This window comes from Bradyrhizobium sp. USDA 4501, from assembly GCF_054062115.1.
Map to the genome: position 1 here is coordinate 2,333,989 of NZ_JBSSEX010000001.1, position 226,123 is coordinate 2,560,111.

206 protein-coding genes, 1 tRNA gene, 5 pseudogenes and 1 riboswitch (1 of these 213 cut by a window edge) are annotated in these 226,123 nt (G+C 64.7%); of the genes and pseudogenes, 115 read left to right on the top strand and 97 right to left on the bottom strand.

From position 1 onward, the window contains the following. Positions 1-155: 155 nt before the first annotated feature. Both ACVWZM_RS10460 and ACVWZM_RS10465 read left to right on the top strand, forming a co-directional pair. Entirely contained in the window at positions 156-1,106 is a 951-nt protein-coding gene (locus tag ACVWZM_RS10460; RefSeq protein ID WP_456853074.1) for a hypothetical protein, read from the top strand. Positions 1,107-1,354: 248 nt separating this feature from the next. After that, positions 1,355-2,167 (top strand): aminoglycoside phosphotransferase family protein, encoded by an 813-nt coding sequence (locus ACVWZM_RS10465; RefSeq protein WP_456853076.1) that lies wholly within the window; start codon positions 1,355-1,357, stop codon positions 2,165-2,167. A 1,151-nt stretch (positions 2,168-3,318) separates the two neighbouring features. On the opposite strand, the gene ACVWZM_RS10470 is transcribed toward ACVWZM_RS10465, so the two are convergent. The 6 genes from ACVWZM_RS10470 to ACVWZM_RS10495 form a co-directional block, all read right to left on the bottom strand. Continuing rightward, positions 3,319-4,194, bottom strand: coding sequence for a L,D-transpeptidase (locus tag ACVWZM_RS10470; protein ID WP_456816981.1), 876 nt, complete (start codon positions 4,192-4,194; stop codon positions 3,319-3,321). Positions 4,195-5,337: 1,143 nt separating this feature from the next. Further along, a complete protein-coding gene (locus ACVWZM_RS10475) occupies positions 5,338-5,529 on the bottom strand; it encodes a VOC family protein (RefSeq protein ID WP_456853078.1) in 192 nt (63 codons plus the stop codon). Between the two features lie 192 nt (positions 5,530-5,721). After that, complete coding sequence (locus ACVWZM_RS10480) at positions 5,722-6,342, bottom strand: peptidoglycan recognition protein family protein (protein ID WP_253588098.1); 621 nt, start codon at positions 6,340-6,342, stop codon at positions 5,722-5,724. Positions 6,343-6,376: 34 nt separating this feature from the next. Continuing rightward, complete coding sequence (locus ACVWZM_RS10485; RefSeq protein ID WP_456853080.1) at positions 6,377-7,582, bottom strand: GGDEF domain-containing protein; 1,206 nt, start codon at positions 7,580-7,582, stop codon at positions 6,377-6,379. A gap of 790 nt (positions 7,583-8,372) precedes the next feature. Then, a complete protein-coding gene (locus ACVWZM_RS10490; RefSeq protein WP_456853082.1) occupies positions 8,373-8,984 on the bottom strand; it encodes a LysE family translocator in 612 nt (203 codons plus the stop codon). A 114-nt stretch (positions 8,985-9,098) separates the two neighbouring features. Beyond that, the gene (locus tag ACVWZM_RS10495; RefSeq protein ID WP_057018055.1) at positions 9,099-9,503 is read right to left on the bottom strand and encodes a response regulator; all 405 of its coding nucleotides are present in this window, start codon (positions 9,501-9,503) and stop codon (positions 9,099-9,101) included. Positions 9,504-9,663: 160 nt separating this feature from the next. Here ACVWZM_RS10495 and ACVWZM_RS10500 point away from each other — a divergent pair, with 160 nt between their 5' ends. Continuing rightward, positions 9,664-10,533: an SDR family NAD(P)-dependent oxidoreductase gene (locus tag ACVWZM_RS10500; RefSeq protein ID WP_057018056.1), complete on the top strand. Its 870-nt coding sequence runs from the start codon at positions 9,664-9,666 to the stop codon at positions 10,531-10,533. Between the two features lie 226 nt (positions 10,534-10,759). Here the strand turns inward: ACVWZM_RS10500 and ACVWZM_RS10505 are convergent, their stop codons facing one another. The 3 genes from ACVWZM_RS10505 to ACVWZM_RS10515 all read right to left on the bottom strand — a co-directional run bounded on the left by ACVWZM_RS10505 (position 10,760) and on the right by ACVWZM_RS10515 (position 13,445). Continuing rightward, positions 10,760-11,608, bottom strand: coding sequence for an FRG domain-containing protein (locus ACVWZM_RS10505; RefSeq protein WP_057018057.1), 849 nt, complete (start codon positions 11,606-11,608; stop codon positions 10,760-10,762). A 256-nt stretch (positions 11,609-11,864) separates the two neighbouring features. Next, entirely contained in the window at positions 11,865-12,671 is an 807-nt protein-coding gene (locus tag ACVWZM_RS10510) for a lytic murein transglycosylase (RefSeq protein ID WP_253624844.1), read from the bottom strand. A gap of 168 nt (positions 12,672-12,839) precedes the next feature. Further along, positions 12,840-13,445: an ester cyclase gene (locus ACVWZM_RS10515; protein ID WP_156436298.1), complete on the bottom strand. Its 606-nt coding sequence runs from the start codon at positions 13,443-13,445 to the stop codon at positions 12,840-12,842. A 328-nt stretch (positions 13,446-13,773) separates the two neighbouring features. Between ACVWZM_RS10515 and ACVWZM_RS10520 the strand changes: the two genes are divergently transcribed. Both ACVWZM_RS10520 and ACVWZM_RS10525 read left to right on the top strand, forming a co-directional pair. Next, positions 13,774-16,590 (top strand): CHAT domain-containing protein, encoded by a 2,817-nt coding sequence (locus ACVWZM_RS10520; RefSeq protein WP_456853085.1) that lies wholly within the window; start codon positions 13,774-13,776, stop codon positions 16,588-16,590. A gap of 174 nt (positions 16,591-16,764) precedes the next feature. Continuing rightward, positions 16,765-17,001 carry a hypothetical protein gene (locus tag ACVWZM_RS10525; RefSeq protein WP_026192271.1) on the top strand — a complete coding sequence of 79 codons (237 nt, stop codon included), beginning with the start codon at positions 16,765-16,767 and terminating at the stop codon, positions 16,999-17,001. Between the two features lie 159 nt (positions 17,002-17,160). On the opposite strand, the gene rpoD is transcribed toward ACVWZM_RS10525, so the two are convergent. After that, entirely contained in the window at positions 17,161-19,293 is a 2,133-nt protein-coding gene (rpoD, locus tag ACVWZM_RS10530) for an RNA polymerase sigma factor RpoD (protein WP_225159702.1), read from the bottom strand. Between the two features lie 366 nt (positions 19,294-19,659). After that, positions 19,660-21,681: a DNA primase gene (gene dnaG / locus ACVWZM_RS10535; protein WP_456853087.1), complete on the bottom strand. Its 2,022-nt coding sequence runs from the start codon at positions 21,679-21,681 to the stop codon at positions 19,660-19,662. Between the two features lie 210 nt (positions 21,682-21,891). Between dnaG and ACVWZM_RS10540 the strand changes: the two genes are divergently transcribed. After that, positions 21,892-22,446 (top strand): chlorite dismutase family protein, encoded by a 555-nt coding sequence (locus ACVWZM_RS10540; RefSeq protein ID WP_076827947.1) that lies wholly within the window; start codon positions 21,892-21,894, stop codon positions 22,444-22,446. A gap of 155 nt (positions 22,447-22,601) precedes the next feature. On the opposite strand, the gene ACVWZM_RS10545 is transcribed toward ACVWZM_RS10540, so the two are convergent. The 3 genes from ACVWZM_RS10545 to ACVWZM_RS10555 all read right to left on the bottom strand — a co-directional run bounded on the left by ACVWZM_RS10545 (position 22,602) and on the right by ACVWZM_RS10555 (position 24,824). Next, entirely contained in the window at positions 22,602-23,000 is a 399-nt protein-coding gene (locus ACVWZM_RS10545) for a gamma-glutamylcyclotransferase family protein (RefSeq protein WP_316395585.1), read from the bottom strand. 109 nt (positions 23,001-23,109) lie between these two features. After that, positions 23,110-23,922 carry a transglutaminase-like domain-containing protein gene (locus ACVWZM_RS10550; protein ID WP_456853089.1) on the bottom strand — a complete coding sequence of 271 codons (813 nt, stop codon included), beginning with the start codon at positions 23,920-23,922 and terminating at the stop codon, positions 23,110-23,112. Positions 23,923-23,924: 2 nt separating this feature from the next. Next, positions 23,925-24,824 (bottom strand): transglutaminase family protein, encoded by a 900-nt coding sequence (locus ACVWZM_RS10555; RefSeq protein WP_168855223.1) that lies wholly within the window; start codon positions 24,822-24,824, stop codon positions 23,925-23,927. Positions 24,825-24,928: 104 nt separating this feature from the next. Here ACVWZM_RS10555 and ACVWZM_RS10560 point away from each other — a divergent pair, with 104 nt between their 5' ends. Together ACVWZM_RS10560 and ACVWZM_RS10565 are read left to right on the top strand one after the other, a co-directional pair. Then, positions 24,929-25,726, top strand: coding sequence for an N-formylglutamate amidohydrolase (locus ACVWZM_RS10560; protein WP_456853091.1), 798 nt, complete (start codon positions 24,929-24,931; stop codon positions 25,724-25,726). A 128-nt stretch (positions 25,727-25,854) separates the two neighbouring features. Continuing rightward, on the top strand, positions 25,855-27,594 hold the full coding sequence (locus tag ACVWZM_RS10565) for an adenylate/guanylate cyclase domain-containing protein (RefSeq protein WP_456853093.1): 1,740 nt from the start codon (positions 25,855-25,857) through the stop codon (positions 27,592-27,594). A gap of 191 nt (positions 27,595-27,785) precedes the next feature. Here the strand turns inward: ACVWZM_RS10565 and ACVWZM_RS10570 are convergent, their stop codons facing one another. The 5 genes from ACVWZM_RS10570 to ACVWZM_RS10590 all read right to left on the bottom strand — a co-directional run bounded on the left by ACVWZM_RS10570 (position 27,786) and on the right by ACVWZM_RS10590 (position 34,555). Then, entirely contained in the window at positions 27,786-27,968 is a 183-nt protein-coding gene (locus ACVWZM_RS10570; RefSeq protein ID WP_057018065.1) for a hypothetical protein, read from the bottom strand. Positions 27,969-27,975: 7 nt separating this feature from the next. Continuing rightward, on the bottom strand, positions 27,976-29,118 hold the full coding sequence (locus ACVWZM_RS10575; protein ID WP_456853095.1) for a PepSY-associated TM helix domain-containing protein: 1,143 nt from the start codon (positions 29,116-29,118) through the stop codon (positions 27,976-27,978). Between the two features lie 131 nt (positions 29,119-29,249). Continuing rightward, positions 29,250-31,511, bottom strand: a complete 2,262-nt coding sequence (locus ACVWZM_RS10580) for a TonB-dependent siderophore receptor (protein ID WP_456856680.1) — start codon at positions 31,509-31,511, stop codon at positions 29,250-29,252. Between the two features lie 336 nt (positions 31,512-31,847). Next, the gene (locus tag ACVWZM_RS10585; RefSeq protein WP_057018068.1) at positions 31,848-33,053 is read right to left on the bottom strand and encodes an NAD(P)/FAD-dependent oxidoreductase; all 1,206 of its coding nucleotides are present in this window, start codon (positions 33,051-33,053) and stop codon (positions 31,848-31,850) included. Positions 33,054-33,604: 551 nt separating this feature from the next. Beyond that, a complete protein-coding gene (locus tag ACVWZM_RS10590; protein WP_253641112.1) occupies positions 33,605-34,555 on the bottom strand; it encodes a helix-turn-helix transcriptional regulator in 951 nt (316 codons plus the stop codon). Between the two features lie 369 nt (positions 34,556-34,924). Between ACVWZM_RS10590 and ACVWZM_RS10595 the strand changes: the two genes are divergently transcribed. Continuing rightward, positions 34,925-35,857 carry a helix-turn-helix transcriptional regulator gene (locus ACVWZM_RS10595; RefSeq protein WP_057018071.1) on the top strand — a complete coding sequence of 311 codons (933 nt, stop codon included), beginning with the start codon at positions 34,925-34,927 and terminating at the stop codon, positions 35,855-35,857. A gap of 201 nt (positions 35,858-36,058) precedes the next feature. On the opposite strand, the gene ACVWZM_RS10600 is transcribed toward ACVWZM_RS10595, so the two are convergent. After that, positions 36,059-36,292, bottom strand: coding sequence for a DUF6894 family protein (locus ACVWZM_RS10600; protein ID WP_028333132.1), 234 nt, complete (start codon positions 36,290-36,292; stop codon positions 36,059-36,061). 193 nt (positions 36,293-36,485) lie between these two features. On the opposite strand from ACVWZM_RS10600, the gene ACVWZM_RS10605 reads away from it, so the two are divergent. From ACVWZM_RS10605 to ACVWZM_RS10615, 3 genes are read left to right on the top strand one after another with little or no spacing between them, the layout of a single operon-like run. Beyond that, on the top strand, positions 36,486-37,172 hold the full coding sequence (locus ACVWZM_RS10605) for a TetR/AcrR family transcriptional regulator (protein WP_057018072.1): 687 nt from the start codon (positions 36,486-36,488) through the stop codon (positions 37,170-37,172). Next, a complete protein-coding gene (locus ACVWZM_RS10610) occupies positions 37,169-39,850 on the top strand; it encodes a molybdopterin-dependent oxidoreductase (protein WP_456853097.1) in 2,682 nt (893 codons plus the stop codon). The genes ACVWZM_RS10605 and ACVWZM_RS10610 overlap by 4 nt, the downstream gene beginning before the upstream one ends. Further along, the gene (locus ACVWZM_RS10615; protein WP_057018074.1) at positions 39,847-40,770 is read left to right on the top strand and encodes an FAD binding domain-containing protein; all 924 of its coding nucleotides are present in this window, start codon (positions 39,847-39,849) and stop codon (positions 40,768-40,770) included. The genes ACVWZM_RS10610 and ACVWZM_RS10615 overlap by 4 nt, the downstream gene beginning before the upstream one ends. A gap of 64 nt (positions 40,771-40,834) precedes the next feature. Here ACVWZM_RS10615 and ACVWZM_RS10620 read toward each other — a convergent pair whose 3' ends face one another. From ACVWZM_RS10620 to ACVWZM_RS10640, 5 genes are all read right to left on the bottom strand, one after another. Further along, positions 40,835-42,607: an adenylate/guanylate cyclase domain-containing protein gene (locus tag ACVWZM_RS10620; RefSeq protein WP_456853099.1), complete on the bottom strand. Its 1,773-nt coding sequence runs from the start codon at positions 42,605-42,607 to the stop codon at positions 40,835-40,837. 164 nt (positions 42,608-42,771) lie between these two features. Next, positions 42,772-43,389, bottom strand: a complete 618-nt coding sequence (locus tag ACVWZM_RS10625) for a LysE family translocator (RefSeq protein WP_028333127.1) — start codon at positions 43,387-43,389, stop codon at positions 42,772-42,774. Positions 43,390-43,628: 239 nt separating this feature from the next. Continuing rightward, the gene (locus tag ACVWZM_RS10630; protein ID WP_057015126.1) at positions 43,629-44,792 is read right to left on the bottom strand and encodes an IS4 family transposase; all 1,164 of its coding nucleotides are present in this window, start codon (positions 44,790-44,792) and stop codon (positions 43,629-43,631) included. Between the two features lie 131 nt (positions 44,793-44,923). Further along, positions 44,924-45,466, bottom strand: a complete 543-nt coding sequence (locus ACVWZM_RS10635; protein WP_063790109.1) for a hypothetical protein — start codon at positions 45,464-45,466, stop codon at positions 44,924-44,926. 7 nt (positions 45,467-45,473) lie between these two features. Next, positions 45,474-46,913: an LVIVD repeat-containing protein gene (locus tag ACVWZM_RS10640; RefSeq protein WP_456853101.1), complete on the bottom strand. Its 1,440-nt coding sequence runs from the start codon at positions 46,911-46,913 to the stop codon at positions 45,474-45,476. Between the two features lie 120 nt (positions 46,914-47,033). Between ACVWZM_RS10640 and ACVWZM_RS10645 the strand changes: the two genes are divergently transcribed. Genes ACVWZM_RS10645 through ACVWZM_RS10660 form a run of 4 tightly spaced genes read left to right on the top strand, consistent with a single transcriptional unit; the run spans position 47,034 to position 48,813 of the window. Continuing rightward, on the top strand, positions 47,034-47,348 hold the full coding sequence (locus ACVWZM_RS10645) for an ArsR/SmtB family transcription factor (RefSeq protein WP_456853103.1): 315 nt from the start codon (positions 47,034-47,036) through the stop codon (positions 47,346-47,348). Further along, entirely contained in the window at positions 47,341-47,805 is a 465-nt protein-coding gene (locus ACVWZM_RS10650) for an SRPBCC family protein (protein ID WP_057018076.1), read from the top strand. Before ACVWZM_RS10645 ends, ACVWZM_RS10650 begins: the two co-directional genes overlap by 8 nt. Further along, entirely contained in the window at positions 47,798-48,265 is a 468-nt protein-coding gene (locus ACVWZM_RS10655; protein ID WP_057018077.1) for an SRPBCC family protein, read from the top strand. Before ACVWZM_RS10650 ends, ACVWZM_RS10655 begins: the two co-directional genes overlap by 8 nt. 32 nt (positions 48,266-48,297) lie before the next feature. Next, positions 48,298-48,813, top strand: a complete 516-nt coding sequence (locus ACVWZM_RS10660) for an SRPBCC family protein (protein ID WP_057018078.1) — start codon at positions 48,298-48,300, stop codon at positions 48,811-48,813. A 58-nt stretch (positions 48,814-48,871) separates the two neighbouring features. On the opposite strand, the gene ACVWZM_RS10665 is transcribed toward ACVWZM_RS10660, so the two are convergent. The 6 genes from ACVWZM_RS10665 to ACVWZM_RS10690 all read right to left on the bottom strand — a co-directional run bounded on the left by ACVWZM_RS10665 (position 48,872) and on the right by ACVWZM_RS10690 (position 55,859). After that, the gene (locus tag ACVWZM_RS10665; RefSeq protein ID WP_456853106.1) at positions 48,872-50,089 is read right to left on the bottom strand and encodes an IS4 family transposase; all 1,218 of its coding nucleotides are present in this window, start codon (positions 50,087-50,089) and stop codon (positions 48,872-48,874) included. A gap of 388 nt (positions 50,090-50,477) precedes the next feature. After that, positions 50,478-52,088 (bottom strand): acyl-CoA synthetase, encoded by a 1,611-nt coding sequence (locus ACVWZM_RS10670; protein WP_253624869.1) that lies wholly within the window; start codon positions 52,086-52,088, stop codon positions 50,478-50,480. Positions 52,089-52,358: 270 nt separating this feature from the next. Next, positions 52,359-53,879 (bottom strand): FAD-dependent oxidoreductase, encoded by a 1,521-nt coding sequence (locus ACVWZM_RS10675; protein WP_456853108.1) that lies wholly within the window; start codon positions 53,877-53,879, stop codon positions 52,359-52,361. Between the two features lie 27 nt (positions 53,880-53,906). Further along, the gene (folE, locus tag ACVWZM_RS10680; protein WP_028333118.1) at positions 53,907-54,524 is read right to left on the bottom strand and encodes a GTP cyclohydrolase I FolE; all 618 of its coding nucleotides are present in this window, start codon (positions 54,522-54,524) and stop codon (positions 53,907-53,909) included. 119 nt (positions 54,525-54,643) lie between these two features. Next, positions 54,644-55,099: a GatB/YqeY domain-containing protein gene (locus ACVWZM_RS10685; protein WP_028333117.1), complete on the bottom strand. Its 456-nt coding sequence runs from the start codon at positions 55,097-55,099 to the stop codon at positions 54,644-54,646. A gap of 58 nt (positions 55,100-55,157) precedes the next feature. Further along, complete coding sequence (locus ACVWZM_RS10690; RefSeq protein ID WP_253624871.1) at positions 55,158-55,859, bottom strand: alpha/beta fold hydrolase; 702 nt, start codon at positions 55,857-55,859, stop codon at positions 55,158-55,160. Positions 55,860-56,019: 160 nt separating this feature from the next. Between ACVWZM_RS10690 and carA the strand changes: the two genes are divergently transcribed. The 5 genes and pseudogenes from carA to ACVWZM_RS10715 all read left to right on the top strand — a co-directional run bounded on the left by carA (position 56,020) and on the right by ACVWZM_RS10715 (position 61,471). Further along, entirely contained in the window at positions 56,020-57,213 is a 1,194-nt protein-coding gene (gene carA / locus ACVWZM_RS10695) for a glutamine-hydrolyzing carbamoyl-phosphate synthase small subunit (RefSeq protein ID WP_456853110.1), read from the top strand. A 149-nt stretch (positions 57,214-57,362) separates the two neighbouring features. Continuing rightward, a complete protein-coding gene (locus ACVWZM_RS10700; protein WP_456853112.1) occupies positions 57,363-57,860 on the top strand; it encodes a PaaI family thioesterase in 498 nt (165 codons plus the stop codon). Between the two features lie 185 nt (positions 57,861-58,045). Then, positions 58,046-59,088, top strand: a pseudogene (locus ACVWZM_RS10705) (mandelate racemase/muconate lactonizing enzyme family protein). A 66-nt stretch (positions 59,089-59,154) separates the two neighbouring features. Further along, positions 59,155-59,676, top strand: a complete 522-nt coding sequence (locus ACVWZM_RS10710) for a hypothetical protein (protein WP_456853114.1) — start codon at positions 59,155-59,157, stop codon at positions 59,674-59,676. A gap of 331 nt (positions 59,677-60,007) precedes the next feature. Then, positions 60,008-61,471, top strand: a complete 1,464-nt coding sequence (locus ACVWZM_RS10715; protein WP_456853116.1) for a DUF1254 domain-containing protein — start codon at positions 60,008-60,010, stop codon at positions 61,469-61,471. 106 nt (positions 61,472-61,577) lie between these two features. Here ACVWZM_RS10715 and ACVWZM_RS10720 read toward each other — a convergent pair whose 3' ends face one another. Further along, positions 61,578-62,105 (bottom strand): Dps family protein, encoded by a 528-nt coding sequence (locus tag ACVWZM_RS10720; protein WP_456853118.1) that lies wholly within the window; start codon positions 62,103-62,105, stop codon positions 61,578-61,580. Between the two features lie 123 nt (positions 62,106-62,228). On the opposite strand from ACVWZM_RS10720, the gene ACVWZM_RS10725 reads away from it, so the two are divergent. From ACVWZM_RS10725 to ACVWZM_RS10745, 5 genes and pseudogenes are all read left to right on the top strand, one after another. Then, the gene (locus ACVWZM_RS10725) at positions 62,229-62,918 is read left to right on the top strand and encodes a class I SAM-dependent methyltransferase (RefSeq protein WP_057017034.1); all 690 of its coding nucleotides are present in this window, start codon (positions 62,229-62,231) and stop codon (positions 62,916-62,918) included. 77 nt (positions 62,919-62,995) lie between these two features. Beyond that, positions 62,996-63,071, top strand: a tRNA-OTHER gene (locus ACVWZM_RS10730). Positions 63,072-63,393: 322 nt separating this feature from the next. Next, positions 63,394-66,858, top strand: coding sequence for a carbamoyl-phosphate synthase large subunit (gene carB, locus ACVWZM_RS10735; RefSeq protein WP_456853120.1), 3,465 nt, complete (start codon positions 63,394-63,396; stop codon positions 66,856-66,858). Positions 66,859-67,055: 197 nt separating this feature from the next. Beyond that, positions 67,056-67,529, top strand: coding sequence for a transcription elongation factor GreA (gene greA / locus ACVWZM_RS10740; RefSeq protein ID WP_018269816.1), 474 nt, complete (start codon positions 67,056-67,058; stop codon positions 67,527-67,529). Positions 67,530-67,882: 353 nt separating this feature from the next. Continuing rightward, positions 67,883-68,279 (top strand): annotated as a pseudogene (locus ACVWZM_RS10745) (DoxX family protein). Positions 68,280-68,404: 125 nt separating this feature from the next. Here the strand turns inward: ACVWZM_RS10745 and ACVWZM_RS10750 are convergent. Next, the gene (locus tag ACVWZM_RS10750) at positions 68,405-68,884 is read right to left on the bottom strand and encodes an Lrp/AsnC family transcriptional regulator (RefSeq protein WP_016845095.1); all 480 of its coding nucleotides are present in this window, start codon (positions 68,882-68,884) and stop codon (positions 68,405-68,407) included. 282 nt (positions 68,885-69,166) lie between these two features. Here ACVWZM_RS10750 and trxB point away from each other — a divergent pair, with 282 nt between their 5' ends. The 3 genes from trxB (at position 69,167) to dapA (ending at position 72,500) form a co-directional block, all read left to right on the top strand. Next, positions 69,167-70,132: a thioredoxin-disulfide reductase gene (trxB, locus tag ACVWZM_RS10755; RefSeq protein WP_057017037.1), complete on the top strand. Its 966-nt coding sequence runs from the start codon at positions 69,167-69,169 to the stop codon at positions 70,130-70,132. A gap of 2 nt (positions 70,133-70,134) precedes the next feature. Continuing rightward, on the top strand, positions 70,135-71,055 hold the full coding sequence (locus tag ACVWZM_RS10760; RefSeq protein WP_026192264.1) for a LysR family transcriptional regulator: 921 nt from the start codon (positions 70,135-70,137) through the stop codon (positions 71,053-71,055). A gap of 530 nt (positions 71,056-71,585) precedes the next feature. Further along, on the top strand, positions 71,586-72,500 hold the full coding sequence (gene dapA, locus ACVWZM_RS10765) for a 4-hydroxy-tetrahydrodipicolinate synthase (RefSeq protein WP_456853122.1): 915 nt from the start codon (positions 71,586-71,588) through the stop codon (positions 72,498-72,500). 163 nt (positions 72,501-72,663) lie between these two features. Here the strand turns inward: dapA and ACVWZM_RS10770 are convergent, their stop codons facing one another. Then, positions 72,664-75,057 carry a heavy metal translocating P-type ATPase gene (locus ACVWZM_RS10770; RefSeq protein WP_456853125.1) on the bottom strand — a complete coding sequence of 798 codons (2,394 nt, stop codon included), beginning with the start codon at positions 75,055-75,057 and terminating at the stop codon, positions 72,664-72,666. A 65-nt stretch (positions 75,058-75,122) separates the two neighbouring features. Here ACVWZM_RS10770 and ACVWZM_RS10775 point away from each other — a divergent pair, with 65 nt between their 5' ends. Beyond that, positions 75,123-75,398: a metal-sensitive transcriptional regulator gene (locus ACVWZM_RS10775; RefSeq protein ID WP_018269815.1), complete on the top strand. Its 276-nt coding sequence runs from the start codon at positions 75,123-75,125 to the stop codon at positions 75,396-75,398. Positions 75,399-75,487: 89 nt separating this feature from the next. Here ACVWZM_RS10775 and ACVWZM_RS10780 read toward each other — a convergent pair whose 3' ends face one another. Further along, positions 75,488-76,618, bottom strand: a complete 1,131-nt coding sequence (locus ACVWZM_RS10780; protein WP_076829362.1) for an IS630 family transposase — start codon at positions 76,616-76,618, stop codon at positions 75,488-75,490. 143 nt (positions 76,619-76,761) lie between these two features. Here ACVWZM_RS10780 and ACVWZM_RS10785 point away from each other — a divergent pair, with 143 nt between their 5' ends. Beyond that, positions 76,762-76,938: a helix-turn-helix domain-containing protein gene (locus ACVWZM_RS10785; RefSeq protein WP_456853127.1), complete on the top strand. Its 177-nt coding sequence runs from the start codon at positions 76,762-76,764 to the stop codon at positions 76,936-76,938. Positions 76,939-77,107: 169 nt separating this feature from the next. Here the strand turns inward: ACVWZM_RS10785 and ychF are convergent, their stop codons facing one another. The 4 genes from ychF to ACVWZM_RS10805 form a co-directional block, all read right to left on the bottom strand. Continuing rightward, complete coding sequence (gene ychF / locus ACVWZM_RS10790) at positions 77,108-78,205, bottom strand: redox-regulated ATPase YchF (RefSeq protein ID WP_057016605.1); 1,098 nt, start codon at positions 78,203-78,205, stop codon at positions 77,108-77,110. Between the two features lie 59 nt (positions 78,206-78,264). Further along, positions 78,265-78,879 (bottom strand): aminoacyl-tRNA hydrolase, encoded by a 615-nt coding sequence (gene pth, locus ACVWZM_RS10795; RefSeq protein WP_456853129.1) that lies wholly within the window; start codon positions 78,877-78,879, stop codon positions 78,265-78,267. Positions 78,880-78,934: 55 nt separating this feature from the next. Further along, on the bottom strand, positions 78,935-79,657 hold the full coding sequence (locus ACVWZM_RS10800; RefSeq protein WP_168856580.1) for a 50S ribosomal protein L25/general stress protein Ctc: 723 nt from the start codon (positions 79,655-79,657) through the stop codon (positions 78,935-78,937). Between the two features lie 275 nt (positions 79,658-79,932). After that, complete coding sequence (locus ACVWZM_RS10805; RefSeq protein ID WP_050384261.1) at positions 79,933-80,193, bottom strand: accessory factor UbiK family protein; 261 nt, start codon at positions 80,191-80,193, stop codon at positions 79,933-79,935. 177 nt (positions 80,194-80,370) lie between these two features. On the opposite strand from ACVWZM_RS10805, the gene ACVWZM_RS10810 reads away from it, so the two are divergent. From ACVWZM_RS10810 to ACVWZM_RS10840, 7 genes are all read left to right on the top strand, one after another. After that, the gene (locus ACVWZM_RS10810) at positions 80,371-81,105 is read left to right on the top strand and encodes a dienelactone hydrolase family protein (RefSeq protein ID WP_168856578.1); all 735 of its coding nucleotides are present in this window, start codon (positions 80,371-80,373) and stop codon (positions 81,103-81,105) included. Positions 81,106-81,120: 15 nt separating this feature from the next. Continuing rightward, positions 81,121-81,963 carry a prolipoprotein diacylglyceryl transferase gene (gene lgt, locus ACVWZM_RS10815; protein ID WP_229193255.1) on the top strand — a complete coding sequence of 281 codons (843 nt, stop codon included), beginning with the start codon at positions 81,121-81,123 and terminating at the stop codon, positions 81,961-81,963. 99 nt (positions 81,964-82,062) lie between these two features. Continuing rightward, positions 82,063-83,121 carry a class I SAM-dependent methyltransferase gene (locus ACVWZM_RS10820; protein ID WP_168856587.1) on the top strand — a complete coding sequence of 353 codons (1,059 nt, stop codon included), beginning with the start codon at positions 82,063-82,065 and terminating at the stop codon, positions 83,119-83,121. Further along, a complete protein-coding gene (pgeF, locus tag ACVWZM_RS10825) occupies positions 83,118-83,885 on the top strand; it encodes a peptidoglycan editing factor PgeF (protein ID WP_076825521.1) in 768 nt (255 codons plus the stop codon). The genes ACVWZM_RS10820 and pgeF overlap by 4 nt, the downstream gene beginning before the upstream one ends. Before the next feature lie 136 nt (positions 83,886-84,021). Further along, entirely contained in the window at positions 84,022-84,954 is a 933-nt protein-coding gene (locus ACVWZM_RS10830) for a MerR family transcriptional regulator (RefSeq protein WP_057016611.1), read from the top strand. 102 nt (positions 84,955-85,056) lie between these two features. Beyond that, positions 85,057-85,677 (top strand): hypothetical protein, encoded by a 621-nt coding sequence (locus tag ACVWZM_RS10835; RefSeq protein WP_456853131.1) that lies wholly within the window; start codon positions 85,057-85,059, stop codon positions 85,675-85,677. Positions 85,678-85,856: 179 nt separating this feature from the next. Then, positions 85,857-86,810, top strand: a complete 954-nt coding sequence (locus ACVWZM_RS10840; protein WP_028344316.1) for a ribose-phosphate pyrophosphokinase — start codon at positions 85,857-85,859, stop codon at positions 86,808-86,810. A 213-nt stretch (positions 86,811-87,023) separates the two neighbouring features. Here the strand turns inward: ACVWZM_RS10840 and ACVWZM_RS10845 are convergent. The 3 genes and pseudogenes from ACVWZM_RS10845 to ACVWZM_RS10855 form a co-directional block, all read right to left on the bottom strand. Further along, positions 87,024-87,587, bottom strand: a pseudogene (locus tag ACVWZM_RS10845) (DDE-type integrase/transposase/recombinase); the annotation flags it as partial. 397 nt (positions 87,588-87,984) lie between these two features. Further along, entirely contained in the window at positions 87,985-88,791 is an 807-nt protein-coding gene (locus tag ACVWZM_RS10850; RefSeq protein WP_057016613.1) for an SDR family NAD(P)-dependent oxidoreductase, read from the bottom strand. Positions 88,792-88,895: 104 nt separating this feature from the next. Further along, the gene (locus tag ACVWZM_RS10855; RefSeq protein WP_057016614.1) at positions 88,896-89,477 is read right to left on the bottom strand and encodes a 6,7-dimethyl-8-ribityllumazine synthase; all 582 of its coding nucleotides are present in this window, start codon (positions 89,475-89,477) and stop codon (positions 88,896-88,898) included. 78 nt (positions 89,478-89,555) lie between these two features. After that, positions 89,556-89,709: riboswitch (FMN riboswitch) on the bottom strand. 441 nt (positions 89,710-90,150) lie between these two features. Between ACVWZM_RS10855 and ACVWZM_RS10860 the strand changes: the two genes are divergently transcribed. Both ACVWZM_RS10860 and proC read left to right on the top strand, forming a co-directional pair. Continuing rightward, positions 90,151-90,651, top strand: a complete 501-nt coding sequence (locus ACVWZM_RS10860) for a type III secretion system chaperone family protein (RefSeq protein ID WP_016844492.1) — start codon at positions 90,151-90,153, stop codon at positions 90,649-90,651. A 179-nt stretch (positions 90,652-90,830) separates the two neighbouring features. Then, on the top strand, positions 90,831-91,661 hold the full coding sequence (gene proC / locus ACVWZM_RS10865) for a pyrroline-5-carboxylate reductase (RefSeq protein WP_057016615.1): 831 nt from the start codon (positions 90,831-90,833) through the stop codon (positions 91,659-91,661). 123 nt (positions 91,662-91,784) lie between these two features. On the opposite strand, the gene ACVWZM_RS10870 is transcribed toward proC, so the two are convergent. The 4 genes from ACVWZM_RS10870 to ACVWZM_RS10885 form a co-directional block, all read right to left on the bottom strand. Then, complete coding sequence (locus tag ACVWZM_RS10870; RefSeq protein ID WP_057016658.1) at positions 91,785-92,195, bottom strand: thioesterase family protein; 411 nt, start codon at positions 92,193-92,195, stop codon at positions 91,785-91,787. A gap of 115 nt (positions 92,196-92,310) precedes the next feature. Then, positions 92,311-92,514, bottom strand: a complete 204-nt coding sequence (locus ACVWZM_RS10875) for a tautomerase family protein (RefSeq protein ID WP_018269806.1) — start codon at positions 92,512-92,514, stop codon at positions 92,311-92,313. Between the two features lie 119 nt (positions 92,515-92,633). After that, positions 92,634-94,148, bottom strand: a complete 1,515-nt coding sequence (gene hisS, locus ACVWZM_RS10880) for a histidine--tRNA ligase (RefSeq protein WP_057016616.1) — start codon at positions 94,146-94,148, stop codon at positions 92,634-92,636. 269 nt (positions 94,149-94,417) lie between these two features. After that, a complete protein-coding gene (locus ACVWZM_RS10885; protein ID WP_168856574.1) occupies positions 94,418-95,497 on the bottom strand; it encodes a branched-chain amino acid aminotransferase in 1,080 nt (359 codons plus the stop codon). Between the two features lie 330 nt (positions 95,498-95,827). Between ACVWZM_RS10885 and ACVWZM_RS10890 the strand changes: the two genes are divergently transcribed. The 3 genes from ACVWZM_RS10890 to ACVWZM_RS10900 all read left to right on the top strand — a co-directional run bounded on the left by ACVWZM_RS10890 (position 95,828) and on the right by ACVWZM_RS10900 (position 98,599). Next, complete coding sequence (locus ACVWZM_RS10890) at positions 95,828-96,376, top strand: MarR family winged helix-turn-helix transcriptional regulator (RefSeq protein ID WP_038375766.1); 549 nt, start codon at positions 95,828-95,830, stop codon at positions 96,374-96,376. 19 nt (positions 96,377-96,395) lie between these two features. Then, the gene (locus ACVWZM_RS10895; protein ID WP_038377300.1) at positions 96,396-97,100 is read left to right on the top strand and encodes a response regulator; all 705 of its coding nucleotides are present in this window, start codon (positions 96,396-96,398) and stop codon (positions 97,098-97,100) included. 113 nt (positions 97,101-97,213) lie between these two features. Further along, entirely contained in the window at positions 97,214-98,599 is a 1,386-nt protein-coding gene (locus ACVWZM_RS10900) for an ATP-binding protein (protein ID WP_028333083.1), read from the top strand. 1 nt (position 98,600) lies between these two features. Here the strand turns inward: ACVWZM_RS10900 and ACVWZM_RS10905 are convergent, their stop codons facing one another. From ACVWZM_RS10905 to ACVWZM_RS10915, 3 genes are all read right to left on the bottom strand, one after another. Next, positions 98,601-100,742: a TonB-dependent siderophore receptor gene (locus ACVWZM_RS10905; protein ID WP_456853134.1), complete on the bottom strand. Its 2,142-nt coding sequence runs from the start codon at positions 100,740-100,742 to the stop codon at positions 98,601-98,603. 714 nt (positions 100,743-101,456) lie between these two features. Continuing rightward, positions 101,457-101,987 carry a DUF3617 domain-containing protein gene (locus tag ACVWZM_RS10910; RefSeq protein WP_057016619.1) on the bottom strand — a complete coding sequence of 177 codons (531 nt, stop codon included), beginning with the start codon at positions 101,985-101,987 and terminating at the stop codon, positions 101,457-101,459. Between the two features lie 43 nt (positions 101,988-102,030). Beyond that, entirely contained in the window at positions 102,031-102,330 is a 300-nt protein-coding gene (locus ACVWZM_RS10915) for a hypothetical protein (protein WP_028341043.1), read from the bottom strand. Between the two features lie 166 nt (positions 102,331-102,496). Here ACVWZM_RS10915 and ACVWZM_RS10920 point away from each other — a divergent pair, with 166 nt between their 5' ends. From ACVWZM_RS10920 to ACVWZM_RS10935, 4 genes are all read left to right on the top strand, one after another. Beyond that, complete coding sequence (locus tag ACVWZM_RS10920) at positions 102,497-102,973, top strand: hypothetical protein (protein ID WP_456853136.1); 477 nt, start codon at positions 102,497-102,499, stop codon at positions 102,971-102,973. A gap of 114 nt (positions 102,974-103,087) precedes the next feature. Beyond that, a complete protein-coding gene (locus ACVWZM_RS10925) occupies positions 103,088-103,774 on the top strand; it encodes a ribonuclease T2 family protein (RefSeq protein WP_456853138.1) in 687 nt (228 codons plus the stop codon). A 233-nt stretch (positions 103,775-104,007) separates the two neighbouring features. After that, positions 104,008-104,868 (top strand): 23S rRNA (adenine(2030)-N(6))-methyltransferase RlmJ, encoded by an 861-nt coding sequence (locus tag ACVWZM_RS10930; protein WP_057016622.1) that lies wholly within the window; start codon positions 104,008-104,010, stop codon positions 104,866-104,868. A 261-nt stretch (positions 104,869-105,129) separates the two neighbouring features. Then, positions 105,130-105,342, top strand: coding sequence for a cold-shock protein (locus tag ACVWZM_RS10935; protein WP_016844477.1), 213 nt, complete (start codon positions 105,130-105,132; stop codon positions 105,340-105,342). A gap of 273 nt (positions 105,343-105,615) precedes the next feature. Here the strand turns inward: ACVWZM_RS10935 and ACVWZM_RS10940 are convergent, their stop codons facing one another. Then, positions 105,616-106,239 (bottom strand): outer membrane protein, encoded by a 624-nt coding sequence (locus ACVWZM_RS10940; protein ID WP_016844476.1) that lies wholly within the window; start codon positions 106,237-106,239, stop codon positions 105,616-105,618. Positions 106,240-106,505: 266 nt separating this feature from the next. On the opposite strand from ACVWZM_RS10940, the gene uvrC reads away from it, so the two are divergent. From uvrC to ACVWZM_RS10975, 7 genes are all read left to right on the top strand, one after another. Continuing rightward, positions 106,506-108,605, top strand: a complete 2,100-nt coding sequence (gene uvrC / locus ACVWZM_RS10945) for an excinuclease ABC subunit UvrC (protein ID WP_456853140.1) — start codon at positions 106,506-106,508, stop codon at positions 108,603-108,605. Positions 108,606-108,798: 193 nt separating this feature from the next. Continuing rightward, complete coding sequence (pgsA, locus tag ACVWZM_RS10950; protein WP_057016624.1) at positions 108,799-109,413, top strand: CDP-diacylglycerol--glycerol-3-phosphate 3-phosphatidyltransferase; 615 nt, start codon at positions 108,799-108,801, stop codon at positions 109,411-109,413. Beyond that, complete coding sequence (gene moaD / locus ACVWZM_RS10955) at positions 109,410-109,661, top strand: molybdopterin converting factor subunit 1 (RefSeq protein ID WP_028333074.1); 252 nt, start codon at positions 109,410-109,412, stop codon at positions 109,659-109,661. Before pgsA ends, moaD begins: the two co-directional genes overlap by 4 nt. 67 nt (positions 109,662-109,728) lie before the next feature. After that, positions 109,729-110,196, top strand: coding sequence for a molybdenum cofactor biosynthesis protein MoaE (locus ACVWZM_RS10960; protein WP_076825543.1), 468 nt, complete (start codon positions 109,729-109,731; stop codon positions 110,194-110,196). Then, a complete protein-coding gene (gene prmB, locus ACVWZM_RS10965; protein ID WP_456853142.1) occupies positions 110,196-111,155 on the top strand; it encodes a 50S ribosomal protein L3 N(5)-glutamine methyltransferase in 960 nt (319 codons plus the stop codon). The genes ACVWZM_RS10960 and prmB overlap by 1 nt, the downstream gene beginning before the upstream one ends. Positions 111,156-111,319: 164 nt before the next feature. Next, a complete protein-coding gene (locus tag ACVWZM_RS10970; protein WP_057016627.1) occupies positions 111,320-112,732 on the top strand; it encodes an EAL domain-containing protein in 1,413 nt (470 codons plus the stop codon). A gap of 15 nt (positions 112,733-112,747) precedes the next feature. Further along, positions 112,748-113,599: a TIGR01459 family HAD-type hydrolase gene (locus ACVWZM_RS10975; protein ID WP_456853144.1), complete on the top strand. Its 852-nt coding sequence runs from the start codon at positions 112,748-112,750 to the stop codon at positions 113,597-113,599. A gap of 445 nt (positions 113,600-114,044) precedes the next feature. On the opposite strand, the gene ACVWZM_RS10980 is transcribed toward ACVWZM_RS10975, so the two are convergent. After that, positions 114,045-114,440, bottom strand: a complete 396-nt coding sequence (locus ACVWZM_RS10980) for a response regulator (protein ID WP_016844467.1) — start codon at positions 114,438-114,440, stop codon at positions 114,045-114,047. A 213-nt stretch (positions 114,441-114,653) separates the two neighbouring features. Between ACVWZM_RS10980 and ACVWZM_RS10985 the strand changes: the two genes are divergently transcribed. The 3 genes from ACVWZM_RS10985 (at position 114,654) to ACVWZM_RS10995 (ending at position 116,789) form a co-directional block, all read left to right on the top strand. Continuing rightward, positions 114,654-115,625: a bifunctional riboflavin kinase/FAD synthetase gene (locus tag ACVWZM_RS10985; RefSeq protein WP_229190504.1), complete on the top strand. Its 972-nt coding sequence runs from the start codon at positions 114,654-114,656 to the stop codon at positions 115,623-115,625. Further along, on the top strand, positions 115,622-116,173 hold the full coding sequence (locus tag ACVWZM_RS10990; protein ID WP_456853146.1) for a sugar O-acetyltransferase: 552 nt from the start codon (positions 115,622-115,624) through the stop codon (positions 116,171-116,173). The genes ACVWZM_RS10985 and ACVWZM_RS10990 overlap by 4 nt, the downstream gene beginning before the upstream one ends. Before the next feature lie 133 nt (positions 116,174-116,306). Continuing rightward, positions 116,307-116,789: a hypothetical protein gene (locus tag ACVWZM_RS10995; RefSeq protein WP_456853148.1), complete on the top strand. Its 483-nt coding sequence runs from the start codon at positions 116,307-116,309 to the stop codon at positions 116,787-116,789. Between the two features lie 254 nt (positions 116,790-117,043). On the opposite strand, the gene ACVWZM_RS11000 is transcribed toward ACVWZM_RS10995, so the two are convergent. After that, on the bottom strand, positions 117,044-118,153 hold the full coding sequence (locus ACVWZM_RS11000) for a helix-turn-helix domain-containing protein (protein WP_456853150.1): 1,110 nt from the start codon (positions 118,151-118,153) through the stop codon (positions 117,044-117,046). Then, positions 118,154-118,699 (bottom strand): hypothetical protein, encoded by a 546-nt coding sequence (locus ACVWZM_RS11005; protein WP_456853152.1) that lies wholly within the window; start codon positions 118,697-118,699, stop codon positions 118,154-118,156. A gap of 802 nt (positions 118,700-119,501) precedes the next feature. Here ACVWZM_RS11005 and ileS point away from each other — a divergent pair. From ileS to arfB, 6 genes are all read left to right on the top strand, one after another. Beyond that, the gene (gene ileS, locus ACVWZM_RS11010; protein ID WP_456853154.1) at positions 119,502-122,516 is read left to right on the top strand and encodes an isoleucine--tRNA ligase; all 3,015 of its coding nucleotides are present in this window, start codon (positions 119,502-119,504) and stop codon (positions 122,514-122,516) included. Further along, positions 122,489-123,010, top strand: a complete 522-nt coding sequence (gene lspA / locus ACVWZM_RS11015; protein ID WP_092089066.1) for a signal peptidase II — start codon at positions 122,489-122,491, stop codon at positions 123,008-123,010. Before ileS ends, lspA begins: the two co-directional genes overlap by 28 nt. Before the next feature lie 101 nt (positions 123,011-123,111). Continuing rightward, complete coding sequence (locus ACVWZM_RS11020; protein WP_456853156.1) at positions 123,112-123,843, top strand: hypothetical protein; 732 nt, start codon at positions 123,112-123,114, stop codon at positions 123,841-123,843. Positions 123,844-123,994: 151 nt separating this feature from the next. Next, positions 123,995-125,386, top strand: a complete 1,392-nt coding sequence (locus ACVWZM_RS11025; protein WP_194295318.1) for a M16 family metallopeptidase — start codon at positions 123,995-123,997, stop codon at positions 125,384-125,386. Next, on the top strand, positions 125,383-126,747 hold the full coding sequence (locus ACVWZM_RS11030; RefSeq protein WP_168856563.1) for a M16 family metallopeptidase: 1,365 nt from the start codon (positions 125,383-125,385) through the stop codon (positions 126,745-126,747). Before ACVWZM_RS11025 ends, ACVWZM_RS11030 begins: the two co-directional genes overlap by 4 nt. A 191-nt stretch (positions 126,748-126,938) precedes the next feature. Further along, on the top strand, positions 126,939-127,358 hold the full coding sequence (gene arfB / locus ACVWZM_RS11035; RefSeq protein WP_057016633.1) for an alternative ribosome rescue aminoacyl-tRNA hydrolase ArfB: 420 nt from the start codon (positions 126,939-126,941) through the stop codon (positions 127,356-127,358). A 264-nt stretch (positions 127,359-127,622) separates the two neighbouring features. On the opposite strand, the gene ACVWZM_RS11040 is transcribed toward arfB, so the two are convergent. After that, positions 127,623-127,922: a hypothetical protein gene (locus tag ACVWZM_RS11040; protein WP_057016634.1), complete on the bottom strand. Its 300-nt coding sequence runs from the start codon at positions 127,920-127,922 to the stop codon at positions 127,623-127,625. 390 nt (positions 127,923-128,312) lie between these two features. On the opposite strand from ACVWZM_RS11040, the gene ACVWZM_RS11045 reads away from it, so the two are divergent. Genes ACVWZM_RS11045 through ACVWZM_RS11060 form a run of 4 tightly spaced genes read left to right on the top strand, consistent with a single transcriptional unit; the run spans position 128,313 to position 131,217 of the window. Then, positions 128,313-128,633 (top strand): c-type cytochrome, encoded by a 321-nt coding sequence (locus tag ACVWZM_RS11045; RefSeq protein WP_057016662.1) that lies wholly within the window; start codon positions 128,313-128,315, stop codon positions 128,631-128,633. Then, positions 128,634-129,029 (top strand): VOC family protein, encoded by a 396-nt coding sequence (locus ACVWZM_RS11050; RefSeq protein WP_057016635.1) that lies wholly within the window; start codon positions 128,634-128,636, stop codon positions 129,027-129,029. Positions 129,030-129,082: 53 nt separating this feature from the next. Next, positions 129,083-129,631: a twin-arginine translocation pathway signal gene (locus ACVWZM_RS11055; protein ID WP_057016636.1), complete on the top strand. Its 549-nt coding sequence runs from the start codon at positions 129,083-129,085 to the stop codon at positions 129,629-129,631. 17 nt (positions 129,632-129,648) lie between these two features. After that, positions 129,649-131,217 (top strand): GMC family oxidoreductase, encoded by a 1,569-nt coding sequence (locus tag ACVWZM_RS11060; protein ID WP_253604242.1) that lies wholly within the window; start codon positions 129,649-129,651, stop codon positions 131,215-131,217. 307 nt (positions 131,218-131,524) lie between these two features. Here ACVWZM_RS11060 and ACVWZM_RS11065 read toward each other — a convergent pair whose 3' ends face one another. After that, positions 131,525-131,845, bottom strand: a complete 321-nt coding sequence (locus ACVWZM_RS11065; protein ID WP_456853158.1) for a ribbon-helix-helix domain-containing protein — start codon at positions 131,843-131,845, stop codon at positions 131,525-131,527. 232 nt (positions 131,846-132,077) lie between these two features. On the opposite strand from ACVWZM_RS11065, the gene mutL reads away from it, so the two are divergent. Next, positions 132,078-133,898: a DNA mismatch repair endonuclease MutL gene (gene mutL, locus ACVWZM_RS11070; protein ID WP_456853160.1), complete on the top strand. Its 1,821-nt coding sequence runs from the start codon at positions 132,078-132,080 to the stop codon at positions 133,896-133,898. Between the two features lie 135 nt (positions 133,899-134,033). Here the strand turns inward: mutL and rsmD are convergent, their stop codons facing one another. Together rsmD and ACVWZM_RS11080 are read right to left on the bottom strand one after the other, a co-directional pair. Next, positions 134,034-134,588, bottom strand: coding sequence for a 16S rRNA (guanine(966)-N(2))-methyltransferase RsmD (gene rsmD / locus ACVWZM_RS11075; RefSeq protein ID WP_076825565.1), 555 nt, complete (start codon positions 134,586-134,588; stop codon positions 134,034-134,036). Positions 134,589-134,594: 6 nt separating this feature from the next. Beyond that, positions 134,595-136,637 carry a pseudouridine synthase gene (locus ACVWZM_RS11080; RefSeq protein WP_456853162.1) on the bottom strand — a complete coding sequence of 681 codons (2,043 nt, stop codon included), beginning with the start codon at positions 136,635-136,637 and terminating at the stop codon, positions 134,595-134,597. A gap of 140 nt (positions 136,638-136,777) precedes the next feature. On the opposite strand from ACVWZM_RS11080, the gene ACVWZM_RS11085 reads away from it, so the two are divergent. Next, positions 136,778-137,224 (top strand): nucleoside deaminase, encoded by a 447-nt coding sequence (locus ACVWZM_RS11085; protein ID WP_225163883.1) that lies wholly within the window; start codon positions 136,778-136,780, stop codon positions 137,222-137,224. A gap of 128 nt (positions 137,225-137,352) precedes the next feature. Here ACVWZM_RS11085 and ACVWZM_RS11090 read toward each other — a convergent pair whose 3' ends face one another. Then, a complete protein-coding gene (locus tag ACVWZM_RS11090; protein ID WP_456853164.1) occupies positions 137,353-138,570 on the bottom strand; it encodes an IS4 family transposase in 1,218 nt (405 codons plus the stop codon). Positions 138,571-139,030: 460 nt separating this feature from the next. Further along, on the bottom strand, positions 139,031-139,936 hold the full coding sequence (locus tag ACVWZM_RS11095) for an alpha/beta fold hydrolase (RefSeq protein ID WP_456853166.1): 906 nt from the start codon (positions 139,934-139,936) through the stop codon (positions 139,031-139,033). A 122-nt stretch (positions 139,937-140,058) separates the two neighbouring features. Between ACVWZM_RS11095 and ACVWZM_RS11100 the strand changes: the two genes are divergently transcribed. Then, a complete protein-coding gene (locus ACVWZM_RS11100; RefSeq protein ID WP_456853168.1) occupies positions 140,059-141,291 on the top strand; it encodes an acyl-CoA dehydrogenase family protein in 1,233 nt (410 codons plus the stop codon). Positions 141,292-141,426: 135 nt separating this feature from the next. Here ACVWZM_RS11100 and ACVWZM_RS11105 read toward each other — a convergent pair whose 3' ends face one another. After that, entirely contained in the window at positions 141,427-142,752 is a 1,326-nt protein-coding gene (locus tag ACVWZM_RS11105; protein ID WP_456853170.1) for an adenylate/guanylate cyclase domain-containing protein, read from the bottom strand. A 46-nt stretch (positions 142,753-142,798) separates the two neighbouring features. Continuing rightward, a complete protein-coding gene (purD, locus tag ACVWZM_RS11110; protein ID WP_456853172.1) occupies positions 142,799-144,076 on the bottom strand; it encodes a phosphoribosylamine--glycine ligase in 1,278 nt (425 codons plus the stop codon). Positions 144,077-144,241: 165 nt separating this feature from the next. On the opposite strand from purD, the gene xseA reads away from it, so the two are divergent. Next, the gene (xseA, locus tag ACVWZM_RS11115; RefSeq protein WP_456853174.1) at positions 144,242-145,864 is read left to right on the top strand and encodes an exodeoxyribonuclease VII large subunit; all 1,623 of its coding nucleotides are present in this window, start codon (positions 144,242-144,244) and stop codon (positions 145,862-145,864) included. 16 nt (positions 145,865-145,880) lie between these two features. Here the strand turns inward: xseA and ACVWZM_RS11120 are convergent, their stop codons facing one another. Further along, on the bottom strand, positions 145,881-146,678 hold the full coding sequence (locus ACVWZM_RS11120) for a dienelactone hydrolase family protein (RefSeq protein ID WP_456853176.1): 798 nt from the start codon (positions 146,676-146,678) through the stop codon (positions 145,881-145,883). Between the two features lie 219 nt (positions 146,679-146,897). Here ACVWZM_RS11120 and ACVWZM_RS11125 point away from each other — a divergent pair, with 219 nt between their 5' ends. Further along, entirely contained in the window at positions 146,898-147,125 is a 228-nt protein-coding gene (locus ACVWZM_RS11125) for a DUF2093 domain-containing protein (RefSeq protein ID WP_016848019.1), read from the top strand. 14 nt (positions 147,126-147,139) lie between these two features. Here ACVWZM_RS11125 and lpxK read toward each other — a convergent pair whose 3' ends face one another. The 6 genes from lpxK to ACVWZM_RS11155 form a co-directional block, all read right to left on the bottom strand. After that, the gene (gene lpxK, locus ACVWZM_RS11130; RefSeq protein WP_456853178.1) at positions 147,140-148,162 is read right to left on the bottom strand and encodes a tetraacyldisaccharide 4'-kinase; all 1,023 of its coding nucleotides are present in this window, start codon (positions 148,160-148,162) and stop codon (positions 147,140-147,142) included. Next, the gene (locus ACVWZM_RS11135) at positions 148,155-149,489 is read right to left on the bottom strand and encodes a 3-deoxy-D-manno-octulosonic acid transferase (RefSeq protein WP_229192932.1); all 1,335 of its coding nucleotides are present in this window, start codon (positions 149,487-149,489) and stop codon (positions 148,155-148,157) included. Before ACVWZM_RS11135 ends, lpxK begins: the two co-directional genes overlap by 8 nt. Then, on the bottom strand, positions 149,452-150,165 hold the full coding sequence (locus ACVWZM_RS11140; RefSeq protein ID WP_050384219.1) for a lysophospholipid acyltransferase family protein: 714 nt from the start codon (positions 150,163-150,165) through the stop codon (positions 149,452-149,454). The genes ACVWZM_RS11135 and ACVWZM_RS11140 overlap by 38 nt, the downstream gene beginning before the upstream one ends. Continuing rightward, positions 150,162-150,410, bottom strand: coding sequence for a DUF4170 domain-containing protein (locus ACVWZM_RS11145; RefSeq protein WP_016848023.1), 249 nt, complete (start codon positions 150,408-150,410; stop codon positions 150,162-150,164). The genes ACVWZM_RS11140 and ACVWZM_RS11145 overlap by 4 nt, the downstream gene beginning before the upstream one ends. A gap of 144 nt (positions 150,411-150,554) precedes the next feature. Further along, the gene (locus ACVWZM_RS11150) at positions 150,555-151,364 is read right to left on the bottom strand and encodes a 3'(2'),5'-bisphosphate nucleotidase CysQ (protein WP_456853180.1); all 810 of its coding nucleotides are present in this window, start codon (positions 151,362-151,364) and stop codon (positions 150,555-150,557) included. Then, positions 151,351-152,739, bottom strand: a complete 1,389-nt coding sequence (locus tag ACVWZM_RS11155) for a metallopeptidase TldD-related protein (protein ID WP_168856546.1) — start codon at positions 152,737-152,739, stop codon at positions 151,351-151,353. The genes ACVWZM_RS11150 and ACVWZM_RS11155 overlap by 14 nt, the downstream gene beginning before the upstream one ends. A gap of 275 nt (positions 152,740-153,014) precedes the next feature. On the opposite strand from ACVWZM_RS11155, the gene ACVWZM_RS11160 reads away from it, so the two are divergent. After that, positions 153,015-153,539, top strand: coding sequence for a DUF6101 family protein (locus ACVWZM_RS11160; RefSeq protein WP_057016649.1), 525 nt, complete (start codon positions 153,015-153,017; stop codon positions 153,537-153,539). Between the two features lie 225 nt (positions 153,540-153,764). Here the strand turns inward: ACVWZM_RS11160 and ubiA are convergent, their stop codons facing one another. Together ubiA and ACVWZM_RS11170 are read right to left on the bottom strand one after the other, a co-directional pair. Next, complete coding sequence (ubiA, locus tag ACVWZM_RS11165; protein WP_057016651.1) at positions 153,765-154,697, bottom strand: 4-hydroxybenzoate octaprenyltransferase; 933 nt, start codon at positions 154,695-154,697, stop codon at positions 153,765-153,767. A 10-nt stretch (positions 154,698-154,707) separates the two neighbouring features. Further along, complete coding sequence (locus ACVWZM_RS11170; protein WP_057016652.1) at positions 154,708-155,442, bottom strand: hypothetical protein; 735 nt, start codon at positions 155,440-155,442, stop codon at positions 154,708-154,710. Positions 155,443-155,892: 450 nt separating this feature from the next. On the opposite strand from ACVWZM_RS11170, the gene ACVWZM_RS11175 reads away from it, so the two are divergent. The 6 genes from ACVWZM_RS11175 to ACVWZM_RS11200 all read left to right on the top strand — a co-directional run bounded on the left by ACVWZM_RS11175 (position 155,893) and on the right by ACVWZM_RS11200 (position 162,128). After that, positions 155,893-156,669 carry a 16S rRNA (uracil(1498)-N(3))-methyltransferase gene (locus ACVWZM_RS11175; protein ID WP_310879645.1) on the top strand — a complete coding sequence of 259 codons (777 nt, stop codon included), beginning with the start codon at positions 155,893-155,895 and terminating at the stop codon, positions 156,667-156,669. A gap of 310 nt (positions 156,670-156,979) precedes the next feature. Beyond that, the gene (locus ACVWZM_RS11180) at positions 156,980-158,146 is read left to right on the top strand and encodes an ATP phosphoribosyltransferase regulatory subunit (RefSeq protein ID WP_316395503.1); all 1,167 of its coding nucleotides are present in this window, start codon (positions 156,980-156,982) and stop codon (positions 158,144-158,146) included. Next, the gene (hisG, locus tag ACVWZM_RS11185) at positions 158,143-159,120 is read left to right on the top strand and encodes an ATP phosphoribosyltransferase (protein WP_057016654.1); all 978 of its coding nucleotides are present in this window, start codon (positions 158,143-158,145) and stop codon (positions 159,118-159,120) included. The genes ACVWZM_RS11180 and hisG overlap by 4 nt, the downstream gene beginning before the upstream one ends. 141 nt (positions 159,121-159,261) lie before the next feature. Then, positions 159,262-160,308: a glycosyltransferase family 2 protein gene (locus tag ACVWZM_RS11190; RefSeq protein ID WP_057016655.1), complete on the top strand. Its 1,047-nt coding sequence runs from the start codon at positions 159,262-159,264 to the stop codon at positions 160,306-160,308. Beyond that, positions 160,305-161,147, top strand: a complete 843-nt coding sequence (locus ACVWZM_RS11195) for a ChbG/HpnK family deacetylase (protein WP_456853183.1) — start codon at positions 160,305-160,307, stop codon at positions 161,145-161,147. Before ACVWZM_RS11190 ends, ACVWZM_RS11195 begins: the two co-directional genes overlap by 4 nt. A 129-nt stretch (positions 161,148-161,276) precedes the next feature. Next, complete coding sequence (locus tag ACVWZM_RS11200) at positions 161,277-162,128, top strand: DUF2076 domain-containing protein (RefSeq protein ID WP_168856542.1); 852 nt, start codon at positions 161,277-161,279, stop codon at positions 162,126-162,128. A 267-nt stretch (positions 162,129-162,395) separates the two neighbouring features. Here the strand turns inward: ACVWZM_RS11200 and ACVWZM_RS11205 are convergent, their stop codons facing one another. Beyond that, positions 162,396-163,199, bottom strand: coding sequence for a L,D-transpeptidase (locus ACVWZM_RS11205; RefSeq protein WP_057018084.1), 804 nt, complete (start codon positions 163,197-163,199; stop codon positions 162,396-162,398). Between the two features lie 310 nt (positions 163,200-163,509). On the opposite strand from ACVWZM_RS11205, the gene ACVWZM_RS11210 reads away from it, so the two are divergent. After that, a complete protein-coding gene (locus ACVWZM_RS11210; RefSeq protein ID WP_076827745.1) occupies positions 163,510-164,286 on the top strand; it encodes a protein phosphatase CheZ in 777 nt (258 codons plus the stop codon). 374 nt (positions 164,287-164,660) lie between these two features. After that, positions 164,661-164,975 carry a potassium channel family protein gene (locus ACVWZM_RS11215; RefSeq protein WP_456856683.1) on the top strand — a complete coding sequence of 105 codons (315 nt, stop codon included), beginning with the start codon at positions 164,661-164,663 and terminating at the stop codon, positions 164,973-164,975. 791 nt (positions 164,976-165,766) lie between these two features. Here ACVWZM_RS11215 and ACVWZM_RS11220 read toward each other — a convergent pair. After that, complete coding sequence (locus tag ACVWZM_RS11220; RefSeq protein WP_456853185.1) at positions 165,767-166,210, bottom strand: hypothetical protein; 444 nt, start codon at positions 166,208-166,210, stop codon at positions 165,767-165,769. Between the two features lie 314 nt (positions 166,211-166,524). On the opposite strand from ACVWZM_RS11220, the gene ACVWZM_RS11225 reads away from it, so the two are divergent. The 3 genes from ACVWZM_RS11225 (at position 166,525) to ACVWZM_RS11235 (ending at position 167,873) form a co-directional block, all read left to right on the top strand. Further along, complete coding sequence (locus tag ACVWZM_RS11225; protein WP_456853187.1) at positions 166,525-166,710, top strand: hypothetical protein; 186 nt, start codon at positions 166,525-166,527, stop codon at positions 166,708-166,710. Between the two features lie 215 nt (positions 166,711-166,925). Next, positions 166,926-167,405 (top strand): hypothetical protein, encoded by a 480-nt coding sequence (locus ACVWZM_RS11230; RefSeq protein ID WP_244558799.1) that lies wholly within the window; start codon positions 166,926-166,928, stop codon positions 167,403-167,405. Between the two features lie 189 nt (positions 167,406-167,594). Further along, positions 167,595-167,873, top strand: coding sequence for a hypothetical protein (locus tag ACVWZM_RS11235; protein ID WP_141339615.1), 279 nt, complete (start codon positions 167,595-167,597; stop codon positions 167,871-167,873). 217 nt (positions 167,874-168,090) lie between these two features. Here the strand turns inward: ACVWZM_RS11235 and ACVWZM_RS11240 are convergent, their stop codons facing one another. Then, positions 168,091-168,609 carry a hypothetical protein gene (locus ACVWZM_RS11240; protein WP_026192247.1) on the bottom strand — a complete coding sequence of 173 codons (519 nt, stop codon included), beginning with the start codon at positions 168,607-168,609 and terminating at the stop codon, positions 168,091-168,093. Positions 168,610-168,927: 318 nt separating this feature from the next. Here ACVWZM_RS11240 and ACVWZM_RS11245 point away from each other — a divergent pair, with 318 nt between their 5' ends. From ACVWZM_RS11245 to ACVWZM_RS11255, 3 genes are all read left to right on the top strand, one after another. Further along, complete coding sequence (locus tag ACVWZM_RS11245; protein ID WP_018269780.1) at positions 168,928-169,224, top strand: co-chaperone GroES; 297 nt, start codon at positions 168,928-168,930, stop codon at positions 169,222-169,224. A gap of 175 nt (positions 169,225-169,399) precedes the next feature. Further along, entirely contained in the window at positions 169,400-171,046 is a 1,647-nt protein-coding gene (groL, locus tag ACVWZM_RS11250; protein WP_038388056.1) for a chaperonin GroEL, read from the top strand. A 90-nt stretch (positions 171,047-171,136) separates the two neighbouring features. Further along, positions 171,137-171,427: a hypothetical protein gene (locus tag ACVWZM_RS11255; RefSeq protein ID WP_456853189.1), complete on the top strand. Its 291-nt coding sequence runs from the start codon at positions 171,137-171,139 to the stop codon at positions 171,425-171,427. 31 nt (positions 171,428-171,458) lie between these two features. Here the strand turns inward: ACVWZM_RS11255 and ACVWZM_RS11260 are convergent, their stop codons facing one another. Next, on the bottom strand, positions 171,459-171,818 hold the full coding sequence (locus ACVWZM_RS11260) for an antibiotic biosynthesis monooxygenase family protein (RefSeq protein ID WP_456853191.1): 360 nt from the start codon (positions 171,816-171,818) through the stop codon (positions 171,459-171,461). A gap of 98 nt (positions 171,819-171,916) precedes the next feature. On the opposite strand from ACVWZM_RS11260, the gene ACVWZM_RS11265 reads away from it, so the two are divergent. Continuing rightward, positions 171,917-172,393 (top strand): MarR family winged helix-turn-helix transcriptional regulator, encoded by a 477-nt coding sequence (locus tag ACVWZM_RS11265; RefSeq protein WP_057018090.1) that lies wholly within the window; start codon positions 171,917-171,919, stop codon positions 172,391-172,393. A 108-nt stretch (positions 172,394-172,501) separates the two neighbouring features. Next, on the top strand, positions 172,502-173,701 hold the full coding sequence (locus ACVWZM_RS11270) for a hypothetical protein (RefSeq protein ID WP_229192773.1): 1,200 nt from the start codon (positions 172,502-172,504) through the stop codon (positions 173,699-173,701). Between the two features lie 18 nt (positions 173,702-173,719). Here ACVWZM_RS11270 and ACVWZM_RS11275 read toward each other — a convergent pair whose 3' ends face one another. Beyond that, entirely contained in the window at positions 173,720-173,917 is a 198-nt protein-coding gene (locus ACVWZM_RS11275) for a hypothetical protein (RefSeq protein WP_456853193.1), read from the bottom strand. A 248-nt stretch (positions 173,918-174,165) separates the two neighbouring features. Here ACVWZM_RS11275 and ACVWZM_RS11280 point away from each other — a divergent pair, with 248 nt between their 5' ends. Next, positions 174,166-174,693, top strand: coding sequence for an ester cyclase (locus ACVWZM_RS11280; protein WP_456853195.1), 528 nt, complete (start codon positions 174,166-174,168; stop codon positions 174,691-174,693). Positions 174,694-174,897: 204 nt separating this feature from the next. Here the strand turns inward: ACVWZM_RS11280 and ACVWZM_RS11285 are convergent, their stop codons facing one another. Continuing rightward, the gene (locus ACVWZM_RS11285) at positions 174,898-175,365 is read right to left on the bottom strand and encodes a PaaI family thioesterase (RefSeq protein ID WP_316395496.1); all 468 of its coding nucleotides are present in this window, start codon (positions 175,363-175,365) and stop codon (positions 174,898-174,900) included. Further along, positions 175,322-175,960, bottom strand: coding sequence for a bifunctional transcriptional activator/DNA repair enzyme AdaA (locus ACVWZM_RS11290; protein ID WP_456856685.1), 639 nt, complete (start codon positions 175,958-175,960; stop codon positions 175,322-175,324). Before ACVWZM_RS11290 ends, ACVWZM_RS11285 begins: the two co-directional genes overlap by 44 nt. A gap of 206 nt (positions 175,961-176,166) precedes the next feature. On the opposite strand from ACVWZM_RS11290, the gene ACVWZM_RS11295 reads away from it, so the two are divergent. Next, complete coding sequence (locus ACVWZM_RS11295) at positions 176,167-176,844, top strand: hypothetical protein (RefSeq protein ID WP_253624925.1); 678 nt, start codon at positions 176,167-176,169, stop codon at positions 176,842-176,844. A 58-nt stretch (positions 176,845-176,902) separates the two neighbouring features. Here the strand turns inward: ACVWZM_RS11295 and ACVWZM_RS11300 are convergent, their stop codons facing one another. Next, positions 176,903-177,319, bottom strand: coding sequence for an META domain-containing protein (locus tag ACVWZM_RS11300; protein WP_253624926.1), 417 nt, complete (start codon positions 177,317-177,319; stop codon positions 176,903-176,905). 156 nt (positions 177,320-177,475) lie between these two features. Beyond that, positions 177,476-179,146, bottom strand: coding sequence for an L-lactate permease (locus tag ACVWZM_RS11305; RefSeq protein WP_038380167.1), 1,671 nt, complete (start codon positions 179,144-179,146; stop codon positions 177,476-177,478). A gap of 310 nt (positions 179,147-179,456) precedes the next feature. Here ACVWZM_RS11305 and ACVWZM_RS11310 point away from each other — a divergent pair, with 310 nt between their 5' ends. Further along, a complete protein-coding gene (locus ACVWZM_RS11310) occupies positions 179,457-181,202 on the top strand; it encodes an ABC transporter ATP-binding protein/permease (RefSeq protein WP_456853198.1) in 1,746 nt (581 codons plus the stop codon). Positions 181,203-181,374: 172 nt separating this feature from the next. Here the strand turns inward: ACVWZM_RS11310 and ACVWZM_RS11315 are convergent, their stop codons facing one another. The 5 genes and pseudogenes from ACVWZM_RS11315 to ACVWZM_RS11335 all read right to left on the bottom strand — a co-directional run bounded on the left by ACVWZM_RS11315 (position 181,375) and on the right by ACVWZM_RS11335 (position 186,756). Continuing rightward, on the bottom strand, positions 181,375-182,370 hold the full coding sequence (locus ACVWZM_RS11315) for a TorF family putative porin (RefSeq protein ID WP_057018099.1): 996 nt from the start codon (positions 182,368-182,370) through the stop codon (positions 181,375-181,377). Between the two features lie 498 nt (positions 182,371-182,868). After that, complete coding sequence (locus ACVWZM_RS11320; protein WP_456853200.1) at positions 182,869-183,267, bottom strand: histone; 399 nt, start codon at positions 183,265-183,267, stop codon at positions 182,869-182,871. Positions 183,268-183,481: 214 nt separating this feature from the next. Further along, positions 183,482-184,798, bottom strand: coding sequence for a glycolate oxidase subunit GlcF (glcF, locus tag ACVWZM_RS11325; RefSeq protein WP_456853202.1), 1,317 nt, complete (start codon positions 184,796-184,798; stop codon positions 183,482-183,484). After that, positions 184,795-186,034, bottom strand: a pseudogene (locus ACVWZM_RS11330) (FAD-binding protein). The gene glcF and the pseudogene ACVWZM_RS11330 overlap by 4 nt, the downstream one beginning before the upstream one ends. A 32-nt stretch (positions 186,035-186,066) precedes the next feature. Beyond that, the gene (locus ACVWZM_RS11335; RefSeq protein WP_456853204.1) at positions 186,067-186,756 is read right to left on the bottom strand and encodes an ArsR/SmtB family transcription factor; all 690 of its coding nucleotides are present in this window, start codon (positions 186,754-186,756) and stop codon (positions 186,067-186,069) included. A gap of 196 nt (positions 186,757-186,952) precedes the next feature. On the opposite strand from ACVWZM_RS11335, the gene ACVWZM_RS11340 reads away from it, so the two are divergent. After that, positions 186,953-187,435: a putative quinol monooxygenase gene (locus ACVWZM_RS11340; RefSeq protein WP_225162242.1), complete on the top strand. Its 483-nt coding sequence runs from the start codon at positions 186,953-186,955 to the stop codon at positions 187,433-187,435. A 143-nt stretch (positions 187,436-187,578) separates the two neighbouring features. Here the strand turns inward: ACVWZM_RS11340 and ACVWZM_RS11345 are convergent, their stop codons facing one another. After that, a complete protein-coding gene (locus ACVWZM_RS11345; protein WP_456853206.1) occupies positions 187,579-188,724 on the bottom strand; it encodes an acyltransferase family protein in 1,146 nt (381 codons plus the stop codon). A gap of 320 nt (positions 188,725-189,044) precedes the next feature. On the opposite strand from ACVWZM_RS11345, the gene ACVWZM_RS11350 reads away from it, so the two are divergent. Continuing rightward, positions 189,045-189,458: a hypothetical protein gene (locus tag ACVWZM_RS11350; RefSeq protein WP_456856687.1), complete on the top strand. Its 414-nt coding sequence runs from the start codon at positions 189,045-189,047 to the stop codon at positions 189,456-189,458. 285 nt (positions 189,459-189,743) lie between these two features. Here the strand turns inward: ACVWZM_RS11350 and ACVWZM_RS11355 are convergent, their stop codons facing one another. Then, complete coding sequence (locus tag ACVWZM_RS11355) at positions 189,744-191,237, bottom strand: FAD-linked oxidase C-terminal domain-containing protein (protein WP_057018105.1); 1,494 nt, start codon at positions 191,235-191,237, stop codon at positions 189,744-189,746. A 235-nt stretch (positions 191,238-191,472) separates the two neighbouring features. Here ACVWZM_RS11355 and cycA point away from each other — a divergent pair, with 235 nt between their 5' ends. Then, positions 191,473-191,865 (top strand): cytochrome c-550 CycA, encoded by a 393-nt coding sequence (cycA, locus tag ACVWZM_RS11360; RefSeq protein WP_456853208.1) that lies wholly within the window; start codon positions 191,473-191,475, stop codon positions 191,863-191,865. 90 nt (positions 191,866-191,955) lie between these two features. Here cycA and poxB read toward each other — a convergent pair. Next, positions 191,956-193,693, bottom strand: a pseudogene (gene poxB / locus ACVWZM_RS11365) (ubiquinone-dependent pyruvate dehydrogenase). Between the two features lie 111 nt (positions 193,694-193,804). Beyond that, positions 193,805-194,767, bottom strand: coding sequence for an alpha/beta fold hydrolase (locus ACVWZM_RS11370; protein ID WP_057018107.1), 963 nt, complete (start codon positions 194,765-194,767; stop codon positions 193,805-193,807). Between the two features lie 359 nt (positions 194,768-195,126). On the opposite strand from ACVWZM_RS11370, the gene ACVWZM_RS11375 reads away from it, so the two are divergent. Then, entirely contained in the window at positions 195,127-195,303 is a 177-nt protein-coding gene (locus ACVWZM_RS11375; RefSeq protein WP_018269760.1) for a hypothetical protein, read from the top strand. Positions 195,304-195,400: 97 nt separating this feature from the next. On the opposite strand, the gene ACVWZM_RS11380 is transcribed toward ACVWZM_RS11375, so the two are convergent. After that, positions 195,401-196,069: a tetratricopeptide repeat protein gene (locus ACVWZM_RS11380; RefSeq protein ID WP_253588104.1), complete on the bottom strand. Its 669-nt coding sequence runs from the start codon at positions 196,067-196,069 to the stop codon at positions 195,401-195,403. 123 nt (positions 196,070-196,192) lie between these two features. Continuing rightward, on the bottom strand, positions 196,193-196,318 hold the full coding sequence (gene ykgO, locus ACVWZM_RS11385) for a type B 50S ribosomal protein L36 (protein WP_002718645.1): 126 nt from the start codon (positions 196,316-196,318) through the stop codon (positions 196,193-196,195). Positions 196,319-196,783: 465 nt separating this feature from the next. Here ykgO and ACVWZM_RS11390 point away from each other — a divergent pair, with 465 nt between their 5' ends. Genes ACVWZM_RS11390 through ACVWZM_RS11405 form a run of 4 tightly spaced genes read left to right on the top strand, consistent with a single transcriptional unit; the run spans position 196,784 to position 199,763 of the window. Beyond that, the gene (locus tag ACVWZM_RS11390) at positions 196,784-197,668 is read left to right on the top strand and encodes an amidohydrolase family protein (protein WP_229193054.1); all 885 of its coding nucleotides are present in this window, start codon (positions 196,784-196,786) and stop codon (positions 197,666-197,668) included. 36 nt (positions 197,669-197,704) lie between these two features. Beyond that, positions 197,705-198,544, top strand: a complete 840-nt coding sequence (locus tag ACVWZM_RS11395; RefSeq protein ID WP_253588105.1) for a dienelactone hydrolase family protein — start codon at positions 197,705-197,707, stop codon at positions 198,542-198,544. Next, entirely contained in the window at positions 198,541-199,284 is a 744-nt protein-coding gene (locus ACVWZM_RS11400) for a haloacid dehalogenase type II (RefSeq protein ID WP_168856522.1), read from the top strand. The genes ACVWZM_RS11395 and ACVWZM_RS11400 overlap by 4 nt, the downstream gene beginning before the upstream one ends. A gap of 5 nt (positions 199,285-199,289) precedes the next feature. Next, positions 199,290-199,763: a YbaK/EbsC family protein gene (locus tag ACVWZM_RS11405; RefSeq protein WP_050384246.1), complete on the top strand. Its 474-nt coding sequence runs from the start codon at positions 199,290-199,292 to the stop codon at positions 199,761-199,763. Here ACVWZM_RS11405 and ACVWZM_RS11410 read toward each other — a convergent pair. The 4 genes from ACVWZM_RS11410 to ACVWZM_RS11425 form a co-directional block, all read right to left on the bottom strand. Then, the gene (locus ACVWZM_RS11410) at positions 199,760-200,140 is read right to left on the bottom strand and encodes a hypothetical protein (protein WP_168856521.1); all 381 of its coding nucleotides are present in this window, start codon (positions 200,138-200,140) and stop codon (positions 199,760-199,762) included. The genes ACVWZM_RS11405 and ACVWZM_RS11410 overlap by 4 nt on opposite strands. 141 nt (positions 200,141-200,281) lie before the next feature. Continuing rightward, positions 200,282-201,271, bottom strand: coding sequence for a tripartite tricarboxylate transporter substrate binding protein (locus ACVWZM_RS11415; protein WP_168856520.1), 990 nt, complete (start codon positions 201,269-201,271; stop codon positions 200,282-200,284). Positions 201,272-201,719: 448 nt separating this feature from the next. Continuing rightward, complete coding sequence (locus tag ACVWZM_RS11420; RefSeq protein ID WP_456853210.1) at positions 201,720-204,155, bottom strand: Nal1-like putative serine protease; 2,436 nt, start codon at positions 204,153-204,155, stop codon at positions 201,720-201,722. 172 nt (positions 204,156-204,327) lie between these two features. After that, the gene (locus ACVWZM_RS11425; RefSeq protein WP_016846155.1) at positions 204,328-205,242 is read right to left on the bottom strand and encodes a LysR family transcriptional regulator; all 915 of its coding nucleotides are present in this window, start codon (positions 205,240-205,242) and stop codon (positions 204,328-204,330) included. A 116-nt stretch (positions 205,243-205,358) separates the two neighbouring features. Here ACVWZM_RS11425 and ACVWZM_RS11430 point away from each other — a divergent pair, with 116 nt between their 5' ends. The 7 genes from ACVWZM_RS11430 (at position 205,359) to ACVWZM_RS11460 (ending at position 213,679) form a co-directional block, all read left to right on the top strand. Beyond that, positions 205,359-206,111 (top strand): SDR family NAD(P)-dependent oxidoreductase, encoded by a 753-nt coding sequence (locus ACVWZM_RS11430; RefSeq protein WP_253588107.1) that lies wholly within the window; start codon positions 205,359-205,361, stop codon positions 206,109-206,111. 75 nt (positions 206,112-206,186) lie between these two features. Continuing rightward, entirely contained in the window at positions 206,187-206,885 is a 699-nt protein-coding gene (locus tag ACVWZM_RS11435; RefSeq protein ID WP_057015482.1) for a pirin family protein, read from the top strand. Positions 206,886-207,034: 149 nt separating this feature from the next. After that, complete coding sequence (wrbA, locus tag ACVWZM_RS11440; protein WP_456853212.1) at positions 207,035-207,634, top strand: NAD(P)H:quinone oxidoreductase; 600 nt, start codon at positions 207,035-207,037, stop codon at positions 207,632-207,634. A gap of 238 nt (positions 207,635-207,872) precedes the next feature. Further along, positions 207,873-209,489 carry a B12-binding domain-containing radical SAM protein gene (locus ACVWZM_RS11445; RefSeq protein ID WP_168856517.1) on the top strand — a complete coding sequence of 539 codons (1,617 nt, stop codon included), beginning with the start codon at positions 207,873-207,875 and terminating at the stop codon, positions 209,487-209,489. Positions 209,490-209,621: 132 nt separating this feature from the next. After that, complete coding sequence (locus ACVWZM_RS11450) at positions 209,622-210,569, top strand: DUF5996 family protein (protein ID WP_456853214.1); 948 nt, start codon at positions 209,622-209,624, stop codon at positions 210,567-210,569. 231 nt (positions 210,570-210,800) lie between these two features. Next, positions 210,801-211,907: a glycoside hydrolase family 5 protein gene (locus tag ACVWZM_RS11455; protein WP_057015455.1), complete on the top strand. Its 1,107-nt coding sequence runs from the start codon at positions 210,801-210,803 to the stop codon at positions 211,905-211,907. 284 nt (positions 211,908-212,191) lie between these two features. Further along, on the top strand, positions 212,192-213,679 hold the full coding sequence (locus tag ACVWZM_RS11460) for a hypothetical protein (RefSeq protein WP_057015456.1): 1,488 nt from the start codon (positions 212,192-212,194) through the stop codon (positions 213,677-213,679). Between the two features lie 48 nt (positions 213,680-213,727). Here ACVWZM_RS11460 and ACVWZM_RS11465 read toward each other — a convergent pair whose 3' ends face one another. Then, positions 213,728-214,327 carry a 3-keto-disaccharide hydrolase gene (locus tag ACVWZM_RS11465; RefSeq protein WP_057015457.1) on the bottom strand — a complete coding sequence of 200 codons (600 nt, stop codon included), beginning with the start codon at positions 214,325-214,327 and terminating at the stop codon, positions 213,728-213,730. 252 nt (positions 214,328-214,579) lie between these two features. Here ACVWZM_RS11465 and ACVWZM_RS11470 point away from each other — a divergent pair, with 252 nt between their 5' ends. The 3 genes from ACVWZM_RS11470 to ACVWZM_RS11480 all read left to right on the top strand — a co-directional run bounded on the left by ACVWZM_RS11470 (position 214,580) and on the right by ACVWZM_RS11480 (position 215,727). Beyond that, a complete protein-coding gene (locus ACVWZM_RS11470) occupies positions 214,580-215,017 on the top strand; it encodes a cupin domain-containing protein (protein ID WP_057015484.1) in 438 nt (145 codons plus the stop codon). A 72-nt stretch (positions 215,018-215,089) separates the two neighbouring features. Beyond that, complete coding sequence (locus ACVWZM_RS11475; protein ID WP_057015458.1) at positions 215,090-215,329, top strand: DUF2171 domain-containing protein; 240 nt, start codon at positions 215,090-215,092, stop codon at positions 215,327-215,329. Positions 215,330-215,385: 56 nt separating this feature from the next. Then, positions 215,386-215,727 carry a hypothetical protein gene (locus tag ACVWZM_RS11480; RefSeq protein WP_057015459.1) on the top strand — a complete coding sequence of 114 codons (342 nt, stop codon included), beginning with the start codon at positions 215,386-215,388 and terminating at the stop codon, positions 215,725-215,727. Here ACVWZM_RS11480 and ACVWZM_RS11485 read toward each other — a convergent pair. Then, on the bottom strand, positions 215,701-219,816 hold the full coding sequence (locus tag ACVWZM_RS11485) for a bifunctional diguanylate cyclase/phosphodiesterase (RefSeq protein ID WP_456853217.1): 4,116 nt from the start codon (positions 219,814-219,816) through the stop codon (positions 215,701-215,703). The two genes, ACVWZM_RS11480 and ACVWZM_RS11485, sit on opposite strands and share 27 nt — an antisense overlap. Before the next feature lie 403 nt (positions 219,817-220,219). On the opposite strand from ACVWZM_RS11485, the gene ACVWZM_RS11490 reads away from it, so the two are divergent. The 4 genes from ACVWZM_RS11490 (at position 220,220) to ACVWZM_RS11505 (ending at position 224,998) form a co-directional block, all read left to right on the top strand. Beyond that, positions 220,220-221,272 carry an Ldh family oxidoreductase gene (locus tag ACVWZM_RS11490; RefSeq protein ID WP_057015461.1) on the top strand — a complete coding sequence of 351 codons (1,053 nt, stop codon included), beginning with the start codon at positions 220,220-220,222 and terminating at the stop codon, positions 221,270-221,272. Between the two features lie 24 nt (positions 221,273-221,296). After that, a complete protein-coding gene (locus tag ACVWZM_RS11495; RefSeq protein ID WP_253588116.1) occupies positions 221,297-222,661 on the top strand; it encodes an LLM class flavin-dependent oxidoreductase in 1,365 nt (454 codons plus the stop codon). A gap of 12 nt (positions 222,662-222,673) precedes the next feature. Next, complete coding sequence (locus ACVWZM_RS11500; protein WP_057015462.1) at positions 222,674-223,459, top strand: fumarylacetoacetate hydrolase family protein; 786 nt, start codon at positions 222,674-222,676, stop codon at positions 223,457-223,459. 483 nt (positions 223,460-223,942) lie between these two features. Then, positions 223,943-224,998, top strand: a complete 1,056-nt coding sequence (locus ACVWZM_RS11505; RefSeq protein ID WP_245311279.1) for a serine hydrolase domain-containing protein — start codon at positions 223,943-223,945, stop codon at positions 224,996-224,998. Positions 224,999-225,052: 54 nt separating this feature from the next. Here ACVWZM_RS11505 and ACVWZM_RS11510 read toward each other — a convergent pair whose 3' ends face one another. Then, positions 225,053-225,973, bottom strand: a complete 921-nt coding sequence (locus ACVWZM_RS11510; protein ID WP_057015464.1) for a LysR family transcriptional regulator — start codon at positions 225,971-225,973, stop codon at positions 225,053-225,055. A 131-nt stretch (positions 225,974-226,104) separates the two neighbouring features. Between ACVWZM_RS11510 and ACVWZM_RS11515 the strand changes: the two genes are divergently transcribed. Then, a protein-coding gene (locus ACVWZM_RS11515; RefSeq protein WP_233475490.1) for a hypothetical protein crosses the window boundary here: on the top strand, positions 226,105-226,123 show its beginning. It continues 395 nt past the right edge of the window; the window shows 19 of its 414 coding nt (coding positions 1-19); its start codon is at positions 226,105-226,107; its stop codon lies beyond the right edge, outside the window.

The following is a 226,123-nucleotide window of genomic DNA, read 5'->3' on the forward strand; positions in this document are numbered from 1 at the left end:
CCTTCACCGACTTCGACGGCACCTTCAAGTAGCCGCCGGGAATCCGAGGGCGACGATGAACCGGCATAAACTCCAAAGCGACCCATTGATACGCGGATATTCAATCCGGGTCCTACCCGTTCCGCAGTCGGTCTCTCCGTTGGGAGATAGTCAACATGGCATCACCTGGAAAAATCCAGGAGTACGGATCTCAGGCACCGGATACGATTGCGGCGAAGTTGTTCAACTTTGAAGTCGGCAAGTTCGCCATAAAGCCGGAACATTCCAATTGGCTGATCAGTGTCGTCGCTCCAAAGTTGAGGAGCGGAGGAAGCCTTACAATCATAGGACTTGCGAGTCGTACCGGCAGCGACGATTTCAACATGGAATTGTCGCAGAATAGGCTGCGGGCCGTAATTGATTTGCTTCGCAAGCAAGTGCCCAACAATTTCAAAGTTGCGCTCGAGGTGGCGAAAGGGGAACGCGCGGCCAAGTATGCAGGTGAAATGGATGGGGTGGAAAACGAAGCCTGGCGTGGTGTGATCATCTCGGTTTGGAATAAGCCAAATCCACCGCCGCCGCCGCCACCACCGCCGCCTCAACCGAAACCTCAATTTTATCCGGAGGAACGCAAGTTCTTCAAACGTTGGCTTGGCTTCGGCGTCAAGTCTGGCGGACAGTTGTTGATCGGCGGCATCGAGAGCACGACCGCGTACGTCGTGAACCTGGGAGATTTGGAGACCTTTGATCTCCAGATTATTAGCAGCCGGTGGGGACTGGGTCTTGGAGGCAGCGGAGGGGCGGTTGCTGTTATCGGCTTTGGTTTCAGCGTTCCATATGAGTTGCACCGTGAACCCCTGAATGACTGGGGCGTCAATGTCGCATTTACCGAAAAGCTGATCTCGAAATCGGCACTACAATCGATCCATAACAGCAAGTACTTCATCGATGGCTTGAAAAACGGCAGGTACGTGGCACCCGCGCTGAATACGCGTAACACCTTTACGGCTATTGGGCTTACTTCAAAACGTGAGAAATGCACTCCACACGCTGTACGGAGGATTCGAGGCAGCCAAGGGCTCGGGCGTCATTGTGCTCGACTTGCCGTTTTTAGGTGTGGGACTTGAATTGTCCGCTTTCTTGACGCGAGGAACCATGTACGTCTCGAATCCTTCCCATTGGATTGAACCGAGCTGAAGGCTCGGACGAGACTCGCCAAAGCCTTTCCGCTACCGAGGGACTTCCGGTTCACCTCGAAGACCCGGCGTTCTCGATGGTCACGCAGGCCGTCAGCGATGGTGTCCGGCGGCCCCGCGACGGGAGGGGTTCCTTTTTGCTCGCCGCCGGTGTTTGCTCTGCACGGCGGAGAACGGGCATGCGAGGATCGCTGGGGGAAAAGATCGGTGAAGGCGCCTACTCCGAAGCCTACGCCTGGGCGCCGGGGCGCGTCGTCAAACTGTTCAAGCCCGGCTTGCCGCGGCGGATGCCCTGGTTCGAGGTGCGCATGATCCGCGCCGTCCACGCCGCCGGCGTTCCGGTGCCGGAGGTGTTCGGCGAAGTGACCCTGGACGGGCGCTTCGGCATCGTGCTGCAGCGCCTCGACGGACCGACCCTGCTGCAGCTAACCCGAACCGGCGCGGTGACGTTCGAACAGGCCGGCGCGATCATCGCGGCTCTTGCCATGTCCATTCACAAGACGCCCCTGCCGCCGGAGGTCCTCTCCATGCACGAGTATATGGATGCTCAGTTGGAGCACGACGACGGCAAGCTCCCGAAGCACATCGCCACTGAAATCCTCGCGCTGATCGATCGCTTGCCGCCGGGCGACGGGCTCTGCCATACCGACCTGAGCCCCGGTAACGTGATCATGACAGCGGAAGGCCCAAAGCTGGTCGACTGGGTCAGCGCGATGCGCGGGCCCGCCGTCCTCGAGCTTGGGTTCTTGCGCGTGATCCTGTCCGAGCTCGGGCCGGAAGTCGCCGACAATCCGGAGCGGCCGCGCGCGACCAATGCGGCGGCGCAATCCGAATATGCCCGGCTCAACGGCATGTCTCTCGCGGATCTAACGGCGGCAATGGAGCCGTATTTGCCCATCGTCCGCACCTTCGCCGTTCTCGGCAACGCGGTGCCTTCGCTGCGGGAGCGGCTGATCCAGCGCATCGAAGCGACTCTGCGCTCGGAAGACTGAATGGTGACCTCTCCGCACGCTTCACAGCGCTCCGTCGCAATTCATCGAACGGCGGTTAATTGCCTGGCGTTTTCGAACCTTGCCTGGGCCTCTGAGAGGGCACTGTCGATGGCGAGTCCCAGTCAATCATTTTCAAGCAAATGAGGAGTTCGACATAGCTTTGTACTTGCCCTGACCCTGCCATGAGTTCGCAACTTTCTCGCGGTCCCGCCGGGACAGTTAGCCAGATCGAGTTTAGCTGCTGCCGCGCAACCGCCTCGTCACTCACGCACTTGCTCGCGTCCTGGGGAAGTCCCGACGCTTTATCGTCAACGGAAACGTCCGCGCAAAGCGACTTGATGTCGAAGTTGGGAACACTGTCTGAAATTTGTACGGGCGGCTGACCAACGAGCGATAATGCCAAGAGCGCTGCCCTCATGAGATCTCCCTCCTCGTCCGGTGCGCCCAGCTGGAAGGCGGATTGAGCTGGGACTGACGCGGCTTCGGAGGCTGTAGCGGCCGCCCTCCGCCCACGACGTTACATTGCGCCTTTTTCCCAATTTCTATCCACTACGAACCGCAATGCTGCGGCGCGCTACTACTTTTGCGCATGCGATTTGCCTGCCCGTCTGTTGGTTAGGACCAGTTCCGAATGGCAATTGCCGCCGGCATTTGCCGATTTACGATGTGCTCAGTGAGACGTGATCGCTAACGCGAAAGGGCGCCTGTGACCGCGGTCCCTGCATGCTGGTGCTCTTGGCCGTCGCGATGGTGTGGGGGTTGTAGGGCTGATCATCCGAGCAGAAGAGCGCCCCCGCCGACGACGAAGAAAACGATCGCTAGACCTATCAGGCCGTACTCGACGCCATCCATCCCGATCGACCATCGAACGAGGAACCAAGCAAGCCCCAGCTCAGGGGGTGAGCTGGGGCTGCCGGGGCTGGAAGGCTGTAGCGGCACAGCCTCTACTCACGACGCTACGACTTTCCCGGATTTGATCCACAAGAAACCGCTGTTGCTGCAGCGCGCTACTACCAATGCCCCACGCACGCGATCATACGGTCTCATACAGCGCACCGACGCCTGGCATGCCGCAGGTTACGGTGCGGCCACCCAGCCCATTTTGAACGGGGCTGCTTCTCAAGTTGTAGATCTGGGACAGAAGAATTGAGTTACTGGGCGTCGGCCATCTTCGATCGAGAAGCCTGCGGTTGCGCGTTGACTGCCGAGGGCCGGCTCGACGGCGACGCCGGTTCCTGCGATGAGACGGCGGCGTCGGGCGGCGCGCCCGGGGATGGTCGATGGGCAGCTGGTGCCGGAAGCACGATCACTTTCGCGCCGACTTTCACCCGATCATAGAGGTCCATGACGTCGTCATTGGTGAGCCGGATGCAGCCGGATGAAACCCGCTTCCCGATCGTATCGGGCTTGTTGGTGCCGTGGATTCTGTATTCGGTATCGCCCAGATACATCGCCCGGGCACCGAGCGGATTGCCAGGACCGCCCGCCATGAACCGCGGCAGATAAGGCTGGCGCGAAATCATCTCTGCCGGCGGACGCCAATCCGGCCATTCTGTCTTGCGGGCCACGACCTGCTCACCGGACCATGTGAAACCTTCGCGGCCGACACCAATGCCGTAGCGCATCGCCTGCCCGCCATTCAGAACCAGATAGAGGAATGTGTTTCCGGTATCGATGACGACGGTGCCCGGCGGCTGGTGACTGACGTAGTCAACCACCTGCCGAGCAAATTTTCCGGGAGCGTCAGCGGCTTTTGGTGTTTCGATCCGGGGCGCGGGGACCGGGATCGGAACCGGAGCTGGCGCTGGCGCCTGAACCGCCGCCGCTACGTGAATGGGAGTCGACGGCGTAGGACTAGATGGTGCCGGCACCTGGTGCGCGGCTTGCTTCCGTATCGGTTGAACGCCGGCCGGCCGCCACAGCAAGCCGTACCCCAATGCGGCAGCGGCCACGACGCCAATTACAACTCTTCCGGCCACTGGTAGCGCGAGCGTCTCGGTCTTTCCACGTTTGGCCCGCTTACCCATACCTCTCCCCTGATCGCAATGCCCGGAAGGGGTATCCGGCAAATTTTAACAAGCTTCGAAGCGATGTCGCCCAGGCTGGAAATCGCCAAGCGTCGTTAACGCCAGCCCTTGTTCTGCAACACCCATCGTCCACATCCGATCGCCGGTTCGGGCAAAGCAAGGGCCGCCCAAAGGCGGCCCTCGCGCAAAGATGCAACATCACTTCAACGTATAGGTACCAGTCTGGTGATTGCAGTCTTGAAAGGTTCCCTCTTTGATGACCGGGAAAGGCCCTAAGGGTTGTATCGTTGCGGTCATGACCATGCCGTCGTACTTCCCAGTCCCCGCGACTGTCTCTCTGGTTACCTTTCCTTCTGACGTCGAGAAGTACGAAAGTCGCTTATCACCGTCTCGATCAATGGACTCGCAGACCGTGGTGCCAGTAATCTTCCCACCAAGAGATGCACTAACCCCTACGCACCGGAATGTATCTTTGTCGAAAAGCCCACCTGGAGGATTGCTTCGGATAGAGCCGGTATGCTCATAGCTTCGCGCGATGTGGGTCTTGGAAAATGAGATAGTGTTGCTCGTGCCCGACCAGCACGCCGTGTAATCGAAGTTGCCTTCTTTTGGGAGCTCGGCGGCGAAAGCAGACGGTGCCAACGCAAAGACGATCAACGCTAAGGGATACCTGCATGCGCTTTCCATAGTACCCTCCGTATGGATTGGCAGAACGAACGATGCCAACGCGAACGTGAGGGGACGCATTGATCCAGATCAATGGATGAAGACGAGGAAATGTCCGCGATGGGTCAAGGCTGCCCTGGCCAGTCCGTAGGATAGGTGGAGCGCAGCGATACCCATCATCCCACCGCGCAGCACAAGCTTGATGGGTATCGCTTCGCTCCACCCATCCTACGAAGCGGACAAAACAGGCGCTCTTGGCTATGTCGGCTAGGGGGGCTAAAAGCAGACGAATTATTGCGCTCCGGCGCGGAGGCGGGTTGGCCAACCGACACGGACCAACGTTTCATCAGGGTCAGAGACCGCAAATTCGTGCATCCCCCACGGCTTGTCTTCGGGTGATTGCTGAAATTCGCGGGCCGCAGCATCAACACTCTCGAGGTAAAGATAAAGCCCAAAAGGGTTTCTGCCCGGCGTCAGCTATCCCTCGACCGCGTCCGTCAGATGTAGATAGCCGCCCTTCCCGTTCGACAGCATGCGATAGGTGTCGGGCTCTCCCGGAGCAGGCCTTTCGCCGTCCGGGCGCGCAAAGCCCAGCCGATTGTAGAACCGCTCCGACGCATCAAGGTCATTACACGGCAGGATCGCGATCAAGGCTCCGGAAGGGCTCATCTTGGTGCACTCCAACGTCACGCAACAACTTGCGTCCGCACTTCTCAATGTCTGAAAATTTGTCACCTTTAAGGTGGGAGTTGGGGTTGGGACAGCCAGATGACCGCTTCAGAAGGCGATATCGCCGAGGTCGGGTCGGGTTGCCGCTTCGTCACCAAACGCTAGCGTCCCGGATCTTGATGAGTACCTGCCCTACTCGCCCCACTGCCGCGCCATGGTGGCGAGCGCGCAGCCCTCGCAGTAGCGGGCATCCTTGAAGTCGATCCAGTTGTGGGCGTAGACGCGCTCCGGCGGGATGCCGTAACGCGCGCGCAGCAGCTTCACCAGCACCCGCCAGGCCGCGACCTGTGCGTCGGTCGGGCCCGTCGTGACGTCGGGATAATTGCCGGAGAACTCGACGCCGATCGACGTGTCCTTGTTCACCTGGTGATAGGTCTTGCTGTTGTCGATGTATTTGTTGTCGTTGCGATCGGCGCCGTCTGTGTGGGTCGGAACGAGGCTGTCGGCGACCGCCCAATAGACCGTGCCGTCGGTTTCGACCCAGATCATGACGCCGCGCCGGGTCGGGTTCTTGTGCTGCGCCTCGGCGCCGTATCGCGCCGAGCCCTGCGGCCCCTCGGTCTGGTGCACGATGATATTGCGCCAGGGATGCGATTTGGCGACGTCGCCCCAGGGCGCCAGCCAGACCATCTTCAAGCCGGGAATCTCGGGCGTGCCTTGCGATCGCGCGATGGCCGCGAGATCGGGCGTTTCGGCCGATGCGGCAGTGAACAGGACAAGCACAAGTAGTGCGGTGAGCAGGCGAGGCATCATCACGGAGATCCGGTGTCGTCTCTCGTTAGCACGCTCAGGCGCGCTTGCGCAGGCTCGCCTCGACCGTCTCGGGCGCCGGCTTCGGCTCGTAGGTCGCGTAGCCGTTCTTGCCGCCCTTCTTGGCGTCGTAGAGCGCGTGGTCGGCGGCGGCGACCAGGCGATCGGGATGCAGGCCGATCTCGCGGGTCCATTGCGCGACGCCGATCGAGACCGCGACCGGAATGTCCCTGCCGGTGCACTGCTCGGCATCGGCGCGGCAAACCTCGAGCACGCGGCGCGCGATCATCGCGCCTTCGCGCAGCGTCGAGGACGGCAACACGATGCAGAACTCGTCGCCGCCGGTGCGGGCCAGCATGTCGCCCGGGCGGAGCCGCGTCTGCGCCATCAGCGTGAAATGCTGCAGGCAGGCGTCGCCGGCGGCGTGGCCATGGGTGTCGTTGATGCCCTTGAAGCCGTCGAGGTCGATCACCAGCAGCGCGAACGCCTCGCCGTTGCGGTCGGAGCGCGCGCATTCCTCGGTCAGCCGCTGCAAGAGATGGCGGCGGTTGCCGACGCCGGTGAGATCGTCGAGCAGCGCGAGGTCGGCGACCTCGTTGCGCAGCCGGTCGATCGCCATCAGCAGGAAGCCGAAATTGAGCGCCATCGACAGGAACACCATCAGCAGGATCACCAGCGACTGCCCCGCAGAGAAGCGGAGGAAGGAGAACTCGCCGGGCTGCAGCAGCGCGCCGACGGCACGCAGCGCATAGATGCCGATCAGCACGGAGGCGACGATGCCGGCGAGCCGGGCACCGGGGCTGACGCGGCCGTTCTCGGACGATAGCAACAGCTTCAGCGTCAGCGCGAACGGCGTGACCTGGGCAATGGTGTAGACCAGGATGCGCATCGGCATGCTGTCATAGGCGAAGATGAAGGTGCCGAGACCGGCGAAGGCCAGCGCCGTGGTCAGCAGGGTGGCGCGCCAGGTCGCAGGCTTGTCGTAGAACCGCTCGATGCCCATCGCGGCAAGGCCGGCGGCGAACACCATCAAGGTCCCGGCCGCAAGCAGCGGCAGCAGCGAGTCCGTCAGCATCACGCGAAGCATCGCGCAGCTGGCCCCGGCGGAGGCGACGAGGGCCGACGCGGTCCAGAACCGCGCCGCGCCGAAAGCAGGATAGCTGCGCGCGACATAGGCCCAGATCAGCCCGAGCGCGAGAAAATTGATAATGAATACCGTCCAAAGCGTCGGAACGCTCAACATCGCCCCTGTTCGAGAGCCGTATCGGCCTCGCCTCTCCTGAAATGACCGTCTGCCGCTAAAGCGCGATGAGATCAGGCTGAATCATCATCGCGCGTTAGATTCTTGTTTTGGCATGATCTTTTCGGAAAACCGCTTCGCACTTGTCCGGATCATGCCCCCGGGGCGCTTCCTCAAATGACAATCCCCGTTGTCTTACGGAACAGCATGCGGCCGCGCCGCTTAACGGAGCGTCACCCACAACGTGCCAATCCGCGCCGTGGTTTTGAATTGATGAAGATCTGCGCATCCGCCGTTTGCGCATCGTTAAGCATGACGGATGCGCCGACGCCGCGACGCGCGACATGCGCAACGCTTTGCGAAAAAGCTGGCGAAAACGCGTAACAGTTGTGGATAACACGATGACGACGCCGTGACAGCACGCGGCAGCAGCCTCCGAATCTGCTGAGTTTGATATCGAGGATGTTGCGAGGCTGGCCCTCCGCCAAGCATGCCTCGGAGTCGCGTTCAATCCATGAAACCCTGAGAGGATACTATGGCTAAGAAAGCGAAGAAGGCGAAGAAGGCGAAGGCGAAAAAGGCCACCAAGAAGAAGGCCGCCAAGAAGTAACGAATTCCAGCCCGGGTAGCGGCTCTTGCCCTGCCCGGGCACCCGGACCGGGACAACCGGTCGCAGCGACGTCAACCTCGAATTCACCACCCTACATCGATCGGCCCCGAACTGACGGGCGCAAGGCAGCAGGCGCAACGCCTGCTTTTTTATTGCCTGCGTCCGGGCGTGACGGCCGCGACGTCAGCGCTCCGCCAAGGCGAGCCTGGCGCCGAGCAGCGCAAAGCCCGCGGCAAAGCTTCGCCGCAGCCAGGCCATCACCTTCGGCCGGGTGATGACGCGGTCGCGCACCGAGGCGGCGAACAGCCCGTAGACCGCGAACACCGCAAAGGTCATCGCCACGAAGACACCGCTGAGCTCGACCATCCGCGCCAGCGGGTGCGGCTCGTCGACCGCGATGAACTGCGGCAGGAAGGCCAGGAAGAAGATCGACAGCTTTGGATTGAGGATGTTGATCAGGATCGCGGTCACGATCACCCGCCGGCGCGAGCGCGGCTTGATCTCGGTGTCGACGGCAAGCGCGCCGCGCTCGCGCAGCGCCTGCCAGGCCATGTAGAGCAGATAGACGACGCCGCCCCATTTCAGCGCCGCGAACGCCACGGCGCTGGTGTGCAGGATGGCGGCGAGCCCGAGCATCGCCGCGATCATCTGCGGCACGATCCCGAGCGTGCAGCCGAACGCCGCCGCGACGCTCGCCCGCGCTCCCCGGGTCAGCGCCACCGCCAGCGTATAGAGCACGCCGGTGCCGGGCGAGGCCACCACGATCAGCGACGTCAGCAGAAAGGACCAGGTCACTTCAAATCCTCGGCGGGCGGGACAGGCGGACGGGACATCGTCCGCCAATATCACGGCGACGGGGACGGCGGAAGCGGCTGCCGGCCTCCGCCCGGCGCCAGCGTCGACACCCCGTTATGACGACCTGCGCCATCCGCGATGCGAAAGCTCCGACGCCTTCATCTCGGCGACCCGGATCACGTCCAGCGGCGCCCAGGGCTTGGCCCAGAACAAGGCGCCTTCGGGCAGGCGCTGCCGCAGCGGCTTGCCCGAGGTGACGATCACGTCGAGATCGGGTCTGTACTTCTTCGCGGCATAAGCGAGCTCGATGCCGGTCATGTTTCCGGCCAATTCGACGTCGGTCATCATCAGCACGACGTTGTCGCCGTTGCCCTGCAGCACCAGCTCGGCGGCCTCGGCGCTCTCGCAGGCGATGACGTCGAACTCGCTCTCCTCCAGCAGCAGCCCGATCATCTCGCGCTGCATCGGGTCGTCCTCAACCACCAGGGCCTTCGCACGGTAGGGCTTTGACTGTCCCATGGGTGTGGCTCCCTTGGTTTGAATGCTTCGCTTCGAGCGCGTAACATAGATTAAATGCCCAAAATCACTGGATGGTTCAGTTCCAATTTGAGAAAAGCGTGGAAATGCCGTGTTCCTCGCTTGGCAACCACCACCCCCGTTGAGATGGAGCTCACCCGACATGACCGCGATCCCTGGATCCGCCGCTGCCGTGACCGGAGCCGCCAGCGGCATCGGCCGCGCGCTCGCGCATGAACTGGCGCTGCGCGGCTGCGATCTGGCGATCGCCGACCGCGACGAGGCCGGCCTGCAGGCCGCCGCCGCGGAGATCGCGAAAGCGAGCCCGCGCAAGGTCACCGTGCATCGGCTCGATGTCAGCGAGCCGGACCAGATCACGGCGTTCGCGGAGGCCGCCGTTACAGCGCACCCCTCGCTCAACATCGTCGTCAACAATGCCGGCGTCGCGCTGCTCGGCGAGTTCGGCGAGTTCGATCAGGCGCAGATGGAGTGGCTGTTCAACATCAATTTCTGGGGCGTGGTGCACGGCACCCGCGCCTTCCTGCCGCAGCTTTCGCGGCGGCGCGAGGCGCATATCGTCAACATCTCGTCGATCTTCGGCATCATCGCCCCGCCCGGCCAGAGCGCCTATTGCGCGGCCAAGTTCGCGGTGCGCGGCTTCTCGGAAAGCCTGCGCCACGAGCTTGCGGTGGCGAACAGCCCGGTGCGTCTGTCCGTGGTGCATCCGGGCGGCGTTGCCACCAGCATCGCGCGCAACTCGCGCGCCGGCACCGGCGTCACCGACAATGCCCGCCGCGCCGAATCGATCGAGCGCTTCGACGCACTGGCCAGGACCACGCCGACCGCGGCCGCGCAGCGCATCATCGCCGGCATCGAGAAGAACCAGCCGCGCATCCTGATCGGCAAGGACGCATACTTCATGGACCTGCTGCAACGCTTCCGCCCGGCGACCTACTGGAAAACGATGCAACGGATGATGGAGAAGACGGCGGCGCGGCGGATCGCGCGCGATGCCGCGAGTGCGAGCCAGTAGCACGATAGCGCGGAGTAACCCGCGCACCGCCGTCGTCCCGGCGAAAGCCGGACCCATAACCACAGGATTGGGTTGGTGAGGCACGCCGGGGGCCACAGCGTCGTGCAACACGGACATTTGTGGTTATGGGTCCCGGGTCAAGCCCGGGACGACACCGGGGATGTTGCACGGCCCGCGGGTCATACCATGCCTGCGAGTCACGCCTGCGCGTCATCGCGACACGAGATTACCCGCCCAGCTGCTTCTTCACCCCGAGCGCCAGCCGGAACAGCGGATCGCTCCGCTCCGAGGGATAGAGCGCGCTCCTCGCCACCTGCGGAAAATTATCATTCTTCCAGAACGACGCCGGCGCGAACGAGAATTTTGCGACCAGCCGCCGGCCGAAATCCATCTCGTAGGGAAAGTAGTTTTCCTTCTGCTCGGTGCCGGACATCTCCGGATACTCGCCGAGCAGATAGCCCTCCTGGATGTGCGGCCGCACCGCCGACGGCGGGCAGACGCTGGAGAGGCGCACGATCTGCAGGCCGGCCTCGGCGCTCGCGGTGATCGCGCCGCTCAGATTCGGCACGCCGAGCACATAGAGGAAGGCGGTGCCGGTCTCCGCCAGCGAGGCAAAGGAGGCGGCGATCCGAATCGAATGGGTGACGTCGAGCAGCGGCGTGGTGCAGACCTCGTAATGCTGCAGGATCGACCAGCGCAGGATGCGATGCCGCTTCAACCGCTCGAGCCCGAGCAGCTTTTCGCTGGCGTATTCGGCGATCAGGATCCGCTCGGCGCGTTGCAGCGCATCGAACCGCCCGACCAGCGTCGCTTGATCGGGATTGCCGCGGCCGCCGCGAAACAGCGTCGGCTTCAGCGACGAGTTGCGCTTGATGTTCCTGTAGTCGGCGCCCTGGCCGCGAAACAGCAGCACATGATCGCGGTTGAGGAATTGCAGCTCGGCGATCTTGGTGGCGAGCTCAAGATAGGAGCCGACGCGATGGCCCGGCCCCTCCCGCACCGCCGAGTTCTTCGCGACCTGGCATCCGCGGCGGTCGAAGAACGACCAGATTTTTTGGCTGCCGATGGTTTCCATGGAGACACCAGAATTCTCAACCCGTCATTCCCCGATGCGCAATTGCGCATCTGAGGGCAGCCCGCAGGGCTGAGCCCGGAATCCATTTTTCCATGCGTGATGCGGCCCGATGGAAACGATCGTCATTGCGAGGAGCTCGGCGACAAAATTGCGAAGCAATTTTGCGCTGAAGCGACGAAGCAATCCATCGTCTCGCATTTGCCGAAAGATGGATTGCTTCGCTCCGCTCGCAATGACGGATAAGGCCGCCGCGCCTTCACCGCCCCACGAGCTGATCGGCAAAATACCCGATGGTCTTGCGATAGATCACCGCCCTGTTCCACTCGCGCATCGCCTCGAAATTCGCGGTGCCCTCGCCATAGGGCGCGCCCATCTTGAAGCCGCTGGTGTGCAGGAGGTTCGCGGTCGAGGCCAGCACGTCCGCGACCGAGTGGCGCAGGTCGACATGGCCGTCGCCGTCGAAATCGACGCCATACTTGATGTAGGACGACGGCAAGAATTGCGTCTGGCCGATCTCGCCGGCATAGGCGCCGATCATGTCGTTGAGACGGAGATCGCCGCGCTGCACGATCTTGAGCGCGGCGAGCAGCTCGCCCTGGAACAGGTCGGTGCGGCGGCAATCATGCGCCAGCGTCGCGAGCACGCGGAACACCGGCAGCTTGCCCATGTCGCCCTTGCCGAAATCGGTCTCGAGCCCCCAGATCGCGACCAGGATCTGGCGCGGCACGCCATACTGCTGCTCGATCTTCGAAAGCAGCGCGGCGTGCCGCTGCAGCATCGCGCGGCCGCCATTGATGCGCCCGGGCCCGACCCGGGTTGCGACATACTGCTCGAAGGTCTTGTTGAAGGTGTAGCGCTGCCGGCGGTCGAAGGCGAGCACCCCGCCATCCTGCTGCACGCCGCCGAGCGCCGCGGAGATCACGTCCTGCTGGATGCCGGCGCTCGCCGCCTCCTGCGAGAACGACTGGACGAAGGTCGGAAAACTGCCACCGCAGCGCGCGGCATAGGAGGGGGTGGCAAGCAGCAAGGCGCCGAACACAACCGCCAAACGACACCTGAACATGCAAAAAATCCCCCTGCTTCGATTGGCCGATCATGCCATGGAGCAAACGAGGCAGTCAAAGCGTCGGCACGACACTCCATCCTCGGCGGGCAGCTACGCGCCTCTATCCATGTTCGCACGGTGAATGACCACGGCGCATCCATCAACCGATCGGCACGTAGCCGAAGCTCAATCCCTGAGCTGGCGCTCCAGGTCCACAAAATCGATCTCCGCCCAGCGCTCGGAAATCCTGCCGTCCTGAATCCGCCAGAACGTCATGCCGCGGAATTCGACGTGGCGGCCGGTTGGCTGAATGCCGCGCCACGGGCTGCGGTGCCGGCCACGCCAGACGAAGCGGCCGGCGACGATGTCGCGCTCGGCCACCAGGCATTCCGCCACCGCCGACAGGTCGGCGAAGGTCTCGTGCATCGCGGCCGAATGCGCGATCACGTCCTCGGCGCTCAGCCGCTTGCCCACCGCATGGTCGAAGAAGTCGGGCGCCAACTGCGCGCGGATCGCCTCGGGATCGTGGCGGTTGGTCACGGCGTCGTAATGCGCGAGCACGAGCGCCTTGTTGGCGTCGATTGTGGCGTGGGACATCGGCGTCGGTTCTCGAAGGAAAGGTTGTAGAAAGAGAGAGATGCGCCTCATACGCGAATCGGACGGGATGGCGCAAGTGACGATGGTCAGAACAAGCTCAACTTTCGGCCGTCGTTCGTTTGCGCGACGATACGAAAGACCGCTGCCGGAAAAGTGCGCTGGCGCGCGAGGCTCCACCGCCAGCCATTCCCTCACCTCTGCCCTCGCCTCTGCGCGAACGGCGGGCCGGCCGGCCGGCGGTAACATCGTCCGTTGGCTTGACTGCCGGTGGCATGCAAGCGGCGGTGCCCGGGCGAGCGACGCACCGCACGGCAGCATTTGAGAACGCGACGCATGAACGCCGAAGCCGCCGGCCGCGACCAAGAAGCGCGGGCCGGGCAAGCCGCTTCCGCCGGCAGGCGGCCGGTTGCGCTGTCTAGTTCATGCAAAGCCGCGCCGCTAAAGCCAGGCACGCCGGCTGCAACGCCGCCGTCATTTGGGGATGCCATCCGATGACGCGTTTGGGGATGAGGATGTGCTGCCGATGACGATCGCCTTGGGCTTCCCCTTGGGTTTCGCACGCGCGCGCAGGGCTGCCGCATCGATCGGTGTCGTGCTCGCGCTCGGCGCTTTCTTGAGCGCAGCGATCGACACCGCCGCCGCGCAGAACGCCCCCGCCAAGCGCGCGCCGGCGCAAGGCGCCGGCAGCACGCAGGCGATCGCCGCACAAATGAAGAACGCCGTCGCGCTGACGCGCGGCGGCAAGTTCGACGCGGGCTATGCACAGCTGCTTGCAGCACTGGATGCCGCCGACAAGCTCGACGACGCCCAATTCGTCATGGAGCAGTATTTCGACGCGACCACGACGCTGCGCGCGGTCAAGCGCGACGATCTCGCCGAAAAACTGTTCGTGCGCGCGTTCCAGAGCAAGGCGGCGGCGCAACGGCCGCCCGGCAACGCCGACGTGCTGCTGATGTACGCGATCCTGCTGTCCGACCACGCCAGGATCGCCGAAGCCGTTCCGCTCTACATGAAGGCGATCGCGGCGTTCCACGCCTATTGGGGCGAAGGCTCCGAGGAATCGCTGATCGCGAGCGACAAGCTCGCGGTCGCGCTGTCCGCCAACGGCTCGGCGGCGTCGGCGACCAATTTGGGCCGGCACAATTTCGAGCGCGCGGAGAAGGCGCTGGGGCCCGACCATCGCACCACCTGGAAGCTCGCCAACAATTATGCCGACATGCTGCGCGAGATCGGCGCGCCGGCGAAGGCGCTCGAGCTCGATCTGTTCGCGATCGAGAAGCGCGCCAGACATTATGGCGAGAACCATCTCAACACGCTGGTGACGGTCAACAACGCCGGCCAGGATTTCCTCAATCTCGGCCGCTTCGACGACGCCCGCCGCTACTTCCGCCGCCACCGAGCGATCGCGGCCGCGATGGCGCCGAAGGATCCGAGCTTTGCCGGACAGGCCGACGGCTGGCTGTTCTACACCGACATGCTCGCCGCCGGCGATGCCGCGATCGCGCCGGCCGATCTGGGGCGGCTGGAGGCGATCGTCGCCAATGAGGCGAATTATGCGGATTTCCTGCGCATCAAATCCGCGGTGCTGGCTGCCGGCCAACGCGAGCAGCGCCGCGAGCGGGACAAGGGGATGCGGCTGCGCGAGACCGCGCTGGCGATCTCGACCCGCGCCTTCACCGCGCAGCATCCGATCAGCTTCGAGATCAAGCTCGGCATCGCGACCGCCCTGATCGCTGATGATCCGAGCCGCGCGGTGCAGGCCTTCGCCGCGCTTGACCGCGAGATGTTCGACTGGATGAAGCGCGAGGTCGGCACATCGGGCGATCGCGCCGTCGCCGAAGCGATCCGCGCCCATGCCGACCATCTCTTGTTCGCGTTCGGCCGCTTCGCCACCGGCGCCGGCTCCGCCGTGGCGCAGCCGGCCTTTGCCGCCGCCGTGCTGCGCTGGAAGACGCTCGGCGGCGCCGACGCCACGGCGCTGCGCCAGCTCGAGACGGAGGTCGCCGGCAAGGACGAGGAGACCGCGACGCTGCTGCGGACGGCGCTCCGGCTCAACGGCGAGAAACAGGAGCTGTTCTCGTCGGGCAATATCGACGACTGGGCGAGGTCGGTGTGGGGGCGGCAGGACGCCGCCGAGAAGGCGCTGCAGAAGCGGCTCGATGCGATCGGTGCGAAGCGACCGCAAGACCCGATCCGTCCGTCACAGCTGCTCGCGGCGCGGGAAGCCGTCGTCAACTATTTCATCACCCGGCAATGGAAGGCGGATCGCCAGGCGAAAGACCCGTTGGCGGCGACCGTGCTCTACGCCATCGTCGAGACCGCAACGAGCGAGCCGCGCGTGGTCGATCTCGGCGATCCCGGCCGGATGGTCGACACCGGCGTGCGCACCGAGATCGCGCGGCTGCGCGCGACGCGGGCCGCTGCGCCGGATCCCGACACGCACGCGCCCGACGTCAAGGGCCGCTTCCAGAACCTCCGGGCGCGGCTGTTCGCGCCGCTGGAGCCGCTGCTGAAGGACAAGACCACGCTCTATGTCGTGCCTGACGGCTTCCTGTTCGCCGTGCCGTTCGCGCTGCTGCCTGGCAGTGGCGGCGGCCTGCTGGAGGACAAGTTCACGATCCGGATGCTGACCAGCCCCGATGCGCTGATCGCGATCCATGCGCGCGAGACGCTCGATCAGCGGGGCGCGATGCTGCTCGCCGGCGGCATCGAATACGGCGAGCCGGGGCCGATGCCGCTGCCCGCGACCCGGACCGAGATCGAGGCGATCGCCAAACTCGCCCGCGCGCGCGGCGCGCCGGTCGAGATGCTGACCGGGCGCGGCGTCAGCGAAGGCACGCTGCGCGCGGCGATCGGCAAGGCGCGCATCGCGCATCTGGCGACGCACGGCTTCTATCGCGACAGCACGGCCTCCGGCCTCGATACGCTCTGGCAGAGCGGCATCGTGCTGTCGGGCGCCGGCGACAGCCGATTTCCGCTGCGCGACGAGAACGACGGCTATCTCTATGGCTTCGAATTGATGGACTGGGACCTGTCCGGTCTCGACTTGCTGGTGCTGTCGGCCTGCGAGACCGGCCGCGGCGACGAGAGCTTCGTCAGCGGCCTGCGCGGCCTGCCGACCGCGCTCGGCATCGCCGGCGCGCGGCGGGCACTGCTGACGTTGTGGCCGGTCGCCGACGAGGGCACCGCGAATTTCACCGTGCGGTTCTACGAGCACCTCGCGGAGGGCCTGACCTATTCCGATGCGCTGCGCCAGACGAGGCGCGATGCGCGCGACGGCAAGGTCGCGGGCGCGGGCGACGCCAGCGTGTGGGCGGCGTTCGTGCTGTTCGAGGGCTGAGCCGTATATGTCGTTGATGTGACCGGACGGGCACCGCGAGCGCATGCCGGGCCGAACTGCGCCCGGCGTTGCGCAAGGGCCGCACGCAACCCGATCGCGCAGGGCAGGTCGGCGCAGGGCAGACCGGCGGCGATTTGCTTTGACAGCGGCGCCCCGATCGAGGACAAGCCGCGCATGCCGAAAAAACCCGGGACCAATCCCAAAGGCGAATTCGCCTTCTTCAACGTCTTCTATGAAGACGGCTCGCAGCGCTCCAACCGCCGCGTGCCGTCGGAGCTCATTGGCGGGCTCGACGGCGACGAGCCGGTGCGTGCCTTCCTGCGCGAGCAGGACCGCGAGATCGCCGAAAAGGGCGGCCGCCCGCCGCTCGAGATCAAGTCCATCGAGCGCGTCGGCGCGAAGAAGAAGTAGCGGCGTCCACACAACTCTATCCACGTCATTGCGAGCGCAGCGAAGCAATCTCCTCGCAATGACGTCGGAGACGGATCAAAATGAAAACGGCGGGCCCAGGCCCGCCGTTGTTGTCTCGATGGATTGCCGGGTCGAGTCCGGCAATGACAATCGGAAATATTAGTTGTCCAGGAAGCTCCGCAGCTTCCGCGACCGCGACGGGTGCTTCAGCTTGCGCAGCGCCTTGGCTTCGATCTGGCGGATGCGCTCGCGGGTGACCGAGAACTGCTGGCCGACTTCTTCCAGCGTGTGGTCGGTGTTCATGCCGATGCCGAAGCGCATGCGCAGCACGCGCTCCTCGCGCGGGGTGAGCGAGGCCAGCACGCGCGTCGTGGTCTCGCGCAGGTTGGACTGGATCGCGGCGTCGATCGGCAGGATCGCGTTCTTGTCCTCGATGAAATCGCCGAGATGCGAATCCTCTTCATCGCCCACAGGCGTTTCGAGCGACAGCGGCTCCTTGGCGATCTTGAGGACCTTGCGCACCTTCTCGAGCGGCATGCCGAGCTTCTCGGCGAGTTCTTCCGGGGTCGGCTCGCGGCCGATCTCGTTCAGCATCTGGCGCGAGGTGCGGACGATCTTGTTGATCGTCTCGATCATGTGCACGGGAATGCGGATGGTGCGGGCCTGGTCGGCGATCGAGCGGGTGATCGCCTGCCGGATCCACCAGGTGGCGTAGGTTGAGAACTTGTAGCCGCGGCGATATTCGAACTTATCGACCGCCTTCATCAGGCCGATATTGCCTTCCTGGATCAGGTCGAGGAATTGCAGGCCGCGGTTGGTGTACTTCTTGGCGATCGAGATCACGAGACGGAGGTTGGCTTCCACCATCTCCTTCTTGGCCTGACGGGCCTCGCGCTCGCCCTTCTGCACGCCGTGCACGATCTTGCGGAATTCGCCGATCTCGAGCCCGGTGAGCGCCGCAAGCGACTGGATCTCGTGACGCAGGTCCTTGATGCGGTCCTTCTCGTGATGGACGAAGTTCTTCCAGCCCTTGGCCGACAGCTTGGAGACGCGGTTGAGCCAGCGCGGATCGAGCTCGGAGCCCTGGTAGTTGCGCAGGAAGTCCTCGCGCGCGACGCCGTGGCTGTCGCCGAGGCGCAGCAGGCGGCCCTCGAACGAGACCAGCTTCTTGTTGATGTCGTAGAGCTGCTCGACCAGCGAATCGATGCGGGCCTGGTTGAGGCGCAGCGACTTCACCTCGACGATGATCTCGTCCTTCAGCTTCTTGTACTTGCGCTCCTGCGAGGGCGACAGCGACTCGCTCTGCAGCTGGTTGGCGATGTCCTGCTCCTGCAGGCGGCGCAGCTTCTTGTACTCGGACGCGATCTTGTCGAAGGTCTCGACCACCTTCGGCTTCAGCTCGGCCTCGATGGCGGCGAGCGACATCTGGTTCTCGAACTCGTCGTCGTCCATGTCGCCTTCGGCGGCGGCCTCGGCGGGATCCTTCTCCTCGGTGGCGGCTTCGCCACCGGCGGGCGCGGCGCGGAACGGGGTCGGCGACGGCGGCGCTGCCGGCGGCGCGACATGGGCCGGCGCACCGGCCTGCGCGTCGCCGCCATTGCCCTCAGCGGCGGCACCCTCGGCGCCGTTGCTGCCGATCAGGTTCGGATTGATGCCGCCCTTGGACTCGGGGCCGGCATAGGTGGCTTCGAGATCGATGATGTCGCGGAGGAAGATCTTCCCTTCGTTGAGCTCATCGCGCCAGATGATGATGGCCTGGAAGGTCAGCGGGCTTTCGCAGAGGCCCGCGATCATCGCCTCGCGGCCGGCCTCGATGCGTTTTGCAATCGCGATTTCGCCTTCGCGGGAGAGCAGCTCGACGGTGCCCATCTCGCGCAGATACATGCGCACGGGATCGTCGGTGCGCTCGCCGGGCTCCGACTTCTTGACCTCGGTGACGGCCTTCTGCGTGACCTCGACGAGCTCGTTATCGGTCTCGTCGTCGCCGTCGTCCTTCTCGTCCTCGCCCTCGCTATCGTCGGCCTCGGTGACGTTGATGCCCATGTCTGACAGCATCGACATGATGTCTTCGATCTGTTCGGGCGACGTCGTATCGGAGGGCAGCACTTCGTTGAGCTGATCGAAGGTCACGAAGCCGCGCTTCTTGGCCTGCTTGATCATCTTCTTCACCGCGGCATCCGACAGGTCGAGCAACGGCGACGGCGCGTCAGCGGCATCCTTCTCAGGAGCATCCGCTGCCTTGTCGTCTTTTTCCTTGTCCTTAACCTGCAGCGTCTTTGCCTTGGTGGCCATTCACTAAGCTCCCGAAACGCGGTCATGCAAAATGGCGCCACGCACGCGCATCCGCACGAAATCTAGATTTACTCTCTCGACGCACAAAGGGCGGCGCAATATCTCGCCACCCCTGTCATCCGTCTCGACGGTTTCCAATCTGCAATAGCCCGTCGCGTCTTCCGTAAAAGTGGACACCGGTTTTACGATCGGAAGACGCGACAGATCTAGATCTGACGCATTTTCTGACGGCGAACCGGGAACCACTTCGCCTGAAAATGCTACGGTAGCTATTAAGTTTCGCTTAACCCTGTTTTTGCAGCCAAACCATGGATTTGGCGAGTCTTTTCGCGGGTGCGGCCAGCGCCGTCCGCAGCATTTTTGTTATCAGACATTACGCTGGAACCGGCCCGATAATTCGCCGAACCCTTCAATCAGGGCTTCGGTCCCGTCGGCTTCTGCCATCCGGGCCTGGATATCCTGCAACCATGCCAGATTGGCCTCGCTGGAGTCTTCAGCCAAAGCCGCTTCCGCATCTTTTCTTTCCCTAAGTAAGGCGTGGGTTTTCTGATGCAAGGCAACGAGTTGACGCCAGGTTGATAAAACATCCTCGCGCGCCGCGCCGATCTGCGCACCCCACACCGCCTGGGTTGTGATCGCCCGCTCAACCCTTTGAAGAATAGGGGATAATCCGCCTGCTTCCAGGTCGGCCCGCATCTTCTCGGCCTGCTCCTCGGCGTCAGGGGAATGGTGATGGTCGTGGGCAAAGGCGGCGATGATGGCGGCCCTGAGCTTGTGGGCCTCGGGATGGGCGAGCTCCAGCGCCGCCACCTCCTCGAGATGGTCGTGCAGCAGCCAGGGGTGGTTGATCAGCGACTGCAGGATCAGGGCCTCGCGGCGCGAGATCGCGCTGCGCTGGCCGCGCATGATCGGGCTGTTGGCCAATTGGGGGCTGGCGGCCTGATAGGGACCCCGTGAAATCCCGGGGGTGGCACCGAACCGGCCGCCCTGCGGGCCTCCCTGTCGGCCGTTTTGGGCAGGTCCCCGGGGGACAAACTGGCGGGGTGATTCGCCGCCGCGGCCGCCGCCGAAATTGCCCCTTCCGTAGCCGCCGCGGCCATAACCGCCGCGGCCGCCCTCGGGCGCAAAATTGCGCTGCAGCCGCTCCTGCAGGTCCTGCCGGTAATAGCGGCGCACCACCTCGTCACGGATGCCATTGGTGAGCTCGCCGATCCGCGCCTCCAGCGCGGCGCGGCGCTCGGGCGTATCGAAATTGCCGCCCTCGATCTCGCGCGACCAGATCATTTCGGCGAGCGGACGCGCGGCCGAGATCACGTCCTCGATCGCGCCGCGGCCGCCGGAGCGGGCGAGATCGTCGGGGTCCTGCCCTTCCGGCAGCAGCGCAATCCGCAGGCTCTTGCCCGGCTTGAGCTGCGGCAATGCAAGGTCGGCAGCACGATAAGCCGCCTTCTGGCCGGCGCGGTCGCCGTCGAAGCAGAGGATCGGCTCGTCGACCATCTTCCAGAGCAGGCCGAGCTGGTTCTCGGTCAGCGCGGTGCCGAGCGGCGCGACGGCGCCGGGAAAGCCCGACGTGACCATGGCAATGACGTCGACATAGCCCTCGACGACGATCAGCTGTGCGCCGTCATGCGCGGCCTGCCGCGCGGTGAACAGATTGTAGAGATTGTCGCCCTTGTGAAACAGCGTGGTTTCCGGCGAGTTCAGGTACTTTGCCGGAACGTCCTTCTCCAGCGCACGCCCGCCGAATGCGATGACGCGGCCGCGGGCATCCGTGATCGGGAACATGACGCGGTCGCGGAAGCGATCGAACGGCACCGGCTTGTCCTCGCCGGACACCAGAAGCCCGGCCTCTACCATGTCGTCGGTGGAGATACCTAGTGCGCCGAGATGCTCCTTCAGCGCGAAGCGATCCGGCGGCGCATAGCCCATCCGGAACTGGAGCTGGGTCGCCGGCGAGATGGCGCGGTCGGCAAGATAGCCGCGCGCCTTGGCGCCGCCCCGCGAAGCCAGCGTGTCGGCGAAGAACTTGGTCGCCAGTTCCATCACGTCGTGCAGGGTGCGGCGGTGCTGCTCGTGTCGCGCGGCATCGGGCGTCACCGCCGGCAGCGGGACACCCGCCATCGCGGCGAGACGTTCCACCGCCTCGGGGAAAGTCACGCCCTCGGTCTTCATCAGGAAGTCGAAGATGTTGCCATTCAGCCCGGACGAGAAGTCGAACCAGGCCTGCTTCTGGTCGTTGACGAAGAACGACGGCGTCTTTTCCTGCTGGAACGGCGACAGCCCCTTCCACTCCCGGCCGGCCTTCTTGAGCTTGACGCGCCTGCCCACGACTTCCGAGACCGGAAGCCGGGCGCGCAGCTCATCGAGGAATTCGGGCGTGAAACGCATCAGTCAGGATTTTGGGCTCGGGCGGCGAATCGCGGACAACCGGTTAGCCATATAGCGGCACGGCCCGCCATGCCGAACAATGTGGGGCTTTTCCGGGCTATTCACAGGTCTGGCCCGTCGCGGCTCCGTCGAGCGGGTTACCCCCAAATCCACGGTGGAGAGCCTGTGCGGCAAGCTTGCCCCCTCCCCGCTTCCGGGATTGGATAGGCCATGTTCACGACATTCAGAGGCGGACAGAGCGGCGGCTGGCAGGTCACGTCCATCACGCGGGTGAAGGGCGAGACGCTGCCGAAGGTCGCGGCGTTGTCGATCGTTGCGAGCGAATCGATCGCGCTGCCGCTGCTGCCGGCGCAGACCTCCTGGCGGCTCGCCGGCGTCGCCAGCCATCTGCGCTACACCGAGAAGGAGGAGCGCGAGAAGCTCTTGGCCGTGCAGGCCGGGCTCGGCCGCAGCGAGGCAACGCACGCGGCGCTGATCCCGATCCGGAAATCCGCGGCGTGGTGGGAGCTCACGCAGGAGGAGCGCCGCAAGATCTTCGAGGACAAGTCGCACCACATCGAAGGCACCCTGAAATTCCTCCCCGCAATCGCCCGCCAGCTGTTTCATTCGCGCGACCTCGGCATGCCCTTCGACTTCCTGACCTGGTTCGAATTCGCCCCCGACCACGTCACCTTGTTCGACGAACTGGTCGGCATGCTGCGCGCGACCGAGGAATGGAGCTATGTCGAGCGCGAGGTCGACATCCGCGTGGTGCGGGAGGATTGACTTCTCTTTCGTGGTGGCCGGCACAGCCGTCAGAATGACGGCGTCGCTTCCGCTCGCCTATGACCCGGCAATCCATCAAGAGAATGACTATTGCGAAGTGAGATGGATGCCCGGGTCAAGCCCGCGCATGACGAAACATGCGGTACGTCCGAGCGCTAATGCTCGAGGAATTTTCCTGACGCGATCCGCGGCAGCTCGGTGACCGGCCAGTTGTAGAGATAGGTCCACGCCTCGCTCACATTGCCGTCGGCGAGCGTGACGGCAAGCATCTCGCGGACATATTCGGTCGGCGGCGGAAAGCCTTCGCCGCAGGCTTCGTACATGTCGAATTCACGCAGCATGGCCTCACGCTCCCGCAAGCGGAACAGCTCACCATGCACGATGTCCGCCGGATCGTCCGACACCACGAGGCCCGGATAATGCTTCACCAGATAGAGCCGGCCGCGGCACTGCGCCGGCCCGAGGAATTCGGCATTGCCCGCGAGCAGCTTCGCCATCGGATGGTCGAAGCCGCGCATCAGCGTGCCGTAGACGAAAAGAATATCGGAGGTCATAGGTTCAGTTGTCATTCCGGGATGGTCCGAAGGACCAGACCCGGAATCTCGAGATTTCGGGTCTGGTGCTAACGCACCATCCCGGAATGACAGAAAATCCCGGGGGACGCTAGGCCGCCGCCACCTCGTCCGTCACCACGACGAACTTCGTCAGCGTCATGCGGCCGAAGCTCGTGGTGAGGGCGACGTCGGCGGCGTCGCGGCCGGTCGCCATCAGGATGCGGCCGATCCGCGGCGTGTTGTGGCGGGCATCGAAGGTGTACCACTGGCCCGACAGATAGACCTCGAACCAGCCGGAGAAATCCATCGGCGCCGGGTCCGGCGGCACGCCGATGTCGCCGAGATAGCCGGTGCAGTAGCGTGCCGGAATGCCCATGCAGCGGCAGAAGGTGAGCGCCAGATGCGCGAAGTCGCGGCAGACGCCGGCGCGGCTTTCATAGACGTCGTGCGCCGACTTCATGTGATGGGCGTGCTGATAGCCGAACGTCACGTGGTGGTGCACGAAATCGGTGATCGCCTGCACCCGCGCCCAGCCCTGCGGTGTGTTGCCGAACAGCGACCAGGCGACATCGGTCAGCTTGTCGGTCTCGCAATAGCGGCTCGGCATCAGATAGAGCAGCATGTCGTCCGGCAATTGCTCGACCGGCAGCTGCTGTCCAGCCGGATTGACGATGTCAGGCAGTCCGGAATCGCGCACCAGCGCGCTGCCGCGGAAGGTGACGCCACCGCTGGGGGCAACGAGCCGCCCGCAGACATTGCCAAAGCCGTCGCGATAGAGGCCGATCGGCACGTCCGGTTCGGTCGAAAGGCGCTCGGTGCCGACGATGTCGGCGTAGCGCGACGGATGGATCGACAGCATGATCACCATCGGGGTCGGCTGCGCCGCCGCGTAGGTGATCTCGAAGCCGACCTTGATCTGCATCGTCAGGCCGTCTCCTGCTCCGCGTTCTCGCCGACCGAGACCACCTTGATGTCGACATCCATGCCGAGAAAGGCGTCCGCCGCGCCGAGATAGACGCCGTGCAGCGGGATCGCCTGGCGCGGGTCGCGCGCCACCGCGACGCGGATCAGATCGCGCGTGCCAACGATGCCGTTGGTCGGATCGAACTCGATCCAGCCCGCGCTCGGCAGATAGACCTGCACCCAGGCATGGGTCGAGCCGCCGCCGACATAGCCGTGCGCGCTGCCGGGCGGCATCGCGAGATAGCCGGAGACGAAGCGCGCGGCGACGCCGAGCCGGCGCAGCGCCTCGATCATGAACAGCGCATAGTCGCGGCAGGTGCCGGACTGCGTGCGCAGCGTGTCGAGCGGATGCTGGGTGCCCTGCTCGTAGCGCTTGCGATAGCTGAACGCCTCGCGGATGCCGTGGGTCATGCCGCTGAGGATCTTGAAAGTCGGCGTCGGCGCCTCGACATCGAGGAAGCGCCGCGCCCAGGCCGACAGCTCACCGTTCGGGTCGCCATATTGCGGCGTAATGAACTGCTGCAGGTCGGGGAATTCCTCATCGTCGTAGAGGAACGGATAGAAATAGGCGGGATCGTCCGGCGTCAGCGCAAACGTATCGGCCGGATTGTGCTCCACCGTCGCGGTCGAGACGAAGGACAGCATGTCGGCGCGCTCGTCGAAGGCGGCGATCGCCATGCTGTTGCCGAACACGTCGTGGATCCAGCGCAGCGACATCGGCTGTGGATCGATCACAAGTGCGCTGTCGAGCACGCGCAGATCATGGCCGTCACGGGGGCGCAGCATGATGCGGTGCTCGCCGAACGCCACCGGGCGCGCGTAGCGATAAACGGTCTTGTGATGAATAGTCAGCAGCGGCATCTTCAAACAATCATCGTGATTTCGGGCTGCATAATCTATAGAGAAAGCTGCCCGATTCCAGATCAGCATGCCGCCTGAATAGGCAAAGTTGAGGAAAAAAGCCCTTGAATTACGGAGGCGGTCCATCGTTCCTGCTCGCGAGCACCGACGCTTCACCGGTTCTTGAACACAATGCCGGCGGCCGCTCGCCGTTCCTGTTCACCTGCGACCATTACGGCAGGCTGATTCCCTCTCCGCTCGGCGATCTCGGCCTGCCCGAAGACGAACTCGTGCGGCACATCGCCTGGGACATCGGCATCGCCGGCGTCGCAACCCGCCTCTCGGACCGGCTCGGCGCGCATTTGATCGCGCAGCGCTATTCGCGGCTCGTGATCGACTGCAACCGTCCGCCGCATGTCGCAAGCTCGATCCCGCTGATCAGCGAGGCCACCACGGTGCCGGGCAATGAAGGCCTGTCGCGCGAGGCCGCCGAGATGCGCCACGCGCAGATCTTCGATCCCTATCACAAACGCATCGACGAGATCATCGACGCGCGCGCGCGTCGGGGCCTGCCGACGCTGCTGGTGTCGCTGCACAGCTTCACGCCGATCTACGCCGGCATCGCGCGACCCTGGCACATCGGCACGCTCTACCACCGCGACACGGTGCTGCCGCCGCTGCTGCTGAAGCATCTGCGCGCCGAGGGCGATCTCGTGGTCGGCGACAACGAGCCCTATGCGGTCAGCGACGAGACCGACTACACGATCCCCGTGCATGGCGAGGCACGCGGCCTGATGAACTCGGGCATCGAGATCCGCCAGGACCTGATCTCCGACCAGGCCGGCGAGACGGCGTGGGCCGAACGGCTGGCGCGCATCCTCGGAGAGATCGAGGCGACGCTGCGCATGGAAGCGCTGATCTAGCGACTAACGGTCAGCCAGGGCGTGGCCTCTAGCCCGAAGGCGGCTCGACGTGCTTTAATTGGCCGGGTTGAACTTCCAAGTTAGGGTAGTCCGTGGCGCCCGAGCGAGTGGAAAGGCGACTGGCAGCAGTGCTGGCGGCAGATGTCGCCGGCTACAGTCGCCTGATGGGAACGGACGAGGAAGGCACGCTCGCGCGGCTCAAGGCGGCCAGAAAAAATCTCATTGATCCAACGATCGCCGCTCATCGCGGCCGCATCGTCAAAACGACCGGCGACGGCATGCTGGTCGAATTCGGCAGCGCCGTCGATGCAGTGCGCAGCTCTGTAGAAGTCCAGAGCAGGATGGCAGAGCTTAACGCATCCGCACCGCAACAGCAGCGGATCGAATTTCGCATCGGCATTCACGTCGGCGACATCATCATCGACAACGACGACATTTTCGGCGACGGCGTCAACATCGCCGCGCGGCTGGAGAACATCGCGGACCCGGGCGGCATATGCCTGTCCGACGACGCCTACCGGCAGATCCGGGGCAAGGTCGATGCAGCCTTCGAAGACATGGGCCAACAGAATCTGAAAAACATCACTGAACCGATCCGCGCCTGGCGAATGAAGATTGGCGCCAGACCTTCGCCTGAGCGCCATCCAACTCCCGCCGAATCGCATCACATGCGCCCGTTTTCGGGAAAGCCCTCCATCGCGGTGCTGCCGTTCCAGAACATGAGCGGCGACAACGAGCAGGAGTATTTCGCGGACGGGATCGCGGAAGACGTCCTTACGACCCTGTCAAAGATACAGGAATTGATGGTGATAGCTCGCAACTCGAGCTTCGCGTTCAAGGGGCAGAACCGGGACATTCGCGAAATCGGGCAGATCCTGGGTGCTCGTTATCTGCTGGAGGGGAGCGTTCGAAAGATCGGCAATCGCATCAGGTTGACGGCGCAGTTGATTGATGGTCGAGACGGCGGTCATCTCTGGGCGGATCGCTTTGACGGAGACCTGGACGACGTGTTCGATCTCCAGGACCGAATTACGCAAGAGATCGTCGAAGCGCTTGAGGTCCAGTTGACGGTCGGCGAACGCGCGAGGGTGTGGAGAAAGCGCTCGGGCAGTCCGCTGGCTTATGAGTATGTTTTAAAGGGGCGCGCCCTGTACGTTAATTTCGCAAGGCAAACTCACGCACAGGCCCGGAAGCTTTTTGAACAGGCGCTGGAGATCAACGGCTCGTTTATGCCTGCGCTCTACTTGTTGGGTCTGACCCTGACTGACCAGGCGCGCTTCGGTTGGATCAAGGATGAAAATGAAGCGTATCAAGCCGCACTGGGCTGCGCTGATCGGGCTCTCGCCGCCGACCCCAGCTTCGGGGAAGCATACCTGGTGATCGGCTATGTTCGTACCTATCAACGCCGTCATGATGAGGCTGTGGCAGCAGGAGAAACCGCGATCAGCCTCGCTCCCAGCAGCTCTGACGCCCATCACATGGCGGGCATGTACCACGGCTACGCCGGCAATTTCCGAAAAGCCGTCCTCTACGAGGAACACGCCCAACGGCTCAGTCCGATTGAGCGCAACGAATCCATGGTGGACGAAGCGCGCGCAAGATTTCATCTCGGAGATTTCGCGGCGGCGCACGATATAGCCTCCCGCGTTCTGAGGCAGCGGCCGTTCTGGCTGACCGCGCAGTCGACACTCATAGCGGCGCTTTGGAATCTCGGCCGGCAAGATGAAGCGCGCATGATCTCAAGCGACTTGCTGGCGGGCCACCCCAATTTCAGCCTGGCCCGCTGGGCCAGGCTGCTTCCGTATCGCCGACAAGGCGACCTGGATGCATTGGTCAACCCGCTACGCATGGCGGGGCTCCCGGAGTGAAGACCCGTCACCTTACAATGCCGGCGCGACGCCACACGCCAGACACCTGCGCGGCCGCGACTGCTTATTCGATTGCTCGTTCGGCTTCTTGCGCATCTCCGCGGATGAGACACCGCAGGGATCGGCATATTCCGATTGGACCGGCTTTGCTGATTGCCCGGCCGGTTCGAAGCGCGATCAGGCAAACCCGATCAATTCGGCTGGCGCCGCCAGATGAACACCAGATAGAGCAGGAGAGGCAGGCCGAGCCCGGCCCACGAGACCGCATCCCACCAGCCGTCGCCAACCAGCGCGCTGATCAATCCGACCGTGCTCACGATCGCGATGACGAGCGGGGCAGCGAAGATCTGGGTCAATGAACGATGCGAGACCATGCTAACGTCACGACGATAATGCGGGGTTGTCGAGGGAGTCGGCGTTGGCGATCGCGCGTTCCTGGCTCACGCCCGCCTTGCGGCGACGCATCCACAGATACACGCCGGTCACGAGGATGAAGATGGTCAGGATGTCGAGCAGCGCCCAGACGATCTTGAGCGGCATGCCGCCATAGTCGCCGAAATGCAGCGGCTGCGAGACGAACAGGGTCGTCACATACCAGGGCATGTCCCTTGTGTCGGTCAGCTTGCCGGTTTCCGCGTCGATCAGCGCCGGCTTCAGCAGCCGCGAGGTCAGCGGCGTATCGCCGTGCAGGAACACCGCGTAGTGGCTCTTGCTGCTGAACAGGGTTCCCGGGAAGGCGACGAAACTCGGCGTCATGCCGGGCACCGCATGGGTGGCCACTTCGACCGCCGCATTCAGCGAGGTCAGCTTCGACGGCACCGGCCGGTCCTTGTACTGCGCGGTCATTTCGGCGAGCTGGCCGAACTGCCACATCTTGAGCACGAGGTCGGCCCAGGTGTTGATGACCCCGGTGAAGCCGACGACCAGCGTCCAGGCGACGAGCAGGATGCCCGCGAGATTATGGACGTCGAGCCAGCGCACGACGCGGGTCCGTTGCGCGCGATAGGCACCGAAACGCAGTTTCCGCATCGACGGCGCATAGACCACGATGCCGGAGATGATCGCGACGCAGAACAGGATCCCCATCAATCCGAGGAACAGCTTGCCGGGCAGGCCCGCGAACATGTCGGTGTGCAGCTTCAACATGATGTAGGTGAAGCGGCCGGTCACGTCGGGCGCATCGAGATAGGCGCCGGTATGGGTGTCCATCCGGATCAGCAAATTGTTGGTCGGATCGGCATCGATGGTCGGGCCGACGCTGACGAACATCGCGCTCGGATCGTCGCGATCCCAGATCAGGAAGTGAGGCACCTTTCCGGGCGCCTGCGCCAGCGCGTTGCCGAGCAGACGGTCCAGATTGGCCGGCGGCGCGCCTGGCGGCACGTCGGCCGGCTTGACCTGGCTGTGCAGGAGATCGTCGATCTGCTCGTGGAAGATCAGCGGCAGGCCGGTGATGCAGAGCAGCAGCATGAACAACGTGCAGGTGAGGCTGGTCCATTTATGGACAGCGCCCCATCGCCGCAAGGATCTGGTCGTCGCAGTCAATTTCGTTACCTAAAGCGCGATGAGATCAGGTTGGATCGTCATCGACCTTTAGCCTCTTGTTGAAGCATGATCTTTTCGGAAAACCGCTTCGCACTTTTCGGGATCATGCTTTAGTTCCAGGTGTACTTCATCGTGCCCAGTACCGTGCGGCCATTGCCGAGGCCGCAATAGGGAAGCCCGGTCAGGCAGGATGCAACGTAGAAGTGGTCGGCCAGGTTGGTCACGTTGACCTGCGCCTTCCATCCCTTCAGGTCCGGCCGCAGATAGGCGAAGTCGTAGCTGACCGACGCATCCAGCAAGGCATAGGAGGGAATGACAAAGGTATTGAAGTTGTCGCCGTAGGTCTCGCCGACATAGCGCACGCCGAGGCCGAGCCCAAGGCCCGCGAGCGCGCCGTCATACCAGCTATACTTGCCCCAGACCGCGACCTGGTCCTGCGCCGTGTTCATCATGTACTTGCCGGCATAGCCGGCAATGCTCGTCGTCACCCGCGGGTCGAGATGGGTGTATCCCGCCGTGATCTCGAGCTCGCGCGTGAGATTGCCCTTCAGCTCGAGCTCGAGGCCGCGGACGCGCACGGCATCGGTCTGCACGTTGAACAGCGGGTTTAACGGATCGGCCGTCAGTACGTCCTGCTGACGGATATCGAACGCCGCGGCCGTCACCATGAAGTTCGAGCCGTTCGGCTTGAACTTGACGCCGACTTCCGCGCCCTCGCCCGTCGTCGGCCTGAACGACCGGCCGGCGCTGTCGGCGCCGAGGTTGGGCGTGAACGAGGTCCCGTAACTGACATAGGGCGCAAGGCCGATATCGAACAGGTAGCTCAGGCCGATGCGCCCGGTTCGCGCCGAGTCATCGCGCGAATAGTGGCCGGCCGGCGGATAGAACGCCATGCTGGTGAAGCCGGAGCTGACCCAGTCCTGGCGGCCGCTCATGGTCAGCGTCCAGCGATCGAGCTTGATCTGATCCTGCAGATAGGCGCCGAGCTGCGACTGCCTGTCGTCGCGCAGAATGAAAGGCGCCAGCGAGCTGGCTAACGGAACGGCGGTGCCGTAGACCGGGCTATAGGCATCGATCGGCGCAATCGGCGTCGTGCGATAGTCCGTGTTCGCCCACAGATCGAAGTAGTCGACGCCGGCCAGCACCTTGTGGACCAGCGGCCCGGTGGCGAAATCCGCCTGCAGCTGATTGTCGAGCGCGACATTGGCGGCGTTGGCCTTGACGTAGTTGTAGGTGCGCGCGACCAGACGATCCGTCACCATGCCCTCGGTCCGCACCGAGGCGAGGTCGTTGCTGACCTGGGTGTAGCGGAGGTTTTGCCGGAACTGGAAGATGTTGTCGAAGCGATGCTCGAACGCGTAGCCGACCGCGAACTGCTCGAGATGATAGCCGTCCAGCCCGGGCTCGCCGAGGTAACGATTGTAGGGAATATGTCCGTTGGGGTTGGGCAGGAAGGACACCTGTCCCGGGACGTATTGCTGGTAACCCTTGTTGTCGACCTTCTGGTACTGCGAGAGCACGGTGAAGCTGGTGTCGTAGGTCGGGCGCCAGGTGAAGCTCGGCGCGAGGAACAGCTTGTTGTCCTGAACGAAGTCGGTCTGGCTGTTGCTGTCGCGGCCAAGGCCGACGATGCGGTAAAGCACCCGGCCGTCCTTGTCGGCCGGGCCACCGATGTCGAAGGCGCCCTGGAAGCGATCGAACGAGCCGAACGATCCCTCGATCTCGTAATGCGGCGTCTCGGTGGGCCGCTTGCTGACTAGGTTCAACAGGCCGCCCGGATCGGATTGTCCATACAGGCCGGATGACGGGCCCTTCAGGACCTCGATGCGCTCGAGACCATAGGTCTCGATGCGCGGGACCGCGAAGGTCGTGGTGTCGGTCGGCAGCCGCAACCCGTCGAGATAGCGTGGCGCGGTGAAGCCCCGCAGCTTGAACTCGTCGAAGAACGCGTTGGCGCCAAAACTCTCGATCGTCACGCCGGGCGTGTAGCGCAGTGCTTCGGTGATGTTCTGCGCACCCTGCGCCTGGATCTGATCCTGGGTGACGATCGAGATCGACTGCGGCGTCGTCAGCACCGGGCTGTCGGTCTTGGTTGCGGTGACGCTCTGGCTGGCGAGATAGCCGGTGACCGGCCCGTTGCCGCGCTCTCCGCCGCCACCCGCCCCCGGTGCTGGAACGTTCTGCGCGGGCGCCCGGTTCGCGATCGATCGCGGCGTCGTACGTGCAGGACGCGCCGCGCGTCGCGCCGGCTGCGTCCGCCGCGCCTGCTGCTGTTGTTTCGGCGCCTCGACCGTCACCGGCGGCAGCGCCGATTGCGCAACGCTTTCACGCGGCATCACCACACTCAGCACGAACAAACCACTACCGGCCATGTACCCGGCCGCCAGCGCAGTGCGACGAAACATCCGATCCCCGTCAACTCACATCGCCTTCATCCTGGCCGTCACTAACACGATGAAAGACGTACGCAGCCGATCGGTGATTAGAACACGTCCAGTGTTGGGCTTATCGCCGATGGTGTTGCGTGCTCGCAACGTGAACGCGGCGAAACTGCGTCAATGCGCCTCAGATTTTTCGAGCGCTTCTAAGGACGATTCTAAACTGCGTTTCGCTCCGCGATACTTCGAGTCAGTTCCGCGCACAGCGATCGAACGACGCCGTGCGCGGAAGCGATGATCGCAGTTGCGGTGCTCTCGCCGAGCTCAGCGTCAGACTTCGGTGACGTGCTCCGGATCGGCCGATGCCAGCGCCGCGGCACGCTCGGCGCGCGGCGGATAGATCCAGACGGTGTTGATCTCCCGCTTGGTCTTCTTGGCCACATCGCCGACCATCTCGACCTTGCGCTCCCAGCCGCGGGTGAACAGCGCACCGGCCTCGCCGAGGTCGAGGCAGGTGACATAGGCCTTCTGGTGATACGGCCTGGTCGGGACACCGAGCAGCTCGGCCGCGGCGTTGTTGCCGGCAAAGGCGCCCATCCGCGTCGCGTGCTGGCACGACATCAGCGCGTAATTGCCGACATCGTCGCATGCGGCACGCGCCGCATCGCCGGTGGCGAACACACCCGCGACCGACGGTACGCGCAGATCGCGATCGACCAGCAGCCGGCCGAAATTGTCGCGCTCCGCCGGGATCTGCGTGGTCAGCGGCGCGGCGCGAATGCCCGCCGCCCAGACCACGGTCGCGGCCTCGATATGCTCGCCGCTGGAGAGCGTGACGCCGGACTTGCTGACCTCGGCGACGCCGGCGCCGAAGCGGCCTTCGACGCCGAGCTTGCGCATCGCGTCCTCGATGATCGGGCGCGGGCCCTCGCCCATGTCGGGCGCGATCGCCACGTTGCGATCGACGATCACGACGCGCGGCTTGGCGTCGCTGCCGAGGATGTCCCGGAGCCGCGCCGGCATCTCGGTCGCCGCCTCGATGCCGGTGAAGCCGCCGCCGGCAACGACCACGGTGTCGCGTGCCACTGATGCCGGCTGCCTGGCGAGGTCGTGCAGATGGCGATCGAGCGCGATCGCATCCGCAAGATTGTCGACGCTGAAGCCATGCTCGGCGAGACCGGGTACGTTCGGACGGAACAGCCGGCTGCCGGTCGCCACCACAAGGCGATCATAAGGCAGCGTCTTGCGCGCGTCCTTGGCGGTGACGATCTGCACGGTGCGGGCCTTGGTGTCGACGGCTTCGGCGCTGCCCTGCACATAGACGACGTCGATCGCGTTGAAGACGTCGAGCAGCGGCGCGGTCAGTGTCTCCGGCTTCGGCTCGTAGAGCCGCGGGCGCACCACCAGGGTCGGCTCCGGCGCGACCAGCGCGATCTCGAGCTCCTCGGGCGAAACGCCCTTGATGTCGCGCAGGCGGGCTGCGGAGAGCGCGGCGTACATGCCGGCAAAGCCGGCGCCGATGATGACAATTCGCATGGGTATCTCCTCTGGGTTGGCAGTCTCTGATGTCCGCGCGTTGCCGCCGCTGCCTGCCGCTTGCGGCGAAGCCTGTCGCGATCGGCGACGCGAAGAGGTGAAACGAAAAGCGAGCGCCTATTGCCGGGCGGCGCAGCTCGACAGGAACGGCGTGCGCGCCCCGGGCATGCAGGCTGCGCGGCAGCCTCTCGCGCCCGACAGCGCTCCATGCTGAAGGCCGATCGGCAGCGCGGCCCCCGGGGAGCCAGTCCCGGTAGAGCGCCTGGGCGGCGTCGCTGATCATCACCGACGTCATGGCATCGGCGCCCTGAACGGCCTGCGCCGGCGCATCGGCATCCTCGCCGGTTGCCGACGTGAAGCGCACGGTGAGCGTAAGCCCGTACATCAGTGCAGTCGCGAGGACCCGGCGTCGCCGTGTCACTGCAAGGGAGCTACCGAAATCCTTCCAGGCCATCGCTTGTCTCCGTTGTTGGCGTCGGCGCCACGGTGATCTAGCGAATTGGCCTTATGAGTGCCCCAGAGCGATTGCCCGACCTGAAGAGCGATTGCGGCTACCGCAGACGGCGCCGCCAATCGCTCGGGGTTTCGCCGGTCAGCTTCCTGAACGCGGCCGCGAACGCGGTCTGCGAACTGTAGCCGAGCGCCGCCGCGATCGAGACCACGGATGCGTCGGTGTCGCGCAGCATGTTCATGGCCTGCTCGAGCCGGTGCTGGCGCAGCCAGGCATGCGGCGAGAGCCCGGTGCTTTCCTTGAAGGCGCGGCAGAAGTGAAAGCGCGACAGGCCGGCGTCCGCCGCCAGCGCCGCGAGCGAGACGTCCGCATCGCTGTCCGAGCGCAATCGCTCGATGGCGCGGCGCAGCGCCGTCGGCGCAAGACCGCCTACGGTCACCTGCACGGTCGCAGGCACGCCGGCGTGCGCCGACAGCAGGCGCGTGGCCAAAAGATCCGTCAGTTGCTGCCGGAACAGCGCATCCAGCGCCGCGCTGCCCTCGAGCGCATCAGCGGCGCTCAGCAGCAACCGCGATGTAATCGGATCGGGATGCCCGGTGCGCTCCAGCAGATCGCCGGGAGCGGCGGTGTCGGCCTCGCCGGCGACGCGCGCCAGCGTCGCATGCGGAAGATAGAGCTGAACGACATGCACCGACTGGTGAATATCCCAGCGCGAACTCGAGCCGGCCGGGATGATCGTCACGACCCCGGACCGGGCCGTTCCGATCGAAGCCACCCTGCCGGTGCGCCGCTCCAGCCGCTGCGAACCTGCGGGATAGCTCATGACGACGTGGTCGACCATCGGCCTGACCACGTCGTGCAGGGCGTCATGCTTCCAATAGGCGATCGCGCCGCTCGACGGGTCGGCCGCCATGCGAAGCGGCTGCGTCTTGAGCACGCGGGCCATCTCCTGGCCGGCCGGGCAGCGCGGACCGGCCGGTGCCTCGGCCGGCCGCGCTTCGGATGCGGCGGGCGAATCCCGCAAAGGATCGTGCAGGATCGGCTTACTCATCACCTGTACTCGCGTTTGAAGGCTCATGCGCTCCCTCCTTGCGGGCCGGTCTGTCGGACCCATGAGGCGCGGAACTGCCCGCCGGACCTAAGCGCCGCGCAGTTCGAATGTCTTTCCTGAAACGGCCATGCTTTGCCCAATTCTGCGCCAAGCGCGCGGCTGCGACATTTCTGCGTCCGGCACGGTTGATTGGACCAAAGCAGTTGAATTCATCCCGGAATCGCATTGCGCTGAACGACCGGCAGCATCGTTCATGATCGCGTGAGACAACTGGACTGCGCCGCAGCAATCCCGGATAATGAGTGACGGCTTCGCAGGCTGACTGACAAGTCCCTGCCCGGCTGCACATCAATGATGGACTCAACACGCATGGCACAGGCGGGCGCCTACGGGCAGCGGCTCGGGCAATTCCTACGCCTGAGGGATACGCCGCCGGCGCTGATCACGCGCACGCTGCGCAGCGCCGAACTCGCGGTCACCGAAACCCGGGACGACAACCCGGTGCCCGGGCTGTCCGGATCGCTCACCGCCGAGGATGCCTTTCTGGTCAGCCTGAAGCTGCACGATTATCCGGACTGCGAATTGTGGGAGGGCGGCAAGTGCCTCATGAAGCGGGACATCCCGGCGGGCGCGACCTATCTCTACGATCTCAAACGCGATCCGCGCTACGTGATCGACAAGCCGTTCCACTCGCTGTTCTTCTATCTGCCGCGCTCGGCGCTCACTGACTTCGCCGAACAGACCGGCTCGCCGCGCATCGGCGAACTGGCCTGCGAAATCGGCACCGGTCACGACGACGGCGTCATTCGTCATGTCGGGGCGCTGCTGCGCGAGGGATTGCACCGGCCGGACGAAACCAACCAGCTGTTCATCGATCACATGATGCTGGCGCTGACCGCGCACGTCACCCGGACCTATGACGGAATACAACATCCGACCGGACCGACCCGTGGCGGCCTCGCCGCCTGGCAGATCAACCGCGCCTGCGAAAAGCTCGAATCCGACCTCAGCGGGAAGATTTCGCTGAAGCAGATTGCGGCCGAGCTCGATCTGTCGGTCGGCCATTTTTCGCGCGCCTTCCGCATCTCCACCGGCCTGCCACCGCACCAATGGCTGCTTCAGCAGCGCCTGAAGGTGGCCAAGCAGCTGATGGCGGCGCGCGACCTGTCGCTGTCCGAGATCGCGATTTCGGCCGGCTTTGCCAATCAAAGCCACTTCACGCGGGTGTTTTCCGCCGTGGTCGGCGTCAGCCCGGCGGCGTGGCGGCGCGAGATGTACCGCCCGGCGAGAAGCGAGAGCTGAACAGCGCCGCGCTCAACCGGCGGGCGCAGCTTGAACGGCGTGCTTCGCATGCCATTTGGGACCCGGTCCGCGCATGTAGTGCAGCTCGGGCCGGTAGGGATCGCGAATTCGCGCGATCAGATTCTGCAAGCCCGCCGTAATCGCGTTCCAGCTGTCGCGCAGAGAGAGCAATGATGCGTGCGGTGACAGCATGGCGCCCCCTCAGTGCGGCTTGCCGAGCACGGACGCGAAGGACAGGATCACGATCTCCTCGCCGGACTCGTCGCTGACATGCACGACCCAGTCGCGCCAGTCTTCCAGGCTGACCGTTGCGACCAGCGATCGCATCATGCACGTCGCCGCCTCGCAGGCCTCCGAGAGGCTTGTCACCGAGGTGCCGCGGCGATCCATCAGCACCCCGTGCGTGGTCGAGCAATGGAAAAAGACCTGGGTCATGTGCGTATCCTCGCAAGCTCCGGACCAGAAGGTCATCTTTGGAGCTCCACGTTTCTTCGACGCGACCATTCGCAAGGCGGTTCACATGGGCGCCGGCCGCGCGGCGGCCTCGCGGAATGGTGATCAAGCCCCAGCACCGCCTCCTCACCAAATCGCGATTTGACAGTTTTTCTATATTTGTCAAAATCGTCAAATGGGACCGAAAACCCGCATTCTCGATGCCACCATGCTGGTGTTCCGCCGGCACGGCTTTCGGCGCTCCTCGATCGAGCAGGTCGCCGAGGCGGCCGGCCTGACGCGGCAGGCGCTCTATCACCACTTCGAATCCAAGGAAACGTTATTCCGCGCCGTGATCGAGCGCGTGCATGAGAGCGCGATCGCAGCCGAGGACACCGCCATTGCCGAGGCGGAGGCGGCGGGCAGCGATCTCGGCGACATCCTCGCTACGGGCATGACCGCGCGGATGTCGACCATGATCGGGTCGCTGGACGGCTCGCCGCATCTCGAGGAACTGTATTCCGAGCACCTCGTGCATGCGCGCGACCTCTTCCAGACCTACGCTGCGCGCTATGCTGAGCGCATGGTCGCGACGGTCGCGCGGGTCGTGCGCAAGCAGCAGCTTGCGCTGCCGCAGGACCTGACGCCGGCCGAGTTCGCGCGGCTGGTCGAAATGTCGATTCACGCAGCGAAGTCGCAGTATCCGGCGATGCAGCCGGCGGAAGCGTTCCTGAAGGACATGGCGATCATCGTGCGGACGCTCTGCGCCGGCGCCAAGCCGAAATTCAAGTCCAAATCCTTGCCGAAACCGCAGAAGCCGTACGTCAAGAGGGCGGCAATCCCCAAGAGGCCGACACGCAGGACAACTGGAGGACATCCATGAGCACGACGACCGTCAATGGCCGCGTCGAATCCCTGCCCGATGATCCCGATGCGCTCTTGATCGACATCGTGCGCGACCAGCTCAAGCTCACCGGCACCAAGCTCGTCTGCGGCGCCGGCGTCTGCGGCGCCTGCACCGTGCTGGTCGACGGCGCGCCGGTCGCAAGCTGCCTGATGCCGGCACACGCCGCCGCCGGCAAATCGGTGACGACGGTGGAAGCCATCGGCGCGTCCGGGCTGCATCCGGTGCAGAAGGCGTTCATGGCGCATGACGCCCTGCAATGCGGCTTCTGCACGCCCGGCTTCATCGTGGAAGCGACCGCGTTCTGCGACCATTGGCGCGCGACCAGGGGAACGGCGGTGCCGTCGCGCGAGGAGATCGGCGCGGCGCTGTCCGGCCATCTCTGCCGCTGCGGCGCCTATGACGGGATCTACCGCGCGGTGGCGGATGCCTGTGCCGGCCGCTTCGACGGCGATCACGTCACGGCGCCCCGCATCGAGGCGCGCGACAAGGTGACGGGCGCGGCGAAATACACCGTCGACATCCATCATGACGGCCAGCTCGAAGGCCTGATCCTGCACTCGCGCGAGGCGCATGCACGCATCGCCACGCTCGATCTGGCGCCGGCACGCGCGCTCCCCGGCGTTAGTGCGGTGTCGCTGCTCGGCGACGACCACATCGTGCGCTATGTCGGCGAGCCGATTGCGGCGGTTGCAGCTCCGGACCGCAAGACGGCGCTGGCCGCGCTCGCCGCGATCAAGCTGACCAGCGAGCGCCTGCCCGCGGTGGTCGGGCTCGACGCCGGACGCAAGGATGATGCGCCCGTGGTGTTCGACAAGGCGAGCCGCAAGCGGGCCGGCAACGTCTCGGAGGCGGCCGGCGGGCCGGCGCCCTGGAAGCAGAACATCCGCGGGCCGACCGCTGTTTTCTCGACCCGCGCCAAGAAGGCCCGCAACTGGGTGGACGAGGCGCGCCAGGCCAACAACAAGCTACTCGTCGAAGCCACCTTCCGCACCGCCACGCAGCAGCATGCTTGTCTCGAGCCCCACGCCGCGGTGGCGCGCTTCGACGGCGACCGGCTGACCCTGCACGCCTCGACCCAGCAGGTGTTTCACCTGAAGGAGCAGATCGCAAAACGCTACAAGCTCGATCACGACAAGGTCCGCGTGATCGCGGAGCACGTCGGCGGCGGCTTCGGCTCGAAAGCGAGCCTCGGCACCGAGACGATCGCCGCGATCGAGCTGGCCCGCGCGGCGAAAGCGCCGGTGCGGGTCGCCTATGATCGCCAGGAAGAACTCTCGGTCGCCGGTTATCGGCCGGCCGCGGAGTTGAAGGTCGCGCTGCTACCTTCCGAGCAAGGCGGCCTGAAGGCGCTCTCGGTCACCGCGCATGCCGATACCGGGGCCGCGACCAACTCGACCATCGCGGGACTGGCGCGGCTGATCTATCCGGCCGAGGCGAAGGACCTTTCGGATTTTGACGTCATCAGCAATCTGCCGCCCGGCGCCGCCTTCCGCGGCCCCGGCGGTCCGCCGATGGCATTCGCCGTGGAGCAATCGATCGACGAGGCCGCGCTGCGGCTCAAGGTCGATCCGATCGCCTTGCGCAAGCGCTGGGATCCCGATCCCAACCGGCAGCGGCTCTACGATTGGGCATCAGGGCTCGAGATCTGGCGCAACCACAAGCCGGCGCAGAACGGGCGCTATCGCCGCGGCATCGGGGTCGCGACGGGCTACTGGCTCTATCTGTGGCAGCCGAAGGTGAGGGTCGAGGTCGCGGTCAGGGGCGGCCGCATCGTTGCTAGCACGGCGACGCAGGACATCGGCACCGGCACCCGCAGCGTGCTTGCCGACGCGATCGCGCGCGAGTTCGATCTCGAACCCGGTGAGATCGATGTGCGGATCGGCGATTCCTCGCTGCCCGAAGGCCCCGGCTCCGGCGGCAGCCGCGTCACCGCCTCGGTGATGCCGCCGACGCTGCAGGCAGTGCGGAAGCTGAAGGACGCGATGCTCGAACAGGCCACGCGAAAGCCGGCGCCCGGCTCGAACGCGCCCTGGCGCGAGCTGATCGCGCGCTCGCCCGACATCGCAATGGTGGAGACGCGCGGCGAGGACGGCAAGAACACTGCGCCCGGCATCCGCTCGCCGCTGCGCGAAGTCGGCCTGATGGGCATGGTGTTCGGCTGGATGATGCGCCGCTTCTCGAACATCGCCGTCGGCGCCGGCGTGCCGAGCTCGGTGCAGGTGATCGAGGTGGAGGTCGATACCTGGCTCGGCCATGTCCGCGTGCTCAACGTGCACACCGGCATCGCGGTCGGCAAGATCGCAGCGCCCGCGCTGGCGCGCAGCCAGGCCTGCGGCGCGGTGATCCAGGGCCTCGGCTACGCGCTCTACGAGGCGCGCGAGCTTGATCCGACCAGCGGCGACGTCCTGACCGCGGGAATGGAGGATTATCGTATCCCTGGGATCGCCGACACGCCGGAGATCGAGGTCCATTTCGACGAAGCCGGCTTCGACCATGTGCTCGGCAACAGCGTCGGCATCGGCGAGGCGTCGACGGTGCCGACCTCGGCCGCCGTCGCCAACGCGATCCACAACGCGATCGGCGTCCGCCTCACCGAGATTCCGATCCGGCCCGACCGCATCGTCGCCGCGCTGAAGGGGAGGGACGCCGCATGAGTGTCGCGACTGCAGACGTCATCTCCGCGCCCGAATTCCGCGCCGCCGGCACCGATCTGTCGGAGCGCCGCCGCAGCGGCCTGTCGTGCGGCTCGATCATCGATCTCGCCGCCAGTCCCGATACGATCGGCGTTGCGTGGAATGCGGACGGCTCGGCCCGCATCGGCGCCCTGACCACGATCGCTGCGATCGCATCCGATCCGCGGCTCGCCGAGGCTTACCCCGGCATCGCCGCAGCCGCGCAGGGCCTCGCCACGCCGCAGATCCGGCACATGGCGACGCTCGGCGGCAACCTCGCCCAGCGCTCGCGCTGCTGGTATTTCCGCAATCCGCAGATCGCCTGTCTCAAGAAGGGCGGCCCCGACTGCCCGGCGCGATCCGGCAACCACCTCTATCACGTCGCGTTCGATCTCGGCCCATGCGTCGCGCCGCATCCGTCGACGATGGCGATGGCGCTGCTCGCCTATGATGCGAAGGTCACCACCGATCGGCGCAGCGGCTTGTCGATCTCCGAGCTGCTCGGCGACGGCAGCAACGGCGCGGCCGACAATCTGCTTGCACCGGGCGAACGCATCGAGCGGATCGAGCTCCCCGTTCCGCTGGCCGGCGAGCGCGCGCTGTACAAGCGCGCCATCAGCCGGACGCATGCGGAATGGCCGCTGGTCGAGATCTGCGTGCGTGCGGTGATCTCCGGCGGCGCGTTCCAGCAGGTCCACATCGCCGCCGGCGGCATCGCCCCGGTCCCGCTGCGTCTTGCCGCGTCCGCGGCGGCGCTGCAGGGTAAGCAGATTAACGCGGCGACCATCGCGCAAGCCACCGAGCTGGCGATCTCGGGAGCCAGGCCGCTGCCGATGACCGGATACAAGCTCGAGCTGCTGACGGGCCTGGTGCGCGACGTGGTCGAGCGGATCGTGGCGTAGGATCAAGCGCCCATTCGCGGCCTCGAGGCAACGTCGCGTCTAGAATGCATAGATCCAGGAATTCCTATGCCGGAATGCCGGCCTCACACAGCACGGCGACCATGCGTTCGCCCCATTCGACGGTCCTGGTCGGAAAATTCTGCCGCGCGTAGGACGCGCGGAAATCGGGTCGCAGCTTGAGCAGGCGGCCGGCGATGACGCGCGCCTCGTCGAGGCGCCCCGAGCCGACTTCGTTCATGATCAACGCGCTGAGCGTGTGTGCGTCTTCGCCGATCACCAGCGCCTTGGCGGCGGCCGCGCGGCCCTGCTCATACTGACCGAGCATGAAATGCGCGAAACTGATTCCGTTCCACATCGACGCACGCCCGGGATCAATCGGGCTGAGCCGGAGTCTGTGCTCAAAACTTTCGACCGCGCGTGCCGGCTGGACGCACATGAGCGAAATCCAGCCACGATATCCCCATGCCGCAGCATCGTTCGAATTGAGCGAGATCGCCTCTTCGATCATGGTCTCGGCGCGATCGTAGTCGTGGCCGAGATAGGCAAACATGTGAGCCGCGCGCGCCAGCACGAACGGATCGTCGCTGGCCAGCACGCAGGCGAATTCGGCGATCCGCAGCGCCTCCGCCAACTCCTGCGCGCCGGGTGGCGTGCCGCGCGTGGTCTGTTTCAGCAGCGACGAATAGGCCAGCATGACCTGAGCGGCTGCATAGTTCGGATCAAGCCCGCAGGCCTTGTTGAACCACTCGCCGAGTTCAGCGTCGCCCCACTTGGAGCGATCTGCATAGGCCGCAATGCCTCTCAGAAAGAGATCGTAGCTATCGAGACGGTCGGTCGGCTTGGTTCGGGTTCGTTCGATTTCGCTCTGCTGGATCTTCGGAGCTATGATGCTGACGACATTCGCGGTGACCTGGTCCTGCAGGTCGAACACATCCCTCAGTTCGCCGTCGAACCTGTCCGCCCAGAGATGCGTACCGCTGCCGGCCTCGATCAGTTGCGCGGTGATCCGAACGCGCCCACTCGACTTGCGCACTGATCCCTCCAGCACGTATCGCACACCGAGCTCGTGCCCGACCTGCTTGATGTCGACGGACTTCCCCTTGTAGGTGAAGCTTGAATTGCGCGCGACCACAAACAGCGATCTGAAGCGCGACAGCGCGGTAATGATGTCCTCGACGACGCCGTCGGCAAAGTATTCCTGCTCCGGATCACCGCTCATATTCTGGAACGGCAGCACCGCGATGGAGGCCTTCTCGGCAATCGCGGCTGGGGAAGCCGGTGCAGTGAACGCGTGCTTCGCGATCGCGGCCGCTGCGGAGGCGCCGCCGACGCGAACTCTCCATGTCCGAATATGCTCGGCAATATTCTTCAGGACCTGCGGCCCCATGTCCTCGAAGGTCGCGTCGACCTTGCCGCGAATGTGCCGTTGCACGTCATCGGAAATGCAGACGCCACCCGGCTCGGCAATCCCCTCCAGGCGCGCTGCGATGTTGACGCCGTCGCCAAAGATATCGTTGTCATCAAAGATGATGTCGCCGACGTGGATTCCGATTCGGAATTCGAGCCGCTGCTCCGTTGGCACGGCAGCATTCTGATCGGCCATGCGGCGCTGCACTTCGACGGCACTGCGCACCGCGTCGACGGCGCTGGCGAATTCAACGAGGATTCCGTCGCCGGTCGTCTTGACGACGCGGCCGCGATGTGCCGCCAGCGCTGGATCCAGCAACGCTCGCCTGACCGACTTCAGCTTGGCCAGAGTGCCTTCCTCGTCGATTCCCATCAGCCGGCTGTAGCCGGCGATATCGGCCGCCAGAACCGCTGCCAGACGCCGATCCATGCTATCGGTGGTCAAAGACATGCCCCCGGACGAGGGGTTAATTTTCGTCGCCGATCAAAGCACGGCTGACGGCCTCCGGGCTAGAGCAAACGTCTGCGCTGCTTGCCCAGGCTGGAAATCGGCGGCATTGTCAACGACGACCTTGAGGCTATCGCCCAGCGGGTCTATCGCGCCCGGGTCAGCGCCAGCCAGATGCCGCCGCCGATCATGAAGCCGCCCGAGATGCGCGACATCAGCCGGGTCCGCTCCTTGGAGAAGAATTTGCGGGCGCGGCCGGCCGCCAAGGCGTAGGCGGCGTCGGTCAGCACGGCGGTCGCCATGAAGGTGAGGCCGAGCAGCGCCACCTGCGGAACGTGCGGCTTGTCCATATCCATGAACTGCGGGATGAAGGCGCCGAAGAACACCAGCACCTTCGGGTTCGAGAGCAGCACCAGAAAGCCTTGCAGGAAGAAGCCGCCGCGCGGCGGCGGCGGCGTGTCGTCGGTGCTGACGCCCTCGACCGGAGAGCGGATCAGCTTGAAGCCGAGCCAGACCAGATAGGCGGCGCCGGCAAAGCGCACCCAGTCGAACCAGTAGCCCATCGTCGCCATCAGCGAGGTCAGCCCGACCGCGACGGTGCCGATCACGATCGCAAGCCCCACCTGCGCGCCCAGCACGTTGGTGAGCGCGGCGCGCGTGCCGTAGCGCAGCCCGTTGGCGATCACCATCGTGACGATCGGACCGGGCAGCAGCGCCAGCGCGATGCAGGCGGCGACGAAGGCGAAATAGGCTTGCAGGGACATGGGAGAGCTCGTTTGTTTCTTATCGTCATTATGCACGAGAGTGGCAGACATGGAAGCGCGTCTGCCCCCTCGCCCCGCTCTTCACCGGGTCGAGACGAGCGAAGCTCGCTCTTAGAGGGTGGCGTGAGAGGCTTTCTCCGCCAGGCGGTGCGAGTCGTTAGACCTGTACCCCTCACCCGGATCGCATCTGGCGATGCCATCCGACCTCTCCCCGCAAGCGCAGGGGTGTCCGGGGAAATTCAGGCATAGCGGAGCTCCATCTGGTCAGGTGAGATGGTTGATTTCCGACGGCTGGGGTTGATGGGCGGAGGTTTGTCGATGGCAGCGAGGGATCGACGCGTGAGCAGGAGCTGGCCGACGAGTTCGGCGAACCTGAGCGGGAGCATTTTGATGCAGTTGGTGTGAGCGGCGATGCGCAGCAGCAGGTAGGCAATCATCGCAGCGAGCACCTGAAGGCGGATCGCGTTGTCGTTGGCGCCGAGGAACTTGCGAATATCGAGATGCTGCTTGATCCAGCGGAACAGCAGCTCGATTTGCCATCTGCTCTTGTAGAGGGCGGCGATCTCGACGGCGCTACGGGCAAGGTCGTTGGTCAGGAGTGTGATCTTGCCGCCTTTCTCGCGTCTGATCTTGATGCGGCGGAGCGGGATTGGAAGGCGCGAATCGCCCTTGCTGGTGAGCTTCACCTCGTCATCGGCAAGGATTTCGAAGCCATCCCCGTTACGCTTGCGGATGGCGCGATGCCTGAGCGAGCGAAGACGGATGCTCGTCTTCGCCCGGGTAACGAAGAAAGCCTTGCTATCATTGATCTTCTGCCACCAGTCGAAACGGCAATAGCCCTTGTCAAACACATAGGTGGTGGCGGGCTGGATTGGGGTCTGTCGGCCGATCTCGATGTCATTGACGTTCGCGGCCGTCATCTCGACGCAGGTCGGGACATCGCTCCTTGGGTCGTAGACGACATGCAGCTTCATGCCGCGGATGCGGCCGTTCCACGTCGCCCAACTGCAGACCTTGCCGAGCGGGATCGGACTGGCGTCGATCAGACGCACCATCTCCATGCCTTCACTCCGCAGCTGGCGACGCGCCATCGCCGACAGCGCCGCAAAGGTTTGCGCGAAAATGCCGATCGGACGGCGGGCATTGGCATCGGACAACGTCGAGCGCGACAGCTTGCCGGTTCCCAAGTGATAGTGATGCTGCGAATTGGCGTTGAAGCCAGTCACTACCCCGCGCAGACTGCTGTTGCCGCTAAGCTGGGCATAGATCAGCGCCACCAGATGATCCCAGCTCCTGAACGACTTGTCGTAGGCATCCCCGTCCAGACGATCCACAACCGTCTGAAACTGCCGTCGATTGATCGGTTCAAGCAGCCTTCCAAAAATGCTACCGCGATATCGCATGCTCGGCCCTCTGTGTCTCGACAACCAGAAAAGACCGATTTGCCTCGGTCCTGCCGAGCATGCACCGCGACACAGTGAATCATTCCCCGGACACCCCTGCGCAAGCGGGGCGAGGTGAAGAGAGATCACGCTCAACGGCCTTCCATTGCCGCGATCATCCATGACCTGATCTCTCGCCCCTCCAGAAATTTCAACGTCGCCCGCTGCACCCCTGCGGCATCTCCCCTGCCCTGCGCCGCGACCGCCATCAGGTCGCAGCGATGCGATACCGCGATGCCGATCGCAGTGCGCTTCCCGTTGGGCATCTCGAGGTCATAGACCCTGATCCGCCCCGGCATATCGGCGACAGCAACGACATCGCCGGCCTTCAGCGGCACAAAGCGCGGGCTGATCATGTCGACGTCGGAAACGCGGTCGACCTCGTCGTCATCGGCGACGCCGCTGTCGCAGTTGCAGAAGCCGAGTTTTGGCCTGAGATAAACCTCGAGGTCGTCACCGCACTCCGCCGCGCCGCAACGGAAGGCGCGGCCGGCGGGCCAGCCGTCGCGCGGGAACGGCCAGCCGATCTCGTACCACGCGGCTGCGCGCGGCGGCGCCATCTCGTAGCCGGCGACGGCGGAGAGCCCGCCGAGCGCCAGGACCATCGCCGCGATGACCGGCCATGAGCGCATCATCGCGCGCTCACGGCAGACCGGCGATGGCGCGCGCCGCGCCGGTCAGTTCGAGGATGTGCAGGCCGGTGTTGGCGCGGTCGACCGCGTAGATGTAGCCGCGCTCGTCGGTCTCGACATTATTGGTCTGGATCGCGACCTTGCAGCGGTCCTTGCCGTCGATGGTGACGCATCGCGTGTCGGTCGCCGCCGTGATGGAGGGAATGAAGTAGCCGACTTCCCTGGGATGATAGGGATCGCGGATGTCGAGCGCGCGGACGCCGGCGTTGAAGAAGGCGATGAAGGCCAGCTTCTTGTAGTAGACCGGCGCCATGCTCTCGTTCGACGAATGCGAGCCGAACCGGCCGCCGCGCTCGCAGAACGCTCCGGAGGCCTCGGGCACCGTATAGCTCGAGATCAGCATCGGCCGCGCCTCGGTGGTGACGTCGGCGAACCACACCATCTGCCGGGCCTCGCCACATTCGTTCTGGATCGCCTCGTCGACGATCATCACGATGTCGCGGCTCTTGCCGTCCTTGTCGTGGGCGAACTCGGCGATCGGCATGCCGGGCATCGGAAACACCGTATGCGCGCCGTTCATGGCGGACAGCGGCATCCGCGCGATCTCCGGGAATTTCAGATTGTCCGGCGTCGGCTCCTTTGGTCCGTTCAGCAGCTTGTCGCGGTCGACGATCTGCAGGAAGCCGCCCTTGTTGGTGCCATAGCCGAAATAGACGCGATTGCCCTGCGGCCCGGTCGAGATCGGCCCGTGCAGTTCGGTCGGCACCGCGCCGGTCGCGCCCGGCTCCTGCCCGGGCAGGCCGAAGTCCCTGATCTTCGTGGGATGCGCGGGATCGGAGAGATCATAGACCTGCGTCATGCGCCGCGTGCGCCAGTCCGGCGCGCCCGACACCAGGAAGGCGATGCCGGTGCCGCATTCCCAAAAACTCTTGTGCGTGTCCTTCAGGCCGCCGATCCGGGTGACGAGCGCCGGATTGGCGGGATCGGCGACGTTCCAGATCTCGTGCGCCTCGCTGCCGAAGGTGCGCAGCATGTAGACCGCGTTGCGATCGCCCTTCGGCAAATCCTTGCCGTCGCAGATCCGCACCATCTGCGCGCCGCCGGATTCATACTTGCCTTCCTGTCCGGGAATGTGCCGCAGATATTTCGGGTGCGCGGGATCGGTGACGTCGACGATCGAGGTGCCGTTCGGTTCGGCCTTGCCGGTCACCGGGTTGACGGGATCGGGAATGTCGTCGGTGCCGCCGTGATGACCGATATAGGCGATCCATCTGTCGCCCTGATGATGAATGGTCGGCTGATAGGCGCTGCGGGCCTGCAAATCGTTGGTTCCAACCAGCCTCATGTTGGAGGCTTCAGGCGGATCGCCGATCTTCTGCTGGGCGCTCGCACCATTCGCGAGCAGGACAAGAACCAACGTGCAGCAAACTGCCGTAACGCGACCGCCCATGCGCACCACCCAATGTTCCACACCAATCTGCGTTGGCTGCCGGCAAGGCTAGCACGGCGCTGCCGATGCCAAAACACACGCTCTTGACATGCAACCATTTGGTTGCCTATTATCCGACCCATGGATGAAATCTTCAAAGCCCTCGCGGATGCCTCACGGCGAACGCTGCTTGACCGGCTTCACGATCAGAACGGGCAGACGCTCGGTGAGCTCTGCGACGGCCTCGACATGACGCGTCAGGCCGTCACCAAGCACCTTGTGATTCTCGAGGAGGCCAACCTCGTCACCACGATCAAGCATGGCCGCGAGAAGCTGCACTATCTCAACCCGGTTCCGATCCATCAGATCGGCGAGCGGTGGATCAGGAAGTTCGAGCGCGGGAAACTCGCCGCGCTGAGCGAGTTGAAAAGACAATTGGAGAAGCGTGATGAGTAAACCGGACTACGTCTACGTCACCTATATCGAGACCACCGCCGACAAACTGTGGCACGCGTTGACCTCGAGCGAATTCACCGAACGCTTCTGGTTCGGCTATCGCGTCAGCTCCGACTGGAAGGTCGGCTCCCCCTACCACCTCACCAAGGACGGGCGACGCAGCGTGCAGGGCGAGGTGCTGATCGCCGATCCACCGAACAAGCTCGCCTACAGCTGGGACGTCGTGAAGGAAGGCGTCGAGCGCGAGCAGCTCTCGCGCGTGACCTTCGACATCGAACCGCACGGCACGGTCGTCAAGCTGACCGTGACGCACGACAATCTCGGCCCGAAGACGCTGCGCGACATCTCCGGCGGCTGGCCGATGGTGATCGCAAGCCTGAAGAGTTTCCTGGAGACCGGGCGCGAACTGCCGGCCGACCTGCTCACCAGCGGCGCCAGGGAGGCCTACCATGCCTAAGCCCGAATTCGCCTACGTCACCTACATCGAGACCACGCCGGACAAACTGTGGGACGCGCTGACCAAGAGCGCGTTCACGCGGCAATACTGGTTCGACACCGAGCTACAATCGGACTGGAAGGTCGGCTCGCCGCTCGCGCTGGTGATGGGCGGCAAGACCACCGACACCGGTGAGATCCTCGAGGCCGACCGGCCGCGACGCCTCGCCTACACCTTCAAGCACGTGCTCGACGAGGACATGCGCAAGGAGCCGGCAACCAAGGTGGTCTTCACGCTGGAGGCCCATGGCAAGATCGTGAAGCTGACCGTGACTCATGAGGGCTTCGGTGCGGGCAGCAAGCTGCTCGACGGCATTTCCAAGGGCTGGCCGGCGATCCTGTCGGGACTCAAGAGCCTGCTCGAGACCGGCAAGGCGGTCACGATCCCGCCGGCCGCGCTCGGGATCGACGGCTTCGAATGACAATGAAAATCTATCGACGGGTGCGTACAGACATGAACATCGAGAAATTCAAACCGGCAATCGTCTACGCGATCTACATCGCCGCCACGCCCGAGAAGGTGTGGCAGGCTTTGACGACTGCCGAACTCAGCCGGCAGTATTTCTCCGGCAACGCGGTCGAGGTCGACCTTCGGATCGGCGGCGCCTACGTCGTGCGGACGCCCGACGGCGCGCTGCACATCTCCGGCGAGGTGATCGAGTGCGATCCGCTGAAGCGGCTGACCGTCACCTTCAACGTCAACTGGCCGCAGCTGGTCGAAAAGCTCGGGCCGACGCTCGTCACCTGGGAGATCGAACCGGCAGGCGACGGCGTGAAGCTGACGCTCCTGCAATCGCATGACCGTCCGATCAGCGACGACATTCTCGCAGGCGGCCGCACCGGCTGGCCGGCGATCCTCTCCAGCCTCAAGAGCCTCGTGGAGACCGGCAAGGCTATGGTGATCCCGATGCAGCCGCCAGCGCGCATGATGGCCGCGCTGAAGGAATTGGGAATCGCGATGCCGACGTGAGGTTGGCGATACAGCCGCTCCATACTCCGCTGTCGTCCCTGCGAAAGCACTAGTGCATCTACACGTTTGTCGGGCCATTTGCGAGGATTTGGAAGCGGGCCATTCCGGTGTGGAAGGTGATTGGTCCAGGTGGACGGTGGGAGGCGTAGCCGGTCCATCCGCCGAGTTTTGCGATGATCCATGCCGCCCAAGCAAGGGTGTTGGGGCGATGGTGGTTTTTCTGAAGCTCGGTGCGACCTTTCATGGTTTTGTTGATGGCCCTGAGCGTCTCGATCTCTTCTGCGGTGAAGACAAATTCAGCCGGCAATTCTTCGCCACTGTTGCGGGCCTGAACGAGTTGAATGACGATACATGCCGCTCTGGTGGCGACCGCCACGAGCTTGATCAGGCCTTCGGCGCTCTCGATCTGACTATCCTCGATGCGCAAACCCTGGCTCTTCAGCGAGCGAAAGAGTTGCTCAATGATCCAGCGCTGGCGGTACCAGGAGACGATCTGCCAGGCGTCTTTAGCGGTGGCGACCGGATGAGTGGTCAGGAGCAGCCAGCGAATGGGCTCCGCACCTCTCGGCGGATGCAACTCGACCACTTCTACGAAGCTGAGTTTGATGCCCTCCGCCAAGTCGGTGACGCCGGGCCTCTGCGGCCGCTTGAGCACGACGGTTCCGAAGCGCATCGAGAGATGGGCCTGCCGGCCGCGCCGATCCATTCGCTGCGGCAGATCGATCACCGCGTTGTCGCAGAAGCGGCTCCGCTCGACCGCCTGATAAAGTGTGTCGCCATCGACCAGCGCATGGTCGTGCATGGCACGCGACAGAAGATGGACATTCTCAGCTGGCGTCAGCGCCCAGTGAGCAAAGAAATCCCCCTCGCGGTCGTTGACGACGGTGATCATGCGGGCATCTGCCAGGACGTCGCGGCCTTGCTCGGCGGCCGTCACCCAGCGCGCCGACTCCTTGTCGGCCAAGGCGCGCCGCTCATGCGGGATTTTTACCTTGCCTTTGCGCGTCCAAACGTTGCCGCCAGTAAGGCCAAGACAGACCCCGCTGTCGGCATCCACCGCCATCATCGCATGCAACAGCACGCCGCGAGCATTGCCCTTGCCGACTTTGCCCAGCCCGCGCCGCCGTCCCGCCTGGGTCTGGAACTTGACCTCGCTCGTATCCTGGATCGCCAGCACATGACGCCCGCTGACCGCAGTCCGCGTCTGCGTGCTCCAGCCCTCAATCAATTTATCGATCGTGACTTGGGGGTTGTTCACAAACCGCCAGAACGCCATATTGGCAGCCCAATCGCCCCGGGCCATCTGGCGCAAGCAGACGCTGCGCGTGCAAAGCATAGCCCGGAGAAGCGTCGCCCCCTTTTGTCGAGACGAACGTCCCCGAACTCACCCAAAGACAAATCCGGCTGCATCGCTGGCGCTCCTTCGAATCAAAGCGCCAGTGAGAGAATCATACAACATGCTGCAGAGACGCCACTTCTTGCTGCACCGAGTCAATCTGTCGCGCCCCAAAACCGTGTAGACACGCTAGTGCGAAAGCAGGGACCCATAACCACCGCTCCAAACGTTTAGAGTTCGCTGGGGCCATAGCGTCGCACAACAACTTTACCTTGTGGTTATGGGTCCCGGGCCGCGCTGCGCTTGCCCGGGACGACGACGGAGAAAACTACCCCAGCGCCCTCAGCTCCCGGCGCAGCACCTTGCCCGTCGCCGTCATCGGCAGGCTATCGGCGAACTGCACGAAGCGCGGATACTCGTGGGCGGCGAGCTGGACCTTGACGAACTCCTGGATCTCGCGCGCCAGGGCATCGCCCGGCGCGTAGCCCGGCCGCAGCACGATCCAGGCCTTGATCGATTCGGTGCGGATCGGATCGGGGATGCCGACCACCGCCGACATCGCGACCGCCGGATGCTTCATCAGCGTGTGCTCGATCTCGGACGGGCCGACACGATAGCCGGCCGTGGTGATGACGTCGTCCTCGCGGCTGACGTACCAGAAATAGCCGTCCTCATCCTGCACGCCGAGATCGCCGGTCAGCAGGAATTCGCCGGCATATTTCTTCGCGGTCGCTTCCGGATTGCGCCAGTACTCGATCATGGTGCAGGGGCACGGTTGGCGCACGCCGATGATGCCGCGCTGGCCCCGCGGCAGTTCCGCGCCCTTGTCGTCGACGATGCGGACGTCGAAGCCCGGCGTAGCGCGGCCCATCGAGCCCGGACGGATCGGAAACAGATTGGAATTGCTGCCGATCACGAGATTGCATTCGGTCTGCCCGAACACCTCATGGGCGTCGATGCCGAAGGTGTCGCGCACCCAATCCAGCAATTGGCCGCCGAGCGACTCGCCGCCGGTGAAGATGCTGCGCAGCCTGACGCCGGAATTCTTTACATTGGCCTGCCGCATCAGCTTCAGCGCGGTCGGCGGCAGGAACACGTTGCGGATGCCGAGCTCGGCCATCATCCGCATCGCCGCCTGCGGCTCGAACTTGCGGGCGCGGTGTCCAACCATCGGGATGCCGTGGTACCAGAATGCGAACAGGCCGTTGATCAGGCCGCCGATCCAGGCCCAGTCGGCCGGCGTCCACATCAGGTCGCCGGGCCTCGGCAGGAAGTTGTGGCACATTTCGACATTGGGCAGATGGCCGAGCACGACGCGATGCGCATGTAGCGCGCCCTTCGGGTTACCCGTGGTGCCCGACGTGTAGATGATCAGCGCGGGATCGTCGGCCGAGGTGTCGACGGTCGCGAACTCGGGCGATGCCGACTTGACCGCGCTCCAGAACGGTTTCGTCCCCGCCGGCGTCTTATCGCCGACGATATAGACGCTCTTCAACTCGGGCAGGCGATCGCGGACTTTCGCGATCTTCTCCCAGCCTGCTTCATCGGTGATCACGGCCTTGGCAACAGAATTCGACAGGCGGAATTCGAGCGCATCCTCGCCGAACAGCGCGAACAGCGGGATCGAGATCATCGCTGCGCGAAACGCCGCGAGATGCGCGACCGGCAGTTCGAGCGATTGCGACAGGAACACGGCGACGCGGTCGCCGCGCACCAGCCCGTCGTTGGTCAGCACATTGGCGAAACGGCGCGAGGCGTCCGCGACCTCGTCGAACGAGGTGCGCGTGGTGCCGCCATCCTCGTCGACATAGACCAGCGCGAGCCGCCCGGTGCCGTCGGCATGGCGGTCGCAACACGCGGTCGCCATGTTGAAGCGCGCGGGAACGTCCCAGCGGAAGTTGCGATAGAGCTCGTCGTAAGTAGCGGCTTCCTTGAGCATGGTGTGTGTTGCTTCCGTCCCTCGTCATGGCCGGGCCTTTCCCCTGCCATCCGCATTTGCTGCGGCAGATTGTAGAGACGTCGATGCCCGGGACAAGCCCGGGCTGACGAAGAATGTGATGCCCGGATAAAGAACCCCGGATGGAGCGGTCGCGCGAACGCGCGCCCGATGACAGGCTCCGCGCAATCCGGGGTTCTCATCGAGTGGACAGACTCCCCCGGATTTCGCTTCACTGCATCCGGGCTACGAACATCCTTGAGGAGAAAGCCGTCAGGCTGACGCCCGCTCCATTGCGACCTCGGCCTTGAGGCTATCGAGGTCGCGATAGATCGACGCGACCGCGAGCACGCGCCCGCCGCGCTTGTAGCGCAGCACGCAATCCCTGCCGGCGATGCTGCCGTCCACCGCGATCTCGTCCCACTGCTCGGCATGGCCGACATAGTTGATCGGCACGTCGTAATGCTGGCTCCAGAAGAACGGCACCGCGTCGAACACCTCGCGCTGCCCAAGCATATTCCGCGCGGCGGTCTGGCCCTGGCGCTCCGCCACCACCCAATGCTCGACCCGGATCGTCTCGCCGCTGTGCGGATCGGGCCAGCGCGCGATATCGCCGGCCGCGTAGATGCCGGGAACGCTGGTCTCGAGATAGGCGTCGACTGTCACGCCGCGGTCGATGGCGAGCCCGGCCGCTTCCGCCAGCGCCAGCCGCGGCTTCACGCCGACACCGACCACGACGAGATCGGCATCGAGCACAGGCCCGCTCTTCAGGCGGGCTCGCTTGCCCTCGATCGCGGTCACCGTGTCGCCGAGGTGGAATACGACACCATGCTCTTCGTGCAGCGCACGGACGAAATCGCCCATCTCCGGCCCGAGTACGCGCTCCATCGGCCGCTGTTCCAGCCCGACCACGTGAACCTCGATCTGGCGCGCGCGGAGCGAGGCCGCCACCTCGAGACCGATGAAGCTTGCACCGATCACCACCGCGCGGCGCGCTCCGCTGGCCGCGGCGATGATGGCCCGGCAATCGTCGACGGTGCGTAGCACATGAACGTGGGGCTGGTCCGCGCCCGGGATCGGCAGCCGCACCGGCTCCGCGCCGGTCGCCAGCAGCAGCCGGTCATAGGCGAGCGTTTCGCCGCCGGCGAGCACGACGTTGCGGCGGCCGGTATCGATCGACTTGACCTCGGTCCTGAGTTTCAGATCGATCGCCGCGTCACGATAAAAATCGTCCGGCTTCAGCGGCAGCCAGTCTTCCGGCGCGCTGCCGGCGAGGAAGTCCTTTGACAGGTTCGGACGATCCACCGGCGGCGCGGCCTCGCCGCTCAGCATGACGATGCTGCCGCGATAGTCCTGCCGTCGCAGCATCTCGGCGGCGGCAAACCCCGCCCCGCCGCCGCCGACAATCACGATGCTGCCGGGCGCATCGACCGGGCCCTTGACGCGGAGTTTCGGCTGCGCGCGCTTCTCGCGCACGATGATGCGATCGCCCTCCCGCTCGACCTTCCAGACAGCGAGCGCGTTGAAGGCGGGCGCGGCGGTCGCTTCACCGGTGCGAATATCGAAGCAGGCGTGATGCCAGGGGCAATGGACGGTCTCGCCCTCAAGGAGGCCTTCGGCGAGCGGGCCGTGGTAATGGCTGCAATGCGCGTCGATGGCGAAGATATCCGCCCCCGAGCGCACCAGCAGCACGTCCTCGTCGCCGACATGGCCGAGCAACATCGCGCTCGTGAAGTCGGAGAGGGCAACGCCTTGTGTCAGATCCGGACCGGAAGGAGCTTGCTGATCGGCCATATCATTCCTCCATCGCCCTGTGACGCTCTAAACCGCTATGCCGAGGAATTCCTGGCGGGTTAGCGCATTGTCGCGAAAGCAACCCAGCATGCGGCTGGTCACGAGATCGGTATCCGGCTTGTGCACGCCGCGGGTCGTCATGCAGTGATGCGACGCCTTGATGATGACGCCTACGCCCTGAGGCTTCAAGACGTCGTTGATGGTGTTGGCGATCTGCGCCGTCATCTTCTCCTGGATCTGCAAACGCCTGGCATAGATGTCGACCACCCGCGCCAGCTTGCTGATGCCGACCACGCGGCCGTTCGGGATGTAGGCAACCCAGGCCTGACCGATGATCGGCGCCATATGATGCTCGCAATGGCTCTCGAAGCGGATGCCCCGCAGGGCAATCATTTCGTCGTAGCCTTCGATCTCCTCGAAGGTCTTTTCCAGGATCTCCGCGGGACGTTGGTCGTAACCCGCAAAGAATTCCTCGAACGAACGCGTCACACGCGCCGGAGTTTCAAGCAAACCATCCCGCTCGGGATCGTCACCAGTCCAGCGGATGATGGTGCGGACTGCTGCCTCGACTTCGGCCCGGGTCGGCTTGTCGGATTCGGTTTGAGCGGCTCTTGCACGATCCAGCGCATGCACAATCGGGTTCATCGGGGCCTTTCCTTTGCGGAGTCATCGCGAGGTCATGCCCGTCAGATGCTCCGTCAGCAGAAAGGTTCCCGCAATTCGGTCCGCGGCACTTTGCGCCGCAAGCCAGCCGGGACGAACGGCTAGCCCGTCAGCGCCGCCTTCACCAGGCCGCTGGCCTTGCCGAAATCCATCTGGCCGGCGTATTTCGCCTTCAACGCGCCGATCACCTTGCCCATGTCCTTGATGCCGGCGGCACCCGTCTCGGCGATGATCGCCGAGATCGCCGCCTTCACGTCGTCATCGGACATCTGCTTCGGCAGGTACGCCGAGATCACGGCGATCTCCTCGCGCTCCTGGGCCGCGAGCTCGGCGCGGCCGCCCTTGTCATAGAGCTCGACCGACTCCTGGCGCTGCTTGATCATCTTCTGCAGCAGGCCGAGCAGGTCGGCATCGGAGAGGGGCGGCTTGCCCTGCCCGCGCGCGTCGATGTCGGCGTTCTTGATGGTCGAATTGACCATGCGCAGCGTGGACAGCTTGCGCTCGTCCTTCGCCTTCATCGCTTCCTTGACCGCAGTATTGATGTCGTCGCGCAGCATTTCGTTGTCCTTGAGCCAGCAATCCCCTCATCTAGGCAGTTTGCACCGGCAGAACAACCTAGTTCCTCAGCCATTCGACCAGCGCATCGGCGCAGGCCTGCGGCAGTTCCAGCTGCGGCAGGTGACCGCAATTGGCGAGCACTACAAGTTTTGCGCCGGGAATGCCGTTGGCCATCTCGTCCGACAGCGAATTTGGCACGGTGTTGTCGGTATCCGACGTCAGCACCAAGGTCGGGCACTTGATCCAGGCCATGCTCGGCCGCGAATCCGGCCGGCTGAGCACCGCGTTCTGCTGGCGGATGAAAGCCTCGGCGCCGACGTCCTCGCTCATGTCGTCGACGATCCGGCGCAGGCTTGCATCGCCCTGCCGCGACGGATGCACGAAGCCCGGAAACAGCTCATCGACCACGCTGCGATATTGGCCGCTTCTGGCACGCTCGATCATGCCGCGGCGACGCGCGGTCGCTTCCGGCGTATCGGCCCGCGCCTGGGTGCTCATCAGCGCCAGCTTCGCAACCCGGTCCGGCGCCTGCCGCATGATCTCGAAGGCGATGTAGCCGCCCATCGAGTGCCCGGCGAGCGCAAAGCGCGGCGGCGCCTCGGCCAGGATCCGGCGGGCGATGGCCCCCATATTGTCGTCCCTGATATGGTTGGCGACCGTCACCGGCCCGCATCGCCACAGCGCCGGAATGACGGGGGCGAAAATCCGCGGCGAGCAGATGAGGCCCGGGACGAGCAGGATCGGCATCGTATTATCCATGCGGGAGCTCCGGACGGGTCATTTTCGGCAAGCAAACGGCCGCTTCAGGGAACTTTAGATTAAAAGGCCGTTCGGGCCTGTCAAATCGGCCGGTATTGCCGTGTGAATCCGTGCCCTTTCGCTTTGACGCCGCCGGGTGCGGCGTCTATTTAAAGGGCTCATGACAACATCCGAAAACGCTCCCGCCTGGCCGGACCATAAACCGACCGCGCTCCTTGTGCTCGCCGATGGTACCGTGCTGGAAGGCTTCGGTCTCGGCGCGGAAGGCCACGCCGTCGGCGAGGTCTGCTTCAACACCGCGATGACCGGCTATGAGGAGATCCTCACCGATCCGTCCTATGCCGGCCAGATCATCACCTTCACCTTCCCGCATATCGGCAATGTCGGTACCAACGAGGATGACATCGAGACGGTGAACATGGCGGCGACGCCCGGCGCGCGCGGCGTGATCCTGCGCTCGGCGATATCAGATCCCTCGAATTACCGCGCCACCCGCCATCTCGACCTGTGGTTGAAGGCGCGCGGCATCATCGGCCTCTCCGGTATCGACACCCGCGCGCTGACCGCGCTGATCCGCTCCAAGGGCATGCCCAATGCGGTGATCGTGCACGCCAGAAACGGCGAGTTCGACCTGCACGGCCTGAAGGAAGAAGCCCGCGAATGGCCCGGCCTCGAGGGCATGGACCTGGTGCCGATGGTCACCTCCGGCCAGCGCTTCACCTGGGACGAGACGCCCTGGGTGTGGGGCAACGGTTTCGGCCAGCAAACCGCGCCGGAATTCAACGTGGTCGCGATCGATTACGGCATCAAGCGCAACATCCTGCGCCTGCTCGCCGGCGTCGGCGCCAAGGTGACCGTGGTGCCGGCGACGACCGCCGCCGAAGACATCCTGGCGATGGAGCCGGACGGCGTGTTCCTGTCGAACGGCCCCGGCGATCCCGCCGCCACCGGCAAATATGCCGTGCCCGTGATCCAGAAGATGATCGCGTCGGGGACGCCGACCTTCGGCATCTGCCTCGGCCATCAGATGCTTGGCCTTGCCGTCGGGGCCAAGACCATGAAGATGCATCAGGGCCATCACGGCGCCAACCATCCGGTCAAGGACGAGACCACCGGCAAGGTCGAGATCACCTCGATGAACCACGGCTTTGCCGTGGACCAGGCGACGCTGCCGAAAGGCGCGACCCAGACCCATATCTCCCTGTTCGACGGCTCCAATTGCGGCATCGCGCTTGAGGGCAAGCCGGTGTTCTCGGTGCAGTACCACCCGGAAGCCTCGCCCGGCCCGCGCGACTCGCACTATCTGTTCCAGCGCTTCGCCGATCTGATGCGGAAGAACAAGCGCGCGGCTTAGAGCCCGATCGTCATTGCCGGGCTTGACCCGGCAATCCATCCCTTGAAGAAGATGGATGCCCGGATCAAGTCCGGGCATGACGGCTATTGCGCGCGGCTGGCACCGACAGCAGCAATGCGTCTTCGCATCACATCACGGGAAATCTCGACATGACCGCCCCCGCCACCCCGAAGCCCGTCTACGGCGTCTCCTCGATGGCGGTGATGGCATCGATGTCCGGGCTCGACTTCGTGCGCGGCATCTTCGCCCGGACCCTGCCGGAGCCGCCGATCATGGAGAATGTCGAGCCGTTCGACTGCTCCGCCGAGACCGGCCATGTGGTGATCCACAGCGTCCCGGGCCTGCGCCACTACAACCCGATCGGTTCGGTGCATGGCGGCTACGCCGCGATCCTCTTGGATTCCGCGATGGGGCTTGCGGTGCAGACCACGCTGCCGCAAGGCTTTGGCTACACCACGCTGGAGTTCAAGATCTCCTTCGTCCGCGGCATGAGCCAGGACACCGGCACAATCCGCACCGAGGGCCATGTGCTCAACGCCGGCCGCCGGGTTGCGACGGCGGAAGCGCGGATTACCGACGACAATGGCAAGCTGCTCGCCCATGCCACCACGACCTGCCTGGTGTTCGAGTTGCCCAAGACGACCTGAAGGCAATCGCGTCTTGGCGCCAGATCTTGGCGCATTGGAGCCATGACGAAGCGCGCTGGATCGCGGCCTGCGCTCTGTGATTGAGTTTCCCTGTCCGAGATCAGGCAAACATGATCCGGCCTGGAAAGGAAACGCCGATGATTTCAGCCCATTCAGACATGACCATCCGCGACATCCGCGTGACGATGCTGCGGCTGCCCTGGGCCGACGATCCCTGGCTGAAAGGCGCGGCGCTCGGCGCGACGCGCGACATTCTGATCTGCGACGTCGAAACGTCCGGCGGCGTTACCGGCATGGGCTATCTGTTCGTGTTCAAGCCGGCGATGAAGTCGATCGCGGCCTGTCTCGAGGAATGCATCATCCCGCGCGTCATCGGCAAGGACGCCACCGCGATCGAGGCGATCTGGCGCGATCTGTGGACGGCGACGATGACCTATGGCCGCGGCGGCATCGCCACGATGGCCATGTCGGCGCTCGACATCGCGCTGTGGGACGCGGTCGGGAAACGGGCCGGCCTGCCGCTGCACCGGCTGTGGGGGCACTATCGCTCGGAAATCCCGATCTATGGTTCCGGCTGCTTCCGGGGCGCCGGCGGCGACGGGATGATCGAGAAGGCGCTGCATTTCGTGAAGCAGGGCTACAAGGCGATCAAGATGCAGGTCGCGCACGTCCACACGCCGGCGCAGGACCTCGACAATGTGCGCCGCATGCGCGAGGCGCTCGGGCCCGACATCGACATCATGATCGACGTCAACATGGGCTGGAGCGCCGATGTCGCGATCGAGATGGGACGCAAGTTCGAGAAGTACGATATCTACTGGCTTGAGGAGCCGGTGCCGGCCGATGATTTCGCCGGCTATCAGCGGATCGCGGCGGCGCTGGACATGCGCGTCGTCGGCGGCGAGACGCATTTCACGCGCTACGATCTGCGGCCGTTCTTTCTCAATCCCTGCCTGCCGATCCTGCAACCCGACCCGATGCGCGGCGGCAGCGCAAGATCGCGGCGCTTGCGGACACGTTCGGCATCACCATCGCGCCGCATCTGTTTCCCGAACTCAATGTGCACCTCTTGGCTTCGATTCCGAACGGGATCTGGTGCGAGAACATGGCGCTGATCGACGATCTCTGGGTCGACCCGCCCGAAATCGCCAACGGCATGATCACCGCGCCGGAGCGGCCCGGGCACGGGCTCAGGTTCAGGGAAGACGTGCTGAAGTTCAAAATCTAGCTGGAACGGTTTGCGGACCGACGGTTTGATGGTCTGGAGACCACCTCGCAGCGCTGGAGAGCCACCATGTCGGTCGTCCGTACCGATATCGAACCCCAGACCATCGTCTTCCGGGACGACGGCCTCGTGCCGAACAATCCGATGCCGTTCCTGGTCTACAAGGCCGCCGTCGACGTCAGCAAGAATCCTGAGGCCACCATCGAGCAGCTGTTCGGCGAGAACGGCTGGGGCGCGATGTGGCGCAACGGCGTCTACGACTTCGCGCATTACCACGCCACCGTGCACGAGGTGCTGGGCGTCGCGCGCGGCCGCGCGCGCGTGCAGTTTGGCGGCGAGCGCGGGCAAGCACTCGAGATCGCGGCCGGCGACGTCGCGATCCTGCCCGCCGGCACCGGGCATCAATGCCTGTCGGCGAGCGACGATTTCTGCGTGGTCGGCGCCTATCCGCCGGGCCCCCCGATGGATCTGCAGCGGCCGACGGCGGAGAATCACGCCAGGGCGCTGAAGACGATCCCACAGGTCACGATCCCCGCGACCGATCCGGTGCTGGGCAAGGACGGGCCGCTGGTGCGGCTGTGGAAGCGATAAGATCTAGGATGGTCGAACGGGTTGCTCTTGCCCTGCCCCCTCGCGAGAGGTGACCGGATACAGGCAACCTGAATCGATCATCGGAATTGCAGGCCATTTCAATCAAGCCTGCCGGCTTCACATTTCCAAGCTCCTTGATTTAAGTCAGCATCGCTGCGGCGATTTATGCCGCCAATGACACCTTAAGGCGCGCGATTCATCTGCGGGAGTGACAGAGCTTCCGCGTCCGCTGCTGCTCTTTTTGCGGAGGTCATACACATCACCTGACGGCATCAGATGCTCCGCGCCTCCCACAAGCAACCGCAACACATATCGGAAGAGGAAATTCGACATGTTTCGAGGAATTCTGACGCTGACATTGTCTCTCTGCATCGGCGCGGCTGCCGCGCCTGCAGCGCTGGCTCAGACGGCCCCGGCAATCAACGAGCAGGAGGCGCACGCGATCGCGGTGGACGCCTATATTTACTTCTACCCGCTCCTGACGATGGACATCACGCGAAAGCAGTTCACCAACGTCGAGCCCGGCAAAGAGAACTTCAAGGGCCCGATGAACACCTTCGTCAACATCCCCGAATACCCGCCGGCGAATTTCAAGGGCGTGGTGCGGTCCAACTTCGATACGCTCTATTCCGTTTCATGGCTGGACATGACCAAGGAGCCGGTTGTCGTCTCCGTTCCCGATACCGATGGACGCTTCTATTTGCTGCCCATGCTGGACATGTGGTCGGATGTGTTCGCCTCGCCCGGCTGGCGCACCACGGGTACCAAAGCGGGGACCTTTCTGGTGACGGCCCCGGGATGGCGGCCTGATCTGCGCGACAGGTTTGCGGAGGAGTTCAAGCTTCCGAAGGATACCCAGCGCATCGACGCGCCGACGCCTTACGTCTGGGTCATTGGCCGCACCAAGACGGACGGCCCGCCGGACTACGATGCGGTCCACAAGATCCAGGCCGGCTACAAGGTCACGCCTCTTTCCGAGTTCGGCAAGACTCAGAAGCCGACCGAGGTCAGGATCGATCCCAGCGTCGACATGAAGACGGCGCCCAAGGTGCAGGTCGACACGATGTCGGCCGGCGTCTACTTCGCGCAGGCCGCCGAGCTGCTCAAGCTTCACCCGCCGCACATCACCGATGAACCAATCATCGCGCAGATGAAGAGGATCGGCATCGAGCCCGGCAAGAGCTTCGAAATCAGCAAGGTGGACCCGGTGCTGCAACGGGCGCTGGAGACGGCGCCGCAGGACGGGCAGAAGCTGATGGCATGGAAGGTGCCGACGCTGGCGCGCGTTGCGAACGGCTGGTCGATGAACACCGACACGATGGGCGTTTACGGCAACTACTATTTGAAGCGTGCGATCGTCGCGCAGCTCGGGCTTGGCGCCAACCTGCCGGAGGACGCGATTTATCCGCTCAATCTCGCCGACAATACCGGCAAACCGCTCGACGGCGCCAACAAGTATACGATCACCTTTGAGAAGGGCGCGGCCCCGCCGGTCAATGCCTTCTGGTCGATCACGCTTTACGACCAGGAAGGATTCCAGGTCGGCAACGTGCTGAACCGCTTCGCTGTGTCCAGCTGGATGCCGTTCAAATACAACCCGGACGGCTCGCTCGATCTCTACTTCCAGAACGAAAGTCCGGGCGCGGACAAACAAGCCAACTGGCTCCCGGCGCCGAAGGGCGCTTTCAACCTGACCATGCGCCTTTACGGTCCGAAATCGGAGGCGCTGACCGGAAAGTGGAATCCTCCGCCGATCGTGCGATTGGAGACAGCGATGGGTCTGTCAGCTCAGTAGGCTTCAACCGCACTGACCGCAGCCGGGCGGCCAGACCGCAAGCTTCGCGAAGCAGTCCGGAGCAAAGCAGCTTTGGATTGCTGCCTCGCGGGTGCGGCAACGCAGCTTACGCCGCGTTGCTGCCTTCCTGGCGGCTGGCCTCGAACAGGAACCAGGTGCGCCGCTCGGTTTCGTCGATGAAGGTTTCGAGCAGGCCTGCGGTGCCGGAGTCCTCCTGGTCGTCAGCCAGCTTGTGCGCCTTGCGCATCGCAGCCGCCATGTGCTTGTTGTCTTCCATCAACTCGCGCAGCATTTCGCGCGGCGGCACATAATCGTCGTCATTGTCCTTGATGGTCTGGTGCCTGGCGATATCGCCGATCGACTTCAGCGTCGCGCCGCCAAGCTTGCGCACCCGCTCGGCGAGCTGGTCGGTGGTCGCGAAGATCGCCTCCGACTGCTCGTCCAGCAACAAATGGTAATCATGGAAATGCCGGCCGCTGACGTGCCAATGGAAATTCTTGGTTTTCAAATAGAGCGCGAAGGCGTCGGCCAGAAGCGTGTTGAGCGAGGCCGAGATCGTGTCCCCCGCAGCCTGCGGCAGGTCGCTCGGCGTGTCGAGATCGGGCGAGATCTTGTCAGTCTTGGCTTTGCTCACGTTGGACCTTCCTGTTAGGAACCCGTATTTCGGCGCATTGAACATTGGCCGCCGGACCGCTAACGCATCATCAGCCCACCCGTTCCTGAGGCCAGGAACCCGTTCTGCCGGATACCAAACGCGATGGATGAATGGATCGATTATTACGATTCCACGCATACGATCTATGCGAGCCGACTGCACCGTGACCTGCATTTCCAGATCATCGCAAACGACATCATCGGCTACATCGCTTCGCCGGATGCCGTGGTGCTCGACTATGCCTGCGGCGAGGCGCTGTCGGCGGCGAAGGTCGCCAATGCCTGCGCCCAGCTCTATCTGGCGGAGCCGGCGCCCGGCGTACGCGGCCGTCTGGTCGCGCGCTTTGCGCCCGACACCCGCATCCGTGTCCGCTCGCTCGATGACCTGAAGCACATGGACGCGGACTCGATCGACCTCGTGGTGATGAACTCGGTGGCGCAATACATGACGCCGCAGGAGCTCGATTCCGCGTTCGACGTGATCCACCGCCTGCTGAAGCCCTCGGGCCGGTTCGTGCTCGGCGATATCCTGCGGCCTGAAGTCGGGATGGCGAGGGACGTCGCGGCCCTGCTGCGCTTTGCGGCGACCCACGGTTTCCTGCGCGATGCGCTGGTCGGGCTGGCTTCAACCGCGCTGTCCGACTACCGCCAGCTGCGCACCCGGATCGGACTGCAGCGCTACCGCGAGGACGAGATGATCGCCAAGCTCGGCGCCGCGGGGTTCAGCGCCCGCCGCGCGCCGCGCAACATCGGGCACAATCCGTGGCGGATGACGTTCGTGGCGCACCACTGATCCTGGGTTGCGCCAGCTATTAACGTTACCCACCAGTAAACGTGGCGGCCTCTGAAATAATCAGCAATGATCCACTCGGCCCGGTGGCGGAAGCTTCGACGCGGCAGTGGTGCAACACTGTTTATCCTGGTTCAAATCCAGGCCGGGCCTCCAGCCTTCGCTGCTGACGCAGCTTCGGCTCGGCAGGCCTTCTCGTAGCGAAGGCTGCCGCGGCGTAGCCCGCAGGGCGAAGCCGGGCCGGTAGCCCCTCCCAATCCCGAGCACCCCCAACCGGGCATACGCCGAATGCGGATTTTCCCCCAGAATCGCGGTTGATTGCGCGTTTTTGGGGGTTTCGCGGGTGCGGAAACTGGTCTAAAGACCACCCGCGCGCGAGGGATCGCGCTTCCAGCGCTACAACATGTAGCGCATGGCTCGAGGGACGCGCGGGAAGCGCGCCCTTTTTTTGTGCCTAAATTCCAGTCCGCGAGAGCTGATGCCCAAAAGAACCGACATCTCCACCATCCTGATCATCGGCGCCGGTCCCATCGTGATCGGCCAAGCCTGCGAGTTCGACTATTCCGGCACGCAGGCCTGCAAGACGCTCAAGGAAGAGGGCTATCGGATCGTCCTGGTCAATTCCAACCCGGCGACGATCATGACCGACCCGGAGCTGGCGGATGCGACCTATATCGAGCCGATCACGCCCGAAATCGTCGCCAAGATCATCGAAAAGGAACGCCACGTCGTGCCCGGCGGCTTCGCGCTGCTGCCGACCATGGGCGGCCAGACCGCGCTGAACTGCGCGCTGTCGCTGCGCAAGCAGGGTACGCTGGAGAAGTTCGACGTCGAGATGATCGGCGCCACCGCCGACGCCATCGACAAGGCCGAAGACCGCCAGTTGTTCCGCGACGCCATGGAGAAGATCGGGCTGCAGACGCCGAGGTCGCGGCTCGCCAATGCGTCGGCGCTGAAGAAGTCCGACCGCGACAAATACCTCGCCGATCAGGCCAAGCTGTCCGGCCTCGAGCTCGAAGCCTTCGAACGGCAGTGGGAAGGCGGCGAGAACGAGCGGCGCAAGCGCTACCAGCAGCAGGCCTTGGCCGAAGCGCTGATGGCGCTGTCCGACATCGGCCTGCCCGCGATCATCCGCCCCTCCTTCACGCTCGGCGGCACCGGCGGCGGCATCGCCTACAACAAGGAAGAATATCTCGACATCATCGAGCGCGGCCTCGATGCCTCGCCGACCAACGAGGTGCTGATCGAGGAATCCGTCCTCGGCTGGAAAGAGTTCGAGATGGAGGTGGTGCGCGACAAGAAGGACAATTGCATCATCATCTGCTCGATCGAGAACGTCGATCCGATGGGCGTGCACACCGGCGATTCCATCACGGTGGCGCCGGCGCTGACGCTCACCGACAAGGAATACCAGATCATGCGCGACGCATCGATTGCGGTGCTGCGCGAGATCGGGGTCGAGACCGGCGGCTCCAACGTGCAGTTCGGCATCAATCCGGACGACGGCCGCATGGTCGTGATCGAGATGAATCCGCGCGTGTCGCGCTCGTCGGCGCTGGCCTCGAAGGCCACCGGCTTCCCGATCGCCAAGGTCGCCGCCAAGCTTGCGATCGGCTACACGCTCGACGAGATCGCCAACGACATCACCGGCGGCGCGACGCCGGCCTCGTTCGAGCCGACGATCGACTACGTCGTCACCAAGATTCCGCGCTTTGCGTTCGAGAAATTCCCCGGCGCCTCCTCCACGCTGACCACCTCGATGAAGTCGGTCGGCGAGGTGATGGCGATCGGTCGCACTTTCCAGGAGAGCCTGCAGAAGGCCCTGCGCGGGCTCGAGACCGGGCTGACCGGCCTCGACGAGATCGACATCGAGGGCCTCGGCCGCAGCGACGACAAGAACGCGATCCGCGCGGCGCTCGGCACGCCGACGCCGAACCGCCTGCTGCAGGTCGCGCAGGCGATGCGGCTCGGCTGGTCCAACGAGGATATCTTCAATTCCTGCAAGATCGATCCCTGGTTCCTCGCGGAGCTGCGCGCCATCGTCGAGATGGAAGGCAAGATCCGCGGCAGCGGCCTGCCGACCAATGCGTTCGCGATGCGGATGCTGAAGGCGATGGGCTTCTCGGACGCGCGGCTCGCCGTGCTCACGGAGACCACCGAGGCCGACGTCACCGCCAAGCGCCACGCGCTCGGGGTGCGCCCGGTGTTCAAGCGCATCGACACCTGCGCGGCGGAGTTCGCGTCGCCGACCGCCTACATGTATTCGACCTATGAGCGGCCGTTCGCCGGCGAATTTGCCGACGAGAGCGCGCCGTCGGACCGCAAGAAGGTGATCATCCTCGGCGGCGGCCCGAACCGCATCGGCCAGGGCATCGAGTTCGACTATTGCTGCTGCCACGCCTGCTTCGCGCTCGAGGACGCCGGTTACGAGACCATCATGGTCAACTGCAACCCGGAAACGGTGTCGACCGACTACGACACCGCCGACCGGCTGTATTTCGAGCCGCTCACTGCCGAAGACGTGCTGGAGATCATCGCGACCGAGCGCAAGAACGGCACGCTGCACGGCGTGATCGTGCAGTTCGGCGGCCAGACCCCGCTGAAGCTTGCCCGCGCGCTCGAAGCCGCCGAAGTGCCGATCCTCGGCACCTCGCCTGATGCGATCGACCTCGCCGAGGACCGCGACCGCTTCAAGCGCGTGCTCGACAAGCTGCGTCTCAAGCAGCCGAAGAACGGCATCGCCTATTCGGTCGAGCAGGCCCGCCTCGTCGCCGCCGATCTCGACCTGCCGCTGGTGGTGCGTCCGTCCTACGTGCTCGGCGGCCGCGCGATGCAGATCATCCGCGAGGAGAACCAGCTCAACGACTACCTGCTGGGAACGCTGCCCGAGCTGGTGCCCGCCGACATCAAGGCGCGCTACCCGAACGACAAGACCGGGCAGATCAACACCGTGCTCGGCAAGAACCCGCTGCTGTTCGACCGCTATCTGTCCGACGCGACCGAAGTCGACGTCGACTGCCTCTGCGACGGCAAGGACACCTTCATCGTCGGCATCATGGAGCACATCGAGGAAGCCGGCATCCATTCCGGCGACTCCGCCTGCTCGCTGCCGCCGCATTCGCTCGACGCCAAGACCATCGAGGAGCTGGAGCGGCAGACCCGCGAGCTCGCGCTCGGGCTCGACGTGGTCGGCCTGATGAACGTGCAATACGCCATCAAGGACGGCGAGATCTACGTGCTCGAGGTCAACCCGCGCGCATCCCGCACCGTGCCGTTCGTCGCCAAGGTGATCGGCACGCCGGTCGCCAAGATCGCGGCGCGGATCATGGCCGGCGAAAAGCTCGCCGACTTCAAGCTGAAGAAGAAGAAGCTCGGCCATGTCGGCGTGAAGGAATCGGTATTCCCGTTCGCGCGTTTCCCCGGCGTCGATACTGTGCTCGGACCGGAGATGCGTTCGACCGGCGAAGTGATGGGCATCGACCGCTCCTTCGAGGTCGCGTTCGCGAAGAGCCAGCTCGGCGGCGGCACGCGCGTGCCGCGGCAGGGCACGGTGTTCGTCTCGGTGCGCGGCGACGACAAGATGCGCATCGCGGATGCGGTGCGGCTGTTGCACTCGCTCGGCTTCAAGGTGATGGCAACCTCGGGCACGCAGCGCTACCTCAGCGACAACGGCGTGCCGACGGAAAAGGTGAACAAGGTGCTCGAAGGCCGTCCGCACATCGTCGACGCCATCACCAATGGCGACGTCCAGCTGGTCTTCAATACCACCGAAGGTCCGCAGGCGCTGGCCGACAGCCGCTCGCTGCGGCGGGCTGCCCTCTTGCATAAAGTGCCATATTACACCACTCTTTCGGGCGCGGTGGCGGCCGCACGGGGAATCCGGGCCTATCGGGACGGGGACCTTGAGGTCCGCACGCTTCAGAGTTACTTTTCCGAAAGCTGACCGCTGCCCGGGCTGAAGGCCCGAAGCGGTCAATTAGCCGAATGGCTGGAACTCACCGCGCGATTGGATGTTGTCACGGCCCTTAGCGGGGCCGAGTATCACTGGGCTTCCGGGCGCGTTGGCGCCCTGATTCCTGCGTTAGCTGAACTGGATATTCGTGCACGGCCGCCGGGCGCGCGCGATGAAGGACGAAGATGATGGATAAGGTTCCGATGACCGCGGGCGGATACGCCGCGCTGACGGACGAGTTGAAGCATCGCCAATCGGTGGATCGTCCACGCATCATCGAACACATCGCGGAAGCGCGCTCGCACGGCGATCTCTCGGAGAACGCCGAGTATCACGCCGCCAAGGAAGAGCAGTCGCACAACGAGGGCCGCATCGCCGAGCTCGAGGACAAGCTCGCGCGCGCCGACATCATCGACATTTCGAAACTGTCAGGCGACACCATCAAGTTCGGCGCGACCGTGACGCTGATCGATGAGGACACCGAGAAGAAGGCGGTGTGGCAGATCGTCGGCGAAGTCGAGGCCGACGCCAAGAAGGGCCGCATCTCCATCACCTCGCCGCTCGCGCGCGCGCTGATCGGCAAGAAGAAGGGGACCACCGTCGAGGTGATGGCGCCGGGCGGCGCCAAGGCCTACGAGATCACCAAGGTCGAGTGGCGGTAGTTACCTTCACGTGACTGGTGCAGAAAAGCCGCGTCCCGCACGCGGCTTTTTTTATGCCCCGCGTTTCTCCCCGGTCTGACAGCAATGTGAATGGAGAGCCGCTGCACGCCATGCCAGTGAGGCCGTGACATGTTTATGCAGTATAATCATGTCGGGGGACGGAGTTCGGGCTGACGATTGCGTCGCAACACGCATCGCTGCGCGTCACCGTGTCACTGCCGCGTTCTCTCGCAACTGCCATCGCGCGAGGAATGATTCCAGGCGCAAGGTGTTGACATCACACTCCGGTGGCGGACACCGTGTGTTTCTGCATCTTGCAACGTTCCAGTGTGTCAAACAGGGGGTAAATGACAATGGACCAGATGTTCTCCAAGCTCCAGCCGGTGGCGCTCAGCCTGTTCCGGTTCATCACCGGACTGCTGCTGTTTCAGTTCGGCGTTGCCAAAATTTTCAAATTCCCACCGCGGGACAATGTTCGAGAAGGTCGAGCTGTTCTCATTGATCGGCGCGGCCGGCGCCCTCGAATTGGTGCTCGGCGGGCTCCTGATGATTGGCCTGTTCTCGCGGATCGTAGCCTTTATCCTGGCGGGTGAAATGGCCTTCGCTTACTTCATCGGCCATTTCCCAAAAGGGTTCTACCCGCTGCTCAATAACGGCAGTCTGGCGATCGCGTTCTGCTTCGCCTGCCTCTACCTCGCGACCTCGGGTCCGGGTCCGATCAGCGTCGACGCTGCGATGGGGAAGAGGTAGCAGCGCTAGGCGCTTCCCACTCATTGACGACGTCATTCCGGGATGGCGCGTTAGCGTCAGACCCGGAATCTCGAGATTCCGGGCTCGATGCTAACGCATCGCCCCGGAATGACGCGCACAGCGCTCTAGCCCACCGCCTTCAATCCCAGCGGCACCGCGGCCTCATATTTCGAATTGTGCAGCACCAGTGACGTCCTGACGTTGCGCACATGCGGCGCGGCCGTCAGGTGGGTGACGAAATCCTGGAACGTCGCCATGTCGGGCGCGACGCATTTGAGGATGAAGTCGACTTCGCCCGACAGCATCCAGCATTCCCGCACCAGCGGCTCGGCGCGCACGAAATTCTCGAAGGCGCGGAGATCGGCGTCAGCCTGGCTCGACAGATGCACCGAGGCGAACACCGTGACGTCGTAGCCGAGGCGGCGCGGATCGAGCAGGCCGCGGTATCCCTGGATGTAGCCTTCCTCCTCCAGCGCCCGGACCCTGCGCAGGCAGGGCGGCGGCGAGATACCGACGCGTTTGGCCAGTTCCACATTGGTGATTCGGCCATCGGCCTGGATCTCGGCGAGGATTTTGAGGTCGATCTCGTCAAGGTTCTTCGACACGCGACTACAGTTCCCTAGGGGTTTGGAAGGCTTGGCGGGTCCGCCGGCAACTCTCATAGCGCAGCCCGCTGGCATTGCGCAATTTTATTGCGCGTGCAGCGCACGATTTCGCGAATGTGACTTCAGTTCCGGGGAAAAATCGCTGCCATGGATTGCAAATCTTGCATAGCTTCCCAGATATCTTAGACTTGGATTTGACACTTTCAGCACCGCCGTGACCTGCTTCCGGGGTGCTTCCCACACAAGTCCCCGTCAAAGTCCCCAGCAGAGAGGGATCAGCTAATGCCCGCGCCTGTCCACGCCAAGGTCGTCATCATCGGGTCCGGCCCCGCCGGTTACACCGCAGCGATCTACGCGGCACGCGCGATGCTCGAGCCGGTGCTGATCCAGGGCATCCAGCCGGGCGGGCAACTCACCATCACCACCGACGTCGAGAACTATCCCGGCTTCGCCGATGTGATCCAGGGCCCCTGGCTGATGGAGCAGATGGAGAAGCAGGCGGCCCATGTCGGCACCAAGATCGTCACCGATCTCGTCAACAAGCTGGAACTCGGCCAGCGCCCGTTTCGCCTGACCTGCGATTCCGGCGACGTCTATCTCGCCGAGACCGTGATCCTCGCCACCGGCGCCCAGGCGCGCTGGCTCGGACTGCCCTCGGAAGCAAAGTTCCAGGGCGGCGGGGTGTCGGCCTGCGCGACCTGCGACGGCTTCTTCTACCGCGGCAAGGACGTCGTGGTGGTCGGGGGCGGCAACACCGCCGTCGAGGAAGCGCTGTACCTGACCAATCACGCCTCCCAGGTCACCATCGTGCATCGCCGCGATCATTTCCGCGCCGAGCGCATCCTGCAGGAGCGGCTGTTCAAGAATCCCAAGATCAAGGTGGTGTGGGATTCGGCGATCGACGAAATCTGCGGATCGGAGAACCCGAACAAGGTCACCCATGTGCGGCTGAAGAACGTCAAGACCGGCGCGCTCACGAACCTCAAAACCGACGGCGTCTTCATCGCGATCGGCCATGCGCCGGCGACGGAGCTCGTCAAAGGCCAGATCAAGCTGAAACCGTCGGGCTATGTCGAGGTTGCGCCGAACTCCACCGCGACCTCGATGCCCGGCCTGTTCGCCGCGGGCGACGTGGCGGATGAAACCTTCCGGCAGGCGGTCACCGCCGCCGGCCTCGGCTGCATGGCTGCGCTCGAGGCGGAACGCTTCCTGGCTCTTCGCGCGAGCGATCGCGCAGCGGCGGAATAATCATGGCACGATCTCGCGACGGATTTACGGATATGGATTGGGACAAGCTGAAGGTCTTTCACGCAGCGGCGGAGGCGGGCAGCTTCACGCATGCCGGCGAACAGCTTGGCCTGTCGCAATCGGCAGTCTCCCGCCAGGTCAGCGCGCTGGAGCAGGAGCTCTCGGTGTCGCTGTTTCACCGCCACGCCCGCGGCCTGATCCTCACCGAGCAGGGCGACCTCCTGTTCCGCACCGCGCATGACGTGTTCATGCAGCTGCAGGCGGCCCGCGCAAAGCTCACCGACAGCCGCGAGCGGCCGAGCGGCGACCTCAAGATCACGACGCCCCCGGCGCTCGGCATCAACTGGCTGATCCCGCGGCTCGACGAGTTCACCGCGCTCTATCCCGACATCCGGATTTCGCTGATCGTCACCGACGAGGATCTCGACCTCTCGATGCGCGAGGCCGACGTCGCGATCCGCACCCGCAAGCCGACCCAGCCGGACCTGATCCAGCGCAAGCTGTTCTCGATCGGCTTCCATGCCTACTGCTCGCCGGAATACATCAAGCGCTTCGGCACGCCGCGCACGCTCGATGATCTCGACTCGCACCGCATCATCATGCTCGGCGACTCGCAGGTGCCGGCGCATCTGCAGAACCGCAGCTGGCTGATCGATGCCGGCCGCAACGGCTCCGGTCCGCGCGAGCCCTACTTCAAGGTCAACAACATCCTCGGCCTCGTGCGCGCCTGCCAGCAGGGCCTCGGCATCGCCGCGCTGCCGGACTATCTGGTCGAACAGAACAACCTCGTGCAGCTGTTCGGCGAGTCCGACTCGATCGCGCTCGACACCTACTTCGTCTATCCGGAAGAGCTGAAGACGGTGGCCCGGGTGCAGGTGTTCCGCGACTTCGTGGTCAGCAAGGCGCAGCGCTGGCCGTCGTGATTAAGCCGCCCTTATAGGGCTGCTTTATAGGGATATCCGTGCTGCCCCCGGTCTCCGCATGACTGACATGCGACCTGGATAGTTGCTGCAAGCCGTCGATGGGGATCATAGTGCTTACACGCTGAGCGTTCGCGTCGCGCATATGTCCCCCTCCTCCAGTGGCGCGGAAGTTCAGTAATCCCTCTTGGAAGGTGATTGTGTCGGCCTCACGTGGCCAATACCTTAAGCCGGGCTCACTCGAGCCCGGCTTTTTTTCATCGCCGTGCCTTTTCACCTCCATGGCATGCGCAAAACGCGCCGCACGCGCCGATCAGCATGTGCATTGACAACAACCTCGCAGCGCAGCATCATTATCCCATGATCACGACTTCGTGCGCCGTTCTGTCGTCGAAAAAAGCTCCCCTCCCGGGGACACGAGATCGCGCGCGATAAGATCACCTTCGCATTCAGACCGATCCCGAAACCCCGCCGCCTGGACGGGGTTTTTTGTTGGTCCCGTCTCCGGCTTTGCCTTCTTAAGGAGATGGAACATGACCGATCTACATCAGCAATTGCAGGGCCTCTGGCTGCCTTTGATCACGCCATTCCGTAACGGCGAGCTCGACGTCACGTCGCTGCGGCGTCTCGTACGGCACTACGCCAATGGCCGCGTCGACGGGTTCATTCTCGGCGCAACCTCCGGCGAGGGCATGGCGCTCAGCGTGGAGGAACTGGAGGGGCTGGTGAGCGTCGTGCTCGACGAGCTCAGTGCCAGCTCCCGCCATTTGCCGGTCTGTCTCGGGCTCTCCGGCGCCTCGACCGCCCGGATGAAGGAAGCGCTGGATGATACGGCCGACTGGCCGATCAACGGCTATCTGATCGCCAGCCCCTATTACATCAGGCCCTCGCAGCGCGGGCTCGTGCAGCACTTCAACGCGCTCGCCGATCACGCGTCGTGGCCGATCGTGCTTTACAACATTCCCTATCGCACGTCGGTGAACCTGACCAACGAGACGCTGCTGGCGCTCGCGGACCATCCGAACATCGCCGGCATGAAGGATTGCTGCGCCGACCGCGCGCAGTCGATCGACTTCCTCAACCGCCGGCCGGCCGGCTTTCGCGTGCTGACCGGCGAGGACGCGCAAACCTTCGATGCGCTCTCGGACGGCGCCGACGGCGCGATCCTGCTGTCCGCACATCTGGAAACAAACACCTTCGCTGCGATCCGCACGCTGCTGCAGCAGGGCCAGCGCGACGCGGCGCTGGCCGCCTGGCAGAGCGTCGTCGGCCTGACGAGGCTGCTGTTCGCCGAACCGAGCCCCGCGCCGGCCAAGCACTGGCTGTGGCGGCAGGGGTTGATCGACAGCCCCGAGGTGCGGCTGCCAATGGTCGCGGTCAGCGAGGATCTCGCAACCTGGCTCGACGCCGAGATGGAGCGCCGCGCGCAGCTGCTGCTGCCAGCGTGATCGCTCCGCTCCCTCTCCCCGTTCTTACGGGGAGAGGGCTGGGGTGAGGGGCTGCTTCCGCACAAAAGGCGAGAGACAGACTCGTGGAGAGTCCCCCTCACCCGGATCGCATTTTGCGATGCGATCCAACCTCTCCCCGCAAGCGGGGCGAGGTAAGAGACGCCTAGTCCAGCTTCACCTGCGAAAGCCGCAGCGCATTGCCGATCACGCTGACCGAGGACAGCGCCATCGCGGCGGCGCCGACCATCGGCGACAGCAAGATGCCGAACAGCGGATACAGCACGCCGGCTGCGATTGGCACGCCGGCGGCGTTGTAGACGAACGCGAACGCCAGGTTCTGGCGAATGTTGCGCATCGTCGCGACCGACAGCCGCCGCGCGCGCACCAGGCCCATCAGATCGCCCGTGAGCAGCGTGACGCCGGCACTCTCGATCGCGACGTCGGTGCCGCCGCCCATCGCGATGCCGACATCGGCGGCGGCGAGCGCCGGCGCGTCATTGACGCCGTCGCCGGCCATCGCGACGGTGCGCCCCTCGCCGCGCAGCCGCTGCACGACCTCGCTCTTGCGCTCCGGCAGAACGCCGGCCTGGACGTCGTCGATGCCGAGCGTCTTTGCCACCGCCCGCGCGGTGGTCTCGTTGTCGCCGGTCAGCATCACGATGCGCAGGCCCTCGGCGCGCAGCGCCTGCAACGCACTGGTCGCGGACGGCTTGACCGGATCGGCAATCGCGATCACGCCGGCGATGCGGCCGTCGACCGCGACATAGATCGCCGTGGCGCCGTCCCGCCGTGCGGCCTCGGCCGCCTCGTCGAGCGCTGCCGTCGCGATCTTCAGCTCGGCCATCAGCACCGCGTTGCCGAGCGCAACCTGCCTGCCCTCGACCGTGCCGGTCGCGCCCTTGCCGGAGGGCGAGGCAAAATTGCTGACGGCGGACGATGCGAGCTTGCGCTCCCCGGCGGCGGCGATAATCGCCTGCGCCAGCGGGTGCTCGCTGCCCTGCTCGACACTGGCGGCAACGCGCAGCAGATCGCTCTCGTCGAATCCTTCGGCGGCAATGACGCGCACGACCTTCGGCTTGCCTTCGGTGAGCGTTCCGGTCTTGTCGATGACCAGCGTGTCGATCGCCTCCATCCGCTCCAGCGCCTGCGCGTCGCGGATCAGGATGCCGGAATGCGCGCCGCGGCCGACGCCGACCATGATCGACATCGGCGTCGCCAATCCCAGCGCGCACGGACAGGCGATGATCAGCACCGTGACGGCGGCGACCAGCGCGAAGGTCAGGCGCGGCTCAGGGCCGAACACCGTCCAGGCGATGAAGGCGAGCACGGCAGCGGCGATCACCGCCGGCACGAACCAGCCGGCGACGCGATCGGCGAGCCGCTGAATCGGCGCGCGTGAGCGCTGCGCCTTCGCCACCATGTCGACGATCCGCGACAGCATGGTGTCGCGGCCGATCTTCTCGGCGCGCATCACGAGGCCGCCGCTCTGGTTGACCGTACCGCCGATCACGCTCGCGCCTTCGGCCTTCGTGACCGGCATCGACTCGCCTGTGACCATGGACTCATCAATGACCGCACTGCCCTCGACGACGACGCCGTCGACCGGAACCTTCTCGCCCGGCCGCACGCGAAGGCGGTCGCCGACCTTGATCGCATCGATGTCGATGTCCTCGTCGCCATGATCGGTGATGCGCCGCGCGGTCTTCGGCGCGAGACCGAGCAGCGCGCGGATCGCGCCCGAGGTCTGCGCGCGGGCGCGCAATTCCAGCACCTGGCCAAGCAGCACCAGCACCGTGATCACCGCCGCCGCCTCGAAATACACCGCGACCGCGCCATGCATGTCGCGGAACGCGGGCGGGAATAGCTGCGGCGCCAGCGTCGCGACCACGCTGTAGACATAGGCAACGCCGGTGCCCATCGCGATCAGCGTGAACATGTTGAGATTGCGGGTGACCAGCGACTGCCAGCCGCGCACGAAGAACGGCGCGCCGGCCCACAGCACGACCGGCGTCGCCAGCACGAGTGAGACCCAGTTCGACCAGTGCTGCGGCACCAGCTGCATCAATCCGAGATGGCTGCCCATCTCGAGCACGAACACCGGCACGGTCAGCGCGAGACCGATCCAGAACCGCCGCGTCATGTCGATCAGTTCAGGATCGGGACCGTCGTCGAGCGAGACCTGCTCGGGCTCCAGCGCCATGCCGCAGATCGGGCAGCTGCCGGGGCCGACCTGGCGCACCTCGGGATGCATCGGGCAGGTGTAGATGGTGCCCGCGGGCGCCGGCGGCTCCTCTTCACGCGGCTTGAGATACTTCTGAGGGTCGGCCTCGAAACGCTCGCGGCAGCGGCCGCTGCAGAACAGGTACTCCTCGCCCTGGTAGCTGAAGCGATGCTTGGCGGTCGCCGGGTCGACCTTCATGCCGCAGACCGGATCGATCGCGAACGCCGTCTCGGCCGGCGGCGTGTCGTGATCATGCTTGCCGCCGCAGCAGGAATGCGCGGCCGCGCCATTGTGGTGATGATCCGCGTGCGAATGGTCGTGCTTTGCGTGTGCCACGAAACTCTTCCCGGCCGGTAATCCGACCTCTTGATTTAGATACCCTAGGGGGGTATATGAGACCTATGAGAGACGAGGTCAAGACATCCTGCTTAAAACGGCTCAAACGGATCGAAGGTCAGATCCGCGGATTGGCCGCCATGGTCGAGGACGACCGCTATTGCATCGACGTGGTGACGCAGATCGCGGCCGCGCGCGCGGCGCTGCGCCGCGTCGAGGAAGAGGTGCTGCGCGATCATGTGGCGCATTGCGTCGAGCATGCGATCTCGTCCGGCGACAAGGCCGACCAGCGGCGCAAGATCGCCGAGTTGATGGACGTGATCGGCCGTGCGGATAGGTGATCTAAGCGCCACCCCATACTCGATGTCGTCCCTGCGAAAGCAGGGACCCATAATCACAGGACGCCGGGATGGAGCGAGCTAGTAGCTCGTCACAGTGATTTTGACTCTTTGGGTATGCCTGGATAGGCGCGCCCCAGTTTGGTGCGAGCTTTGTCCGTTGTGAACATCCAGTTGATACGGGCGCGAGTTTTGTTTCGCTGCCGCTCCCATGCTGCGATCTCGTTTCTAAGGCGTTTTGGATCGTCGATCCGGCGGCCGAGACACTGCCCTTGGAGCACGCCGATCTCGATCTCGACCATATTGAGCCAACTGGCGTGTTTCGGGGTGTAGTGGAACTCGAGGCGGCGCAGGATGCGGCGGGCCTCGGCGGGGGCAAAGGCCTGGTAGAGGGCGCCGGGGGCATGGATCGACAGATTGTCCTGCACGACACGGATGCAGGCGGCCTTGGGGTAATGGACATCGACGAGTTCGCGCATGCAGTGAGCATAATCCACGGCGGTGCGCCGTTCGGTGACTTTGACGTTACGCCAGGCCCGATGCGGATCGAGGGCGACAAAGAGATTGACGGTGCCGTTGCGGCGGTACTCGTAATCGTAACGCTCGCGCTTTCCCGGCTCGGGTGGGATCGGCTGGCGCACTTCGCCGATGAGCTGGACGGGGGTTTCGTCGAAGCAGACCAGCGGCCGCTCGGGATCAGGCGCTTCAGCGTAGAGATCGAGCACATCTTCCATGCGGGCGACGTATTCGCCATCGACATGGGGAATGCACCACATGTCCCTGCGCCACGGCTTGAGGTCATTATCGGCCAGCCGGCGGCGCACGGTCTCGCCCGACAGGCTGTCATGATCGGTGAGCTTGACCATCACGTCGGCCAGCAGCGCCAGCGTCCAGCGCCTCCGGCCAGCGGGCGGCTTGGCGCATGCGGTCGCCACCAGCAGGGCTTCCTCCTTGCCGGTCAGCTTGCGCTCCGCACCGGGACGCGGCTCCTCACTCAAGGCCCGATCGAGATTGCCTTCCACCAAGCGGCGTTTGGTCCGATAGACGGTGGAGGCGCTTACTCTGACGGTCCGGACAATCTCCTCGTCGCGGCTGCCGATGTCGGCCGCCAGCAAAATCTGGGCCCGCTTGAGTTTGCGAGCGGCATGCTTGCCGCCGCTCAGCATCGCCGTCAGTTCCTCTCGCTCGGCTTGGCTCAATTCAACCCGGTACCGTACATTCATCGTTCGCCTCCCTGTCGGAGGCTCCGGACGAATCGATCCATGAGTCAAAAATCAGGCGCACGCTTTACCGAGAAGCAGGGCCATTATCTGGCTTTCATCTATACCTACTCGCACATGTTCGGACGGCCCCCGCCGAAGCCGACATGCAGCGTCACTTCGGTGTTAGCCCGCCCTCAGTCCATCAGATGATCGTCACGCTCGAACGTAACGGCCTCATTCGCCGTCGAGCCGATATCCCCAGAAGCATCGAAATCCTCGTGCCGCCAGAGAACTTGCCGATCCTAAGCTGGCTCGGTATCAAACCGTCAAAATCACTGTGACGAGCCACTAGGCCACAGCTCGCTTCAACAACGCGACCCTGTGGTTATGGGTCCCGGGTCGCGCTTCGCTTGCCCGGGACGACGTGGGAAAGAGCGGCACCCGCACATTCAGCGTCGTCCCGGCCTTCGCCGGGACGACGTGGGGAAAAAGCTCTCTCGAAATCGATGCTCAGGTATTGAATCTGAAATGCATGACGTCGCCGTCGGCGACGACGTACTCCTTGCCTTCAAGCCGCAGCTTGCCGGCATCGCGCGCGCCGGCTTCGCCGTTGCCGGCGATGTAGTCGGCATAGGCGATGGTCTCGGCACGGATGAAGCCCTTCTCGAAATCGGTATGGATCACGCCGGCGGCAGCGGGCGCCTTGGTGCCGCGGTCGATGGTCCAGGCGCGGGCTTCCTTCGGGCCGACGGTGAAATAGGTGATGAGATCGAGCAGCCGGTAGCCGGCGCGGATCAGCCGATCGAGGCCGGCCTCTTCCAGACCCAGCGTCTCCAGGAAGTCAGTGCGTTCCTCACGCGACAACGTCGCGATTTCGGATTCGATCTTGGCCGAGATCACGACCGCGACCGCGCCCTCCTCCTTGGCGCGCTCGAACACTGCCTTGGAGAAATTGTTGCCGTCCTTGGCCGAGCCTTCCTCGACGTTGCAGACGTAGAGCACGGGCTTCGAGGTCAAGAGCCCGAGCATGCGGAACGCACGCTCCTCCTCCGGCTTGCGTTCCAGTCCGCGGGCAGGCTTGCCGTCGCGCAGCAACACCAGCGCGCGGTTGACCAGCTCGAGCTGCTCCTTGGCTTCCTTGTCGTTGCCCTTGGCCTTCTTCGAGAGGTTGTCGACGCGCTTCTCGAGGCTGTCGAGATCGGACAGCATCAGCTCGGTCTCGATGGTCTCGATGTCGGCGAGCGGCGCGATCTTGCCTTCGACATGGGTGATGTCGGAATCCTCGAAGCAGCGCACCACATGGGCGATGGCGTCGACCTCGCGGATGTTGGCGAGGAACTGGTTGCCGAGACCTTCGCCCTGCGACGCGCCGCGGACGAGGCCCGCGATGTCGACGAAGGTCAGCCGGGTCGGAATGATCTGCGCCGACTTCGCGACCGCCGCGAGCTTCTCCAGCCGCGGATCGGGCACCGCAACCTCGCCGACATTCGGCTCGATGGTGCAGAACGGATAGTTCGCCGCCTGGGCGGCCGCCGTCTCGGTCAGCGCATTGAACAGCGTCGACTTGCCGACGTTAGGCAGCCCGACGATCCCGCATTTGAATCCCATGTCTTCCTCAATAATCTCTGGTTCGTCATGGCGGGCTCGTGCCGATGACGAAAGGGAGATCAGGCCGGCTTCTCGCCGCCGTTCTCACCCTTGTCGAAAAATCCTTTGGCCTGCATCGTCAGATGCACCTTGTTGGCGAACGACGCGTCGTGCCCCGCAGCCAGCAGGCCGGCATTGTCGGCGACGGCCTGGCACAAGGCCTCCACCCACGCCCGGTCGCTCTTGGCGAAGTCCGACAGCACGTGGCTGTGCACGAGCTCCTTGACGCCGGGATGACCGATCCCGAGCCGCACCCGCCGATACTCGTTGCCGATATGCGCGGAGATCGAGCGCAGGCCGTTGTGGCCGGCGATCCCGCCGCCGATCTTGACCCGCACCTTGGCCGGCGGCAGTTCGAGCTCGTCCTGGAACACGGTGATGTCGGAGGGCGCGACCTTGAAGAAGTTCGCCGCTTCCTGCACCGCGCGCCCGGAGTCGTTCATGTAGGTGGTCGGCTTCAGCAGCACGACCTTCTCGCGATCGACGACGCCCTCGGAGGTCTCGCCCTGAAAGCGACGGCGCCATGGTCCGAAACCATGACGCCGTGCAATCTCATCGACCGCCAGGAAACCGATATTGTGCCGGTTGCTGGCGTATTTCGCGCCGGGATTACCGAGACCGACAAAGAGGCGCATGGCGCGGCATCCCGCGTCGGCGCGCCATCAGACGATCGCGCGCCGACCTGATCGATTACTTCTTCTTGTCGCCACCGGCGGGAGCCTTGGCACCCGCGGCCGGAGCCGCAGCACCCGCAGCCGGAGCCGCCGCAGCGGCCGGAGCTGCAGCACCCGCGGCCGGAGCAGCGCCACCGGCAGCAGCCGCAGCCGCAGCTTTCTGCTCTTCGGCGTAGCCGGACGGCGGCACGAGGGTGACCAGGGTCGCGTCCTCGCGGGTCAGCGACTTCACGCCCTTGGGCAGCTTGATGTCGGTGAGATGCAGCGAGTGGCTGATCTCGAGGCTGCCGACGTCGGCTTCGATGTATTGCGGAATGTTGTCGACCGCGCATTCGAGCTCGAGCGCGTGGGTGACGATGTTCACGGTGCCGCCGCGCTTGACGCCGGGGGCAGTTTCGGCGTTCACGACGTGCAGCGGCACGCTGACGCGGATGGTGGCGCCTTCGCCGAGCCGCATGAAGTCGACATGGACCGGGAAGTCCTTCACCGGGTCGAGGTGGTAGTCGCGCGGAATCACGCGATGCTTCTTGCCCTCGAGATCGATGTCGAACAGCGTGGTGAGGAACCGGCCCGCCAGGATGCGCTGGCGCAGTTCACGGTCGTCGACCGAGATGGTGACGGGGGGCTGGTTGTCTCCGTAGATCACTCCGGGAACTCTCCCGGCGCGACGCTCTGCCCGGGCGGCCCCCTTGCCGCTCTTCGGACGCGCGGTCGCCTTCAATTCCTTGACGGTCGCCATAGCGTTAAGTCCTTGTATTTAAAAAGTTAAAGGCCGCAGCGCGGCCCATGCTCAGGTCCACAGCAAGCCTCCAGGGGTGCGGGGGCCGCGGACGTGGCGGGCTTTTAGCCCCAAAGGGCCGAAATGACAAGGAAATGAAGGGATTTTTCTCGGGTTACCGAGCGAGGATCGTAGCCCGGATGGAGCGAAGCGAAATCCGGGACCACTGCCTCCGCGGGCCGGCCCCGGATTGCGCTTCGCTCCATCCGGGCTACGGGACTGCGCTCCGGGCCGTATCAGCCGGCCGTACCGCCGAGCTTGGCCTCCAGCGCCGCGATCCTCGCCTTCAGCGCCTCGTTCTCCTCGCGCGCCAGGCGGGCCATGTCCTTGACCGCGTCGAATTCCTCGCGCTTCACCACGTCGAGGTCGCGCAGGATCCGTTCCGCCTGGTTGCGCATGACCGTGTCGACCTCGCGCTTGACGCCCTGGGCGGCGCCCGCGGCATCGTTCATCAGACGGCCGATCTCATCGAAAAACCGGTTGCTGGTCTGGGTCATTTCGCAAAACTCTCCGCGTTCACTGCCTCGCGCCAAAGACAATGGCGATCTCAGCCATCCGGTTCAAGTCCGCCGCGAATGGCAGGCCTCCTGAGGCTTGCCTTGTCATGCTCCGGTTTCCTTGCAATCGTATGAACTCACAACAGAAATCGCACACATAACGCGAGCAGAAGCGCCATGATCGACCAGACCGTCGAGATCCCGACCAAGGACGGCAAGACCACCACCTTCATCACCCATCCCGAGCGCGGCGGCCCCTTCCCCGTCGTCATCTTCTACATGGACGCGCCGGCGATCCGCGAGGAGCTGCGCGACATGGCGCGCCGGCTCGGCACGTCAGGCTATTATGTGATGCTGCCCAATTTGTATTACCGCGCCGGCGTGATGGAGCTCGGCCCGATCAATCCCGATCCGGAATCGCCCGAGCGCAAGCGCATGTTCGAGCTGATGCACTCGCTCAACATCCCGCTGGTGATGGAAGACACCAAGGGCCTGCTCGCCTATGCCGAGACGCAGAAGGCCGCCAACACCAGGATCATCGGCACTGTCGGCTATTGCATGAGCGGCCGCTATGCGGTGAACGCGGCGACGCATTTCGGCGATCGCGTGAAGGCCGCCGCCTCGGTCTACGGCACGCATCTGGCGACCGACCAGCCCGACAGTCCGCATCTTGCCGCGCAAAAGACAAAGGCCGAACTCTATTTCGCCTGCGCCGAGACCGATATCTACGCGCCACAGGACATCATCGAGCAGGTGAAGGCCGGCATGAAGGGATCGAACAACGAGGTCGAGATCTATCCCGGCACGCATCACGGCTTTGCGTTCCCCAAGCGTCCGGTCTATGACCGCGACGCCGCCGAACGCCATTGGGAGCGGCTCCTCGCGCTTTACCGGCGCAACCTCGTGGGCTGAGCCTCAAGACGCACGATGCCGTTCCTGCTGATCGACTTTCCGGTGTTCAATCCCGTCGCGCTCTCGCTCGGGCCGATCGTGATCCGCTGGTATGCGCTGGCCTATATCGTCGGCATCGTGCTGGGCTGGATCTACGCCCGCTCGCTGATCAAGAAGGAACGGCTGTGGGGCGGCCCGGCGCCGATCACGATGCCGCAGCTCGACGATTTCATCCTCTGGGTCACCATCGGCATCATCGTCGGCGGCCGCACCGGCTATGTGCTGTTCTACAATTTGCCCTTCTTCATCGCGCATCCGGCCGAAATCCTCGAATTGTGGAAGGGCGGCATGTCGTTCCACGGCGGCTTCCTCGGCTGCGTCGCCGCGGTGATGCTGTTTGCCCGCCGCAACAACATCCCGATCCTGTCGCTCGGTGACATCACCACCGCGGTCGCGCCGATCGGGCTGTTCCTCGGCCGGCTTGCCAATTTCATCAACAGCGAATTATGGGGCCGTCACGCCGATCCGAGCCTGCCCTGGGCCATGATCTTCCCTAATGGCGGGCCGCTGCCGCGGCATCCGAGCCAGCTCTACGAGGCCGGGCTCGAGGGCATCGTGCTGTTCGCGGCGCTGGCGATCATGATCCGGATGGGTGCGCTCAAGCGTCCCGGCCTGATCCTCGGCAGCTTCATCACGATCTATGGCGTTGCCCGAATCATCGGCGAGCACTTCAGGGAGCCCGACCCGCAACTCGGATTCCTGTGGGGCGGACTAACCATGGGCATGCTGCTGTCGGTGCCAATGATCATCGTGGGCGTTATCATCATCACGGCCGCCGTCCGCCGCAGGGCGAACGGTCCGGCACCGAGTTCAACCTGAACAAGTTCAATCCAAAGCAAGTGCAATCCAAGGAAGGCCGTGAACGAACCCTCCCCGCTGCTGGATGAGATCAGGAAGCTGATCAAGCTGTCCGGGCCGATGCCTGTCTGGCGCTACATGGAATTGTGCCTGATGCATCCGCGGTACGGCTACTATCTGTCGCGTGATCCGCTCGGCCGCGAGGGCGATTTCACCACGGCGCCCGAGGTCAGCCAGATGTTCGGCGAACTGCTCGGGCTGTGGAGCGCCTCGATCTGGCGCGCGATCGGCTCGCCGGAGACGTTCCGCCTGATCGAGCTCGGGCCCGGCCGCGGCACCATGATGTCCGACGCGCTGCGTGCGCTGCGCGTGCTGCCGCCGCTCTACCAGTCGCTCAGCATCCACCTCGTCGAGGTCAACCCGGTGCTGCGCGAGAAGCAGTACGCCACGCTGACGGGCGTGCGCAACATCACCTGGCACGATAGCATCGACGACGTGCCCGAGGGACCGGCGGTGATCCTCGCCAACGAATATTTCGACGTGCTGCCGATCCACCAGATGGTCCGCCGCGAGACCGGCTGGCACGAGCGGACGGTCGGGATGGATGCCAATGGCAACCTGTATTTCGCGCCCGCGCCAGAGCCGACACCGCATTTCGAGGTGCTGCTGCCGCCGCTGGTGCGCGCCGCGCCACTCGGGGCAGTGTTCGAATGGCGGCCCGACAACGAGATCATGAAGCTCGCCACGCGGCTGCGCGACCAGGACGGCGCCGCGCTGATCATCGATTACGGCCATCTGCGCAGCGACGCCGGCGACACCTTCCAGGCGATCGCGCGCCACAGCTTCGCCGACCCGCTGAAGAACCCCGGACAGGCCGACGTGACCGCGCATGTCGATTTCCAGGCCCTGGCGCGGGCCGCCGAGGATGTCGGCGCGCGCGTCCACGGACCGGCGACGCAGGGCGACTTCCTCAAGCGTCTCGGCGTCGAGGCCCGTGCCGCCGGGCTGATGGCGAAAGCAAGCCCCGAAGTCTCCGCCGACGTTGCCGGTGCGCTGAAGCGGCTGACCGATTCCGGGCGCGGCGGGATGGGCTCGATGTTCAAGGTCATGGCCATCTCCGACCCGCGCCTCACCTCGATCGCCGGATTGAGCGATCAGCCTGACGAGACCGAACAATGACATTGGGATCACCGCTGCTGTCGGCCATTCCGGGCCTGCGCCATGCCTTCTTCTCGCGCGAGGGCGGCGTGTCGGAGGGCATCTATGCCGCGCTGAATGGCGGGCTCGGCTCGCGTGACGATCCAGCCAAGGTCGCGGAGAACCGGCGGCGGATGGCGGCGCAGCTCGGCGTGCCGCTCGATCACCTCGTCAGCGTGCATCAGGTTCACTCGCCTGACGTCGTGGCCGTGACCGGTCCATGGAATGGCGCCGCGCGCCCGAAGGCGGACGCGCTCGTCACCCGCACCGAGGGCCTTGCGATATCGGTCACGACGGCCGACTGCGGCCCAATCCTGTTCGTCGATCCCAATGCGCGGGTGATCGGCGCGGCGCATGCCGGCTGGAAGGGCGCGCTGACCGGCGTGCTGGAATCGACCATCGACGCGATGGAGAAGCTCGGCGCCGAGCGCGGCGGCATCGTCGCCGCCATCGGCCCGCTGATCCGCAAGGAATCCTACGAGGTCGGCAACGAATTCGTCGAACGCTTCATCGAGGCCGATGCGGAGAACGGCATGTTCTTCATGCCCGCCGAACGCGACGGACACGCGATGTTCGATCTTGCCGGCTTCATCCGCATGCGGCTGGAAAATGCCGGCGTGCTGATGATCGACGATCTCGGCATCGACACCTATTCCGACGAGCGCTGCTTCAGCTACCGCCGCTCCGTGCACCGCAAGGAAGCCGATTACGGCCGACTCGTTCACGCCATCGCGCTGGAAGGCTGACGCCGGGCATCCAACGCGTTTTCCCGCGAAGTGGATACCGGTTCGCGGTGAAGAAAACGCGTCAAGATAAAATCTGGCGATTTTTGTGCGACAAGCGTCTTGACTCTCCACCTGCTGGAGACCGGACAAGCGGCGCATGACACAACGCACCTACAGCATCGGCGAGGCGGCACGGCTCAGCGGAATTTCCGTCCGCAAGCTCCGCTTCTATTCGGACCAGGGGTTGCTGCCGCCGGCCGGCCGCACCGCGAGCGGCTATCGCGTCTTCACCGACGACGAACTGGTTCGCCTCGACCTGATCCGCTGTCTGCGCGATGCGGGGCTCGGTCTCGATGCTATCCGCGAGGTCCTGACCAAGGAACTCTCGCTGGTCGAGGCGCTGCAGCTTCGCCTCGAGACGCTGGAAGCGGAGATCGCGGCACAGCGCCGCGTCGCCTCGGCCCTGCGGGCTGCGTTGCGTTCACCGCAACTCACCGAAGCAGACTTGAGGAGATTTTTGACCATGACGCAGCTGTCCCGCGCCGAGCGCCGCAACGTCGTCGAACGCTTTTTCGAGAAGGTGTCCGACGGTATCAACATCGACCGGAAATGGATCCGGCAGATGATCGAGACCAGCGTGCCCGAATTGCCCGACGAGCCGACGCCCGAGCAGTGCGATGCCTGGATCGAGCTTTCGGAGATGCTCAACGACCCTTCCCTCGTCGCCAACATCCGCGCCAACGCGGAGGACGTCTGGAATCACCACGTGCTGGATCTCACCGCCTGGCAAGCGGCCAACGAAACCGTGCTGGCGAGAGCCAAGGAGATTATCGCGACCGACCTCGGCCCGACGTCGGAGGTGGGCCAGGCGCTGGCCCGCGACTGGCTGGAAACATCGGCGCGATTGCTGAAGCGAAAACCTGATCTGGAATTCCGCAACTGGATCCGCGGCAAATATGCCCTGCACGACGCCCGTGCGGCGCGCTATTGGGAGCTCGTCGCCATCATGCGCGGGCAATCGCCGGACGCGAGCCCGAACCGCGAATGGGCCTGGATCACTGCAGCCATGCGGCACCATCTCTCTGACTGAGCAGGGAAATCCGAAACCTCGCGGCGCGCCGCCCGGATCGGTTAAGCGCTGTGGCCGTCCTGCCCTAGACGTTAAGCCGTTTTAACGATATCGCAGGACGCAATGAGGGAAGCGTCGAACCGCCAGTTTCAAACTGGGACAGCCGTGCGTGCCGCGATCGCATGCTCGTGGCTCGCGATCGCGTGCGCGCTTGGCGGCTGCGCGGCCGGCGGCAACGTGGCCGATTCCTACGCCATGGCCACGCCGGCAAGCAGCGGCGCAACGGTTGCGTTCGAATCGATCGACGGCCCGCCGCCCCAGGTGTTCGACCGCATGGTCGGCGTGCTCGACAGCGAGTCCAAGCTGCGCAGCCTGTCGATCGTGTCGCGCCAGGGCGCTGCCGCCTATCGCGTGCGCAGCTATCTGTCGGCTCAGGTGGTGCGCGGCCGCACCATGATCGCGTGGGTGTGGGACGTCTACGACAGCAACCAGCAACGCGCGCTGCGGCTCTCCGGCGAGGAGCCCGCCGGCAAGGCCGGCCGCGACGCGTGGGCCGCCGCCGACGACCTGGTGCTGCGCAAGATCGCCCAGGCCGGCCTCAGCGGCCTGTCCGGCATGATCAATGGCGGCCCGGCGGACGGCTCCGCGCCCGCCCCGGCACCGGACCTCCGCGGGCCCACGGTGGCAAGCGCCCCGGCCGCCGCCGCGCCCGAGACCGTGGCGCTCGGCTATTCCGCCGACTAAACCCCGTTATCGCCCGGGGAAATGCGTTTTTTGCCCAGGAAAACGGCGGCCAAGCCCGGCTAATGGGTTGCCATCGGATGCGCCTGCCTGATATTCCCTCGCGCACCGAAAACCCGCCGGTTCTGTAAGGACTTGAGATGCTGAACGTCGTATCCAGCAAGGCGCGGGGGGAAGCATCGATGTCGGCAAAGAACGGATCAATCAAACTCGTCGCCGGCAACTCCAATCCTGCGCTGGCGCAGGACATCGCCAAGGGACTTGGCATCGAACTGACCAAGGCCGTGGTCCGGCGCTTCGCCGACATGGAGATCTTCGTCGAGATCCAGGAGAACGTCCGCGGCTCGGACATGTTCATCCTGCAGTCGACGTCGTTTCCGGCCAACGACAATCTGATGGAACTGTTGATCATCACCGACGCGCTGCGCCGCTCCTCGGCGCGCCGCATCACCGCGGTGGTGCCCTATTTCGGTTATGCCAGGCAGGATCGCAGGTCCGGCTCGCGTACGCCGATCTCGGCCAAGCTGGTCGCCAACCTGATCTCGCACGCCGGCGTCGACCGCGTCATGACGCTCGACCTGCATGCCGGCCAGATCCAGGGCTTCTTCGACATCCCGACCGACAACCTGTTCGCGGCGCCCCTGATGGTGCGCGACATCAAAGAAAAGTTCGACCTCGCCAAGGTGATGGTGGTGTCGCCCGACGTCGGCGGCGTGGCGCGTGCCCGCGGCCTCGCCAAGCGCATCAACACCCCGCTCGCCATCGTCGACAAGCGCCGCGAGCGCCCCGGCGAGTCCGAGGTGATGAACGTGATCGGCGACGTCGCCGGCTACAACTGCATCCTGGTCGACGACATCGTCGATTCCGGCGGCACTCTGGTGAATGCGGCCGAGGCGCTGATCGCGCACGGCGCCAAGGAAGTCTCGGCCTACATCACCCACGGCGTGCTGTCCGGCGGCGCCGCCGCGCGCATCGCCTCGTCGCGTCTGAAGGAACTGGTCATCACCGACTCGATCCTGCCGACGGAAGCCGTCAACAAGGCACCGAACATCCGCCAGATCTCGATCGCCGGACTGATTGCCGAAGCGATCGGCCGCACCGCGGCGGAAGAGTCGGTTTCCAGCCTGTTCGATTAAGCCCCACTGTCGTCCCGGCGAAAGCCGGGATCCATAACCACAGGCCTCCATTGTGGAGAGCCACTGTGGCCCCAGCTTTCGTGACAACAAACATTCGTGGTTATGGGTCCCTGCCTTCGTGTTCGGTCCCGTGTGATTGGCGAGGGCCTGGATTGGCGCCAGGTAGCCGAGGCATTTGAGGCGGGTCCGATTGTAGTCGTGGACGAACTTGGCGATGAAGGTGTCGCGGTCGGCGTGGTTGACAAAGGTACGGCGCGCGCTGCCCCGTTTGTGTTCGCGGCCGATGGCTTCGGCGATGCGCCGGTTGAAGCGTTCGACGAGGCCGTTGGTTTGCGGGTGGTAGGGCTTGGTCAGGCGATGCTCGATTGCGCGCTGCTTGCAGAGCCGATCAAAGGGGTGGTCGCCGGAAGGCTTCCCGACCGGTTTGTTCTTCTTGTCGACGGCGAAGCGGTCGGTGAACTCGGCTCCGTTGTCGGTCAGGATGGTGTGAACACCGTGCGGAAAGTCGGCCAGGAAGCGTTCGAGGAAGCCGGTCGCGGTCGTTCCGTCTCGCCTGGAATGGATCTCGACGAAGACGTATCGGGTGGCGCGATCGATCGCGACAAAGGCATAACTGGTGCGGCGTTGCAGCGCGGGCAGATACTTCACGTCGATATGAATGAAGCCGATACTGGCATTCTCGAAAGACGCCGGCCCTGGGCTTGTCAGGCTTGGCAAGCCGGCTGATGCCGTTGCGCTGCAGGCAGCGGTGGATCGCGCTGCGGGACAGCTTGGCATTGATGCACCGCTGCATCACCTCGACGATATCGTCCAGCGGCAGCTGCAGCGATGTCCGCAGCTCACACACTGCCCGTTCCTCAAGGGCGGACAGGCTGGTCGTGAGGTGCTTCGGCCGATGCGAGCGATCCTCGACCGTGCTGCGACCGCGCCAGCGATAGATTGTGGTCTCGCTGACCCCCAGCTCGGCCGCCAATTGGGCGACCGACTTCCTGCTGCGCTGGATGTAGGCACGCGTCTTCGGTGTCGTCGTGGCGTTCGCATGCAGGCTCAGTTCCATGACGCGAAGCGCTCCATGATAAAAGCCACGCCTCGTTCTACACCGATTCCATCCAACCAATCAGCAGGGACCAAACACCTTCGCAGGGACGACACCAAGTATGTGGCGCCAGACGCGTTAGAACCCCGGCCGTGGAACGTGGCTCATCAGCGTCCGCGCATAGCCGCCATCGACGATGATCTCCTCACCATTGACGTATGACGAGCGGTCGCTGGCTAGGAACAGGGTCGCGTCCGCCATGTCCTGCGGTGCTCCGATCCGGCGCATCGGCACCACGGCGGTGCGCCGCTCGGTGACCCCTGGCGTGTCGTAGAAGGCCTGGCTCATCGGCGTCACGACAAGGCCGGGGCTCACCACATTGCTGCGGATGCCATGCGGCCCCCATTCGGCGGCGAGTTGCTGCGAGAGCATGACGACCGCGGCCTTGCTGACGCTGTAGGCGCCGCTCTGCCCCTGCGCATTGCTGGCAGCGATCGAGGCGACGTGGATGAGGCTGCCGCGTCCGGCCTTGCGCATCTGGTGGCCGAACGCCTGGGCGCAGATGAAATAGCCGGTGAGATTGACCGCCAGCACCGCATTCCACTCCGCGAGCGGCAGCGTGTCGAGCCCGCCCGGGCGCAGCACCGCCGCGGTGTTGACGAGGATGTCGCAAGCGCCGAGCGTGCGCGCGACGGCGTCGGCGGCTGCCGCGACATTGTCCTCGCTGGTCGTGTCGCAGGTCGCGACGAGATGACCGTCGCCGAACTCGCCAAGCTTTGCCTTGGTCTCCGCGAGGGTGCGCTCGTCGCGATCGAGCGCGGCGACCCTGGCGCCGGCCCGCGCGAAACTGACCGCGGTAGCGCGGCCGATACCGCCGCCTCCGCCGGTGACGACGGCAACGCGGCCCGACAGCCCGAGCCAGTCGGAGGAATGTTGTTCGGTCATGGGGCGCCTCCCGCGCGTTTTGGTTTTATGCCGCAAGCATAACCGAACGCGCCGCGGGCGAGAGCGATCCCGGCACGCATGCCGGAATCGCTTTTCCGCCGATGCTAGCCGGGAATCCCCGCCGCGACCTGGCCGCGCAGACGCTCGAGGCTGAGCAGCGTGTTGGCGCAGGCTTCCGCGACCTCGATCCCCTTGATGACGAAGTGCTTGCGGAAGAACTCGTAATGCACCTCGGTCTCGTGGAATTGCTGCGGCGTCAGCACCGCCGAGAACACCGGCACCTCGGTGCGCAATTGCACATCCATCAACGCCTTGATCACGGTGTCGGCGACGAATTCGTGGCGGTAGATGCCGCCATCGACGACGAGCCCGGCCGCGACGATCGCGGTGTAGCGGCGGGTCTTCGCCAGCAGCTGGGCATGCAGCGGGATCTCGAACGAGCCCGGCACCTCGAACACATCGACATTGGTGATGTGCCTCGCCTCGATCTCCTTCAGGAAGGAGATGCGGCACTCTTCCACCACGTCCCGATGCCAGGACGACTGTACGAAGGCAACACGCTGCGGCTTTGCGAAGTGCGGATGCTCCGGCGTCGGCGGAATGGCCGGCGTATCGGGAGCGCTTTCTGCCTGGGGGGTTTGGACTTGAGAAGCTTGAACGTCTTGGTCTTGCAACATCTGATTCATGGCTTTCCTCTTTCAGGACCAGAATCAGGGCACACGGACAACGACACGAGCCCACGCGAAAATCGCGTTGGCTGCCGCAACCGTTCTCTTTCATCCGGACTGTAACCGTCGGCTTCGGAATTGCACCGAATCTGCTGACCCTTCTCCCGGCTTCGCGGAGGAAGGCGCTCGCGGGCTTGGGCTCATCACCCTTACCGCCGGTGGGGATTTTCACCCCGCCCTGAGAACTCGGCACGCCCGGGATGGACGTGCCTGAGACGAAATATGACCAAAGCGCGACAGCCGGGCAAGGCCTTTGGCATGGGGAAACGGCATGTCCCCATGAGCACGTTGCGGCTCTGCGAGGTTGATGCGAGGGCCCGACAGCTGATTCACAGGCGCGGCGAAGCGCCGGCAAATGGTTAACAAAGCGTTACGCAAACGCTTAGATTCCGATTTGTTCTCAAAATCACAGATGTGGCGGAGATCAGCTGTGGACGATGCGCGCTTTGGCTGTGGACGGACTCGGCGTGCGGTTGCGCGGATTCCGCAAATCACATCACTTCATCGGCGTCAGGTCCAGGGGCATCCGGAAGCCCGCATCAGGAACTGCACTCGGCCACGACGCAGTATGTCGCAAGTGCCGGCTTCCGTGTGCGTATCAAGCGATCATAAGAACAAGGTCCGAGACGGCATGTCCCTCCTCGAAAGCATTATCGATTCCCGGAATAACCCGCTTGCGGTGGTCGAAGATATCGCCACCGACAACAACTGGGCGTTCGAGCGTTCCGGCGAAGACGAGGTGACGATCGTCTCCAAGGGAGACTGGATCGATTATCAGCTCTCGTTCACCTGGATGGGCGAGATCGAGGCGCTGCATCTCGCCTGCGCCTTCGACATGAAGATGCCGCAGGCGCGCCGCGCCGAGGTGCAGCGGCTGGTCGCCGCGATCAACGAACAATTGTGGGTCGGCCATTTCGATCTGTGGACCCACACCGGCATGGTGATGCACCGTCAGGCGCTGGTGCTGCCCGGCGGCCTCACCGCCTCCACCGCGCAGTGCGAGGCCATGGTGGTCAACGCAATCCACGCCTGCGAGCGCTACTACCCGGCGTTCCAGTTCGTGGTGTGGGCCGGCAAGTCGACCGCCGAGGCGATGGCCGCGGCGATGTTCGATACCGAGGGCGAGGCGTAAGGGTTTCGCTCCAGCGCTCCCACACGCTCGGTGTCGTCCCGGCGAAGGCCGGGACCCATACTCCGCGGCCCCTGGGCTTAAGCAAACTGCTTGTGGCTGATCGCGTGCCTCACTAGAACCGCCTGTGGTTATGGGTCCCGGCCTTCGCCGGGACGACGTGAGAGTTTGCGGAGTCACCTGTGAGCACATCCAGCAGCGCACTGACGAATACTTCCGGCACCATCGCGCTCGCGGGCGCGGGCAAGATGGGCGGCGCCATGCTGACCGGCTGGCTCGCGCAGGGCCTTGCACCCGAGCGCGTCGCGGTGATCGACCCGCATCTCTCGCCGGAGATTTCCGCGCTTGCCGCAAAGGGCGTGCGGCTCAATCCGCAGGCGAAGGATCTCGGCACGGTCGACACGCTTGTCGTCGCGGTGAAGCCGCAATCGTTCCGCGACGCCGGCGCCGCACTGAAATCCTTCGTCGGTCCCTCGACACTCGTCGTCTCGATCATGGCCGGCACGACCATGTCAGCGCTGGAAGAGGTTGTCGGCGGCGCGGTGGTGCGCGCGATGCCGAACACGCCGGCAGCGATCGGCCGCGGCATCACCGTCGCTGTACCGTCGAAGCGCGTCACCGCCGCGCAGCGCGCGATGACCGATGCGCTGCTGAAAGCGACCGGGCTCGTCGAATGGGTCGACGATGAGAGCCTGATGGACGCGGTGACCGCGGTCTCCGGCTCGGGCCCTGCCTATGTGTTCCTGCTCGCCGAGGAGCTGGCGCGCGCCGGCGTTGCGGCCGGCCTGCCCGAGCAGCTTGCGACCACGCTGGCGCGGGCGACCATCGCCGGCTCCGGCGAATTGCTGCATCGCTCGGATCTGCCGTCGGCGACCCTGCGGCAGAACGTCACCTCGCCCGGCGGCACCACCGCCGCGGCGCTCGAGGTGCTGATGGCCAATGACGGCATGCAGCCACTGATGACCCGCGCGATTGCCGCCGCGGCAAGGCGCTCAAGGGAATTGGCGAAGTAGCGCATGCACCGTCATTGCCGGGCTTGACCCGGCAATCCATCGAACAAGGACGCTTTCTTCCTTGATGGATGCGCGGGTCAGGCCCGCGCATGACGAGTTCGCCGGACCAACGACACAGGCCGCCTACTGCGCCGAACCCGACGTCCCGGCCAGCCGCTTGTTGAAGCTTTCGACATTGATCAGACCGCGGGCGTGGCGGCCTTCGCCGAGCTTGCGCGTGCCCTCAAAGGCCTCGACCTCGAAGCGGATCACGCGGCGCTCGACCGCGATCACTTTGGAGGTCGTCCGCACGGTGGCGCCGACCAGCGCGGCGGCGAGATGGCGGATATCGACCTCGGTCCCGACCGTGACCCAGCCGGGCTGCAGCGCGGCGCGAATGGCATCGCCCGACGCCATCTCCATTTCGAGGATCATCATCGGCGTCGCATAGACCATCGGCATGCCCGGCACGAAATGCCCGACGGTGCGCTCCGGCGGCACCACGAGCATGCGCTCGGCGCTCATGCCGATCCTGATGAAGTCGCGTGCGTCCATGGATGCCTTGCTCGTCATTCCGGGGCACGCGAAGCGTGAACCCGGAATCTGGAGATTTTGATCGAGATCCCCGGCTCGCGCTAATGCGCGCCCCGCGATGACGCGCTTTCGCGCGTCACTTCTTCGCCGCAGCCGCGCGCTCGACGAACGACTTGCCGCCCTTCATCTTGTGATGCAGCGGCGCTTCGTTGATCTGGATCACGACCGCGTCGGCATCGACGCCGAGATTCTTCACCAGCGCCTGGGTGATGTCGCGCATCATGCCGAGCTTCTGCTCGTCGGTGCGGCCGGCGGCCATGCTCACGGTGATCTCAGGCATTGTTGCTCTCCCTCTTGTTGTCGCCATGGCCGGGCTCCTCCCGGTCATTCACGTCGCCGCGCATCAAACAAGAGGTGGATGCCCGGCACAAGGCCGGGCATGACGTCACAAGCGAATGGCTATCCCCACGCCACGTCATGCCGCGCCAGGACCTCGCGGACCCTGACGACCAGATCGGCCTCCGCGCAGGAGAACTGCGCCGGACGCGTCTCACGCCATTCCTGGTTGGAGGCGATCGCAGCTGCGGCCTTGGCGCCTTCGATCAAATCCTTGATCTGCACCTCGCCGCGCGCCTTCTCGTCCGAGCCCTGGATGATCACGCAGGGCGAGTTGCGGCGATCGGCATATTTGAGCTGGTTGCCCATGTTCTTCGGATTGCCGAGATAGAGCTCGGCGCGGATGCCGGCCTGGCGCAACTGCGCGACCATCTTCTGGTAGTCGGCGACACGATCGCGGTCGAACACGGTGACGACGACAGGGCCGAACTCGGCCCGCGTGTCGAGCTCGCCGAGCATCGTCAGCGCCGCCTGCAGGCGCGACACCCCGATCGAGAAGCCCGTTGCCGGCACCGGCTCGCCGCGGAAGCGCGAGACCAGGCCGTCATAGCGGCCACCGCCACCGACCGAGCCGAATCGCACCGGGCGCCCCTTCTCGTCCTTGGTGTCGAGCAGCAGCTCAACCTCGTAGACCGGGCCGGTGTAGTATTCGAGGCCGCGAACAACGGTGGGATCGATGCGGATGCGATCCGCGCCATAGCCGGACGCCGCGACCAGCTTGGCGATCTCCTCGAGCTCGCTCACGCCGGCCTGACCAACTTCGCTCTTCGCCAGATAGGTCTCCGCCGCAGCAATCGCCTCTCGCCAATCGTCGCGCTGCTGCGTGACGGCCAGGACGATATCGGCATCCGCGGGGCTCAGGTCGGCGCCCTTGGTAAAGTCGCCCTTGCCTTCTTCGCCGCCATCCCATCGTCCGGGACCAAGCAGCTTGCGAACCTCGTCGGCGGGAAATTTGTCCAGCTTGTCGATCGCGCGCAGCACCGTGAGACGGCGGCCCGCATTCTCCTCACCGCCGAGGCCGATCGCCTCGAGCACGCCGTCGAGCACCTTGCGGTTGTTCACCTTCACGACATAGGAGCCGCGCGGAATGCCGAGCGCTTCCATCGTGTCGGCCGCCATCATGCAAATCTCGGCGTCGGCCGCCGGCGTCGCCGAGCCGACCGTGTCGGCGTCGAACTGCATGAACTGGCGGAAGCGGCCGGGACCGGGCTTCTCGTTGCGGAAGACATAGCCAAACCGATACGACCGATAAGGCTTCGGCAGCGCGTCGAAGTTTTCCGCGACGTAGCGCGCCAGCGGCGCGGTGAGGTCGTAGCGCAGCGAGATCCACTGCTCGTCATCGTCCTGGAACGAGAACACGCCCTCGTTGGGACGGTCCTGGTCGGGCAGGAACTTGCCGAGCGCGTCGGTGTATTCCATCGCCGGCGTCTCCACCGGCTCGAAGCCGTAGAGCTCGTAGACGGCGCGGATCTTCTCGACCATCGCCCGCGTGGCATTGATCGCGGCCGGGCCGCGATCTTCCAGCCCGCGCGGCAGGCGCGCCTTCAGTTTCTGGGGTTTCTTGGGTTTCTCGGCCATGTCATGCGCTGCAAGGTCTGTAAGCCGCGGTAGCTTACAAATAGAACGCCGGGTTACCAGCCGAGGCGGCGCGGAGCAAGGTATCCGGCCGCTCTTACCTCGCCCCGCTTGCGGGGAGAGGTCGGAATTCAAGCGTAGCTTGAATTCCGGGTGAGGGGGACTCTCCGCGAGCCCCAATGTAGAGGAAGCCCCTCACCCCACCCTCTCCCCGCAAGCGCGGGGCGAGGGAGTCGGAGAGCGTGCCTACCTTACGTCCGCCAAACCGCCAGTCAGGCGACGTTCCTGATCCAGTTATGCGGGTCGTTGGTGCGACCGTACTGGATGTCGACCAGCTTCTTGCGCAGGCCCATGGCGACCGGGCCGGCCACGCCGCCGCTGATCTGGAAGTCGCCGCTCGCCGAGCACACCTTGCCGATCGGCGAAATGACGGCCGCGGTGCCGCAGGCGAACGCCTCCTTCAGCTTGCCGCTGGCGGCGTCAGCGCGCCATTGCTGGATCGTATAGGGCTCCTCGCGCACGCGCGTGCCGGCATCCTTGGCAAGCGCGATGATCGAGTCGCGGGTGATGCCGGGCAGGATGGTGCCGAGCGGCGGCGTCAGCAGCGAGCCGTCGTCGAATGCGAAGAACACGTTCATGCCGCCGAGCTCCTCGATGTAGCGGCGCTCGACCGCATCGAGGAACACGACCTGGTCGCAGCCCCGTTCGATCGCCTCGGCCTGCGCGCGCAGGCTGGCGGCGTAGTTGCCGCCGCACTTGACGGCGCCGGTGCCGCCGATCGCGGCGCGCGTGTAATTCTCCGACACCCAGATCGACACCGGCGCAGGGCCGCCCTTGAAATAGGAGCCGACCGGCGAGGCGATGACCGAGAAGATGTATTCGGCCGACGGCTTCACGCCGAGGAAGACCTCGCTCGCGATCATGAAGGGCCGCAGATAGAGACTGCCCTCGCCGCCCGGGATCCAGGCGCGATCGATCCGCACCAGCTGCTCGACTGCATCGATGAACAAATTCTCGGGCAACGGCGCCATCGCCATGCGCTCGGCCGAATCATGGAAGCGGCGGGCATTGGCGTCCGGCCGAAACAGGTTCACGCCGCCGTCGTCGCGCTTGTAGGCCTTGAGGCCTTCGAAAATTTCCTGGGCGTAGTGCAGCACCGCGCCGGCCGGATCGAGCGGAAAATTCGCGCGGGCCTCGACGCGGGCGCTGTGCCAGCCCTTGCCCTGGCTGTAGCGGACGATCGCCATGTGATCGGTAAAGACCCGGCCGAAGCCGGGGTCCACGAGCTTCGCCGCGCGATCCTTGTCGGACGTCGCATTCGGCGAAGGCTGGATGTCAAATTTCAAAGTCATTTTTCTTGCTTTCCGCTGTCGGAACCGGCGCGATACCCGGCGCCGGCCTGTTTCCCCCGGAGCCATCAGGCTCGGCTGGCCCGAACTTCACCACCGCCGGCCACGCCGCCGGCTTCCATCGCCAACATGCCGTTTAGACATGCTTTTGCGGAATGCTGAAGTCCAGTATGTTTGCCGAAATGCCGCTCGACAATCGCACGGTAGTCCAATTTGCGGCCCAAACCGCCTCGCAGGCTCGTTCAGGCCGCCTGAAACGCTGTCGAGGACAAAACGACCTAATGTTTCGTCGTGACAGGCAGTTTTGTAACATTGAACCCAAGATACGTCAATATGACTGACATAAATTTCTCAGGCATGGCTGCCAAGCCCGATTCGCAGGGAGACGACAACGCCCCGGCGGCGGGGGCGCGCGACCTGCGCTGGGATATCATCGAGCTGTTGTTCTTCGCCTACCGCGACTTTGTCGGCGATGCCGACCAGGAGCTGGAGGCGTTCGGCTTCGGCCGCGCCCACCACCGCGTCATCCACTTCGTTACCCGCTATCCGGGGCTGAAGGTCGCCGACCTGCTCGACGTCCTGCGCATCACCAAGCAGTCGCTCGGGCGCGTGCTCAAGCAGCTCCTGGACGAGGGCTATATCGTGCAGAAGACCGGCAACAACGACCGCCGGCAGCGCCTGCTCTACGCCACACCGAAGGGCGAAGCGCTGGTCGCCAAGCTCGCGGGGCTGCAGACCGACCGCATCAACCGCGCGGTCGCCGGCATCGATCCGGCCGGCGTCGAGACGGTTCGCCAATTCCTCCGCGCGATGATCGACCGCGACGATCCCGACAAGGTGCTCGAAGCGATCTTCGGCGGCGGCAGGAAAACGAGGGAGTGAGCTGGTGCAGGCTGCAACCATGATGCGCGCGCCGGTCGAGCCGGCCGACGACGCGCCGCATCTTCTGCTGGTCGACGACGACCGCCGCATTCGCGACCTGTTGTCGCGCTTTCTCTCCGGCGAAGGCTACCGGGTCACGACGGCAATGAGCGCCACCGATGCGCGCGCCAAGCTGCTCGGGCTGCATTTCGACCTGCTGATCCTCGACGTGATGATGCCCGGCGAGAACGGCTTCGACCTCGCCCGCTTCATCCGCAGCTCCTCGACGGTGCCGATCATCATGCTGACCGCCCGCCACGAGGCGGAAGCCCGCATCGAGGGCCTGCAGATCGGCGCCGACGATTATGTCGCCAAGCCATTCGAGCCGCGCGAGCTGGTACTCCGGATCGGCAATATCCTCAAGCGCACCGCGCCGCCGCAGGTCGCGGTCGTCGAGCAGATCGCGTTCGGCCCCTATATTTTCCACATCGAGCGCAGCGAACTGCGTCAGGGCGAGGAGATCATCCACCTCACCGATCGCGAGCGCGAGATGCTGCGCATCCTCGCCAGCGCGCCCGGCGAGACCGTGCCGCGCGCCGAGTTGACCTCCGGCGGCACCGTCAACGAACGCGCGGTCGACGTGCAGATCAACCGCCTGCGCCGCAAGATCGAGCACGATCCTGCCAATCCGCTGTTTCTGCAGGCGGTGCGCGGCATCGGCTATCGCCTGGTGGCTTCGCCCTGAGCATGACCCAGAAAGTAGCCCGCATGAGCGAAGCGATATGCGGGGTTGGCAAGCCCCGGATATCGCTTCGCTCATCCGGGCTACGAAATCCCATCGCTCTATAAGTATCGAACATGAGCACGCTCGACTCCGGCCTGACCCTGATCCGCAACGCCTCGCAGCGCGTCTCGAAGGCGAACGGCTGGATGGGCAATGCGTTCAAGAGCTGGATGCCGACCGGCCTCTATGCGCGCGCGCTGCTGATCATGATCGTGCCGATGGTGATCCTGCAGACCGTGGTGGCGTTCGTGTTCATGGAGCGGCACTGGAACACGGTGACGCGGCGCCTGTCGGCCGCGGTGGTGTCCGATATCGCCGCGCTGATCGACGTCTACAAGAGCTACCCGCAGGACAAGGACCGCGCGCAGCTTCGCCGCATCGCCCAGAAACTGCAGCTGGTGGTCGACTTCCTTCCCGCCGGCGACATGCCGCCGCCGGGGCCGAAGCCGTTCTTCTCGCTGCTCGACCAGACGCTGTCGGTGCAGCTCGGCCGCCAGATCAGCCGCCCGTTCTGGATCGACACCGTCGGTAAATCCAATTTGGTCGAGATCCGCGTGCAGCTCGACGATTCGGTGATGCGGATCTTCGCCCAGCGCAGCGCGGCCTACGCCTCCAATTCGGAGATCTTCATCTTCTGGATGCTCGGCACCTCGACGATCCTCCTGATCGTCGCCGTGCTGTTCCTGCGCAACCAGATCAAGCCGATCCTGCGGCTCGCCGACGCCGCCGAAAGTTTCGGCAAGGGCCGCGAGGCGCCGAACTTCCGGCCACGCGGCGCGCGCGAGGTGCGGCGCGCGGCGCAGGCCTTCATCGAGATGAAGGCGCGCGTCGAACGTTCGATCGAGCAGCGCACCGCGATGCTCGCCGGTGTATCGCATGATCTGCGCACCATCCTGACCCGGTTCAAGCTCGAGCTTGCCCTGATCGGCGAAGGCCCCGAGATCGACGCGATGCGCAAGGACGTCGACGAGATGTCGATGATGCTGGAGGACTACCTTGCCTTCGCGCGCGGCGATTCCGGCGAGGTCGCGCAGCCGACCGACATGGCGTTGGCGCTGGAGGAATTGCGCAGCGACGCCGAGCGCCACGGCCACACCGCAACCGTTGCATTCCACGGCCTGCCCGTCGTCACGGTGAAGCCGGCCTCGTTCAAGCGCTGTCTCGCCAATCTCGTCTCCAATGCAGCGCGCCACGCCAACACGATCTCGATCACCGGCCATCGCGACCATCGCTATCTCAACGTCACGGTCGACGACGACGGGCCGGGCATCCCCGCCGACATGCGCGAGGAAGTGTTCAAGCCGTTCCTGCGGCTCGACGATGCCCGCAACCAGGACGAAGGCGGCACCGGGCTCGGGCTTGCGATCGCCCGCGACATCGCCCGCTCGCATGGCGGAGACATCATGCTCAGCGAAAGTCCGATGGGCGGCCTGCGCGCCGTCGTGCGGGTGCCGGTGTAACCTACCAGCGGTAGGACAAGGTGCCGATGACCTGCCGCCGTTCGCCGGCATAACAGTAGCCGGACTGGCAGGTCTGGTAGTGCGTATCGAACAGATTGGTCGCGTTGACGCGCATCGTGGCGCCGAGGAAGCGCCGGTCCAGCTTGCCCAGATCGTAATCGATCGCCGCATCGAACAACGTCGTCGCAGCGTTCTGGAACGTGTTCTGGTCGTTACCGAAGTTCGTCCCGATATAGCGCACGCCGAGACCAAGCCCGAGGCCTTCGACGGGCACGCCGGACTGGAACGTATATTTGCCGAAGGCGGCGAAGGAATTCCTCGGAATGCCGGAGAGTTCATTGCCGGTCGTATTGGGATTGCCCTGCGTGATCACGACGTTGAGATGGGTGTAGGCGGCGGTGAGATCAAATCCCTGCTTGAGCGCGAGCTTCGCCTCGAGCTCCACACCCTTGGATTCGACCTGCCCGGTCGCTGCCTGGAATGCCATGTTGTTCGGATCGGTACGCAGCACATTGTCCTGCGTGATGTCGAACACCGCGGCGGTCAACAGCACCGGAACGTTCGGCATCTGGTACTTGATGCCCACTTCCTTCTGCTCGCCGGTGGTCGGCCTGAACGGCAATCCGGATGCGTCGACGCCGACCTGCGGGGCGAATGCCGTCGCGTAGCTGATATAGGGCGCAATGCCGTTGTCGAAGACGTAGCTCAGGCCCGCACGGCCCGTGAAGGCGGTCGCCTTCTGCGTTGACGGCACGCCGTCGAGACCCGCGGTCGTGGTCTGCGACACCCAGCTCTGGCGGCCGTTGAGCGTCAGAATAAAGCCTCCGAGCTTGGCCTGCTCCTGCGCATAGACACCGACCTCGTCGGTCGACTGCTTGTTGAAGATCGAGAATGCCGGCGTCGCGATGGCCTGGGCGCCGTAGTTCATGGTCAGGAGATTGAGATCGGGCGCCGGGCCGTAACCGATCTTGTCGTTGTAGTAGGAGTGACCGTAGTCGACGCCGAACAGCACGGTATTCTTGATCGCGCCGAGCATGAACTTGGCCTCGGCCTGATTGTCGAGCGTCACCGTGTTGAAGCTGTCCAGGATCCGCCACGCGGACCGCGACGCCAGATTGGTGCTGCTGTCGATTGAATCGATTTGGGTGTATTTCGCGTCGACGTCGACCTGATAGAAGCGGAAGTTCTGCCGCACCGTCCACACGTCGTCGACATTGTGCTCGAACGCGTAGCCGATGCGATATTGCTTCTGATCCATGGCGCTGAACGCCGGATCATTCGAATAGATGTTGATCAACTGTCCGTCAGGCGTGCGAAAATTGCCGATGCTGGCGGCGGTTCGGCTCTTTTGATATTCGCTGAGGATGGTGAAGGACGTGTCGGCGTCCGGCCGCCAGGTCAGCGCCGGCGCGATATAGGCGCGATCGTCGTCGTTGCCGGGGTACCAGGTCTTTGCGTCGCGAAGCAGGCCCGTCAGCCGGTAGTACAGCTGATCGCTGCCGGGCACCGGACCACCGACATCGAAACTGCCCTGGTAACGGTCGTAGGTGCCGCCCTGCAGCTGCACCTCACCGAATGCCGTCAACGGCGGCCGCTTGGTCGTGACATCCACGATGCCTCCCGGAGAGCCGAGGCCATAGAGGCCCGAGGCTGGTCCGCGGAGGATCGACACGCTGTCGAGACCGTAAGGTTCGATCTTGGGAATTGCGAAGTTGCCGCCGCCCTGGCGCAGGCCGTCGCGATAGATCCCTGTATAGGTCGCGTCGAAGCCACGGATGTAGAAACTATCGAACCTTGGATCATAGCCGAACGCCGTGGTCGTCACGCCGGGCGTGTAGCTGACGGCGTCCTTGAGCGTCTGAACGTTGCGATCCCTTAGCTCCTTTTGCGTCACGACCGAGAGCGACTGCGGCGTTTCGATCAGCGCTGTGCTGGTCTTGGTGCCGGCCGTGCTCGCGGTTGCGACGTACCCCGTGGTCGTACCGATCGCGCCTCCTGTGCCTTGCGACCGCGGAGCCTGGCTCCGGGCGGGCGCCGCGGCACTGCGGCGCCGGTTCGCCGCGACCGCGCGCGAAGTCCTGGTGTTCTGGCTTGAAACGACGGCACCGCGCTTCCTTGCGGCGCCAGGTTCATCCACCGTCACTGCGGGAAGTTCGCTGACATTGCTCTGCGGAGGACTTATCTGCGCCTGAGCGCTGGCGACGTCTGCACCCATTGGCACAAGTATGACCGAACCGAGTAGCGCCGCATTGATCGCAGCCGTTGATGCGAGCAAGCCGCGCTTGCTCCGCAACGAAGCCATTCCCACCGAACAAATCCCCACATTGCCTCACGCCGACATCGATCGAGCCGCGTTTGCGACAAGGCCGGCATCGATTGGGGCGGACTTCTATCGGCGGGATGATCGAAATTCCACACGCGCAAAATAGAATCGATGGAAGCAGAAACGAAGCGCAACACTGGAGTGATTCAAGATGCGCAACGCTGGAACGATTCAAAACGACATGTTGGCGCGTCAGGCTTTCGACACAACGAATGCGAATGCGATGCGCGTCGTCTCTCGCAGAGAGTCTCGAACGCGGGAGCACGCGGCGATCATTCGATGATGTTGCATCCGTCGACGTCATCGCGCGCCAAGGAGCGCACGAACGCGGTGAACCGTCATCTCCGCGCAAAGGCTTCGCCTTTGCGCGGAGATGACGGGGAGGGATCGGATGGATTTCACATCGCCTCAGCGCAAGATTGCTTTGCAATTTTGTCGCGAGCTACTCGAAGTGATGGTGGTGCAAGCTGCGCAGCCTCTCAGCATGCGAGGCGATGCATTCGGGCGCCCGGCAACAGCCGGATGCGCTGCGCGCTACTTCTGCTTGGGCATGAGGCCCTTCAGCTTTTCCATGTCCTTGACGTTCATCTTCATGCCGCCGGGCATGATGATGTCGCCGGCCTTCTGGTCGCTCTTGCAGGCGCCGAGCCATTTCGCCTCGATGGTCATCGTGGTGTCGCGCGAGCCGGCCGCGCCGCCCTCGGCATGCGAGGTGCTCTTCACCGTGTAGGCGGAATTGAAATCGCCGACGATCTCGGCATGGCTCTGCATCGTCATGCCGGCGACGCTGCAGACGCTGTCGCTGACATAGCCGGTCGCGGTCTTCTTGATATCCTGCTTCGAGCAGACTTCCTTGGCCATCGGCGAGGCCGCCGCGCTCATCTCCTTGTCGGTGGTCTCGTCGGTGCAGTGCTGCATGGTGATTTCGGGCATCGGCCCGCCGGTGCGCACCATCTTCATCTCCCACAGACCGGCCTTGCGGATCGGCAGGTCGACGGCACTTGCGGCGCCAGCGGACAGGACAAGGCACACAGCCGAACCAAGCAAGGCAAGCTGTCGGGTCATGCGGTCGGCTCCCGGCTGAACGATCGAAAGATCCGGTGCGCGCTCAGTAGAGCGTGCGCAGCGGCCTCTGGGCTGCGCCATAGGGCACCCAGCGACAGGCGAAAGAGATGTAGCCGCCCGGATAGTTCTGCATCGCAAGGAACTTAACCACCTTGCCGTAGGAGGCGCAGTGATCGACTGCGAGTTGCCGGGCGTCGCTCTGGGTCGCCAGCGTATAGGCGATGATACCGCCGGTATCATTGCCCTTGAACGGCGGTACCGGCTGCATCCAATCCGCCCGCGCCGGCACAACGGCCAGCATCCCGCAAACGGCAACCAGGCACGCGGCCAATTTCCTTCGCATCGCAGACTCCATTTCGCTTCGAGCCAACATAGAGTGCGCCGGCGACCGTGAAAAGAACGAGCCGGCTCCCCAAAGTGGACTTCTCCGCAGGTGTTGCCGCCCTGCACTTGACCTTGCCGGGGCTTCGCGGCACCGTCCGCGGCATCGGATAATCGGGTGGATTCCCATGCGCAACCTGTTCAACTCCCGCAATAAACTCGGCCGCAAGCTCGGCCTCGGCGCCGCACTCGTGGTCGGCCTGCTGGCTTTCGGGGGTACGGCCCAGGCCGCCAATCCGCTCGAAATGAACTTCTGGCTGTCCGGCCCGCGCTATGACGGCAATGTGGCCTCATGCGAGAAGGCCCTGACGGTCATCAGCACGCAATTCCAGGAAAAGGAAGCCACCTTCTGGAATTCGCCGCTCGTGATCACCGGCTTCAACGGGATTCACGAAACCGCCTTCCGCCCCTGGCAGTCCGACAATATCCCGCGCCGTTATTGCACGGGCGAGGCGATGCTGAGCGACGGCAAAGTGCGCAAGGTGCACTATTCGATCATCGAGGACGGCGGCTTTGCCAGCATCAATCAGGGCGTCGAATGGTGCGTCGCGGGGCTCGACCGCAACTGGACCTATAACCCGTCCTGCAAGGCCGCGCGGCCCTGATCTCCGACCAGATTGCTAAAGCAGGAGCCGCCGCCATTTGGACGGCGGCTTTTTGTTCTTGAAATGTTCTCGCGACCTGCTAGGCTCTGGGCGGTCGAGTGAGGGAGCGTTTTGATGCCTCGGTTGGACACGATTTCCCGATTTTTGATTTCGGTTGCCATTATTCTGTGCGGTGCGGTCGGGGCGTCGGCCCAGGATCGCCGCCAGAATGCGCCCGGTGAGTTCGATTTCTATGTGCTGTCGCTGTCGTGGTCGCCCTCGTTCTGCGAGGCGGCGAGCGAGCGCGGCAACAACGGCCGCGGCACGCAGGCGCAATGCGGCGGACGGCCCTATTCCTTCGTGGTGCACGGCCTGTGGCCGCGATATGAGCGGGGCTTTCCGGAATACTGCCAGCGGCCTTCGCCGCGACTCGCCCGCAGCATCATGAGCTCGATGCTCGACCTGATGCCGGCGCCCGGGCTGATCTACAACGAGTGGGACAAGCACGGCACCTGCTCCGGTCTCGGCGAGCGCGCCTATTTCGAAGCCATCCGCAAGGCCCGCGCCACGGTGAAGATCCCCGAGGAATTCCTGCAATTGTCGGAGCCGAAGACGGTCGCGCCCGACGAGCTGGAGACGGCATTCATCAAGGTCAATCCGGGCCTCAGCAACTCCGCGATCTCGGTGACCTGCGACAGCAAGCGGCTCAGCGAGGTGCGGATCTGCCTCAGCAAGGATCTGCAATTCCGCTCCTGCGAGGAAATCGACCGCCGCGCCTGCCGCCGCGATCAGGTGCTGATGCCGCCGGTTCGCGGCGGCTGAAACTCTGGGTCATGGCCGGCAGACCCGCGCTGCGCGTTGTCGCGCCGCATGTCCCGGCCACCTGCGCCATCGCGAAACAAGCAAGATAAGGCGCAGATGCCCGGGAGCCGGCTACGCCAAGGCTTCGCCGAGCTCGGACGTTACCCCCGCCGAAGCTTTAGCGAAGGCCGGGACAAGCCCGGGCATGACGAGTACAACATGCGCACCCTTTGGGAGCGCAGCACGATCATCACATGAACTACCGTCACGCCTTTCATGCCGGCAGCTTTGCCGACGTCATCAAGCACATCGTGCTGGTGCGCATGCTCACCTATCTGCAGGACAAGCCGGCGCCGTTCCGCGTCATCGACACCCATGCCGGCGCCGGTCTCTATGATTTGACGTCGAGCGAAGCGCAGCGCGGCGGCGAATGGCTCACCGGCATCGCGCGGCTGATGCAGGCGCGGCTCTCCGACCAGGCATTGCCGCTGATCGCGCCCTATCTCGACATCGTCAGAGCATTCAATCCGAAAGGCGAGCTGAAAGCCTATCCTGGTTCGCCGTTGATCGCGCGGGCGCTGCTGCGTCCGCAAGATCGCCTCACCGCCTGCGAGATCGAACCGACGGCGCGCAAACAACTGATCGACGCGCTGCGACGCGACGCGCAAGCGCGCGTCGTCGATCTCGACGGCTGGATGGCGCTGCCCGCATTCGTGCCGCCGAACGAACGGCGCGGCCTGGTGCTGATCGATCCGCCGTTCGAAGCGAAGGACGAGTTCGAGCGGCTGGCCAGTGCTTTCACGGAAGCGTACGCGAAGTGGCCGACCGGCTCGTATCTTTTGTGGTACCCCGTAAAAACCCGGAGAGCCACCGATGAGCTAACGCGCAGTGTGGCTGCTGCAGCAGCAAGCAGCCGGCCCGCCGGCAAATGCCTGCGATTGGAATTCAGTGTGGCACCGCAAGAAGCAGGCGCAGGCCTCGTTTCCACAGGGCTTTTGCTGGTGAATCCGCCGTGGACGCTGGCGAATGAGTTGAAGATCATCCTGCCCGAACTCGAGAAGCCGCTCGGTCAAGGCGGCGCGGGACGCTTCAGACTCGAGACGCCTAAACCATGATCGACAACCTCCTACCGAAAAGTTCAATTTTGAGCATAGGCAATTTGCGCGGAACCGTATTATGCTCATCCTGTTACGACTGGCTTTACGTTCCGCTTCCGCGAATGGTTGCGGCGGAGTGACAAGGCCGAAATAAATCCAGGCAGACCGGCGGCGTGACGCCGGCCTGTTCAGGTGGCCAAGCTTCCGACAAGCGAATGTCGGTCAACCGCTACGCGGCGTGCGCGTAGCGGTGGAGCAATACGGGGGAGGAGTTTCCCGATGGCCATGACTGGGACAGTCAAGTTCTTCAACGGAGAGCGTGGCTACGGCTTCATCAAGCCTGATGATGGCGGCCGCGATGTGTTCGTTCACATCACAGCTGTCGAGCGTGCAGGATTGAAGGACCTGACTGAAGGACAACGCATTACGTTCGAGGTTGAGCCCGACAAGAAGGGCAAGGGCCCGAAGGCGGTCAACCTGGTGGTCTCATGACGAGCGCTCGCGATGCGCGGCTCGGAATGAACACCGAATGAGGCGTTGCGTGTGAGTTGGCTGCCGAGCGCGTGGCTGGCGCTCGCTGGATGACCACCTGCATGATGCGGACGCGACCGGCGGAGCCGCATATCCCACACGTGCGGCCCACCGATTGGATTCGCGCACGCCGCGGCATGCATGTCGCATGCGCGACGTTGAGATCATCAACACAAAGAAAAACCCGGCCGCGCAAGGCGCGGCCGGGAGTTGATGGTTGACGTTTTCTTGTTCTCAGAAGTGATAGTTGATGCCGGCGCGAACCAGGCTGAAGCTGTAGCCGTTCGACACACCACCGGTGATCGTGAAATTGCTGTTGGCAAGGTCGACGTAGAGATACTCGATCTTGGCGCTCCAGTGCGGGGCAAAGCCCATTTCGGCGCCGGCACCGACGGTGAAGCCCGCATTGGTGTGGCTCTCCGTGATGCCGAACGTCTCGCCGCGCAGTTCGCCGAAGGCGAGACCGCCGGTCGCGTAGAACAGCACGTTATTGACCGCATAGCCGGCGCGGCCGCGCACCGTGCCGAACCACGGGTTGGAGAACTTCCACGGCGCGAACCGGTCGTCGGCTGTGGTGCCCTGGATATCGGCCTCGATACCGAACACCCAGGGGGAGCCGTTCTGGAAGTTGTAGCCGGCCTGTACACCGCCGACGAAACCGGACGGCTTGGTCGGGTTGTTCTCCACCGAGCCCCAGCCATAGCCGACATTGCCGCCGAGATAGGGGCCGGCCCAGCTATAGGCATTGAGCGGCTGATAGACGGTATAGGGCGATCCGTAATTGAGGTCGGCCGACGCGGCCGAGGTCGTCCAGCCTGCAACGATCAGTGCCAGCGCACGCGCAACAAACCGGGTCATTGGTACTCTCCAGAACGCAACTGCCGCAGCCCGCCGGCGAGGGCCGGCGTGGTTACGGAATTCCACTTTTTTCGCTAAGGTTTATCGAGAGTTTTAAGTTAAAGGGCTGTTAAGCCCGGTTACCGGCCCGCTCATCAGTCTTAACAAGGTGTTACGCACCCCTTCCCGGCGCCCGTGCGGGGCCGGTAACCTCCTGCAATCGAGGTGCTTTTTGTAGGTGCCGTCAACGCTGGCGACCGCTCGCCCAAGCACTTAGTTTACGGCCCATGGTTCACGATTCTCCCGAGCGCCCGACGCCGGCCCCCAAGGTTGACTCCAAGGCTGCCCCCAAGCCACGGCGCGGTTCGAAGTCCGACCTGCCGCAGGACGATCTGACGCTCGATACAAGCGACGTCGATCCCGAAACCTCCGCCGCCGAGGAGGAGGACGAGGCGCGCCTGCCCGAGACTTCGGAGGACGCCGCCGAGGCGGTCGCCGAGGGCACGCTCTCGGTCGGGCATGCCGCGATCGAGAACGCGGTCCGCCTCGCCCCGACCTCGCCCGGCGTCTACCGCATGCTCAACGCCGCCAACGACGTGCTCTATGTCGGCAAGGCGAAGAACGTCAAAAAGCGGCTGTCGTCCTACGCGCGGGCCAACGCGCCGCTGCCGGCGCGGATCCTGCGCATGATCGCGGCGACCACGCAGGTCGAGATCGTCTCGACCATGACCGAGACCGAGGCGCTGCTGCTCGAAGCCAATCTGATCAAGCAGCTCCGTCCGCGCTTCAATGTGCAGCTGCGCGACGACAAGTCGTTTCCCTACATTCTGATCACCGGCGACCATTGGGCGCCGCAGATCCTCAAGCATCGCGGCGCGCAGTCGCGGCCCGGGCGCTATTTCGGCCCGTTCGCCAACGCAGGCGCAGTCAACCGCACCATCACGGCGCTGCAGCGCGCGTTTCTGATCCGCTCCTGCACCGACGGCTTCTTCGAAAGCCGCAGCCGGCCCTGCCTGCTCTATCAGATCAAGCGCTGCGCCGGCCCCTGCACGCGCGAGATCGACTTCCCCGGCTACAGCGAACTGGTGCGCGAGGCGACCGAATTCCTCTCCGGCCGCAGCCACGCCGTGAAGGAGCTGCTCGCGGCCGAGATGGAGAAGGCCTCCGGCGAGCTCGAGTTCGAAACCGCGGCGCTGTACCGCGACCGTCTCGCGGCGCTGTCGGCAATCCAGTCGCAGCAGGGCATCAATCCGCGCACGGTCGAAGAGGCCGATGTGTTCGCGATCCACCAGGATGGCGGCTACTCCTGCGTCGAGGTGTTCTTCTTCCGCACCGGCCAGAACTGGGGCAACCGCGCCTATTTCCCGAAGGCCGAGAAGAGCTTCACGCCCGAAGAAGTGCTGTCCTCGTTCCTCGCGCAATTCTACGACGACAAGCCGCCGCCGAAGCTGATCCTGCTGTCGCACGAGATCGAGGAAAGCGCGTTGCTCGCCGACGCGCTGTCGGTCAAGGCCGGATCCAAGGTCGAGGTCTCCGTGCCGAAGCGCGGCGAGAAGAAGGAGCTGATCGGCCACGCGCTCACCAACGCGCGCGAGGCGCTCGGCCGCAAGCTCGCCGATACCGCGACGCAAAGCCGGCTGCTGGAGGGCATGGTCTCGACGCTCGGCCTGCCGCACACACCCAAGCGGATCGAGGTCTACGACAACAGCCACATCCAGGGCACCAACGCGGTCGGCGCGATGATCGTGGCGGGACCCGACGGGTTCATGAAGACCCAGTACCGCAAGTTCAACATCAAGTCCGAAGGGCTGACGCCGGGCGACGATTACGGAATGATGCGCGAGGTGCTGGAACGCCGCTTCAAGCGGTTGCTGAAGCCGCCGGAGGGCGAGGCCGCAGCCAAGACGAAAGCGGATGACGATTCGTTCCCGCAATGGCCCGACCTCGTCATCATCGACGGCGGCCGCGGCCAGCTCAACGCGGTCCGGGAGATCTTCCAGAATCTCGGGCTGACCGAGGTCTCGCTGATGGCGGTGGCCAAGGGTCCGGAGCGCGATGCCGGGCGCGAAACCCTGTTCATGCCCGACCGCGAGGCCATCAAGCTGGAGCCGCGGGACCCGGTGCTCTATTTCATCCAGCGGCTGCGCGACGAGGCCCACCGCTTCGTGATCGGCTCGCACCGCAAGCTGCGCAAGAAGGACATCCGCGAGGCCGGACTGCAGGAGATCCCGGGCATCGGCCCGTCCCGCAAGCGTGCCCTGCTGCACCACTTCGGAACGCTCAAGGAGATCGAGCGGGCCTCGATCGCCGACCTCGGCAAGGTTCCCGGCGTCAGCGCCGAGAGTGCCCGCAAGATTTTCGAGTTTTTCCACGCCCAGCCGGGTTAAACCAAAGGCGAGTCATCAGGGCGTCGCCTGCGACAGGGCATCTAGGGCATGATGCGGAAAAGTGTGAGGCAGTTATCCGAAAAGATCATGCTTAAACAACGAGCTAAGGCGCTATGACGATGCAGCGCAATCTGGTCGCGCTTGACGCCTCCGCACGGTTGACCTTCTCGCTTCAGCGGTATTGGTAGAACGGATGAACATCGCCACGACCCGGGGACAGACCAAGACCATGTCCCTTCCGAATATCCTGACCTACGCCCGGATCGCCGCGATCCCGGTGGTGATCGGCTGCGTCTACTGGCAATCGATCCTGGACGGCCCGTTGTGGCTGCGCTGGGTGGCGCTGGCCGTGTTCATTGCGGCGGGAATCACCGACTATCTCGACGGCTATTATGCCCGGATCTGGGACCAGCAGTCCGCCTTCGGCCGGATGCTCGATCCGATCGCCGACAAGCTCCTGGTCGCCTCCAGCCTTCTGATGCTGGCCGCCGACAATTCGATCCATGGCTGGACGCTGTGGGCGGCGATCGTGATCCTGTGCCGCGAGATCCTGGTCTCGGGCCTGCGCGAATATCTCGCAGGGCTCAGGGTCAGCGTTCCCGTCACCAAGCTGGCGAAATGGAAGACGACGATCCAGCTGGTGGCGATCGGCTTTCTGATTGCCGGCGAAGCGGGCGAGCAGGTCTTCCCGGCCACCACCCTGATCGGCATCGTGCTGCTCTGGATGTCGGCTATCTTCACGATCTACACCGGCTGGGATTACTTCCGTGCCGGCATCCATCACCTCATCAAGGAGGATGAGGGATGAAGCTGAAATATTTCGCATGGGTGCGTGAACGCGTCGGCAAGGCTGAAGAGATCGTCGAGCCGCCGGCTGAGGTGCGCACCGTCGGCGACCTGATCGGCTGGCTTGCGGCGCGCGACGATGCCTACGCCTATGCCTTCGAGAAGCCGACGGTGATCCGCGCCGCGATCGACCACGCCCATGTCAAATCGGACGCGGCGATCTCCGGCGCCCGCGAGATCGCGTTCTTTCCACCAATGACCGGCGGCTAGGATAGCGTTTTCGAGCGAAGTGGGTACCGGTTCGCGTGAAGAAAACGCGTCAAGCAAAGAAGTCCACATGACCGTCGCAGCGACCATCCGTATCCAGCAAGCCGACTTCGACGTCGCGCAGGAGATCGCGGCCTTGAGCAGGGGCCGCACCGATGTCGGCGCGGTCGTCAGCTTCAGCGGCATCTGCCGCGGCAGCGAGCAGGGCGAGCCGATCGCGGCGCTGACGCTCGAACATTATCCGGGCATGGCGGAAGCCGAGATTGGACGCCACGCCGACGAGGCGCTGGCGCGCTGGCCGTTGCAGGGCCTCACCATCATCCATCGCTTCGGCCGCATCGCGCCGGGCGAGAACATCGTGCTGGTCGTGACCGCCTCGGCGCACCGGCAGGCCGCGTTCGAGGCCGCCGAGTTCCTGATGGACTATCTGAAGACCAGCGCACCGTTCTGGAAGCGCGAGGAAAGCGCGCGCGGCGCGAGCTGGATCGAGGCGCAGGGTCATGACGACGCGGCCGCCGCGCGCTGGACCAAATCCTGATGGCCAAGCGCAGCAAAGTGCCGGCCAGGCGCAGCCCCGCCGTGCCGAAAGCGCCGAAAGTCGGCGCCGGCGAGCTGCAGACCCTGTTTGATTTCCTGCGCTATGCGACGAGCCGCTTCAACGCGGCGAAGCTCGTGTTCGCGCACGGCACCACCGATCCGGTGGCCGAGGCCGCGTTCCTGATCTGCGAAACGCTGCACCTGCATCCCGACCAGTTCGAGAACTTCGCCACCGCGCGCGTCACCGTGGCCGAAGGCAAGCAGATCCTCGACCTGATCGAGCGCCGGATCGCGACGCGGAAGCCGGCCGCCTATCTCGTCAACAAGGTCTATATGCGCGGCCTGCCGTTCTATGTCGACGAGCGCACAATCGTGCCGCGCTCCTTCATCGGCGAATTGCTGGATTCGCATTTCGGCGGCGACGAGGACGGCACCTCGCTGCTCGGCGATCCCGAGGAGGTCGAACGCGTGCTCGACCTCTGCACCGGCTCCGGCTGCCTCGCGATCCTGGCCGCCCGGCATTTCCCCAACGCCGCAGTCGATGCCGTCGATATTTCAAAGGATGCGCTCGAGGTCGCCGCGCGCAACGTCGCCGACCACGGCCTCGACGGTCGCCTGACGCTGCATCGCGGCGACCTGTTCAAGCCGCTCGGCGGCAGCAGATACGATCTCATCATCTCGAACCCGCCCTATGTCGACGCCGAAGGCATGGCGGCGTTGCCGCGCGAGTGCCGTGCCGAGCCGAAGATCGCGTTCGATGGCGGCGCCGACGGGCTCGACATCGTCCGCCGCCTGCTCGATGAGGCGAGGCAACATCTGACCCCGCAGGGCGGGCTGCTCTGCGAGATCGGCCGCGGCCGCGACAATCTCGAGGCCGCCTATCCGAACCTGCCGCTGCTCTGGCTCGACACCGAGGACTCCGAGGGCGAGGTGTTCTGGATCGCTGCCGCGGACCTCTGACCGGCGTGCCGCCGCCGGCTCCGGCGCTTTACGGAGCCCGACCCCGGCGAAACGAAAATCGTGTGCAGTTCCAGCCGGTTCCGAAGATCTCTGGCCCGTCGAATCAACAATGGTGCTAAGGTCGCGGTCCGGGGACGTTCGGACAGAGGGCGCGGGCGCGCGACATGATTCGCATTTCGACGATCTTCATCGCCATCTGCATGGTGCTGGTCGCAGCCTCGCTCGGCTTCGTGCTGTATTCGGTGGCGGGCATCAGCGGATCGGAATCGGCGATCGTGGCGCTCACCGCCCTCACCTGCCTGATCCTCTACAACGCGGTCTCGATGCGGCTGCGTGACCGCAGCGACGTCGGCGGCCAGATCGCGGATCTGTCGCGCGGCACCGCCGACCTTGCCCGCCAGGTCGCCGAATTCGGCCGCCGGCTGGCCGCGGTCGAAGGCCGCGTCGCCTCGGCCAACTCCACCGGCGCCGACCGGATGCAGGGCATGGCCGGCGAGATCAGCGAACTCGGCGGACTGGTGCGGCAGCTCGCGGCATCCGTCGCGCATCATGAGGATCTGCTGGCGGCGGCTCCGGCGATGCAGCCCGTCGCGTCCCCGCGTGACGATGTGCTGCAACGGGTTGCGACGGCGCCGACCGTCGTGGTTGCGCCTCCGCCGCCACCTGCGGCTCCGCCGGAGGTCTCGCGCAGCCAGACCCAGCTGATCGGCGCGATCAAGCAGGCCATCGACGAGAACCGCCTCGACATCTACCTGCAGCCGATGGTGACGCTGCCGCAGCGCAAGGTGCGCTACTACGAGGCGGTGACGCGGCTGCGCGACGAGCGCGACCAGGTGCTGGCCGCCGAGGATTTCATCGAGGCGGCCGAGGCCGGCGGCCTGATCGGCCGCATCGATCACATGGTGATGCTTCGCTGCGTCCAGGTGCTGCGCCGCCTGATGATCCGCAGCAAGGATGTCGGCGTGTTCTGCAACGTCTCGGCGGCGACGCTGTCCAACCAGGCGCATTTCACCCAGTGTCTCGACTTCCTCGAGGCCAACCGCGCGCTGGCGCCGTCCTTCGTGCTCGAGTTCAAGCAGGCGACCTTCCGCAATCTCGGCGGGACCGAGAGCGAGAACCTCGCGGCGCTGGCACAGCGCGGCTACCGGTTCTCGATCGACCATGTCAGCGACCTTCGCCTCGAGCCGCGCGAGCTCGCCGATCGCGGCGTCCGCTTCATCAAGGTGCCGGCGGCGCTGCTGCTCGACGCCAGGCAGATCGCGAGCACCGATATCCATCCGTCCGATCTGTCCGACCTGCTCGGCCGCTACGGCATCGACCTGATCGCCGAACGGATCGAGGGCGAACGCTCGGTGGTCGATCTGCTCGACTACGATGTCCGGTTCGGCCAGGGGTTCCTGTTCGCGCCGCCGCGGCCGTTGCGGCCGGAGGGGGCATCTGCTACCGCCGAGGCTCCGCAGACCAACCCCCAGGATCTTAATGGCGCCAGCACTTCAGCCCCTGTCTCCAGCCCCGCAGCTCCGCCGCGCGCGACCGGCAGCGCCGCGCTGGCGCGCCGCGCCCTCGGTCCAAATTAGCCGGCAATTTGCATCATGACCTCACTGCGTTTCGTGGAGCAGCTGCGCGACCTCGTCGGCGGCGTCGATGTGGTGCTGTCGGACATCTGGGGCGTCGTGCACAACGGGCTCGAGTCCTTTCCCGAGGCCTGCGAGGCACTGCACACCTTCCGCCAGCAGGGCGGCACGGTCATCCTGATCACCAACGCGCCGCGGCCGGCCGATTCCGTGCAGCGCCAGCTGCGCAAGCTCGGCGTCGCCGACGAGACCTATGATGCGATCGTCTCCTCGGGCGACCTGACGCGCCACTTCGTCGCCGATCATCCCGGCCAGAAGATCTTCTGGATCGGCCCGGAGCGCGACAGCTCGATCCACCGCGGCCTCGACGCCACGCTGGTACCGCTGGAGCAGGCCGACTACATCATCTGCACCGGCCTGTTCGACGACGAGACCGAGTCGGCCGAAGACTATCGCGACACGCTGCTGAAGGCGCTCGAGCGCAAGCTCACGCTGGTCTGCGCCAATCCCGATATCGTGGTCGAGCGCGGCGACCGGCTGATCTATTGCGCCGGGGCGGTCGCCGAACTCTATCGCGAGCTCGGCGGCGAGGTGATCTTCTACGGCAAGCCGCACCGGCCGATCTATGAGCGCGCCATGGCGCTGACCGAGCGCCGCGGGCGTCCGACCGAGCTCAGCCGGGTGCTCGCGATCGGCGATTCCGTGCGCACCGATCTCACCGGCGCCCTTGGCTTCGGCATCGATCTCCTGTTCGTCACGCGTGGCATCCATTCCGAGCAGTTCGAGGGCATCGAGCAGCTCGATGCGGCCTCGATCAAGGAATTGTTCGGCCATCCGCCCCGCGCGCTGATGCGCGAGCTGAAGTGGTAGCGGCAAGCGACGCTGTCCCTCGCCCCGTTCTTCACCGGGTCGAGACGAGCGAAGCTAGCTCTTGGAGGGTTGGGTGAGCGGCTGCCTCCCCAGGCGCCGGATGCCGAGAGACACCCCCTCACCCGGATTGCATCTCTCGATGCAATCCGACCTCTCCCCGCAAGCGGGGCGAGGTGAAGGGGCGCGCCGCCAAAATATCGAAAACAACCCCATGCAAAGTAGCGCGTGGCGCGCGGGGTTCGACCAGTCGCCTTGACACGTCGGGCAACTCAGCGATACTCTTCTAATATTCCGAAATCGTGCAGCCGCCCTCCCCCTCGTGTTGCACAAGCGGGGCGGGTAAAGGGAAGCGTGATCAAATGCAAATGCCCGGGACATCTAGCGCGAAGACGCGCTTCTGCCCGGGCATGCGTGAATTTCAGCCGATGCGATCGATGTCGGGCGGTTATGCCGTCGCCATGTCCGGGAACACCGCCTCGATCTTGGTCTTCAGCGTGGCCGCATTGAACGGCTTGACGATGTAGTTGTTCACGCCGGCCTTCTTGGCCGCGATCACGTTCTCGGTCTTGGATTCCGCCGTGATCATGATGAAGGGCGTGGTCGCGAGATTGGGATCGGCGCGGACTTCCTTGAGCAGGTCGTAGCCGGTCATCGGCTCCATGTTCCAGTCGGAAATCACCAGGCCATACTTCTTGCCGCGCATCTTGTTCAGCGCTGCGGAGCCGTCGGAGGCATCGTCGATATTTTCAAATCCAAGCTGCTTGAGAAGATTCCGGATGATGCGGATCATGGTGCTGTAATCATCAACCACCAGAACCGGCATGGACAAATCAACCGCCATCTTTCCCCCCAAAACACAAACGCAACTTGGCTTCTGCACGAACGCAGCTTTCCGCCAACGACTAACAGCAGCCGTTAAACAGCGCGTTAACCGGCTGAATCCGGATTGTTACGGATTTGACGCGATTTTCGTTAGCCTTGACTTCCACGCCGCCGCCGCGTCACGGTCCGGCCCGCACCAATCATGCTTAAGAATGCTTGAAGAATACCGCTCATGAGCACCGGCTTTACCGTTATCCGCGACAACACCCCCACAAGCGCCATTCCGAAAGGCGCCGTGGTCGCGATGGGGAATTTCGATGGCGTCCATCTCGGTCACCGCGCCGTGATCGGCGCGGCGCTTGCGATGGGCAGAGCGCGCGGCGTGCCCGCGCTCGCCGTGACCTTCGAGCCGCATCCGCGCAGCTTCTTCAGCCCGAACACTCCGCAATTCCGTCTCACGGACGAGACCAACAAGCTGCGGCTGCTCGCGGCCACCGGCCTCGCGGGCGCCGTCGTCATGACGTTCGACAAGGCGCGCGCCGGTACCACGGCACAGGATTTCATTCACCATGACCTGATCGGCCGGCTCGGCATCAGCGGGATCGCGGTCGGCTACGACTTCCATTTCGGCAAGGGCCGGGTCGGCTCGCCGAGCCTGCTGGTCAGCGAAGCGCCGCGGCTCGGCATCGAGGTCGATGTGCAGGCCCATGTCGACATCGAGGAGCGCCCGGTCTCCTCCAGCGCGATCCGCATGGCGCTCGCCGAAGGCGAGATCGCGGATGCGACCACGATGCTGGGCGGACCGTGGTTCGTCACCGGCAAGGTGGTCCACGGCGAGAAGCGCGGCCGAGATCTCGGTTACCCCACCGCCAATATCCGCCTCGACAAGCATTGCGGCTTGAAGCACGGCATCTACGCGGTGCGGGTCGGCAAGGGCTCGCAACGGTTCGACGGTGTCGCAAGCTTCGGGCGCCGGCCGACCTTCGACAACGGCGCGCCGCTGCTCGAGGTGTTCCTGTTCGACTTCAAGGGCGATCTGTACGACGCGGTCCTTGATGTCGCATTCATCGGTTTCATTCGCGAAGAGCTGAAATTCGACACCATCGAGGCGTTGATACGCCAGATGGATGACGACAGCGCCAAGGCGCGCGCGGTGCTGGCCGCGGCGCCCGACGCGTTCCCGCAGCTCGGAGTGATTGGTTGAACCGGACTGAAAAGCAAAAAATGCTGGCGGGCGAGCTGTATCGCCCGGATGCAGAGCTCGCCGCCGAGCATACAGCGGCGGAACAATGGATGGCACGCTACAATGCGTCGGGCGCATCGTCCGCGGCCGAGTTGCACGCGCTGCTCGGCGAGCGCTTCCGCAAGGTCGGCAGGGATGCCGTGATACGCCCGCCGTTCTTCTGCGATTACGGCAGCAATATCAGCCTCGGCGACGGCGTGTTCCTCAACTTCAATTGCGTCATCCTCGACGTCGTCGAGGTCGCGATCGGCGATCGGACCCAGATCGGACCCGCGGTGCAGATCTATACCGCCGACCACCCGCGCGATGCCGAAACCCGCCGCGCCGGGCTGGAATTCGGCCGCCCGATCCGGATCGGCAGCGACGTCTGGATCGGCGGGGGTGCCATCATTCTGCCCGGCATCACGATCGGCGACGGCGCCCTGGTCGGGGCCGGCAGCGTGGTCACACGGAACGTCGCCCCCGGCGCGATCGTGGCGGGAAATCCGGCCCGGCGGCGGCCGGGCTAGCCGCCCGCGGCCCGGATGGCAGGCACCCCGTAGTGGGTCAGTTTGAAAACCGCCCCTGAAAGAAAGGGCTTGGTTAACGTGACTCGCCTTTTGCGAGTACTGACCGATAGGATCACGCTCGCCGGGGGGCTGCGTGATTCATTTAATCGATCCTCAAGAAGCGGAGATCGTCGTTGGTGGCGACCAATACAACTGCTTGGTTGTCGTTGGCCTAGCCGAAGACGACGACGGCGAGCCGCTCTCGTCGATTATATGCCGGGGTACGCACGGCTACGGCGGCGGCTTCCAATTCATGGAACTCGGCTTCGAAGTGCAGCTAATAGCCTCAAATGGCGAGGTTTTCAGCACTCAGCACGCCCATATCGTTCGCCAGTATTTGCCGGATCACATCAGACGGGAAATCCTTCCTCTGGTCGCGCGCTGCTATGCAGCAATTTTGGAAAGATTCCGGCCCGGATTTGTTTACAGATCTTGCGCATATCCCGAATTGCCTGATGCGGCCATGGAGAAACACCATTTCCTAACCAGGGCTGTTTTAGGCTGCGGATACTACCTATATCGAGAGGGAACCGATGAGGACGGCCATACCTATTGGTTCTGCGGGGCGACTGATTGACAAGATCGGTACCGCGATGCACGTTATTGGGAGAATCCTGGAGAGGATAATGGCCCTCGCCAAAAGGTCAGACTCGCTAGCGAGTTACCGCAGCAAACTGGCTCACGGTAAGACCTACAAAATGGACCAAGAGCTGGCTGACGCTCTCTTGCGCAAGTTGAGGCAAGACAAAAAGCGACGTGCTGAGAAAAAACAGCGCGAGCATGAGCATGCGTGAAGCCCGGCCAATCAGCCGGGCTTTTTAGCATCAGGCATTACTTTATCACGCGAAGTTGCGGACGCCCCTTTCCCGGCTCCGGCGCTTGGCGCGGCATGTACATCCGCGCAAACTCATCGACGCTGATGAACAGCGTTTTCGCCAGTTGTTCGGGCGAGTACTTCAGAACGCTGATGTGATAGTCGATCATGCGATTGATCGCCCGGGGATACTCCTTCGGAGGCTCATGAGGCTCAGCCTTGCGATAGCCAAGCTGCCCCATTTGAATGAAGAACATCTTCTTTTGATAGGGGCTGATCAGTTTCAGACTGTCAGCACGCATCGCAATAGCCGCCATTGAAACCTTCCAATGCCGCTTGAGGTTCGCGATCTGCCGCAAATCGAATTTCTGAAGCTGCGGTCTGATCTCCTTGGCGGGCAGCAAGAAAGCGCCAGCAAAGCGGTCAGCCTCGTCTTCCATAATCTCATCATCAAGCAGTGACGACGTGTGCAAAATCATGTGCCCCAACTCGTGGCACAGGGTCAGCCGAATCCGGTCTGCCGGAGCGTTCATATTGACAAAGAACAGGACCGGAAGCCCATCTATGCGCTGACTCACCGCATCGATCAGGTCGCTTTCGAAGTTACAAGGCAGCACGACGCCACCTCGCTCCTCAATGAGTCCGATGACGTTGTCGATTGGGCCGTCCGGCAGCATCCATAGTTCACGGACATGGCGCGCGGCATCTTCAACGGAGAATTGCTTGCGTGATCCGGACAGGTATTCATCCCTGTCGATTTCAGGAATGAATAAGTTGGACTTCCTCTCAAACGAGCGCAGCAAGATCGAGACGTGAATACGCCTGATGTTCATTTCCCCTATCATGCGCTCAAGGGGCCTTTTGCCGAGCTTCTTCCGTTTACGATAATGAAATGGAGGCATCCCGTAAGGACGGCCCGGTTCAAAGAAGAACGCCGATTCGTACTGGAGTGTGCGCGACAGAGCCTCGACAAAAGCTGGAGTCGCTTCGTTTACTCCAGCTTCAATCTTCGAAACGGTGCCTTGGCTGATGTCCATCAGCGCGGACAGTTCAGACTGTGTGATACCCCGCGATTCTCTCGCGAGCGCCATCATGTGGCGATTGAAACGCTCAACTTGCAGCATCATTTAAAACGCGCGGCGCTGCCTGGTGACCTCATACCATGCCTGCTCGCTCATCTCTCTCAGATCGAGAGGCACAATCGCAGCGCACCACATCGCTCCCTTATTTGTCGGCAGAGATATTTGCGAACGCATAAACGACGTCCCCGTCGCGTCCAACAGATATCCGGCGGTCAAGCGCGTCGGCTTCTGTGGCAATCCCGGCAACTCATCGCCATCATCGAAGGCGACTGCCTGAGGTGTTGGATAGTTCGACGAAATCCCATCTTCATCCGTTTTCTTAAACCTGATCACTGCATTTGCGGGCTCGATCAGCCACAGATTCTGGCCCCGAATTTCCATGTGGCGAATGCTAGGCAGATCGTCGAGCACTCGATGCGCTTCAGCCAGAGTATGCCTGAAGGTACAGTGAGCCTGCGTGCTGGCGTCATGATCTAAGACGACTGCTGGCGGATAGGATTCGTATACCTGATGGCCGTGACGAAGGATCGCATCAATCCGGTCGAGGTATGGGTCCATGCGACCCATAACGACGTCGATATCAGTTTCCACGCTTGTCTCCAGCGGAGTTGATTCTCTAGAGGCAGCTTAGGCCAGATCACGACAATAATGAAGAAAATTATTCCTAAAATTATTCTTCGCGGTCCGACGCCCAACTGCCGCTTTTTTGCTAATTCTTTCCATCGCTTAGCAGTCATGCTCCGGCAGCGCCTTCCCGCCCTTCCGGCCCAATTCCACCGCAGCAGGGTTTCTCCCCTCTTCCTCCGGCGTGGGTCACGTTCGCGCGTCTCGCCGGTAGCGATATCAATAATCCGCTTGACGAGCTGGTTGGGTCTCTGGGGCGCTTGGGGGTCATTCCTCAGGCTTCCGGTGTTTCCGTTTGATGCCATCGAAGTTGTGACCGAGGTAGCAGCCCGGATTGGCCTCATAATGCTCAAAATGAGCAACCTGGCCGTCACTTCCTGCTGCACGCGCACGGACACGGCCTTGGCATTCACGGCAGCGCAAGACCCGATCCCGGGGCATTTTCAGAGCTTGGGAAAGGTCGATTACCTCCCACTTCCCGAACGCCTTGATCTCACAGGTTTCACCAGTCTGCATGCCCTAATATGCGATGCCGACACTCAACATACCAGCGGGGAGCCTCGCCACAATCAAACTGACCCCAAGCACCCGGGGCTTTGCGATTTCCCCGTCCGGCTGCTATGGAAACCCCATGTTTTCGCGGCGCATCATACGGATTAGCGGCCCGGCTTCCGCCTGAGCCTGAAGGCTCGGCGCAAGACCGGGACTTCGCCGTTTCACCCGCGATTGATCGCGTATCCGCGCCCGCACCTGCCAAATCAGAGCTTTCATGTCCGACAAGCCGCAAAAGACCGACGCCCAAAAGACTGACGTTAGGGACTATTCCAAGACCCTTTACCTGCCGCAGACGGAATTCCCGATGCGCGCCGGCCTGCCCCAGCGCGAGCCGGAAATCCTGAAATACTGGAACGATATCGGCCTCTACACCAAGCTCCGCCGGGAAGCCGAGGGCCGCGCCAAATTCGTGCTGCATGACGGCCCGCCCTACGCCAACGGCAACATCCATATCGGGCACGCGCTGAACAAGATCCTCAAGGACGTCGTGACCAAGAGCCAGCAGATGCTCGGCTTCGACTCCAACTACGTGCCGGGCTGGGACTGCCACGGCCTGCCGATCGAATGGAAGATCGAGGAGGAGAACTACCGCTCCAAGGGCAAGCAGAAGCCCGACTTCCGCGACTCGGCGGCGATGGTCGCGTTCCGCAAGGAATGCCGTGCCTATGCGACGCACTGGATCAACGTGCAGCGCGAGGAGTTCAAGCGGCTCGGCATCATCGGCGACTGGGATCATCCCTACCAGACGATGAGCTATCCGGCGGAGGCGCAGATCGCCCGCGAGCTGATGAAGTTCGCGGCCAACGGCACGCTCTATCGCGGCTCGAAGCCGGTGATGTGGAGCGTGGTCGAGAAGACCGCGCTTGCCGAAGCCGAGGTCGAATACGAGGACTACACCTCCGACATGGTGTGGGTGAAATTCCCGGTCACCTCGCCGGCGCATGGCGCGCTGGCCAATGCCTCGGTCGTGATCTGGACCACCACGCCGTGGACGCTGCCCGGCAACCGCGCCATCTCGTTTTCGCCGAAGATCGCCTATGGCCTCTACAAGGTGACGGATGCGCCGGCGGACAATTGGGCCAAGACCGGCGATCTCCTGATCCTGGCCGACGCGCTTGCCGCCGAGGTGTTCAAGCAGGCCCGCGTCACGTCCTATGAGAAGGTCCGCGATATTCCCGGCGACACGCTGGACGCCGTGGAATGCGCCCATCCGCTGCGCGGCTTCGGTGGCGGCTACGAATTCATCGTGCCGCTGCTGGCCGGCGAGCATGTCACCGACGACACCGGCACCGGCTTCGTGCACACCGCGCCGAGCCACGGCCGCGAGGACTTCGACGTCTGGACGGCCAACACCCGCGAGCTCGATGCGCGCGGCATCCCGACGGCGATCCCGTATACGGTCGACGAGAACGGCGCCTACACCGCGCAGGCTCCGGGCTTCACCGGCAAACGCGTGCTCAACGACAAGGGCGAGAAGGGCGATGCCAACGAGGCCGTGATCAAGGCGCTGATCGAGGCCGGCAGGCTGCTCGCGCGCGGCCGCCTCAAGCACCAGTATCCGCACTCCTGGCGCTCCAAGAAGCCGGTGATCTTCCGCAACACGCCGCAATGGTTCATCGCGATGGACAAGGACATCGCCGAGAACGGCCACGCCAGGAAGGGCGACACGCTGCGCGCCCGCGCGCTGCACGCGATCTCGGTCACGCAATGGGTGCCGCCGGCCGGCGAGAACCGCATCAACGGCATGATCGCCAACCGTCCCGACTGGGTGATCTCGCGGCAGCGCGCCTGGGGCGTGCCGATCGCCGTGTTCGTGAGGGAGAACAGCGACGGCTCGGCCGAGATCCTGCAGGACGAGGTCGTCAACCAGCGCATCACCGAGGCGTTCATGGAGGAAGGCGCCGACGCCTGGTACATGGACGGCGCCCGCGAGCGCTTCCTTGGCAGCCGCGCGTCCGAGAACTGGAAGAAGGTCGACGACATCTGCGACGTCTGGTTCGATTCCGGCTCCACGCACGCCTTCGTGCTGGAAGACCGCCAGAACTTCCCGCAGCTCGGCAACATCGTCCGCAAGGTCGATGGCGGCAACGACACCGTGATGTATCTCGAAGGCAGCGACCAGCATCGCGGCTGGTTCCACTCGTCGCTGCTGGAAAGCGCCGGCACGCGCGGCCGCGCGCCTTATGACATCGTGCTGACCCACGGCTTCACGCTCGACGAGAACGGCCGCAAGATGTCGAAGTCGCTCGGCAACACCGTCGAGCCGCAGAAGGTGATCAAGGATTCCGGCGCGGACATCCTGCGCCTGTGGGTCTGCGCGACCGACTATGCCGACGACCAGCGCATCGGCCCGGAGATCCTCAAGAACACCATCGAGACCTACCGCAAGCTGCGCAACTCGATCCGCTGGATGCTCGGCACGCTGCATCATTTCAAGCCGAGCGAGAAGGTCGCCTTTGCCGAGATGCCCGAACTCGAGCGGCTGATGCTGCACGAGCTCGCCGGCCACACCGAGACCATCCGCAAGGCCTATGCCGACTTCGACTACAAGACCGTGGTCGCAAGCCTCGCGGCCTTCATGAACTCCGAGCTGTCGGCGTTCTACTTCGACATCCGCAAGGACACGCTGTATTGCGATCCGCCGTCCTCGGTGGCGCGCAAGGCGGCGCTGACCACGATCGATCTGCTCTGCGACGCGATCCTGAAATGGCTGGCGCCGATCCTGAGCTTCACCACCGACGAAGCCTGGCGGATGTATCGGCCGAACGCCGAGCCTTCGGTGCATCTCACGTTGTTCCCCGAAGGTCTCGAACAATTCCGCGACGACGCGCTTGCCGCGAAGTGGGAGACGATCCGCGACATCCGCCGCGTCGTCACCGGCGCGCTCGAGCTCGAACGGGCCGCCAAGCGAATCGGCTCCTCGCTCGAGGCATCGCCGGTGATCTACGTCGCTGACAGACAGATGCTGGCCACGTTGTTCGACATCGATCTCGCCGAAGTCTGCATCACCTCGAACTACGAGGTGCGCGAGGGCGAGGCGCCGGCGAACGCCTTCCGCCTCGACGCCGTGCCTGGCGTTGCGGTCGTGGTCGAGAAGGCGGTCGGCACCAAATGCGCCCGTTCGTGGAAGATCCTGCCGACGGTGGGCGAGGACGGCGAATATCCCGACGTCTCGCCGCGCGACGCGCAAGCGCTGCGCGAATGGAAGGCGCTGGAGGTCACGGCTTGAGCTCGCCCGTGCGCGCCGGTGTGCTTGCGGCGGTGATCACCCTGATCGCCGACCAGGCCTCCAAGCTCTGGCTGCTCCACGTCCTCGACATCGTGCATCACGCCCCGGTGCGGGTGACGCCGTTCTTCGACCTGGTGCTCGCCTGGAATCCAGGGATCAGTTTCGGCTGGTTCCAGAGCGAGACCCCGGCGGCCCAGATCCTGCTGATGGTGATCAAGGCCGCGGCCGTGATCGCGCTGGCGATCTGGATGGCGCGGTCGCGGACCTGGCTCGCGACGGTGTCGCTCGGCCTGATCATCGGCGGTGCTATCGGGAACGGCATCGACCGCTTCGCCTATGGCGCGGTGGTCGATTTTGCCCTGCTTCATGCCGAGATCGGGGGAAAAACCTTTAATTGGTACATCTTCAACCTCGCCGACGTAGCCATCGTTGCTGGCGTGGCAGCCCTATTGTATGATTCCGTGGTGGGGACCCCCGCCGTAAAAGCGCCCTGATCCCGGCCGATACGAGCCGGTCAGCGGCCCACACCTGTATCAAGCGGAACTGTGCCTAAGCCAGTGATCGCTTTGGCGAATTTTGAGATGGGAATGGCGCAATGCGCAACACCAAAGCCCGCGGTTACCTGATCGAGACGTCCCGGCTGTCGCTGATGCGCGGCCTGCGCCTGGCGTTCGTCGCAGCCGGGATCGGCCTTGTCATGACGGCCGGCCCGGTGCGCGCCGGCGACGATGAAGATGACGGCGACGACGGCCTGACCTTCGAAGAGCGGATCGTCGACAATCTGATGACCGGGCTCGGCGCCAAGAGTGCGGCCAGCAAGGGCATCGACTACCGCGAGCGCTCGCCGCTGGTGGTGCCGCCGAAGCTGGATTTGCCCCCGCCGGCGCCCACCGCCCAGGTCAACGCGCCGAACTGGCCGAAGGACCCTGATATCGCGGCGCGCAAGGCTGCGATCGCGGCGCGCAAGAAGGAAGTCAAGAAGGAGCCCTGGCAGTCAGCGGTAGCGTTGACGCCGGCCGAGATCGAGGCGGGCCGCAAGCAGCAGACGGCCACCGACGGCCGCAAGGAGCCGCTGGAGCCGGGCGTGAGCACCAATCCGTCGCTGATGCCGAGCCAGCTCGGTTACACCGGCGGCCTGCTCGGCATGTTCAAGGGAAACAGCAGCGAGTCCAAACCGTTCAAGGGTGAGCCGACGCGCGACTCCCTGACCGAGCCGCCACCGGGCTACCAGACGCCGTCCGCAGGCTATGCCTACGGCACCGGCCCGCAGGCGCCGATGGCGAAAGAAGGCCAGTACGACGTCATGAGCGGAAAACCGGTGCAGTGATCGCCTGGCCTCCGCGGGCGAAGGCTGACATGAGCAAAGCTTAATGCGGGGAGGCGGGTGTCTCTCCGCTTCGTGACCATCGGCACGGGAACGACCGTGTACGATGGCTTGCTTTCGCGCCCCGGCCGGTGTCCGGGCTTTCATAAGGACCATGATGCGCTCTCGCCGATCGATCGCCCTGTTCGCTGCCGCATTCGTTTCCACCATCCCGCTGCCGGGTGCCAGCCTCCGCGCCCAGACCACCGTCACCTCGGAACGCCCCGCCAGTTTCACGCTCGACAACGGCCTGCAGGTCGTGGTGATCCCCGACCACCGCACGCCCGTGGTCACGCAGATGATCTGGTACAAGGTCGGCTCGGCCGACGAGACGCCCGGCAAATCGGGCCTCGCGCATTTCCTCGAGCATCTGATGTTCAAGGGCACCGCCAAGCATCCGGCGGGCGAGTTCTCGCAGACCGTGCTGCGCGTCGGCGGCAATGAGAACGCCTTCACCTCGGTCGACTACACCGGCTACTTCCAGCGCGTGCCGCGCGAGCAGCTGCCCACCATGATGGAGTTCGAGGCCGACCGCATGACCGGCCTGATCCTCAAGGACGAGAACGTGCTGCCGGAGCGCGATGTCGTGCTGGAGGAGTTCAACATGCGGGTTGCCAACAACCCGGATGCAAGGCTGACCGAGCAGATCATGGCCGCGCTTTATCTCAACCATCCCTATGGCCGGCCGGTGATCGGCTGGCATCAGGAGATCGAGAAGCTCGACCGCGAGGATGCGCTCGCCTTCTACCGGCGCTTCTACGCGCCGAACAACGCCATCCTGGTCATCGCCGGCGACGTCGACGTCAAGGATATCCGCCCGCTGGTCGAGAAGAACTTCGGCCCGATCCCGGCGCAGCATGCGATCCCCGAGAAGCGGGTCAGGCCGCAGGAGCCGACACCGGCCGCGCCGCGCACCGTGACGCTGTCGGATCCGCGCGTCGAGCAGCCGAGCCTGCGCCGCTATTACCTGGTGCCGTCGGCGACGACGGCGGCAGCGGGCGAGAGCCAGGCGCTCGATGTGCTCGCGCAGTTGATGGGCGGCGGCGCCAATTCCTATCTCTATCGCTCGCTGGTGATCGACAAGGGCCTCGCGATCTCGGCCGGCGCCGGCTACCAGGGCACCTCGCTCGATCCGTCGCAATTCTCGATCTCGGTGACGCCGAAACCCGGCGTCGAGTTCGCGCAGATCGAGGACGCGATCGACAAGGTGATCGCCGACCTCGCGCAGAACCCGGCGCGCGCCGAGGATCTCGAACGGGTCAAGACCCAGCTCATCGCGGAGGCGATCTACGCCCAGGATAACCAGGCGACACTGGCACGCTGGTATGGCGGCGCGCTGACCACCGGGCTCAGCATCGAGGATATCCGCAGCTGGCCGGATCGCATTCGCGCCGTCACTGCCGAGCAGGTGCGCACTGCTGCCGCCAGCTGGCTCGACAAGAAGCGGTCGGTGACCGGCTATCTGATCAAGGATACTGCGCCGAAACGCGAGGAGAAGCGCTCGTGATCTATTCCCTCACCCGTCGTGCGGCGCTGATCGGCGGCGCCTGCGCCGCGCTGTTGACGCTGACGTCGGCGCCCTCGCAGGCCGCGGCCAAGATCCAGCGGCTGGTGTCGCCGGGCGGCATCGAGGCGTGGTTCGTGCAGGACGCGACCGTGCCGTTGATCGCAATGGAATATTCCTTCAGCGGCGGCGCCAGCCAGGATCCGCCCGGCAAGCCCGGCGTCGGCAATCTGGTCGCCGACCTGCTCGACGAGGGTTCCGGCGATCTCGATTCCAAGACCTATCACGAGCGGCTCGAGCGCCGCGCCATCGAGCTCAGTTTCCAGTCGAACCGCGATCAGTTCCGCGGCTCGCTGCGCATGCTCAAGGACAACAAGGACGAAGCCTACGACCTGTTGCGGATGGCGCTGACCTCGCCGCACTTCGAGCCGAAGGACGTCGAACGGATCCGCGCCCAGGTGATCGCCAATCTGCGCCGCGAATCGACCAATCCGTCCTCGCTCGCCGGCCGCAAGTTCCTCGAGCTCGCATTCGGCGATCATCCCTATGCCAGGACGGCCACCGGCACGCTCGACAGCGTGCCGACCATCCAGATCCCGGATCTCAAGGACTATACCCGCCGCATCATCGCCAAGGATACGCTGCGCGTTGCCGTGGTTGGCGACGTCGATCCCGATACGCTCGGCAAGCTGCTGGACAAGACCTTTGGTGGCCTCCCGGCGAAAGCCGAATTGACGCCCGTCCCCGACGTCGTGGCGACCAGGCCGCCGCAGCGCGCCTTCGTCCCGCTCGACGTGCCGCAGACCGTCGTCACCTTCGGCGGCCCCGGCATTGCCAGGCATGACCCGGACTTCATGGCGGCCTATGTGGTGAACCACATTCTCGGCGGCGGCGGATTGTCGTCGCGGCTCTACAAGGAAGTGCGCGAGAAGCGCGGGCTGGCCTACTCGATCTATGAAGCGCTGGTCTGGATGGATCACTCCTCGCTGTTCATCGGCAACACCGGCACCCGCGCCGATCGCGCCGGCGAGACCGTCGATGCGATCGAAGCGGAAGTGCGCCGCATCGCCGAGGAAGGTCCGACGCAGAAGGAGCTCGACGAGGCGAAGTCCTACCTGAAGGGCTCGCAGATGCTGGCGCTCGACACCTCCTCCAAGCTCGCGCAGGCGATGCTGCAATACCAGCTCGACAAGCTGCCGATCGATTACATCGAGAAGCGCAACGCCATCGTCGACGCGGTGACGCTCGACGATGCCAAGCGGGTCGCCAAAAAGCTCTGGGGCAACGGCCTACTCACCGCAATCGTCGGCCGCGCCCCGCAAGCCGCGGCGCAGCCGGTGTCGGCGCCGCCGAAGGCGAACTGACGCGTTTCGGCGGGCCACCTTCCCTCTCCAACCCCGAGAGCGAGCTTCGCTCGCCTCGGACCCCCGCAAGGGGGAGAAGGGGGAGCCGCGCACTCGGACGCCGACGTAACAACCACTGCATCAACACCACCCAAGCAGATCCAAACCCGCTATCCTGCGGCCTGCCGATTCTTCCCTCCACGGGTGATGTCATGCTGCGGGTGTCCCGCGACCTTACGATCGATGAGAACGACATTGAGATCGTCTTTGTCCGCGCCTCCGGCCCGGGCGGACAGAATGTCAACAAGGTCTCGACCGCAGCGCAGCTTCGCTTCGACACCAACAAGATTGCATTGCCGGCAGACGCCGCGCAGCGGCTGGCGCGGCTCGCCGGCAGCCGCATGACCAAGGAAGGCGTGATCGTGATCCACGCCTTCCGCTTTCGCACCCAGGAACGCAATCGCGCCGATGCGATCGAGCGGCTGCTCGAGATGTTGAGGGAGGCGATGATGCGGCCGACACCGCGGCGGCCGACCAAGCCGACGCTCGGCTCCAAGCAGCGCCGGCTCGAGGGCAAGAAGCGCCGCAGCGACATCAAGGCGGGGCGCGGCGCCCGCCGTTTCGACGATTAGATCATAATGCGTTTCCACGGAATCGCATCATGATCTCATCTCCTTGTTTGAGCATGATCTTTTCGGAAAACCGGTTTCCACTTTTCCGGATCATGCTCCAGGGAACGCCGGACGCAGCGCGCGCGGCACTGCATCCGGGATCCGGTCAGCGTAACCAGAAGCGTTCTCGCGCGAAGCGGATGTCGGTTCGCGCGAAGGAACGCGTCAGAACAAGAAGCTTGAGCCTTGGTTCCGATTGATCAGAACCTCGAAGGCTCTCGTGCTTCAGTACTTCTTGGTTGCGGGCGCCATCTCGGAACCGCCCGACTTCGGTGCCGTGCGTCCGCTGCCGACCGTTCCCTTGCTGCCCGACTTGGCGGCGGCGCCGCTCTTCTGCGTCGTCGCGCCAGGTTGCGCCGTCATTTCCTCATCGCCGCTGCCGGACATGCCGCCGCCCTGCTGCATGGTACCTCTGCCCTGCGCACCGCCGCGGGTATCCGGTGCAGTCGTTCCCTGTGCCAGGACGGGGCCGGCCATCGCGGCCGAGATGGCAAGGGCGAGCACGCTGGTTTTTGCAAACGTCATCCATTTCTCCTGGGACTTTAATTGACGATGGAGGAGCGGCGCAGGTGGTGCGCCGTTTGCAGCGCCGACCCTGAACCCCATCGCGCAAGACTGCATTTTCCGCAAACGGCGCACGCGAGATGCAAGCTGCGTCGTGTGGTGATCGTGCAGGGATTTCGCGGTCATTTTGCGAAATTGTCGTCCGCATATGCGGCAACCACCGGTTCCGCGCCAGATCACCGCCCAGCTTTGTTCTGCTGTGAAACAGCCCGCTACTACCAACGGCGGATTTCAGCCTCCTACAGTCACCGCACAGAGGCGGTGATGTAGATGACAAAGCTGCGCGCAAGGTGGTCGTTGGGGCTGGGATTTTGCAGCGCAATGCTTGCAGTGCAAATGACGGCTGCGCAGATGCCCCTGCCCGCCGCCAGGCCGCCCGATGGGGCGACGCTGTTCAAGCAGCAATGCGCGACCTGCCACACGTCAAACATGTCGGATGCCGTCCGGCAGGGACCGTCGCTCTACAAGGTCGTCGGCCGTCACGCCGGCAAGGCCGACGGCTTCAAATATTCCGCGGGCTTCAGCAAGGCCGACTTCGTCTGGGACGACGCCAGGCTCGACGCCTGGCTGACCAATCCGCAGGAGGTGATCCCCGGCGCCGTGATGGCCTACCGGCAGGCCAAGCCGGAAACCCGCGCCATGATCATCGCCTATCTGAAGGAGCTGAACTGAATGGCGAAACCCGTGCATTCGATGATCCGCGTGTTCGACGAAGGAAAAGCGCTCGACTTCTACCAGCGCGCGTTTGGCCTGGAGATCGCGGACAACCTGAGATTTCCCGATTTCGCGCTGATCTATCTGCGCCATCCCTCCTCGCCGTTCGAGGTCGAGCTCACGGTCAACTTCGATCGCAAGGAGCCCTACACGCTCGGCGACGGCTACGGCCATCTCGCCGTCATCGTCGATGACGTCGATGCCGAGCACGCGCGCTTCGAAAAGGAGAAACTGTCGCCCGGGCCGCTGCGCGACTTCAAGCACGACGGCAAGACGCTGGCGCGCTTCTTCTTCGTCTCCGATCCCGACGGCTACAAGATCGAGGTGATCCAGCGCGGCGGGCGCTTCGGCTAGAGCATGCTCAGACAACAAGGCAATTGCACAAATAAAAATTGACGGAGGAACCCATGAGAGAAATCGATCGACGCAGCAAATATGACCGGCGTGTCTTTCTCAAAGGCGCGGCCGTGACCGCACCCGCAGTCGCGATTGCGACCTCGACGGGGCTCGGCATCACCGATGCGTGGGCCGAAGGCGCCACGACGCTGACGCCGGCCACGATGAAGACGCTGCTCAAGATGGCGCGCGACATCTATCCGCACGATTTCCTCGGCGACAGCTACTACATAGCAGCGGTCAAGCCGTATGACGAGAAGGCCGCGAAGGATCCGGCGGTCAAGTCGCTGATCAATGACGGCGTCACGAGGCTCGATCAGGCGGCCAACGACCGCCACAAGATGCCTTATGTCGAGGTCGCCTGGGAAAACGATCGCGTCGCGCTGCTGCAACAGATCGAACCGAGCGCCTTCTTCCAGAAGATCCGCGGCGACCTCATCGTCTCCATCTACAACAACAAGGAGGTGTGGCCGCGGTTCGGCTACGAGGGCTCCTCGGCCGAGCATGGCGGCTACATCAAGCGCGGCTTCGCCGATATCGACTGGCTGCCGAAGGTCTAACGGGTCGGGAGGAAACAATGGCAAAATTCGATCTGAATGACAGCGGCGTTGTGGTGATCGTCGGCTCCGGTGCCGGCGGCGGAACGCTCGGCAATGAGCTGGCGCAGAAGGGCGTCAAGGTCGTGATCCTGGAGGCCGGCCCGCGCATCGAGAACCAGGACTTCATCAACGATGAATGGGACAGCTTCACCCAGCTCGCCTGGTCCGACGCGCGTTCGACCTCGGGCAGCTGGCGCGTCCACCAGGACTTTCCGGGCCTTCCGGCCTGGATCGTGAAGGCGGTCGGCGGCTCGACCACGCACTGGGCCGGTGCGTCACTGCGGTTCGACGAGCACGAGTTCAAGATCAAGTCGGCCTATGGCACCATTCCCGGCGCCAACCTGATCGACTGGCCGATCACGCTCGCCGAGATGGAGCCGTGGTACGCCAAGGCCGAGGACAAGATGGGCGTCACCCGCACCAACGGCATCCCAGGGCTGCCCGGCAACAATAACTTCAAGGTGATGGAAGCCGGCGCGAAGAAGCTCGGCTACAAGGAGGTGCACACCGGGCGGATGGCGATCAACAGCGAGCCGCGCGACGGCCGCGGCTCCTGCCAGCAGATCGGCTTCTGCTTCCAGGGCTGCAAGTCGGGCGCCAAATGGTCGACGCTCTACACCGAGATCCCGAAGGGCGAAGCCACCGGCAATCTCGAAGTGCGCCCCGGCAGCATGGTGATCAAGATCGAGCACGACCAGTCCGGCAAGGTCACCGGCGTGGTCTACGCCGATGCGACGGGCGCGATGCAGCGCCAGAAGGCCCGCGTCGTCGCGGTCGCCGGCAACTCGATCGAGAGCCCGCGGCTCTTGCTCAACAGCGCGTCCAGCATGTTCCCGGACGGGCTCGCCAATTCATCCGGCCAGGTCGGCCGCAACTACATGCGGCATATGACCGGCAGCGTGTATGCGAGCTTCGAGAAATCGGTGCACATGTATCGCGGCACCACGATGGCCGGCATCATCCGCGACGAGGCCAAGAACGATCCGAAGCGCGGCTTCGTCGGCGGCTACGAGATGGAGACGCTGTCGCTCGGCCTGCCCTTCATGGCCGCGTTCCTCAATCCCGGCGCCTGGGGACGCAGCTTCACCAGCGCGATCGAGGGCTATCCGCGGATGGCCGGCATGTGGCTGGTCGGCGAGGACATGCCGCAGGAGACCAACCGCATCACGCTGGATCCGAAGATCAAGGACAAGTTCGGCATGCCGGTCGCCAGCGTGCATTTCGACGATCATCCGAACGACGTCGCGATGCGCGACCATGCCTACAAGCAGGGCTCCGCGGTCTATGAGGCGGTCGGTGCCACCGTCACCTATCCGACGCCGCCCTATCCCTCGACCCACAACATGGGCACCAACCGGATGAGCGAGAAGCCGCGCGACGGCGTGGTCAACAAGTTCGGCCAGACCCACGACATCAAGAACCTGTTCGTTTCCGACGGCAGCCAGTTCACGTCAGGCGCAGCGTGCAACCCGACGCTGACGATCGTGTCGCTGGCGATCCGCCAGGCCGACCACATCGCCGGCGCGATGCAGCGCAAGGAGATCTAGACCAGACGACCATTCGAACCGAGTCGCGGATTCCGCCTCACCTCGCCCCGCGTGCGGGGAGAGGTCGGAGCGCATCGTTAGATGCGTTCCGGGTGAGGGGGAGCCTCCGCAAACGCAGCTGTCACCGGATACGCGGAGACGGCCCCTCACCCCAACCCTCTCCCCGTAAGAACGGGGCGAGGGAGCGCAGCGCCGTCGTGGTCGCCACTGCGCTTTAGCAAGAAAATACAATTCCCCTCTCACTGAAGCGGCCTTGCCCAACTGGACAGGGCCGCTTTCTTCTTTGCGTGATGGACCGGTGCGAAATCTATTCCGCCGCATCCATGATCGCCGTCGTCCCGCGATAGTCCGGGACCACCGCCGGCGCGTTGGCCTTGGCGCGGTAGATCAGGCAGGAGCAGCGCAGCAGCGAGGCGAAATTGTTCACCTCGCCGTGATGATCGAGCACCTCGTTGTGCAGGGTGGTGAGGAACTTGGCCAGCGTCATGCCTTCCTTGGCCGCGATCTCCTCCAGCGTGTCCCAGAACGACATTTCCAGCCGGATCGAGGTGCAATGGCCGTCGATCCGCAACGATCGGGTCTGCGATTCATAGTCGCGTTGCGGCTGATGCGCGAAAAGATGGCACATGGCGTTCCTCCGGCGAGAACTTATAATTTTTCTAAACGATATACCTGTGCGCGCGGCCCCACAATCGGGACGTAGGGCGTGACGCGCCGGCCGCCGAAGCCAAGCGTCTTCAAGGCGATAGGCCGGAATCATCCCCAACCTGCTTGCGGCCGCCAGATCGGTCCCATGCATTTGCCGGCGCGGCGATTTATAGTAGCGGCCAGTCTCGAATCGCGCTCCGAACGTCCAATCCATGCCTGTCCGCCAGCTTCCCGAACAGCTCGTCAACCGCATCGCCGCCGGCGAAGTGGTCGAACGCCCCGCGAGCGTGGTCAAGGAACTGGTCGAGAACGCGATCGACGCCGGCGCCAGCCGGATCGACGTTTTCACCGATGGCGGCGGGCGGCGCCGGATCGGCATCACCGACGATGGCGGCGGCATGACCCGCGCCGACCTCGCGCTTGCGGTCGACCGTCACGCCACCTCCAAGCTCGACGACGAAGACCTGCTGCGCATCCGCACGCTCGGCTTCCGCGGCGAGGCGCTGCCCTCGATCGGGGCGGTCGCAAAGCTCGGCATCACGACGCGTCATGCCAGCGAGCCGCATGCCTGGTCGCTGTCGGTCGAAGGCGGCGAGAAGTCGGAGGTCATGCCGGCCGCGCTCGGCCAGGGCACCCGCGTCGAGGTCAACGAACTCTTCTACGCAACGCCGGCGCGGCTGAAATTCCTCAAGACCGACCGCACCGAGGCGGAGGCGATCCGCGAGGTGGTGCGCCGCCTCGGCATGGCGCGCCCGGACATCGCCTTCACGCTGGCCGGCGAAGACCGCGCGCCGGTCACCTGGGCCGCAGCGCTGCCCGGCGCGGCCGGCCGGCTGACCCGGCTCGGCGACATCCTGGGTGCGGATTTTCGTGCCAACGCGATCGAGGTGCGCGCCGAGCGCGAGGGCGTCGTGGTCGAAGGCTTTGCCGCCGCGCCGTCGCTGACCCGCGCCAATGCGCTCGGGCAATATCTGTTCGTCAACGGCCGCCCGGTGCGCGACAAGCTGATCCTCGGCGCCGTGCGCGCGGCCTATTCCGACTATCTGCCACGCGACCGCCATCCCGTCGTGGCGCTGTTCGTGACCTGCGACCCCGAGGGCGTCGATGCCAATGTGCATCCGGCCAAGACCGAGGTGCGCTTCCGCAATGCCGGCCTGGTCCGCGCGCTGATCGTGCACGCCCTGAAGGAAGGCCTCGCACGCGAAGGCAGGCGCACCGCGGCCAATACCGCCGACGGCGCCGCGCTCTCGGCCTTCCGCCCCGCCTTCACCACGCCGCCGCGTCCGGGCAATTGGGACTGGCGCGGCTCGCCGTCCTATCCGGCTGGTCCGATGCGCGCGTTCGAGGGCGCGGCGGCGCCCGCCTTCGCCGAGCCCGGACAGGCCGCCTTCGACGTCGGCATGCCGACCGCCGACGTGCGCTTCGAGGCCGCGCCCGCGCCCGACCTGCTCGACCGGCCGCTCGGCGCCGCGCGCACCCAGATCCACGAGACCTACATCGTCTCGCAGACCCGCGACGGCCTCATCGTGGTCGACCAGCACGCGGCGCATGAGCGCATCGTCTATGAGAAGCTGAAGGCCTCGCTGGCGAAGAACGGCGTGCAGCGGCAGATCCTCTTGATCCCCGAGATCGTCGAGCTCGATGAGGCGACTGTCGAGAAGATGCTCGATCGCACCGAGGAATTGGCATCGTTCGGGCTCGCGATCGAATCCTTCGGCCCCGGCGCGGTCGCCGTGCGCGAAACGCCCTCGCTGCTCGGCAAGGCCAATGCGGCCGGTCTCTTGCGCGACCTTGCCGAGCACATGGCCGAGTGGGACGAGGCGCTGCCGCTGGAGCGCCGGCTGATGCACGTCGCCGCCACCATGGCCTGCCACGGCTCGGTCCGCGCCGGCCGCCGCCTCAAGCCGGAAGAGATGAACGCACTGCTCCGCGAGATGGAAGACACGCCGAACTCCGGCCAGTGCAACCACGGCCGCCCGACCTATGTCGAATTGAAGCTGAGCGATATCGAGAAGCTGTTCGGGCGAAGATAAGACCGCATACTCCGGTGTCATCGCCCGGCTTGACCGGGCGATCCAGTACGCCGCGGCGATCGTGATCAATCGAGAAGCCGCGGCGCACTGGATCACCCGCATGCGCGGGTGATGACAGCACAACAAGCGGCAACATTACGCCTTGCGAAGAAACACGAACTCCGTGTCGTCATAGGCGCGCCGCTCGAGCTCCTCGAAGCCCTCGGGTGCCGCGAACGCCGCGGCCTTTGCCTCTTCCACCACGAGCAGCGCGCCCGGCGTCAGCCAGCCGCCGTCGCGCAGCGAGGCGAGCGCCTTGTCGGCCAGCCCCTTGCCATAGGGCGGATCGAGAAACACCAGCGAGAACGGCTCGACCGGATGCGCCGGTCCAAGATCGGTGGCATCGCGGCGATAGACCTTGGTCGTGCCGCCGAGGCCGAGCGACTCGACATTGTTGCGCAGCAGCGCGCGCGCCTCGGCGCCATTGTCGACGAACAGCGTGAACCTGGCGCCGCGCGAGACGGCCTCGATGCCGAGCGCGCCGGTGCCGGCAAACAGATCGAGCACGCGCGCGTCCTCAACCGGATTGTCGTAGGCGTGGATCAGAATGTTGAACACGGACTCGCGCAGGCGGTCCGCGGTCGGACGAATCTCGCGGCCCGCAGGCGAAGCGAGATTGCGGCCCTTCAGCCTGCCCCCGACGACGCGCATCGACCGTTACTCGTCCCGCGGCTTGAGATCGCGCTTGCCGTGATAGCCGCGCTTGGGACGGCGCGGCGGGCCGTAGCCGTTGGCCTCGTCTTCATTGCGGGCACGCGCTTCCTCGCTGCCGGTGCGCTGCACCAGCACGCGGCGGCCCTTGCGATCGTTGATGGTTTCGCGCTTGCTGGGCTTCGGCTTCCTGGCCGGCGCATCGTCGCCGTCGGCTGCGTCACGCTGCTCCGGCCGCGTGAAGTCGGCACCCGCGATCTTGGCGATCTTCTCGCCGAGCTGCTCGCGCAGCACCCGCGTCTTGACCTCCTCGACCTTGCCCTCCTCGAGCTCGCCGAGCTGGAACGGGCCGTAGGAGATCCGGATCAGGCGGTTCACCTCGAGCCCGAGATGCGCCATCACGTTGCGCACCTCGCGGTTCTTGCCTTCGCGGATCGCGAACACCACCCACACATTGGCGCTCTGGTCGCGTTCCAATGTCGCGTCGATCGGCCCGTATTTGACGCCGTCGACCTCGACGCCGCCCTTGAGCTGGTCGAGCTGGCCCTGCGTCACCTCGCCATGCGCGCGCACGCGGTAACGGCGCAGCCATCCGGTGTCGGGATGCTCCAGCGTCCGTGCCAGGCCGCCGTCGTTGGTCAGCAGCAACAGGCCTTCGGTGTTGAAATCGAGCCGGCCGATCGAGATCAGCCGCGGCAGGCCCTCGGGCAGATTGTCGAACACGGTCGGCCGCCCCTCGGGATCGGCATGCGTCGTCATCAGCCCACGCGGCTTGTGATACATGAACAGCCGCGTCCGCTCGCGCGGCGGCAACGGCTTGCCGTCGACCGCCACGACATCGTTGTCGGTGATATCGAGCGCCGGCGAGTTGATCACGCGTCCGTTGACGGTGACGCGCCCTTGCGTGACGATCTCCTCGGCATCGCGGCGCGAGGCAAGACCGGCGCGCGCCAATACCTTGGCGATGCGTTCACCTGTCTTCTTCGGCTTCGGCTCGGGACGCTCGCGCCGGTCGTCGGTGGCGCGTTCGCGATAGGCACCGCGGCCGCCGAAGGCCGGGCGCTTCGCAAAGATCCTGCTGTCGTCCTCATTGTCGCGGCGCGGCCGGTCGGAGAAGCGACCCTCGCTGCGCGGGTGCTCCTGCCAGTCGGTGCGGCCTTCGGGCCGCTCACGCCGGCGATTGTCGCGGCCACCATCTTCATCATGACGATCCCAGCGCGGCCGGCCGAACTTCGGACGATCACCCTGCTCGCGGTCGTCGCGTGACTTCGAGAACCGCGGACGTTCGCCGCCACCGCGATCGTCGCGCGAACGCGAAAAGCGCGGGCGCTCGTCGCCGCCGCGGTCGTCGCGCGGTTTGCGATCCCGCTTTTGCCAGGGCTTCTCGTCGCCGCGGTCGCGGCCCTCGAAGTCGCGGTCGCGCTTGAAGCGCGGCCGATCGCCGAAATCGCGGCGCGGTGCGTCGCCATCCTCGCGGCGACGGAACGGGCGGCCTTCGCCCTTGTCCCCGAACGAGCGCTTGTCACGATCGCCGCGCGAAAACTTCCTGTCGTCGAATTTGCGCTCGGCGCGATCGCCGCGCGGCGCAAAGCTCCGCTTCTCGCCGTCGCGGTCGCCACGCGGCGTGTAGGGGCGCTTCTCGCGATCGCCATAGGACCGCTTTTCACCGAACTTGCGGTCGGACGACCGGCCCTCCGAACGCGCGCCACCGCGCTGCGGACGATCGCCCGCATCAAAGTCGCGGCGCTCGCCGCGCGGCTTGAACGGGCGCTTTCCGCCCCCCTCGCCGCCTCGGTCGTCGCGCTTGAAGCGCGGCCGGTCGCCGTAATCGCGGCGCGGCGCATCGCCGTCCTCACGGCGGCGGAACGAGCGGCCCTCGCCCTTGTCGCCGAACGAGCGCTTGTCGCGATCACCACCTTTGCCGCCGAAGCTGCGCTTGCCGAACGGCTTGTCCGATCCGCGGGAACCACTGGGCCGCCCCTTCCCGGGCGCCCCCCGGTCCCGCCGGCCGCGCGGGGAATCGTTGTTTTTGTCGCTGTCGCGGGGCATGAATGTTCTCGCCTGGAGGTTCAATTGGGGCGCAGGGCAACCGGCGATACGCGCGCCATCTGGGCGCGACTGGCGCAAAACCGGCATCCACTTCTGCTGAAGGCGACGCTACTAGCAGGTTTCTTCCGATGATACGAGGCATGTCCGCCCCTTCTTTCATGGATTTGGCGCTAAAAACCGCCGAAAGTGCCGGAAAAGCTGGCGAGGTTCCGATCGGATGCGTGATCGTGCGGGGCTACGAGGTGATCGCCACCGCCGGCAACCGCACCCTGACCGACCACGATCCGACGGCCCATGCGGAAATCCTTGCGATCCGGCAGGCCGCCGAGGCCATCGGCACCGAGCGGCTGGTCGATTGCGACCTCTACGTGACGCTGGAGCCCTGCACCATGTGTGCCGGCGCGATCTCCTTTGCCCGCATCCGCCGGCTCTATTACGGCGCCGCCGACCCCAAGGGCGGCGCGGTCGAGTCAGGCGTCCGGTTCTTCGCGCAGCCGACCTGCCACCATGTGCCGGAGGTCTATGGCGCGGTCGGCGAGACCGAGTCCGCGCGCCTGCTGCGCGAGTTCTTCAGGGAGCGGCGGTAGGTGCACGAAAGACAGACCCGTCATCCCGAGGTGCGAGCGCAGCGAGCCAAGAGGCGAGCACCCCCGGAGGACGGGACTGAAGGCGGGACAACATGTCCGTCGTCGTCCCTGCGAAAGCACTAGTGCATCTACACGTTTGTCGGGCCATTTGCGAGGATTTGGAAGCGGGCCATTCCGGTGTGGAAGGTGATTGGTCCAGGTGGACGGTGGGAGGCGTAGCCGGTCCATCCGCCGAGTTTTGCGATGATCCATGCCGCCCAAGCAAGAGTGTTGGGGCGATGGTGGTTTTTCTGAAGCTCGGTGCGACCTTTCATGGTTTTGTTGATGGCCCTGAGCGTCTCGATCTCTTCTGCGGTGAAGACAAATTCAGCCGGCAATTCTTCGCCACTGTTGCGGGCCTGAACGAGTTGAATGACGATACATGCCGCTCTGGTGGCGACCGCCACGAGCTTGATCAGGCCTTCGGCGCTCTCGATCTGACTATCCTCGATGCGCAAACCCTGGCTCTTCAGCGAGCGAAAGAGTTGCTCAATGATCCAGCGCTGGCGGTACCAGGAGACGATCTGCCAGGCGTCTTTAACGGTGGCGACCGGATGAGTGGTCAGGAGCAGCCAGCGAATGGGCTCCGCACCTCTCGGCGGATGCAACTCGACCACTTCTACGAAGCTGAGTTTGATGCCCTCCGCCAAGTCGGTGACGCCGGGCCTCTGCGGCCGCTTGAGCACGACGGTTCCGAAGCGCATCGAGAGATGGGCCTGCCGGCCGCGCCGATCCATTCGCTGCGGCAGATCGATCACCGCGTTGTCGCAGAAGCGGCTCCGCTCGACCGCCTGATAAAGTGTGTCGCCATCGACCAGCGCATGGTCGTGCATGGCACGCGACAGAAGATGGACATTCTCGGCTGGCGTCAGCGCCCAGTGAGCAAAGAAATCCCCCTCGCGGTCGTTGACGACGGTGATCATGCGGGCATCTGCCAGGACGTCGCGGCCTTGCTCGGCGGCCGTCACCCAGCGCGCCGACTCCTTGTCGGCCAAGGCGCGCCGCTCATGCGGGATTTTTACCTTGCCTTTGCGCGTCCAAACGTTGCCGCCAGTAAGGCCAAGACAGACCCCGCTGTCGGCATCCACCGCCATCATCACATGCAACAGCACGCCGCGAGCATTGCCCTTGCCGACTTTGCCCAGCCCGCGCCGCCGTCCCGCCTGGGTCTGGAACTTGACCTCGCTCGTATCCTGGATCGCCAGCACATGACGCCCGCTGACCGCAGTCCGCGTCTGCGTGCTCCAGCCCTCAATCAATTTATCGATCGTGACTTGGGGGTTGTTCACAAACCGCCAGAACGCCATATTGGCAGCCCAATCGCCCCGGGCCATCTGGCGCAAGCAGACGCTGCGCGTGCAAAGCATAGCCCGGAGAAGCGTCGCCCCCTTTTGTCGAGACGAACGTCCCCGAACTCACCCAAAGACAAATCCGGCTGCATCGCTGGCGCTCCTTCGAATCAAAGCGCCAGTGAGAGAATCATACAACATGCTGCAGAGACGCCACTTCTTGCTGCGCCGAGTCAATCTGTCGCGCCCCAAAACCGTGTAGACACGCTAGTGCGAAAGCAGGGACCCATAACCACAGGGTTTGATTGTTGAGGAAGGCTGTGGCCCCAGCCCTGCGCAACAATGGCCTTCGGTGGTTATGGGTCCCGGCTTTCGCCAGGACGACACCGAATGTTTGGTGCCGCTCCTCCGCCATACATTCAGATTCTCTGAGGTGCGCGCATCGCGCGCGTCTCAGGATGACGGTGCCGCGGTTGCATTACCCCGCCAGGAAAAACTCCCGCAGCAGCTTCGCCGTCGCCTCCGGATTCTCCTCGGGCAGGAAGTGCCCCGACGCCACCGGCGCACCGCTGACATTGGTGGCCCAGGTCTTCCAGGTGTCGAGCGGTGTCGTTGCCGCGCTGGCAACGCCGGCATCGCCCCACAGCGCCAGCATCGGGATCGTGATCTTCTTGCCGGCGTCGACATCGGCCTTGTCGATCTCGTAGTCGGCATAGGCGCCGGCGCGATAGTCCTCGCACATCGCATGGATGCGCGCGGGATCGCGGAATGGCGCGAGGTAGTGCTCGAGCGCGCGCGGATCGATCGCCTCCAGCGTCTTGCTCCTGGTCTGGCTCGCCATCTTCTCCTTGAGGAAGAATTCGCCATTGTTGGAGATCAGCGTCTCCGGCAGCGGATAGGGCTGCGCCAGGAACGCCCAGTGGTAGATCTTCAGCGCCGAGAGGCGATTGAGCTTCTGCCAGTAATCATAGGTCGGCGCGATATCGAGCACCGCAAGCTTCGACAGCCGGCCGGGATGATCGAGCGCGAGCCGGTACGACACCCGGCCGCCGCGGTCGTGGCCGGCGAGCGCGAAATGCACGTGCCCGAGTTGCTCCATCACCTCGACCATGGTCTTCGCCCAGGCCCGCTTGGTGTAGGGCGTATGGTCCTTGTCGCTGTCGGGCATGTCGGACCAGCCGTAGCCCGGCAGGTCGGCGATGATCAGCGTGAACCTGTCGTCGAGTTTCGGCGCCACCGTGTGCCACATCACATGCGTCGAGGAGAAGCCGTGCAGCAGCAGCAATGGCGGGCCCTTGCCGCCGACGCGGGCGAAGATGCGGCCCTGCGAGGTGTTGATCCATTCGGACGCATAGCCGGGAAAAAGATCAGCGAGATCAGGCATCGGTAGCTCCTTCCCTGGGGCGGCCGCGCTGCTTCAAACTTTGTTCGGCGTTGCCGCTGACTTTGGCGAGGTTTATGCCATCCTCAAGTCCTGCCAACAACAACATGAAACGAGGAAGTGCCATGTCGATCGACTTCGAAATTCCCGCCGAAGCCAAGGCGATCCGCGAGAAGGTTCGCAAATTCGTCCACGACGAATGCATTCCGGCGGAAAAGGAACTCGACACCAAGCCGCTTGCCGAGGTGCTGGGACCGCTGCGGAAGAAGGCCCGCGCGCAGGGCCTGTGGTGCCCGTTCGTGCCCAAGGAGTATGGCGGTATGGGCCTCGGCCCGCTCGCCAACGCCCTGGTGCAGATGGAGCTCGGCGAGAGCATGCTCGGCGCGCTCTCGATGAACACGCAGGGACCGGACGACGCTTCGATGATGACGATCCTGGCGCACGGCACCGAGCACCAGAAGGAAAAATTCCTCAAGCCCCTGTTGAACGGCGAAAAGCGCATCTGCTTCTCGATGACGGAAAAGGCCGCCGGCGCCGATGCCACCGGCATGCAGACCACGGCGGTGAAGGACGGCAACGAGAACTACATCCTCAACGGCGAGAAATGGTTCTCCTCGTCGGCGAGCGTCGCCGACCTCGCGCTGGTCATGGCGAAGACCGATCCCAACGCGCCGCGCCACAAGCAATATTCGACCTTCATCGTCGAGCTGCCCAACCCCGGCTACCGCATCAGGCGCAACGTCGCCAACATGGCGATCGAGGGTCCGCATGACGACGTGATCCATGGCGGCCATTCCGAGATCGAGATCAAGGATCTGAAGGTGCCGGCCGACAACCTGCTCGGCGGCGAGGGCAACGGCTTCAACATGGGCCAGCACCGCCTCGCCTACGGCCGGCTGCGCCACGGCATGCACAACGTCGCCAAGGCGCAGCGCGCGCTCGACATGGCGGCCGCCCATGTCACCAAACGCTCGACCTTCGGCCAGTTGCTGGCCGACCGCCAGGCGGTGCAGTTCATGCTCGCCGACTGCGCGAGCGAGCTCTATATCGGCCGGCTGATGCTGCTGCACATCGCCTACAAGGCCGAGAAGGGCCTCGACATCCGCCAGGAGAACTCGATCGCCAAGATCTTCCACGCCCACATGGTGCACAAGGTGATCGATACCGCGATCCAGCTGCACGGCGCGCTCGGCTTCAGCCAGGATACGCCGCTGGCGAAGTGGTACACCCAGGTGCGCTCGCAGCGGCTGGTCGACGGCCCCGACGAGGTGCACAAGTGGAAGATCGGCAAGAACGTCATCAAGGCGTTCCGCGAGCACGGCACCACGGCGTCAGCGGCGGGCGGGGATTTGCTCTGACCCACTTCGTCATTCCGGGGCGGCGCAACGCGCCGAGCCCGGAATCTCGAGATCAGGTGAGAAGGTGTCCACAACATCGAGATTCCGGATCGACGCGCGATGCGCGTCGTCCGGAATGACGGCGTGGGGCCGAACCTAACCGCTCGCCGCAAACAGCTCCCATGTCCCGGGCAGTCCCTTCAGCTCGAACGCGCCGCGCTCGGCGAATTTCAACCCGGCGCCCGCGACCAGATCGGTCACCACGCGTGACACCAGCACCTCGTTCGAGCCGCACTGCGACATCACGCGCGCCGCGGCGTGGACCGTTATGCCGCCGATATCCGCCCCCCTCACCTCGATCTCGCCGGTGTGCAGGCCCGCTCGTACCGGCAGGCCGATCTGCCGCGCGGCCGAGCCGAACGCCAGCGCACAGCGTACGGCGCGGCCGGGACCGTCGAAGGTCGCCAGAATGCCGTCGCCGGTGCTCTTCACCAGATGGCCGCGATGGCGGCCGACCACCTGCTGCGCGAGTTGATCGTGATCGTCGAGCAGACGTCGCCAACGATGATCACCCATCGCGGCGGCGCTGCGGGTCGAATCGACGATATCGGTAAACAGCACGGTCGCAAGCACACGGTCGAGCTCGGCATCACCACCATCGCGATGGCCGGTAACGAATTCCTCGATATCGCCGAGCATCGCGTCGGTCTCGCCGACCCAATAGTAGTGATCGCAGCCGGGATATTCCACGTATTTCGCGCCGGGGATCGAGCGCGCGACGGCACGGCCGAGCGCCACAGGAACGCGGGTATCGCCGGTCCGATGCAGGACAAGCGTCGGAGTCTGGAGCATGGGCAGGATCGCCGTGACGTCGATCGCGCGATTGAGAACGAGCAGCGTCCGCAACGCTCCCGGACTGCTCGACAGCCGCTCGAATTTCGCGATCTGCGCGATCACTTCCGCACTCGTTGCCTGGCTCGGCGCGACAGTCTTGACCGTATCGCCAGAACCCCAGCTCTGCACGATCTCATCGCAGCGCAGCTGCCACACGTCATCCGGCAGGCGATCCTTCGAGCGGGCAAAGCTGCCGAGCAGAACGAGATGCGAAACGCGGTCCGGATAGGTCGCTGCAAACAGCACACTCATCGGGCATCCCTCGGAGAAGCCGAACAACACCGCCTTCGCGGAGCCGATGGCATCCATGATGGCCCGGACGTCGTCCATGCGCTGCTCGAGGGAGGGCGCGCCGGTCATCCGATCCGACAACCCCTGTCCGCGTTTGTCGAAGGTCACGACCCGGGCGAAGCGCGACAGGCGGCGCAGCACGGCGGTGTAGCCGGGCATCTCGTGCATGAACTCGATGTGCGAGAACAGGCCGGGGACAAGGATGATGTCGACAGGACCATCGCCCATCACCTGATAGGCGATGCTCGCGTCGGCGCTTTGCGCGTAGTGGGTCTCGGGCAGTCTGAAATCGGTCATTCGAAGGCCCCGGGGCGCGCCATTGTCGCCGCTGAGGCCGGATCGATCAACCCTTCTCCGCCTCCACCGCCTGCCAGGCGATGTCGTGGCGGCAGAAGCCGTCCGGCCATTTGATGCGATCGACGGACTGATAGGCGCGGTCGCGCGCCTCGGTCACCGTCTTGCCCATCGCGCAGACGTTCAGCACCCGGCCGCCATTGGCGATGATTGCGCCATCCTTCGCAACCGTGCCGGCGTGGAAGATCTCGACGCCCTCGACCTTGGCCGCGTCGTCGAGGCCATCGATCCGCGTGCCCTTGATGTAGTCGCCGGGATAGCCCTTCGCCGCCATCACCACCGTCAGCGCCGGGTCCGGATACCAGCGCAGATCGAAGTTCTTCAATTGCCCGTCGATCGAGGCGAGCAGCGCCGGCACGATGTCCGACATCATCCGCAGCATCAGCACCTGGCACTCGGGATCGCCGAAGCGGACATTGTACTCGAACAGTTTTGGGCCCTGCGCGGTCAGCATCACGCCGGCGTAGAGCACGCCCTTGAACGGCGTGCCGCGGCTCTTCATCCCCGCCACCGTCGGCAGGATGATTCGCGCCATGATCTGGTCGTGCACCTCTGATGTCACGAACGGCGTCGGCGAATAGGCGCCCATGCCGCCGGTGTTCGGCCCCTTGTCGTGATCGAACACCCGCTTGTGGTCCTGCGCCGAGGCCAGCGGGATTGCGGTCTCGCCGTCGCACAGCGCGAAGAAGCTGATCTCGCGTCCCGACAAGAATTCCTCGATCACGACCTCGGCGCCGGCCGAGCCGAACGCGCCCTCGAACATCATCGCAATCGCGGCCTCGGCCTCGGGCAGCGTCTGCGCCACCACGACGCCCTTGCCGGCCGCAAGCCCGTCGGCCTTGACCACGATCGGCGCGCCCTGGGCGCGGACATAGGCCACCGCGTCCTTTGCATTGTCGAAGCGGCGATAGGCACCGGTCGGAATGTCGAACTCGCTGCAGAGGTCCTTGGTGAAGCCCTTGGAGCCCTCGAGCTGGGCGGCCTGCCGGCTCGGTCCGAACGCCTTGATGCCTTCAGCGGCGAGGTCGTCGACGATCCCGGCGGCGAGCGGCGTCTCCGGTCCGACCACCACCAGATCGACCGCATTGCCCCGGCAGAACTCGATCACCGCGGCATGGTCGGTGACATCGAGCGCAACGCATTCGGCCTCGCGCGCGATCCCGGCATTGCCCGGCGCGCACCAGAGTTTCGTGACCAGCGGGGATGCGGCGATCTTCCACGCCAGCGCATGTTCGCGGCCACCGGAACCGAGCAGGAGGATGTTCATCTGTGTCGCCGATCAGAGGGGTTGTAACGCCATTTCGTCCGGTTTAGCACGCTCCCGAACCGCGGCAACACGCGGTTCGATCAGATGTGGATATGTGATTCGACGCCCGAAACGCGGCGTCCGGACCTTGCACACGGGGTCGAAAACCCCGATTCTATAGATCAGATGACCGCTGCTCCGAATCTCGTCAACGCGCCTGAATTCACCGTCTCGGAACTCTCTTCCGCCCTGAAGCGGACGGTGGAGGACCGCTTCGGCCATGTCCGTGTCCGCGGCGAGATTTCGGGCTTTCGCGGCCCGCATTCCTCCGGCCACTGCTATTTCGCGCTGAAGGACGAGAGCGCCAAGATCGAGGCCGTGATCTGGAAGTTCGCCCATGCCCGGATGCGCTTCAAGCCGCAGGAGGGCCTCGAGGTCATCGCCACCGGCAAGCTGACCACCTATCCGAACTCCTCGAAGTACCAGATCGTCATCGATTCGCTGGAGCCCGCCGGCGTCGGCGCGCTGATGGCGCTGATGGAGGAGCGCAAGAAGAAGCTCGCCGCCGAGGGCCTGTTCGACGAGGCCCGCAAGCAGCTTTTGCCCTGGCTGCCCGAGGTGATCGGCGTCGTCACCTCGCCGACCGGCGCCGTGATCCGCGACATCCTGCACCGGCTGGAGGACCGCTTCCCCCGCCGCGTGCTGGTTTGGCCGGTCAAAGTGCAGGGCGACGGCTCGGCGGAACAGGTGGCGGCCGCGATCCGCGGCTTCAACGCGCTGCCGGAGGGCGGCAGGATTCCACGGCCTGATCTCTTGATCGTCGCGCGCGGCGGCGGCTCGCTGGAGGACCTGTGGTCGTTCAACGAGGAGATCGTGGTCCGCGCCGCGGCCGAGAGCCATATCCCGCTGATCTCCGCGGTCGGCCATGAGACCGACATCACGCTGATCGACTTCGTCGCCGACAAGCGCGCGCCGACGCCGACCGCCGCCGCCGAAATGGCGGTGCCGGTGCGCAGCGAGCTGTTCGTCGAGGTTGCCGCGCTCGCCCGCCGCACCATGGTGTGCTGGCAGCGTGCCCAGGAGGCGCGCCGCAACGAGCTGCGCGCCGCGGCGCGGGCGCTGCCGGCGGCGCACGAACTGCTGGCGATCCCGCGGCAACGGCTCGATCATCTCGCAGCAGGTTTGCCGCGCGGGCTGAAGGCCAATACGCACGCGCATTTCCGCCGCTTTGCCGCCAGCAGTTCGCGCCTCACCATCGGCGTGCTGCGCGGCCAGATCGCGCATGCGCGGCAGCGGCTCACCGCATCCGGCGAGCGCATCACGCTATCGGCGCGCGCGCTGCTGCATCGCCGCCGCGAGCGCTTCAGCGGGCTCGAGATCCGGCTCAAGGCCTCGAAGCTCGCCAACGCCAAGGCCCAGCGCAACGCCATCGCCCGCGACCTCGAGCGCACCCACCGCCTGGCCGAGCGCGCCCGCCGCGCATTGGTGACGACGATGCAGCGGCTCGAGGCGCGCGTCGCCCATAGCGGCCAGCTGTTGTCGGCGCTGTCCTATCGCGGCGTGCTGGCGCGCGGCTTCGCGCTGGTGCGCGACGCGCACGGCCACGCCCTGCACTCCGCCGCGGCGGTCGGCCCGAACGCCGGCCTGTCGATCGAATTCGCCGATGGCCGCGTCGCCGCCACCGCGAACGCCGATCAGCCCCCGGCGACGGTGGCGCCCGAGAGCCGCCCGAAGCCTCAGCCGCGCGAGGCGAAACCGGCAGCGCCGAAGCGCGTCACCAAGCCGGTCGATCAGGGCAGCTTGTTCTAGCCCGGCAACAGCTGTCTTAGCGCGACAGCCACTCGGCGACTTGCTTTTGCGCATCCTTGCGCGCGCCGGTATCGGTGCCGACGTGACCGCGCTCGGCGATCTCGGCATCGGAGGCCGCGACCGCGTGCAGCGGCAGGTTGGGCCGGTCGAAGTCGTGATAGGCCTCGGGATAGACCACGATCCGCGCCAGTGCGCTGCGGCCGCGGGCGCCGTCGACCATCTGGTGGCAGGCCGATGACGATGTGACGTCGTCGCGCGCGCCGATCAGCACCAGCGTCGGCACCCGCGCGCTCCAGCCGAGGCCGAACGAGGCGCGGCAATCCGGATAGAACGCGACCGCCGAGCGAAAATCCGGCTCGACGTTGCGCGACCACATCTGCGGCCGCACCGCCCACAGCAGGGCGGCGGCGCCGTTGCCCCAGCCGATCAGGCTGATGCGGCCCTTCGCCACCCATTTCTGCTGCACCAGCCACTGCCGCGCCGCGTTGATGTCGGCGACCCGCGCACGGCGGGTCTGGACCTGATGCTCTTTGATGCGGCACTGCGGACCGAGCGCGCGCGAGCCGTAGCTGTCCGGCAACAGCACCGCATGGCCGGTCGTCAGCAATTGCTCGGCCCAGTCGCGATAGCGCGGCAGCACCGGCTCGGAACGGCCGGCGAGACCGCCGCAGCCATGCAGCGCGATGACGGCCGGGAACGGGCCGTCGCCATCGGGCCGGTAGAGCTGCGCGTGCAGCGTGACGTTGCCTTCGGGGATCTCGACCTGATGCGGGTCCGGGAGCGGCGCCGCGGCCGCGGCCGGCACGGCAAGCATGGCGAGGCACATGAAAACTGACGTGAGGCGCATCCGATCCGGCCGGCTCGTTATGGCGCTGCAAACACAGCGGACCACACCTACAAGGCTACCATGCGCCTCCGCCGCCAAATCATCACAAGTCGGTGGTTTAACGGGCGGACATGACACCCTATCTGTGATAGACGGTTTCATCGACATCCAGATGGCCTCATTGGAGGCAAGGCGGAGAGCTCAATCGTGCTGAACAAGTTCGGTCCCTCGGGCCATGGCGAAGCGCAGGTGCAATATCTCGACGGCGATTTCCGCGTGATCTCGCCCGGCACCTTTGTGCGTTGTGCCATCACCGACGTCCGGATTCCGCTCGACGAGCTGAAGTACTGGAGCGTCGATCTGCAAGAAGCCTACGCCACCCCGACCGCCGTGCTGCAGCGCCACCATCCCGGCGTCCTCAAGCCGCAGGCCTAGGCTCAACGCCGGGTTCATTTGCGCAGCCTCCTATCCCGCGCCCTGAACAGCTGATTGGCCACCAGGCGCCGCAGCGCGTCGCCATCATCGAATTGCAGCGTCACCGCAAACGGCACGATCGCCTGTGCCCATGCAGGCATCCCGTCCGGACCACGCAACCGCGCGAGATCCTTTTCCGTCGTCACCAGCGTCAGGGCGTCGCCACGCGCGTCAGCAACGAGCGCTTCGATCTCCTCCTTCGTGAAGGCATGATGATCGGCGAAAGCCTTGCTGCGCACGACGTCGACGCCGCTTGAGCGCAACGTGTTGAAGAAGCGCGCGGGATCGCCGATGCCGGCAAAGGCGAGCGCACGTGTTCCGTTCAGCGCCGCCAGCGAAGCCTGCTCCGGCTTCAGATGCGCCGACAGCACCGGCTTGCCGCGGGACGCGAGATCGGCCGCAATCCTTTGCGCCGCGCTCCCCTCGCCGACCACGATCAGCGCGTCGGTCCGTTGCAGCTGCGGCACCAGCGGCGCGCGCAGCGGTCCCGCAGGAATCACACGGCCGTTGCCGACGCCGCGCGTGCCGTCGATCACGATCAGGCAGACATCCTTGAGCACGCTCGGATTCTGGAAGCCGTCATCCATCAGGATCACGCTGGCATCCTGCGCGCGCGCCAGCGCCAGGCCCGCGGCACGGTCGCGCGACACCACGACCGGCAAGCTCGTCGCCATCATCAGCGGCTCGTCGCCGACATCGGCCGCCGTGTGGCTGTCGCGATCGACCTTGACCGGGCCAGCGAGCCTGCCGCCATAGCCGCGGCTGAGCACCACCGGCCGCTCGTCGAGCTCACGCAGCAATCTTGCCAGCGCCAGCACCGTCGGCGTCTTGCCGGCGCCGCCGACATGGTAATTGCCGACGCAGACCACGGGAATGCCGGCATCGACGCCGGATTGCCGCATCCGCCGTGCGGCGACCGCGCCGTAAAGCGCGGCGAGCGGTTGGAGCAGTTGCGATAGGCAAGACGACGGCCGGTGCCAGAAGGCCGGCTCACGCATTGGCGGCTCCCATCTCGAGCCGCAACTGCAACAGATAGGGCTCGAGAGCGGTCACCGTGCGCTCCAGCGCGCCACCGAGCTGTTCGACGACGCGCTCGGAGGCCGCCAGCGAATTGTCGCGAGCTGTGGAATCCGCAAGGAACTGGCCGAGCTGCTTGACCAGCGCTTCCCGATCATCGGCGCGGCGCGCGCCGCCGGCGCGATCGAGCGCCTCATAGACATCGGTGAAGTTGAACACGTGCGGGCCGTGCACGATCGCCGCGCCAAGCTTGATCGCCTCGATCGGATTCTGGCCGCCATGCGCAACCAGCGAGCCGCCCATGAACACGATCGGCGCGAGGCGATAGAACAGGCCGAGCTCGCCCATCGTATCGGCGACGTAGATATCTGTTGTCGCGACCGGCAGATCCTCATGCGAGCGCAGGCCGGGGCGCAGGCCGGCCTCCGTCACCAGCCGCGCCACCGCCTCGCCGCGCGCGGCATGCCGCGGCACGATGACTGTGAGCAGGCCGGGGAAGAATCCCGCGAGCGACTTGTGCGCCTCGATCAGGATCTCTTCCTCGCCGGGATGGGTCGACGCCGCAACCACGATGGCACGGCCGCGGGTCACCGACATCAACCGCTCCAGCTTGGCCGGATCGGCCGGCGGCGCCGCGACGTCGAGCTTGAGGTTGCCGGTGACGACGACGTTGTGGCTGCCGAGCGCGGCAAAGCGTTCGGCGTCGGTGTTCGACTGCGCGAGGCAGATGTCGAACCGGCCGAGCAACGCGCCGATGGTGTTGGAGACCCGGCGCCAGCGCGGGAAAGAGCGCTGCGACATTCGCCCATTGATCAGCACCATCGGCAGCCGCCGCGCGGCGCTCGACAGGATCAGATTCGGCCACAAATCGGATTCGATGAACAGCGCCAGCGACGGATGCCAGTGATCGAGGAAGCGCGTCACATAACGCGGCGAGTCGTACGGCACGTATTGATGGATGACGTCGGGCGGGAAGCGCTTGGCGACGATCGCGGCCGAGGTCACCGTGCCCGAGGTGAGCAGGATGCGCAAATTGAGCGCGCGCAGCCGCTCGATCAGGCCGGCCGCTGCCAGCACCTCGCCGACGCTGGCGCCGTGAATCCATACCAGCGGGCCCTGCGGCCTGGTATCGGCGCTCACGCCGCGCCGTTCGCCGACACGTTCGGGATCTTCCTTGCCGAGCTTGAGCCGCCGCTTGATCAGGGCAGGCGCGAGCGGCACCATCGCGGACGACAGCTTGCGGTACACACGCAACGTCATCGGTAGCGAGCTAGCCAAGCGCTGCCTCCGGCCGCCCGACCGCTGCATAGGCACGTCGGGTCGCTTCGTTGAGAAGTTCCTCCACGTGCTGCCGAAGCTTTTCCATCGTCGCGGCGTCGGCGTCGGGCGGCACATAGACCGGCTCAATACCTACCACTGCGCCGCGCCCGAATGGCAAATTGATGGTGGTCGAATCCCAGTTTTTCAACCGGATGAATCGGCTGGTGACCATCGCAAAGGGGATGATCGGCCGGCCGGTCTCCCGCGCCAGCATGATGGCCCCGAGGCCCGCCACCCGCGCCCGCTTCGGCACGTCGGCGGTGGTGGCCATGTTGCAGCCGTCTTCCAGCGCCCGAACCATCTCCAGGAAGGCGCCGACGCCGCCCTTGCGATGGAACGCGCCGGAATGATCGCCGGAACCTCTGATGGTGCCGATGCCGAGCCGCTCCACCGCGAGGGCGTTGAACTCGCCGTCGCGGTGGCGGGAGATCAGGACCTTGGCGCGGTAGCTCTCCTTGGTCTTGATGAACGGCGTCATGAAGTGCTGGCCGTGCCAGAACACGAAGATCGCCGGCATCAGGGGCTCGACGATCCCGTACACGTCATGCGGCTGGTAGCTGAAGCGGTTGGTGTACCACACCAGCCGCAGATACTCGGCCGCAAGCACACCCAGCGCGCGCTGCACGAAGCCGCTGCGCAGCAGATCGCGAAAAAGTCGTTTCAATGGGAATGCTTTGTGTCCTGCTCAGGATCGAGCAACCGGTGGAGGTGAACGACGAAGTAGCGCATCTGGGCGTTGTCCACGGTCTGCTGCGCCTTCGCCTTCCAGGCCGCATAGGCGGTCGCATAGTTCGGGTAGACGCCGACGATCTCGACTTCGTCCAGATTCTTGAAGGTGTTGTGCTCGAGATCGGTCAACTCGCCGCCGATCACGAGGTGAAGCAGCTGGGGCTGGGCATTGTCTGACATGATGGTGCTTTTCCTAACGAGATGCCCGGCAAACAAATGAAGTCGTGGTCGTCACAGGTCTGGTCGTCACAAGGCTAGTCGTCACAAGGCTGTCGCAACAGGTCTGGTCGTCACAATCGGAAAGCGGCGTGGATCGGCGAGGCCTCACGGCAAAGGACGGCTGCGAAAATGCTCGACAATGCGTGCATGACGTTCGCGTCCTGCTGCCACCAGCACCCCATGCGTCACCTCCCGGCGATTGTACTCAATCGCGTCCCCCGAGAGCGCGGTCATCTTACCACCCGCTTCCTGCACGATCAAATTCGCGGCGGCAAGATCCCAGTCGCGGCTTTGCCCGCCCGCAAAGGCCGCGTCAAGTCGACCTTGTGCTACACGGCACAACCGCAGCGCCAGCGATCCGATGCGCGGATAGAGCGTGATCTCGTCCGGCGTCGGGCTGAGCCGCTGCACCAGCGGCTTCGGTCCCGCCATCCGCGGAAAGTTGAAATCGGTGCCTGCGGCTGCATGTACCGCGCCGTCGTTCAGGGTGGCGCCCTGTCCACGGGCGGCGAAGAAGAATTCCTCGCTGACCGGCGCATACACCGCCGCGAGCACCGGAGATGCATTTTCAACCAGCGCCACACTGACGCACCAGTCCTCGCGGCCGGCGAGATAGGCGCGGGTGCCGTCGATCGGATCGACGATCCAGGTGAAGCGCCTGCCGAGGCGGGTGTCGTTGTCGGCGCTCTCTTCCGACAGCCAGCCATAGCCGGGCGTTGCCGAACGCAGCTGCTGCTCCAACAGGTCGTTGACCGCGATGTCGGCCTCGGAGACCGGCGAGGACGCGCCCTTGATCCAGTTCTTCAATTCGGTGTGGAACAGTGACGATGCGAGCCGGCCCGCTTCCTGCACCGATCTGGTCAGCAAGGCGGCATCGCGCGCCTTGGTCCAGTCGTCCGTATCAGCGTCCGCCAAGCGTCAGGCCCTCGATGCGCAGCGTCGGCGAATTGACGCCGTAGCGGAATTCCAGATCGTTGGCGGCGACCAGCGACTTGAACATCGGCAGCAGATGGCCGGCGATGGTCACTTCGCTGACCGGATAGGTGATCTCGCCGTTCTCGATCCAGAAGCCGGACGCGCCGCGGCTGTAATCGCCGGTCACGCCGTTGACGCCGGAGCCGATCAGGTCGGTGACATAGAAGCCCTGCTTGATGTCGGAGATCAGCTCCTTCGGCGTCACCGCACCCGGCTCGAGATGCAGATTATACGTTCCGGGAGACGGCGAGGACGACACGCCGCGATGCGCATGACCGGTCGTAACAAGCCCGAGCTCTCGCGCGGTCGCCGAATCCAGCACCCAGGTGGTGAGCACGCCCGCATCGATCAGCGCGGTCTTCTTCACCCTGACGCCCTCGGCGTCGAAGGTCTGCGAGCGCAGGCCGCGCACCCGCAACGGATCGTCGATGATGCGGATATCTTTCGAGAACAGTTGCTCGCCGAGCTTGTCCTTCAGGAAGCTGGTCTTGCGCGCGATCGAGGCGCCGTTGATGGCGCCGACGAGATGGCCGACGATCGAGCCGGCGACCCGCGGATCGAACACCACCGGCACCTTGCAGGTCTCGACCTTGCGCGGATTGCCCCGCGCCACCGCGCGCTCGCCGGCCTTGCGGCCAACGGAAGCAGGTGAATCGAGATCGGAGGCATGCGGCGCGCTGGTGAAATCGTAGTCGCGCTCCATGCCGGTGCCCTCACCGGAAATCGCCGTCGTCGAGATGCCGTGGCTGGAGCGCAGATAAGAACCGTGGAAGCCGGTCGACGTCACCAGCACCATGCCGCCGATCCCGGTCGAGACCGACGCGCCGCCGGACTTGGTGACACCCTTGACCGCGAGCGCCGCGGCCTCCGCTTCGATCGCGCGCTGCTCGAGTTCGGCCGTGCTCGGAACCTTGCGATCGAGCAGATCGAGGTCGGGGAAATCGTGGGCGTGGAGCGCCGGATCGGCGAGACCGACATATTTGTCGTCCGGCGCCACGCGCGCCATCGCGACGGCACGCTCGGCAAGCTTGGCGACCCCGTCGCCGCTGACGTCATTGGTCGACACCACCGCCTGGCGGTGGCCGACGAACACCCGCAGGCCGACGTCATCGCCTTCGGAGCGCTCGGTTTCCTCGACGCGGCCGTCGCGCACCTCGACGCCCTGCGAGACGCCGCGCACCGCGATGGCATCGGCCGCATCGGCGCCCGCGCGCCTGGCGGCATCGACCAGGCGCTGCGCAAGGTCGCTCAGGCCCGATTGGTCGAACAGATCGGAGCTATCGCCGTGTCGCGATGCAGATGGTGAAGAGTTCACGAACGAATTCCTGCGGATTGAGGGGGGGCCCGGAACGAGGTCGACAGACCCACCAGATGTGCCGGTTTCACAGGGATTTCAAGCACTTTGCGCCGGCAGGCAACAAAGATTTGAGTGATCGGGGCAAGGCTTCGTCAATCATGCGGGCCAACCTCTTGTCAATCATGGCACGAGGTGAGGAGGGGTTAACCAGGCTTTTTAAGGGGGAACGGACATCGCTCGGCTAGGCTCTCACCCAACGACCGGGAACAAAATCCCGGCGGGGAGACAGAGCTTTGAGGCGTCAAACACCAACAAGCGGAATCAATTCCGCCGGGTCGAGCTGCGCGTTGCGGCTCGACCCTCTTTCCCTTCCGCTCAGCTTCCACGCGCAGGACGCGCGCGCGGATGGCGGCATGCGGCAGGTCGAGCTTCATCGCGAACACGTCGTGCTGCGCCGTGCCGTTCTCGGCATGCGGATGGCGGTCAATGTTCGCGTCAGCGACTTTCTCGGCGTCGCGGTGCGCGGCATCGACGACGCGCAGATGCTGGTGCTGGTTCACCGCGATCCCGCGCTCAGCGTTCCGCTCGGCTCCAGTTCGGATGCCGAGGAGATCAGCTCCGCCTGGCAGATGTGGAGCGACATCTTCCGTCTCCCGCAACTGACCGAGCCTGCGCCGCGGACGCCCTCCCCGCGCCGCCGTCGCCGCAACGCGATCCGCGCGCGGAGACCGAAATTCCTGGTCCGCCGCCGCGCCGGTGTCAGCCTCAACGGCACCAGCATACATCGCGGCGAACGCGAGATCATCGCGCGGGATTAATCTGACCGTCTCGCTCCATTTGCCTCACAATCGGTGTCGTCCCGGCGAAGGCCGGGACCCATACGCCGCAGCAGATGTCGTTGACGGGACTCGTCGTTCCAGCGTCGCACAACAAGAAGCATTGGTGGTTATGGGTCCCGGCCTTCGCCGGGACGACGGCGAGTTTGTGGCGCGGCCGCCGAATCATGGGTTTGTACGCTTCGCTCCGCCCATCCTGCGAAGTCATCACGCCGCGCGCAGCACCGCGTCGACGACGAGGCTCGCGAACAGGATCAAGCCGGCGTCGCGGTTGGACTTGAAGATGCGCAGGCAGAGCGCGCCATCGCTGATGTCGAGCCGCCGGACCTGCCAGGCGAGATGCAACGCAAACGCCGCCAGCCCGATCCAGGCTGGCCAGCGCGCCCCTGCGAGTGCGAACGCCACGCCGATCAAGAGCACGGCGAGACCATAGAAGATCACGAGCGCACGATGGGTGCGTGCACCGAACAGGCGCGCGGTGGATTTGACGCCGATCAGCGCATCATCCTCGGCGTCCTGATGGGCGTAGATGGTGTCGTAGGCGATCACCCAGGCGATCGATCCGGCGTAGAGCGCAATCGCGGCCAGATCGATGCGCTCGAGCGTCACCGCAAATCCCATCAGCGCGCCGTAGGAGAAGGCAAGGCCGAGCACGACCTGCGGCCACCAGGTGATCCGCTTCATGAACGGGTAGATCGCGACGATCAGAAGCGAGGCGATGCCGGTCATCACCGCGAAGCGGTTGAACTGCAGCAGCACGAGAAGCCCGATCAGCGCCTGCAGGACCATGAAGACCACCGCCTGCGTCACCGTGACCTGCCCGGCCGGGATCGGCCGCGACCGCGTGCGTTCGACCTTGGCGTCGAGATCGCGATCGGTGATGTCGTTCCAGGTGCAGCCGGCACCGCGCATCACAAAGGCGCCGATGAAGAACAGCAGGACCACGAGCGGCAGCGAACGCACATCATGCGCGACGCCGGCGGCAAGCGCCGCCGACCACCAGCACGGCATCAACAATAGCCAGGAGCCGATCGGCCGGTCGTAGCGCGCAAGCCGCAGATAGGGCCGCGTCCAGACCGGCGCATGGGTATCCACCCAGTTGCCTGTGGAGTCGGCAACGCGGGTGGAGACATCGCTCATGGGTGATCCCTCAACGGGTGAGGACGTTGCCGTTCAGCGTATCGAAGGTGCTGCCGCCCTTCTTGGTCGGCGTCGCTTCCGGCAGCGAGGCGGACGAACCGAGTACGTCGCTCAAGCTCGGCCCCGCTGGCCCACGCGGCTGCGCCGCCGCCTGCTCCGCGACATTGCAGACCTTCTTCAGCAGCGCTTCGGTATTCTTGTGTCCGGCCTTGAGCTGGTCGGCGATCTGCGGCGGAATTCCGCACTTCTGTGCGTTGGTGTCGACATATTTGATCATCTTGATCTCGGCCTGGCTGTAATTGCCGATCAGCTTGCAGGCCTCCTGGGGGCTGGCGTGGCGATCGCTCGCCGCCTTGATCGCCTTGCCGCGCTTCTCCGCATCCTCGCGCAGCGGCGTGAAATTCTTCATGCAGGCGTCGGCGGCACCACCACCACCCGCACCCGGCGGGGGCGGCGACGACAGCCCGCCGCCGGCGATGGGGGCCGCGCCACTGCTCGGAAATGCCGACGGCGTGGCACCGACCCTGGCCGCCGGCGCGCCGTTGACCGGCGGGAATGCGGAATCCGAGGCGGTTCCGGCCTGGCTTGGACGCATGCCATTGACCGGCGGAAACGCGGGGTCGGACGCGGTGCCGGCCTTACCGGCCTGATTGGGCAACGGGGCCGGAAAAGCGCTCTGGGCAGCAGCTTGCCCCGCGGACAGGGCGGTCGCAGCAACGGTCAGCACGATCAGACGGCGGATCATCGAGGGTGTTTCTCCGGCAAAAGGTCCAGGCAACCCCAGCGCAACAAAAACGAAGCAACGAATTTTGGGGGCGTTTTACGATTCCTGTGAGGCCTTAACAACCCGTGGATTTGGGCGACAGCGCGGCGTAGGGCCACACCGGCCATATTAAATTGTTCCCCGATTCTAAGCCTTTAGGCTACGAACGGCGGTAAAAATGGACCATCAAATTTGCCTGAACAGGATTTTCGGTAAGGCCCCGGTTTGGATTCATGGGCCGACGCCGCGGGCGACCGAACAGCAAAAGGGACCGCGTGCAAGCGGCCCCTTGGACTAAAGAAATGACTTGGTGACAGAAGCAATATATCGACGCTCAATATTACCTGGCTGGCGAGTTCCTGAGGAGTCCGCGGGATTACGGTGTCGCGCAGTTTGGTAAACTGGCCACACCGCACTGAAGCCGCCTCGGATATGCCTGAACTCGATTTCCGCAGCCCCCGCCTGTTTGTCGACGCCCCGCTCGGCGCCGGCGCAACCGTTCCGCTCGAACGCGATCAGAGCAACTATCTCGGCAACGTGCTGCGGCTCGGCGCCGGCGACAGCGTGCTGGTGTTCAACGGGCGTGACGGCGAATGGCGCGCTGAGATTTCCGGCCGCAAGCGGGCCGACATGCTGACGGTCGCGGCACAGACCCGCGCACAGGACCGCCTGCCCGACGTCACCTATGTGTTCGCGCCGCTGAAGCATGCGCGGCTCGACTACATGGTGCAGAAGGCGGTCGAGATGGGCGCCGCGCGGCTGGTGCCGGTGCTGACACGCTTCACCCAGGTGTCGCGGGTCAACGGCGAGCGGATGCGCGCCAATGCGGTCGAGGCCGCCGAGCAATGCGGGATCATCTCGCTCGCCGAAGTCGCCGATCCCCTGCCCCTCGAACGTTTCCTGGCGGGCCGCGATCCGGCGCGGCTGCTGGTGTTCTGCGACGAGGCGGCCGAGGTCGAAAGCCCGGTGCAGGCGCTGGCGGCGGCAACGGCTGCGAATGCCGGGATCGATGTCCTGATCGGTCCGGAAGGCGGCTTTGCCGAGGAGGAGCGCGCGCTGCTGCTGCGCCAGCCCGCCATCCTCCGCCTCGCCCTCGGCCCGCGCATCCTGCGCGCCGACACCGCCGCGGTCGCCGCGCTGGCGCTGGTACAGGCGGCACTGGGGGACTGGCGAGGAAATGGGCCACGCACTCCCTCCCCGTCATCCTGAGGTGCGAGCCTCTTCGGCGAGCCTCGAAGGATGCACAGCCCGGCTGGTGGCCGTCGATCCTTCGAGGCTCGCTGCGCTCGCGCCTCCAGCGACAAAGGCGAAGCCTTTGCGCCGGGATGACGGAACCTGCAGCTCGCTTACCCGATGAAAGCCGAGGACAACATCTGCCCCTAGCCAAGTCGTCGCAAAATCGTTAACGAACCCAATCATTAAGCCACTTGGCCGATCCCTGTCGAAACCCCGATCCGGCCATGGTAAGGGCTGCCCCGAACCACCCTTGGAACCCGCGCCGGACCTATTGGACGTCGAGATGACCGAAGCTGCCGCACCACGATCCGCCGCCGGATCCGCCGTTTGGGCGGATGCGCTGCTGGCCTCGTTCGCGCAGGCCGGCTATCAGAGGTCCGAGCCCGCGATCCTGCAGCCGGCCGAGCCGTTCCTCGATCTCTCCGGCGAGGACATCCGCAAGAGCCTGTATCTGACGACGGACCCGAGCGGCGAGGAGCTCTGCCTGCGCCCGGACCTCACGATCCCGGTGGCGCGCGACTACCTCGCCTCCGCCCGCGCCGGCCAGCCCGCCGGCTTCAGCTATCTCGGCCCCGTGTTCCGCTATCGCGGCGGCGCGCCGAGCCAGTTCCTGCAGGCCGGCATCGAATCGTTCGGGCGGCAGGATCGCGCCGCGGCGGATGCCGAGATGCTGGCGCTGGCACTGGAGGCGACCACGGCGTTCGGGTTGAAGGACGTCGAAATCCGCACCGGCGACGTCGCGCTGTTCAACGCGCTGATCGATGCGCTCGACCTCTATCCGGTGTGGCGGCGCCGGCTGATCAAGGACTTCAACCGCAAGGTCTCGCTGACCGACGACATCGAGCAGCTGACGCTCAAGACCGCGCCGGGCCGCAACGAATATGAGGGCGTGCTCGCCGCGCTGGCCGGCTCCGACCGCAAGGCGGCGCTGGCGCTGGTCACCGATCTGATGTCGATCGCCGGCACCACCAATGTCGGCGGCCGCACGGTGGCCGAGATCGCCGACCGTTTCCTCGAGCAATCGACGCTGAAGGGCGGCGCACTGCCGCGCGATGCGGTCGCGACCATCAAGCGCTTCCTGGCGATTGCGGGCGATCCCGACGACGCGGTCGCGCAATTGCGCGCGCTGGCTGGCGAGGCCAAGCTGAACCTTGCCGCTGCGATCGACCAGCTCGAGAGCCGGATCGGCTTCATGGCCGCGCGCGGCATCGACATCCGAAAGACCCGGTTCTCCACCGCCTTCGGCCGCGGCCTCGACTATTACACCGGCTTCGAGTTCGAGCTGCACGCCAAGGGCAACGGCGCCGAACCGCTGGTCGCCGGCGGGCGCTATGACGGGCTGATGACGCAGCTCGGCTCGGCGGCTCCGATCCCCGCGGTCGGCTTCTCGGTCTGGATCGAGGCGATGACCCGGCATGGCCAGGCCACCTCCTTCGGAGCCGCCCAATGAGCACGCCCTTCGTCGTCGCCGTGCCCTCCAAGGGGCGGCTGCAGGAAAACGCCGAAAGCTTCTTCGCCCGCGCCGGGCTGACCTTGTCGAAGGCCGGCGGCGCCCGCGACTATCGCGGCACCATAGCCGGCGTCGACAATGTCGAGATCGCCTATCTCTCGGCGAGCGAGATCGCGGCCAATCTGGCTCGCGGCTCAGTGCATCTCGGTGTCACCGGCGAGGACCTGGTGCGCGAGAGCATTCCCGATGCCGACAAGCGCGTGCTGATGATCGAAGGCCTCGGCTTCGGCTTTGCCAATGTCGTGGTCGCGGTGCCGCAGGCGTGGATCGACGTCCGCACCATGGCCGATCTCGACGACGTCGCAAGCGGCTTCCGCGAGCAGCACAATCACCGCATGCGGGTGGCGACCAAATACATCAATCTGACGCGCGGCTTCTTTGCCAAACACGGCGTCGGCGACTACCGCATCGTCGAAAGCGCCGGCGCCACCGAGGGCGCGCCCGCCGCCGGAACCGCCGAACTGATCGTCGATATCACGACAACCGGGGCGACGCTTGCCGCCAACGGGCTCAAGGTGCTCGACGACGGCGTCATGCTGCGCAGCCAGGCCAATCTGGTGGCGTCCAAGGATGCCGACTGGTCGAAGGGCGCCCGCGAGACCGCGCGCGTGATCCTCGACCATATCGCTGCGCGCGCCCGCGCCAGCAAGTATCGCGAGGTCCGCACCCGCTTCGCCGGCTGCAACGATGCGCTGCTGTCGGAGGCGCATAACCGCTTCGGCGTGGTCACCCCGTTCGGCGGCCCGACCTCGTCGGGCATGCTTACGCTGCACTGCCCACCGGGCAAGCTTTACGCGCTCGGCAGCTTCCTGCGCGAGCACGGCGCCGAAACCGTGTCGGTGGTGTCGCTGGACTATGTGTTCGACCGCGAGAACCCGCTGTTCGCCAGGCTCGAGGCGTTCCTGCGACAGTGAGGCGGCCACGCCGTTCATGTTGGCGACAGCTACCCTGCGGTACCATATTGTGTTCGAGGGATCTCTCGTTTTGACGCGGTTTCTTCGTGCGAGGCGGAAGGCCATTTCGCTCGAAAACGCTCTAGTTCTGGAACCTGACCGATGATGCTGGGCTCTGACGTTTCCAGCCTGACCACGACCGCCAAGACCGCCGCCGGGCAGGGTCTGTCGATCGTCGTGCCCGTCTACAACGAGGCGGCCGGGCTTGCTGCGTTGCATGAGCGGCTGATCAACCTCGCCAGGACGCTGCGCGCCCGCTATGGCCTCGCCTGCGAGGTGATCTATGTCGATGACGGCAGCGCGGACAACACGCTGATGATCGCGCGCGGCCTGCCCGCCGACGGGCTCGACCTGCAGGTGGTGTCGCTGTCGCGCAATTTCGGCAAGGAGGCGGCGCTGATGGCCGGCCTCGACCACGCCCGCCGCGGCGCGGTGCTGTTCATGGATGGCGACGGCCAGCATCCGCCGACGCTGGTGGAGCAACTGGTCGCGCACTGGATCGATGACGGCTACGACGTGGTCTACACGGCGAAGGCGCATCGCGACAATGAATCGGCCGCGCGGCGGCTGGCCGTGCGCGGCTTCTACGCGCTGATCAACTGGGGCGCCCGGCAGCAGATCCCGGAGGATGCCGGCGACTTCCGTCTGCTGTCGCCGCGCGCGGCCGCGGCGCTGCGGCAATTGCCGGAGCGCAACCGCTTCTTCAAGGGCCTCGCCAGCTGGATCGGCTTCCGGCAGATCCGCGTCGATTACGAGCCGGCGCCGCGCGCGCATGGCGTCACCACCTTCAATGCCGGCCGGCTGATCGGCCTGTCGATCGAGGGCCTGACCTCGTTCTCGGTGGCGCCGCTGCGCTTCGCCAGCCTGCTCGGCGCGCTGCTCGCCGGCGTGGCGTTCCTGTTCGGCCTCTCGATCCTGTGGGAAGTGCTGACCACCGGCAAGCAGGTCCCCGGCTATCCGTCGCTGATGATCGGCATGATGACGATCGGCGGCGTGCAGCTGATCATGATCGGCATCGTCGGCGAATATATCGGCAAGATCCTCTCCGAGCTGAAGGCGCGGCCGATCTACTTCGTCGCCGAGCACACCGAGAAGCACGCCGACGGCGGCGCGGCGCAAAATGCCTCCGAGCGGACCGCCGCGGAATGAACACCGATACGCCGCGCCGGATCTGGCTGTGTGCTGACGATTATGGCTTGAGCGACGGCGTCAACCGCGCGATCCGCGACCTGATCGAGCGCGGCCGCCTCAATGCGACGTCGGTGATGACGGTGACGCCGGCGATCGGCCGGGAGGCGGCGGCCGCGCTCGCGGCATCGGTGGCGGACAGCCCGCGCTGCGCGATCGGGCTGCATGTGACGCTGACCGCGCCGTTCCGGCCGCTGACGATGCATTTCCGCCCGCTCGACGGCGACATGTTCCTGCCCTTCCCGCGGCTGCTGCGCGCCGGGCTGATGCATCGGCTCGACGCCGAACTGGTCCATGCCGAGGTGCTGGCGCAGCTCGACGCCTTCCATGATCTGTTCGGCCGCGCACCCGACTTCGTCGACGGTCACCAGCACGCGCAGCTGTTCCCGCAGGTGCGCGACGGCTTCCTGCGCGCCGTGAAGGAGCGCGCGCCGGGCGCCTGGGTGCGGCAGTGCGGCCGCGAAGGCCCGCTGGCGCGCCAGCTGGCGGCGCCGAAGGCGCTGGTGCTGAACGTGCTCAGCACGCAATTCCGGATCAAGGCGCAGCGAGCAGGCCTGCGGTTCAATCCGGCCTTCGCCGGCGCCTATGATTTTACGCGCGGCAATGATTTCGCGGCGCTGATGCAGGGCTTCCTCGACGGCATGCCGGAGGACGGGCTCGTGATGTGCCATCCCGGTTTCGTCGATGAAACGCTGAAGAGCCTCGACCCGCTGACGACGCAGCGCGAGACCGAACATGCCTATCTGGCAGGCGTCAATTTCCCCGCGCTGCTGGCCCTGAATAAAGTTACACTGGCCTGATAGGGTTCACGAAAAGCGGCCGGTCGTATTGTCGCATACATAAATTTAATTCTGGCCCCCACTCCTTGCGCCACAAACCCCGTCCTACATCTCGGACGCGCCGATTCGATCGACGCGATGGAGAACGCCATGACACCGCAAGAACGCCAACTGATCGACGATCTCTTCGACCGGCTCGCCAAGCTGGAGAATGCCCCGCGCGACGGCGAGGCCATGTCCGCGATCATGCAGGGCCTGCGCAGCGCGCCGAATGCGGTCTACGTGCTGGTGCAGACCGCGCTGGTGCAGGACGAGGCGCTGAAGCGCGCCCACGACCGGATCCAGGAACTCGAGGCCGCGGTCGGCCAGCAGCAGGGAGCCCAGCAGCAGGGCGGCGGTTTCCTCGATTCGATGCGCGATGCGATCTTCGGCGGACAGGGCCAGCAACATGGTTCGGTGCCGCCGGTGCGGGCACCCGACATGGGCGGCCGCGATCCGGGCAGCCGCCCGGTCTGGAACTCGGGCCAGGCGATGCAGCAGGCCGGCGGCGGCTATGGCCAGCCTTACGGCCAGCCCGCGCAACCCTACGGCCAGGGCTATGGCGGCCCGCAGCCGCCGGCGCTCGGCGGCGCGCCGGGTGGCGGTGGCGGCTCGTTCCTCGGCACGGCGGCGGCGGCCGCGGCCGGCGTGGTCGGCGGCGGACTGTTGCTCTCCAGCATCCGCGGCATGATGGGTGGCGGCAGCCACCAGTCGATGGCCGATGCCGGCGGCCTCGGCGGCGGTTCGCGTCCCTGGGGCGGCGACCAGTCGTCGAGCGACCTCGCGCGCGACGCCGGGGTCAACGACATCGGCTCCAACCGCGACAGCGGCTCGCGCGCCGGCGCGTTCGACCAAGCGCAGGCCGACCGGGACAGTGACGATGATCAAGACGCCGACGACTTCGACAATGATGACGACGGCTTCGATGGTGGCGGCGACGGCGACGACAGCAATTACGCGTAAGCGTCTCACCTGAAACACAAACGGCCGCTCCATCGAGCGGCCGTTTTCATTTGATCAGTCGTAGCCTGGGCAGAAGCTGTTCTCCTTCCCCCTGAAAGGGGGAAGGTCGGGATGGGGGTCAGCCACAAACGCCGCTGCTCGTGGAGAGAGATGATCCCCACCCGCTTTGCTCTGTTGAGCAAAGCGACCTCCCCTTTTCAAGGGGAGGTTGACGCATCGTGCGGCTCGCTGTCCCGGATTTCGCTTCGCTCCATCCGGGCTACAACTTCACATCACAACGACCCTGGCCCCGACATTGACGCGGCCGTAGAGGTCGATGACGTCCTCGTTGCGCATCCGGATGCAGCCGGATGAGACGTTGGTGCCGATCGTCCAGGGCTCGTTGGAGCCGTGGATGCGATAGAGCGAGGAGCCAAGATACATCGCGCGGGCGCCGAGCGGATTTTCCGGGCCGCCTTCCATGTGCCGCGGCAGATCGGGACGGCGCGCCAGCATTTCCGGCGGCGGCGTCCAGGCCGGCCACTCCTTCTTCGCCGAGATCGTCTTGACGCCGGCCCAGGTGAAGCCGGGCCGGCCGACGCCGATGCCGTAGCGCAGCGCGCGGCCGTCGCCCTGCACCAGATAGAGAAACTTGTTCGGCGTATCGACGACGATGGTGCCGGCGCTTTCCTTGCCGCTATAGTCGACCAGTTGCTTCTCGTATCTCGGATCGAACGGACGCTGCGCCGGATCGCCCGCGGCCTCTTCCTGCTGCCGGAGCATCTGCTGCTGCGGATCCATCGGCGGCAGCTGACGGTTGCCGTAATAGCCAGGCTGCTGCTGATACGGCTGTGGCGAATAACCCTGCGACGACGGCGCATCGCCGAACAGGAATTCGATGAAGCCGCCGCCCATGTTGGAGCGCTGCGGCTGCACATAGGCGGTGCGCATCGGCGGCTGCGGAGCGCCCTGATTGGCATAGATGACGGCGGGCCCGGCGGGCGCTGCCGCGTCGATCGCCATGGCGCGATGGGGAACGGCAATAAGAGAAGACGCGCCGGCGAGCAGCGCAAGCGTGGTTTTCCTGAACATCGACGTACTCTGTACTGGTTTCGTCGTGACGTGATGCGCGCGGCGCCGACTTTGCGCCGTTGCACGTGGTCAATAAGCAATGAAAACCGCATCGGTTTGGTAAACGGAGCGGTCGTTTCGATTCACCACATCGGCAATGGAGCGCGGTTTTCCCCGACAGCGTTTATTTTGCGTGAACGGCGCGGCAGCATGGTTAATCGCAGGTAGCGCCGCGCTTGCGCGCTATCCGCGCAAACAGTTCCGGCGTGAACCTGACGTTAAATCCGCTCTGTCTAGAACGGACTTCAGTGAAGGGGCGGGAATGAAAATCATGTCAGTGAAGCGCAAGCGTTTTCGTGTCGAGCAGGCGATGGGTGAGGTTGTGATGCCGGAGCCGGATGTTACGGGCGGCGCCGATCTCGGTCCGATGCATCGCGAGATCATGGCCGAGCTTCGCTCGATCCGCGCCCAGATGGCCGCAGCCCCGGCACAGCGCACCGGCGACAGCGTCGATGCGGCGGTCGCCCGCGAAGTCGCCGAGACCCACGCGCTGCTCGAGACCTACCGTGCGCAGGTCGAACAGTGCGAGAAGCTCAAGGTCGAGCTCGACCTGATCCACGACGCGATCAGCCGCACCAAGCGCGAGATCGCCGTGCTGCACGGCAAGAGCTTCAACGGCGAGGAGATGGCCAAGGTCAATGGCGAGCTCGGCGCCGTGGTCGGCGGCACCGAACAGGCCACCCAGCAGATCCTCGAGGCGGTGGAGGCGATCGACCAGGCCGCGTCCGCGCTCGCCAACAACGTCACGCCCGACCAGCAGAAGCGGCTCAGCGAAGATATTCAGGAGCGCGTGGTCTCGATCTTCGAGGCCTGCAACTTCCAGGACCTCACCGGCCAGCGCATCAGCAAGGTGATGCAGACGATGAAGTTCATCGAACAGCACATCAACGAGATGATGAACATCTGGGGCGGCGTCGACGCCATCAAGTCGCACGTCCCGGCGATCGTCGACACCCGCGAGGGCGATGCCCGCCTGCTCAACGGTCCGAAGCTCGACGGCGACGCCGGCCACGCCTCGCAGGACGACATCGACGCGATGTTCAACTGAGGTTCGTCAGATCAACACGAAAAACGCCGGCCCTCGGGCCGGCGTTTTGTTTGAGCGATGGTGCAACTCCCGCGAGGATCGCCGCCTCGCCCTCCGCGCAAGCCGATGGTCGCAACGCGTCGGATCGGTCAAGGCGACTTACCAATCGCAGCATTCTTTATCCTCCGTCGCCATACAACATCGCCATACTGGCTGCCGGCTGGCTCGCCATCTCGCTCACGCTCGGAGCGGTGGTTGCGCACGCCGTATTCCGGCGCGGTCGCGTCGCCTATCATCGGATCATCGGCGCGGCCCTGCTGTATCTGCTGATCGGGCTCGGCTTCGGGACGCTATTCGTCTTCCTCGGGTTGTGGTTTCCGGATGCATTCAAGGGAATGAATTTCGAGGATGACTCAGCCCCTGCGAGCTCGGTCTATTATCTCAGCTTCGTCACGCTCACTTCTACCGGCTACGGGGACATCATCCCTGTGCACCCGCTAGCGCGCATTGTGCAATGTCGAGAGCGTGATCGGCCAGCTTTACCCGGCCACGCTGCTGGCGAGGCTCGTTACGCTCGAACTGAGAGACCAGGGCTCATAAGGCTTGTATTTCACGCTGCGAACCCGGCTCGCGCTACTTCGGGCTTCGGGCGACCGAGCCTCGCTCCCTTGGCACAAACCGCCCTATCGCCTTCAAGTTTTCCGACGTAGATTAGGTGCCCGATGGAAGGGATCGTTCATGGCACCCGGGTGCTTAAAACCGAACCCGTCAAATCACGTCCTCTATGACGAGAAGAGCTTGCTGCGACATCGAGCCGCGGCACCTCCCATCGGCGCTGCAAAAGTCGGATCGGCTCGCCAACCACAACGCGCATTTCAATCGAGCAAATTGCCTCGTCAGCTCAGGCGTCGATGGGTCGAACCATCGAGCGGTGACGTGGTGCTCCGCATCACTCTGGCCGCGAGCGCGCTCTGGCCGATCCTGCTGTTGACCGTCCTGTGGCTCGAAGCTCAGTAAGGCACGGCAGGCCCGACGGATTGTCGCCGCTGATTGTCATGGATGATTTAGAAGCGGCATTCGACCGGATGCACTACAGTACTGGCGCCCAGTCGCGACCTGAACGCCAGTAGAGTCGTTCATTCATACAAGGCGCAGACCCCTCCCTGCCAGCGCACGCATCTGCGAACGGCTCGGCGAGTTTGACGGACGGTCGTCCTTGCTACGCATACACCATTGATACGCGTCCGGCCCGGACCGCAGCCGACGGCCACCGGTATTGCCATTGTTTCCGTCTGGGGGAGCGGCGCGGGTGTCATGGCTTGCGCAGGTGCTCCAACACACAAAGCGAAGATAAAGACAGCAAACAAGCGGATCATTGTGTTCCTCCATTTAATCCTTTGAGGCACCACAGCTCCACTCCATAGCGATGGAAAGGCCCGGCCTTGACTTGCGTCAAGGCTCGCAGGCATGCGTCCCCTCACCGCAGGCATATGCTACCTGATCACCAGATGAAGTTGCCGAACCACCCATATCGCGGACGTCGCTCCGCAAAATGCGCATAAGGTGACGGCGCGTATCTCCTGGCATGGGCATACTTCCGAGGCGGCTTGGCTTCCCTCGCCTTGCGGCCCGACGATTTTGGCCGCTCGATTTCGGATTTCTGCATCTGGGCAAACGCTTCCCGCTCGCGAACGATCGGGGAAGGCCCGACAGTTTCGGCCGCGGCTGGAGCAGGAATTTCCGCGACCTGTTCAGGAACGATAGTCGGGAGACTGGTGTCGTAAACGACAAGGTCAGGCAGCTTTTGCATCGAACGGATGCGAATGGTCGGACGACTCGAGTCGGGCTGCTTTGCCAGTGGAGAATTGGGGATGGTGGCATCCAGAAGGAATAGCAGCGCGAGCAGCACTCCGCCGATATACAGGAAATACCGCGCCACTGGCATGGATCGCTCCATCCGCCATTGTGCACATCGCCAGGCTTCTTTGCCCAAGGGCACGCATCTGCGCTGAAGCATGACTCAGCACAGCGTCAGGCGGCTACCGGCCGACGAGACCGCATTGACGTGCGCGTGGTCGACACCAGCGTCCCATTCAAGAACTTCAGGACCTTTGACATAGATCAACAGTATCGCGACAAGTGATGAATCAGTCCGATCCTCCGTCTCGACAACATGCATCTTGTGCCAGCGTCGACGGTTGCAAATCCGCTGGCAGGTTTGTTGTCGCGGGTGCATATTACTGCGTAAGGGAAATTGTCATGCGTATGCCGGGAGCCAACATTGGGTGCCGGTTGCATGGGACTTCCGGAATCATTCCGGTCGCCCAGCGCGAGGATTCGCATTTTCGTCCAGCGCCGGATCATACATTCGCGGCCGGCTCGCTGCGTGTGACCAACGTGCAGAGCCTCCTATTAAAAATTGGCAAGCAGTTCGTATCGCAATAGCAATCGCCGCAAGTGCAACAAGCGGCGCGTGGTGGAAGCGAGCGTTTGAGCTTGTGGTGAGGACAGCCAACCGCCGGTAAGCACAGCGCGAGGTCGTCTTTGAAGGTGCGACGATGAGCGCCGGGCTTCTTTCAATCGCGCTGATGGCGTGCGCCTTGCTACCGGATCACTGATTGGGGCGGAGCCACTGGAGTACTCAACACTGGAGATTGAACATGACGCAAAGAATTGTCCGAAATACTGCAATTGCGCTTTCGACTATCGCTTGTGCGACACTGTTCTCCATCACCTGGTCCGAGCGGGGCGGTCTTTCGGCGTCGGTCGAAAGTGCCCAGGCGCGTGTGGGCCGGCCGCTGACGCCCGTGAGCGTCGCCGGCGTCGCGCGTCGTCAGACCCGGCGCGCCGCGTACGGGTACGGGGTGGGCGCGGGTGTCGCCGCTACGGCAGCGGTCGCTGCGGCCGCCGCTACCGCGCCGGCCTATTCCGGCTGGGGCACAAACGATTGGACCAATTCGTATGCCGCCCAGACGGATCCCTACTTCGGCCAGCCCTACTATCCGGCACGAGCCTACCAGAGGATCAGTCCGTACTACGGATATGCCGGATGGACGGAGTACAAGGCAGCCAATGGTATCGGCTGCGAGCCCGGCACGATGACCAAGATGGCTGACGGCCGCATGTACGTCTGTCAGTGAAGCCGGCGCAACGGCAGCGAAAGAGGGCGGCTCCCTGAGCCGCCCTCTTTCACGATGAAGCAGATCAATCCCACGCGGCGACGGGTCGCGCGCGGCGTTGATCTACGTCAACATCGCCTCCCCCTTTTGCCACTGACGATACCTTGGGCCGCATCTGAAGCGGGCTCCATCACCTTCAGTTCACGTGCGATGAGGAGGATCACCATGCGTCGGACGAACATTTTTCCAACCAAGTCAGTGACGGTTGCGGGAATAGCGGCGAGCCTGATGTTGGGGTTTGCAGGCGCCGCTCTCAGTCCAGCACCGGCCAACGCCGTGATTTACTGCACGTATGTCGGTTATCCGGCAGGCTGCGTGGCGCGGGCAGGCGTTGTGCTCAGGCCTCGTCCGGTGGCGCGCGCTGCGGTCCGCCACAATGCGGGCGGCAATTTGAATGGCGGCGTCAATCGGGTTGGCGTGCGGCGATAAGGCCGTGTTTGCGGGTCTCCTTCCCTTCTCCCCTTGTGGGAGAAGGTGGCGCGGATGCAATCCGCGCCGGATATGGGGTTCTATCCGCTAGCCAGAAGAGGGGCTCACTCGCGGTGAGAGACCCCTCGCCTGGATTTCATCTGGCGATGCAATCCGGCCTCTCCCACAAGGGGAGAGGCGAACCGGCAAAGATCGGTGGAAAACTGATCGCCGGCCTTTACGCCCTCGGAGCGCAGCGGACGTAGACCATGTTGCCGTAGCGGACCCCGGCGTCCTTGTCGACGAAGCGGGTGATCATGACGCGGCCGTCGAACGAGACGATCTCGCGGTCCTGCTCGCCGGGCGTCGGTCCAGGCGGGCCGATATAGTTCTTGCCACTCGGGGAACCCTTCAGCCGCAGTTCCTGCGGGGTGGCCTGGTCGGCCAGATGCATGATGACGCCGCCGTTCTGGCCGGCGCCGATCACGTAAGGCTGCTTGCACTGGCCGCGCGCGGCGGCCTCGGTGCGGGCGCGATCGGCGGGATTCTGGAACGAGGCGAGACCCCAGCGGCCGACGATCTCATCGGCGCGGATGCTTGCGGGCATTTCGGGGGCGACCCCCGGCTCGGCTGGCGCCGGCTCAGGGTTCGACGACAACGACGGCAGGCTCATGCTGCCGCACGCCCCCAAGAGTGTCGTCAGCGCCGAAACAGCCGCGAACCGTGCGACCAATCGCGCGTTGAATGACCTGATCATATGCATCCCCCGACTATGTCCCGGCCGCACCCGTCCTGCAGCCAAGCGTAAAACTTAAGACGGAGCAATGACGTCTGACAAAATTACGTCATCGCTACGATTTGGTTTCTGGTCCACCATCCTATATTGGCCTCACCAAGGCCTTAACCCGTTTGCTTGACAGAAACTGCGCCAAGCCATATTTCCCGGCCCACAATTAGCACTCTCGCACCACGATTGCTAAGAGCGTCGGGCGTCCTGCCCAGCGCCGACCGGGCCGGCATCCAACACCGGTCCCGATGAACCGGACCTGAAACCGAGCCTCCAAGAGGGAACGTCATGGCTAAATCCACCTTCCGCCCCCTGCACGACCGCGTCGTGGTCAAGCGTATCGATGCCGAGGAGAAATCCAAGGGCGGCATCATCATTCCGGACTCGGCGAAGGAGAAGCCGTCCCAGGGCGAGATCGTCGCCGTCGGCCCGGGTGGCCGCGACGAGGCCGGCAAGCTGATCCCGATCGACCTCAAGGTCGGCGACCGCGTGCTGTTCGGCAAATGGTCGGGCACCGAGGTCAAGCTCGACAACCAGGAGCTCCTGATCATGAAGGAGTCCGACATCATGGGCGTGCTGGCCTGATCGCCATTCAACCGCGCGACCGCACCACTCGCATCGTCATGCCCGGACTTGATCCGGGCATCCATCACGCTTCCCAAGTGTTCTTACCAAGGCGATGGATCGCCGGGTCAAGCCCGGCGATGACGAGCGCGGAAACGGCAAGCGCGTCTCTCAAAACTGACAGGAGTTCAAACCAATGGCTGCCAAGGACGTAAAATTCGCCGGAGAGGCCCGCGACCGCATGCTGCGCGGTGTCGACGTGCTCGCCAACGCCGTGAAGGTGACGCTCGGCCCCAAGGGCCGCAACGTCGTCATCGAGAAGAGCTTCGGCGCTCCCCGCATCACCAAGGACGGCGTCACCGTCGCCAAGGAGATCGAGCTCGACGACAAGTTCGAGAACATGGGCGCGCAGATGCTGCGCGAGGTCGCTTCCAAGACCAACGATACCGCCGGTGACGGCACCACCACCGCGACCGTGCTGGCGCAGGCCATCGTCCGCGAGGGCGCCAAGTCGGTCGCCGCCGGCATGAACCCGATGGACCTCAAGCGCGGTATCGACACCGCGGTCGCGGCCGTGATCAAGGACATCGAGAAGCGCGCCAAGCCGGTCGCCTCCTCGTCCGAAGTCGCCCAGGTCGGCACCATCTCGGCCAATGGCGATGCCGCGATCGGCAAGATGATCGCGCAGGCGATGCAGAAGGTCGGCAACGAGGGCGTGATCACCGTCGAGGAGAACAAGTCGCTCGAGACCGAGGTCGATATCGTCGAGGGGATGAAGTTCGACCGCGGCTACCTCAGCCCCTACTTCATCACCAACGCCGAGAAGATGACCGCCGAGCTCGAGGATGCCTACATCCTGCTGCACGAGAAGAAGCTGTCCGGCCTGCAGTCCATGCTGCCGGTGCTGGAAGCCGTGGTGCAGTCGGGCCGTCCGCTCTTGATCCTCGCCGAGGACGTCGAGGGCGAGGCGCTGGCGACCCTGGTCGTCAACCGCCTGCGCGGCGGGCTCAAGGTCGCCGCCGTCAAGGCGCCGGGCTTCGGCGATCGCCGCAAGGCGATGCTGGAGGACATCGCGATCCTGACCGGCGGTCAGCTGATCTCCGACGACCTCGGCATGAAGCTCGAGAGCGTCACGATCAACATGCTCGGCCGCGCCGGCAAGATCGTGATCGACAAGGAGAACACCACGATCGTCAAGGGCGCCGGCAAGAAGAAGGACATCGACGCCCGCGTTGGCCAGATCAAGGCGCAGATCGAGGAGACCACCTCGGACTACGACCGTGAGAAGCTGCAGGAGCGCCTCGCCAAGCTCGCCGGCGGCGTTGCCGTCATCAAGGTCGGCGGTGCGACCGAGGTCGAGGTCAAGGAGAAGAAGGACCGTGTCGAGGACGCGCTGAACGCGACCCGCGCCGCGGTGCAGGAAGGCATCGTGCCGGGCGGCGGCGTCGCGCTGCTGCGCGCCAAGAAGGCGGTCGGCCGGCTCACCAACCCGAATGCCGACGTCCAGGCCGGCATCAACATCGTGCTCAAGGCGCTCGAAGCTCCGGTCCGCCAGATCTCGGAGAACGCCGGTGTCGAGGGCTCGATCGTGGTCGGCAAGATCCTCGAGAACAAGTCGGAGACCTTCGGCTTCGACGCCCAGACCGAGGACTATGTCGACATGGTCGACAAGGGCATCATCGACCCCGCCAAGGTGGTGCGCACCGCCTTGCAGGACGCCTCCTCCGTGGCCGGTCTGCTCGTGACCACCGAAGCCATGGTCGCCGAACTGCCAAAGGACGCGGCGCCGGCAATGCCGGGCGGCGGCGGCATGGGTGGAATGGGCGGCATGGGCGGCTTCTAAGCCTCCCCCATCCCTATCGAGATCGAAGGCCGCCTCCGGGCGGCCTTCTTTTTTGCAGTTTGATTACGATCGGGATGCAAGGATCATCTGATGTCCCGCGACGCCAAATCACTGACGTCAACGCTCGTGCTGTTCTACGCGATCGGCACGTTGCTCGCGGTCGGCGCCTATGCCCTGGACAGCATCGATGATCTTGCGGTCGTCTTGACGTTCTGGCTCAGGCAAACGCTGACGTTTGTCGTCCTCGGCGCGGGTTATGGCGTCTATTACGTCATTTCGGGTTCTGCCGGTCATCGTCCAAAAGCGCCGTTGCGATTTCTGGACATCTCGTTTCTGGCCGCTGCTTCCACGCTTGGGGTTGGCATCCTCGTGCACAGCTGAGCGATCCTTGACGCGACGGCCTGACAGTCCGTTACGCCACGCAGATGTCCGGCACCGCCACCTTCTGGAACAGGTGCGGCGAGGCTACCGCCGAGGCCGGATAGGCCGAGAGCTTGGCCCTGAACTCGGGGTTCATGAAGGCGGCGCGGAAGGCGGCGGTCGATTCCCAGACCGCGTAGTTCAGATAGGCCGGGCTCTCGCCGAGCGCGCGGTGCAGCTGGGTCGAGATGAAGCCCGGCTGCCGCTTCATGATGGCGGCGTCGTCCTTGAGAAACGTGTCCTCGTCGGCCGCATCGAGCGTGAAGAGGTTGACGAGCACGACGTTGCTGGCATCGACCGCGAGCTGGCGGTCGATCGGGAAAGCGGGGTCCAGGGGGCGCATCTGCGGCATGGTTGGCTCCGTTCGATATGGTGTTATGATGTCATTCCGGACTGACGGATACATACAGAAATTGACATCATGGTGTCAATACGTTTATATGATGACAAATGCCGAATGCAAAACGAACGCCGGCGGGCGAAGCCCTGAGCACCCTGATTCCCGACCTGTTCAGGCTCAACAGCCTGCTGTTCACATCAGGCGACCGGCTGGTGGCCGGGCTCGGGCTGACCAGCGCGCGCTGGCAGATCCTCGGCGCCATCGTCGCCACAGAGCGCCCGCAACCGGTCGCATGGCTGGCGCGCGACCTCGGCGCTGCCCGACAGAACGTGCAGCGGATCGTCAACGACCTCGAACGGGACGGGCTCGTCGCCTTCGAAACCAACCCGCATCACCGCCGCGCCCAGCTCGTCGTGCTGACCGCCAAGGGGCGGCAAAGCTTCGACGCGGCCATGCGCCTGCAGCTGCCTTGGGTGAACGGCCTCGCCGACGGGCTGTCGATGAAGGACCTCGAAACCGTGAGCCGGGTCGTGACGGTGCTGCGCGGCCGACTGGAGGGCGGCGAGGAACCTGACGAACGCACATGACCGCGATCGCGGCGCGCGGCCGCCGTTAGGCGGCCTTCTTTTTTGGCCAATGACATGGAGGTTTGCTAGTTACGACGGAACCGATTCTGCCCTTCGAGGACTTATCGTATGCGCGCGCTCCCGCTCCTGCTGCTCGGTCTTGCCGTCACCTCGGCGCCTGCCCTCGCCCAGATGAAGCTGCAATCGAAGGCGGCTCCCGCCAATGGCCCCGAGACGCGCTATTTCACCTCGATCGACGGCCTGATGGACGGCAATGCCGACGTCGTGCTGAAGGAAACCCGCCAGGGCAAGACCGTGACCGCGGCCGTGCTCGACGTCTGCTATCCCGCCGACAAGAGCTCCGACCGCAAGGACCGCTTCGTCGCCAACCTGACCGTCAGCGGCCAGACGCTTTCCGGCACCGCCCAGAGCGTCGCCGACAAGCAGCCGGTCACCGTCAAACTGAACCGCAAGCAAACCGGCGACGGTTTTGAGTTCCGCGGCCAGATCACGATCGGCCAGACCGTGACCGAGGTCGCCTCGACGGACAATTCCGATCTCAGCGAGAAGGAATTCCAGGACAACCAGGCCACCGAGGACGGCATCACGCCGCAGCCGAAGGATTTCACTGACGTTTCGCCGGAATCGATCGGTGTGCGGGTGAAGCTCGATGCGGCGGCGGATTTCCTCAAGAGCCTGAAAGGCGAGGCCGTCGAGATCGGCACCTCCAGCCTTGCGGTGACCTGCGATGCGATGCGCTCCGGCGAGCAGACCATCAACCTCACCGTCGATCCCGAGCACGCCGGCGCGCTGCTCGCCAAGGCGAAATCCGCGCCCGGCGTGACCGCGGCCGGCTGGACCAGCGGGGTGGTCGAGATGGACCGCACCATCCGCTTTGCTGCCGCCGATTGGCGCGAGGGCGACAAACTCAACCATGACAAGCTGGCAACCGCGATCGCGGGCGTGCTGGCGAAGACGCTTGCCGCAAAGCCCGCCTCGGCGACGTGGAACGCGAACACCGGCAAGCTCAAGCTGGTGCTGAAGCGGCCCAGCGCGATTTACCCGGCACTCGGCCTCACCCAGAATTACGAGATCACTGCCCTGGTCTCGCCCGACAAGCCCGGCAGCTCTGACCGGCTGATGCTGTGGGTCTCGAGCCCCACCGTTTCGACATCGGACGACAGCGCCGGCGCCAAGCTCAATCTGTCCGACGATTCCAGCAGCGACGAGGAAGGCAGCGAGACCAGGGACGACAACGGCGCGATCGACGCGCTGCTCAAGGAGTTCAAGGGCCAGCGCTGGGACGCCGACAAGTCGGTGTGGCGGTAAGGCCGCCGCTGTCCTGAGTTAAGCCGCCTTCGTCTTCAGCGGCACGACGTTGTCGCGCACCGCCTTCGGGGTGGCGTCCGGACCGGACTGAAGCATCCCGTCGCTTCTGGCGAACAATTCGGAACGAGGCTCGATCGCAGCGCGATCGAGCAGCGCCCGCAGCTCGTTACGAAGTCCGTCGCCGCGCAGCGCGGCGATCGCATCGAAGTTGCGCATGATGTTCTCCTGCGTGATCGCAATCAGATTCTCGCATTCGTCTTTCGCGAGCCACCCGCTTCCCGATTCCGCGACGACGCTCGAGAAGCCGTGCTAAGCGCCATATCGACACAGCGGAATCTCGTCTGAAACTCGATCGCTCGCCCGATCTGAAATCGGGTGGTGCGAGACACGCCTCCAAATGTTCACTGCGCGCATCGAGAGAGCGCCGGTCGCGATACTGGCAACGCGCAAATGGAGACGAAGAGATGTCAGAGGAAAACAAGAACGTCGTCGGCCGGTGGTTCAAGGAGTTCTGGGGCAACCCCTGGAATCCGCGCATCATCAACGAGCTCGCCACAGCAGACATTGTCGTGCACTACCCGATGCACGAACCGAAGAAGGGCCGCGCCGCGGTCACGCAGTTCATGACCGAATTTCGCGAAGCCTTTCCGGATCTCAATTTCTGGGGCGTCGGCGATCTCGTCGCGGAAGGTGATCTCGTCGTCGGCCGCTGGGAAGGCGGCGGTACGCACACGGGACCTGCGTTCAGCGACTTCCGCCTCGGCTCGTTGCCCGCGGCCTCCGGCCGCAAGATGACGTTCGCCGGCACCACCGTGCTGCGCGTGCAGGACGGACGGATCGCCGAAGAGTTCGGACAGGAAGATGCGATCACCGCCATGCTGCAGCTCGGCCTCATTCGTTTGCCCGAAAGCGACGGAGCCGCGTCGCGGCCGGGCGGCGAGCTGCCCGCCGGCTGGAACAACATGCCGGGATATCCGGAAGGGCCGCGCTGAGCACGGCCAGAGTGCATGGCTCCATCGACGATCGCATCATGACTACCCGAACGCGCTTGATGCGCGTTCGGGTAACGCAATCGATCGGCACGGTGAACTTGAAGGTCTCTAAGCCGCAGGCTTGCTGGAGGCATTCCAATATTGCTGCGCCGGCATCGTATCTCCCGATGCAGCGCCGGCGCGGTCTCGCGGCCGCAATTTGCGTCAAGACGGGAAGATCAGGCACGTCGTCGTGCCGTGCGCGAGCAATCTTCCCTGCTCGTCGGTGACCTTGCCTTCGGCGGTGCCGATGCGACGGCCGCAATTGAGCACATTGCCTTCCGCCCTGATCGGACCGGTGTCGGGCGTGATCGGACGCACCAGCGAGATCTTGAACTCGAGCGTGGTCTGGCTGGTGCCGGCATCGAGCGTCGACTGCACCGCAAGCCCCATGCAGCTGTCGAGCAGCGTCGCGGTGAGGCCGCCATGCACGGTGCCCGCCGGATTGAGATGCGCGTCGGTCGGTACCAGCGTGACGACGACGCGGCCGCGCTCGGCTTCGGCGACGTCATAACCGAGTGTCCGCGCGATGGTGTTGAGCGGCAATGCGCCGCTGGCGAGACCCTGCACGAATGCGAGGCCGCTCATCTTAAGCTTCTGTTCCGCACTGACGGTGCCGTAGCTCTTGGCCATTGCCGATCTCCATCGGGGTTGATTGCATCGTGACGGCTGGCCGCTTGCCCCGCAGCGACGCGGCGGAGCGGCCGTAGAGTTTTGCGAATGCGGCATTCATGCGCCGCGCGCTGGAGAAGCCGGCGTGCTGCGCCACCAACGCAAGCGGCAGCTCGCTGCCGTCGATCAGGCGCTTGGCGCGCTGCACGCGCAGCGACAGCGCGACCTGGAGCGGCGAGGCATCGAGATGCTCGGCGAACAGACGCGACAGATGCCGCGCGCCGACGCCGAGCCGCCCCGCCAACGCCTCGACATTGCCGCGGTCGAGCGCGCCCTCCTCGATCAGCGCCAGGGCGCGCTCGACCGTGGTCCTGGTGCCCTTCCAGGCCGGGCAGAACGGCGCCGCCTCGGGACGGCAGCGCAGGCAGGGCCTGAAGCCAGCACGCTCGGCCGACGCCGCGCTGCCATAGAACCGCACGTTGCGCGCGAGCGGCGTGCGCGCCCGGCAGACCGGGCGGCAATACACGCCGGTGGTCTTGACCGCGACGAACACGACGCCGTCCCAGGCCGGGTCGCGGCGCTGAAAGGCTGCATATTGTGCGGCGAAATCGAGCATGCGACCGCTATAGCCCCGCCCGCGCGCCGCGACGACCCGCTTTGCGGGGACGACGTCCGGAAACGACCGCTGGTGCGGAAGATACCCGGGCATCTACGGGGGCCTGCGACCAAAAGACTTCGTGCCGCCGCAGTTCGGTCACCGAAAATTAAGGCTCGATTTAGTTTCGAGGATCATGCTTCGCGCCATCGAACACAGGTCACGCCATGCAAGACCGCGAGCCGATCAACGCTGCGAACATCTGGCCGACGGATGTGCCGGAGGGTCATTCGCCGGCACAGACGGCGGACCTCTGGGATGTCACCGGCGAGAACCACGACGCCGCCCTGCTGCTGCGGGAGCCGTTTGCCGACCGCATCGGCACCGCGCTCTTGGCAGCGACCGCACTCGCTGCAAGCTTCGTGCTGGGATGGACCGGCGGAGCCAACTGGCACGACCTTGCAGCTCCCGCCCCGGTCCCGGTGGCCCAGAAGGAAGCGCCGGCCCCGCACATTGCGGAGGTGGCGCCGAGCCGAAAGAACGAGGGCCCGCGCCGGGCCGCGTCCAACGCCGACCCCGTCGTCACCGGCAGCATTCCCAAAACCACACCGGCCAGCCCGCGCCCGCTCGCCTTGGGCGCCGCGCCGACGACCTTGAATGCACAGGCCGCCGCATTGGGGCCGAAGCAGGCGCCGGCGGCGGCGCCGGAGACGCGGCCGAGCACCATCCCGGGATGGTCGGTGGTCGAAGTCCGCGACGGCACCGCCGTGCTCGAGGGGCCCGAGGGCGTCAAGATGGCCGCGCGCGGCGACGTCGTGCCCGGCCTCGGACGGGTCGATTCCATCGTGCGCTGGGGCAACCGCTGGATCGTCGCCACCGCAAGCGGACTGATCGCAACGCCCTGAGCGTTTTGTCTTGACGCGTTTCCTTGAACGCGAACCGCCGTCCGCTTCGCTTAACGCTTTAGTTGCTGTTGATCACGAAACGCAACGACTTGCTGCCGGTGAAGGTCACCTCGTCACCGTGCCGCCGCCAGCCCGTCATGTCGCCGAGCGCCGCCAGCAGATCCTTGTCCGCCTGCGCCCGCTCCGGCGTGCAGGTGCGGTTCTCCATCGCGCCGGGAACGAAGACGATGGTGTTGCCGGCCACCGAAAACTGGCCCTTGCCGCCGTCGCACCACAGCTCGAGGATCACCTCGCCATTGTCGCCGACCTCGATCGAGGGAATCCGCTTGGAGCCCGGCATGCGCGCGGCGTCGAGCGTCATCACGAAGCCGAACGGGAACTCCTCCTGGGCCCGCGCCGGACCCGCGCCGAGAGCCGCGGCAACCAGCGCCAACGCGGCGATGCCGCCGTTCAAACCTCGCCTCATCGAAACCATGCCAATCCTCGAAATGCGACGCGCAACTGCGGGCCCCTTCTATGGGAGCAGAACGCGATTGGCCAGATTGGCAACGCCGGAAAATGTGCTGGAAAAGCAAATCCCCGCGAGCTGTCCGCTCGCGGGGATTCCTGGTTCGCCAAATGCGTCGTGGCGCTATTTCAGCACCAGCATCGTGAACGGATAGACATAGGCCTGCAGGGTCACGAACAGACCGACCAGACACGCCAGCACGATCGAGTGCAGGAACACGTAGCGCAGGATCGAGCCCTCGTGGCCGTACCAGTTGGTCGCGGTCGAGGCGACCACGATCGATTGCGCGTCGATCATCTTGCCCATCACACCGCCCGAGGAGTTCGCCGCCGCCATCAGGATCGGCGACAGGCCGAGCTGCTCGGAGGTGATCTTCTGCAGATTGCCGAACAGCACGTTCGACGCGGTATCCGATCCGGTCAGCGCCACGCCCAGCCAGCCGAGCAAGGTGCCGAAGAAGGGATAGAGCACGCCGGTCGCCGCGAAGGCGAGGCCGAGCGTGGCGTCGACGCCGGACAGCCGGGTCAGCGTGCCGATCGCCAGCATCGCCGAGATCGTGATCAGCGAGATCGCGCAGATGCGGATGGTGCGGCCATACTCGGCGATCAGCTTGAGCGGCGAGAAGCCCATCAACAGACCCGAGATGATCGCGGCGATCAGCATGCCGGTGCCGGTGAACGACAGGTAGGTGAAGCCGAACACGGCGCCTTCCGGCGTCGGCTTGGCGGCCACCGGCGGCACCTTGAAGATCAGCTTGTCGAGCTCGGGGACCGGATAGTTCCAGACGAAGTTGGCGTTCGCCCAGGCCTTGAAGGCACCGTTGCCCCAGATCAGCATCAGGATGCAGACGATGATCCACGGCAGCAGCGCGCTCCACATTTCGCCCTGGGTCAGCGGCGTCTTGTCGAGCGGAGGTGCGGCGGCCATCGTCGCCGCCGATTCATCGCGGCCGCGCAGCGCCGGCGACAGCCAGAGCTGCCGCGGCTGCCAGACCTTCAGGAACAGGATCAGGGCGCCCATCGAAATCAGCGAGGCGCCGATGTCGACGATCCAGGGATTGATGTAGTTCGAGATCACGAATTGCGGGACCGCAAACGACACGCCGGTGACCAGGATCGCTGGCCATACCTCCTTCATGCCGCGCCAGCCGGCAAACGCCCACACCACCCAGAACGGCACGATCAGCGAGAACAGCGGCAGCTGACGGCCGACCATTGCGCCGAGGATATACGGGTCGAGCCCGGTGACCGAGGCGAGGCCCTGGATCGGCGTGCCGAGCGCACCGTAGGCAACGGGTGCCGTGTTGGCGATCAGCGACAGGCCGGACGCAGCGAGCGGCGAGAAGCCGAGCCCGATCAGCACCGCGCCGGTGATCGCGACCGGCGTGCCGAACCCGGAGGCGCCCTCGAAGAAGGCGCCGAACGAGAACGCGATCAACAGCAGCTGCAACCGCCGGTCCTCGGTGACGCCGCCGACCGCGCGCTTGAGCAGCTCGAACTTCCCGCACCTCACCGTGACCTGGTAGAGGAAGATGACGTTGAGCACGATCCAGCCGATCGGGAAGAACCCGGTGATCACGCCGAGCAGGGTGGCGCGGATCGACATGTTGGCCGGCATGGTGAAGACGAAGATCGTGATCAGGTTGGTCACGATCACGGCGATGATGGCCGCAATGTGCGCCTTCACCTTGCCGCTGGCGATCAGGACCAGCAGCGTGACCACGGGAATGGCGGCCGCGACCGTCGACAGCGCCGCATTGCCCAGCGGGTTGTAAATTTGATTCCAGGTGTTCATCTCGGGATCCTTCCCACATTTTTATGCAGCGCGCCGGCCTGCATGCGGGCAGGCGCGACTGGTGCGATTGCGGGAGTCCGTCGGAAAAGCTGCAGCCCCGGCTCGCGAATGAACGATCGGTAAGGATCGCTCACATCCTCGCGAAAAATCGAAGGTCCCCCGCCCCTCGCCGTTGTCCTCATGCTAGGATTGACTCGATTGCCGGGACAAGCCAACGCTTGCATGCCAGAACTACGACTTTAGTCGAGGACTACCCCGATTGTCCCGATTCTTCAGGCCTTTGCGGCCCCTTCCCCGGAGACGATAATCTGTGAACAACATTCGCTCGACGCTCGCGACGGTGTGGCGCATCGCCTCGCCCTACTTCAACTCCGAGGACAAATGGGCCGGCCGGGGGCTGCTTGCGGCGGTCATCGCGATCGAACTGGCGATCGTGGGCATCAACGTTCTGATCACGCAGTGGAACAACCGCTTCTACAACGCGCTGCAGGAACGCAATTGGGATTCCTTCGTCAGCGAGATCATCTATTTCTGCGTCGTCGTCGCGTTCTTCATCCTGCTGGCGGTCTACCAGCTCTACCTCAATCAATGGCTGCAGATCCGCTGGCGGCAATGGATGACCACACACTATCTCGGGGACTGGCTGCATCAGGCCAATCACTACAGGATGCAGCTGCAGGGCGACGCGGCCGACAACCCCGACCAGCGCATGACCGACGACGTCAAGCTGTTCGTCGACCGCACGCTCACGCTCGGCCTCGGCCTGTTGAGCTCGGTCGTCACGCTGGCGTCTTTTCTCACCCTGCTGTGGGGCCTTTCCAATGAGGCACCGCTGCACCTGTTCGGTACGGAATATTCAATTCCCGGCTACCTTGTCTGGTGCGCGCTGATCTACTCGGTGCTCGGCACCGTGCTGACCCATCTGATCGGCTGGCCGCTGGTCGGCATCGATTTCAAGCAGCAGCAATATGAAGCCGATTTCCGCTTCAACCTGGTGCGCGTGCGGGAAAACTCCGAGCAGATCGCGCTGCTGCAGGGCGAACCGGCCGAGCGCGAGCGCCTGCGCGTTCGCTTCGGACGCGTGGTGGAGAACTGGATCGCCCTCATGAACCGGACCAAGAAGATCACCGCGTTCACGGCGAGCTATAATCAGGCCTCGGTGATCTTCCCCTATGTGCTGGTGGCGCCGGCCTACTTTGCGCAAAAGATCCAGCTCGGCGGCATGATGCAGACCGCATCGGCGTTTTCGAACGTCCAGGGCGCGTTCTCGTACTTCGTCAGCATCTATCGTCAACTGGCCGAATGGCAGGCCGTGGTGAACCGGCTCGATGGATTCGAGGCAGGGATCGCGGCGGCATCGAACCTCGCCAAGCGCGACGACCGAATTCATGTCACGGCGACGCCGGGCGACGGCGCCGTCAGCCTAGAAAACCTAGTGCTGCGGCTGCCGGACGGCACGCCGCTGCTGGACGCGGACCGGTTCGGCTTCCGCAAGGGCGAGCGCACGCTGATGACCGGCCCCTCCGGCGCCGGCAAGTCGACGCTATTCCGCGCGATCGCCGGCATCTGGCCGTTCGGCGACGGCGCGGTCGAGATCCCGGCCAATGCCAGCCTGATGATGCTGCCGCAACGTCCCTATCTGCCGATCGGCTCGCTGCATGACGCCGTCGTCTATCCGGGCGAGGCCAGGCAATTCGATGCGGGACGGGTCCGCGAGGTTCTCACCGCCGTCGGACTGCCGCAGCTTGCGTCGCGGCTCGAGGAACAGGCGCACTGGAACCGGATGCTGTCGCTCGGCGAGCAGCAGCGGCTCGGCATCGCGCGGGCGCTGCTGCATGCGCCGCAGTTCCTGTTCCTCGACGAGGCGACGGCCTCGCTCGACGAACCGGCGGAAGCCGCGCTGTACAGGCTGGTTGCCGAGAAGCTGCCCGGCACCACGGTGGTTTCGATCGGCCACCGCTCGACGCTCGACACCTTCCATCAGCGCAATGTCACGCTGGTCCGCGACGGCGACCGCTTCATCCTGCGCGACGCGGTCAAGGTCGCCGCGTCGTAAACGGCATTAGGGGTCAGCCGCGGCCACGGCTTGCCGCTGACCCCGGCGGGGGCAGCCCACAGGTCTCGCGAGCGCCTTTAGCTATTGTCCGCCTTGTGCCGATCAGACCTGGCCGGCCAAAAACAAAAGGGCGGCAGATTGCTCTGCCGCCCCTCGATCCCCGGAGGAGAGATTACTTCAGGTTGGACATCGCGGTCAGGTCGACCGAGAGCTTGGCGATGCCGGCCGCGCCGCACCAGTTGGAGCTCGTGCCACCCGGATTGATCGGGGTGACGGCAGTGGTTCCGCCCGCGGTAAAGTCGCTGGTGAAGGCGCTGCAATCACCCTTCGACATGTCGGTGTCGGAGTAGCGCAGATCGAGCGTGAACACCTTGTAGGTGAAGCCGATGCCGATGTTCCAGGTGTTGTAGTCGGCATACTTGATGCCGTTCGGAAACGCCGGGACGCCGTAGAAGCTGTCGGAGGTGCCGAGCCACTGCCGGCCGAACTCACCCGACACGTACATGCCGACGCCGCTGCTGCCGAACACGGTGCTCGGCGCAGTGTACTTGCCGATGATCGAGGAGTAGTTGCCCCAGGCGCCGGTGTTGAGGAAGTTCGGCGAGTAGTATTCGTTGATGGTGAACGCCCAGTTGTCGTTGATGGTCCAGGTCGCCTTGCCATAGACTTCGAAGAACGAGACGTCCTTCTTCATGACGGCGAGGTTGGTGAGGGTGTTGGCCTGGCAGTCGGCGCTCAGCGGATTGCCGGCGAAGTCGGCCACCGCACCGCCGCCGTAGTAGCAGGTCCCGCCCGGATACAGGTAACCCCAGACACCGATGTCGAAGGCGAAGGCGCCGAAGGTCGGGCGGATACCGCCGTAGACGTCGACTTCAGCCGCGGCGCGGTTGGCGAAGGAGATGCTTTCGGTCGACGTACCGACGTAGAGCTGCAGGTCCTTGCTGACGTTGTAGCGCGGCTCGAAATAGGCGGTGACCGACGGATTGTGGTTGGACTGGGTGACGCCGCGGAAGATGTAGTCGCTCATGATGCCGGCGCCAAAGGCGATGTCCCAAGGATCGAAGGGAGCCGGCGGCGGCGCCTTGACGGCCTTCACCGCCATGTCAGCTGCCATTGCCGAGCTCGAAATCATTGCTAGCGCCGTTGCTAACAAAGCCAGTTTCTTCATGACGATCCCCATCTACCTGTTCAGACAGCCCAGCTCCGGTGGCCCCCCAGGGCGCGCGATAACGGACTGCAACTAAATCGCGTGTGGCCAATCTGAGGCTCATGCACGGTACCGTGAAGCCAAAAAGACATGCATGTGCCGCCTTTTTAGGCGTTCTAGCCATCTTGCCGCATGTTGACTTGCGGGTGTTGCATTTGCACCACAATACCGCTGCTCTCGCACCGGTTGAACGTGTCCATCCGGACCGGGAAACGGCAACAGCCGGCTCGGCGGAAGAGCATCGGCGCGAATCGCCGTGCCCGTAAAAGCACGGATTGTCGTCGCACCTACGGAAGAAGCCGCAGCGTGGCGCGCTGCGGCTTCGATCAGTTGAACCTCGGCAATGTGGCAGCGGCCTAGAGCATTTTTGGTTCTGATTGAATCAGAACCGAAGCTCTAGATTCTTGTTTTGACGCGTTTTCTTCACGCGAACCGGTGCCCACTTCGCTCGAAAACGCTCTAGTGGTGCTCGCCCCCGTCGGCCGACCCGGCAATCCAGCCCGGCGCCGGTTCGTGGCTCGGTGTGGCCCAGCTCGGTGCCGGCTGCGGCTCGGGCGCCGGAGGTGCTGCGACCGGAGCGGCCGGCTTCGGCGCGGCAGCCTTCTTCGGAGCAGCGGCCTTCTTCGGCGCGCTCTTCTTGGCAGCGGCCTTCTTCGGCGCAGCCTTCTTGGCGGCTTTCTTTGCCGTTTTCTTTGCAGCTTTCTTGGCCGACTTCTTCGCCGATTTCTTTGCAGCCTTCTTGGCGGATTTCTTCGCAGCCTTCTTGGCCGACTTCTTCGCGGACCTCTTCTTCGCCGCTACCACCTTCTTGGCCTTTTTGGCCTTCTTGCTTTTCTTCGCCTTCTTCGACTTCGCCATCGTGGTCCTCCTGTTGCCGCTATCTGAGTCCACCGGGCGTATTGAAGTGATCGCTTGCCGGACGTTGGCTGCACCTCGAAGAGAGGCACCCTCCACTTCGCTTGTCGGGCATGATGGCCGCGCGATCGCTTCGCGTCTGTGGCAAGGAAGCGCCGGTCCTTCACGTTGCGTCAGGGCAAGGCTGGGGTCCGGATCATGCTCGAGTGGCAGTCGATCAATTCAATCCTGGCCGGGGACCTCCTGTCGCCCAATCGAGAAGCTCAATCGTGTGCACCACAGGAACTGACGTACCGCCGGCAATCTGAACCATGCAGCCGATATTGCCCGCAGCGATCATGTCCGGTTTGACAAGCGCAATATTGGCGACCTTCCGATCGCGCAATCTGCTCGCAATGTCGGGCTGGAGAATGTTGTAGGTCCCCGCCGAACCGCAACACAAATGGCTCTCGGGCACATCTTTCACCACGAATCCATTCTTGGAAAGCAATTCTTTCGGAAGTTGAGTGATTTTCTGTCCATGCTGCAACGAACAAGCGGAGTGATAGGCGACGGTGACGTCGCCTTTCTGTGTTGAAGGCGCGAGCTCGAGGCCAGCGAGATACTCGGTGATATCCTTTGCCAGCGCAGAGATTCGCTTGGCCGGCTCCGCGAATGTTTTGTCCTCGCGCAGCAGGTAGCCGTAGTCTTTGACAACTGTCCCACAGCCCGAGGTCGTCACCAGGATGGCGTCGAGCCCGTTCTGGTCCGCTTCCCTTTGCCACACTGTGATGTTGGCCCGCGCGCGTGCCAGCGCGTCGCCGTCCTGTCCCATGTGATGGGTCAACGCGCCGCAGCATTGCTCGTCCTTGACCAGCACCACCTCGACGCCGTGCCTGGTCAGGACATTGATCGCGGCCTGATTGATGCGTGGCGCCAGCACCTGCTGGGCGCAGCCCTGCAGCAGCGCGACCCGGCCGCGCCGCCGGCCGATCGGCGCAAACACGGTTCCCGCAGCCGGCCCCGGTTGCGGCAGGCCGCGCGGCGCGAGCGCCAGCATCGCCTTGATCCGCCGCAGCAGACCCGGGCTCGACGCACCGACCGATGGCGTCGGCAGCAATGCGGCGAACGGACGGGCGAGCCCGGCCAGGATCATGCTGATCCGGAATAGGCCCGGCCGCGGCAGCACGAGGGCGAGTACCCACCGCAGCAGCCGCTCGGTCAGCGGTCTCTGGTAATCCCGCTCGATCCGGACCCGGGCCTGGTCGACGAGGTGCATGTAGTTCACGCCCGACGGACAGGTGGTCATGCAGGCGAGGCACGACAGGCAGCGGTCGATATGCTTGACCACGTCGGCCGTCGGCGGCTTGTCTTTCTCCAGCATCTCCTTGATCAGGTAGATGCGGCCGCGCGGGCTATCGAGCTCGTCGCCGAGCAGCATATAGGTCGGGCAGGTCGCGGTGCAGAAGCCGCAATGCACGCAGGCGCGCAGGATCTTGTCGGCTTCCTTGATGTCGGGATCGGCAAGCTGCGCCAGTGAAAACTCGGTCTTCATGCAGCCCCGCCTCGCATCATCCGGCCGCGGTTGAGGACGGACCTCGGATCGAAGCTCGCCCGGACCCGTTCACCGAGCGCGGCAAGCCCGGCCGCCTGCGGCTGGAACACATCGACCGCCCGGCGCACATCCTCGGTGGCGCGGATCAGGGTGGCGTGTCCGCCAATCGCCTCGACCTGGCCGCGGACCAGCGTGGGCCTGGGCGTCGGCGCCCGGCGGCACCGCGGCCCAGATCAGCCCCCCGCCCCAGTCGTAGATCACGTCGCCGCCGGTGGCGCGCGACAACGCCTGGCCCAGCGCGCCGCCAGAGGCCGGCGGGCAAACGATACGCCACACCGGCCAGGCCCCGAGCGCGCCGTTCGCCGCGAACGGCACCACGTCGCGCAGCGCACTCCAGATTGCGGCCGACCCGTCGTCGGCGAGGCTGTCGACCGTTCCATAGGACGAGAGCGTCTGGCTCAGCGAGGCCGCCCGATGTGCCGCCGACGCCGAAATCCCCTCGAGCCGCACCAGCGTGACCGGCTGGCCGGAGGCTGCGAGGCCGGCGAGCGCACCGCCCCCGGTCCGCAACGCCGAACCCGGCAGATGCGCGGCGCCGGAGACGTCGAAGGGCGAACCCAGCGCCGCCGTCATCGCCTTGTTGGCGGTGACGTCATCCAGCCCGCGCAGCAGCAGCGTCCGTTCGGCTTCCGGCTTCGGCATGACCTTAAGCGTGACCTCGGTCATGACCGCGAGCGTGCCCCAGGAGCCGGTCAGCAGCTTGCACAGATCGTAGCCGGTGACGTTCTTCACCACCCGCCCGCCGGTCTTGAAGCTGTCGCCGAACCCGGACACCGCGTGCGCCCCAAGCAGATGATCCCTGATACCGCCGGCCTTGATGCGGCGGGGACCGGCCAGTCCGGCGCCGATCATGCCGCCGATCGTGCCGGCGCCCGCGGTGCCGAGCAGCACAGAGGTGTCCATCGGCTCGAAGGCGAATTGCTGGTTCTTGGCGTCGATCAGGGATTGCACGTCGGCGAGCGGCGCGCCGGCCTGCACGGTGATGATCAGTTCGTTCGGCTCATAGGAGGTGACCGCATTCAGCGCCGAGACGTCGAGCAGCGCATTGGTCGCCATCGGATGGCCGATGGCGCGCTTCGATCCATGTCCAATGACCTCAAGCGGCTGCTCGCTGGCAACCGCCGCGCGCACCACTTCCTCGACGTCTTTTGCGTCTCTGACCTTGAGCGTATCCACGCCATAGCCGGTAGCCAAATTCGGCTCCGAAATCAAATGCGCGCGCCGAACAAATTTCTGAATGCGAGGAGTCCGGCGTCGGTGATTTCGACGGAGCGGCCCTGCGGCCGGCGCCGGATCCAGTCCCGTTGCAATGCAAGGTCGGCAACCGCAGCCCCCGCCCGCCCGGCCAGATGCGGACGCCGCTCGCTCCAGTCGAGACAGGGCCGGCACAAGATCCGCCGGCTCCGCGCCGGCGAACGCAGGTCGATGCCGAGATCGCCGAGAAAAGCACGGCCGCAAGCAGTCAGCTCGCCGGCCTCATGGTCGAGATTGAGATGGCCGCGATCCCGCATCGCGTCGGTGACGGCGACGCCGAGCTCGCCGGCAAGGTGGTCGTAGCAGGTCCGAGCCCGGCGCATCTCGGGATCGATGCGCGGCGGCGGCTGGGACGGGTGCGGATCGATCGCGGCAACCGTCATCATGCCCTCGAGCATCTGCGCAACCAGCGGCGTAGCCAGCCGGTAGAAGCGGCGCGGACCACGCCGCTCGACCTTGAGCAGCGCCCGCTCGACCATGCGCGAAAGGTGCCAGCTCGCGGTCTGGGGCGTCACGCCCGCGACCAGCGCCAGTTCGCTCGCAGTCTGCGGGCGTCCGTCCATCAGCCGCGACAGGATGCTGGCACGGCCGGGATCGGCGATCAGCCCGGCGAGTTCGGCAAGCTCCGGTGCGATGGTCTGCATGGCCGGCTCCGCATCGATCGAAATATGCCCCTTGCGCTTGTCGCACGTCATGCCGCTGCAACGCTTCGATCATGATCGAAATGTTCACGACATCGACAATTCGACCATCACCGAACTGGGACGCCGAACGATCGACTATCTCTCGCGTTGCGGTTCGGCCGGCAGGACGCTTGGCGCGAATCATCTGGAGGCGAACATGAAACGTTCGGAAGTTTCGACCACGACGATGATCCTCACCCGACGATCGGCCATCGGCTCGTTCGCGATCATGGCGATCGCCGGCGTCTCGCCCTGGGCCGGATCGCAAGCTCGATCGGAGCACAGCAACGGAGGAATGCCAATGAAGCACTATGCGATGAGCACGAGAACCATCAGCGACGCGATCAACACGTCAGGCCTTCTGGTTGTGGCGCAATGGGAAGCCAAGGAGGGACAGGCCGACAAGGTGGCGGAAATCCTCGACGGCTTCCTGCCCGAGGCGCAGAAGGACCCCGGCACCAAGCTGTTCCTGATCGGCCGCGGCAAGGATAATCCGGCGCAATTCCTGTTCTACGAATTGTTCCAGGACGAAGCCGCGTTCAAGGCACACCAGGACAGCGCGGCTTTCAAAACCTACATCGCGGAGCAGGCGCTGCCGCTGCTCGCCAAGCGCGAGCGGTCGCAATACGCGCTGCTGTGAAGAAAAGCGCGGCGGGGAGGATGCTAGAGCGTTTTCGAACGAAGTGGACCCGGTTCGCGTGAAGAAAACGCGTCAAAACAAGAAGCGAGAGCTTCGGTTCTGATTCAATCAGAACCGAAGCTCGTCCTTCCCGCCGGCGCGGGTCAGATCGACGCGCCGCTGTTGCCGAGCGTTGCGCGCAAGCCGGCCCGCTCGGGCGGCCTGCGCCAGAAGCCGACGATCGAGATCCGCGACAGCACCGCCGCCTCGAGGCTCTCGACCTGGGTTCGGAGCCGAAGCGCGCGTTTCTCGACGAGATGCCAGGACACGACGGCGACGCCGAAGGCGAGCGGCAGGCTGATCAGGAGGTTCAGATACCAGTGCTGGACCGGCGGGCCGAAGGTGGCGACGCATTGCTGGATGACGAAGCCGTAGAGATAAAGCCCGTAGGAGTAATCGCCTGACGAGACGATCCAGCTCCGCCGCGGATTCATCAGGCCGAGATAGCAGGCGACATAGGCGGCCGGCACGGGAGCCAGCGCGTCACCGCGCCCGGTCGCCATGCCGGCGGCGCACAGCACCAGCGCCAGCAGGCACAGCGTGCGGTTGAACGGCACCTTGTCGCGCCAGAGGTAGAAGCCGACGCCGGCAAGGAAGCAGAACACCAGAAGGTGCGGGCGAAGCTGGATCGGCACCTCGTCCCAGCGCCAGATGTCGTAGGCGATGAGTCCGATCTGGGCGATTACCATGAACGCCAGGAACGCCGGCCGGTTGAAGCAGATCGTGAGCACGGCGAGCAGCGCCAGGATGACGTAGCACCACAGCTCGTACGGCACGGTCCAGAGCTGGGCGTTCACCAGATCGGGCAGCGGATTGTGCAGGAACACGCCCGGCAGCTCGTAATGGATGTCGCCGACGATATTGAGAAAATAGGCGTGGAATTTCGGATCGGCGACATATTGCGCCAACGGCAGCTCGGTGAAGACCGAGCCGATGATGATTGCCGATAGCGTGGTTTCGACCGCGAGCGCCGGTCCGATCCGCAGCACGCGCAGGCCGAGGAAGGAAATCAGGCTCTTGCACCGGAGCAGGCTTGCGGTCACCAGGAAGCCGCTCAGAGCAAAGAACAGCGCAAGGATCATCGCGACGCCGATGCGCAGCGTGCTCTGGATTTCCAGCGCGCGGCCGAGCCCGAGCGTCACGTTCGTGCTGTGCAGGCCAATGATCGACGCCGCCAGCGCGATCCGCATGTAGTCGAAACCCGCGGGCCGATTGCGCGAAAGCGCCAGCTGATCGGCCAGGCTGGGCATCGATGTGCTCCCGAAGACGTGCATCTGCGGAAAATACCGAGCAACAGTCTAAGGCCGTGTAAATGGGTCCGCGCTGTAATTGCAGCGACGCACGGGCGCCGGCCACCGCGCAAGGATCGGTTAAGGTTATCGGCCGGCTAGGGCGGTCTGTCGAATTGTATCGACCGGCCCTCGCGCGTTGGTGGCTCTGGGCGCACGCTCACGCATGTTGGCCTCGGGGCCAATAGCTGACGTGGCTCCTGATGCCCTGGAAGCAGACTTGTTATCGTCATTCGGCAACCATTGATTTGATCGCGGCTCCGCCGGGAGAAACCACCACGATGCACATCAAACTGACAGCCATCGCGCTGCTCGCGATCATCGCGCCGGGACAGGCGGGTGCTGCCATGCTCACGGACGCCGAGGCGACGTTCCTCGACCAGCTCGCTACCGCAGCCGCGGTGCTCGAACAACGATGCACCGGCTATGAGGCCAATGGTGCCGGCGGCGTTCAGACGGGCGCCAGACTTCTCGGCAGCCCCGACGCCGCGATGGCCCTGATCAATGCGTTCGACGCGGCCATCAAGGCTCACGACGGCAATGACTACGATCCGCGCAAATTCCGCCCCGAGGTGTCCGAAGCGGCCGGCAAGACTTTCAAGCGAGTCCGGGCGGCGTTGATCACAGACCCGGAAGGGGCCTGCGCCGCCTATGGCGATAGCGGCGCGGCGTCGGGGCTACTCAGACGGTACTAAAGCGCGATGAGATTGGGTTGAATCGTCATCGCGCTTTAGCTCTTTGTTTGACCATGATCTCCGCGCAAACGCGTTCCGCGGTTGTCGCGAGGGAAAACCGCTTCGCACTTTTCCGGATCATGCTCTAGTGTGCTGAAGGCGAAGTTCGTGCGATTTCGCGGCAGCCACTTTCACGAACTTCGCATTCACAAAGCACACTAGAATCAGAAGTTTGCTAGTGTCCTTATCGAATCCGAAGTTCGCTCCGAAGGTGCGGCAAATGATACGAACTTCGGATTCGGGACACTAGAACCGCGGGATATCCGGGAAGGCCAGCTTGCCGGCGTGGACATGGACACGGCCGAGCTCGGCGCAGCGGTGCAGGGTCGGAAACACCTTGCCGGGGTTGAGCAGACCCTCGGCATCGAAGGCGCATTTCAGCCGCTGCTGCTGGTTGAGGTCGATCTCGGTGAACATGTCCGGCATCAGGTCGCGCTTCTCGATGCCGACGCCGTGCTCGCCGGTGAGCACGCCGCCGAGCTCGACGCAGCAGCGCAGGATGTCGGCGCCGAACGCCTCCGCCTTTTCGATCTCGCCCGGCTTGTTGGCATCGTAGAGGATCAAGGGGTGCAGATTGCCGTCGCCGGCGTGGAACACGTTGGCGACGCCGAGGCCGTATTTCTCCGAGAGGTCGCGGATCCGCGCCAGGGCCTTCGGCAAGGCGCCGCGCGGGATGGTGCCGTCCATGCAGAGGTAGTCCGGCGAGATGCGCCCGACCGCGGGGAACGCCGCCTTGCGGCCGGCCCAGAACAGATTGCGCTCGGCCTCCGAGGTCGAGATCTGGCAGGAGGTCGAGCCGCAGCCTTGCGCGATCGCCTCGACCCGCTCGATCAGCTCGTCGACCTCGACCTGAGGGCCGTCGAGCTCGATGATCAACAGCGCCTCGACGTCCAGCGGATAACCGGCGTGAACGAACGCCTCCGCGGCGTGGATCGCGGGCTTGTCCATCATCTCCATGCCGCCCGGGATGATGCCGGCGCCGATGATCCGCGCGACGCATTCGCCGGCCGCCTCGACCTCGGCGAAGCCGACCATCAGCGCACGCGCCGTCTCCGGCTTCTGCAGGATGCGCACGGTGATCTCGGTGATGACGCCGAGCAACCCTTCCGAGCCGGTGATGATTCCCATCAAATCATAGCCGGCATTCTCGGCCGACTTGCCGCCGATGCGCAGGATCTCGCCACTCATCAGCACGATCTCGCAGCCGAGCACGTTGTTGGTGGTCATGCCGTATTTCAGGCAGTGCACGCCGCCGGAATTTTCCGCGACATTGCCGCCGATCGAGCAGGCGATCTGCGACGACGGATCGGGCGCGTAATAAAAGCCGGCATGCGCGACCGCCTGGCTGATCGCGAGGTTGGTGACGCCGGGCTCGGTGACCACGACGCGGTTGTCGAAGTCGATCTCGCGAATCCGCTTGAACTTGCCGAGCCCGAGCAGCACGCCGTCGGCAAGCGGCAGCGCGCCGCCGGACAGCGAGGTGCCGGAGCCGCGCGGCACCACCTTGATGCCCTGGCCCTGGCAATATTTGAGCACCTTCGACACCTGCTCGGTGGTATCGGGCAGCACCACGACCATCGGCGGCTGCCGATAGGCGGTCAGGCCGTCGGATTCATAGGCCAGCATCTCGGCGGCGCTGTCGATCACGCCCTCGCCCGGGACGATTGCGCGCAAGGCGGCCACGATTTCGGCGCGGCGAGCGAGGACGGCCTGGTCGGCCGCCGGCATCATGATGGACATCGTTGTTCCCTCGGCTGGGCTTTTGCCCTTCGCCGATTTGTTACGACAAATCAATCACGTCTGCACCTGTTTCAGTGCACCGGCCGAAGGTCGGATTGCCCCACCCCGCAATGGCGAGTTCTCTCTCGGACAAGCGGGCGGCCGCGAAACCTGTCAAAGTTTCGTGGCTTGTCCTGTCCAAGCCGGACATGCCACAAACGATCACTACCTCCCGGGACGAAACGAAGAGAACCCCATGAACCTAAAGACCTTGAGCGTGCTGGCGGTCGTCACGTCGCTGGCTTCCGCATCCTCCGCGCTGGCGCAGGATGCCGCCGCCGGCAAGACCTCGTTCAATAAATGCCTCGCCTGCCACGCAATCGGCGAAGGCGCCAAGAACAAGGTCGGCCCCGAGCTCAACGGCCTCGACGGCCGCCATTCCGGCTCCGCGCCCGACTACAATTATTCCGATGCCAACAAGAATTCCGGCATCACCTGGAACAAGGAAACCTTCCTCGAATACATCAAGGACCCGAAGGCCAAGATTCCCGGCACCAAGATGGCATTCGCCGGCATCAAGAACGAGAACGAGGCCAACAACCTCTGGGCCTACGTCTCCTCGTTCGACAAGGACGGCAAGCAGAAGTAATCGGCGGTATCGGTCGCGCCGTCCGCCCGGCGCCTATGCCGGGGCGGACGTTAGAACGGGGATGGCCTTTCTTCGAAACGCCATCCCCTTTCAGCGCGGCAACAGATTGGTCTTGGCGAGATCGACCACCTCGTCGCCGCGGCCGCTCATCACCGCGCGCAGCACCCACAGGCTGAATCCCTTCACCTGCTCCAGCGTAATGGTCGGCGGCATCGACAGCTCCTGCGTCGCGGTCACGACGTCGAGCACCGCCGGGCCGTCATGCGCGAGCACGTCGCGGATCGCGCCCTCGAGCTCGCCGGGATCCTCCACCCTGACGCCGTGAATGCCCATGGCGCGGGCCATCGCCGCAAAATCCGGATTCTTCAGATCGACCCCGGTCTCGATGAAGCCGGCGGCCTTCATCTCCAGCGCGACGAAGCCGAGCACGCTGTTGTTGAAGATCACGACCTTCACCGGCAGCTTGGCCTGGGTCAGCGTGATCAAATCGCCCATCAGCATGGCGAAGCCGCCATCGCCGGACATCGACACCACCTGCCGTCCGGGCTGCGCCGCCTGCGCGCCGATCGCATGCGCCATCGCATTGGCCATCGAGCCATGGACCCAGGAGCCCACCAGACGGCGGCGGCCGTTCATTTTCAGATAACGCGCGGCCCAGATCGTCGGCGTGCCGACGTCGGCGGTGAACACCGCATCCTCGCTCGCCTGCTCGCTGAGCAGGCGCGCCAGATATTGCGGATGGATCGGCTTCTGGCCCGGCTTGCCGCGGGCGAGATCGTCGAGCCCGGCGCGGGCGTCCTTGTAATGCGCGAGGCTGGCATCGAGATGCTTGCGGTCGGTCTTCACATGGAGCTTCGGCAGCAGCGCGGCGATGGTCTCGCCGACCTCGCCGACGATGCCGAGATCGAGCTTGCAGCGGCGGCCGAGATTTTCGGGGCGGATATCGACCTGCGCGATGTTGATGCCGGTCGGGAAGAACTGCTTGTAGGGAAAATCGGTGCCCAGCATCAGCAGCACGTCGCAGCCGTGCATGGCGGCATAGCCGGAGGAAAAGCCGATGAAGCCGGTCATGCCGACGTCGTAGGGGTTGTCGTATTCGACATATTCCTTGCCGCCGAGCGCGTGCACGGATCGGGCTCTTCAGCGTCTCGGCAAGCTTGATCAAGCCGTCATGCGCGCCGGCGCAGCCGCGGCCGCAGAACAGCGTGACACGTCGCGCGCCGTTGAGCAGTGCCGCCAGCGCGTTCAACTCGGTGTCGGCCGGACGCACCACCGGCGCCGGCGGCAGCAAGCCGGCATTCGGCGCGATGTCGCGCTTCGGCGCCGTCCGCATCGCGACGTCGCCCGGCAGCACCAATACGGCGACGCCGCGCTTGCCGACCGCGGCGCGGATCGCGTTCTCCAGCATGTAGGGCAGTTGCGCCGGATCCGACACCAGTTCGCAATAATGGCTGCATTCGCGAAACAGGTCCTGCGGATGCGTCTCCTGGAAATATCCGCCGCCGATCTCGGCCGACGGGATCTGCGCCGCGATCGCCAGCACCGGCGTGCGGCTGCGATGCGCGTCGAACAGGCCGTTGATGAGATGCAGATTGCCCGGACCGCAAGAGCCCGCGCACACCGCGAGCGCGCCCGTGATCTGGGATTCGGCGGCGGCGGCGAACGCGGCCACCTCCTCGTGACGCACATGCAGCCAATCGATCGTGCCGCGCTTGCGCAACGCCTCGGTCAGGCCGTTGAGGCTGTCGCCGACGACACCGTAGATGCGTTTGACGCCGGCCTGGGCAAGGGTTTCAGCGATGAGGTCGGCAATGTTGTCGATCCGCATGAGAGGTGTCCTTTGCTGCAATCCGAAACCGCGTGGGCTGCATGATGTTCGGCGCCACGCGGCGGCGCAAGCCTTGCCGGATCACATTCGCGCGGCGCAAAGGCGCGGCAGCTATTGCGCCGTCACCGCGTCCCGCACCATCAGGCCGGCCATCGTCTCGATCTCGGACGCCACGAGATCGGGCACGACGTACTGCACCATGTGGCCTGTGTCCGGCAGCACGGTCAGCTTCGCGTTCGGCGCCGATGCGGCGAGCGGCCGCGAGTGGATGCCGGTCGAGACCGTCTTGTCGACGTCGCCCGAAATGATTGACAGCGGCGCCCTGATCTCGGCATAGCGCGGGGCCTGTTCGACAACGGCCGCCTTCAGCGTGACGAGGTCGCGCGCATTGGCGATGAACTCGCGCGGACGCAGCAGGAGCAACGACTGGCTGTCGCGGACGAAATCAGCCGGCACCGGCTGCGGCGCGAACACGCCGCGCGTAGCCGAATTGGCGACGAGGAAACCGAGCGGCAGCGTGATCGTGTGCGCAAGCAATGGTCCGATCAAAGGTGTCGAGATCGCATCATTGTAGCGTCCGGCGCCGCCGCGCCACGGATAGGCGACAGGGGCGAGCAGCACGAGGCCGGCGACGCGGTCCGGATGATCCAGCGCAATGCGCAAGGCGAGTGCGCCGGCCCAGGAATGCGCCACCACGATCGCCCGCTCGACGCCGAGCCTGGTCAGCGCCTCCACGATCATCCGGGCCTGGATCGCGGGCGTCGAATCCGCGACGCGCGCGCGGGTGCTCCAGCCGTGACCCGGCCGATCGATCAGGATCACCCGGCGCGCTTTGGCAACGCGATCGCCGAGCGGCTGCATCGCGCGGAGATTGGAGCTTGCACCATGCAGCATCACGACCGGCGGCCCGACCGCATCGCGCGGGCCGAGTTCGACCACATGCAGCCGCGCCCCGGCCACATCGATCATTCGCCCCTGCGGCGGGAAGGCCCGCTGGATCAGCAGGGCGCCGAGCTGTGTCACCAGCGCCAGGGCCAGCCCTGCGGCCGCCAGCGCAATGATTGCGGTCAACATCGAGGGGATCCGAAAGGTCTTAGGCACCTGATTGGGCACCTGACAATTACGACGAAGCCGAAATCAGGTTTCGCGCGGATGTGCCCCCTGCCAGGGCATGCTCTTGTTCGGAAAGCCAATTGTCGATTATCCGGCTCGCGCCCCGGCGCGGAGTTGTCCACAATGCGCCCAGCCTGTGGATAGCGGGTTCATACCTGCGTCATTAGTCATTTCATAGATTGGCGGTGGCAATTTCGCCATCAGACGCGAGGCTTCATCGAAACCGGGACGCCATTGGAACGCTTCCTGGTTTGTACACGGTATCCACAGGAACCGGCGTCCGCATGACGAGTTCAACGGGAAGTAATCGGAGGAGTACCATGATTTCCGACCCTAGCGATGCGGCCATCGATCAGATCGTGGCGAGCTGCAATGGCGACCTGCGCGGCGCCCTGAAGGCACTGTTGCTGGTGAATGAGCACCTGGAGGCGGAGCTTCAGCAATTCTATGCTGCCGTAGCCCAGGACACCGCGTCCCGCGGCAAGTTCTTGCACTAGCCTCCTGCGCCGGACCGGACCGCGAGCAAGCATCAAGCTCGCGAGCAACGTGTCCATTCGCGGCCATCGCCCCACGATCGCGATCAATCGCACGCAATCAGATATCGCGGCCTTCGACCTTTTCGGTCAGCTGCTTGACGATCTGCGGCACCTTCTCGAGGTAGGGATCGACAGCCAGCGCCTTGCGGAAGGCGTCGAGCGCACGCTTGTCGTCGCCCATGTCCTGCATGATCATGCCGACGCCCGCCAGCGCGCCGAAATGGCGGGGTTCGCGGGTCAGCACCTGCTGCAGGTCTCCAAGCGAACGAACGTAATCGTTCTTCAAGTAGTAGATCGTCGCACGCCGGTTCCAGGCCTCGACATAGTCGGGCCGGAGCTTGATCACCGCGTCCAGCAGCTTCAGCGCGACATCGACATTCTGGGCGTCGATTGCCGCCTTGGCACGCACCATCAACAGCGCCGCGGTATCGCTCGGGGTTTGCAGCCACAGCGCCCAGATCCGCGCCTCGACATGGCGGGCACTGTCCTCGTCGGGCGCGGCCTTCAGCGCGCCGAACAGGAAATCCAGCCCGCGGGCCCGGTCGGCCGGCACCTTCGGCAGCTTGGTTGGAGCTTCAGGTAGTTTTTTCTGGGCCCTGGGCGGCGGGACCACCCGCGGATCGTCCTGCGCGACGGCCGCAACGGGCATGGCCAGAAGCGCGGCAATCAGGATCGCCAGCCGGCGGTTGGTGGGCCCCAGGAACTTCAATCCGAGCTTTAATCCCATCGCCGAAGTCTAGACGCACAACGCCGCGCTGCAAAGCAGCGCGGCGTCAAAGACCTGTGAAGGAAGGATCGGAATCGGCCGGCGATCCGGGCGGGATCAGCCTTGTCGATCAGATTTGGCGTATCAACCCTGGCGCGCCTTGAAGCGGCGCTGGACCTTGTTGATCACATAGACGCGGCCCTTGCGGCGAACCAGACGGTTGTTGCGATGGCGGCCGCGCAGCGACTTGAGCGAGTTACGGACCTTCATGGGACAATCCTGTTACTTCGAAAGGCCCGTGTTGGAGGCCGTACCTGATCAATGCCAATAATTGGCAAAATGGGATTTATCCCGACAAGCGGCCTGCCGCCCGGGACGGCCGGGTTCTAAGCCATCGGACCGTTAAATGTCAACCGAGATGGGCCGATTTTCGGGCCTGTCCCGGCCGGGAACCCGCGCCAGGCACCGCGCCACGCCATTGAGATCGCTTCGGAAACGGCGACGGCCACAATTATCCGGACCACGACGGACCCGCCGTCGCCTTTTGACGATGGCGCCACAGCCGCCAAATCGAGTTTTCGTCCTCCTCGCGCCCGCCCCCCGGCCGAACCGGACCTCGCGCCGGGCCGAGCTCGGCCCGCGGTCATATTCCTTCAACCACCACGGCGCTTGCGAAAATCATTATAACATATAATTATTTTCCATCACCAATGAACACGCCGCCGGGGAAACCGAATGCCCAAACTCAAACTGCCCGACATCGAAAAGGTCACCGCGATCGACATCCACACCCATGCCGAGGAGCCGTGCGGCATGCATGGCGACGACGGCTATGACGACTTCCAGGCGCAGATGGCCGACTACTTCAAGTCGCCGCACAAACATCCGCCGACCGTGCCGGAGACCGCGGCCTACTACCGCGCCAAGAACATCGCCGCGGTGATCTTCCCGGTCGACGCCGAGCGCGAGACCGGCTTCCGCCGCTACAACAATTACGAAATGCTCGAGGTCGCCTCCGACCATCTCGACGTGCTGATCCCGTTCGTCTCGATCGACCCGCACAAGGGCAAGCTCGGCGTCCGCGAGGCCCGCAAGCTGATCGAGGAATACGGCGTCCGCGGCTTCAAATTCCACCCGACCATGCAGGGCTTCTACGCCAACGACCGCATGGCCTATCCGCTCTATGAAGCCATCAATGACGGCGGCGCGATTGCGCTGTTCCACACCGGCCAGACCGGCGTCGGCTCCGGCATGCCGGGCGGCATGGGGATGCGGCTGAAATATTCCAACCCGATGTACATGGACGACGTCGCGGCCGATTTCCCCGACCTCAAGATCATCCTCGCGCATCCCTCCTTCCCCTGGCAGGAAGAGGCGCTGTCGGTCGCGACCCACAAGCCGAACGTCTATATCGACCTGTCCGGCTGGTCGCCGAAATACTTCCCGCCGGTCCTGGTCCGCTACATCAACTCGATCCTGCAGGACAAGATGCTGTTCGGCTCCGACTGGCCGGTGATCACGCCGGACCGCTGGCTCGCCGACTTCGCCAAGCTCGACATCCGCGAGGAGATCCGGCCGAAGGTCCTGAAGGCCAACGCGCGGAAGATTTTGGGAATCTAAGGGAGTATTGTCGGCGGCAAGCTTCGGAGGTGGTTCATGACGAACTTCACCGGACTTGCCACCCTCTTCGCACTCCTGATCGGAAGCGCAGGGCTCTGCTGCGCGGAACGCGGCGGGCAGCCGCCCGCGTTCGTCGAATTCGAGAGCCCGCTTGTAAGTGCGCAGCCGCTGCAAGGCTATCTGCGAACACCCGATGGACCGGGCCCCTCGCCCGCCGTGGTGCTGCTGCACGGCTGCGGCGGCTTCTTCAAGCAACTCGACGAGCGCTGGGGCAAGCGGCTGGCGGCCTGGGGCTATGTCACGCTCACGGTCGACCGGTTCGGGCCGCGCGGCATCAGCAGCGCCTGCACGGGCGGAGCGCCGGCCGCAACCGTCCATGACGCCTATCGTGCGCTGAGCTATCTCGCGCGGCAATCGGCGGTCGATCCCGGTCGCGTCGCGGTGGTGGGGTTCTCGCAAGGCGCCTGGCTCGCCCTGCTCTCGGTCGAGCGTGGCGCGATCGAACATAACGCGGCAGAGAAATTCCGCGCAGCCGTTGCATTCTACCCGCCCTGCCTCAGCATCAAGGGCGACATGACGGTGCCGACGCTGATCATGGTCGGCGAGCTCGACGACTGGACGCCGGCCAAGGAGTGCCGGACCTTGGCCGAAGGCCGCGACGACTACGGCATCTCCCGGCAGAATCATGCGGGACATCCGATCGAGCTGATTGTCTATCCCGGCGCCTATCACGGTTTCGACGTGCCGCATTACAGCACGCCGGTGCAGCTGCTCGGTCATCACCTCGAATTCAACGAGGTGGCCAGGGATCAATCCATCGACGCACTCAGGAAATTCCTGTATGCGACAATCGGCGGGCAAGAGAGATCACAATGACCATCAAGGCAATCGTCTTCGACGCCTACGGCACGCTCTACGACGTCCAGTCGGTGGCCGACGTCACCGAGGATGCGTTTCCCGGCTATGGCGACATCATCACGCAGATCTGGCGCATCAAGCAGCTCGAATACTCCTGGCTGCGTTCGCTGATGCGGCGCTACCAGGATTTCGCCGTCGTAACCCGCGACTCCCTCGCCTACACGCTGCGCTGCCTCGGCCTGCAATATGACGCCGCGACCTTCGCCCGCATCATCGACAAATATCAGCATCTGGCGCTGTATCCGGATGCGCTCGCCGCGCTCGAGGCGATGAAGGACAAGAAGCTCGCGATCCTGTCCAACGGCAGCCCTGACATGCTGAATGCGCTGGTGCGCAATTCAGGCCTCGACCGCGTGCTCGATGCCACCATCAGCGTCGACGCCCACAAGGTGTTCAAGCCGGCGCCCGAGGCCTACACGCTGATCGAGGAGGTGCTGAAAGTACCGCCGGCGGAGGTGCTGTTCATCTCCTCCAATCCGTGGGACGCCTGCGGTGCCAAGTCGTTCGGCCTCAACGTCGCATGGATCGAGCGGGTGACGCCGCAAGCGATGGCGCTGGCCTGCGTCGAAAGCGAGACGGTCGCCCCATTGACGATGTTCAAGGCTCTGCGTACCCAGATGGACGAGCTCGGCGTCGCACCCGATCACCGGATCCACGGTCTCTCCGAACTTCCCGCACTGGTGTCTGCAAGGTCCTGAACAACATGAGCCTCGAGTCTGTCCGCGCCTTCTTCGCCGAGAAGGCGCCCGAAATTTCCGTGATCGAATCTACCACGAGCTCCGCGACGGTCGTGCTGGCGGCGGAGGCCTATGGCGTCGAGCCGGCGCGGATCGCCAAGACGCTGAGCCTGCGGGTCGGCGACCGCGTGGTGCTGATCGTCGCCGCCGGGACGTCGCGGATGGACAACAAGAAGGTGAAGGCGGCGTTCGGCGGCAAGCCGAAGATGCTCGGCCTCGACGAGGTCGCCGACATCACAGGCCACGAGGTCGGTGGCGTCTGCCCGTTCGGGCTGAAGACGCCGCTGCCAGTTTATTGCGACGTATCGCTGAAGGCATTCGATGTCGTGGTGCCGGCGGCAGGCTCGACCCACAGCGCGGTCCGCATCACGCCCGACAGGATGGCGGAGCTGACTGCGGCCGAATGGGTCGACGTCTGCGAAGTCAGACCTGGGGACTAGTCCTCATCGTCGAACGGCGGCCGCGATGGCGCCGGCTGCATCGGCTGTGGTGCGCGCGGCCGCTGCTGCATCTGCGGCTGCTGCGGCGCACGGCCCTGCGCTTGCGGCTGTTGGGCCCGCCCCTGGGTCTGCGACTGTTGCGCGTTTGATTCGAACACGGCGCGACAACTGTTGGAAAGTTGCGGCGTGTTCTGCCGCAGGCAAGCCACGATGCGCTGCACGTCGGGCACCTGGTCGCTGCAGAGCCGCCACACGTCCGGTGTGCACGCCATCTGCTGTTCCCAGGTTCCCCGATACTCCTCGGCGACGGCGGCCGTTGCCGTGACAGCTCCGCCGATCGCTATGGCAAGGCTCAGGACGATCCGCTGCGATCGCATGTCGGGCTCCCGTTGTTCCAGATACTGGCCCGCGCGCGCATGTTCCCGCGCCGCGATTTGCTCCAAAGCTGCCCAATGAATGCGGCCAAGGATCGTTCGCGCGGACAACTAAAAGTGAAGAGAGTTTGTCCCGGGAGTTCCCTATTCGACCTTGCCGATCTTCTTCACCGCCGCGATCAACCGCGCGCTGTCGTCTGCAACAAATTTTGAGAACGTCGGCGCGTCCATATAGGCGACCGGACTGCCCGCAGTCTCGAAAGTCTTGATCACCTCCGGCGCCTTCACGGCATCAGCCATCGCCGCGCGCAGCCGCTCCATGATCGGCGCCGGCAGCGCTGACTGCGCGAACAGTCCCGCCCAGATGTAGAACTCGACGTCCTTGTAGCCGAGTTCCTTGAAGGTCGGCAGATCGGGGAAGCTCGCGATCCGCTCGGCGCCCCAATTGGCGAGCACGCGCATCTTGCCGTCCTCGACCTGCTGCTTGAGCGTGCCCGGCGCCGACGCCAATGCCTGCACGGTGCCGGAAAGCAGTGCGGTGAGCGCCGGGCCTGCGCCGCGGAACGGCACATGCAGCAGCTTGATTCCTGCGCTCGCCGCGAACATCTCCATCGCGACATGCAGCGTGCCGTACGGACCGGACGAGCCGTAGGGAATCTGTCCCGGGCGTTTCTTCGCATCGTCGACGAATTCCTGCAGCGTCTTCCACGGCGCCGAGGCCGGCACCGCCAGCAGCGTCGGGTCGGCAAGCACACGCGCGATCGGCGCGAACTGCGACACCTCGTAGGCAACCGGACGATCGAACAGCCGGTCGGCCTCCGGCAGCACCGCGAGCGAGGACAGCGTCATCAACAGCGTATAGCCATCGGGCTCGGCGCGCGCGGCCTGCGCATTGCCGATCGATCCGCCCGCTCCGCCGGCGCGATTGTCGACGATCACGGGCTTGCCGAGGATACGCTCCAGCGCGAGCGCCACCGGTCGCGCCGCAAGGTCGGCCTGGCCGCCGGCCGGAAACGGCACGATCATCGTGATATTGCGGTTGGGATAGGCGGCTTGCGCAAACGCGGAGTTGGCGAGCGCAGCCTGCGCAAGCGGCAATGCGGCAGCGGCGCGCAGGAGTTCGCGGCGGTTCATCGAGAGTTTCTCCCCAATCATCTTTTTTGGCGATCGCAACCGATCGCGATGCCGCAGTCAGAGCCGCGGCTTGGTCGCATCGTGCAGGACCGGAGCGCTGATCTCAAGCGTCCCGCGCGTCGCACCTGACGCCGACTGACCGATGGGGAAGATCGAGCCTGGTCGGCCGAGTGCATGTTGAGATTCGATCGAATAACGACGGCGCTGTGCTCCCTCTCCCCGTTCTTACGGGGAGAGGGTCGGGGTGAGGGGCTGCCTCAGCGTAAACGGCGACAGTTGGACTTGTGGAGGCTCCCCCTCACCCGGAACGCATCTAACGATGCGTCATAGCCGAAGCTCCGCTTCGGCGTTCTTGAGAACGGCCGCCAAAGGCGGCCTATACCTCTCCCCGCACGCGGGGCGAGGTAAAGCTGAATCCGCTGCGCGATGTGATGCAAGTCATCTTGCTCTAGCGCTTGCGCGCCGCCCTGCGGGTCTTTCCGACCGACCGCTTGCTGGCCGCGCCGCGCTTGGTCGCGGTCTTCTTGCTGGCGGCCGCGCGTCGGACCGGAGCAGCCGCGGCCGGCCGCTTGCGCGCCACCGCCTTCTTCGGCGCCTTCCTGGCCGTTTCCCTCGCAGCTTTCTTGGCGGCCTTCTTCGCTGCTTGCGGACGCGCGCGTCGCGCGGTTGTCGCGCCGCGGCGCCGCGTGCTGCTGCCTCCGATCGGAACGAGGTGGTCGTCGGCGTCCAGTGTGAGTTGCTGGAGCGGAAACGCCGGCAGGAAGCTCGGGTCGTTGTAGAGCTTGCTCAAACTGTCCTGATCGAACTTGCCGCCCTGCCCGCGGTCCTCGCCCGCGCCGGCGCGCCAGGCCGCTTCCCAGACCCGGGCCAGGGTCTTGGCACCATCCTGCATGCAGGCTGCGGTGGCGTCCTTCAGCTTCGACCACAGCGCCTCGACCTGGCCGCTGCCCATGTGGGAGTTGAACAGGTTGACGATGGTCATCGGCGGCAGTCGCTTCACGGTCCGCTGCATCAGCGCGACCACGGCGACCGCAGCGTCGCGCCCGGTCGGCGTGCCGCCCGGAGCAATCTCCGCGACGTCGCTGGTCCGGGCGTCAGGAATCATCTTGATGAGATCCTTGCCGTGGCGGCCGATCATCGTGGTCTCGTACACGCTGTGCACCTTGGCATGCGCCTTGTCGCTCGGATCGAGGCCATGGTGGAATTGCGAGATGTGCAGCGGCTGGCAGGCATCGCCGATGTAATGCGCGACGATGCCCGCGGCGCAGACGAATTCCAGCTTCCTGTTGGCGGCGGCGTACTCGACCATCTCGTCGAAAATCTGCCAGACCCGGAACGGCAGCGCGCCGCGCCGGTCCTCGCCGATCCCTTCGTAATAGTCGTTCCAGACCTTCGGATCGACGTTGCGCGTCGACTCCGCGCAAAGATCGAGCAGCGTCTTGCCGTCCCTGCCCGGCTTGTCCATGTCGGCGAAGTGGTTGCTTTCGTCGGTGTGCCGGGTGAAGCGCCAGACCAGGTCGGCGACATCGGCCAGCGGCGAGAATGTGCCTCGCTGATGCGGCTTGAGGTCGACGAGCAGCTTGTCGTCGAGGCCGATATTGTCGGAATTGGCGTCCATCATGGTGGCGAGCTTGGGTAACTTCGCATCGATCAGACCGGTCGCGTAGGCGCCGATCTTGACGTGGCCCCATTCGCCCCAATACTCGGTATGGCCCGCGTTCCAGTCGCCGATCAGTTCGACATCGAGCTCACGGCACAGCGTCGACATGCAGATCCCGAGCGCGACCTGCATCGGGACCTTGCCGCTCGATCCGAACAATTCCTGGCCGCCCCATTCGAGCGCCAGGGGACTGAGGATCCGCGCGCCGCTGGCGTTCTTCTTGGCGTCCGGATCGTCGACAAACCAGACCGTGCCGGAGTCGCCCGGATAATTGTTGAGCGGCGTGTCGCCGTCGCGCGGGCCGATCACGAAATCGCTGACATATTCCACGCCGCCGACGGTCTTGTAGCGATAGAACAGGCCGAGGATCTTGCCCTTCATCAATCCGCTGGTCGCACCGAACGCGATCTGCGGCTGGTTGATGATGTCGAGACGGAAGGTGCCGACATTGAGGTCGACGACGTCGCCGACCTGGCCGACGCCGTAAACCTGTGCGGTCCAGCCCTTAACGTCATCGATGCGGACCAGGCCGGCATCGAGATTGGCCACCACGCGCGAGCCGGGCCAGCCGGGATAGACCTCGCTGAAGGCGCGCTTGCCGAGTTGCAGCGCATCGCTGATGCCGAGGCGGCGGTCGGTGTTCTTGAAGCCGGCGAAGATCTCGCGGCCGGCGGCGCCGACCACGTGACGGTTGGAGAGCGCAAACACCGTCTCGCCATTGGTGACGAGACAGCCGATCGAGCCGCGGTGGATCTTGCCCTGTATCATGGTCTGCACCGGAAAGCCGCCGCCGACCAGATCGCTCTTGAACACCGGCGGATCGACGGTGCCGGGACTGCCCTCGTTCGGATCGACCTTGACGACGCAGGTGGGCACGACGCGACCATCCGGCAGATAGAGGAACGGAGGCACCAGCTGGTCCTGCTTCTCGGGATGGTTCTTCAGCTCGGAGCGCTTCATCCAGTCGCGGACGAAGACGAGGATGCAGGGCCACGACCAGTCCTTGACCGACGAATTGAACAGCGTGCGCGGTCCGAGTGCCTGCGGCTTGGAGTGCGCCTTTCTTTCCGTCGCGTTGCGGTCGTTGTCCCGGATCAGATAGCGGCCGATCGCCGTGGCGTAGACCGATTGCAGATGTGCCAGATGCACGTGATAGGCCTCGCGGGCATCGAGCAGATCCTTCACCGACAATGACGTGAAGTCATGCTTGGTCAGATCAATCATCTGGTTCCTCCGAAAATGCGCTTTGCGGCAACACCGGTGCAGGACGCAGAAATAGACGATCGCGGCAGCCCTCGATCGTGGGTTAGTTCACATAAGCAATACAATTTAAAAGGGATGACACGAATGTGACGGGGCGGGCCGGATGTCCCTCCACCGCTCCGCGTGCGGATTTCTATTTCCGCTGCGCACGCCCTTTGGCGAAATGCTTCGCCAGGAAATCCGCCAGCACCTCGACGCGCGCGGGCCGCGGGCCGCCGGGCGGGGTGACGAGATGCACGGCGCCCTCGGGCTGCTTCCAGCCTTTCAGGATCACCTCGACCTCGCCCCGCGCGATCGCGTCGCCGACGATGAAGTCGGGCAGATCGGCGATGCCGAGACCGGCGAGCAGCGCGGGCATCACAGCCTCGCCATTATTGACCCGGAGCTGGCCGGCGGGACGCACGCTCGCCTGCTCGCCCGACGCGTTGGTGTAGTGCCAGACGCCCTGAGTCGAGAGATAGGCGTAGCCGAAGCATTTGTGCTCGGCGAGATGCATCGGATGGGTCGGCCGGCCGTGGCGCTTCAGATAGGACGGCGCGGCCACCGTGTAGCGCGGCATGCCGCACAGCCGCCGCGCGATCAGTGAGGAATCCGGCAACCGCGCGATGCGCAGGCCAGCATCAAAGCCCTCGCCGATCAGGTCGACCGTGGCATCGCTCAAGTGCAGGTCGATCGAAACCTCCGGATAGGCCTCCATGAATTCCGGCAGCAGCGGCGCCACCGTCTTGATGCCGAAGCTCATCGGCACCGCGAGCCGCACCAGGCCGCGCGGCGTGGTCGATTGCGCCAGCGCCTCATTCTCAGCCGCCTCGCCGTCGGCGAGCAGCCGCGCGGCGCGCTCCGACAATTTCTGGCCGGCATCAGTCAGCGCCAGCCGCCGCGAGGTGCGGTTGAACAGCCGGGCGCCGAGCCGCTCCTCCAGCCGGCTGACCGCCTTGGACACCGTCGCCTTGGACAGCGAGAGCTCGGTCGCGGCCGCCGCAAACGACCGTAATTCCACGACTTTTGCGAAGATCGCGAGCGCCTCGAAGTCCGGCAGTTTCGACATGGGCCGCTGTCCTGATTGCTCAATACTGGAAACAATGAGTTTCAATAGTTTCTATTTATATACCACAGCCGGAGGCATATCCAAGTGCCATCAAATTCAACCGATGGAGAAATCCAATGACAAAGAAGCTCTCAGGCAAGGTTGCCCTCGTCACCGGCGGCTCGCGCGGCATCGGCGCGGCCAGCGCCCGTGCACTCGCCGCGGAAGGTGCGAGCGTCGCGATCAGCTACGTCGCCTCTCCCGAGAAGGCCGAGGCCGTGGTCGCCGAATTGAAGGGCAAGGGCGTCAACGCCCGCGCCTACAAGGCTGACCAGGCCTCGTCATCCGATGTCGATCAGCTGGTGAAGACCGTCGCCAAGGATTTTGGCCGGCTCGACATCCTGGTCAACAATGCCGGTGTCGCATCGGGCGGCGCGGTCGACGACCCCAAGGCCGACACCGCGACGCTCGCCCGCCAGGAGGCGATCAACATCAACGGCGTGATCACCGCGATCCGCGCCGCCTCCAAGCTGATGGGCGAAGGCGGCCGCATCGTCACCGTCGGCTCCATGCTGGCGGACCGCGCCTCATTCCCGGGCCTTGCCGACTACGTCGCTACCAAGGCGGCCGTCGTCGGCTACACCAAGGGCGCGGCGCGCGACCTCGGACCGCGCGGCATCACGGTGAACGTGGTGCAGCCCGGCTCGATCGACACCGACATGAACCCGAAGGACGGTGGCGAGTTTGCCGAGACGCAACGCTTGCAGCACGCGCTGCAACGCTTCGGCCGCCCGGAGGAAGTCGCAGCGGGCGTCGTGTTCCTGGCAAGCCCGGAAGCCTCGTTCGTGACCGGCACCGTGCTCAACGTCGACGGCGGCTTCGGCGCCTGATCGCAAAATTTTCTGGAGACGCCGGGCGCGGTGCGCCCGGCCTGCTCCTCAACATCGACATCAAGGGGAATGACCATGATCGAACTCAGACCATTCGCAAAGCTTGGCGGCGCCGACCACGGCTGGCTGAAGGCCAAGCACCACTTCTCGTTCGCGAGCTACTACGATCCCGATAATGTCAGCCACGGCGCGCTGCGCGTCTGGAACGACGATGAGATCGCGCCCAACTCCGGCTTCCCGGCACATCCGCACGCCAACATGGAGATCATCACCTATGTTCGCGAGGGCGCAATCACGCACCAGGACTCGCTCGGCAATAAGGGACGCACCGAAGCCGGCGACGTGCAGGTGATGAGCGCCGGCAGCGGCATCCGTCACTCCGAGTACAATCTGGAGCCGGCGAAGACCAAGATCTTCCAGATCTGGATCGAGCCGACGACGAAGGGCGGCCACCCGACCTGGGGCTCGAAGCCGTTCCCGAAGGCGGACCGTTCGGGCAAGCTCGTCACCATCGCCTCGGGTATCGACGGCGACAATGACGCGCTGCCGATCCGCGCCGATGCGCGGGTGCTCGCCACCACGCTGAAGGCCGGCGAGAGTGCGGAATACGCCGCCGACAAGGCCCGTCACCTCTATCTGGTGCCGGCGGCCGGCAGCATCGAGGTCAACGGCGTGCGCGTCAATGCCCGCGACGGCGCCGCGATCCGCGACGAGGCCAAGCTGAAGATCACCGCGCTCGAGGATGCTGAGCTCGTGCTCGTCGACGCGGCCTGATCACCACATCCACACTCGTCATGCCCGGGCTTGACCCGGGCATCCATCGGGCTTCGCAAAGGTTCTCCGTTTGATGGATTGCCGGGTCAAGCCCGGCAATGACGGGGTTCCTTAACCTCACCCTACTGCCAAACCACAAGGAGGCCATCATGGCCAAGGTTCTCGTTCTCTATTACTCCGCCTACGGTCACATCGAAGCGATGGCGAATGCCGTCGCGGAAGGCGCGCGCGAAGCCGGCGCCATCGTCGACGTCAAGCGCGTCCCCGAGCTGGTGCCGGCCGAAGTCGCCAAGGCCTCGTACTACAAGCTCGACCAGGCCGCGCCGATCGCCAAGATCGACGATCTCGCCGACTACGATGCGATCATCGTCGGCACCGGCACCCGGTTCGGCCGCATGGCCTCGCAGATGGCCAACTTCCTCGACCAGGCCGGCGGCCTCTGGGCCAAGGGCGCGCTGCACGGCAAGGTCGGCGGCGCCTTCACCTCGAGCGCGACCCAGCATGGCGGCCAGGAGACCACGCTGTTCTCGATCATCACCAACCTCCTGCATTTCGGCATGACGGTGGTCGGCCTGAACTATGGCTTTGCCGGACAGATGAAGCTCGACGAGGTCACCGGCGGCGCGCCCTACGGCGCAACCACGATCACCGGCGGCGACGGCAGCCGCCAGCCGAGCGAGAACGAACTCGCCGGCGCCCGCTATCAGGGCCGCGCGATCGCGGAAACCGCGAGAAAACTTCACGGCTGATGCGATGGGGGCGGCATTCTCGTTCACGATTGCCGCCCCTGCCTAAGTCGCGACGTCGTTCCCGGACAACGGCGCAAGAGCGATCGCTGCTGGAACGCCAACAGACGCCAAGAAAGGCCGATAATCGACGTAATAGGCGTCCATGCCCAGGATTGCCTGACAATTGGCCGCGAATTGAACCCTTGAGCGGCGACAAGCCGCGTGTCATCGTGCCCGTCAATATCCAGGCCGGAGCAACATGACGGTTCCCTGTCGCGTCCTAATGATCTATCCGAAGTTCGTTCAGGACTCCTTCTGGAACTATACGGAAGCTTGTGAACTCGTCGATGCGAAGTATCCGGCGGCGCCGCTCGGACTGATCACCGTCGCCGCCATGCTGCCGAAGCATTGGGATATTCGCCTCATCAACCGTAACACCGAGCCCTTGACGGACGCCGATCTCGACTCGGCCGATCTTGTCATGATCGGCGGCATGCTCAACCAGCAGCCTGATTTTCTCCACCTGATCGATCTCGCACACCGGCACGGCAAGCCGGTATGTGTCGGCGGACCTGACGTCTCCTCCAGCCCGCATCTTTACGCCGACGCGGACTTCCAGGTGATCGGTGAGGCAGAGCAAATCATTCAGCAATTTGTCGCCGCCTGGGAAAGTGGAGAGCGCAAGGGCGTGTTCATCGCCGAGAAATTCAAGATCGACGTCACGCTAAGCCCGATGCCCCGCTATGACCTGATCAAGTTCGAGCACTATCTCTTCATTGGCGTGCAATATTCGCGTGGCTGCCCGTTCACCTGCGAGTTCTGCGATATTATCGAGCTGTATGGTCGTGTGCCGCGCACCAAGACCCCCGATCAAATTCTCGCTGAGTTGCAAGCGCTCTACGATCACGGTTATCGCGGACATGTCGATTTCGTCGACGATAACTTCATCGGGAACAAGAAAAACCTCCGCATCCTGCTGCCGCAGCTCAAAGCCTGGCTGGAGGAGCGAGATTATCCGTTCGAGTTTTCGACGGAAGCCTCGATCAATATCGCTGACGACAGCGAGCTGTTGCAGGCGATGAAGGACGCGAACTTCTTCGGGATTTTCGTCGGCATTGAGAGCCCGGATCCGGAGACCCTCGTGCAGATGAAGAAGAAGCAGAACACCCGGCGCGACATCGCCGAATGCATTCACAAGATCTATGGCTACGGCATGTTCGTCACCGCGGGTTTCATCGTCGGGTTCGATACCGAGAAAGCCTCGATGGGGCACGCGATGATCGACTTCATCGAGGAGGCGAGCATTCCAGTCTGCATGGTTGGACTGCTCTATGCACTGCCGGGCACACAGCTGACGCGGCGGCTGGCGAAGGAAGGCCGCCTGCACGAAGGCCACGATCTCATGAAAGTCGAGCAGGCGGGCGACCAATGCACGCTCGGCTGCAATTTCGACACCATACGTCCGCTGCGTGACATCCTTGAGGACTACAAGGCCGTGATCGGGCACGTGTTCGACCCGACGGCCTATGCAGGACGGCTGTCGCGGCTCGCCGCCATGCTCGACCGGTCCGACCGGCGTCGCGACCTGCCGGATGGCGACATACGCAAGAGGCTTGGCGGCATCGAGGGCGTGCACACGATCATGCGTGCCCTGCCGGAGGTCCGCGAACCGTTCTGGAAGACCTTCGTCGAGGTCGCCAAGTCCAATCCGGGCGCGCTTCGCTACATCGTGATGCTGATGGCGCTGTATTTGCATTTCGGGCCATTCTCGAAACACGTGATCCGTGAGATTGACCGCCGGATTGCCGCCCTCGACGATATGCCGCCGGTGAGGGCCACGGAGCTTGGGCCGCGAACTAACCTACGTGCGGTTTGACGGCAAAGCGCGTTCGTGCGCTTCGCCGACCAGAGCACGTCGCGCGGAACGAGAGGATCGGTTCCCCCGAGGTCATCGCGACCAATTCGCAATAGCCGAAACACTGTACGTTGCGCAGCCCAGAGGTTTGTCATGACCAACACACAGAAGACCCGCTGGCCGGAACTGCCGACCGCGGCGTGGCGCGACAGCTGTGCCACGCTCCAGCTCTTCACCCAGATCGCCGGCAAGATCCGGCTGGCGAAGTCGCCCTGGCTCAATCACTCCTGGCACGTCACGCTCTATGTCACGGCGCGCGGGCTGACGACCTCGCCGATCCCCGACGGCGATCGCACGTTCCAGATCGACTTCGATTTCATCGATCACGTGCTCCGCATCTCGACCAGCGACGGCACCGAACGGCAATTCGCGCTGGCCGGTCAATCGGTCGCAAGCTTCTACGCGGCGGTCATAAGCAATCTGAAGGACCTCGGCATCGACGTCGCCATTGACGAGATACCGAACGAAGTCGCCGATCCGATCCGCTTTTCGCAGGATACGCAGCATGCGTCGTACGACGCGGATGCCGTGCGCCGGTTTCACCAGATCCTCGTGAACTGCGATCGCGTGTTCAAGCAATTCCGGACCGGCTTCCTCGGCAAGGCGAGCCCGGTGCATTTCTTCTGGGGCAGCTTCGATCTCGCGGTGACGCGGTTTTCCGGCAGAACCGCGCCGCGGCATCCCGGCGGCGTGCCCCATTTGCCCGACGAGGTGGCACACGAGGCCTATTCGCACGAGGTCAGCAGCGCCGGCTTCTGGCCGGGCGGCGGCGCGATCGATTATCCTGCGTTCTATTCCTACGCCTATCCGGAACCCGCGGGCTATCGCAGCACGCCGGTGCGACCCGATGCTGCGTTCTTCAGCGAAGCGCTTGGCGAATTCATCCTGCCCTACGACGCCGTGCGGACGGCTGCCGACCCGGACAAGGCGCTGCTCGAATTCCTGCAATCGAGCTATGAGGCCGCGGCCATCAACGCGAACTGGGACCGTGCTGCGCTGGAATGCGCACCGGGCCAGCCGGGCGTGGTCCGAGGGGTCTAGCGGCGCGCCGCACCGGCGGCTCAATCCTCTTCGCGACGGGTCGCCTTGGACAGTCGACGAAGGCGCATGGGTTAAATTTCGTGTTACGTCTTTACCGCATCGTTGCTTGGCCGAGCTGTCTTTCGGACGACGCCCCGCGACCCCGGCCGGCTCGAACACAACAGGCAGTATATTCGTGAGCGCCCCGCAACCCGTCACGATCCCGCGACAACCATCGCACGCTGATCGGTCATGACGCGGCCATCGATCCTTGCCCTCGCGGTCAGCGCGTCGATTCTGCTGTCGGTCGCCGCGCGGGCCTGTCCCGCCTTGATCGAAGGCGTCCCGGCCGAGCGGCTCGAGGCGCTGTCACGCGGCGTCAATGCCGACGGCTGGATCGCCGATCCGCGGTCGGCGCCACCCCGCGCCCTGCTGCGCGAGCTGCGCAAGGCCGGCATGACCCACATCCGGCTGCCGGTGCCCGCCGACTTCGTCATGCCGCGCTTCGCCGCGAAAGCCGAGATCGACGGCCGCCTGCGCACCGTCGATGCGGCGCTCAAGACCCTGCTCGCGCTCGGCTATGCGGTGTCGATCGACTTGCACTCCGGCGAGCGCTTCAACGCGCTACACAAGGACGATCCGCCCAATGCGATGACCGAAATGAAGCGCGCCTGGACCGAGCTCGCACGGGTCATGCAGCGCTATCCGTCCGACCGTGTGTTTGCGGAACTGTTGAACGAGCCGGATGTCGAGGCCGCGCAATGGCAGGGCGAAGTCCGGGAGCTGGCCGGCTTCATTCGCGGCCTGCTGCCGCAGACCACACTGGTCACCGGGCCGGTCAACTGGCAGCGCGCGGATTCGCTGCCGGATTTCACTCCGCTCGACGATCCGAACGTCGTCTATGCCATCCACTTCTACGATCCGATGGTGTTCACCCATCAGGCCCATTGGGATCCGAATGAACCGCTGCACGACGTCACCGGATTGCCCTATCCGGTCCGCTCCGACGATCCCAAGGTTCAGCAGCTGCGGGAGCAACTCACCGCGCTGGACAGGCGCAAGGCGCTCGCGATGGTGGACCGTGCCATTCCCGACCGCGGCATTGACAAATGGCTCGAACCGGCGGCCGTCTGGCAACGGCAATATTCGCGGCCGATCATCATCAATGAATTCGGTGTGCTCAAGGCCGGCGCGCCGCGCGATAGCCGGCTGCGCTGGCTCGCCGGCGTGACCGCCTACGCCCGGCAACAATGCTGGGGCTGGACCCATTGGGAGCTGTCGCAAGGCTTCGGCCTCGCCGACCCGGTCACCGGCAAGGTCGACCGCGAGGCGCTGAGGGCCCTGCTCGGGACCCGCTGACCCATCTGGTTAACCGGTTCTTACACAATGCGCGGCTAGTGTGCTGAATGCGAAGTTCGTGCGATTTCGCGGCAGCCATTTTCACGAACTTCGCATTCATAAAGCACACTAGAATCATAAGTTTGCTAGTGTCCTTATCGAATCCGAAGTTCGCTCCGAAGGTGCGGCAAATGATGCGAACTTCGGATTCGGGACACTAGATCGACGATGCGGTGTGGCACGCCCACACGTCCGGTCACATTAGGTCAGAGCCTGTGCGAGCAGAGATAGCCCCGCGGCCGCTGTTGGCCGGCGATCTGATTCCTGCACTCAGCATCGCCGTGGCATCGATCGCATTCGCGCCGATCATCCAGGTGGCCAACGCCGGGCTCGCGATCGTCGTCGAAAGTCTGATCGGCTGCGCCATCGTGCTCGCGGTGCCGGCCTACGCGCCGTCGATCGCCATCTTCATCATCTTCTTCCAGAACCTCTTCGTCTCGATCCTGTCGTCCTATATGACGACCGAGCAGGAGATGGATTTCGTCAAGGGCTACAATTTCCTGGTCATCGCGGTGATGTGGCTGGTCACGCTGGCGCTCTACGCGCTGCACGAGCGGAAACATTCCGCCGAGATCGACCGGATCATGAAATGGGGGTTGATCACCCTCGCAACCGTAACGGCGTATTTCCTGCTCGGCGCCACGCAGGACTCGCACGCGGCCCTCGTCTATCTGCGCAACATTGCGCTGCCGCTGTTTCTGTTTCAGCTATCGCTGCTGACGGCCGCAACCTTCGAGATCCGCATCACGCCGTTCCTGGTGACGGTTGCCGCGCTGCTGATCGTCTGCGGATATGTCGAACTGCTGTTCCGCGATTTCTGGCTCTCCATCACCAACGGCTACACGTTCTGGCATTTCGACGAGCTGAAGGCGACCCGCTCCGGATCCTGGGAAGCCGAGATGCGCGCAACCGGCAGGGTGCCGGTAGATCTGATCGATCGCTTCCGTTTCAGCTTTCTCAACAGCCCGTTGTTCGAGGACCTCGGCCTTTCGTCGTTGCTGCGCATCTTCGGACCGAATATGAGCCCGATCAGCTTCGGTTACGGGATCGCCTTCTCCATCCTGTTCCTGTTCGCGGTCGGATATCGCTGGCTGGCCTTGGCCGCGATCCCGCTGCTGATTTGCTGTAGCGTAAAAGGCGCGCTCATCCTGGTCATCTTCGTGGCCCTGGCCTGGACGGCAACCTGGCTGCTCGGCGCCACCATCACCCTTGCCGTCGCGCTGGTCGGGCTCGTGCTGTACGCCATCGCGGCGATCTATATTGGACTCCAGATCGGCGACTTCCATGTGATCGGCTTCATGGGCGGGTGGGACGGCTTTCGGCAGAATCCGATCGGCCGCGGACTTGGCGTCGGCGGCAATCTCTCCGAAGGTTATTTCTCGATCGACTGGAACGCAGCGCAGGCGGCCGGCACGATGGACGGCGCGGTGGAGAGCGCCGTCGGCGTGCTGCTCTACCAGATGGGGATCGGCTCACTGGTGCCGCTTGGCTACTTCCTGGCGATGGCGCTGAAGGCCTGGCGCCTCTACGCCTCGTCGGGAATCCTCATCCAGGGGCTCGCCGCTTTCGGCACGATGGTCGTGCTGGTGAACGGCATCTTCCAGGAAGAGGCGCTGTTTGCGCCGCCGGCACTTGGGCTGTTGCTGTGCCTGACCGGGCTCGTGATCGGCCATCATCTGCGCACGCAGAGTGACGATCGGAAGGTCTCTGCGACCGACAGTGCTCCTCAATGAGGAGGGGCCCCGTCGGAGTGCGACCGAGGCCCCGCTCAACCCGCGCCGTCAGAGCGGCTTGATCTGCACCTTGCGGAACTTGACCACGCCCGAACCATACTGGAGCGCGATATAGCCGTTGGCGTGCTTGGAATCCTGGGCGTCGACGGTCTTCTGGCCGTTCAGCGTCACGACGAAATGCGGCCCCTGCGCCGTGATCTCGTAGACGTTCCATTTGCCGGCCGCCTTCGGCATCGGATCGACCTTGCCGACGTCGACAATCGCGCCGGTGCCGTAGGTCGGGTCCGGCCGCTTGTCGAAGATGTTGACCTCGTAGCAGACCTTGGAGTCGATCACCTTGTTGCCTTCGCAGCGGATGAAGATGCCGCTGTTGGCATCCTCGTCGGTCCAGAACTCCGCCCTGATCTGGAAATCCTTGTATTGGGTCTTGCTGACGAGATAGGAGAGATCCTTGCCGTCGAGCTTGTCGGCGACCAGCGCGCCGTCCTTCATCGCCCAATTGGCCTTGCCGACCTCGTCCCAGTCACCCTTCTTGGAGCTGTCGAGCAGCGTGACCCAGCCGTCGTCCCCCGAGGCGGCGGTGGAAAATTGCAGCGCGGCCGCACCGATCACAAGTCCCGCCGCCAGTATCGACAGATGCTTCTTCAAGGTTATCCTCCCGTCTTTTGGTTGGCGCGCAACCTATCATCGTCTGCGGCGGCGTAAATGCTTTTTCATATTGCAACTGCGTTGTGTCACGGATCGTTGCCGCAATCCTGAGATCAGACATGCACGGCGGCGTCTTGCCGGGCGGAAGCGAGGACGACTAGCATCGCGCGACGTATGGGCGCGGCAGTCGCCCGAGTAATCCGATCTGGGAGCATACCGATGACGGCGTCAAACCGACCTTGGCGATATCTGATGATGCCGTTGGCTTTTGCCGCGACGCTGAGCGTCAGTTCCGCGGCCGAGCTCAATCCGGCCGCCGTGACCTACAAGCTGCCTGATCAGATTCCCTGGAGCCCGGCTGACGCGCGCGGCGCGCAGAATGCGGTCGTGGTCGGCGATCCCTCGAAGCCCGGCTTCTACATGGTCTACACCAAATGGACCAAGGGCAATCACTTCAGCCGTCCGCATTTCCATCCCAACGACCGCTACATCGTGGTGCTCAAGGGCACCTGGTGGGTGGGCTCGGGTCCGAAATTCGATCCCGATCACGGCACCGTGGCGATGCCGGCCGGCAGCTTCGTCACCCATTTCGGCAAGCAGGTGCACTGGGACGGCGCCAAGGACGAGGACGCCGTGCTGCTGATCATGGGCGAAGGCCCGGCCACCGCGACCGAGGTCGAGCAGAAGTAGCCGGAACCGGCTAGCAACCTTTGCATCCAGGCGGCGTTTCATCCCCTCATCATCATGACGAGGAAATGACGCATGGCAAACGCCGCTGATATTCGGGAACATATGGATGTGATCTCGTCGGACAAGAAAACGGTCGGCAAGGTGGACCACATGGAAGGCACCGACCAGATCAAGCTGACCAAGCAAAGCTCGCCTGACGGTCAGCACCATCACTTCATTCCGCTGTCCTGGGTCGACCATGTCGACCAGCACGTCCACCTCAACAAATCGGGCTCCGACGTGACGGCGCATTGGCAGCACGGCCGCCAATAGCCGCGTTGCGCGGGGTGGGAGCGATGCTATCATCCCGGCCCAAGGAAGGGCCTTCGATGCATCCCGCCGCCAAGCTGCAATTTGCCCGCATCGTCGACGAGTTCGCGCGCTGGCGCGCCATTGCGGAACCGGAACGGCCGCCCGCGCCGGCCTGGTGGTGGGGGCCGGCATTCGAGATGCGCGATGCCGCCGAACCGCTGCCATCCGCCTGGAGCCGCCAGCTCCGCCTTGCCGACGGCGCGAGCTTTGCGGAGGCTGCCGTTGTGTTGCGCCAGACGTTGGCCGGCCAGGACATCCTGCCGTGGCCCTATGATTTCTCGCGCAAGGTCGAATCAACCGATTCCGACGTTCGCGACCTGCCCGTGCAGCCGTCAGACGACAGCGCGTTTCCGCCCTAGATCCGGCCCGGCCACGCTGGTCGCCTCGCCATCCAGCGACGGCTGCAACGGCGGCGACGCCTCTGCCTGCGACGGCTTCAACAATTCGGCGAGATCGCGCGGCGGCAGCGGCCGGCTGAACAGGAAGCCCTGCATCTCGTCGCAGGCATGGGCGCGCAGGAACTCCTGCTGCTCGGAGGTCTCGACGCCCTCGGCGACGATGGTCATGCCAAGCGCCTTGCCCAGCGAGATGATCGCCTGCGCGATCGCGACGTCCTCGGAATCATTGGGCAGGTCGCGTACGAAAGAGCGGTCGATCTTGATGGTGTCGATCGGGAACTGCTTCATCAGCGACATCGATGAATAGCCGGTGCCGAAATCGTCGATCGCCAGCCGAATGCCGCGATTCTGGATCGCGTCGAGCACGCGCACCGCACGCGTCACGTTGCGCATCACCATGCTCTCGGTGACCTCGAGCTGGAGCAACGCCGGCGACATGCCGCTCTCCTCCAGCGCCGCGTCGATGTCGTCGAGCAAGTTCGGATCGCCGAACTGCCGCGGTGAAAGGTTGACCGCCATCGTCACGGCCCTGAGGCCGCAGCGCTGCCACGCCATGTTCTGCCCGCAGGCTTCCTTCAACACCCAGCGGCCGATCGGCACGATCAGGCCGGTCTCCTCGGCAAGCGGGATGAACTGCCCCGGCGATACCTTGCCAAGCTCGGGATGGGTCCAGCGCAGCAGCGCCTCGACGCCGCTGATCTGCCCGCTCGCCATGTCCACCTTGGGCTGATAGTCGAGCGAGAATTGCTTGCGCTCGAGTGCGCGGCGCAATGCGCTCTCCATCGTCAAGCGCTCGATCGACTGCGCCCTGATCTCGTTGGAGAAGAAGCGGAAGCCATTCTTGCCGTCTTCCTTGGCGAGATACATCGCCATGTCGGCATTCTTGGTCAGCGTCTGCACGTCCGAGCCATCGGCCGGATACATCGCGATGCCGATCGAGGCCGTGGTGTGGCACTCATGCCCGCTGAGCTGCAGCGGCTGGCTGAGCGAAACCAGAAGATCGCCGGCGATGCGCTCGACGTCGTCGCGTTCGGCGGTTTCCTCGAGGATGACCACGAACTCGTCGCCGCCGAGCCGCGCCACCACGTCGCTCGCGCGCAACGATCCACGCAGCCGCTCGGCGATCGCCACCAGCAGCATGTCGCCTGCGTCGTGGCCGAGCGAGTCGTTGATCACCTTGAAGCGGTCGAGATCGATGAACAGCACCGCGAGCTGCCGGCGATGGCGATCCGCCGCCGAGATCGCGTGATGCAGCATCTCGTTGAACGTCTCGCGGTTGGGCAGATTGGTCAGGCTGTCGTGCGAGGCAAGATATTCGATGCGCTCGTCGGCCTTGTGTTTCTCATCGGCGCGATCGAAGCTCTCGAGCGCAAACGCCAGATTGTCGGCGAGGCGCTGCAGCAATTCGGCGAACTCCGGCGTGAACGTGTCCTTGTCGATCGCGACGAAGATCATGACCCCGACCACCTGCCCGCTGACAACAAGCGGAAACGAGGCGCTGGACTGCGTTCCATCGAGCCGCGCGCGCTCATGGAAAGCGGCGGTCTCGGGATCGGCAAAATAGTCGTTGATGATGCACGCCTTGCCGGAGCGGAACGCCCGACCGCAGGCGCCGCGCCCGTCGGGGTGCGCCTCGCTGGTCGAGAGCGTCACCTGGCGCGCGCCCTCCGCCGCCGGCCCCGCAATCGCGACGATCCGCAGATAGTCGCTTCCGGTCTGCGCCAGCGCGATCGTGGTCGAGGTGAACTTGCCGCCGGTCGCCGCCGCCGCGCAGACCAGTCGATACAATTCTGCGCGGGACTTCGCCCGCATGATCGCCTCATTGGTCGCGCTCAGCGCCGCGAACATCCGCGACAGCCGCTCCTTCTGCTCGTCGTCCCGCGCCTTCTCGTCGGCGCGATCGAAATTGGCAAGCGCGAACGACACGTTCTCGGCAAGCCGCTGCAACAGCGCCATCATCTCCGGGCTGAAGGTGCCGAACTCGCTGGAGAGAAACACCAGCGCGCCGATCGCCTCGCCGTTCTTGAGCAGCGGCAGGGCTGCGCCCGATTTGCTGCCGCTGTCGCGCACCGCCGGATAGACGTGCGATTCGGGGCCGAAATCGCTGAGATAGTCGTTGCTGATGCAGGGCCTGCGCGTGCGGATCGCAACGCCGGTCAGCGTCTGTCCCTCCGGACGCGTCGCGTCGGCCGACAGCTGAACCTCTCGGGCCCGCACCCGGTCCGGGCCCGAGGCGGCCACATTGTCCAGGAAGACCTCGCCCGGCCGCACCAGCCTGATCGTGGCCGAGACGAACTGGCCGCCGACCGCCGCGGCATCGCAGACCAGATCGAACAGTTCGCTGCGGGATTTCGCCCGCATGATCGCCTCGTTGGTCGCGCTCAGCGCCGCGAACATCCGCCGCAGCCGCTCCTTCTGCTCCTCGGTCCGCGCCTTCTCGTCGGCACGGTCGAAGCTGCCGAGCGCATAGGAGACGTTGTCGGCGAGCCGCTGCAGCAGCTCGGCGAATTCAGCCGAGAAGGTGTTGCGCTTGGCGGAGATGAACAGCATCACGCCGACCGGCTCGTCGTCGACGATCAACGGGAACGCCGCGCCCGATCGCGCATCCTCGCGGTCGATGACGTCGCGGAACGGATTGCTGGCGACGTCGCCCAGAAAATCGTTGTTGATGCAGGCGCGCCGCGAGCGGAACGCCCGGCCGCAGACGCCGCGCCCTTCGGGGCGAGCCTCGCTGCGCGAGACGTTGAGGCGGCGCGCATTTGCCGCGGTAGGCCCCGCGACCGCCATCATCTCCAGGAAATCGTCGCCGGGCTTCGCGATCAGGATGCTGGTGGAGTTGAATCCGCCGCCATGCGCCGCCGCCGCGCAGACCAGCTCGAACATCTCGAGCCGCGACCTCGCGCGCATGATCGCCTCGTTGGTCGCGCTCAGCGCCGCGAACATCCGCGACAGCCGCTCGCGCTCGGCGTCGGCCTTGGCCTTTTCGGTGGCACGGCCGAAATTGTCGAGCGCGACCGAGACATTCTCGGCGATCCCCGCGAGCAGCGCGATGATCTCCTCGTCACGCGCCCAGGAATTGCCGGTGAAGAAAATCAGGACGCCGACGCTCTTGCCGAACCGGGTGAGCGGCAGCGCCACGCAGGCCATCAGGCCGCTGCCGCCGATCGGCATATGCGACGGGCCCATCGATATCGGGATGTCGTGCTCGACGCAGGGCCGCTGGGTCCGGAACGCCTCGCCGCAAATCCCCTTGCCGTAGACGTTGTCCGGATCGGTCGAGAAGCGCGTCTGGGTGATCAGGTCGAGCGCCTCGCCGGTGCCGGCGACAGGCTCGAACCAGTGCGTGTCGGGTTCGGCCAGCAGCACCACCGTCGCGAAGGACTTTCCGCTGAACACCGCGGCATCGCAGACCCGCTGATAGAGATCGTGCTCGGTCTTGGCGCGAAGGATCGCCTCGTTGGTTGCGCTGATCGCACCGAACATGCGGTTGAGCCGACGCATCGCCCGCTCGCCGCTCTTGCGCGAGGCCTCGTGGTCGAAATTATCGAGCGCGAAGGACACGTTCGCGGCCATGCGCTCCAGCAGCGAAACGGCCTCGTCGCTGAGCGAATTGATCTCGCGCCGCGTCACCATGAAGACGCCGACGCTGCGCCGGTTGCAAACCAGCGGCACCGCGGCGGCCGCCCCGACGCCGGCCGCTGCCGCGCCGCTGCGCCAAGCCGCCGAAACAGCGTCGTTGACATAGTCGTTGCGGACGCAGGCCTTCTGGTCGCGGAACGCGCGGCCGGCCACGCCTTCGCCCTCCGGGGTGTTGGCGATCGCGGAAATGGTGATGCTGCATAGTCGCGCGACATCGTCGCCGTAGCCAGCCGCGAACCTCAAGAGACCGGTATCCGGCTCCAGCAAAAACACGGTCGCGGCCAGGAAGCTCCCGCTCGAGAACGCGGCTTCGCAGACCTTGCCGTACAATTCTTCTGGTGATTTCGCGTACAGGATCGCTTCGTTGGTGGCACTCAACGCCGCGAAGGTACGCCCGATGCTCGACTGCACGATTCCTGAAGGCCCGGGGGCCAACCCCTCCAATCTGGCAGGGAACATTGCCCGCGAGAGGCCTAAGTGGTGGTTAGCGTATCCGGCAAGTTGCACGACAAAGTAAACGGCTGACGAACGCCGGCGGCGGTTTTCCGGGATATTACGGACACCGGTGTGCCAGCCTGAGGCGGAGGGTGGCGAGGCGCGGATGGACGTCCTGCTCGCGCCGCCCGAGCAGCCAAATTCCGCATCGCGACCGCGCCCGTTCCACTCCGTGAAATCGCGGCGGCGAGCACCCTGCTGGCGGTATGGCCGCCCGGATTTTTCTGCCCTTGCTCGCCCCTCGGCGCTTTGAGAGCATGACGTCGACAACAGCAAGCACGACCCGCGCATCACGCGGGCAGACCGCGAGGAAAATCCCATGCCGATCGTCCAGGCCGACCGTCTCACGCGCATCGGCGCGGCACTCCTCAAGGGTGCCGGCGCATCGGAGGAGGAAGCCAGCGCAGTCGCCTCCGGCTGCGTCAACGCCAACCTCGCCGGCCACGACTCCCACGGCGTGATCGCAATCCCGACCTATATCGACCGCATCAAGGCCGGCCACATCGTGCCCGGCGCGAAATGGACCATCGTGCAGGAGACCCCGACCACGACCGTGATCGACGGTCATTGGGGCTTCGGCTTCCACGTCAACGCCAAGGCGATGGAGATGACCATCAACAAGGCGAAGACCGCCAATGTCGCGGCCTGCACGGTGTTCCGCCAAAGCCACGTCGGACGGCTGGCGCACTACCCGATGATGGCGATGCGCGAGGGGATGATCGGGATTGCGGCCGCCGATTCCGGCCGCTCGCCGAAGCACGTGGCGCCGTTCGGCGGCCGCGAGGCCCGGCTCGGCACCAACCCGCTCTCGATCGCGGTGCCCTCCGACCTCGAGGCGCCATTCTATCTCGATATGGCGACCTCGGCAGTCGCCGCCGGCAAGATCCAGCTCGCGGTGGCGCGTGGCGAGAGCATCCCGAAGGGTTGGATCATCGATGCCGAGGGGCGCGACACCACTGACCCGAAAGACTACCGCAAGGGCGGCGCGCTGCTGCCGCTCGGCGGCAGCGAAGGCTACAAGGGCTCGGGCCTTGCCGCGATGATCGAGGTGCTGTGCGGCCTCCTGACCGGGCTCGGCTTCGGCGTCGAGCCGACCGGCCGACACAACGACGGCTGCTTCATGGCGGTGTTCAACGTCGCCGCATTCCGTCCGCTCATGGACTTCAGGAAGGAGGTCGCCGACTTCGCCCGCTATTTGAAATCGACGCCGCCCTCGGAAGGGAGCCGCGGCGTGTTCTATCCCGGCGAGATCGAATATCTGCGCGAGCAGCAGCGGCGCAAGGACGGCATCGAGATCGAGGATGCGACCTGGGACAAGCTCAAGGCGCTCGCCGCCGATTACAAGCTCACCGATGAGCTCGACCTTCGCTGATAGTTGCGGACACAGGAGAACGACATGACACGGCAAATGGCGCTGGTTGGCTTTTTGCAGGCGCAGAACTGCACCAACCTGCCGAGCTCCTGGCGTCACCCGGAATCGCGCGACGATTCGATGTCGGCGGACTACTATCAGGAGATCGCGCGCATCCTGGAGCGCGGCAAGTTCCACATGGCGTTCTTCGACGATCGCCTCGCAATGCCCGATCGCTACGGCAACGATCACGCCCACACCGTCGAATACGGCATCCGCTGCGTGAAGATGGACCCGATCGTGGTGCTGACCACGATGGGCATGGTCACCACCAAGCTCGGCCTCGCCTCGACCGCCTCCACCACCTATTTCGAGCCGTTCGACGTCGCCCGCCGTTTCGCCACGCTCGACCTGATGACGGGTGGCCGCGCCGCCTGGAACGTGGTGACGTCGGTCAATGACGGCGAAGCGCTCAACATGGGCCGCGAGCAGCATCTCGAGCACGACCATCGCTATGACCGCGCCGACGAGTTCATGGAGGTGGTGCTCGGCCACTGGGACGCCTGGGAAGACGGTTCGCTGCTGATCGACAAGAAGAGCGGCCGCTTCGCCGATCCGACCAAGGTGAAGCGGCTCGACCACAAGGGCACATTCTTCACCTCGCGCGGCCCGTTCACGGTGCCGCGCTCGCCGCAGGGCCATCCCGTCGTGATCCAGGCCGGCGCCTCCGGCCGCGGCCAGCGCTTTGCCGGGCGTTGGGGTGAGGTGATCTTCACCGCGGCGCGCAACCTCGCCAATGCCAGGCAGGGCTATGACGCGATCCGGGGCGAAGCCGCCAAGGCCGGGCGCGATCCCGACCAGATGTTCCTCTGCAATCTGATCACGCCGGTCACCGGCGCGACCAAGGCCGAGGCCGAGGACCGGATGGCGGTGATCCAGAAGCTGCCGCTCGAGATCGACGCGTTGTCGCTGCTCGCCGAAGGCCTCAACTTCGATTTCGGCGCCAAACCGATCGACGAGCCGCTAACCACCGAGGAGTTGCAGGGCATGCAAGGCATGCTCGGCATCCGCGACGGCGTGCTGCGCACCTCCGGCAAGACCAATCCCTCGACCCGCGACTTCATCACCTTCTCCGGCCGCGGCCAGGTGCAGGACGCGATGGTCGGCGGCCCGAAGGAGATCGCCGACCGGCTGGAGGAGATGTTTGTCAATCGCGGCTGCGACGGCTTCGTCGTCGCGGCGAGCTACGTGCCGGGCTCCTATGCCGACTTCGTCAACCACGTGGTGCCCGAACTGCAGAAGCGCGGGCTGTTCCACAAGGATTACGCCGGCACGACGCTGCGCGAGAATCTCGGACTGAAGCGCCCGGCCGCGGGCGCCTGGAAGACCCGCGCGCAGGCCGCGGAATAGAGGGACATCATCATGCGCTGGCTGAAATTTACTGCCGCAGGCACTACGTCTTGGGGCCTCGTCGAGGGCGACGCCGTCACCACCGTCAATGGCGATCCCTTCGGTGAATGGAGCAAGACGTCGAAGACGCATGCGTTGAAGGACGTCAAGATCGAGCTGCCGCTGATCCCGCGCACCTTCTACTGCGTCGGGCTGAATTATTTGAAACACCTCAAAGAAGCCGCCGACAAGGCCGGCACGGTGCCGAACGTTCCCGATCGTCCCGAGATCGGCTACCGCGCGCAGAACGCGCTGATCGCCCATGACGAGAACGTCGTGATCCCCGCGAGCGCGACCGAGAAGATCCATTACGAGGGCGAGCTCGTCGTCGTGATCGGCAAGACCGCCAAGCACCTGACCGAGGCCAACGCGATGGACTGCGTGTTCGGCTACACCATCGGCAACGACGTCTCCGAACGCAGCTGGCAGAAGGCCGATCGCGGACTGTGGCGTGCCAAGAACGCCGATACCTTCAAGCCGATGGGTCCGTGGATCGAGACCGATGTCGACCTCGACCGCATGGAGACCGCGATCCGCGTCAACGGCAAGGAAACCGGCCGCTTCCACACCAACGAGATGATCTTCGGCATCGTCCCGTTCCTCGTCGAACTGACCAAATATTTCACGCTGTCGCCCGGCGACGTGATCTGGATGGGCACCGACGGCGCCTCGCCGGACCTGAAGGACGGCGACGTGGTCGAGATCGACATCACCGGCATCGGCACGCTGCGGAACAGGTTCGTGAGGGAGAAGGTGTGAGGCGGCTTGCACCACTTTAGAGCCGTCATCCTGAGGTGCTCGCGAAGCGAGCCTCGAAGGATGCACGGCCGCCGCTCCATCCTTGCGTCGAGAGCCGGGCCGTCGTGCTTCGAGGCTCGCTGCGCTCGCACCTCAGCATGACGGTGATGGACCGGGTCGCTTCTCTCTCCATTTGTCGTCCCGGCTTTCGCCGGCACGACGGCGAGTTTGTGGCGCCGCTGGTGGATCACACACTCGCATTCTCGCGACATCATTTGCCCGACGGGCCATCGTGACGTGATCACATAGCCGTTCGCATCGTGACAACACAGGGCGAAGCGCAATAAGGTCCGCGCGCACTCATCAGACAAGTCAGCCATGCCACTTTCACGCCGAACGTTGCTTCAGGGCTCCCTGCTATCGGCCGCAGGGATCGTTTGCGGGCCGTCGACCGCCCTTGCCGAGCAGCCCGCGGAGCTTCCGACGTCGGAGCAACGCAAGCAGATGGCTGACCTGGCCGCCGACTTCATGAAGGACTACGATGTACCGGGTCTTTCGATCGCGATCGCAATCAAGGGAAAGCCGGCTTATGTCGAGGCGTTCGGGGTTGCGGATCGGGAGACCGGCGAAGCATTGACCCCGCAACACCGCTTCCGGATCGCGAGCATATCGAAGCCTGTGACCTCGACCGGGATCTTCACCCTGATCGAGGCCGGCAAATTGCGGCTCGGCGACTATGTGTTCGGCGCAAGCTCCATTCTCGGCAAGGACTATCCGACGACACCCACGCTGCCAAGCTTGATGCCACCCGGCTCGTCTCGCTCCCATGTCGAGCAGATCACGGTCGAGCATCTCTTGACCCACACCACCGGGACCTGGGGAAACCAGTCTCGCGATCCGATGTTCATGAACCAGAACCTGAAGCATCGCGAACTGATCGGCTGGACGCTGGAGCATATGCCGCTCACCAGTCCGCCAGGCGAAGCCTATGCCTATTCGAACTTCGGCTATTGCATCCTCGGCCGCGTGATCGAAAAGCTGAGCGGCCAGAGCTACGAGCAATACATCAAGGACGCCGTCCTGAAGCGATGCGGCATCACCGACATGCAGATTGCCGGCAATACGCTGGGCGAGCGCGCAAGCAACGAAGTGAAATACTACAGCCAGACCGGCGATCCGTACCGGATGAACGTCGCCCGGATGGATTCGCACGGCGGCTGGATTGCGACGCCGGGCGATTTGACGACGCTGTTCGTCCATATCGACGGCTTCAAGGACACTGAGCAGCTGCTGACCGACGACAGCCTCCGCGTCATGAGCACCCCCAGCGCCATCAACCCCCGCTACGCCAAGGGCCTGTTCGTCACCGCGAACAATAATTGGTGGCACAGCGGCCTCCTGGACGGAACGACGACGATCTCGGTGCGAACCAGCGGCGATTTCTGCTGGTCGGCGTTCACCAACACCAGGTCGCGGGAAGGCATGACCCGCGCCCTCGACCTGCTGGTCTGGCACATGGTCAAGACGGTGCCTGACTGGCATCCTCAGAAGCGCGCCTAGACCCTCCCGTCATTCCGAGATGACGTGAACGAGCAATGCAAATCCGGGCTCTCCTCACCGCGCGGCCCGCGGCCTGCTCTTCACGTGATCGATGAAGGCGCGCAGCTTCGGCATGATCTGGCGATGGCCGGGATAGTAGAGGAACACGCCCGGCGTCGTCGGCGCGAATGGCTCCAGCACGCGGACGAGCTTCTTCTCCTTGACGGCGCCTGATATCAGCGGTGCGGGGACTTGCGCGAGGCCCACGCCTTCGATGGCGGCGCCGACCAGCGTCGGAAAATCATGGCCGATGAAGGATCCCGACACGGCAAGCTCGATCGAACGGCCATTGTCGTTCAGCGACCACGGCGCGAGCCCTCCGTTCGACCGCCGGAGCCGCAGGCACGCGTGTTCGCGCAGATCGTCCGGGCGCTTGGGGCGGCCGCGGCGCGCGAGATAGTCCGGGCTGCCGACGATGGCGAACGGGAACGGCTTGGTCAGGCGCACCGCGACCATGTCCGGATTGATGAACTGGCCCATCCGGATGCCGGCATCGAAGCCGCCGGCGGCGAGGTCGACCAATTCCTCGCTGGCGGCGAGCTCGACCTCGATCTCGGGATAGGCCTTGCAGAACGAGGCGATCAGCGGCTCGAGCAGGATCGGCACCACCGAGCGCGGCACGGTGAGACGCAACAGTCCGGCGGGCTTCTGCCCGAGCTCGCGCGCCGCCCCGCTCGCTGCGACCAGCTCCTCGAATGCCGGTCTTGCGCGCGCCAGAAACCGTTCGCCGGCGTCGGTCAGTCCGACGCTGCGGGTGGTGCGGATGAACAGCACTGCGCCGAGGCGCGCCTCGAGGGCGCGCACCGCCTGGCTGATCGCCGATGGCGTGACGCCGAGCTCGGCCGCCGCGCGGCGAAAACTGCGGTGCTGAGCGACGGCAAGGAATGCCTCGACGCCGTCGAGCGCGCCCTGCCGGACTGTGAAGTTCTGCTTCATGGCCCGTGAACATTATCGCGAATAGTCGCTCGCGGAAAGCTGCCTTACATCGGAGCCACAAGCAGCAGCAACGCGACGCGCGCTGCTCACGCGACATCACGACATCCGTCGTGAACGGAGACATGCGACCGATGCAAGCAATCCGTCACA

Bases quoted from the DNA above. Each gene is read 5' to 3' on its own strand.
- ACVWZM_RS10460 (WP_456853074.1), top strand. From the start codon at position 156: ATGGCATCACCTGGAAAAATCCAGGAGTACGGATCTCAGGCACCGGAT.
- ACVWZM_RS10465 (WP_456853076.1), top strand. From the start codon at position 1,355: ATGCGAGGATCGCTGGGGGAAAAGATCGGTGAAGGCGCCTACTCCGAA.
- ACVWZM_RS10470 (WP_456816981.1), bottom strand. From the start codon at position 4,194: ATGGGTAAGCGGGCCAAACGTGGAAAGACCGAGACGCTCGCGCTACCA.
- ACVWZM_RS10475 (WP_456853078.1), bottom strand. From the start codon at position 5,529: ATGAGCCCTTCCGGAGCCTTGATCGCGATCCTGCCGTGTAATGACCTT.
- ACVWZM_RS10480 (WP_253588098.1), bottom strand. From the start codon at position 6,342: ATGATGCCTCGCCTGCTCACCGCACTACTTGTGCTTGTCCTGTTCACT.
- ACVWZM_RS10485 (WP_456853080.1), bottom strand. From the start codon at position 7,582: ATGTTGAGCGTTCCGACGCTTTGGACGGTATTCATTATCAATTTTCTC.
- ACVWZM_RS10495 (WP_057018055.1), bottom strand. From the start codon at position 9,503: ATGGGACAGTCAAAGCCCTACCGTGCGAAGGCCCTGGTGGTTGAGGAC.
- ACVWZM_RS10500 (WP_057018056.1), top strand. From the start codon at position 9,664: ATGACCGCGATCCCTGGATCCGCCGCTGCCGTGACCGGAGCCGCCAGC.
- ACVWZM_RS10505 (WP_057018057.1), bottom strand. From the start codon at position 11,608: ATGGAAACCATCGGCAGCCAAAAAATCTGGTCGTTCTTCGACCGCCGC.
- ACVWZM_RS10510 (WP_253624844.1), bottom strand. From the start codon at position 12,671: ATGTTCAGGTGTCGTTTGGCGGTTGTGTTCGGCGCCTTGCTGCTTGCC.
- ACVWZM_RS10520 (WP_456853085.1), top strand. From the start codon at position 13,774: ATGACGATCGCCTTGGGCTTCCCCTTGGGTTTCGCACGCGCGCGCAGG.
- ACVWZM_RS10525 (WP_026192271.1), top strand. From the start codon at position 16,765: ATGCCGAAAAAACCCGGGACCAATCCCAAAGGCGAATTCGCCTTCTTC.
- rpoD (WP_225159702.1), bottom strand. From the start codon at position 19,293: ATGGCCACCAAGGCAAAGACGCTGCAGGTTAAGGACAAGGAAAAAGAC.
- dnaG (WP_456853087.1), bottom strand. From the start codon at position 21,681: ATGCGTTTCACGCCCGAATTCCTCGATGAGCTGCGCGCCCGGCTTCCG.
- ACVWZM_RS10540 (WP_076827947.1), top strand. From the start codon at position 21,892: ATGTTCACGACATTCAGAGGCGGACAGAGCGGCGGCTGGCAGGTCACG.
- ACVWZM_RS10545 (WP_316395585.1), bottom strand. From the start codon at position 23,000: ATGACCTCCGATATTCTTTTCGTCTACGGCACGCTGATGCGCGGCTTC.
- ACVWZM_RS10550 (WP_456853089.1), bottom strand. From the start codon at position 23,922: ATGCAGATCAAGGTCGGCTTCGAGATCACCTACGCGGCGGCGCAGCCG.
- ACVWZM_RS10555 (WP_168855223.1), bottom strand. From the start codon at position 24,824: ATGCCGCTGCTGACTATTCATCACAAGACCGTTTATCGCTACGCGCGC.
- ACVWZM_RS10570 (WP_057018065.1), bottom strand. From the start codon at position 27,968: ATGGTCTCGCATCGTTCATTGACCCAGATCTTCGCTGCCCCGCTCGTC.
- ACVWZM_RS10580 (WP_456856680.1), bottom strand. From the start codon at position 31,511: ATGGCCGGTAGTGGTTTGTTCGTGCTGAGTGTGGTGATGCCGCGTGAA.
- ACVWZM_RS10585 (WP_057018068.1), bottom strand. From the start codon at position 33,053: ATGCGAATTGTCATCATCGGCGCCGGCTTTGCCGGCATGTACGCCGCG.
- ACVWZM_RS10590 (WP_253641112.1), bottom strand. From the start codon at position 34,555: ATGAGTAAGCCGATCCTGCACGATCCTTTGCGGGATTCGCCCGCCGCA.
- ACVWZM_RS10595 (WP_057018071.1), top strand. From the start codon at position 34,925: ATGGCACAGGCGGGCGCCTACGGGCAGCGGCTCGGGCAATTCCTACGC.
- ACVWZM_RS10600 (WP_028333132.1), bottom strand. From the start codon at position 36,292: ATGACCCAGGTCTTTTTCCATTGCTCGACCACGCACGGGGTGCTGATG.
- ACVWZM_RS10605 (WP_057018072.1), top strand. From the start codon at position 36,486: ATGGGACCGAAAACCCGCATTCTCGATGCCACCATGCTGGTGTTCCGC.
- ACVWZM_RS10610 (WP_456853097.1), top strand. From the start codon at position 37,169: ATGAGCACGACGACCGTCAATGGCCGCGTCGAATCCCTGCCCGATGAT.
- ACVWZM_RS10615 (WP_057018074.1), top strand. From the start codon at position 39,847: ATGAGTGTCGCGACTGCAGACGTCATCTCCGCGCCCGAATTCCGCGCC.
- ACVWZM_RS10620 (WP_456853099.1), bottom strand. From the start codon at position 42,607: ATGGATCGGCGTCTGGCAGCGGTTCTGGCGGCCGATATCGCCGGCTAC.
- ACVWZM_RS10625 (WP_028333127.1), bottom strand. From the start codon at position 43,389: ATGTCCCTGCAAGCCTATTTCGCCTTCGTCGCCGCCTGCATCGCGCTG.
- ACVWZM_RS10630 (WP_057015126.1), bottom strand. From the start codon at position 44,792: ATGCGATATCGCGGTAGCATTTTTGGAAGGCTGCTTGAACCGATCAAT.
- ACVWZM_RS10635 (WP_063790109.1), bottom strand. From the start codon at position 45,466: ATGATGCGCTCATGGCCGGTCATCGCGGCGATGGTCCTGGCGCTCGGC.
- ACVWZM_RS10640 (WP_456853101.1), bottom strand. From the start codon at position 46,913: ATGGGCGGTCGCGTTACGGCAGTTTGCTGCACGTTGGTTCTTGTCCTG.
- ACVWZM_RS10645 (WP_456853103.1), top strand. From the start codon at position 47,034: ATGGATGAAATCTTCAAAGCCCTCGCGGATGCCTCACGGCGAACGCTG.
- ACVWZM_RS10650 (WP_057018076.1), top strand. From the start codon at position 47,341: ATGAGTAAACCGGACTACGTCTACGTCACCTATATCGAGACCACCGCC.
- ACVWZM_RS10655 (WP_057018077.1), top strand. From the start codon at position 47,798: ATGCCTAAGCCCGAATTCGCCTACGTCACCTACATCGAGACCACGCCG.
- ACVWZM_RS10660 (WP_057018078.1), top strand. From the start codon at position 48,298: ATGAACATCGAGAAATTCAAACCGGCAATCGTCTACGCGATCTACATC.
- ACVWZM_RS10665 (WP_456853106.1), bottom strand. From the start codon at position 50,089: ATGGCGTTCTGGCGGTTTGTGAACAACCCCCAAGTCACGATCGATAAA.
- ACVWZM_RS10670 (WP_253624869.1), bottom strand. From the start codon at position 52,088: ATGCTCAAGGAAGCCGCTACTTACGACGAGCTCTATCGCAACTTCCGC.
- ACVWZM_RS10675 (WP_456853108.1), bottom strand. From the start codon at position 53,879: ATGGCCGATCAGCAAGCTCCTTCCGGTCCGGATCTGACACAAGGCGTT.
- folE (WP_028333118.1), bottom strand. From the start codon at position 54,524: ATGAACCCGATTGTGCATGCGCTGGATCGTGCAAGAGCCGCTCAAACC.
- ACVWZM_RS10685 (WP_028333117.1), bottom strand. From the start codon at position 55,099: ATGCTGCGCGACGACATCAATACTGCGGTCAAGGAAGCGATGAAGGCG.
- ACVWZM_RS10690 (WP_253624871.1), bottom strand. From the start codon at position 55,859: ATGGATAATACGATGCCGATCCTGCTCGTCCCGGGCCTCATCTGCTCG.
- carA (WP_456853110.1), top strand. From the start codon at position 56,020: ATGACAACATCCGAAAACGCTCCCGCCTGGCCGGACCATAAACCGACC.
- ACVWZM_RS10700 (WP_456853112.1), top strand. From the start codon at position 57,363: ATGACCGCCCCCGCCACCCCGAAGCCCGTCTACGGCGTCTCCTCGATG.
- ACVWZM_RS10710 (WP_456853114.1), top strand. From the start codon at position 59,155: ATGTCGGTCGTCCGTACCGATATCGAACCCCAGACCATCGTCTTCCGG.
- ACVWZM_RS10715 (WP_456853116.1), top strand. From the start codon at position 60,008: ATGTTTCGAGGAATTCTGACGCTGACATTGTCTCTCTGCATCGGCGCG.
- ACVWZM_RS10725 (WP_057017034.1), top strand. From the start codon at position 62,229: ATGGATGAATGGATCGATTATTACGATTCCACGCATACGATCTATGCG.
- carB (WP_456853120.1), top strand. From the start codon at position 63,394: ATGCCCAAAAGAACCGACATCTCCACCATCCTGATCATCGGCGCCGGT.
- greA (WP_018269816.1), top strand. From the start codon at position 67,056: ATGGATAAGGTTCCGATGACCGCGGGCGGATACGCCGCGCTGACGGAC.
- trxB (WP_057017037.1), top strand. From the start codon at position 69,167: ATGCCCGCGCCTGTCCACGCCAAGGTCGTCATCATCGGGTCCGGCCCC.
- ACVWZM_RS10760 (WP_026192264.1), top strand. From the start codon at position 70,135: ATGGCACGATCTCGCGACGGATTTACGGATATGGATTGGGACAAGCTG.
- dapA (WP_456853122.1), top strand. From the start codon at position 71,586: ATGACCGATCTACATCAGCAATTGCAGGGCCTCTGGCTGCCTTTGATC.
- ACVWZM_RS10775 (WP_018269815.1), top strand. From the start codon at position 75,123: ATGAGAGACGAGGTCAAGACATCCTGCTTAAAACGGCTCAAACGGATC.
- ACVWZM_RS10780 (WP_076829362.1), bottom strand. From the start codon at position 76,618: ATGAATGTACGGTACCGGGTTGAATTGAGCCAAGCCGAGCGAGAGGAA.
- ACVWZM_RS10785 (WP_456853127.1), top strand. From the start codon at position 76,762: ATGCAGCGTCACTTCGGTGTTAGCCCGCCCTCAGTCCATCAGATGATC.
- ychF (WP_057016605.1), bottom strand. From the start codon at position 78,205: ATGGGATTCAAATGCGGGATCGTCGGGCTGCCTAACGTCGGCAAGTCG.
- pth (WP_456853129.1), bottom strand. From the start codon at position 78,879: ATGCGCCTCTTTGTCGGTCTCGGTAATCCCGGCGCGAAATACGCCAGC.
- ACVWZM_RS10800 (WP_168856580.1), bottom strand. From the start codon at position 79,657: ATGGCGACCGTCAAGGAATTGAAGGCGACCGCGCGTCCGAAGAGCGGC.
- ACVWZM_RS10805 (WP_050384261.1), bottom strand. From the start codon at position 80,193: ATGACCCAGACCAGCAACCGGTTTTTCGATGAGATCGGCCGTCTGATG.
- ACVWZM_RS10810 (WP_168856578.1), top strand. From the start codon at position 80,371: ATGATCGACCAGACCGTCGAGATCCCGACCAAGGACGGCAAGACCACC.
- lgt (WP_229193255.1), top strand. From the start codon at position 81,121: ATGCCGTTCCTGCTGATCGACTTTCCGGTGTTCAATCCCGTCGCGCTC.
- ACVWZM_RS10820 (WP_168856587.1), top strand. From the start codon at position 82,063: ATGCCTGTCTGGCGCTACATGGAATTGTGCCTGATGCATCCGCGGTAC.
- pgeF (WP_076825521.1), top strand. From the start codon at position 83,118: ATGACATTGGGATCACCGCTGCTGTCGGCCATTCCGGGCCTGCGCCAT.
- ACVWZM_RS10830 (WP_057016611.1), top strand. From the start codon at position 84,022: ATGACACAACGCACCTACAGCATCGGCGAGGCGGCACGGCTCAGCGGA.
- ACVWZM_RS10835 (WP_456853131.1), top strand. From the start codon at position 85,057: ATGAGGGAAGCGTCGAACCGCCAGTTTCAAACTGGGACAGCCGTGCGT.
- ACVWZM_RS10840 (WP_028344316.1), top strand. From the start codon at position 85,857: ATGTCGGCAAAGAACGGATCAATCAAACTCGTCGCCGGCAACTCCAAT.
- ACVWZM_RS10850 (WP_057016613.1), bottom strand. From the start codon at position 88,791: ATGACCGAACAACATTCCTCCGACTGGCTCGGGCTGTCGGGCCGCGTT.
- ACVWZM_RS10855 (WP_057016614.1), bottom strand. From the start codon at position 89,477: ATGAATCAGATGTTGCAAGACCAAGACGTTCAAGCTTCTCAAGTCCAA.
- ACVWZM_RS10860 (WP_016844492.1), top strand. From the start codon at position 90,151: ATGTCCCTCCTCGAAAGCATTATCGATTCCCGGAATAACCCGCTTGCG.
- ACVWZM_RS10870 (WP_057016658.1), bottom strand. From the start codon at position 92,195: ATGGACGCACGCGACTTCATCAGGATCGGCATGAGCGCCGAGCGCATG.
- ACVWZM_RS10875 (WP_018269806.1), bottom strand. From the start codon at position 92,514: ATGCCTGAGATCACCGTGAGCATGGCCGCCGGCCGCACCGACGAGCAG.
- hisS (WP_057016616.1), bottom strand. From the start codon at position 94,148: ATGGCCGAGAAACCCAAGAAACCCCAGAAACTGAAGGCGCGCCTGCCG.
- ACVWZM_RS10885 (WP_168856574.1), bottom strand. From the start codon at position 95,497: ATGACTTTGAAATTTGACATCCAGCCTTCGCCGAATGCGACGTCCGAC.
- ACVWZM_RS10890 (WP_038375766.1), top strand. From the start codon at position 95,828: ATGACTGACATAAATTTCTCAGGCATGGCTGCCAAGCCCGATTCGCAG.
- ACVWZM_RS10895 (WP_038377300.1), top strand. From the start codon at position 96,396: ATGATGCGCGCGCCGGTCGAGCCGGCCGACGACGCGCCGCATCTTCTG.
- ACVWZM_RS10900 (WP_028333083.1), top strand. From the start codon at position 97,214: ATGAGCACGCTCGACTCCGGCCTGACCCTGATCCGCAACGCCTCGCAG.
- ACVWZM_RS10910 (WP_057016619.1), bottom strand. From the start codon at position 101,987: ATGACCCGACAGCTTGCCTTGCTTGGTTCGGCTGTGTGCCTTGTCCTG.
- ACVWZM_RS10915 (WP_028341043.1), bottom strand. From the start codon at position 102,330: ATGCGAAGGAAATTGGCCGCGTGCCTGGTTGCCGTTTGCGGGATGCTG.
- ACVWZM_RS10920 (WP_456853136.1), top strand. From the start codon at position 102,497: ATGCGCAACCTGTTCAACTCCCGCAATAAACTCGGCCGCAAGCTCGGC.
- ACVWZM_RS10925 (WP_456853138.1), top strand. From the start codon at position 103,088: ATGCCTCGGTTGGACACGATTTCCCGATTTTTGATTTCGGTTGCCATT.
- ACVWZM_RS10930 (WP_057016622.1), top strand. From the start codon at position 104,008: ATGAACTACCGTCACGCCTTTCATGCCGGCAGCTTTGCCGACGTCATC.
- ACVWZM_RS10935 (WP_016844477.1), top strand. From the start codon at position 105,130: ATGGCCATGACTGGGACAGTCAAGTTCTTCAACGGAGAGCGTGGCTAC.
- ACVWZM_RS10940 (WP_016844476.1), bottom strand. From the start codon at position 106,239: ATGACCCGGTTTGTTGCGCGTGCGCTGGCACTGATCGTTGCAGGCTGG.
- uvrC (WP_456853140.1), top strand. From the start codon at position 106,506: ATGGTTCACGATTCTCCCGAGCGCCCGACGCCGGCCCCCAAGGTTGAC.
- pgsA (WP_057016624.1), top strand. From the start codon at position 108,799: ATGAACATCGCCACGACCCGGGGACAGACCAAGACCATGTCCCTTCCG.
- moaD (WP_028333074.1), top strand. From the start codon at position 109,410: ATGAAGCTGAAATATTTCGCATGGGTGCGTGAACGCGTCGGCAAGGCT.
- ACVWZM_RS10960 (WP_076825543.1), top strand. From the start codon at position 109,729: ATGACCGTCGCAGCGACCATCCGTATCCAGCAAGCCGACTTCGACGTC.
- prmB (WP_456853142.1), top strand. From the start codon at position 110,196: ATGGCCAAGCGCAGCAAAGTGCCGGCCAGGCGCAGCCCCGCCGTGCCG.
- ACVWZM_RS10970 (WP_057016627.1), top strand. From the start codon at position 111,320: ATGATTCGCATTTCGACGATCTTCATCGCCATCTGCATGGTGCTGGTC.
- ACVWZM_RS10975 (WP_456853144.1), top strand. From the start codon at position 112,748: ATGACCTCACTGCGTTTCGTGGAGCAGCTGCGCGACCTCGTCGGCGGC.
- ACVWZM_RS10980 (WP_016844467.1), bottom strand. From the start codon at position 114,440: ATGGCGGTTGATTTGTCCATGCCGGTTCTGGTGGTTGATGATTACAGC.
- ACVWZM_RS10985 (WP_229190504.1), top strand. From the start codon at position 114,654: ATGAGCACCGGCTTTACCGTTATCCGCGACAACACCCCCACAAGCGCC.
- ACVWZM_RS11000 (WP_456853150.1), bottom strand. From the start codon at position 118,153: ATGATGCTGCAAGTTGAGCGTTTCAATCGCCACATGATGGCGCTCGCG.
- ileS (WP_456853154.1), top strand. From the start codon at position 119,502: ATGTCCGACAAGCCGCAAAAGACCGACGCCCAAAAGACTGACGTTAGG.
- lspA (WP_092089066.1), top strand. From the start codon at position 122,489: ATGGAAGGCGCTGGAGGTCACGGCTTGAGCTCGCCCGTGCGCGCCGGT.
- ACVWZM_RS11020 (WP_456853156.1), top strand. From the start codon at position 123,112: ATGCGCAACACCAAAGCCCGCGGTTACCTGATCGAGACGTCCCGGCTG.
- ACVWZM_RS11025 (WP_194295318.1), top strand. From the start codon at position 123,995: ATGATGCGCTCTCGCCGATCGATCGCCCTGTTCGCTGCCGCATTCGTT.
- arfB (WP_057016633.1), top strand. From the start codon at position 126,939: ATGCTGCGGGTGTCCCGCGACCTTACGATCGATGAGAACGACATTGAG.
- ACVWZM_RS11040 (WP_057016634.1), bottom strand. From the start codon at position 127,922: ATGACGTTTGCAAAAACCAGCGTGCTCGCCCTTGCCATCTCGGCCGCG.
- ACVWZM_RS11045 (WP_057016662.1), top strand. From the start codon at position 128,313: ATGCCCCTGCCCGCCGCCAGGCCGCCCGATGGGGCGACGCTGTTCAAG.
- ACVWZM_RS11050 (WP_057016635.1), top strand. From the start codon at position 128,634: ATGGCGAAACCCGTGCATTCGATGATCCGCGTGTTCGACGAAGGAAAA.
- ACVWZM_RS11055 (WP_057016636.1), top strand. From the start codon at position 129,083: ATGAGAGAAATCGATCGACGCAGCAAATATGACCGGCGTGTCTTTCTC.
- ACVWZM_RS11060 (WP_253604242.1), top strand. From the start codon at position 129,649: ATGGCAAAATTCGATCTGAATGACAGCGGCGTTGTGGTGATCGTCGGC.
- ACVWZM_RS11065 (WP_456853158.1), bottom strand. From the start codon at position 131,845: ATGTGCCATCTTTTCGCGCATCAGCCGCAACGCGACTATGAATCGCAG.
- mutL (WP_456853160.1), top strand. From the start codon at position 132,078: ATGCCTGTCCGCCAGCTTCCCGAACAGCTCGTCAACCGCATCGCCGCC.
- rsmD (WP_076825565.1), bottom strand. From the start codon at position 134,588: ATGCGCGTCGTCGGGGGCAGGCTGAAGGGCCGCAATCTCGCTTCGCCT.
- ACVWZM_RS11080 (WP_456853162.1), bottom strand. From the start codon at position 136,637: ATGCCCCGCGACAGCGACAAAAACAACGATTCCCCGCGCGGCCGGCGG.
- ACVWZM_RS11085 (WP_225163883.1), top strand. From the start codon at position 136,778: ATGTCCGCCCCTTCTTTCATGGATTTGGCGCTAAAAACCGCCGAAAGT.
- ACVWZM_RS11090 (WP_456853164.1), bottom strand. From the start codon at position 138,570: ATGGCGTTCTGGCGGTTTGTGAACAACCCCCAAGTCACGATCGATAAA.
- ACVWZM_RS11095 (WP_456853166.1), bottom strand. From the start codon at position 139,936: ATGCCTGATCTCGCTGATCTTTTTCCCGGCTATGCGTCCGAATGGATC.
- ACVWZM_RS11100 (WP_456853168.1), top strand. From the start codon at position 140,059: ATGTCGATCGACTTCGAAATTCCCGCCGAAGCCAAGGCGATCCGCGAG.
- ACVWZM_RS11105 (WP_456853170.1), bottom strand. From the start codon at position 142,752: ATGACCGATTTCAGACTGCCCGAGACCCACTACGCGCAAAGCGCCGAC.
- purD (WP_456853172.1), bottom strand. From the start codon at position 144,076: ATGAACATCCTCCTGCTCGGTTCCGGTGGCCGCGAACATGCGCTGGCG.
- xseA (WP_456853174.1), top strand. From the start codon at position 144,242: ATGACCGCTGCTCCGAATCTCGTCAACGCGCCTGAATTCACCGTCTCG.
- ACVWZM_RS11120 (WP_456853176.1), bottom strand. From the start codon at position 146,678: ATGCTTGCCGTGCCGGCCGCGGCCGCGGCGCCGCTCCCGGACCCGCAT.
- lpxK (WP_456853178.1), bottom strand. From the start codon at position 148,162: ATGCGTGAGCCGGCCTTCTGGCACCGGCCGTCGTCTTGCCTATCGCAA.
- ACVWZM_RS11135 (WP_229192932.1), bottom strand. From the start codon at position 149,489: ATGCAGCGGTCGGGCGGCCGGAGGCAGCGCTTGGCTAGCTCGCTACCG.
- ACVWZM_RS11145 (WP_016848023.1), bottom strand. From the start codon at position 150,410: ATGTCAGACAATGCCCAGCCCCAGCTGCTTCACCTCGTGATCGGCGGC.
- ubiA (WP_057016651.1), bottom strand. From the start codon at position 154,697: ATGAGCGATGTCTCCACCCGCGTTGCCGACTCCACAGGCAACTGGGTG.
- ACVWZM_RS11170 (WP_057016652.1), bottom strand. From the start codon at position 155,442: ATGATCCGCCGTCTGATCGTGCTGACCGTTGCTGCGACCGCCCTGTCC.
- ACVWZM_RS11175 (WP_310879645.1), top strand. From the start codon at position 155,893: ATGCCTGAACTCGATTTCCGCAGCCCCCGCCTGTTTGTCGACGCCCCG.
- ACVWZM_RS11180 (WP_316395503.1), top strand. From the start codon at position 156,980: ATGACCGAAGCTGCCGCACCACGATCCGCCGCCGGATCCGCCGTTTGG.
- hisG (WP_057016654.1), top strand. From the start codon at position 158,143: ATGAGCACGCCCTTCGTCGTCGCCGTGCCCTCCAAGGGGCGGCTGCAG.
- ACVWZM_RS11190 (WP_057016655.1), top strand. From the start codon at position 159,262: ATGATGCTGGGCTCTGACGTTTCCAGCCTGACCACGACCGCCAAGACC.
- ACVWZM_RS11195 (WP_456853183.1), top strand. From the start codon at position 160,305: ATGAACACCGATACGCCGCGCCGGATCTGGCTGTGTGCTGACGATTAT.
- ACVWZM_RS11200 (WP_168856542.1), top strand. From the start codon at position 161,277: ATGACACCGCAAGAACGCCAACTGATCGACGATCTCTTCGACCGGCTC.
- ACVWZM_RS11205 (WP_057018084.1), bottom strand. From the start codon at position 163,199: ATGTTCAGGAAAACCACGCTTGCGCTGCTCGCCGGCGCGTCTTCTCTT.
- ACVWZM_RS11210 (WP_076827745.1), top strand. From the start codon at position 163,510: ATGTCAGTGAAGCGCAAGCGTTTTCGTGTCGAGCAGGCGATGGGTGAG.
- ACVWZM_RS11215 (WP_456856683.1), top strand. From the start codon at position 164,661: ATGAATTTCGAGGATGACTCAGCCCCTGCGAGCTCGGTCTATTATCTC.
- ACVWZM_RS11220 (WP_456853185.1), bottom strand. From the start codon at position 166,210: ATGCCAGTGGCGCGGTATTTCCTGTATATCGGCGGAGTGCTGCTCGCG.
- ACVWZM_RS11225 (WP_456853187.1), top strand. From the start codon at position 166,525: ATGCGTATGCCGGGAGCCAACATTGGGTGCCGGTTGCATGGGACTTCC.
- ACVWZM_RS11230 (WP_244558799.1), top strand. From the start codon at position 166,926: ATGACGCAAAGAATTGTCCGAAATACTGCAATTGCGCTTTCGACTATC.
- ACVWZM_RS11235 (WP_141339615.1), top strand. From the start codon at position 167,595: ATGAGGAGGATCACCATGCGTCGGACGAACATTTTTCCAACCAAGTCA.
- ACVWZM_RS11240 (WP_026192247.1), bottom strand. From the start codon at position 168,609: ATGATCAGGTCATTCAACGCGCGATTGGTCGCACGGTTCGCGGCTGTT.
- ACVWZM_RS11245 (WP_018269780.1), top strand. From the start codon at position 168,928: ATGGCTAAATCCACCTTCCGCCCCCTGCACGACCGCGTCGTGGTCAAG.
- groL (WP_038388056.1), top strand. From the start codon at position 169,400: ATGGCTGCCAAGGACGTAAAATTCGCCGGAGAGGCCCGCGACCGCATG.
- ACVWZM_RS11255 (WP_456853189.1), top strand. From the start codon at position 171,137: ATGTCCCGCGACGCCAAATCACTGACGTCAACGCTCGTGCTGTTCTAC.
- ACVWZM_RS11260 (WP_456853191.1), bottom strand. From the start codon at position 171,818: ATGCCGCAGATGCGCCCCCTGGACCCCGCTTTCCCGATCGACCGCCAG.
- ACVWZM_RS11265 (WP_057018090.1), top strand. From the start codon at position 171,917: ATGCCGAATGCAAAACGAACGCCGGCGGGCGAAGCCCTGAGCACCCTG.
- ACVWZM_RS11270 (WP_229192773.1), top strand. From the start codon at position 172,502: ATGCGCGCGCTCCCGCTCCTGCTGCTCGGTCTTGCCGTCACCTCGGCG.
- ACVWZM_RS11275 (WP_456853193.1), bottom strand. From the start codon at position 173,917: ATGCGCAACTTCGATGCGATCGCCGCGCTGCGCGGCGACGGACTTCGT.
- ACVWZM_RS11280 (WP_456853195.1), top strand. From the start codon at position 174,166: ATGTCAGAGGAAAACAAGAACGTCGTCGGCCGGTGGTTCAAGGAGTTC.
- ACVWZM_RS11285 (WP_316395496.1), bottom strand. From the start codon at position 175,365: ATGGCCAAGAGCTACGGCACCGTCAGTGCGGAACAGAAGCTTAAGATG.
- ACVWZM_RS11290 (WP_456856685.1), bottom strand. From the start codon at position 175,960: ATGCTCGATTTCGCCGCACAATATGCAGCCTTTCAGCGCCGCGACCCG.
- ACVWZM_RS11295 (WP_253624925.1), top strand. From the start codon at position 176,167: ATGCAAGACCGCGAGCCGATCAACGCTGCGAACATCTGGCCGACGGAT.
- ACVWZM_RS11300 (WP_253624926.1), bottom strand. From the start codon at position 177,319: ATGGTTTCGATGAGGCGAGGTTTGAACGGCGGCATCGCCGCGTTGGCG.
- ACVWZM_RS11305 (WP_038380167.1), bottom strand. From the start codon at position 179,146: ATGAACACCTGGAATCAAATTTACAACCCGCTGGGCAATGCGGCGCTG.
- ACVWZM_RS11315 (WP_057018099.1), bottom strand. From the start codon at position 182,370: ATGAAGAAACTGGCTTTGTTAGCAACGGCGCTAGCAATGATTTCGAGC.
- ACVWZM_RS11320 (WP_456853200.1), bottom strand. From the start codon at position 183,267: ATGGCGAAGTCGAAGAAGGCGAAGAAAAGCAAGAAGGCCAAAAAGGCC.
- glcF (WP_456853202.1), bottom strand. From the start codon at position 184,798: ATGAAGACCGAGTTTTCACTGGCGCAGCTTGCCGATCCCGACATCAAG.
- ACVWZM_RS11335 (WP_456853204.1), bottom strand. From the start codon at position 186,756: ATGCAGACCATCGCACCGGAGCTTGCCGAACTCGCCGGGCTGATCGCC.
- ACVWZM_RS11340 (WP_225162242.1), top strand. From the start codon at position 186,953: ATGAAACGTTCGGAAGTTTCGACCACGACGATGATCCTCACCCGACGA.
- ACVWZM_RS11345 (WP_456853206.1), bottom strand. From the start codon at position 188,724: ATGCCCAGCCTGGCCGATCAGCTGGCGCTTTCGCGCAATCGGCCCGCG.
- ACVWZM_RS11350 (WP_456856687.1), top strand. From the start codon at position 189,045: ATGCACATCAAACTGACAGCCATCGCGCTGCTCGCGATCATCGCGCCG.
- ACVWZM_RS11355 (WP_057018105.1), bottom strand. From the start codon at position 191,237: ATGTCCATCATGATGCCGGCGGCCGACCAGGCCGTCCTCGCTCGCCGC.
- cycA (WP_456853208.1), top strand. From the start codon at position 191,473: ATGAACCTAAAGACCTTGAGCGTGCTGGCGGTCGTCACGTCGCTGGCT.
- ACVWZM_RS11370 (WP_057018107.1), bottom strand. From the start codon at position 194,767: ATGTTGACCGCAATCATTGCGCTGGCGGCCGCAGGGCTGGCCCTGGCG.
- ACVWZM_RS11375 (WP_018269760.1), top strand. From the start codon at position 195,127: ATGATTTCCGACCCTAGCGATGCGGCCATCGATCAGATCGTGGCGAGC.
- ACVWZM_RS11380 (WP_253588104.1), bottom strand. From the start codon at position 196,069: ATGGGATTAAAGCTCGGATTGAAGTTCCTGGGGCCCACCAACCGCCGG.
- ykgO (WP_002718645.1), bottom strand. From the start codon at position 196,318: ATGAAGGTCCGTAACTCGCTCAAGTCGCTGCGCGGCCGCCATCGCAAC.
- ACVWZM_RS11390 (WP_229193054.1), top strand. From the start codon at position 196,784: ATGCCCAAACTCAAACTGCCCGACATCGAAAAGGTCACCGCGATCGAC.
- ACVWZM_RS11395 (WP_253588105.1), top strand. From the start codon at position 197,705: ATGACGAACTTCACCGGACTTGCCACCCTCTTCGCACTCCTGATCGGA.
- ACVWZM_RS11400 (WP_168856522.1), top strand. From the start codon at position 198,541: ATGACCATCAAGGCAATCGTCTTCGACGCCTACGGCACGCTCTACGAC.
- ACVWZM_RS11405 (WP_050384246.1), top strand. From the start codon at position 199,290: ATGAGCCTCGAGTCTGTCCGCGCCTTCTTCGCCGAGAAGGCGCCCGAA.
- ACVWZM_RS11410 (WP_168856521.1), bottom strand. From the start codon at position 200,140: ATGCGATCGCAGCGGATCGTCCTGAGCCTTGCCATAGCGATCGGCGGA.
- ACVWZM_RS11415 (WP_168856520.1), bottom strand. From the start codon at position 201,271: ATGAACCGCCGCGAACTCCTGCGCGCCGCTGCCGCATTGCCGCTTGCG.
- ACVWZM_RS11420 (WP_456853210.1), bottom strand. From the start codon at position 204,155: ATGATTGATCTGACCAAGCATGACTTCACGTCATTGTCGGTGAAGGAT.
- ACVWZM_RS11425 (WP_016846155.1), bottom strand. From the start codon at position 205,242: ATGTCGAAACTGCCGGACTTCGAGGCGCTCGCGATCTTCGCAAAAGTC.
- ACVWZM_RS11430 (WP_253588107.1), top strand. From the start codon at position 205,359: ATGACAAAGAAGCTCTCAGGCAAGGTTGCCCTCGTCACCGGCGGCTCG.
- ACVWZM_RS11435 (WP_057015482.1), top strand. From the start codon at position 206,187: ATGATCGAACTCAGACCATTCGCAAAGCTTGGCGGCGCCGACCACGGC.
- wrbA (WP_456853212.1), top strand. From the start codon at position 207,035: ATGGCCAAGGTTCTCGTTCTCTATTACTCCGCCTACGGTCACATCGAA.
- ACVWZM_RS11445 (WP_168856517.1), top strand. From the start codon at position 207,873: ATGACGGTTCCCTGTCGCGTCCTAATGATCTATCCGAAGTTCGTTCAG.
- ACVWZM_RS11450 (WP_456853214.1), top strand. From the start codon at position 209,622: ATGACCAACACACAGAAGACCCGCTGGCCGGAACTGCCGACCGCGGCG.
- ACVWZM_RS11455 (WP_057015455.1), top strand. From the start codon at position 210,801: ATGACGCGGCCATCGATCCTTGCCCTCGCGGTCAGCGCGTCGATTCTG.
- ACVWZM_RS11470 (WP_057015484.1), top strand. From the start codon at position 214,580: ATGATGCCGTTGGCTTTTGCCGCGACGCTGAGCGTCAGTTCCGCGGCC.
- ACVWZM_RS11475 (WP_057015458.1), top strand. From the start codon at position 215,090: ATGGCAAACGCCGCTGATATTCGGGAACATATGGATGTGATCTCGTCG.
- ACVWZM_RS11480 (WP_057015459.1), top strand. From the start codon at position 215,386: ATGCATCCCGCCGCCAAGCTGCAATTTGCCCGCATCGTCGACGAGTTC.
- ACVWZM_RS11490 (WP_057015461.1), top strand. From the start codon at position 220,220: ATGCCGATCGTCCAGGCCGACCGTCTCACGCGCATCGGCGCGGCACTC.
- ACVWZM_RS11495 (WP_253588116.1), top strand. From the start codon at position 221,297: ATGACACGGCAAATGGCGCTGGTTGGCTTTTTGCAGGCGCAGAACTGC.
- ACVWZM_RS11500 (WP_057015462.1), top strand. From the start codon at position 222,674: ATGCGCTGGCTGAAATTTACTGCCGCAGGCACTACGTCTTGGGGCCTC.
- ACVWZM_RS11505 (WP_245311279.1), top strand. From the start codon at position 223,943: ATGGCTGACCTGGCCGCCGACTTCATGAAGGACTACGATGTACCGGGT.
- ACVWZM_RS11510 (WP_057015464.1), bottom strand. From the start codon at position 225,973: ATGAAGCAGAACTTCACAGTCCGGCAGGGCGCGCTCGACGGCGTCGAG.